This window comes from Streptomyces rimosus (genome assembly GCF_008704655.1).
Lineage (GTDB): Bacteria > Actinomycetota > Actinomycetes > Streptomycetales > Streptomycetaceae > Streptomyces > Streptomyces rimosus.
The window spans coordinates 3,617,896-3,845,690 of the sequence record NZ_CP023688.1 but is presented as its reverse complement, the minus strand read 5'-3'; the positions used below and the strand labels follow the sequence as shown (position 1 = coordinate 3,845,690).

At 72.5% G+C, this 227,795-nt stretch carries 211 protein-coding genes and 2 pseudogenes (2 of these 213 only partly in view); 119 read left to right on the top strand and 94 right to left on the bottom strand.

The annotated features are described in order from the left end of the window. The 4 genes from CP984_RS15975 to CP984_RS15960 form a co-directional block, all read right to left on the bottom strand. A protein-coding gene (locus CP984_RS15975; protein ID WP_003984349.1) for an ABC transporter substrate-binding protein crosses the window boundary here: on the bottom strand, positions 1–740 show its 5' portion. 325 nt of this gene lie to the left of the window's left edge; 740 of the gene's 1,065 nt are visible here — the first part of the coding sequence; its start codon is at positions 738–740; its stop codon lies beyond the left edge, outside the window. Between the two features lie 43 nt (positions 741–783). Then, positions 784–1,659 (bottom strand): ABC transporter ATP-binding protein, encoded by an 876-nt coding sequence (locus CP984_RS15970; RefSeq protein ID WP_003984348.1) that lies wholly within the window; start codon positions 1,657–1,659, stop codon positions 784–786. Further along, the gene (locus CP984_RS15965) at positions 1,656–2,744 is read right to left on the bottom strand and encodes a FecCD family ABC transporter permease (RefSeq protein ID WP_003984347.1); all 1,089 of its coding nucleotides are present in this window, start codon (positions 2,742–2,744) and stop codon (positions 1,656–1,658) included. The genes CP984_RS15970 and CP984_RS15965 overlap by 4 nt, the downstream gene beginning before the upstream one ends. A gap of 124 nt (positions 2,745–2,868) precedes the next feature. Further along, positions 2,869–3,888, bottom strand: a complete 1,020-nt coding sequence (locus CP984_RS15960) for a FecCD family ABC transporter permease (RefSeq protein WP_043978779.1) — start codon at positions 3,886–3,888, stop codon at positions 2,869–2,871. A 92-nt stretch (positions 3,889–3,980) separates the two neighbouring features. On the opposite strand from CP984_RS15960, the gene CP984_RS15955 reads away from it, so the two are divergent. After that, on the top strand, positions 3,981–4,655 hold the full coding sequence (locus CP984_RS15955; RefSeq protein WP_003984345.1) for an HAD family hydrolase: 675 nt from the start codon (positions 3,981–3,983) through the stop codon (positions 4,653–4,655). Positions 4,656–4,660: 5 nt separating this feature from the next. Here CP984_RS15955 and CP984_RS15950 read toward each other — a convergent pair whose 3' ends face one another. Continuing rightward, positions 4,661–4,900 carry a hypothetical protein gene (locus CP984_RS15950; RefSeq protein WP_030185749.1) on the bottom strand — a complete coding sequence of 80 codons (240 nt, stop codon included), beginning with the start codon at positions 4,898–4,900 and terminating at the stop codon, positions 4,661–4,663. A 197-nt stretch (positions 4,901–5,097) separates the two neighbouring features. Here CP984_RS15950 and CP984_RS42800 point away from each other — a divergent pair, with 197 nt between their 5' ends. Beyond that, on the top strand, positions 5,098–5,481 hold the full coding sequence (locus CP984_RS42800) for a cold-shock protein (RefSeq protein WP_030185747.1): 384 nt from the start codon (positions 5,098–5,100) through the stop codon (positions 5,479–5,481). 10 nt (positions 5,482–5,491) lie between these two features. Here CP984_RS42800 and CP984_RS15940 read toward each other — a convergent pair whose 3' ends face one another. Genes CP984_RS15940 through CP984_RS15925 form a run of 4 tightly spaced genes read right to left on the bottom strand, consistent with a single transcriptional unit; the run spans position 5,492 to position 9,170 of the window. Then, the gene (locus CP984_RS15940; protein WP_030185744.1) at positions 5,492–6,343 is read right to left on the bottom strand and encodes a 1,4-dihydroxy-6-naphthoate synthase; all 852 of its coding nucleotides are present in this window, start codon (positions 6,341–6,343) and stop codon (positions 5,492–5,494) included. Further along, a complete protein-coding gene (locus tag CP984_RS15935) occupies positions 6,340–7,086 on the bottom strand; it encodes a futalosine hydrolase (protein WP_043978841.1) in 747 nt (248 codons plus the stop codon). Before CP984_RS15935 ends, CP984_RS15940 begins: the two co-directional genes overlap by 4 nt. A 45-nt stretch (positions 7,087–7,131) precedes the next feature. Next, positions 7,132–7,644 carry an RING finger protein gene (locus CP984_RS15930; protein WP_030185741.1) on the bottom strand — a complete coding sequence of 171 codons (513 nt, stop codon included), beginning with the start codon at positions 7,642–7,644 and terminating at the stop codon, positions 7,132–7,134. A gap of 26 nt (positions 7,645–7,670) precedes the next feature. Beyond that, positions 7,671–9,170, bottom strand: a complete 1,500-nt coding sequence (locus tag CP984_RS15925) for an MFS transporter (protein ID WP_078575076.1) — start codon at positions 9,168–9,170, stop codon at positions 7,671–7,673. A 409-nt stretch (positions 9,171–9,579) separates the two neighbouring features. Here CP984_RS15925 and CP984_RS15920 point away from each other — a divergent pair, with 409 nt between their 5' ends. The 3 genes from CP984_RS15920 (at position 9,580) to CP984_RS15910 (ending at position 14,955) form a co-directional block, all read left to right on the top strand. Next, complete coding sequence (locus tag CP984_RS15920) at positions 9,580–10,503, top strand: DUF3027 domain-containing protein (protein WP_030185735.1); 924 nt, start codon at positions 9,580–9,582, stop codon at positions 10,501–10,503. Between the two features lie 606 nt (positions 10,504–11,109). Further along, positions 11,110–14,418, top strand: coding sequence for a sacsin N-terminal ATP-binding-like domain-containing protein (locus CP984_RS15915; RefSeq protein ID WP_043978774.1), 3,309 nt, complete (start codon positions 11,110–11,112; stop codon positions 14,416–14,418). A gap of 321 nt (positions 14,419–14,739) precedes the next feature. After that, positions 14,740–14,955, top strand: a complete 216-nt coding sequence (locus CP984_RS15910; RefSeq protein WP_226048662.1) for a hypothetical protein — start codon at positions 14,740–14,742, stop codon at positions 14,953–14,955. A 4-nt stretch (positions 14,956–14,959) separates the two neighbouring features. On the opposite strand, the gene CP984_RS15905 is transcribed toward CP984_RS15910, so the two are convergent. Further along, positions 14,960–17,353, bottom strand: coding sequence for an HAD-IC family P-type ATPase (locus CP984_RS15905; RefSeq protein WP_003986984.1), 2,394 nt, complete (start codon positions 17,351–17,353; stop codon positions 14,960–14,962). Between the two features lie 173 nt (positions 17,354–17,526). Continuing rightward, a complete protein-coding gene (locus CP984_RS15900; RefSeq protein WP_003986983.1) occupies positions 17,527–17,808 on the bottom strand; it encodes a DUF2530 domain-containing protein in 282 nt (93 codons plus the stop codon). 316 nt (positions 17,809–18,124) lie between these two features. On the opposite strand from CP984_RS15900, the gene CP984_RS15895 reads away from it, so the two are divergent. Continuing rightward, positions 18,125–19,594, top strand: a complete 1,470-nt coding sequence (locus tag CP984_RS15895; RefSeq protein WP_003981855.1) for an NCS2 family permease — start codon at positions 18,125–18,127, stop codon at positions 19,592–19,594. Between the two features lie 30 nt (positions 19,595–19,624). Here CP984_RS15895 and CP984_RS15890 read toward each other — a convergent pair whose 3' ends face one another. Continuing rightward, positions 19,625–19,813, bottom strand: coding sequence for a hypothetical protein (locus tag CP984_RS15890; RefSeq protein WP_031027821.1), 189 nt, complete (start codon positions 19,811–19,813; stop codon positions 19,625–19,627). Between the two features lie 130 nt (positions 19,814–19,943). Between CP984_RS15890 and CP984_RS15885 the strand changes: the two genes are divergently transcribed. The 3 genes from CP984_RS15885 to thpR all read left to right on the top strand — a co-directional run bounded on the left by CP984_RS15885 (position 19,944) and on the right by thpR (position 22,520). Beyond that, a complete protein-coding gene (locus tag CP984_RS15885; protein ID WP_003981857.1) occupies positions 19,944–20,381 on the top strand; it encodes a MarR family winged helix-turn-helix transcriptional regulator in 438 nt (145 codons plus the stop codon). A 30-nt stretch (positions 20,382–20,411) separates the two neighbouring features. Beyond that, positions 20,412–21,818 carry an MFS transporter gene (locus CP984_RS15880; protein WP_003981858.1) on the top strand — a complete coding sequence of 469 codons (1,407 nt, stop codon included), beginning with the start codon at positions 20,412–20,414 and terminating at the stop codon, positions 21,816–21,818. Positions 21,819–21,953: 135 nt separating this feature from the next. Beyond that, positions 21,954–22,520, top strand: a complete 567-nt coding sequence (gene thpR / locus CP984_RS15875) for an RNA 2',3'-cyclic phosphodiesterase (protein WP_003981859.1) — start codon at positions 21,954–21,956, stop codon at positions 22,518–22,520. 168 nt (positions 22,521–22,688) lie between these two features. Here the strand turns inward: thpR and CP984_RS15870 are convergent. Continuing rightward, positions 22,689–23,042 (bottom strand): annotated as a pseudogene (locus CP984_RS15870) (aldo/keto reductase); the annotation flags it as partial. Between the two features lie 76 nt (positions 23,043–23,118). Here CP984_RS15870 and CP984_RS42045 point away from each other — a divergent pair. Both CP984_RS42045 and CP984_RS15860 read left to right on the top strand, forming a co-directional pair. Then, a complete protein-coding gene (locus tag CP984_RS42045) occupies positions 23,119–23,700 on the top strand; it encodes a Tn3 family transposase (RefSeq protein WP_003981861.1) in 582 nt (193 codons plus the stop codon). A 68-nt stretch (positions 23,701–23,768) separates the two neighbouring features. Then, complete coding sequence (locus CP984_RS15860) at positions 23,769–24,758, top strand: aldo/keto reductase (RefSeq protein ID WP_003981862.1); 990 nt, start codon at positions 23,769–23,771, stop codon at positions 24,756–24,758. 135 nt (positions 24,759–24,893) lie between these two features. Here CP984_RS15860 and CP984_RS15855 read toward each other — a convergent pair. Both CP984_RS15855 and CP984_RS15850 read right to left on the bottom strand, forming a co-directional pair. Continuing rightward, a pseudogene (locus tag CP984_RS15855) lies at positions 24,894–25,046 on the bottom strand (aldo/keto reductase); the annotation flags it as partial. Between the two features lie 62 nt (positions 25,047–25,108). After that, positions 25,109–25,798, bottom strand: coding sequence for a GDSL-type esterase/lipase family protein (locus CP984_RS15850; RefSeq protein ID WP_003981864.1), 690 nt, complete (start codon positions 25,796–25,798; stop codon positions 25,109–25,111). A 154-nt stretch (positions 25,799–25,952) separates the two neighbouring features. Between CP984_RS15850 and CP984_RS15845 the strand changes: the two genes are divergently transcribed. Further along, entirely contained in the window at positions 25,953–26,954 is a 1,002-nt protein-coding gene (locus tag CP984_RS15845; RefSeq protein WP_003981865.1) for an esterase-like activity of phytase family protein, read from the top strand. Positions 26,955–26,988: 34 nt separating this feature from the next. Here the strand turns inward: CP984_RS15845 and CP984_RS15840 are convergent, their stop codons facing one another. Continuing rightward, positions 26,989–27,756, bottom strand: coding sequence for a TetR/AcrR family transcriptional regulator (locus CP984_RS15840; RefSeq protein ID WP_030183993.1), 768 nt, complete (start codon positions 27,754–27,756; stop codon positions 26,989–26,991). A gap of 161 nt (positions 27,757–27,917) precedes the next feature. Here CP984_RS15840 and CP984_RS15835 point away from each other — a divergent pair, with 161 nt between their 5' ends. Continuing rightward, positions 27,918–28,931: a daunorubicin resistance protein DrrA family ABC transporter ATP-binding protein gene (locus tag CP984_RS15835; RefSeq protein WP_003981867.1), complete on the top strand. Its 1,014-nt coding sequence runs from the start codon at positions 27,918–27,920 to the stop codon at positions 28,929–28,931. Next, the gene (locus tag CP984_RS15830; RefSeq protein ID WP_003981868.1) at positions 28,928–29,752 is read left to right on the top strand and encodes an ABC transporter permease; all 825 of its coding nucleotides are present in this window, start codon (positions 28,928–28,930) and stop codon (positions 29,750–29,752) included. The genes CP984_RS15835 and CP984_RS15830 overlap by 4 nt, the downstream gene beginning before the upstream one ends. Before the next feature lie 80 nt (positions 29,753–29,832). On the opposite strand, the gene serC is transcribed toward CP984_RS15830, so the two are convergent. Together serC and CP984_RS15820 are read right to left on the bottom strand one after the other, a co-directional pair. Next, the gene (serC, locus tag CP984_RS15825; RefSeq protein WP_003981869.1) at positions 29,833–30,951 is read right to left on the bottom strand and encodes a phosphoserine transaminase; all 1,119 of its coding nucleotides are present in this window, start codon (positions 30,949–30,951) and stop codon (positions 29,833–29,835) included. Between the two features lie 17 nt (positions 30,952–30,968). Beyond that, positions 30,969–32,048 carry a helix-turn-helix transcriptional regulator gene (locus CP984_RS15820; RefSeq protein WP_003981870.1) on the bottom strand — a complete coding sequence of 360 codons (1,080 nt, stop codon included), beginning with the start codon at positions 32,046–32,048 and terminating at the stop codon, positions 30,969–30,971. Between the two features lie 73 nt (positions 32,049–32,121). Between CP984_RS15820 and CP984_RS15815 the strand changes: the two genes are divergently transcribed. Beyond that, positions 32,122–33,480, top strand: a complete 1,359-nt coding sequence (locus CP984_RS15815) for an FAD-binding oxidoreductase (RefSeq protein WP_003981871.1) — start codon at positions 32,122–32,124, stop codon at positions 33,478–33,480. A 61-nt stretch (positions 33,481–33,541) separates the two neighbouring features. Then, positions 33,542–36,412, top strand: a complete 2,871-nt coding sequence (locus tag CP984_RS15810) for an FAD-binding and (Fe-S)-binding domain-containing protein (protein WP_003981872.1) — start codon at positions 33,542–33,544, stop codon at positions 36,410–36,412. Between the two features lie 9 nt (positions 36,413–36,421). Here the strand turns inward: CP984_RS15810 and CP984_RS15805 are convergent, their stop codons facing one another. Next, positions 36,422–37,282, bottom strand: a complete 861-nt coding sequence (locus CP984_RS15805; RefSeq protein WP_003981873.1) for a LysR family transcriptional regulator — start codon at positions 37,280–37,282, stop codon at positions 36,422–36,424. A gap of 117 nt (positions 37,283–37,399) precedes the next feature. On the opposite strand from CP984_RS15805, the gene CP984_RS15800 reads away from it, so the two are divergent. Further along, the gene (locus CP984_RS15800) at positions 37,400–38,356 is read left to right on the top strand and encodes an EamA family transporter (RefSeq protein WP_176564588.1); all 957 of its coding nucleotides are present in this window, start codon (positions 37,400–37,402) and stop codon (positions 38,354–38,356) included. 70 nt (positions 38,357–38,426) lie between these two features. Here the strand turns inward: CP984_RS15800 and CP984_RS15795 are convergent, their stop codons facing one another. From CP984_RS15795 to CP984_RS15770, 6 genes are all read right to left on the bottom strand, one after another. After that, positions 38,427–38,660: a ferredoxin gene (locus CP984_RS15795; protein WP_003981875.1), complete on the bottom strand. Its 234-nt coding sequence runs from the start codon at positions 38,658–38,660 to the stop codon at positions 38,427–38,429. A 4-nt stretch (positions 38,661–38,664) separates the two neighbouring features. Beyond that, positions 38,665–39,909 (bottom strand): cytochrome P450, encoded by a 1,245-nt coding sequence (locus CP984_RS15790; protein ID WP_003981876.1) that lies wholly within the window; start codon positions 39,907–39,909, stop codon positions 38,665–38,667. Between the two features lie 72 nt (positions 39,910–39,981). After that, positions 39,982–40,773, bottom strand: a complete 792-nt coding sequence (locus tag CP984_RS15785; RefSeq protein ID WP_003981877.1) for an ABC transporter permease — start codon at positions 40,771–40,773, stop codon at positions 39,982–39,984. After that, the gene (locus tag CP984_RS15780) at positions 40,773–41,777 is read right to left on the bottom strand and encodes a daunorubicin resistance protein DrrA family ABC transporter ATP-binding protein (RefSeq protein WP_003981878.1); all 1,005 of its coding nucleotides are present in this window, start codon (positions 41,775–41,777) and stop codon (positions 40,773–40,775) included. The genes CP984_RS15785 and CP984_RS15780 overlap by 1 nt, the downstream gene beginning before the upstream one ends. A gap of 41 nt (positions 41,778–41,818) precedes the next feature. Then, positions 41,819–42,709: a DUF4097 family beta strand repeat-containing protein gene (locus CP984_RS15775; RefSeq protein ID WP_003981879.1), complete on the bottom strand. Its 891-nt coding sequence runs from the start codon at positions 42,707–42,709 to the stop codon at positions 41,819–41,821. Positions 42,710–42,818: 109 nt separating this feature from the next. Further along, entirely contained in the window at positions 42,819–43,340 is a 522-nt protein-coding gene (locus tag CP984_RS15770; RefSeq protein ID WP_003981880.1) for a toxin-antitoxin system HicB family antitoxin, read from the bottom strand. A gap of 354 nt (positions 43,341–43,694) precedes the next feature. Between CP984_RS15770 and CP984_RS15765 the strand changes: the two genes are divergently transcribed. The 8 genes from CP984_RS15765 (at position 43,695) to CP984_RS15730 (ending at position 54,025) form a co-directional block, all read left to right on the top strand. Continuing rightward, the gene (locus CP984_RS15765; RefSeq protein ID WP_003981881.1) at positions 43,695–44,492 is read left to right on the top strand and encodes a TIGR03084 family metal-binding protein; all 798 of its coding nucleotides are present in this window, start codon (positions 43,695–43,697) and stop codon (positions 44,490–44,492) included. Next, entirely contained in the window at positions 44,489–46,201 is a 1,713-nt protein-coding gene (locus CP984_RS15760) for an acyclic terpene utilization AtuA family protein (protein WP_003981882.1), read from the top strand. The genes CP984_RS15765 and CP984_RS15760 overlap by 4 nt, the downstream gene beginning before the upstream one ends. Then, on the top strand, positions 46,198–47,796 hold the full coding sequence (locus CP984_RS15755) for an acyl-CoA carboxylase subunit beta (protein WP_003981883.1): 1,599 nt from the start codon (positions 46,198–46,200) through the stop codon (positions 47,794–47,796). The genes CP984_RS15760 and CP984_RS15755 overlap by 4 nt, the downstream gene beginning before the upstream one ends. A 7-nt stretch (positions 47,797–47,803) precedes the next feature. Then, the gene (locus tag CP984_RS15750; protein WP_003981884.1) at positions 47,804–49,702 is read left to right on the top strand and encodes an acetyl/propionyl/methylcrotonyl-CoA carboxylase subunit alpha; all 1,899 of its coding nucleotides are present in this window, start codon (positions 47,804–47,806) and stop codon (positions 49,700–49,702) included. Between the two features lie 26 nt (positions 49,703–49,728). Next, a complete protein-coding gene (locus tag CP984_RS15745) occupies positions 49,729–50,898 on the top strand; it encodes an acyl-CoA dehydrogenase family protein (protein WP_003981885.1) in 1,170 nt (389 codons plus the stop codon). Between the two features lie 132 nt (positions 50,899–51,030). Beyond that, positions 51,031–52,623 carry a 4-coumarate--CoA ligase family protein gene (locus CP984_RS15740; protein WP_030183986.1) on the top strand — a complete coding sequence of 531 codons (1,593 nt, stop codon included), beginning with the start codon at positions 51,031–51,033 and terminating at the stop codon, positions 52,621–52,623. Beyond that, positions 52,620–53,411, top strand: coding sequence for an enoyl-CoA hydratase family protein (locus tag CP984_RS15735; protein ID WP_003981887.1), 792 nt, complete (start codon positions 52,620–52,622; stop codon positions 53,409–53,411). The genes CP984_RS15740 and CP984_RS15735 overlap by 4 nt, the downstream gene beginning before the upstream one ends. Then, entirely contained in the window at positions 53,399–54,025 is a 627-nt protein-coding gene (locus CP984_RS15730) for a TetR/AcrR family transcriptional regulator (protein WP_003981888.1), read from the top strand. The genes CP984_RS15735 and CP984_RS15730 overlap by 13 nt, the downstream gene beginning before the upstream one ends. A gap of 6 nt (positions 54,026–54,031) precedes the next feature. Here the strand turns inward: CP984_RS15730 and CP984_RS15725 are convergent, their stop codons facing one another. After that, positions 54,032–55,030 (bottom strand): helix-turn-helix transcriptional regulator, encoded by a 999-nt coding sequence (locus tag CP984_RS15725; protein WP_226048661.1) that lies wholly within the window; start codon positions 55,028–55,030, stop codon positions 54,032–54,034. Positions 55,031–55,136: 106 nt separating this feature from the next. Between CP984_RS15725 and CP984_RS15720 the strand changes: the two genes are divergently transcribed. After that, on the top strand, positions 55,137–55,559 hold the full coding sequence (locus CP984_RS15720) for a VOC family protein (protein ID WP_003981890.1): 423 nt from the start codon (positions 55,137–55,139) through the stop codon (positions 55,557–55,559). On the opposite strand, the gene CP984_RS15715 is transcribed toward CP984_RS15720, so the two are convergent. Continuing rightward, positions 55,541–56,638: a citrate synthase 2 gene (locus CP984_RS15715; RefSeq protein WP_003981891.1), complete on the bottom strand. Its 1,098-nt coding sequence runs from the start codon at positions 56,636–56,638 to the stop codon at positions 55,541–55,543. The two genes, CP984_RS15720 and CP984_RS15715, sit on opposite strands and share 19 nt — an antisense overlap. Positions 56,639–57,073: 435 nt before the next feature. Between CP984_RS15715 and pdxH the strand changes: the two genes are divergently transcribed. Continuing rightward, a complete protein-coding gene (gene pdxH / locus CP984_RS15710) occupies positions 57,074–57,769 on the top strand; it encodes a pyridoxamine 5'-phosphate oxidase (protein ID WP_226048660.1) in 696 nt (231 codons plus the stop codon). Positions 57,770–58,328: 559 nt separating this feature from the next. Next, a complete protein-coding gene (locus tag CP984_RS15705; RefSeq protein ID WP_003981893.1) occupies positions 58,329–59,714 on the top strand; it encodes a PAS domain-containing protein in 1,386 nt (461 codons plus the stop codon). A 16-nt stretch (positions 59,715–59,730) separates the two neighbouring features. Here CP984_RS15705 and CP984_RS15700 read toward each other — a convergent pair whose 3' ends face one another. Beyond that, positions 59,731–60,489, bottom strand: coding sequence for an SIS domain-containing protein (locus CP984_RS15700; RefSeq protein WP_003981894.1), 759 nt, complete (start codon positions 60,487–60,489; stop codon positions 59,731–59,733). A gap of 406 nt (positions 60,490–60,895) precedes the next feature. Here CP984_RS15700 and CP984_RS15695 point away from each other — a divergent pair, with 406 nt between their 5' ends. The 3 genes from CP984_RS15695 to CP984_RS15685 all read left to right on the top strand — a co-directional run bounded on the left by CP984_RS15695 (position 60,896) and on the right by CP984_RS15685 (position 64,259). Next, the gene (locus CP984_RS15695) at positions 60,896–61,588 is read left to right on the top strand and encodes a metal-dependent transcriptional regulator (RefSeq protein WP_003981895.1); all 693 of its coding nucleotides are present in this window, start codon (positions 60,896–60,898) and stop codon (positions 61,586–61,588) included. A 750-nt stretch (positions 61,589–62,338) separates the two neighbouring features. Beyond that, complete coding sequence (locus CP984_RS15690) at positions 62,339–63,214, top strand: alpha/beta fold hydrolase (protein WP_003981896.1); 876 nt, start codon at positions 62,339–62,341, stop codon at positions 63,212–63,214. 76 nt (positions 63,215–63,290) lie between these two features. After that, positions 63,291–64,259, top strand: coding sequence for an NAD-dependent epimerase/dehydratase family protein (locus CP984_RS15685; protein ID WP_003981897.1), 969 nt, complete (start codon positions 63,291–63,293; stop codon positions 64,257–64,259). Here the strand turns inward: CP984_RS15685 and CP984_RS15680 are convergent. The 4 genes from CP984_RS15680 to CP984_RS15665 form a co-directional block, all read right to left on the bottom strand. Beyond that, positions 64,252–64,737 (bottom strand): hypothetical protein, encoded by a 486-nt coding sequence (locus tag CP984_RS15680; protein ID WP_226048659.1) that lies wholly within the window; start codon positions 64,735–64,737, stop codon positions 64,252–64,254. The two genes, CP984_RS15685 and CP984_RS15680, sit on opposite strands and share 8 nt — an antisense overlap. Next, the gene (locus tag CP984_RS15675) at positions 64,734–66,401 is read right to left on the bottom strand and encodes a hypothetical protein (protein ID WP_003981899.1); all 1,668 of its coding nucleotides are present in this window, start codon (positions 66,399–66,401) and stop codon (positions 64,734–64,736) included. Before CP984_RS15675 ends, CP984_RS15680 begins: the two co-directional genes overlap by 4 nt. Then, entirely contained in the window at positions 66,398–67,255 is an 858-nt protein-coding gene (locus tag CP984_RS15670; RefSeq protein WP_003981900.1) for an ABC transporter ATP-binding protein, read from the bottom strand. Before CP984_RS15670 ends, CP984_RS15675 begins: the two co-directional genes overlap by 4 nt. A 172-nt stretch (positions 67,256–67,427) precedes the next feature. Further along, entirely contained in the window at positions 67,428–68,099 is a 672-nt protein-coding gene (locus tag CP984_RS15665) for a bifunctional DNA primase/polymerase (protein ID WP_003981901.1), read from the bottom strand. 535 nt (positions 68,100–68,634) lie between these two features. Between CP984_RS15665 and CP984_RS15660 the strand changes: the two genes are divergently transcribed. Together CP984_RS15660 and CP984_RS15655 are read left to right on the top strand one after the other, a co-directional pair. Beyond that, positions 68,635–70,026 carry a hypothetical protein gene (locus CP984_RS15660; RefSeq protein WP_003981902.1) on the top strand — a complete coding sequence of 464 codons (1,392 nt, stop codon included), beginning with the start codon at positions 68,635–68,637 and terminating at the stop codon, positions 70,024–70,026. Positions 70,027–70,230: 204 nt separating this feature from the next. Further along, complete coding sequence (locus CP984_RS15655; RefSeq protein ID WP_078587076.1) at positions 70,231–72,054, top strand: hypothetical protein; 1,824 nt, start codon at positions 70,231–70,233, stop codon at positions 72,052–72,054. Between the two features lie 105 nt (positions 72,055–72,159). Here CP984_RS15655 and CP984_RS15650 read toward each other — a convergent pair whose 3' ends face one another. Next, positions 72,160–73,494: an ABC transporter substrate-binding protein gene (locus tag CP984_RS15650; protein ID WP_003987217.1), complete on the bottom strand. Its 1,335-nt coding sequence runs from the start codon at positions 73,492–73,494 to the stop codon at positions 72,160–72,162. A gap of 180 nt (positions 73,495–73,674) precedes the next feature. Here CP984_RS15650 and CP984_RS15645 point away from each other — a divergent pair, with 180 nt between their 5' ends. Next, positions 73,675–74,115, top strand: coding sequence for an SCO4402 family protein (locus tag CP984_RS15645; protein ID WP_003987218.1), 441 nt, complete (start codon positions 73,675–73,677; stop codon positions 74,113–74,115). A gap of 60 nt (positions 74,116–74,175) precedes the next feature. Next, positions 74,176–75,048, top strand: coding sequence for a formyltetrahydrofolate deformylase (purU, locus tag CP984_RS15640; RefSeq protein ID WP_003987219.1), 873 nt, complete (start codon positions 74,176–74,178; stop codon positions 75,046–75,048). Positions 75,049–75,081: 33 nt separating this feature from the next. On the opposite strand, the gene CP984_RS15635 is transcribed toward purU, so the two are convergent. Continuing rightward, positions 75,082–76,482, bottom strand: a complete 1,401-nt coding sequence (locus tag CP984_RS15635) for a zf-HC2 domain-containing protein (RefSeq protein WP_043980168.1) — start codon at positions 76,480–76,482, stop codon at positions 75,082–75,084. After that, entirely contained in the window at positions 76,479–77,090 is a 612-nt protein-coding gene (locus tag CP984_RS15630) for a sigma-70 family RNA polymerase sigma factor (protein WP_030184805.1), read from the bottom strand. Before CP984_RS15630 ends, CP984_RS15635 begins: the two co-directional genes overlap by 4 nt. Positions 77,091–77,496: 406 nt before the next feature. Between CP984_RS15630 and CP984_RS15625 the strand changes: the two genes are divergently transcribed. After that, on the top strand, positions 77,497–77,871 hold the full coding sequence (locus CP984_RS15625; protein ID WP_030184807.1) for an STAS domain-containing protein: 375 nt from the start codon (positions 77,497–77,499) through the stop codon (positions 77,869–77,871). 176 nt (positions 77,872–78,047) lie between these two features. Here CP984_RS15625 and CP984_RS15620 read toward each other — a convergent pair whose 3' ends face one another. Together CP984_RS15620 and CP984_RS15615 are read right to left on the bottom strand one after the other, a co-directional pair. Continuing rightward, positions 78,048–79,292, bottom strand: a complete 1,245-nt coding sequence (locus tag CP984_RS15620) for a sensor histidine kinase (RefSeq protein ID WP_003983391.1) — start codon at positions 79,290–79,292, stop codon at positions 78,048–78,050. Beyond that, on the bottom strand, positions 79,289–79,942 hold the full coding sequence (locus tag CP984_RS15615) for a response regulator (protein ID WP_003983392.1): 654 nt from the start codon (positions 79,940–79,942) through the stop codon (positions 79,289–79,291). Before CP984_RS15615 ends, CP984_RS15620 begins: the two co-directional genes overlap by 4 nt. A gap of 509 nt (positions 79,943–80,451) precedes the next feature. Here CP984_RS15615 and CP984_RS15610 point away from each other — a divergent pair. Beyond that, positions 80,452–81,588 (top strand): M64 family metallopeptidase, encoded by a 1,137-nt coding sequence (locus CP984_RS15610; RefSeq protein WP_003983393.1) that lies wholly within the window; start codon positions 80,452–80,454, stop codon positions 81,586–81,588. Here the strand turns inward: CP984_RS15610 and CP984_RS15605 are convergent. Next, positions 81,530–82,639: a hypothetical protein gene (locus CP984_RS15605; protein ID WP_003983394.1), complete on the bottom strand. Its 1,110-nt coding sequence runs from the start codon at positions 82,637–82,639 to the stop codon at positions 81,530–81,532. The two genes, CP984_RS15610 and CP984_RS15605, sit on opposite strands and share 59 nt — an antisense overlap. 337 nt (positions 82,640–82,976) lie before the next feature. Here CP984_RS15605 and CP984_RS15600 point away from each other — a divergent pair, with 337 nt between their 5' ends. From CP984_RS15600 to CP984_RS15590, 3 genes are all read left to right on the top strand, one after another. After that, positions 82,977–84,449, top strand: a complete 1,473-nt coding sequence (locus tag CP984_RS15600; protein WP_003983395.1) for a serine/threonine-protein kinase — start codon at positions 82,977–82,979, stop codon at positions 84,447–84,449. Then, positions 84,446–86,101, top strand: a complete 1,656-nt coding sequence (locus tag CP984_RS15595) for a succinic semialdehyde dehydrogenase (protein ID WP_003983396.1) — start codon at positions 84,446–84,448, stop codon at positions 86,099–86,101. Before CP984_RS15600 ends, CP984_RS15595 begins: the two co-directional genes overlap by 4 nt. Positions 86,102–86,168: 67 nt before the next feature. Continuing rightward, entirely contained in the window at positions 86,169–87,989 is a 1,821-nt protein-coding gene (locus CP984_RS15590) for a GMC family oxidoreductase (protein WP_003983397.1), read from the top strand. A gap of 46 nt (positions 87,990–88,035) precedes the next feature. Here the strand turns inward: CP984_RS15590 and CP984_RS15585 are convergent, their stop codons facing one another. Together CP984_RS15585 and CP984_RS15575 are read right to left on the bottom strand one after the other, a co-directional pair. After that, positions 88,036–89,049, bottom strand: coding sequence for an LPXTG cell wall anchor domain-containing protein (locus tag CP984_RS15585; RefSeq protein WP_003983398.1), 1,014 nt, complete (start codon positions 89,047–89,049; stop codon positions 88,036–88,038). Between the two features lie 764 nt (positions 89,050–89,813). Then, on the bottom strand, positions 89,814–90,173 hold the full coding sequence (locus CP984_RS15575) for a chorismate mutase (RefSeq protein ID WP_003983399.1): 360 nt from the start codon (positions 90,171–90,173) through the stop codon (positions 89,814–89,816). Positions 90,174–90,449: 276 nt separating this feature from the next. Here CP984_RS15575 and guaA point away from each other — a divergent pair, with 276 nt between their 5' ends. From guaA to CP984_RS15535, 8 genes are all read left to right on the top strand, one after another. Continuing rightward, a complete protein-coding gene (guaA, locus tag CP984_RS15570; RefSeq protein WP_030184813.1) occupies positions 90,450–92,036 on the top strand; it encodes a glutamine-hydrolyzing GMP synthase in 1,587 nt (528 codons plus the stop codon). A gap of 110 nt (positions 92,037–92,146) precedes the next feature. Continuing rightward, positions 92,147–92,686 (top strand): Uma2 family endonuclease, encoded by a 540-nt coding sequence (locus CP984_RS15565; RefSeq protein ID WP_043980164.1) that lies wholly within the window; start codon positions 92,147–92,149, stop codon positions 92,684–92,686. Beyond that, entirely contained in the window at positions 92,683–93,270 is a 588-nt protein-coding gene (locus CP984_RS15560; RefSeq protein ID WP_003983402.1) for a Uma2 family endonuclease, read from the top strand. The genes CP984_RS15565 and CP984_RS15560 overlap by 4 nt, the downstream gene beginning before the upstream one ends. 56 nt (positions 93,271–93,326) lie before the next feature. Further along, entirely contained in the window at positions 93,327–94,262 is a 936-nt protein-coding gene (locus CP984_RS15555; RefSeq protein ID WP_255304253.1) for a 2-hydroxy-3-oxopropionate reductase, read from the top strand. A 52-nt stretch (positions 94,263–94,314) separates the two neighbouring features. Next, positions 94,315–94,671 (top strand): hypothetical protein, encoded by a 357-nt coding sequence (locus CP984_RS15550; RefSeq protein WP_030184817.1) that lies wholly within the window; start codon positions 94,315–94,317, stop codon positions 94,669–94,671. A 145-nt stretch (positions 94,672–94,816) separates the two neighbouring features. Next, complete coding sequence (locus CP984_RS15545) at positions 94,817–95,611, top strand: class II aldolase/adducin family protein (protein WP_003983405.1); 795 nt, start codon at positions 94,817–94,819, stop codon at positions 95,609–95,611. A gap of 285 nt (positions 95,612–95,896) precedes the next feature. Then, complete coding sequence (locus CP984_RS15540; protein ID WP_032921271.1) at positions 95,897–97,150, top strand: hypothetical protein; 1,254 nt, start codon at positions 95,897–95,899, stop codon at positions 97,148–97,150. A gap of 158 nt (positions 97,151–97,308) precedes the next feature. Continuing rightward, on the top strand, positions 97,309–97,851 hold the full coding sequence (locus tag CP984_RS15535; protein ID WP_030184824.1) for a DoxX family protein: 543 nt from the start codon (positions 97,309–97,311) through the stop codon (positions 97,849–97,851). A 33-nt stretch (positions 97,852–97,884) separates the two neighbouring features. Here CP984_RS15535 and CP984_RS15530 read toward each other — a convergent pair whose 3' ends face one another. From CP984_RS15530 to CP984_RS15520, 3 genes are all read right to left on the bottom strand, one after another. Further along, positions 97,885–98,103, bottom strand: coding sequence for a hypothetical protein (locus CP984_RS15530; protein ID WP_003983408.1), 219 nt, complete (start codon positions 98,101–98,103; stop codon positions 97,885–97,887). Continuing rightward, the gene (locus tag CP984_RS15525; RefSeq protein ID WP_032923111.1) at positions 98,100–99,575 is read right to left on the bottom strand and encodes a PspC domain-containing protein; all 1,476 of its coding nucleotides are present in this window, start codon (positions 99,573–99,575) and stop codon (positions 98,100–98,102) included. The genes CP984_RS15530 and CP984_RS15525 overlap by 4 nt, the downstream gene beginning before the upstream one ends. A gap of 104 nt (positions 99,576–99,679) precedes the next feature. Then, positions 99,680–100,675 (bottom strand): helix-turn-helix transcriptional regulator, encoded by a 996-nt coding sequence (locus tag CP984_RS15520; RefSeq protein ID WP_003983409.1) that lies wholly within the window; start codon positions 100,673–100,675, stop codon positions 99,680–99,682. Between the two features lie 114 nt (positions 100,676–100,789). Here CP984_RS15520 and CP984_RS15515 point away from each other — a divergent pair, with 114 nt between their 5' ends. Next, positions 100,790–101,962, top strand: a complete 1,173-nt coding sequence (locus CP984_RS15515; protein ID WP_003983410.1) for a winged helix DNA-binding domain-containing protein — start codon at positions 100,790–100,792, stop codon at positions 101,960–101,962. Between the two features lie 254 nt (positions 101,963–102,216). Further along, entirely contained in the window at positions 102,217–103,995 is a 1,779-nt protein-coding gene (locus tag CP984_RS15510; protein ID WP_231512654.1) for a serine/threonine-protein kinase, read from the top strand. Positions 103,996–104,002: 7 nt separating this feature from the next. On the opposite strand, the gene CP984_RS15505 is transcribed toward CP984_RS15510, so the two are convergent. Then, a complete protein-coding gene (locus CP984_RS15505; protein ID WP_003983412.1) occupies positions 104,003–104,773 on the bottom strand; it encodes a DUF4232 domain-containing protein in 771 nt (256 codons plus the stop codon). Positions 104,774–104,974: 201 nt separating this feature from the next. On the opposite strand from CP984_RS15505, the gene CP984_RS15500 reads away from it, so the two are divergent. Together CP984_RS15500 and CP984_RS15495 are read left to right on the top strand one after the other, a co-directional pair. Then, a complete protein-coding gene (locus CP984_RS15500; RefSeq protein ID WP_003983413.1) occupies positions 104,975–106,288 on the top strand; it encodes an ATP-binding protein in 1,314 nt (437 codons plus the stop codon). A 55-nt stretch (positions 106,289–106,343) separates the two neighbouring features. Next, positions 106,344–107,093 (top strand): LuxR C-terminal-related transcriptional regulator, encoded by a 750-nt coding sequence (locus CP984_RS15495; protein ID WP_030184834.1) that lies wholly within the window; start codon positions 106,344–106,346, stop codon positions 107,091–107,093. Here CP984_RS15495 and CP984_RS15490 read toward each other — a convergent pair. The 3 genes from CP984_RS15490 to CP984_RS15480 all read right to left on the bottom strand — a co-directional run bounded on the left by CP984_RS15490 (position 107,071) and on the right by CP984_RS15480 (position 109,469). After that, positions 107,071–108,333, bottom strand: coding sequence for an MFS transporter (locus CP984_RS15490; RefSeq protein WP_003983415.1), 1,263 nt, complete (start codon positions 108,331–108,333; stop codon positions 107,071–107,073). The genes CP984_RS15495 and CP984_RS15490 overlap by 23 nt on opposite strands. Before the next feature lie 85 nt (positions 108,334–108,418). Then, positions 108,419–108,997 (bottom strand): TetR/AcrR family transcriptional regulator, encoded by a 579-nt coding sequence (locus CP984_RS15485; protein ID WP_003983416.1) that lies wholly within the window; start codon positions 108,995–108,997, stop codon positions 108,419–108,421. 16 nt (positions 108,998–109,013) lie between these two features. After that, positions 109,014–109,469: an ATP-binding protein gene (locus CP984_RS15480; RefSeq protein WP_078575084.1), complete on the bottom strand. Its 456-nt coding sequence runs from the start codon at positions 109,467–109,469 to the stop codon at positions 109,014–109,016. A gap of 92 nt (positions 109,470–109,561) precedes the next feature. On the opposite strand from CP984_RS15480, the gene CP984_RS15475 reads away from it, so the two are divergent. Together CP984_RS15475 and CP984_RS15470 are read left to right on the top strand one after the other, a co-directional pair. Continuing rightward, the gene (locus CP984_RS15475; protein ID WP_226048658.1) at positions 109,562–110,377 is read left to right on the top strand and encodes a helix-turn-helix domain-containing protein; all 816 of its coding nucleotides are present in this window, start codon (positions 109,562–109,564) and stop codon (positions 110,375–110,377) included. Between the two features lie 327 nt (positions 110,378–110,704). Beyond that, positions 110,705–112,156: a hypothetical protein gene (locus CP984_RS15470; RefSeq protein WP_129820750.1), complete on the top strand. Its 1,452-nt coding sequence runs from the start codon at positions 110,705–110,707 to the stop codon at positions 112,154–112,156. A 325-nt stretch (positions 112,157–112,481) separates the two neighbouring features. On the opposite strand, the gene CP984_RS15465 is transcribed toward CP984_RS15470, so the two are convergent. From CP984_RS15465 to CP984_RS15450, 4 genes are all read right to left on the bottom strand, one after another. Continuing rightward, on the bottom strand, positions 112,482–112,934 hold the full coding sequence (locus tag CP984_RS15465; RefSeq protein WP_003985233.1) for a hypothetical protein: 453 nt from the start codon (positions 112,932–112,934) through the stop codon (positions 112,482–112,484). Next, positions 112,931–113,233, bottom strand: a complete 303-nt coding sequence (locus tag CP984_RS15460) for a hypothetical protein (RefSeq protein ID WP_003985234.1) — start codon at positions 113,231–113,233, stop codon at positions 112,931–112,933. Before CP984_RS15460 ends, CP984_RS15465 begins: the two co-directional genes overlap by 4 nt. 99 nt (positions 113,234–113,332) lie before the next feature. Then, positions 113,333–114,139, bottom strand: a complete 807-nt coding sequence (locus CP984_RS15455; RefSeq protein ID WP_030181700.1) for a MerR family transcriptional regulator — start codon at positions 114,137–114,139, stop codon at positions 113,333–113,335. A gap of 167 nt (positions 114,140–114,306) precedes the next feature. Continuing rightward, positions 114,307–114,915 (bottom strand): TetR/AcrR family transcriptional regulator, encoded by a 609-nt coding sequence (locus CP984_RS15450; RefSeq protein WP_003985236.1) that lies wholly within the window; start codon positions 114,913–114,915, stop codon positions 114,307–114,309. A gap of 171 nt (positions 114,916–115,086) precedes the next feature. Between CP984_RS15450 and CP984_RS15445 the strand changes: the two genes are divergently transcribed. Further along, positions 115,087–116,097 (top strand): NADP-dependent oxidoreductase, encoded by a 1,011-nt coding sequence (locus CP984_RS15445; RefSeq protein WP_003985237.1) that lies wholly within the window; start codon positions 115,087–115,089, stop codon positions 116,095–116,097. 31 nt (positions 116,098–116,128) lie between these two features. On the opposite strand, the gene CP984_RS15440 is transcribed toward CP984_RS15445, so the two are convergent. Next, positions 116,129–117,445 carry a serine hydrolase domain-containing protein gene (locus CP984_RS15440; RefSeq protein WP_003985238.1) on the bottom strand — a complete coding sequence of 439 codons (1,317 nt, stop codon included), beginning with the start codon at positions 117,443–117,445 and terminating at the stop codon, positions 116,129–116,131. 443 nt (positions 117,446–117,888) lie between these two features. Here CP984_RS15440 and CP984_RS15435 point away from each other — a divergent pair, with 443 nt between their 5' ends. Next, positions 117,889–119,139: an alpha/beta hydrolase gene (locus CP984_RS15435; protein ID WP_003985239.1), complete on the top strand. Its 1,251-nt coding sequence runs from the start codon at positions 117,889–117,891 to the stop codon at positions 119,137–119,139. On the opposite strand, the gene CP984_RS15430 is transcribed toward CP984_RS15435, so the two are convergent. Together CP984_RS15430 and CP984_RS15425 are read right to left on the bottom strand one after the other, a co-directional pair. After that, entirely contained in the window at positions 119,136–119,951 is an 816-nt protein-coding gene (locus tag CP984_RS15430; RefSeq protein WP_003985240.1) for an SDR family NAD(P)-dependent oxidoreductase, read from the bottom strand. The genes CP984_RS15435 and CP984_RS15430 overlap by 4 nt on opposite strands. Positions 119,952–120,005: 54 nt before the next feature. Then, positions 120,006–120,764, bottom strand: coding sequence for an SDR family NAD(P)-dependent oxidoreductase (locus tag CP984_RS15425; protein ID WP_003985241.1), 759 nt, complete (start codon positions 120,762–120,764; stop codon positions 120,006–120,008). A gap of 160 nt (positions 120,765–120,924) precedes the next feature. Here CP984_RS15425 and CP984_RS15420 point away from each other — a divergent pair, with 160 nt between their 5' ends. Next, complete coding sequence (locus tag CP984_RS15420; protein ID WP_003985242.1) at positions 120,925–121,773, top strand: helix-turn-helix domain-containing protein; 849 nt, start codon at positions 120,925–120,927, stop codon at positions 121,771–121,773. Here the strand turns inward: CP984_RS15420 and CP984_RS15415 are convergent. Continuing rightward, the gene (locus CP984_RS15415; RefSeq protein WP_129820749.1) at positions 121,770–122,531 is read right to left on the bottom strand and encodes a GNAT family N-acetyltransferase; all 762 of its coding nucleotides are present in this window, start codon (positions 122,529–122,531) and stop codon (positions 121,770–121,772) included. The genes CP984_RS15420 and CP984_RS15415 overlap by 4 nt on opposite strands. Before the next feature lie 371 nt (positions 122,532–122,902). Here CP984_RS15415 and CP984_RS15410 point away from each other — a divergent pair, with 371 nt between their 5' ends. After that, a complete protein-coding gene (locus CP984_RS15410; RefSeq protein WP_003985244.1) occupies positions 122,903–123,256 on the top strand; it encodes a hypothetical protein in 354 nt (117 codons plus the stop codon). A 56-nt stretch (positions 123,257–123,312) separates the two neighbouring features. Here CP984_RS15410 and CP984_RS15405 read toward each other — a convergent pair whose 3' ends face one another. Continuing rightward, positions 123,313–124,497 carry a C40 family peptidase gene (locus tag CP984_RS15405; protein WP_003985245.1) on the bottom strand — a complete coding sequence of 395 codons (1,185 nt, stop codon included), beginning with the start codon at positions 124,495–124,497 and terminating at the stop codon, positions 123,313–123,315. A 481-nt stretch (positions 124,498–124,978) separates the two neighbouring features. On the opposite strand from CP984_RS15405, the gene pcrA reads away from it, so the two are divergent. After that, positions 124,979–127,456, top strand: coding sequence for a DNA helicase PcrA (pcrA, locus tag CP984_RS15400; RefSeq protein ID WP_003985246.1), 2,478 nt, complete (start codon positions 124,979–124,981; stop codon positions 127,454–127,456). Between the two features lie 64 nt (positions 127,457–127,520). Here the strand turns inward: pcrA and CP984_RS15395 are convergent, their stop codons facing one another. Both CP984_RS15395 and CP984_RS15390 read right to left on the bottom strand, forming a co-directional pair. Beyond that, positions 127,521–129,230, bottom strand: coding sequence for a M23 family metallopeptidase (locus CP984_RS15395; RefSeq protein WP_030181706.1), 1,710 nt, complete (start codon positions 129,228–129,230; stop codon positions 127,521–127,523). 275 nt (positions 129,231–129,505) lie between these two features. After that, complete coding sequence (locus CP984_RS15390) at positions 129,506–130,408, bottom strand: esterase/lipase family protein (RefSeq protein ID WP_003985248.1); 903 nt, start codon at positions 130,406–130,408, stop codon at positions 129,506–129,508. A 450-nt stretch (positions 130,409–130,858) separates the two neighbouring features. On the opposite strand from CP984_RS15390, the gene CP984_RS15385 reads away from it, so the two are divergent. Then, entirely contained in the window at positions 130,859–131,269 is a 411-nt protein-coding gene (locus CP984_RS15385) for a cobalamin B12-binding domain-containing protein (protein WP_003985249.1), read from the top strand. Between the two features lie 65 nt (positions 131,270–131,334). Here the strand turns inward: CP984_RS15385 and CP984_RS15380 are convergent, their stop codons facing one another. Beyond that, positions 131,335–133,080, bottom strand: a complete 1,746-nt coding sequence (locus tag CP984_RS15380; protein WP_030181708.1) for a DUF5691 domain-containing protein — start codon at positions 133,078–133,080, stop codon at positions 131,335–131,337. Positions 133,081–133,154: 74 nt separating this feature from the next. Next, the gene (locus CP984_RS15375) at positions 133,155–134,537 is read right to left on the bottom strand and encodes an SWIM zinc finger family protein (RefSeq protein WP_032922080.1); all 1,383 of its coding nucleotides are present in this window, start codon (positions 134,535–134,537) and stop codon (positions 133,155–133,157) included. 154 nt (positions 134,538–134,691) lie between these two features. Between CP984_RS15375 and CP984_RS15370 the strand changes: the two genes are divergently transcribed. From CP984_RS15370 to sucD, 7 genes are all read left to right on the top strand, one after another. Further along, positions 134,692–135,825 (top strand): ATP-binding protein, encoded by a 1,134-nt coding sequence (locus CP984_RS15370; RefSeq protein WP_003986209.1) that lies wholly within the window; start codon positions 134,692–134,694, stop codon positions 135,823–135,825. After that, the gene (locus tag CP984_RS15365) at positions 135,822–138,362 is read left to right on the top strand and encodes a DUF5682 family protein (RefSeq protein WP_003986210.1); all 2,541 of its coding nucleotides are present in this window, start codon (positions 135,822–135,824) and stop codon (positions 138,360–138,362) included. Before CP984_RS15370 ends, CP984_RS15365 begins: the two co-directional genes overlap by 4 nt. Then, complete coding sequence (locus tag CP984_RS15360; protein ID WP_003986211.1) at positions 138,359–139,528, top strand: VWA domain-containing protein; 1,170 nt, start codon at positions 138,359–138,361, stop codon at positions 139,526–139,528. The genes CP984_RS15365 and CP984_RS15360 overlap by 4 nt, the downstream gene beginning before the upstream one ends. A 190-nt stretch (positions 139,529–139,718) precedes the next feature. Next, a complete protein-coding gene (locus CP984_RS15355; protein WP_129820748.1) occupies positions 139,719–140,633 on the top strand; it encodes a hypothetical protein in 915 nt (304 codons plus the stop codon). Positions 140,634–140,762: 129 nt separating this feature from the next. Beyond that, complete coding sequence (locus CP984_RS15350) at positions 140,763–141,569, top strand: hypothetical protein (RefSeq protein ID WP_003986213.1); 807 nt, start codon at positions 140,763–140,765, stop codon at positions 141,567–141,569. Between the two features lie 387 nt (positions 141,570–141,956). Then, the gene (sucC, locus tag CP984_RS15345) at positions 141,957–143,138 is read left to right on the top strand and encodes an ADP-forming succinate--CoA ligase subunit beta (RefSeq protein WP_003986214.1); all 1,182 of its coding nucleotides are present in this window, start codon (positions 141,957–141,959) and stop codon (positions 143,136–143,138) included. Positions 143,139–143,161: 23 nt separating this feature from the next. Further along, positions 143,162–144,046: a succinate--CoA ligase subunit alpha gene (sucD, locus tag CP984_RS15340; RefSeq protein ID WP_003986215.1), complete on the top strand. Its 885-nt coding sequence runs from the start codon at positions 143,162–143,164 to the stop codon at positions 144,044–144,046. Positions 144,047–144,147: 101 nt separating this feature from the next. Here the strand turns inward: sucD and CP984_RS43010 are convergent, their stop codons facing one another. Next, positions 144,148–145,020, bottom strand: coding sequence for a sigma factor-like helix-turn-helix DNA-binding protein (locus tag CP984_RS43010; RefSeq protein ID WP_003986216.1), 873 nt, complete (start codon positions 145,018–145,020; stop codon positions 144,148–144,150). A 254-nt stretch (positions 145,021–145,274) separates the two neighbouring features. Here CP984_RS43010 and CP984_RS15325 point away from each other — a divergent pair, with 254 nt between their 5' ends. Then, positions 145,275–147,128, top strand: a complete 1,854-nt coding sequence (locus CP984_RS15325; RefSeq protein ID WP_030181720.1) for a cell division protein PerM — start codon at positions 145,275–145,277, stop codon at positions 147,126–147,128. A 33-nt stretch (positions 147,129–147,161) separates the two neighbouring features. Here CP984_RS15325 and CP984_RS15320 read toward each other — a convergent pair whose 3' ends face one another. Then, positions 147,162–148,211: a hypothetical protein gene (locus CP984_RS15320; RefSeq protein WP_030312346.1), complete on the bottom strand. Its 1,050-nt coding sequence runs from the start codon at positions 148,209–148,211 to the stop codon at positions 147,162–147,164. A 264-nt stretch (positions 148,212–148,475) separates the two neighbouring features. Between CP984_RS15320 and purN the strand changes: the two genes are divergently transcribed. Further along, positions 148,476–149,129 carry a phosphoribosylglycinamide formyltransferase gene (purN, locus tag CP984_RS15315; RefSeq protein ID WP_003985831.1) on the top strand — a complete coding sequence of 218 codons (654 nt, stop codon included), beginning with the start codon at positions 148,476–148,478 and terminating at the stop codon, positions 149,127–149,129. Further along, positions 149,126–150,709: a bifunctional phosphoribosylaminoimidazolecarboxamide formyltransferase/IMP cyclohydrolase gene (purH, locus tag CP984_RS15310; RefSeq protein WP_003985830.1), complete on the top strand. Its 1,584-nt coding sequence runs from the start codon at positions 149,126–149,128 to the stop codon at positions 150,707–150,709. The genes purN and purH overlap by 4 nt, the downstream gene beginning before the upstream one ends. A 73-nt stretch (positions 150,710–150,782) precedes the next feature. Here the strand turns inward: purH and CP984_RS15305 are convergent, their stop codons facing one another. Further along, positions 150,783–151,352: a hypothetical protein gene (locus tag CP984_RS15305; RefSeq protein ID WP_003985828.1), complete on the bottom strand. Its 570-nt coding sequence runs from the start codon at positions 151,350–151,352 to the stop codon at positions 150,783–150,785. A 154-nt stretch (positions 151,353–151,506) separates the two neighbouring features. Further along, a complete protein-coding gene (locus CP984_RS15300) occupies positions 151,507–152,295 on the bottom strand; it encodes an RDD family protein (protein WP_003985827.1) in 789 nt (262 codons plus the stop codon). A 293-nt stretch (positions 152,296–152,588) separates the two neighbouring features. Between CP984_RS15300 and CP984_RS15295 the strand changes: the two genes are divergently transcribed. From CP984_RS15295 to CP984_RS15285, 3 genes are all read left to right on the top strand, one after another. After that, positions 152,589–153,443 carry a bifunctional methylenetetrahydrofolate dehydrogenase/methenyltetrahydrofolate cyclohydrolase gene (locus tag CP984_RS15295; protein ID WP_003985826.1) on the top strand — a complete coding sequence of 285 codons (855 nt, stop codon included), beginning with the start codon at positions 152,589–152,591 and terminating at the stop codon, positions 153,441–153,443. A gap of 67 nt (positions 153,444–153,510) precedes the next feature. Next, positions 153,511–153,939: a DUF3017 domain-containing protein gene (locus CP984_RS15290; RefSeq protein WP_003985825.1), complete on the top strand. Its 429-nt coding sequence runs from the start codon at positions 153,511–153,513 to the stop codon at positions 153,937–153,939. 319 nt (positions 153,940–154,258) lie between these two features. Further along, positions 154,259–155,479 (top strand): NADP-dependent isocitrate dehydrogenase, encoded by a 1,221-nt coding sequence (locus CP984_RS15285; protein ID WP_003985824.1) that lies wholly within the window; start codon positions 154,259–154,261, stop codon positions 155,477–155,479. Between the two features lie 108 nt (positions 155,480–155,587). Here the strand turns inward: CP984_RS15285 and CP984_RS15280 are convergent, their stop codons facing one another. Next, positions 155,588–155,998, bottom strand: coding sequence for a peptidoglycan-binding domain-containing protein (locus CP984_RS15280; RefSeq protein ID WP_003985823.1), 411 nt, complete (start codon positions 155,996–155,998; stop codon positions 155,588–155,590). Positions 155,999–156,309: 311 nt separating this feature from the next. On the opposite strand from CP984_RS15280, the gene CP984_RS15275 reads away from it, so the two are divergent. From CP984_RS15275 to CP984_RS15245, 7 genes are all read left to right on the top strand, one after another. Further along, on the top strand, positions 156,310–157,077 hold the full coding sequence (locus tag CP984_RS15275; protein ID WP_003985822.1) for a peptidoglycan-binding protein: 768 nt from the start codon (positions 156,310–156,312) through the stop codon (positions 157,075–157,077). Further along, entirely contained in the window at positions 157,074–157,955 is an 882-nt protein-coding gene (locus CP984_RS15270) for a helix-turn-helix domain-containing protein (protein ID WP_030181729.1), read from the top strand. Before CP984_RS15275 ends, CP984_RS15270 begins: the two co-directional genes overlap by 4 nt. Before the next feature lie 251 nt (positions 157,956–158,206). Continuing rightward, the gene (locus CP984_RS15265; RefSeq protein WP_078575099.1) at positions 158,207–159,628 is read left to right on the top strand and encodes a helix-turn-helix domain-containing protein; all 1,422 of its coding nucleotides are present in this window, start codon (positions 158,207–158,209) and stop codon (positions 159,626–159,628) included. Positions 159,629–160,084: 456 nt separating this feature from the next. Beyond that, complete coding sequence (locus CP984_RS15260; RefSeq protein WP_003985819.1) at positions 160,085–161,074, top strand: malate dehydrogenase; 990 nt, start codon at positions 160,085–160,087, stop codon at positions 161,072–161,074. 233 nt (positions 161,075–161,307) lie between these two features. Then, a complete protein-coding gene (locus CP984_RS15255; protein ID WP_176564545.1) occupies positions 161,308–163,212 on the top strand; it encodes a hypothetical protein in 1,905 nt (634 codons plus the stop codon). Positions 163,213–163,335: 123 nt separating this feature from the next. Then, positions 163,336–163,713, top strand: coding sequence for a hypothetical protein (locus CP984_RS15250; RefSeq protein WP_003983185.1), 378 nt, complete (start codon positions 163,336–163,338; stop codon positions 163,711–163,713). Positions 163,714–163,715: 2 nt separating this feature from the next. After that, positions 163,716–164,669 carry a hypothetical protein gene (locus CP984_RS15245; protein ID WP_003983186.1) on the top strand — a complete coding sequence of 318 codons (954 nt, stop codon included), beginning with the start codon at positions 163,716–163,718 and terminating at the stop codon, positions 164,667–164,669. 54 nt (positions 164,670–164,723) lie between these two features. On the opposite strand, the gene CP984_RS15240 is transcribed toward CP984_RS15245, so the two are convergent. Beyond that, positions 164,724–165,233: a hypothetical protein gene (locus CP984_RS15240; protein WP_003983187.1), complete on the bottom strand. Its 510-nt coding sequence runs from the start codon at positions 165,231–165,233 to the stop codon at positions 164,724–164,726. Positions 165,234–165,341: 108 nt separating this feature from the next. Between CP984_RS15240 and CP984_RS15235 the strand changes: the two genes are divergently transcribed. Then, entirely contained in the window at positions 165,342–165,587 is a 246-nt protein-coding gene (locus CP984_RS15235) for a helix-turn-helix transcriptional regulator (protein ID WP_003983188.1), read from the top strand. Continuing rightward, positions 165,584–166,126: a hypothetical protein gene (locus tag CP984_RS15230; RefSeq protein ID WP_003983189.1), complete on the top strand. Its 543-nt coding sequence runs from the start codon at positions 165,584–165,586 to the stop codon at positions 166,124–166,126. Before CP984_RS15235 ends, CP984_RS15230 begins: the two co-directional genes overlap by 4 nt. On the opposite strand, the gene CP984_RS15225 is transcribed toward CP984_RS15230, so the two are convergent. Beyond that, entirely contained in the window at positions 166,093–166,593 is a 501-nt protein-coding gene (locus CP984_RS15225) for an anthrone oxygenase family protein (RefSeq protein ID WP_003983190.1), read from the bottom strand. The two genes, CP984_RS15230 and CP984_RS15225, sit on opposite strands and share 34 nt — an antisense overlap. A 148-nt stretch (positions 166,594–166,741) precedes the next feature. Between CP984_RS15225 and CP984_RS15220 the strand changes: the two genes are divergently transcribed. The 13 genes from CP984_RS15220 to CP984_RS15155 all read left to right on the top strand — a co-directional run bounded on the left by CP984_RS15220 (position 166,742) and on the right by CP984_RS15155 (position 181,251). Next, the gene (locus tag CP984_RS15220; RefSeq protein ID WP_032921174.1) at positions 166,742–167,725 is read left to right on the top strand and encodes an AraC family transcriptional regulator; all 984 of its coding nucleotides are present in this window, start codon (positions 166,742–166,744) and stop codon (positions 167,723–167,725) included. 10 nt (positions 167,726–167,735) lie between these two features. Continuing rightward, positions 167,736–167,978, top strand: a complete 243-nt coding sequence (locus tag CP984_RS15215) for a hypothetical protein (RefSeq protein ID WP_003983192.1) — start codon at positions 167,736–167,738, stop codon at positions 167,976–167,978. A gap of 654 nt (positions 167,979–168,632) precedes the next feature. Further along, positions 168,633–170,141, top strand: coding sequence for an aldehyde dehydrogenase family protein (locus CP984_RS15205; RefSeq protein ID WP_030181744.1), 1,509 nt, complete (start codon positions 168,633–168,635; stop codon positions 170,139–170,141). A gap of 58 nt (positions 170,142–170,199) precedes the next feature. Further along, entirely contained in the window at positions 170,200–171,744 is a 1,545-nt protein-coding gene (locus CP984_RS15200) for a GMC family oxidoreductase (RefSeq protein WP_003983194.1), read from the top strand. Further along, a complete protein-coding gene (locus CP984_RS15195; protein ID WP_003983195.1) occupies positions 171,741–172,862 on the top strand; it encodes a quaternary amine ABC transporter ATP-binding protein in 1,122 nt (373 codons plus the stop codon). The genes CP984_RS15200 and CP984_RS15195 overlap by 4 nt, the downstream gene beginning before the upstream one ends. After that, positions 172,862–173,122, top strand: coding sequence for a hypothetical protein (locus CP984_RS15190; protein ID WP_003983196.1), 261 nt, complete (start codon positions 172,862–172,864; stop codon positions 173,120–173,122). The genes CP984_RS15195 and CP984_RS15190 overlap by 1 nt, the downstream gene beginning before the upstream one ends. Continuing rightward, complete coding sequence (locus CP984_RS15185) at positions 173,119–175,110, top strand: ABC transporter permease (protein ID WP_003983197.1); 1,992 nt, start codon at positions 173,119–173,121, stop codon at positions 175,108–175,110. Before CP984_RS15190 ends, CP984_RS15185 begins: the two co-directional genes overlap by 4 nt. Before the next feature lie 2 nt (positions 175,111–175,112). Continuing rightward, positions 175,113–176,099 carry an ABC transporter substrate-binding protein gene (locus CP984_RS15180; RefSeq protein WP_003983198.1) on the top strand — a complete coding sequence of 329 codons (987 nt, stop codon included), beginning with the start codon at positions 175,113–175,115 and terminating at the stop codon, positions 176,097–176,099. A 131-nt stretch (positions 176,100–176,230) separates the two neighbouring features. Continuing rightward, positions 176,231–177,892 (top strand): sensor histidine kinase, encoded by a 1,662-nt coding sequence (locus CP984_RS15175; protein WP_003983199.1) that lies wholly within the window; start codon positions 176,231–176,233, stop codon positions 177,890–177,892. 170 nt (positions 177,893–178,062) lie between these two features. Then, positions 178,063–178,599 carry a hypothetical protein gene (locus CP984_RS15170; protein ID WP_003983200.1) on the top strand — a complete coding sequence of 179 codons (537 nt, stop codon included), beginning with the start codon at positions 178,063–178,065 and terminating at the stop codon, positions 178,597–178,599. 98 nt (positions 178,600–178,697) lie between these two features. Then, positions 178,698–179,183, top strand: a complete 486-nt coding sequence (locus CP984_RS15165; RefSeq protein ID WP_003983201.1) for a hypothetical protein — start codon at positions 178,698–178,700, stop codon at positions 179,181–179,183. Positions 179,184–179,267: 84 nt separating this feature from the next. After that, positions 179,268–179,954 (top strand): response regulator, encoded by a 687-nt coding sequence (locus tag CP984_RS15160; RefSeq protein WP_003983202.1) that lies wholly within the window; start codon positions 179,268–179,270, stop codon positions 179,952–179,954. Positions 179,955–180,081: 127 nt separating this feature from the next. Next, the gene (locus CP984_RS15155) at positions 180,082–181,251 is read left to right on the top strand and encodes a trypsin-like serine peptidase (protein WP_003983203.1); all 1,170 of its coding nucleotides are present in this window, start codon (positions 180,082–180,084) and stop codon (positions 181,249–181,251) included. A 57-nt stretch (positions 181,252–181,308) separates the two neighbouring features. On the opposite strand, the gene CP984_RS15150 is transcribed toward CP984_RS15155, so the two are convergent. Then, the gene (locus CP984_RS15150; RefSeq protein ID WP_003983204.1) at positions 181,309–181,509 is read right to left on the bottom strand and encodes a DUF397 domain-containing protein; all 201 of its coding nucleotides are present in this window, start codon (positions 181,507–181,509) and stop codon (positions 181,309–181,311) included. Continuing rightward, the gene (locus CP984_RS15145; protein WP_030181749.1) at positions 181,506–182,336 is read right to left on the bottom strand and encodes a helix-turn-helix domain-containing protein; all 831 of its coding nucleotides are present in this window, start codon (positions 182,334–182,336) and stop codon (positions 181,506–181,508) included. The genes CP984_RS15150 and CP984_RS15145 overlap by 4 nt, the downstream gene beginning before the upstream one ends. A 104-nt stretch (positions 182,337–182,440) precedes the next feature. Between CP984_RS15145 and CP984_RS15140 the strand changes: the two genes are divergently transcribed. Continuing rightward, entirely contained in the window at positions 182,441–182,809 is a 369-nt protein-coding gene (locus CP984_RS15140) for a hypothetical protein (RefSeq protein ID WP_030312343.1), read from the top strand. A 7-nt stretch (positions 182,810–182,816) separates the two neighbouring features. On the opposite strand, the gene pdxR (CP984_RS15135) is transcribed toward CP984_RS15140, so the two are convergent. After that, a complete protein-coding gene (gene pdxR / locus CP984_RS15135) occupies positions 182,817–184,256 on the bottom strand; it encodes a MocR-like pyridoxine biosynthesis transcription factor PdxR (RefSeq protein WP_003983207.1) in 1,440 nt (479 codons plus the stop codon). A 47-nt stretch (positions 184,257–184,303) separates the two neighbouring features. On the opposite strand from pdxR (CP984_RS15135), the gene CP984_RS15130 reads away from it, so the two are divergent. Continuing rightward, the gene (locus CP984_RS15130) at positions 184,304–184,780 is read left to right on the top strand and encodes a carboxymuconolactone decarboxylase family protein (RefSeq protein ID WP_003983208.1); all 477 of its coding nucleotides are present in this window, start codon (positions 184,304–184,306) and stop codon (positions 184,778–184,780) included. Between the two features lie 64 nt (positions 184,781–184,844). Here CP984_RS15130 and CP984_RS15125 read toward each other — a convergent pair whose 3' ends face one another. Then, positions 184,845–185,645, bottom strand: a complete 801-nt coding sequence (locus CP984_RS15125) for a YqeB family protein (RefSeq protein ID WP_003983209.1) — start codon at positions 185,643–185,645, stop codon at positions 184,845–184,847. A 38-nt stretch (positions 185,646–185,683) separates the two neighbouring features. Then, a complete protein-coding gene (locus CP984_RS15120) occupies positions 185,684–186,325 on the bottom strand; it encodes a TetR/AcrR family transcriptional regulator (RefSeq protein WP_003983210.1) in 642 nt (213 codons plus the stop codon). 89 nt (positions 186,326–186,414) lie between these two features. Here CP984_RS15120 and CP984_RS15115 point away from each other — a divergent pair, with 89 nt between their 5' ends. Then, positions 186,415–187,158, top strand: coding sequence for a Clp protease N-terminal domain-containing protein (locus CP984_RS15115; protein WP_003983211.1), 744 nt, complete (start codon positions 186,415–186,417; stop codon positions 187,156–187,158). A gap of 47 nt (positions 187,159–187,205) precedes the next feature. Here the strand turns inward: CP984_RS15115 and CP984_RS15110 are convergent, their stop codons facing one another. The 3 genes from CP984_RS15110 to CP984_RS15100 are packed head-to-tail and all read right to left on the bottom strand — an operon-like array spanning position 187,206 to position 188,928. Further along, complete coding sequence (locus tag CP984_RS15110; RefSeq protein WP_003983212.1) at positions 187,206–187,991, bottom strand: isocitrate lyase/PEP mutase family protein; 786 nt, start codon at positions 187,989–187,991, stop codon at positions 187,206–187,208. Beyond that, positions 187,988–188,452: a carboxymuconolactone decarboxylase family protein gene (locus CP984_RS15105; protein ID WP_003983213.1), complete on the bottom strand. Its 465-nt coding sequence runs from the start codon at positions 188,450–188,452 to the stop codon at positions 187,988–187,990. The genes CP984_RS15110 and CP984_RS15105 overlap by 4 nt, the downstream gene beginning before the upstream one ends. Further along, positions 188,452–188,928 carry a carboxymuconolactone decarboxylase family protein gene (locus CP984_RS15100; protein ID WP_003983214.1) on the bottom strand — a complete coding sequence of 159 codons (477 nt, stop codon included), beginning with the start codon at positions 188,926–188,928 and terminating at the stop codon, positions 188,452–188,454. The genes CP984_RS15105 and CP984_RS15100 overlap by 1 nt, the downstream gene beginning before the upstream one ends. 47 nt (positions 188,929–188,975) lie before the next feature. On the opposite strand from CP984_RS15100, the gene pdxR (CP984_RS15095) reads away from it, so the two are divergent. Then, a complete protein-coding gene (pdxR, locus tag CP984_RS15095; protein WP_003983216.1) occupies positions 188,976–190,403 on the top strand; it encodes a MocR-like pyridoxine biosynthesis transcription factor PdxR in 1,428 nt (475 codons plus the stop codon). On the opposite strand, the gene CP984_RS15090 is transcribed toward pdxR (CP984_RS15095), so the two are convergent. Continuing rightward, positions 190,377–191,276: an integral membrane protein gene (locus tag CP984_RS15090; protein ID WP_003983217.1), complete on the bottom strand. Its 900-nt coding sequence runs from the start codon at positions 191,274–191,276 to the stop codon at positions 190,377–190,379. The genes pdxR (CP984_RS15095) and CP984_RS15090 overlap by 27 nt on opposite strands. Positions 191,277–191,400: 124 nt before the next feature. On the opposite strand from CP984_RS15090, the gene CP984_RS15085 reads away from it, so the two are divergent. Both CP984_RS15085 and CP984_RS15080 read left to right on the top strand, forming a co-directional pair. Continuing rightward, a complete protein-coding gene (locus tag CP984_RS15085) occupies positions 191,401–191,790 on the top strand; it encodes a hypothetical protein (RefSeq protein ID WP_003983218.1) in 390 nt (129 codons plus the stop codon). A gap of 79 nt (positions 191,791–191,869) precedes the next feature. Beyond that, positions 191,870–193,063, top strand: a complete 1,194-nt coding sequence (locus CP984_RS15080; RefSeq protein ID WP_003983219.1) for a glutathionylspermidine synthase family protein — start codon at positions 191,870–191,872, stop codon at positions 193,061–193,063. Between the two features lie 23 nt (positions 193,064–193,086). On the opposite strand, the gene rocD is transcribed toward CP984_RS15080, so the two are convergent. After that, positions 193,087–194,301 (bottom strand): ornithine--oxo-acid transaminase, encoded by a 1,215-nt coding sequence (gene rocD, locus CP984_RS15075; RefSeq protein ID WP_003983220.1) that lies wholly within the window; start codon positions 194,299–194,301, stop codon positions 193,087–193,089. 253 nt (positions 194,302–194,554) lie between these two features. Between rocD and CP984_RS15070 the strand changes: the two genes are divergently transcribed. Next, positions 194,555–195,832: a serine hydroxymethyltransferase gene (locus CP984_RS15070; protein ID WP_003983221.1), complete on the top strand. Its 1,278-nt coding sequence runs from the start codon at positions 194,555–194,557 to the stop codon at positions 195,830–195,832. On the opposite strand, the gene CP984_RS15065 is transcribed toward CP984_RS15070, so the two are convergent. Then, a complete protein-coding gene (locus tag CP984_RS15065; RefSeq protein WP_078586957.1) occupies positions 195,796–197,160 on the bottom strand; it encodes a cytochrome P450 family protein in 1,365 nt (454 codons plus the stop codon). The two genes, CP984_RS15070 and CP984_RS15065, sit on opposite strands and share 37 nt — an antisense overlap. A gap of 248 nt (positions 197,161–197,408) precedes the next feature. Between CP984_RS15065 and trpS the strand changes: the two genes are divergently transcribed. Beyond that, positions 197,409–198,422 carry a tryptophan--tRNA ligase gene (gene trpS / locus CP984_RS15060; RefSeq protein ID WP_003983224.1) on the top strand — a complete coding sequence of 338 codons (1,014 nt, stop codon included), beginning with the start codon at positions 197,409–197,411 and terminating at the stop codon, positions 198,420–198,422. A gap of 151 nt (positions 198,423–198,573) precedes the next feature. Continuing rightward, positions 198,574–199,155 (top strand): 2'-5' RNA ligase family protein, encoded by a 582-nt coding sequence (locus CP984_RS15055; RefSeq protein WP_003983225.1) that lies wholly within the window; start codon positions 198,574–198,576, stop codon positions 199,153–199,155. Between the two features lie 22 nt (positions 199,156–199,177). Here CP984_RS15055 and CP984_RS15050 read toward each other — a convergent pair whose 3' ends face one another. Further along, positions 199,178–199,933, bottom strand: a complete 756-nt coding sequence (locus CP984_RS15050; protein WP_003983226.1) for a decaprenylphospho-beta-D-erythro-pentofuranosid-2-ulose 2-reductase — start codon at positions 199,931–199,933, stop codon at positions 199,178–199,180. A 40-nt stretch (positions 199,934–199,973) separates the two neighbouring features. Continuing rightward, the gene (locus tag CP984_RS15045) at positions 199,974–201,344 is read right to left on the bottom strand and encodes an FAD-binding oxidoreductase (RefSeq protein WP_003983227.1); all 1,371 of its coding nucleotides are present in this window, start codon (positions 201,342–201,344) and stop codon (positions 199,974–199,976) included. A 244-nt stretch (positions 201,345–201,588) separates the two neighbouring features. On the opposite strand from CP984_RS15045, the gene CP984_RS15040 reads away from it, so the two are divergent. From CP984_RS15040 to CP984_RS15025, 3 genes are all read left to right on the top strand, one after another. Continuing rightward, positions 201,589–202,119: a phosphatase PAP2 family protein gene (locus CP984_RS15040; RefSeq protein ID WP_043977893.1), complete on the top strand. Its 531-nt coding sequence runs from the start codon at positions 201,589–201,591 to the stop codon at positions 202,117–202,119. Next, on the top strand, positions 202,116–203,093 hold the full coding sequence (locus CP984_RS15035) for a decaprenyl-phosphate phosphoribosyltransferase (protein ID WP_003985939.1): 978 nt from the start codon (positions 202,116–202,118) through the stop codon (positions 203,091–203,093). Before CP984_RS15040 ends, CP984_RS15035 begins: the two co-directional genes overlap by 4 nt. A gap of 226 nt (positions 203,094–203,319) precedes the next feature. Beyond that, positions 203,320–204,309, top strand: a complete 990-nt coding sequence (locus CP984_RS15025; protein ID WP_003985938.1) for a YihY/virulence factor BrkB family protein — start codon at positions 203,320–203,322, stop codon at positions 204,307–204,309. Positions 204,310–204,407: 98 nt separating this feature from the next. Here the strand turns inward: CP984_RS15025 and CP984_RS15020 are convergent, their stop codons facing one another. Next, positions 204,408–205,778, bottom strand: a complete 1,371-nt coding sequence (locus CP984_RS15020) for a D-alanyl-D-alanine carboxypeptidase family protein (RefSeq protein WP_226048809.1) — start codon at positions 205,776–205,778, stop codon at positions 204,408–204,410. A gap of 10 nt (positions 205,779–205,788) precedes the next feature. Between CP984_RS15020 and CP984_RS42035 the strand changes: the two genes are divergently transcribed. The 5 genes from CP984_RS42035 (at position 205,789) to CP984_RS15000 (ending at position 210,363) form a co-directional block, all read left to right on the top strand. After that, positions 205,789–206,046, top strand: coding sequence for an SCO4848 family membrane protein (locus tag CP984_RS42035; protein WP_003985936.1), 258 nt, complete (start codon positions 205,789–205,791; stop codon positions 206,044–206,046). A 568-nt stretch (positions 206,047–206,614) separates the two neighbouring features. After that, entirely contained in the window at positions 206,615–206,926 is a 312-nt protein-coding gene (locus tag CP984_RS15015; RefSeq protein ID WP_003985935.1) for a hypothetical protein, read from the top strand. Between the two features lie 89 nt (positions 206,927–207,015). Beyond that, the gene (locus CP984_RS15010; RefSeq protein ID WP_003985934.1) at positions 207,016–208,518 is read left to right on the top strand and encodes a hypothetical protein; all 1,503 of its coding nucleotides are present in this window, start codon (positions 207,016–207,018) and stop codon (positions 208,516–208,518) included. A gap of 105 nt (positions 208,519–208,623) precedes the next feature. Next, on the top strand, positions 208,624–209,802 hold the full coding sequence (locus CP984_RS15005) for a S8 family peptidase (protein WP_003985933.1): 1,179 nt from the start codon (positions 208,624–208,626) through the stop codon (positions 209,800–209,802). Between the two features lie 57 nt (positions 209,803–209,859). Beyond that, the gene (locus tag CP984_RS15000) at positions 209,860–210,363 is read left to right on the top strand and encodes an FBP domain-containing protein (protein ID WP_030181761.1); all 504 of its coding nucleotides are present in this window, start codon (positions 209,860–209,862) and stop codon (positions 210,361–210,363) included. Between the two features lie 15 nt (positions 210,364–210,378). On the opposite strand, the gene CP984_RS14995 is transcribed toward CP984_RS15000, so the two are convergent. Both CP984_RS14995 and CP984_RS14990 read right to left on the bottom strand, forming a co-directional pair. Then, positions 210,379–211,194: a TetR/AcrR family transcriptional regulator gene (locus CP984_RS14995; RefSeq protein WP_003985931.1), complete on the bottom strand. Its 816-nt coding sequence runs from the start codon at positions 211,192–211,194 to the stop codon at positions 210,379–210,381. A gap of 131 nt (positions 211,195–211,325) precedes the next feature. Beyond that, positions 211,326–212,153, bottom strand: a complete 828-nt coding sequence (locus CP984_RS14990; protein ID WP_078575135.1) for an alpha/beta fold hydrolase — start codon at positions 212,151–212,153, stop codon at positions 211,326–211,328. An 80-nt stretch (positions 212,154–212,233) separates the two neighbouring features. Here CP984_RS14990 and CP984_RS14985 point away from each other — a divergent pair, with 80 nt between their 5' ends. Together CP984_RS14985 and CP984_RS14980 are read left to right on the top strand one after the other, a co-directional pair. Then, a complete protein-coding gene (locus tag CP984_RS14985) occupies positions 212,234–212,695 on the top strand; it encodes a MerR family transcriptional regulator (RefSeq protein WP_003985929.1) in 462 nt (153 codons plus the stop codon). A gap of 196 nt (positions 212,696–212,891) precedes the next feature. Further along, positions 212,892–213,755: a hypothetical protein gene (locus CP984_RS14980; protein WP_003985928.1), complete on the top strand. Its 864-nt coding sequence runs from the start codon at positions 212,892–212,894 to the stop codon at positions 213,753–213,755. Positions 213,756–213,770: 15 nt separating this feature from the next. Here the strand turns inward: CP984_RS14980 and CP984_RS14975 are convergent, their stop codons facing one another. From CP984_RS14975 to CP984_RS14955, 5 genes are all read right to left on the bottom strand, one after another. After that, positions 213,771–214,544, bottom strand: a complete 774-nt coding sequence (locus CP984_RS14975; RefSeq protein WP_003985927.1) for a succinate dehydrogenase iron-sulfur subunit — start codon at positions 214,542–214,544, stop codon at positions 213,771–213,773. After that, a complete protein-coding gene (gene sdhA / locus CP984_RS14970) occupies positions 214,544–216,298 on the bottom strand; it encodes a succinate dehydrogenase flavoprotein subunit (RefSeq protein ID WP_003985926.1) in 1,755 nt (584 codons plus the stop codon). Before sdhA ends, CP984_RS14975 begins: the two co-directional genes overlap by 1 nt. Before the next feature lie 25 nt (positions 216,299–216,323). Beyond that, complete coding sequence (locus CP984_RS14965) at positions 216,324–216,794, bottom strand: succinate dehydrogenase hydrophobic membrane anchor subunit (protein ID WP_030181769.1); 471 nt, start codon at positions 216,792–216,794, stop codon at positions 216,324–216,326. A 9-nt stretch (positions 216,795–216,803) separates the two neighbouring features. Continuing rightward, positions 216,804–217,184: a succinate dehydrogenase, cytochrome b556 subunit gene (gene sdhC, locus CP984_RS14960; protein WP_003985924.1), complete on the bottom strand. Its 381-nt coding sequence runs from the start codon at positions 217,182–217,184 to the stop codon at positions 216,804–216,806. Between the two features lie 261 nt (positions 217,185–217,445). Further along, the gene (locus CP984_RS14955; RefSeq protein WP_078575104.1) at positions 217,446–218,048 is read right to left on the bottom strand and encodes a 2-oxo-4-hydroxy-4-carboxy-5-ureidoimidazoline decarboxylase; all 603 of its coding nucleotides are present in this window, start codon (positions 218,046–218,048) and stop codon (positions 217,446–217,448) included. Positions 218,049–218,290: 242 nt separating this feature from the next. Between CP984_RS14955 and CP984_RS14950 the strand changes: the two genes are divergently transcribed. The 3 genes from CP984_RS14950 to CP984_RS14940 all read left to right on the top strand — a co-directional run bounded on the left by CP984_RS14950 (position 218,291) and on the right by CP984_RS14940 (position 222,198). Beyond that, complete coding sequence (locus CP984_RS14950) at positions 218,291–219,916, top strand: beta-N-acetylhexosaminidase (RefSeq protein WP_003987383.1); 1,626 nt, start codon at positions 218,291–218,293, stop codon at positions 219,914–219,916. Positions 219,917–220,360: 444 nt separating this feature from the next. Further along, a complete protein-coding gene (locus CP984_RS14945; RefSeq protein ID WP_030181774.1) occupies positions 220,361–221,104 on the top strand; it encodes an RNA polymerase sigma factor in 744 nt (247 codons plus the stop codon). Beyond that, the gene (locus tag CP984_RS14940; RefSeq protein ID WP_050498835.1) at positions 221,104–222,198 is read left to right on the top strand and encodes a hypothetical protein; all 1,095 of its coding nucleotides are present in this window, start codon (positions 221,104–221,106) and stop codon (positions 222,196–222,198) included. The genes CP984_RS14945 and CP984_RS14940 overlap by 1 nt, the downstream gene beginning before the upstream one ends. A 259-nt stretch (positions 222,199–222,457) precedes the next feature. Here the strand turns inward: CP984_RS14940 and CP984_RS14935 are convergent, their stop codons facing one another. After that, positions 222,458–223,357 (bottom strand): L,D-transpeptidase family protein, encoded by a 900-nt coding sequence (locus CP984_RS14935; protein ID WP_003985077.1) that lies wholly within the window; start codon positions 223,355–223,357, stop codon positions 222,458–222,460. 235 nt (positions 223,358–223,592) lie between these two features. Between CP984_RS14935 and CP984_RS14930 the strand changes: the two genes are divergently transcribed. Continuing rightward, the gene (locus CP984_RS14930) at positions 223,593–223,802 is read left to right on the top strand and encodes a hypothetical protein (RefSeq protein ID WP_078575139.1); all 210 of its coding nucleotides are present in this window, start codon (positions 223,593–223,595) and stop codon (positions 223,800–223,802) included. An 18-nt stretch (positions 223,803–223,820) separates the two neighbouring features. On the opposite strand, the gene CP984_RS14925 is transcribed toward CP984_RS14930, so the two are convergent. Beyond that, the gene (locus CP984_RS14925) at positions 223,821–224,306 is read right to left on the bottom strand and encodes a MarR family winged helix-turn-helix transcriptional regulator (RefSeq protein WP_003985079.1); all 486 of its coding nucleotides are present in this window, start codon (positions 224,304–224,306) and stop codon (positions 223,821–223,823) included. 93 nt (positions 224,307–224,399) lie between these two features. On the opposite strand from CP984_RS14925, the gene CP984_RS14920 reads away from it, so the two are divergent. Continuing rightward, a complete protein-coding gene (locus tag CP984_RS14920) occupies positions 224,400–226,076 on the top strand; it encodes an alpha-keto acid decarboxylase family protein (RefSeq protein WP_003985080.1) in 1,677 nt (558 codons plus the stop codon). 76 nt (positions 226,077–226,152) lie between these two features. Here the strand turns inward: CP984_RS14920 and CP984_RS14915 are convergent, their stop codons facing one another. The 4 genes in view from CP984_RS14915 to CP984_RS14900 are tightly spaced (at most 34 nt apart) and all read right to left on the bottom strand, a layout consistent with a single transcriptional unit that may run on beyond the window. Then, positions 226,153–226,587 carry a hypothetical protein gene (locus tag CP984_RS14915; protein ID WP_003985081.1) on the bottom strand — a complete coding sequence of 145 codons (435 nt, stop codon included), beginning with the start codon at positions 226,585–226,587 and terminating at the stop codon, positions 226,153–226,155. Continuing rightward, positions 226,581–226,967 carry a hypothetical protein gene (locus tag CP984_RS14910; protein ID WP_003985082.1) on the bottom strand — a complete coding sequence of 129 codons (387 nt, stop codon included), beginning with the start codon at positions 226,965–226,967 and terminating at the stop codon, positions 226,581–226,583. Before CP984_RS14910 ends, CP984_RS14915 begins: the two co-directional genes overlap by 7 nt. Positions 226,968–227,001: 34 nt before the next feature. After that, positions 227,002–227,679 (bottom strand): hypothetical protein, encoded by a 678-nt coding sequence (locus CP984_RS14905; protein WP_003985083.1) that lies wholly within the window; start codon positions 227,677–227,679, stop codon positions 227,002–227,004. 22 nt (positions 227,680–227,701) lie between these two features. Next, positions 227,702–227,795, bottom strand: partial view of a hypothetical protein gene (locus CP984_RS14900; protein ID WP_003985084.1) — the end only. 287 nt of this gene lie beyond the right edge of the window; 94 of the gene's 381 nt are visible here — the last part of the coding sequence; its start codon lies beyond the right edge, outside the window; the stop codon is at positions 227,702–227,704.

The following is a 227,795-nucleotide window of genomic DNA, read 5'->3' as shown; positions in this document are numbered from 1 at the left end:
CAGCCGTAGACGCGGGTGTCGGCGCCCTCGACGAAGCGGACGACGTTCGTCGTGGTGCGCTTCGCCGCCGCGGCCCCGCCCAGCGCCGCGGTGACCCGCCTGGCGTGTGCCTCGTACGCGGCGACCGTCCGCCGTGCCTGCGGAATTCTGCCGAGTGCGTCGGCGTGGGTGGCGAAGTTCTGCTTCCACGGGTAGCCGGTGGTCTCCGTCATGACCGTGGGCGCGATGGCCTTCAGCTGCTCGTACCGCTTGCCGTCGCGCACCTTGCTGGTCAGGATCAGGTCCGGTTTCAGCGCGGCGACGGCCTCCAGGTTCGGGGCGCCGATCTTTCCCACGTCCTCGATGCCCGCGACCTTGTCCTTGGGCAGATAGCCGGGGAATCCCCCGGCCACGTCGGAGCGGGTGGCGCCGACCGGCGTGATCCCGAGGGTGATCGCGGAGTCCAGTTCCGCGGTGTCCAGGACGACCACCCGCCGCGGCCGGTTCGGCACGGTCACCTCGCCCTGCACCGTAGGCACCCGGTGCGTGCCCGCGCCCGCCACGGGCTTCGCCCAGGCCGTGGCGGGCTGCGCCGGGCAGTCGGCGGGCTTGGCCGACGCACCGGACCCGCCCGCTCCGGACGAGCCGCCGGAGCCGCACGCGGCCATCGTCAGGGAAGCGGCCAGGGCGGTGGCCACGGCGAGGGCGGCGCGGCGGCGCCCGGCCCACGGAACCGTACGGGGAACTGCGTGGAGCGGCATGACGAACCCTTTCGGCAGCAGGGGTTGGCCGTACGAGGCGGCGCTAGGCCGGCCCGGGAACGACCGTGGCCCCTCCACCCGGTGCCTGCCAAGGCCGCCCCGGAACCACCAGGGGCGAGCCCGTCACCGGATCGGGGACGACCACCGACTCCAGCCCGAACACCTCCCGCACCAGCCCGGCCGTCACGACCGCCGACGGGTGCCCCTGCGCGACGATCCGGCCCTCCTTCATCGCCACCAGGTGGTCGGCGTAGCGGGCGGCCTGGTTGAGGTCGTGCAGGACGGCGACGACGGTGCGCCCCCGGTCGTGGTTGAGCTGCCGTATCAGGTCGAGCACCTCGACCTGGTGCGCGATGTCCAGGTACGTCGTCGGCTCGTCCAGGAGCAGCAAATCGGTCTCCTGGGCGAGCGCCATCGCGATCCACACGCGCTGCCGCTGGCCGCCGGACAGTTCGTCCACCGGCCGGTCCGCCAGCCGCGTCACGTCCGTACGGGCCATGGCCTCGGCGACGGCCCGCTCGTCCGCCCCGGACCACTGCCGCCACCAGTGCTGGTGCGGCTGGCGGCCGCGCGAGACCAGGTCGGCGACGGTGATCGTCTCGGGCGCCACCGGGGTCTGCGGCAGCAGCCCCAGCGCCTGGGCGATCTTCTTGGTGGGGATGCGGGCCAGGTCCGTACCGTCCAGCAGGACGGCGCCGCGGCGCGGCTTGAGCAGTCGGCCGAGTGCCCGCAGCAGCGTGGACTTGCCGCAGGCGTTGGGGCCGACGACGACCGTCACCGCGCCGTGCGGGATGTCGAGGTCGAGCCCGTCGACGACCGTACGGTCCTCGTAGGCCAGCGTCAGGTCCCGGGCCGCGAGCCGACTGCGGCCGGGTGCCACGAACCGGGCGCCTCCCGCGCCCCCGGTGCCCTCGCTCACGCACGTCCTCCCACGGCCCGGCTGCGGATGATCAGGTGGATCAGGTACGGGGCGCCGACGGCCGCGGTCAGCACGCCCACCGGCAGCTCGGTCGGCGCGAACAGCTTGCGGGCCAGCAGGTCCCCGAGCACGACCACGACCGCGCCCAGCAGTGCCGAGCACAGCAGCGGGATCTGCGCGGTACGGGTCAGCCGGCGGGCGGTCTGCGGGGCGAGCAGCGCCACGAAATCGACCGGGCCCGCCGCGCCGGTGGCCATCGAGGCCAGCACCACGCCGAGCGCGACCAGGCCGAGCCGGGTGCGGTTCAGCCGTACGCCGAGCGCGGTCGCCGTCGCGTCGTCCAGCGAGACGGTGCGCTGGGCGCGGGCCGCCCACAGGACGGCGGGCAGCAGCACCAGCAGCGCCCAGCCGAGCGGTTCGGCCTCGGCCCAGCCGCGCCCGTTGAGCGAGCCGGTCAGCCACACCTGCGCCTGCTGGGCGACGAGGTAGTCGCCCTTGGTGAGGAACAGGTGGGTGACCGAGCGCAGCGCGACGGCGAAGCCGATGCCGATCAGCACGAACCGGGTGGCGTGCAGGCCGCCGCGCCAGGCGAAGACGTAGCCGAGGGCGGCGGCGAGCACGCCGCCCGCGACGGACAGGTACGGCAGGACGGTGTACGAGGTCACGCCGAACGTCATCGCGCCCACCGTCAGCGCGCTCGCGCCCTGCGTGACGCCGATGACGTCCGGGCTGGCGAGCGCGTTGCGGGCGACGGTCTGGATCAGCGCGCCCGCGATCCCGAAGGCCGCACCGACCAGCAGCCCGGAGACCATCCGCGGCAGCCGCAGCGTCCCGACGACCAGCTCCGCCGAGGAGGGCCGCCCGAAGACGGCCTTCAGCGCCTCGCCGGGCGTCACGAAGGACTCACCGACACACAGGTACGCCAGGCAGACGGCCGCGAGCAGCACGGCGAGCACGGCGGCGACGGCCACCGCCCGCCGGTGCACCAGGAAGGAGGCGCGCCCGGCGCGCACGAGGGCGTACCCGGCGGGCCGCGCACCCACCGGCCGTATGCCGTCTCCGCGGCCGGCGACCGGCGCCGTCACGCGGGCACCGCCTTCCGCCGTACCGCGCTCACGCCGGCACCACCTTCCGCCGTACCGCGCTCACGTCGGCACCGCCTTCCGCCCTGCCGCGCTCACGTCGGCACCGCCTTCCGCCGTACCGCGCTCACGCCGGCACCGCCTTCCGCCGTACCAGCACCACCAGGAACGGCACCCCGATCAGCGCCGTCATCACCCCCGCCGGCACCTCGGACGGCGGGAACAGCACGCGCCCGACGGTGTCCGAGACCAGCACCACGACCGGGCCGAGCAGCGCCGCCATCGGCAGCAGCCAGCGGTGGTCGCCGCCCACGGCCGCGCGGGCGATATGCGGTACGGCGAGGCCGACGAAGGCGATCGGCCCGGCCGCCGCGACGCCCGCGCCGGTCAGCACGGTGGCCCCGAGCCCGGCCACGACGCGCACGGCCGCGACGTTCTGCCCCAGCCCCTTGGCCACGTCCTCGCCGAGCGCCAGCGCGTCCAGGCCGCGCGCGACGGCCAGCACCAGCAGCGCGCCCGCCAGCAGGAACGGCCAGATCCGTGCGACGACCTCGATGTCCCGGCCGGTCAGCGAGCCGACCTGCCAGAATCGGAACGCGTCCAGCGCCGCCGCCTTCGTCGTCAGCACCGCCATGGTCACCGCGACGAGCAGCGCGTTGATCGCGGCCCCGGACAGCGCGAGCTTCACCGGCGTCGCCCCGCCGCGCCCCCTGGAGGCGATCGCGTACACGGCCACCGCCGCGATCCCGGCGCCCGCGAAGGCGAACCACACGTAACCGCCGAGGGTATGCACCCCCAGGAAGGACAACGCCAGGACCACGCCCACCGAGGCGCCCTGGCTGATGCCGAGGACGCCCGGGTCGGCGATGGGGTTGCGGGTGATGCCCTGCATGGCGGTGCCCGCAAGGGCGAGCGCGGCGCCGACCATCAGGCCGGTCAGCGTGCGCGGCAGCCGCAGGAAGCGCACCACCTGCGCGGCGTCGCCGTCCCCGCCGTGCAACAGCGCGTCGAGCACCTCGGACGGCGCGAACGGGCGGCTGCCGACCGCCAGCGAGAGCAGCACCGTCAGCAGCAGCACGAGCACCGCCCCGGCCGTCCAGGCGGCGCGGCGTCTCACCAGGGGGCTGCTGGCCCGGACGACTGGCATCGGCTCCGTTTCGCGGTGGCGCGGGCACGGGCGGTGGGTCAGGTCAGGAGAGCGTAAGTGTACGGCCCGCCCTGCCGGGGCCATCGGCCACAATGGCCACCATGGCTTCGCACACCCCGGTCCCCGATCCCACGGTCGCCACCGCCTCGCAGACGCTCACCGTCGGCTTCGACCTGGACATGACGCTGATCGACTCCCGCCCCGGCATCAAGGCGGCGTACCAGGCGCTGTCGGCCGAGACCGGGACGTACATCGACGCGGACGCGGCGATCACCCGGCTCGGGCCGCCGCTGGAGCAGGAGATCCGCCGGTGGTTCCCCGAGGAGCGGGTCGCCGAGGTCAGCGACCTGTACCGGTCGCTGTACCCGGAGCACGCGATCACCGGGACGCTCGCGATGCCGGGCGCCCGCGAGGCGGTGGCCGCCGTACAGCGCCACGGCGGGCGGGCCATCGTCGTCACCGCGAAGTACGAGCCCAACGCCAAGCTGCACCTGGCGCACCTGGACATCGCGGCGGACGCCGTCATCGGCTCGCTGTGGGCGGAGGCCAAGGCCGAGGCCCTGCGCGCGCACGGCGCGTCCGTCTACGTCGGCGACCACACCGGTGACGTACGCGGTGCGCACACCGCCGACGCGCTGTCCGTCGCGGTGGCCACCGGGCCGTGCGCCCCGGACGAGCTGAGCGCGGCCGGCGCCCACGTCCTCCTGGACGACCTGACCGGCTTCCCGGCCTGGCTGGAGGGGTACGTGGCCGGGCGGAAGCGTTGAGTCCGTTACGCCGCGGAGGAGCGCGCCTGCCGTCGCTGCGCCGCGACGGAACGCAGCACTCCGGCCGCGGCGACGACGAAGCCGACGCCCATCAGCATGCAGACCCAGTAGAAGACGGACGGCAGCGGATCGGCCCCGATGAACAGCGGGGTGACGGTGGCGAGTGTGGCCACCGCGCCAATCAGGAACACAATCGCGCCGATCCGCACCAGCAGATCCCCGGCCTGGGGAGTTTCGTCAGACACACGACCAGGGTAAGTCCGGGCCAGAAGCGCGGGGGAACCACCCGGCGACGTCTTGTCACCGGGCACCGGACCATTAGCCTTGGGGGGTGGCGGGTCAGGTGGCCCGCTGCACTGCTATCCAGAGCTGTTTTTTCCCGCAGGGAACACCGTAACCAGACCCCAGTGGTTTTCCGACGAGTACGAGGACGAGGACAGACGTGCCTACCGGCAAGGTCAAGTGGTTCAACAGCGAGAAGGGCTTCGGCTTTCTCTCCCGCGACGACGGCGGTGACGTCTTCGTGCACTCGTCGGTGCTGCCCGACGGCGTGGACGCACTCAAGCCGGGCCAGCGCGTCGAATTCGGCGTGGTGGCCGGCCAGCGCGGCGACCAGGCGCTTTCGGTGACGATCCTCGACCCCACGCCGTCGGTGGCGGCGGCCCAGCGCCGCAAGCCGGACGAGCTGGCGTCGATCGTGCAGGACCTCACCACGCTCCTGGAGAGCGTCACCCAGCAGCTGGAGCGCGGCCGCTACCCCGACAAGGCACACGGCGGGAAGATCGCGGGCATGCTGCGCGCGGTCGCCGACCAGCTGGACGTGTGACGGCCGGCGGCTAGCCGAAACGCAGCGCATCGCGGCCGAGGGGCGGTACGAGCCCCTCGGCCGCGGCACGCGTGAGCAGGCCGCGGACCGCCGCGTAGCCGTCCTCGCCGAGGTCGGCGGTGAACTCGTTCACGTACAGGCCGATGTGCTGGTCGGCGACGGCCGGGTCCATCTCCTGCGCGTGCTCCAGCACGTACGCACGCGACGCCTCGGTGTCGTCCCAGGCCATCCGCACCGACGTGCGGGCCGCCGCGGCCAGCTCGCGCAGCCGCTCGGCGCCCAGTGACCGCTTGGCGATGATCGCGCCCAGCGGGATCGGCAGCCCGGTGGTGCGCTCCCAGTGCTCGCCCATGTCCGCGAGGCAGCTCAGCCCGTAGTTCTGGTACGTGAAGCGGGCCTCGTGGATGACCAGCCCGGCGTCCACCCGGCCGTCCCGTACCGCCGGCATGATCTCGTCGAACGGCAGCACCTTGACCTCGCCGACGCCGCCCGGCACCTCGTCGGCCGCCCACAGCCGGAACAGCAGGTACGCGGTCGACCGCTCGCTCGGCACCGCCACCGTCCTGCCCGCCAGGTCCTTCGCCTCGCCCGGCTCCCTGGTGAGCACCAGCGGGCCGCAGCCGCGCCCCAGCGCGCCGCCGCAGGGCAGCAGCGCGTACTCCTCCAGCACCCACGGCAGCACCGCGTACGACACCTTCAGGATGTCGCCCTCGCCGCGCTCGGCCATGCCGTTGGTGATGTCGATGTCGGCGAAGGTGACGTCCAGCGCGGGCGCGCCGGGGACCTTGCCGTGCGCCCACGCGTGGAAGACGAAGGTGTCGTTCGGGCACGGCGAATAGGCGATCTTGAGCGGGTCGCTCATGGCGTCCTCCAGGAGGTCGGGGCCCCGGCCGCCGTCAGGACGCGGGGGAGCGCGGCGCAGGCGGCGGAGAGCGCGCCGAGCGCCTCCCCGATGCGCCACGCGGCGCGGTCGCGCGGGCCGACGGGGTTGGAGACCGTACGGATTTCGAGCACCGGCAGGCCCTGCGCGGCGGCGGCCTCGGCCACGCCGAAACCTTCCATCGCCTCGATGAGGGCGCGCGGGTGGCGGGCGGCGAGCCGCGCGGCGTGTTCGGCGCTGCCGGTGACGGTCGAGGCGGTGAGCACCGCGCCGCACGAGGCACCGGTCGCCGCGGCGAGGGCCCGCACCAGGTCCGGCGGCGGGGTGTGGACGACGGTCCCGAAGCCCAGCTCGGTCACCGCGACGAAGCCGTCCGGCGTCTCCGCGCCCAGATCGGCCGCGACGATCTCGTCCGCGACGACGGTGGCGCCCACCGGGGCGCCGGGCGCGAAACCGCCGCCGATACCGGCGGAGATCACAAGGTCGTAGCCCGTTCCGCCGCACACCGCGGCGGTCAGCGCGGTCGCGGTGCCGGCGGCAGCGGCGGCCGGGCCGACACCGGCGGCGAGCACGTCGAGGACCACGGAAGGTCGCTCACCGGCCCGTACGCGGTGCAGCGCGCCGCCCGACGGCAGCGCGACCACCTCGGCGCCACCGGCACCGGCCACACCGGAGGCCACCGCGTCGCGCTCGGCCGCGACAGCGGTGACGGCCAGGACCCGTATCTCGGTCACCTCATCACCACCGGCCTCGCGCGGACGTCGGCGGGCTCAGGACTCGGCGCGCTTGAGCTTGACGTTCCACACGCCGGTGTACTTGCCGCCCTTGGAGGCGACGACGGACACCACGGTGGAGTCGGCCAGGCTGCGGGTCTGCTGGTTGACGAAGAGCTGGTCGGCGTTGGGGACGACCTGGTACGTCTGCTTGCTCATGTTGGTGATCGGGCTGCTGTTGGACAGCGCGATCCAGCCGTCCTCCGCCACGTCCGGCTCGACACCGAGCCGCAGCTTCTCACCCGGGTGCACGGTGATCGTCTTCTTGGGCTCGGTGGTCAGGCACTTGGTGAACCCGGCCTGCGCCTTCTTGTCGGTGGAGGCCAGATCGCCGAGCACCTTGCCGTCGTCGTAGCAGGCCGCCTCGGCGGTCACGGTGTCCTTGCCGGCGGTCACCGTGGCGAGCGGGGTCGGCTTCTCACAGGCGGAAAGGGTGACGAGCCCCAGGGACACGGCACCGAGGGCGGCAGCGGCGCGGCGGCCTGTGCCCCAAGAAGAGAACGCGGTCATGCGGGCAGGCTATCGGTCGGTTCCTCTCACGCCACACGAGGGTGGGGCGCGCCGTGCCGCGCCGCACCCAGCAGGCCCCGTACGGCCAGCACCGCGCCCGCCGCCACCAGCGCCCCGGCCACCGCCAGACCCAGCGTCCCGCTCAGCGGCAGCGCGATGCCGACGGCGCCGCCGACCACCCAGGACAGCTGGAGCGCCGTCTCGGAACGGGCGAACGCCGAGGTGCGCACCTGCTCCGGCACATCGCGCTGGATCACCGCGTCCAGCGACAGCTTCCCCAGCGCCTGGCACAAGCCCGCCGTCGCCGCGGCCGCCGTCACCACCACGAGGGCCAGCACCACGTAGAAGACCGCCGCGGTGACCGTGACGGCCAGCGACAGCCCCAGCACCACCGCGATGATCAGCTCCGGGGCCCGGGACCGCAGCCACGCGCCCACCGCCGTCCCCAGCGCGTTGCCCGCGCCCGCCGCCACCGCCACCAGCCCCAGCGAAACCTGCGGCCCCAGCCCGCCCAGCGGGTGCTCGCGCAGCAGGAACGCCAGGAAGAACGTCAGCAGCCCGGACAGCGACCGCAGCGCGCAATTCGCCTGAAGCCCGTGCAGTACGGACGGGCCCACCGTCCGCAGCCCCGGCCGCCGCCGGCCGGCCGGCGCCTTCCCGGTCCGCTCGTCCTCCTCCGCCGACGCCAGCCGCGCCCGCCCCTCGCCCTTCGCCGAGTCCACCTTGTGCGGCAGCGAGAACGACAGGAAGGTCCCCGCCACGAACACCGCGAACGCCCCGTACAGCGGCCAGCTCGTCCCCACCAGATGCAGTGCGCCGCCCACCGGCGCCGCGGCCCCGGTCGCCAGCAGCCCCGCCAGCGTCACCCGGGAATTGGCCTTTACCAGAGAGATGCGGGGCGGCAACAGGCGTGGAACGACGGCGCTCCGCACCACCCCGTACGCCTTCGAGGACACCAATACGCCCAGTGCCGCCGGATACAGCTCCAGCCCGCCGCCCGCCACCGCGCCCGCCATGGTCAGCGCGAGCAGCGCGCGGGCCAGCATCGACCCGGCCATCGCGGCCCTGCGGCCGTGCGGCACCCGGTCCAGCAGCGGCCCCACGACCGGCGCCAGCAGCGCGAACGGCGCCATCGTCACCGCCAGGTACAGCGCCACCCGGCCGCGCGCCTGATCCGTCGGCACCGAGAAGAACACCGTCGAGGCCAGCGCAATGGTGATCATCATGTCACCGGCCGAATTCACCGCGTGCAACTCGATCAGCTTGCCGAGACCCGACTCGCCCGCCCCGTGCGCGTGCGTCGCGCGCCGTATGCCGCGCCCCGCCGCCGCGAACGGGCGGCGCAGCGCCCGGCCCACCGCGCGGCACGCCCGGCCGCCGCCCCCGCCGGACCTCGTGGACGCCGACGAGACCCGCGCCCCCTTCGGGGCACGCGGGCCGGTGGAAATCCGGGAAGCCTTGGCGATCCGCGGGGCCCGGGCCGTTTTCGCGCTCCACGGGCCGAAGGCCCGCGACGCCCGTGGCATCCGCGGCAGCCTCGTCCTCCTCGACGTCCGTCCGGCAGCCACGCAGCAATAGTGCCCCCAACTCGCCCGGGCCATGGCTCTTTGCGCGGCCTGTTGCGCCGTGCCGCACGGCCGGTGGCCGCTGCCGGTGACATTTGCCGCTCCCGCCGAGGGGCCGCACACCGTTGAAGGGGTAGCGTGTGTAGCGCGCCACCGGCGGTCGTTCTTGGCCGCGCGCCTTGTCGCGATCCCGCAGAATGGTTCGTAAGAGGTGCGCTCGACCGAGATGACCGGGCGCGGACGTCGACGCGGTCCCCAGGTCCGCTCCGCCCGCCCCGGCACGCCGGTCGTCCGGACAGGACAGGACAGCTCCGGCTGGCGCACTCGTGAGACGGCGTGGAAGAGAGAATCGATTCTTGTGAGTGCTGCGATGCGAAGCCGTACCCCTGACCGCCTGTGCGCCGAGGCGGTCGACCTTGCCCGCACCGCGGCCGAGGAGGCCGCCGCCCCGGGAACGGTCGGCGAGCACGTCGATGCCGTCGCCGACGGGGACCGCGTCGTCACCCACCTGTTCGAATGCAAGGAACCCGGCTACCGGGGCTGGCGCTGGGCCGTGACCGTCGCCCGCGCGTCCCGCGCCAAACACGTCACCCTCGACGAGTCCGTCCTGCTCCCCGGCCCCGACGCGCTCCTCGCGCCCGAGTGGGTGCCGTGGAGCGAGCGGCTGCGGCCCGGGGACATGGGGCCCGGCGATCTGCTGCCCACGGAGGCCGAGGATCTTCGGCTGGAACCCGGGATCTTTGGCGGGGCCGATGGCGCGGATGGCGCCGGTGGCGCCGAGGGTGTGGGGGTCGCGCCGGGGGTTGCCGAGCTGGCGGACGCCGAGGACGCGGATGTCGAGCCCGGCTCGCCCGCGGTCCAGCCCGATACGACCGCGCGCGGAAGCATCGCCGCGGTCGCCGACGAGCTGGGACTGGGGCGCCCCCGGGTCCTCTCCCGCTACGGCCTGCACGCCGCGGCCGACCGCTGGGAAGAGGCTTACGGCCCCAAGACCGCCATGGCCCAGGCCGCCCCCGCCAACTGCGTCTCCTGCGGCTTCCTGGTCCCGCTGGCCGGCTCCCTCCGCCAGGCCTTCGGCATCTGCGCCAACGAGTTCGGTCCCGCGGATGGTCACGTCGTGTCCCTCGGCTACGGGTGCGGGGGCCACTCCGAGGCCGCCATCATGCCGAAGCCTCCGCGGCCGGCGCCGCCGGTCATTGACGAGACCGTTGTCGATCCTCTGCCGTTGCGGCCCGATCGGGCCGGGGGGTCTGTGGAGGAGTCCGGGCCGGGGGAAGAGTTCGGCCACAGCTAGTCGCTGCGCGACGGGTGGGGGTGTCTGGCCCGCGCATGCGCTGTCGCGCGGGTGCGCATTGGCTTTGTTGTGGGGCGGGGGTGCCCAGGGGGCCATCTCCTCGGCGCCTGGAGCGGCCGTCATGTCTGGACGCAACCATGTAACGGTCGCCTGCGGGGAGTGTCCCCCTGCACACCCCCTCCCGTCGGTGTGGCGAGTGCGGGCCGGTGGGGGGGGGGGGAGGGGGAAAGAAGCCTGGTGCGCGCCCCCCATGGGGTGAGGCGCCCGTTGCGTAGGCGCAGGGCCTCGGGCGGCTCCGCGTCGTGCGGAGGGGGCCGCATGGGTCCGGCCGCCAGGGGTCTGTAAAGACCCCCGCCACGGCGGCGGGAAAGCCGCCTACGGCGCGGGCTCGGGGACACGTAGGGGTCTCCCCGCAGGCGACCGAAGCCCCGGTTGCGTCCATACATTTCGGCCGCTCCAGGCGCCGAGGAGTGACCCCTGCGGGGCCCCGAGCCCCCACCACCGAACCCCAAGCGCCAAGGCGAACCCCCACCGGGCGACCAACGCCCCCCGCCCCCGCCCCCCCCGCCCCCCGTCACGCAACCGTGACCCCCCACCCGGTAGAAAATGACCCTGGCACCGACAACGGGAGAGAACGTGAGCGAAGCGGCAGGCGCAGAGGCAGATCCGTTCGGGACGGCTCGGCTGCGCAGGGGGGTGCTCGACGCGTGGGCGGCCTCGCCGGCCCGGTTCCGGGAGGATGCGAACGCCGAGGAGGATCTCGCTCTCGGCGGGTACCGCGACCGTCTCGCCGTCGAGCTGGCGCAGAACGCCTCGGACGCGGCCGCCCGCGCCGGCGTACCCGGACGGCTGCGCCTCACCTTGCACCCGGCGGAACGCCCCGGCACGGACCCGGCCGTACTGGTCGCCTCCAACACCGGCGCCCCCATCGACGCCACCGGCGTCGAGTCCCTGGCGACCCTGCGCGCCTCGGCCAAGCGCGAGACCGAGACCGCGGCGGCCGTCGGCCGCTTCGGCGTCGGCTTTTCGGCTGTGCTCGCGGTCAGTGACGAGCCCGCGCTGGTCGGCCGGACCGGCGGCGTCCGCTGGTCGTTGACCGAGGCCCGCGAGCTGGCGAGCCAGTTCGCCGCGCACAGTCCCGGACTTGGCGGCGAACTGCGCCGCCGGGACGGCCATGTGCCGCTGCTGCGCCTGCCGTTCCCGGCGGAGGGGAGTGCCCCGCAGGGTTACGACACTTCCGTCGTGCTGCCGCTGCGCGACGGCGCCGCGCACGAGCTGGCGGTCCGCCTGCTGGCGGATATTGACGCCGCGTTGCTGCTGACGCTGCCCGGCCTGGCCGAGGTCGTGATCGAGACCCCGGACGGCGTGCGGGAGCTGAGGCGGCGCCAGGAGGGCGCGTATGTCGTCATCGAGGACAGTGAGCGCGGCAGCTCCCGCTGGCGGGTCAGGAGCGAGAGCGGGGCGCTGGACGCCGAGCTGCTGGCCGACCGGCCCGTGGAGGAGCGTCTGCGGCCGCACTGGGCGGTGACCTGGGCGGTTCCGGTGGACGAGGAGGGCGCGCCGGTGCGTCCGGCGACCGCGCCGGTCGTGCACGCGCCGACACCCACGGACGAGCGGCACGGCCTGCCGGCGCTGCTGATCGCTTCGTTCCCGCTGGAGCCGACCCGGCGCCGCGTCGCGCCCGGCGCGCTCGCCGATCATCTCGTACGGCGTGCCGCCGAGGCGTACGCGTCGTTGCTGGCGTCCTGGCAGCCGGTTTCGGCCGGGACGGTCGATCTCGTGCCGGGCCCGCTGGGGCAGGGCGAGTTGGACAACGAGCTGCGGCGGCAGGTGCTGGAGCTGCTGCCGCGCGTACGGTTCCTGCCGAGCGCGGCCGCGCCTGCCACGCGTACGGAGCTGCCCTTGGAGGCGCCGTCCGGCACGAGCGGTCCCGATGAGCTGGCTCCCGGCGAGGGTGGCGGCTGGGGCGGCGCCCGCGGCGAGGAGGACGCGTATGTGCTGCGGCCGGTGGACGCGGAGCTGGTCGAGGGGGCCGGTGCGGACACGGTCCGTGTGCTGGCGGAGCTGTTCCCGAGCCTGCTGCCCGCCGGGCTGGAGCGGCGGTCCGAGCTGCGCGCCCTGGGTGTCGCGCGGGTGCCGCTGGGCGAGGTCATCGACCGGCTCGCGGGCGTGGACCGGTCGCCCGCCTGGTGGTGGCGGCTGTACGACTCGCTGGCCGGCACGGATCCGGAGCGGCTGAGCGGCCTGCCCGTACCGTTGGCGGGTTCCGGCGGCGAGGACGGCCGGGCGCCGCGTACGACCATCGGCCCGCGCCAGGTACTGCTGCCCCTTCCCGAGAGCGGCGAGGGTGACGCGACGGACCGCCACCGCATCCTGGCCCGCCTGGGGCTGAAGGTCGCCCACCCCGACGCCGTGCACCCCCTGCTGGAGAAGCTGGGCGCCACCCCGGCGAACCCGCGCGCCGTTCTGACGACTCCGCAGGTCCGGGCGGCCGTGGCGGGCTCGTTGGACGCGGCCGAGGACGACTACGCCTTCGGTTTCGACGGCGAGCCGGCCGGGCTCGGCGGCGAGGAGCTGGCGGAGGCCGTGCTCGGTCTCGTACGTGACGCGCACCTCGCGCCCGGCGACGAGCCCTGGCTCGCCGCGCTTGCCCTGCCCGACGAGGACGGCGAACCGGCTCCGGCGGGCGAACTGGTGCTCCCCGGGAGCGACTTCGAGCGGGTGATCCGTGAGGGCGAACTCGGCTCCGTCGACGCCGAGTTCGCCGAGCGCTGGGGCGAGCAGCCGCTGACCGGCGTCGGCGTGCTGGCGGGCTTCGCGCTCGTACGGGCTCCCGACGTGGTGCTGGACCCGGACGAACTGGAACCGCGCGACGGGGACTTCACCGAGCCGGACGATGTCGGCGTGCTGGACGCCGTGGACGTGTGGTGCGAGGACGTCCTCGACGGGCTGCCGGAGACACCGGTGCCGCCGGTCGCGACGGAGATCGTGGCCGTACGGGACCTGGACCTGGTCGACGACGACGCGTGGCCGCAGGCGCTGGCGATGCTGTCGCGGCCGCCGCTGCGGGACGCGCTGACCGCGCCCGTACGGGTGCTGCTGCCGGACGGCACGACCGAGCTGGTCCGCCCGTACACGGCGTGGTGGCTGCGTGGGCACCCGGTGCTGGACGGCCGCCGTCCGGCGGGTCTCCGGGCCGCGGGCGGCGATCCGCTGCTGGCGGGGCTGTACGAGTCGGCGGACGCGGGCGAGGTGGACGCCCAGGTGCTGCGCGCCCTCGGCGTACGGACCTCCGTCGCCGCCCTGCTGGAGGAGCCGGGCGGCGCGGCCGAACTGCTGGCCCGCCTGGCGGACCCCGCGCGCGAGGTGGACTCCGCCCAACTGCACGCGCTGTACGGGGCGCTGGCGGAGCTGGACCCCGAGCAGGTCACGCTCCCCGACGAACTGCGGGCCGTGGTAGACGGCGAGGTCCGCGTCGTGGACGCGGCCGACGCGGTGGTCGCGGACGCGCCCGACCTGATGCCGCTGGCCACCGGGCTGCCGCTGCTCCCGGTACGCCCGGCGCGCGCCGCGGATCTGGCGGAGCTGTTCCAGGTACGGCGGCTGAGCGAGGCCTTCCCGGCGCCCGTACGGTCGGAGGGGACCCGGCACGAGGTCCCGGAACCGGTCCGTACCCTCCTCGGCCCGGACACCCCGCACTCCTACGTCGAACACGAGGAACTGACCGTCGAGGACGGCACCGAACTTGACTGGCGCTGGACCCCCGACGGCACCCTCCACGCCGCCACCCTGGAAGGCGTGGCCGCCGGCCTCGCCTGGGCCGCCGGCCAATGGCCCCGCCGCTTCGAAACCGCCGCCCTCCTGGAGGACTTGGACCGCGCGGAGGAACTGGCGGAGGCGCGCTGGTTCGACTGACGCCGGTGCGCTCGCCCATGCGCGGCACACTCGTTCCCTTGTCCGGCGGGATAAGGTGACGCGCATGGGCATCGCACGCTGTTCAGGGCCGACGGGCTTCACGTAGCCCGCCAGGAGATACCTGGCGGTGGCTGCGATCGGAGTCCCGTGGCACGCACCGCCCATCAACTTCGCCCTGCCCCCGGTCGGCCCGCGTCCGGCTGGTCACCGGGCGAGCCCTGGAGTTCCGTGGTCCTCCACGATCTCCGGTACAGCGCCCGCACTCTCACCGAGGCGGCGCGCGAGTCCAGAAGGCCCCGGCCGCGCAGGGTCCGCCGCACGGTGGCCATCCACTCGTTTCCCCGTTACCAGCGGGACCGTTCCGTCGCCCGCTGGTCCGCGCGGGAGGAACGCCGGGCGCGGCAGCGGCTGCGCCGCCAAGTGGGCACCCTCTTGGGGATGGTGAACTCCGCCGCCGGCGAGCTCGCCCTCGATGCCGTGGACACCGTCGACGTACCGCCGGCGCGTCATCGGCGCGGCTCGCTTTGGCTCGCGTAGCTGGCTACGCCGGGAACCTTCGCCCCACCACCCGCCAAGCCACCTCCAGCAGCACGGCCGCCGCCGCGGCGATGCCCACTGCTGCCCACGGCATGGTCGTGCCGACCAGTTTCAGGTCGAAGAAGTTCTGGAGCCAGGGGACGACGAGGACGATCAGGAAGCCGAGGGCCATGGCCAGGACGAGGCCGATGCGCCACCACGTGTAGGGGCGGGCGATGATCGCCAGGACCCACATGGCGCTGAGGAAGAGGGTCAGGGTGGCGGCGCTGGTCTCGGCGGGGAGGGCGTCCGGGCCGTCGTAGTGGCTGCGGGCCAGGAGGTACGTGGCGAACGCGGCGAGGCCGATGATCAGGCCGGAGGGGACCGCGTACCGCATCACCCGGCGGACGAAGTGCGGCTTCGCGCGCTCCTTGTTGGGGGCGAGGGCGAGGAAGAAGGCGGGGACGCCGATGGTGAGGGTGGACAGCAGGGTGAGGTGGCGCGGCAGGTAGGGGTACGGGATCTGGCAGCAGGCGACCAGGATCGCGAGCAGGACCGAGTAGACGGTCTTGGTGAGGAAGAGGGTGGCGACGCGGGTGATGTTGCCGATCACCCGGCGGCCCTCGGCGACCACCGAAGGCAGGGTCGCGAAGCTGTTGTTGAGGAGCACGATCTGCGCGACGGCCTTGGTGGCCTCGCTGCCCGCGCCCATCGAGACGCCGATGTCCGCGTCTTTGAGGGCGAGTACGTCGTTGACGCCGTCGCCGGTCATCGCGACGTTGTGGCCGCGCTTCTGGAGCGCGCCGACCATGTCCCGCTTCTGCTGCGGCGTGACGCGGCCGAACACCGCGCCGCCCTCCAGGACCTTGCCCATCTCCTCCTGGTCGGCGGGGAGTTTGCGCGCGTCCACGGGGGACTCCGCGCCGGGCATGCCGAGCTTTGTGGCCACCGCGCCGACCGACACCGCGTTGTCGCCGGAGATGACCTTGGCCTGGACGCCCTGTTCCTCGAAGTAGCGCAGGGTGTCCATCGCGTCGGGGCGCAGCCGCTGTTCGAGGACGACGAGGGCGGTGGGGCGGACGTGGTCGGCGATGGCGGAGTCGTGCAGGTCGCGTTCGGCGCGGGCCAGCAACAGGACGCGCAGGCCCTGGGCGTTGAGGTCGTCGACCTCGGCGAGGGCGTCGTCACCGGAGGGCAGGAGGACGTCGGGGGCGCCGAGCAGCCACGTGGTCTGTTCGCCGTCCGGGCTCTGCAGGGCCGCGCCGCTGTACTTGCGGGCGGAGGAGAACGGCAGCGCGTCGGTGCTGCGCCAGCCGTCCTCCGCCGGGTACGCGTCGATGATCGCCTGGAGGGACGCGTTGGGGCGCGGGTCGGACGCGCCGAGCGCGCCGAGGACCTGCTTGATGCGGCCCTCGTCCGCGTCGTCGAGCGGCCGCAGCTCGCTGACGTCCATGCCGCCCTCGGTGAGCGTGCCGGTCTTGTCCAGGCAGACCACGTCGACGCGGGCCAGCCCCTCGATCGCGGGCAGCTCCTGGACCAGGCACTTCTTGCGGCCGAGCCGGATGACGCCGATCGCGAAGGCGACGGAGGTGAGGAGGACCAGGCCCTCGGGGATCATCGGGACGATGCCGGCGACCATGCGGCGTACGGCCTCGTCGCCCGCCATGTTCAGGGTGAACAGATGGCTGAGGATCAGGCCGATGGCGGTCGGCACCATCATCCACGTCACGTATTTGAGGATCTGGCTGATGCCGGTGCGCAGTTCGGAGTGGACGAGGGTGAAGCGGGACGCCTCCTCGGCGAGCTGGGCGGCGTACGCCTCGCGCCCGACCTTGGTGGCGGTGAACGCGCCGCCGCCGGCGACCACGAAGCTGCCGGACATCACCTTCTCGCCGGGCTTCTTGACCACCGGGTCGGCCTCGCCGGTCAGCAGCGACTCGTCGATCTCCAGGCCGTCGCTCTCCAGGACCTCGCCGTCGACGATGACCTTGTCGCCGGGGCCGAGTTCGATGACGTCGCCGAGGACCACCTCGGAGGTGGGGATCTCGGCGGCCTTGCCGTCGCGCCGGACGGTCGGCCTGGACTCGCCTATGACGGCCAGGCTGTCCAGGGTCTTCTTGGCGCGCAGCTCCTGGATGATGCCGATGCCGGTGTTGGCGACGATGACGAAGCCGAACAGGCCGTCCTGGATCGGCCCGACGATCAGGATGATCACGAACAGCACGCCGATGATGGCGTTGAAGCGGGTGAAGACGTTCGAGCGGACGATGTCGGCGGTGGAGCGCGAGGACCGTACGGGGACGTCGTTGACCTCGCCTCTGGACACCCGCTCGGCGACCTCGGCGGCGCTCAGGCCGCGGTGGGCCGGTTCGGCGCCCTGCTCGCGGCTTCCGGCTTCGGTCTTCGCCCGCTGAGTCATGCCTTCGACGTTACGGGCGGAACGGACGATTCACCCGCTGGATACGCACAGGGAGGTGGCAGGAGTTGTTGGAGGGGCGTGCGTCAACCGCGGAGGGTCGGGATGCGTCCACTATGGGGTGACATGGTCCGTGGGGTGGGACGGCCGGTCGGGCCGCCCGGGCCGCGCCCGTCTCAGACCGCGTCCACCGGCGTGGGCCCGGCGTCCCGCGCCGCCGCGGCGCGCTTGATCGCGGCGTCGCGCTTGCGGACGTACCAGATGCCGAGGAGGCCGAGGCCGCCGCCGGCCAGGCAGGTCCACACCCACCAGGTGCGGTCGTGGTCGGCGAACCAGCCGTAGAAGGGGAGCTGGGCCAGGAAGAGCACGAACCAGATGATGGTGCCGCCGGTGATCGTGCCGACGACGGGGCCCTCAAGAGGCTCCGGGGCCTCGCGCAGTTCGGACTTCTTCCACATGGAACCAGCTTACGGGCAGCCGCTGACAGCACCGGTCCCGGCAGGCCGGGCCGCGCGGCGCGCCGTCGGGAGGGCCGTGGGCGGGCCGCGGGCGGGGGGACGCCGGGCCGCGGGCCCCCGCGAAGCGCGGCCGGCCGGATTCCCCATGGGTCTACGCGCGGAGATAGCGATCATCGACTTGTTTATTCATACTGAACCTATCCGGTTCTGACTGGTTTGATTCGTCTAATCATCCAATCTGATCCGGTCTGTTTGTGTTCTGGGCCCGATCCGGGGCCCCCACGCCTCTTCAGGCCCGTACGACTGAGGTCCGCGCATGTCCCCCTCGGCCCCCACGCCGGTCGATGCCGTCCAGAGCCCAGGCCCGCAGCCGCCCAAGAACGGTCTCGACCGGTTCTTCAAGATCTCCGAGCGGGGATCGACGGTCTCCCGCGAGCTGCGCGGCGGTCTCGCCACCTTCTTCGCCATGGCGTACATCGTCGTGCTGAACCCGATCATCCTCGGCGCCGGCCAGGACAAGTTCGGGCACCACCTCGACAACGGCCAGCTGGTCACCGCCACCGCCCTGATGGCGGGCCTGTCCACGCTCCTGATGGGCGTCATCGGCAATGTGCCGATCGCCGTCGCCGCCGGCCTCGGCATCAACGCCGTCGTCTCCCTCCAGCTCGCCCCCAAGATGAGCTGGCCGGACGCGATGGGCATGGTCGTACTGGCCGGGCTGGTGCTGATGATCCTGGTCGCCTCCGGCCTGCGGCAGCGGGTCATGGACGCCATCCCGAACGGGCTGCGGCGCGCCATCGCGATCGGCATCGGCCTGTTCATCTCGCTGGTCGGCCTGGTGGACGCGGGCTTCGTCACCCGTAACCCGGACGCCGCGCACACCACCGTGCCGCTGGCGCTGGGCCAGGGCGGCCAGCTCCAGGGCTGGCCGGTGCTGGTCTTCGTCGTCGGCCTGGCGCTGATGTTCGTGCTGACCGTGCGGAAGACCAAGGGCGCGATCCTGATCGGCATGGTCGTGATGGCGGTCGTCGCGATCATCATCAACGCCGTCGCCGAGATCCCCGACGCGAGCTGGGGCCTGGCCGTGCCGAACGTGCCGGACAGCCTCGTCGGCGCCCCCGACTTCGGCCTGATCGGCCAGATCAGCCTGTTCGGCGGCTTCAAGGAGGTCGGCCTGCTGACCGGCTGCCTCTTCGTCTTCACCGTGCTGCTGTCCGGCTTCTTCGACGCGATGGGCACGATCATCGGCGTCGGCGAGGAGGCCGGGCTGACCGACGAGAACGGCAGCCTGCCCGGCATGGGCCGCATCCTGATGGTGGACGGCATCGCGGTCGCGGCCGGCGGCGTCGGCTCGGCCTCGGCCAACACCTGCTTCGTGGAGTCCACCGCGGGCGTCGGCGAGGGGGCCCGTACGGGCCTGGCGAACGTGGTGACCGGCGGGCTCTTCCTGCTGGCGCTGGTCTTCACGCCGCTGGCGACGGTCGTGCCGTCGCAGGCCGCGACGCCCGCCCTGCTGGTCGTCGGCTTCCTGATCATGTCGGCCAACGTCCGGGAGATCGACTGGAGCGACTTCACCGTCGCCGTCCCGGCGTTCCTGACGATCATCTCGATGCCGTTCACCTACAGCATCACCAACGGCATCGGCATGGGCGTGCTGGCCTTCATCCTGCTGCGGACGGCGACCGGCCGCTTCAAGGAGATCCCCTGGCTGCTGAACGCGGTGGGGCTGGCCTTCCTCGTCTACTTCCTGCTCAATCCGATCGAGCAGGTGCTGGGCGTCAGGTAACGCCCGGCCGGTCCCTGCGGCAGGACCGGATCACAGCGGCGGGGCGGCGTAGAACCGCTCCGTCCGGTCCACCGACATCTTGAATCGTTCGTCGAAGTCTTCACGGATGAGCGTCCGGGTCACATAGTCCTGGACGCTCATTCCGCGTTTGGCGGCGTGCTGCCGAAGGCGGTCCAGCAGGTCCCCGTCCATGCGCAGGCTGAGCACTCCCGATCCCATACCGCCACGGTCCTCTCACGCCCTGGTCAGGCGGGTCACTTTCCGCTGCGTCCTCACTCGGAAGGGTGACGCGGGAGGCCCCACATCAACGGGCTTTCATTAGAGAGGGTAATGAGTTATGCTAACGACCATGCCGGAACTGTCCCTTGGCGACGATGCTGCCGCCGTGAACGCATTGCGGTCCGCCGTGATGCGGCTCTCCCGCCGACTCAAACACCAGCGGGTCGACGAGTCGCTCAGCCCGACCGAGATGTCGGTGCTCGGCACCCTCGCCCGGTGCGGCCACGCCACCCCCGGCGAACTGGCGCGCAAGGAGCACGTCCAGCCGCCGTCGATGACCCGCATCGTGGCGATGCTGGAGGCCAAGGGCCTGGTCCGGCTCGAACCGCACCCCGACGACCGCCGTCAGAAGGTCGTCACCCAGACCGAACAGGCCGAGGCGATGCTCGAAGAGAGCCGCCGCAAACGCAACGCGTGGCTGGCCGAGCTGGCCTCCGGGCTGGACGAGGACGAGTGGGCCGCACTGCGGACCGCCGCACCCGTACTGGAGAAGCTCGCCCAGCTGTAGAACCGAAGAAGCCGAGGAGGCGAACCCACTTTGAGTACGGGATCCGGAGCAGACTCCGCCCCCGCACCGATATCCCACGACACCACCGCCACCGACGCCGCGACCGCGCCCCCCGCAGGCTCCCAGGGCACCGCCGCCGAGCCGCGCGGGGGCATGTTCCGCTCGCTGCGCGTCCGCAACTACCGGCTGTTCGCCACCGGACAGGTCGTCTCGAACACCGGCACCTGGATGCAGCGCATCGCCCAGGACTGGCTGGTGGTCAGCATCACCGGCTCCTCCGCCGCCGTCGGCATCACCACCGCGCTCCAGTTCCTGCCCATGCTGCTGTTCGGGCTGTACGGGGGCGTGATCGCCGACCGGGTCTCCAAGCGCAAGCTGCTGCTGGTCACCCAGGCTTCGATGGGCCTGACCGGCCTGGTCCTGGCCGTGCTGACGCTCAGCGGGAACGTCGCGGTCTGGCACGTCTACCTGATGGCCTTCGTGCTCGGCCTGATCACCGTCGTCGACAACCCGGCGCGGCAGGCGTTCGTCGTCGAGATGGTCGGCCCGGACGACCTGCGCAACGCCGTCAGCCTGAACTCGGCCAACTTCCAGTCGGCCCGGCTGATCGGCCCCGCCGTGGCCGGCGCGCTGATCACCTCCCTGGGCAGCGGCTGGGCGTTCCTCCTGAACGGCCTGTCCTTCCTCGCGCCGCTCGCCGGACTGCTGCTGATGCGCACCCGTGAGCTGCACAAGGTCGACCGCGCCCCGCGCGGCAAGGGCCAGCTGCGCGAGGGCGTGCGCTATGTCGCGGGCCACCCCGAGCTGATCTGGCCGATCGTCCTGGTCGGCTTCATCGGCACCTTCGGCTTCAACTTCCCGATCTGGCTGACCGCCTTCGCCGACAAGGTCTTCCACGGCGGCGCCGGTATGTACGCCTGGTTCAACGGCCTGATGGCGGCCGGTTCGCTGGCGGGCGCGCTGCTCGCGGCCCGGCGCAGCACCTCGCGGCTGCGGTTGCTGGTGGGCGCGGCGCTGCTGTTCGGCGTGCTGGAGATGGCCGCGGCCCTCTCCCCGGCCGTCTGGATCTTCGGTGCGCTGCTGATCGTCATCGGCGTGGTCGGCCTGACGATCAACGTCACGGCCAACTCCAGCGTGCAGATGGCGACCGACCCGCTGATGCGCGGACGAGTGATGAGCCTGTTCATGATGGTCTTCATGGGCGGCACACCGCTCGGCGCGCCCATCGTCGGCTGGGTCACCGACGCGTACGGCGCCCGCCTCGGCTTCCTCGCGGGCGGTGTGGTCTCCGCGCTGGCCGCGGCCGGTGTCGGCCTGATGCTGACCCGCGCGGGCGGGCTGCGCGTACGGATCGATCTGCGGCGCGGCCACCAGCACGTACGGTTCGTGCCACGGCAGCGGGACGGCGAACCGGAGCGGCTGACGGCGGCGGCCTGATACGTCCGTACCGGGCCGGGACCGCGCGTACGGCGGCCCCGGCCGGTGCGTAACCCGGACCCGGCCGCCGCGTTTCCCGCCCCGTCCACCGCGCGACCCCGGCCCCGCCGGCACCCCGTACGCGAGACTGACCGCATGAGACTCTTCGCCGCAGCGCTCCCGCCCGAGTCCGCCGTCGAGGAACTCGCGGCCCGGGTGCGCCGGCTGCGGCAGTTGCCCGGCGCGGACCGGCTGCGCTGGACCGGGCGGGCCGGCTGGCACTTCACGCTCGCCTTCTACGGTGAGGTGCCCGACGCCGTCCTCCCCGAGCTGCGCGAGCGGCTGGCGCGGGCGGCCCGGCGGTACGAGCCGATCCCGCTGCGCCTCAAGGGCGGCGGGCGCTTCGCGGACCGGGTGGTGTGGGCGGGGGCCGACGGCGGCCTGCCGGCCCTGCGGAAACTGGCGGACTCGGCGAGCGCGGCGGCCCGCCGGGCCGGGGTGGAGATGTCCGGCCACCGCGCGTACACCCCGCACCTGACCGTCGCGCGCAACCGCGGCGGCGCCCTCGACCTGGACCCGTTCGTCGAGGCCCTGACGGATTTCGAGGGCGGCGCCTGGACCGTACGGGAGCTGGCGCTCGTGCGCAGCCGCCTGCCCGCCGGCGGGGTGCCGGGCGAGCAGCCCCGGTACGAGACGGTGGCGGCCTGGCCGCTGGGCCGCTGAGCCTGGCCGCGGGCATGCCGGCGGGGCCGGTTACGCTCGAAGGGTGGACCCCAAAACCCGTAACCGGATCATGTCCGGCCTGTTCGCCGTGCTGCTCATCGTCGTGATCGTGGCGGCCGCCCTGCGCTGAACCGCCGGACGGCCGCCCGGCACCGCCGTCCCCTCAGCTCACCAGGCGAACGCCTCCGGCGAAGGACCGGTGGCCGGGAAGATCTCTTCGAGCGCGCTCAGCAGATCCTCCGACAGTTCCAGCTCCACGGCGCGCAGCGCGGAGTCGAGCTGTCCGGAGGTGCGCGGCCCGACGATCGGCCCCGTCACACCGGGCCGGGTGAGCAGCCAGGCCGGCGCGACCTCGCCGGGCCGCAGCCCGTGCTTGTCGAGCAGATCCTCGTACGCCTCGATCTGCGCCCGGATCGCGGAGTTCGCCGGCGCGCCGGCCGAGCGGCCCCCGTTCGTACGGGCCCCGCCGCCGCCCTCGCGCCCCTTGCGCACGGCGCCGCCGAGCAGGCCGCCGTGCAGCGTCGCGGACGCGGAGAAGCTGACGGCGTATCTGGCCGAGCACGTCGCGCACAAGGAACGCAGACCCGAGCAGGTCCGGGTGGAACTGCTGACGCGCTGCCGCACGGAGAGCATCGAGCCGATCGTGGTTCTGGTGGCCGGCGGTACCGACCAGGACGACGCCGGACCCGAGGGCGGCGGTACGGAGGGCGACGACGCGCCGCCGGTGCTGGCGAAGGCCAACGAAGTCGGCCACGCCCAGAAGCCCCTCTTCGTGGCCCGCTACCTGCGGCTTCGGGACCTCCAGCGGGAGATCGAGGAGGGCCTGGACGTCAGGGAATCGTCCAACGGCGCCAACTTCGTGATCGCCTACGGCAAGGGCGGCGAGATCGCCTCCAACCGGCGCGACGAGCAGAAGATGTTCGTGCTCTGCCTACGGATTCTGCAATCGGCCCTGGTCCATGTGAACACCCTGATGCTCCAGGACATCCCCCTGACCGGGCCTCGGTGCCGCCGCAGTAAATTCCGGATTCACTGCGGCGGACCCCCTGACGTGATCACCGCGACCTGCGGCGGGGCACTCCGAGGCGACTGGAAGATGCTCTACGAACCGGCGGCGTTGCGGCTGGTGACAGCGTTCCTACCGGCACCCGTGTACCGGCACATCGGCGAGGGCGCCTGAGGCAGGCGTACCCGCTGCCCGCCGGACGTCTTGCGTGGAGTGGACTCGAAGGGGTTCGCTTGGCGGCCATGGAATACACGCAGCTGGGACGTACCGGACTCAAGGTCAGTCGCATCGTGCTCGGCACGATGAACTTCGGGCCTCAGACGGATGAAGCCACCAGCCACACCATCATGGATGCGGCGCTCGATGCGGGGCTGAACTTCGTTGACACGGCAAATGTGTACGGGTGGGGCGAGAACAAGGGGCGCACCGAGGAGATCGTCGGTACCTGGTTCGCCAAGGGCGGCGGGCGTCGTGACAAGACGGTCCTGGCCACCAAGGTCTACGGGAACATGGGCGCCGACGGACCGGTCTGGCCCAACCACGACCGGCTCAGCGCCGTGAACATCCGCCGCGCCGTTGACGCTTCCCTCAAGCGGCTCCAGACCGACTACATCGACGTCTACCAGTTCCATCACATCGACCGCTCGACGCCGTTCGAGGAGATCTGGCAGGCGATCGACGTCCTGGTCCAACAGGGGAAGATCCTGTACGCCGGTTCCTCGAACTTCCCCGGCTACAAGATCGCCCAGGCCAACGAGAACGCGAAGACACACGGCCGGGTCGGGCTCGTCAGCGAGCAGTGCCTCTACAACCTCGCCGAGCGCCGCGCCGAGATGGAGGTCATCCCTGCCGCGCGGGACTACGGCCTGGGCGTCATCCCGTGGTCGCCGCTGCACGGCGGGCTGCTCGGCGGAGTCCTCAAGAAGGAGGCCACGGAGGGGCGCCGGGCGAGCGGACGGGCCGCCGATGCCCTCAAGGACGCCCGCACGCGTGAGCAGATCCAGGCGTACGAGAATCTGCTCGACAAGCACGGCATCGAACCGGGCGAGGCCGCCCTGGCCTGGCTGCTCACCCGTCCCGGCGTGACAGGACCGATCGTCGGCCCGCGTACGCAGGAGCAACTTGACTCGGCGCTGCGCGCCCTCGACCTGGACCTGGGCGCGGAGCTTCTTGCGGCTCTCGACGAGATCTTCCCGGGGCCGGGACCGTCTCCGGAAGCTTTCGCCTGGTGAAGTGACGCATCCGCATGTGGACCGCTGCCTCCTGCTCCGTGTGCAGGGCGAGTGGGGGGTGGCGGTCGGCGCTCTCCGTGGTGCCGCATGCGCGCCGGCGGCACGCCAGGACGCAGTTCGGCGTCAGAATTGCTGGTTGGCCGTGTCGAAGAAGTCGACGCCCGCGGCGAGCGCGGCGTCCATGATGGCGTGGCTGTCGGCCTCGTCCGTCTGGGGCCCGAAGTTCATCGTTCCCAGGACGATGCGGCTGACCTTGAGTCCGGTGCGTCCGAGCTGCGTGTACTCCATGGGGCCCTGGCCAACGCCTTGGAGCGCGCTCGGATCAAGACGCGCGCCGCACCCCGCGTCCCTCAGTTCCCTGCCGCCACGTACGGCCCGCCCACGTCCCACGCCTGGTGCATGGCGTCCGCGAAGGCCGCCGCGAGCAGGTGCTCGCCGGACGCGGAGGGGTGCGTTCCGTCGTAGGTGTCCCGGTCCAGGTCGTAGCGCGCCGGGTGGGAGGCCAGCAGCAGCGGCGAGGCGGGCGTCGACAGGTCCGCGACCGCCTTGGCCAGCAGCTCGTTGAAGCGCTCGCACTCGGCGGCGAAGGGAGCGTCGCACAGGGCGCGGGTGTTCGGGATGACGGGCAGCAGGACGGCCCGTACGGACGCGCGGGCGGCCCGCGCCTCGGCGACGAAGCGGCGCACGTTCGCGGCGGTCTGCTCCGCGTTCGTGTAGAAGCCGAGGTCTATCAGGCCGAGCGAGACCAGCAGGGTGTCGGCCTTGGACGTGCGCACGGCCTCGCCGATCAGCGGCGCCATGTGGCACCAGCCCTCGCCCCACCCGGCGAGGTGCCGCCGCGCGTTCTCGGGGAAGTCCGGGTCCCGGTAGGCGTACGAGACCGCCGCGCCGGCGGCCGTGTCGTACAGCTCGCTGCGCGGCCCGACGATGCGGTACGGCCCGCCGAAGGTCCGGTTCAGGTGCTGCCACATGCGATAGCGCCAGGTGAAGTCCCCGGCGCTGCCGATCGTCATCGAGTCGCCGACGAACATCACGCGCATACGGCCTCCCGGCCCGCCGGCCCGGGAGCGCCGGAGGGCGCGGTCGGGTTACTCATGCGGAGATCATAGGGAGCCGGTGGGCGGGCGGTCGGCGCCGGGCCCCGGGACCGCCCGGCGCCGCGGGCCGGCCGCACCGAAGTGGCAAGCTGACCCCATGCGTTCGCTACTGTGCGCGGCCGGGGCCGCGGGGATACTGCTGTTCGCCGCGGCCGGGCCGGTGGCGGCCGACGACGGCGGGGACGGCTTCACGATCACCGACCCGCGGATCAAGGAGTCCAGCGGCCTGGCGGCCAGCCGGAAGCACCCCGGGGTGTACTGGACCCACAACGACAGCGACGACGGCCCGTACGTCTACGCCGTGGACAGCCGCACCGGCCGTACGGTCGCCACCGTCACCCTGCGCGGCATCGGCGACCCGCGCGACGTGGAGGCGATCTCGGTCGGCCCGGACGGCAATGTGTACGTCGGCGACATCGGCGACAACCTCGGCGGCACCTGGAACCACGTCTGGATCTACCGCTTCCCGGAGCCGGAGCGGCTGCGCGACCAGACGGTCACGGCGGCGCAGCTCACCGTCGAGTACGACGAGGGCCCGCGCGACGCCGAGGCGATGATGGTGCATCCCAAGACCGGCCGGGTCTACATCGCCAGCAAGAAGAAGAGCGGCGGCGCCGCTCTGTACGAGGGCCCGGAACGCCTGTCGTCGCGCGGTACGAACACCTTCCGCCGGATCGCGGCCATCGACCAGTGGGTGACGGACGGCGCGTTCTCCCCGGACGGCACACGGCTGGTGCTGCGCGGCTACTTCGGCGCGGAGATGTACCGCTGGCAGGGCGGCCGCCCGAAGGGCATCGGAAGCGTGGGCGTACCGCTCCAGATGCAGGGCGAGTCCGTCAGCTTCACCCCCGACGGACGCACGCTGATGTTCGGCTCGGAGGGGAAGTCCAGCCGCGTACAGCCGGTGGGCCTGAGCGGCGACCAGCTGCCGGAGACGGCGGCGAAGAACTCCGACGGGAAGGCCGGCGACAAGGGCGGCACCGAAGACCGGAACCAGGACGGCCCCGGCAAGAACCGCAACGTCCTGCTGGCGGTGGTGACGTTCGGGGTGGGGGCGGTGGTGGTGCTGGGTCTGCGGAGACTGTTCCGGCGGAGGTGAGCGGCCGGCGGCCGTGGACGGCTGAGCGCCCCGCTCAGTCACCCCGCCCTTCGATATGAGCCGCGAACCCGTCCAGCAGCCGGCCCAGGCCCAGTTCGAACAGGGCGTCGCCCTCGTCGCAGTCGTCGTCGAACGCGAAGGTGTCCTCGGAGAGTGAGGCGAGGTACGGATAGCGGCCGCTTTCCATGGCCTGGATCAGGAACGGGCCCTGGATCTTCCACCACTCCTCGTCGGTGAGGCCGGTGCGCTTCTCAGCCATGGCCGAGTTGAGGCGGGTGCGCGCCGCGCCCGCGACATAGCCCTCCACGACCGTCAGCAGGCGCATCTTCTCCCGGTCGGGCAGGGCGACGCCCGACAGGCCGCGGATGGTGTACTCCAGCGCGTTGACCGAGTTGGGGCCCAGCAGCGGGCGCGTCTGGTCGACCTGGAGCAGCCAGGGGTGGCGGTGGTGGAGCCGCCAGGCGCGGCGCGCGACGTTCTCCAGGACGGCCCGCCAGCCGGCCTCGGGCCCGGGGATGTCGTCGGCGCCGAACGCGGCGATCTTGTCGAGCATCAGGTCCAGCAGCTCGCCCTTGCCGGGGACGTAGCGGTAGAGCGACATCGTGCCGACGCCCAGCTCGGTGGCGACCCGGCGCATCGAGACCGCGCCGATCCCCTCGGCGTCGGCGACCGCCACCGCGGCCGTGACGATCCGGTCGAGGGTCAGGCCGGGCTTGGGGCCGCGGGTGGGGCGCTCGCCGGTGCCCCAGAGCAGCTCCATGCTGCGTGCCGCGTCGCCGCTGCCACTGTGTTCTGTCGTCATGGTGCGGTCAGTCTATGCCGCCGCCCAAAAATTGAGTACGGCGTACGCGGTCATCGGGTACGGTGGTCCGCGTTACTGAGTACGACGTACCCAATTCCGGGGGCCGGTGCTCAGCGCCCAGGGCCCGGTGCCCGGGGCGGACGAGGAGGGCGGGGAGGCGCATGAACACATCCGACGTGGCGGTGCTGGCGGAGGGGCTGGCCAAGCGGTACGGGGACAAGCGGGCGCTCGACGGCTTCGACCTGGCCGTACGGCGCGGCACCGTACAGGGCCTGCTCGGGCCCAACGGGGCGGGCAAGACCACCGCCGTCCGCATCCTGGCGACGCTGCTGCGCCTGGACGGTGGACGGGCGACGGTCGCCGGGTACGACGTGGCGCGCGAGCCGCACGCCGTACGCCAACGGATCGGCCTGGCAGGCCAGTACGCCGCCGTGGACGAGATCCTGACGGGGCGGCAGAACCTGGAGATGTTCGGGCGGCTGTTCCACCTGGACGGGCGGCGGGCGCGGGCCCGCGCCGACGAGCTGCTGGCCCGCTTCGGGCTGGCCGACGCGGCCGGCAAGCAGGTCAAGCACTACAGCGGCGGTATGCGGCGGCGCCTGGACCTGGCGTCGAGCGTCCTGCTCGCGCCCGAGGTGCTGTTCCTGGACGAGCCGACCACCGGGCTCGACCCGCGCAGCCGCAACGAGGTCTGGGAGACCGTACGGAACCTGGTCGCGGGCGGTACGACCGTCCTGCTCACCACCCAGTACCTCGACGAGGCCGACCAACTGGCCGACCGGATCGCCGTCATCGACCACGGCCGGACCGTCGCGGAGGACACCCCGGACGGCCTCAAGCAGGGCATCGGCGGCGACCGCGTCCAGGTGGTGCTGCGCGACGCCGCCGAACTGCCGCGGGCGGCGGGGATCGTGGCGCGGGTGGCGGCGGACGGCGCCGCGCCGGACACGGACGTGGCCGAACGGCGGGTCGGGGTGCCGGTGACCGACGGTGTGGCGGCGCTGACCGAGGTGGCGCGGGCGCTCCAGGACGCGGGGATCGGGGTGGCGGACATCGGGCTGCGGCGGCCGACGCTGGACGAGGTCTTCCTGCGGCTGACGGGGCACCGTACGGCGGCGGGGGAGCCGGACGGTGCCGGAGCCGGCCGTACGTACGGGACGGAGGCCGCCGCATGAGCACCCCCGCCACGACCCATGCCCGTCCGGAGCGGCGCCTGTACTGGGCCTTCGCCGACTGCTGGACCGTCGTCCGCCGCGACCTGACCCATCTCGTCAAGCAGCCCGTCAACATCGCCTGGCAGCTGGGCTTCCCGATCGTCTCCGTCCTGCTCTTCGTCTATGTCTTCGGCAGCGCGATGGACGTCGGCGGCGAGGGCTCCTACCGGGACTACGCGATGCCCGGGATGTTCGCCATGACGATGGCGTTCGGCTTCATGAACACCGCGATGCTGGTCGCGGTCGACAAGGACCGGGGCGTGACCGACCGGTTCCGGTCGATGCCGATGGCGCGGTCGGCGGCGGTCAGCGGGCGGGGCGTCTCGGACGTGTTCGGCGCGGCGCTGGACCTGGCGGTGCTGGCGCTGATCGCCGTCGTCGTCGGCTGGCGCTCGGACGGCGGCGTCCTCGCCACGCTGGCGGCGTTCGCCCTGCTGCTGCACCTGCGCTTCGCGCTCATCTGGGTGGGGGTGCTGCTGGGCCTGCTGGTGCCCAACCAGGAGGCGGCGGGCGGGCTGTTCGCGCTGGCCTTCCCGTTCGGCATGATCTCCAGCGTCTTCACGCCGCCGTCGATGATGCCGGACTGGCTCGGCGCGATCGCGATGGTGAACCCGGTCTCCTCGACGGCGAACGCCGTACGGGAACTGTTCGGGCAGCCCGGCACCACCGGCGGCAGCTGGATCGAGCAGCACGCCCTGCTGATGGCGGTCGTCTGGCCGCTCGTCCTGACCGCGGTCTTCCTGCCGCTGGCCGTACGCCGCTTCCAGCGCCTGAGCCGCTGACAGGGCTCTTGGGCACAGCATGACGGCCGGGCCCCGGCGGGTGCGTCCCGCCGGGGCCCGGCCGTGTGGGGCGAAGGCCCCTACAGCTTGGTGATCACGTAGTCGACGCAGGCGGTCAGCGCCTCGACGTCGGCCGGGTCGATCGCCGGGAACATCGCCACCCGCAGCTGGTTGCGGCCCAGCTTGCGGTACGGCTCGGTGTCCACGATGCCGTTGGCGCGCAGCGCCTTGGCGACGGCCGCCGCGTCGACCTCGTCGTCGAAGTCGATGGTGCCGATGACCTGGGAGCGCTTGGCCGGGTCGGTGACGAACGGCGTCGCGTACGGGGACGCCTCGGCCCAGCCGTACAGCGTGCGCGAGGAGGCCGCGGTGCGCCGCACCGCCCAGTCCAGGCCGCCCTGGCCGTTGATCCACTCCAGCTGCTCGTTGAGCAGGAAGAGGGTGGACAGGGCCGGGGTGTTGTACGTCTGGTTCTTCAGCGAGTTGTCGATCGCGGTCGGCAGCGAGAAGAACTCCGGGATGTGCCGGCCGGAGGCGTGCACCGTGCGGGCGCGCTCCAGGGCCGCGGGGGAGAAGACGCCGATCCACAGGCCGCCGTCGGAGGCGAAGGACTTCTGCGGCGCGAAGTAGTAGACGTCCGTCTCCGCGATGTCCACGGGCAGGCCGCCCGCGCCGGAGGTGGCGTCCACCAGGACGAGCGAGCCGGCGTCCGCGCCCGCCACGCGCTTGATGGGGGCGGCGACACCGGTCGAGGTCTCGTTGTGGGTGAAGGCGTAGACGTCCACGCCCTCCTCCGCCTTCGGCTCCGGGTGGCTGCCCGGGTCCGCGGAGATCAGCGTGGGCTCGGCCAGCCACGGCGCCAGCTTGGCGGCCTTGGCGAACTTCGAGGAGAACTCGCCGAAGGTGAGGTGCTGGGACCTGTTCTCGATCAGGCCGTGGGTCGCGATGTCCCAGAAGGCGGTGGAGCCGCCGTTGCCGAGGACGACCTCGTAGCCCTCGGGCAGCTGGAACAGCTCGCGCACGCCGTCGCGGACCTTGCCGACCAGGTTCTTGACCGGAGCCTGGCGGTGGGACGTGCCGAGCAGAGAACGTCCGGTGGCGGCGAGGGCGTCGAGCGCCTCCGTACGCACCTTGGAGGGGCCCGCGCCGAAGCGACCGTCGGCGGGCTTGATGTCAGCGGGAATCTGGATATCAGCCACGGGCGAAGCGTAATCCGTCAGGGGGCCGGCACAGGACCGGGGTCCACCGGGTGAGACGGATCGGACACCGTCGCCGGACCGGTGCCCGCGGCACCGTCTTCCGCTTCCCCGGCCGTGCCCTGCCCGGCGTCCGTGCGACCGGCCTCCGCGTACATCTCACCGACCGAGGCCGCCGCCCGCGCCAGCTCCGCCCGCGCCTCCGGCGGTTCCAGCACCTCGACCGTCGTCGCGAACTGGAGCAACTGCCGCACCGCGCGCGGCTCCTGCAGCGCCAGTTCGACCGTCACCCACGGACCGCCGGTGTCGCGTGGCGGCTCCACCAGCGCGGGCCCCATGATCCGTACGAACAGGTCCAGCCGCGGCCGCAGCACCCGCGCCGTCACCCGGAACCCCGCCGGCCGCTCCTCCACCTGCCGCCGCAGCGCCTCCCACGCGTCCGCCAGCTCCACGCCCTCCCGTCGCCGCACCGGCGTGTCGAGCACCGTGGCAGCGGCCACCCGGTCGGCCCGGAACAGCTGGGCGCGCCGCCGCCGGTCCGCGACGAGGTACCAGGTCCCGGCCTTGGAGACGAGGCCGTACGGATCGACGGTGTACGTACGCGTACGGGTCTCACCGCTGTGCCGGTACCGCAGGCGCAGCCGCCGGTCGGCGAACACCGCGGTGTGCAGCGTGTCCAGGTCCACCGCAGGCCGCGGACCGGACAGCCAGCGCCCCGGATCGACCAGGATGCGGCGGCTGGTCAGCTCGGCGGCGGGCCGGTGCGGCGCGGGCAGCGCGGCCATCACCTTGCGCAACGCGGACCCGAGCGCGTCATCCAGCCCGAGCGCCCGGTGCGCCCCCTCGGCAGCCAGCACGAACAGCGCCCGCGCCTCATCGGTGGTCAGCCCCGTCACGTCCGTACGAAACCCGGGCAGCAACGCGATACCGCCATGCCGCCCGCGCTCCGCGTACACCGGAACCCCGGCCGCGGACAGCGATTCGATGTCGCGGTAGATCGTCCGGACGGACACCTCCAGCCGCGTGGCCAGCTCGGCGGCGGGCACCCGGCCGCGGGTTTGGAGGAGGAGAAGGATCGAGAGGAGGCGGTCGGATTTCACGCCGTCCAGTCTTCCGGAAAGCCGACGGAAAACTTGACGGAAGGTGTCAGGTTATGGCGTGAGAGTCCCGGTCATGAACCTTACGAATGACACCGCTCCCGCAGCTTCCCCCACCCTCGCCGAACTGGCCGCCCGGATCACCGGCGTCGTCCTCACCCCCGAAGACGACGGCTACGACGAGGAGCGCTCCGGCTACCAGGCCGGCTACTCCCACCGCCCTTCCGTGATCGTCGGAGCGGCCTCGGCGGCCGACGTCGTGGCGGCGGTGCGTTACGCCCGTTCCCACGGACTGCTGGTGTCCGTGCAGTCGACCGGGCACGGCCTGGCGGCGGCCACCGACGGAGGGCTGCTGATCAGCACGCGCCGGATGGACGAGGTGCGCGTCGACGCGGAAGCCCGGACCGCGTGGGCCGGGGCGGGTGTGCTCTGCGGTCAGGTGGTCGAGGAGGCCGCGCCGTACGGGCTGGCGCCGGTGAACGGGTCGTCGCCCGGGGTGGGCGTCGTCGGGTTCACGCTCGGTGGGGGACTGGGCATCCTCGGGCGGGAGTTCGGGTATGCGTCCGATCATGTCCGGGCGGTGGAACTGGTCACCGCCGACGGGGAGTTGCGCCGGGTCTCCGGGGCGTGCGAGCCGGAGCTGTTCCGGGCGCTGCTCGGCGGCGGCCACGGGCTGGGCGTGGTGACCGGCCTGAAGTTCGGGCTGGTGCCGGTGGAGCGGGTGTACGGCGGGCAACTGGTCTTCGGTGCCGACCTGGTGGACGAGGTGCTGGCCGTGTACCTGGCCTGGACCGAGGACCTGCCCGACGCGCTGACCTCGTCGGTGGGGCTGATCGCGTACCCGGACGTGCCCGCCATGCCGCCGCACCTGCGCGGGCGCTACCTCGCCCACATCCGGATCGCGTACACGGGCACGGCGGGGGACGGCGAGCGGCTGGTCGCGCCGCTGCGGGCGGTCGGGCCGCGGGTGGCCGACACGCTGCGCGACATGCCGTACGCCGAGTCGCACACCATCCACCAGGACCCCACCACGCCGCACGCCTACGACGGTGACAGCGTGCTGCTCAGCGGCCTGGACGCGGACGCGCTGCGCGCGGTGGCCGCGCTGACCGGCCCGGACGCCCCGCTGATGACCGTGGTGCAGCTCAACCACCTGGGCGGCGCGCTCGCGCAGGGCGGCGGCTCCGTCGGCCACCGGGACGCGCGCTATTTGCTGCGCCTTCTGTCGCCGCTGGACGGTACGGACGTCGCGGCCGCCCGCGCGCTGCACGCGGAGGTACGCGGGGTGCCGGCGCCGTGGGCGGTCGGCCGCAGCGTCAACTTCCTGTTCGGTGATCACGGTGACAAGGCGGCCGACGCGTACGAGGAGCCGGTGCGCCGGCGGCTGGCCGAAGCCAAGGCCACGTACGACCCGGAGAACCTGTTCCGGGCGTAGGGCCCAGGGCGCGGGCCGTGGGCGGGGGGAGTGCCCCCGGCCGAGTGGGCAGGCTGGGTGCATGGCTGATCGTACGGAGACACGCGGGACGCGGGACGGGGCACCGGACGGGACGCGGGAGCTGGCACGGGAGCTGTCGGCCGCCGTGCGCGGCGAGGTCTCGGCCGCCGCCGGGGACCGGGCGCTGATGACCATGGACGCCTCCAACTACCGCCGGATTCCGCAGGCGGTGGTCGCGCCACGGGACGTGGAGGATGTCGCCGCCGTGCTGCGCGTGTGCCGCGAGCGCGGTGTGCCGGTGGTGCCGCGCGGCGGCGGCACGAGCATCGCCGGGCAGGCCACCGGGCTGGGCGTGGTGCTGGACTTCACCCGCCATCTGCGGCGGATCGTGGCGCTCGATCCCGAGGCCGCCACGGCGGTCGTCCAGCCGGGCGTGGTCCTCGACGACCTGCGGGCGGCGGCCGGCGCACACGGCCTGACCTTCGGCCCGGACCCGTCCACGCACAGCCGCTGCACCCTCGGCGGCATGATCGGCAACAACTCCTGCGGCTCGCACTCGGTGGCCTGGGGCACCACCGCCGACAGCGTGCGGGAGCTGGAGGTACTGACGTACGGGGGCGAGCGGCTGCGCGCCGGGCGCGGCACGGCGGCTCTGGACGCGCTCCCGCCCCGGCTGCGGGACGGCGTACGAGAGCTGGTGAACGGCGACTTGGCGCTGCTCCGCACCGGCTACCCGGACCTCCCGCGCCGCATCTCCGGCTATGCGCTGGACGCCCTGCTCCCGGAGCAGGGCACCGACCTGGCGCGGGCGCTCACCGGCAGCGAAGGCACCCTCGGTGTGCTGACCGAGGCCACGGTCGCGCTGGTCAGGCCGCCTGCCGCCAAGGCGCTGGCGGTGCTCGGGTACGCGGACGAGAGCGCGGCGGCCGAGGCGGCGCACACCCTGCTGCCGTACAGACCGCTGACCGTCGAGGGCATGGCCGCCGACCTGGTGGGCAGCGTGGCGGGGCTGCCCAAGGGCGGCGCCTGGCTGTTCGTCGAGATGGGCGGCGACGAGCCGGCAGAGGCACTGGCCCACGCCGAAAAACTGTGCCGCGACGCGGGCACGGCGACGACCGACCACACCGTCGTCACCGACCCGGCACGGCAGCGCGCCCTGTGGCGGGTGCGCGAGGACGCGTCCGGCACCGCGACCCGGATGCCGGACGGCTCGGAGGCGTGGCCCGGCTGGGAGGACTGCGCCGTGCCGCCCGCGCGGCTGGGCCCCTATCTGCGGGACTTCCGCTCCCTGCTGGCCCAGCACGGCCTGCGCGGCACGCCGTACGGGCACTTCGGCGACGGCTGCATCCACGTCCGTATCGACTTCGATCTGCTGACCGCGCCCGGTATCCGCCGCTTCCGGGAGTTCTCCGGCGACCTGGCGGAGCTGGTCGTGGCGCACGGCGGCTCGCTCTCCGGCGAGCACGGCGACGGGCAGGCCCGCGCCGAACTGCTGCCGAAGATGTACGGACCCGAACTGGTCGGCCTCTTCGGCCGCTTCAAGGACCTGTGGGACCCGGCGGGCGGCCTGAACCCCGGCATGCTCGTCCGGCCGGACCGGATGGATGACAACCTGCGCTTCGCGCCGCTGCCGAAGCGCCCGGTGGACGTGGAGTTCGGCTACCCGCACGACGGCGGCGACTTCTCGGCGGCCGTACGGCGCTGCGTCGGCGTCGCCAAGTGCCGTAACGCCGCCCCGAGTGCCTCGGCCGTCATGTGCCCGTCGTACCGCGCCACCGGCGAGGAACGGCACTCCACCCGGGGCCGCGCCCGGCTGCTGCACGAGATGCTGGCAGGTGAGGTGGTCACCGACGGCTGGCGTTCCGAGGAGGTACGGGACGCGCTGGACCTGTGCCTGTCCTGCAAGGGCTGCCGCAGCGACTGCCCCGTGGGCGTGGACATGGCCACGTACAAGGCCGAGTTCCTGCACCACCACTACGCCGGGCGGCTGCGGCCCGCCGCGCACTACTCGATGGGACGGCTGCCGCGCTGGCTGCACGCGGCGGCCCCGGTCGCGTCGCTGCTCAACGCCCTGGCCCGGACCCCGCTGGCGGGCGCGGCCAAGCGTCTCGGCGGCATCGCGCCGCAGCGGGCGATCCCGGAGGTGGCCACCGAGCCGTTCGTACGGTGGTGGGCGAAGCGGTCGCCCGCACCGGCCCCGGGGGGACCGGCGCTCCTGCTGTGGCCGGACACCTTCACCAACTACCTCGCACCCGAGGCCGGCCGCGCCGCCGTACGCGTACTGGAGGCCGCCGGTCTCTCCGTCCGCCTGCCACCGGCGCAGCGCCGCCGCCCCCTGTGCTGCGGCCTGACCTACGTCTCGACCGGCCAGCTCGACCAAGCGCGCGCGGTCATGCGCCGTACGGTGAACGCCCTCGACCCGCTCCTCACGGACGGCACCCCGCTGACCGTCCTCGAACCGAGCTGCGCGGCGGCCCTGCGCACCGACCTGCCCGAGCTGCTGCCCGACGACCCGCGCGCGGCACGGCTGGCCGCCTCCGTACGCACCTTCGCGCAGACCCTGGAGGAGCAGGCGCCCACCTGGGAACCGCCGCGCCTCGACCGCCCGGCCGTCGGCCAGACCCACTGCCACCAGCACGCCGTCCTGGGCGAGGCGGCCGAACAGCGCCTGCGCGAACGGGCCGGGCTGGCGGGCGGCCTGAGCGGCGGCTGCTGCGGTCTGGCCGGAAACTTCGGCTTCGAACGCGGCCACTACGACGTGTCCGTGGCCTGCGCGGAAGAACAGCTCCTGCCGTCCGTACGGGAGGCCGCCCCCGGCACGGAAGTCCTGGCGGACGGCTTCTCCTGCCGCACCCAGATCGCCCAGCTCACCGACCGGCGAGCCCGTCATCTGGCCGAAGTACTGGCTGAAGCGTTGCCGGGCGGGCGGTGAGGCGGGCCGTCACGGCCTCTCACCGAACACCTCGTGCGCCAGCGCCACCAGGTCGGGTACGGCCGGGTGCCCCGGGCCCGCGCGGCGGACGAGGTGCACGGGGACGGCCGGGGCACCACGCAGCGGGACGTACCGCACACCGTGGTGCGGGTGCATGTCCGCGGTGGCGGAGGAGGTGACGCCGAAGCAGCGGCCGGCCGCGATGGCGGCCAGCCAGTCGTCGGTGTTGGTGATCGGCACGGTGCCGGCCGGCCGTGCGTCCGCCGGCCACTGGTCCGGGGTGGTGACGCCGGAGACGGTGTTCAGCGCGAGGGTGCGCCCGGCGAGGTCCGCGAGGATCAGTGAGCGCCGCCGGGCCAGCGGGTCGTCGGCGGGCAGGGCCGCCACCCGCGGCTCGGTGCCGAGCAGGTCGGCGAGCAGGCCCTCGTCCTGGAGATCACCGCGCAGCAGGGCGGCGTCCACGTCGCCGCGCAGCAGACCCGCCGTGCGGTCGTCGATCCGGCGCAGCTCCAGCGCGGTGCCGGGGTGCCGCTCGTGCCAGCGGCGCAGCAGGGGCGTGGTGTACGGGCCGGCGGCGGACCAGGCATGGCCGAGGAGCAGCGGCCGGGGTGCCGGGCGGGTGTGGGCCAGGGCGTCGTCGAAGGCGGTGACGGCGGCTTCGGCCCGTACGCGGAAGGCACGGCCCTCCGGTGTCAGTGCCAGGTGATGGGTGGACCGGTCGGCGAGCCGGGTGCCGGTCTCCTGTTCCAGCTGCCGCAGGGCGCGGGAGACGGCGGGCTGGCTGAGGTGCAGCCGCTCGGCGGCGCGGGTCACGCTGAGCGTGTCGGCAATGGCCAGGAAACAGCGGAAGTGCCGCAGCTCGATGGTCATGCGGCGGGAGCATAACAGCACGTGGAAATCGTATTTCACGGCGCGCGCGGCGGGCCGTAGCGTGGCCCTGTGAACGAGTCGCGCCACGAGTCCAGCACCCCGCAGTCCGCCGGTCAGGTGGGTGCCCCGGCCGGGGGCACCGCCGCCGGTCCGCCGCCCGTGCCCCCGGTTCCCGAGCCGGTACCGGCCTCTGCGGAGGTCCGCGCCGCGGAGCGGGACGCGGCGGCGAGCGGGCGGCTGGTGTCCATCGCGCTGGTCATCGGCGGCATCATCTCGCTCCAGTTCGGGGCCTCGGTCGCGGTGCTGCTCTTCCCGCGGGCCGGTGCGCTCGGTGTGGTCACGCTCCGCCTGGTCGTCGCCGCGCTCGTCCTGATGATCGCCTGCCGCCCCAAGGTGCGCGGCTACTCCCGTGGCGACTGGGCCACGATCGTCGCCTTCGGTGTCGCCCTGGTCGGCATGAACTCGCTGTTCTACGAGGCCATCGACCGCATCCCGCTGGGCGCCGCCGTCACGCTGGAGTTCATGGGCCCGCTGATCCTGTCGGTGGTCACCTCGCGGCGGGCGCTGAGCCTGGTGTGGGCGGCGCTCGCGCTCGGCGGTGTCGCCCTGCTCGGCCGCGAGGGCTTCGACGGGCTGGACCCGCTCGGCGCCGGGCTCGCCCTGTCGGCGGGCGCGCTGTGGGCCGCGTACATCCTGCTCTCGTCCCGTACGGGTCAGCGCTTCCCGCAGGCGGACGGCCTGGCCCTGGCGATGTCGTTGGCGGCGCTGCTGAGCCTGCCGCTGGGCATCACCAGCGCGGGCACGGCCCTGCTGGATCCGGTCACGATCGGGCTGGGCGCCGCCGTCGCGCTGCTGTCCTCGGTCACGCCGTACACCCTCGAACTGCTCGCCCTGCGCAAGCTGCCCGCTTCCGGCTTCGCCGTGATGATGAGCCTGGAGCCGGCCGCCGGGGCGCTGGCAGGTTTCCTGGTCCTGCACCAGTCGCTGGGCTGGGCCGAGGTGGTGGCGATCGGGCTGGTGGTCCTGGCGAGCGTCGGTGCCGTACGGAGCACGAGCGGGGCCGGGTCGGGCTGAGACGGGTCCGTACGCGCGAGAGCCCCCCACCGGTGCGGTGCGGGGTCTCGGCCCGGAGTGCCACGGTCGCTTACGGGTCCGTGGGTTCCGGGGAGTGGAGGGTGATGGCTCCGGCGGGGCAGAGGCCGGCGGCCATCCGGGCGGCGGCCAGGCTGCCGGGGGCCGGTACGGGGTGCTTGAGCACCACCAGGCCCTCTTCGTCGTCCTGGTCGAAGACCTCGGGAGCGGTCAGGGCGCACATCCCGGCGCCGACGCAGCGGTCACGGTCGACGCTCAGACGCAGCCGCTCTTGTGGCTCGCTCATGGGGTTACTCCTTGTCCCAGGTGACGGGCAGGCTGATCACGCCGTAGATGTTGGCGCGGTCGCGCAGCGGCACCTCCTGCGGCGGAACCGCGAGGCGCAGGGTGGGGAAGCGGGCGAAGAGCGCCGGGAACGCGACGGTCATCTCGACGCGGGCGAGCTGCTGGCCGAGGCACTGGTGGGGGCCGTGGCCGAAGGAGACGTGCCCGGTGGCCTTGCGGTGGATGTCGAACCGGTCGGGGTCGGGGAACTTCAGCGGGTCGCGGTTGGCGGCCTGGACCGAGACGGTCACCGTCTCACCGGCCCTGACCAGCCGGCCTTCGATCTCGACGTCCTCCAGGGCGGCGCGCGGGATGGGGTCGGCCACGCTGAGGTAGCGCAGCAGCTCCTCGACGGTCTGCCCGGCGAGGCCCGGGTCGGCGCGCAGGGCGTCCAGCTGGTCGGGGTTGCTGAGCAGGGCGAAGGTGCCGAGCCCGAGCATGTTGGCGGTGGTGTCGAGACCGGCGGCCAGGAGCACCCCGCCGACCCCGATCAGCTCTTCCTCCGTGAGGTCGGAGGTGGTCAGGTCGCTGAGCAGGTCGTCGGTGGGCTCGGCGCGCTTGGCGGCCACGAGTTCGCCCATGAAGCGGCCGACGGCGGCGAACGCCGCGCCCCTCGCCTCCGCGTCCGCGGCCTGGTCGAAGAGGGTCGCCACATGCTCCTGGAAGCGGTCCCGGTCGGCGTACGGCACGCCGAGCAGTTCGCAGATCATGAGCGCGGGCACCGGCCGCGCGAACGCCTCCACCAGGTCGACGGTGGGCCCGGCCTGCTCCATGGCGTCCAGGCACTCGTGGGTGAACTGCTCCACGCGTTCGGAGAGCTGACGCATCCGGCGGACCGTGAACTTGCCGGTGAGCAGCCGCCGGTAGCGGGTGTGCTCGGGGGCGTCGAGGCCGAGGAAGTCGCCGGTCGGCGCCGGCGGCACCGCCGTCATCCCCTCCATGCCCGGCATCGGTACCGGCAGGTGCAGGAGTTCGTAGCGGGAGCTGAAGCGCGGGTCGGACAGGACCGCGCGGGCGGCGGCGTGGCCGGTGGCCAGCCAGCCTATGTGCCCGTCGGCGTAGCGCATGCGGCGCAGGGGCCGGTCGCTCAGCGCGGTGAGTTCGCCGGGCGGGTCGAAGGGGCAGCCGGTGCGCCGGTCGGTGGGCAGGGTGGGCGGTTCTCCGGTGGTGCCGTCGGCGGTGGTGTCGGGGGCCGTCGGGTTGTACGACATGGAATCCTCCTGTGAACGCCGTGCGGGATATGGAGCGTGCTGGTCGGTGAAGTGCCTTGAGAGGGGCGGCCGTTACCGCTTGGCGCCGGTCTTGAAGGTGCGGCGTGCCCACAGGTAGCCGACCAGGGAGAGCCCCGCGCACCAGGCGAGGGCGATGACCGCGCTGGAGCCGATCCCGGTGCCGAGCCACAGGCCGCGCAGCGTCTCGATGATCGGCGTGAAGGGCTGGTACTCGGCGAACCAGCGCAGACCGGCGGGCATCGACTCGGTCGGCACGATGGCGCTGCCGAGAAACGGCAGGAACGTCAGCGGCATCGGGATGTTGCTGGCCGTCTCGACATTCTTGGCGACCAGGCCGATGCCCGCGGAGAGCCAGGTCAGCGCCAGGGTGAGCAGGGCGAGCAGACCGATGGCGGCGAGCCATTCCACGGGTGTCGCGCTGGGGCGAAAGCCCATCAGGAGGGCGACGCCGGTGACCAGCGCGATGCTGGCCATCGTCTGGATCACGCTGCCGACGACATGGCCGGTCAGGAACGAGGCGCGCGAGATCGGCATCGTACGGAAGCGGTTGACGATGCCCTCGGTCTTGTCGGCGCACACGCTGATCGCGGTGGTCAGGGCGCCGGACGTGGCAGCCATCAGGATGATGCCGGGCGCGAGGTAGTCGATGTAGTCGCCGCTGCCGGTGGGCATGCCGCTGATGCCGGTGCCCAGGGCGCTGCCGAAGACGTAGTTGAACAGCAGCAGCATCGCGATGGGCATGATGACGACGGTGAGCGTCAGGGACGGGTAGCGCAGCGCCTTCTTCAGGTTGCGCCGCAGCATCGTCCTGGAGTCCCGCGCGGCGTACGACAGGGTGGCCATCAGACGTTCTCCTTGGACGGGGCGGCGGTGCCGGCCGGGTGGGGCTGACCGGTGAGGGTCAGGAAGACATCGTCGAGATCGGGGGTGTGCACGGTGAGCGACTCGGCCGGGACACCGGTGGTCTCCAGGGTGTCGAGGACGGCCCGCAGGTTCTGGATGGAGCCGTCGCTGGGGATCTGGAGGGTGAGGGATTCCTCGTCGCGCGTGGCGACGCCGAAGATGCCCGCCGCGGTGTCCAGGACCCGGCTGTCGGCGAACCGCACCCGGATGTGGCCGCCGGGGATGCGCTGCTTCAGCTCGTCGGCGGTGCCCTCGGCGATCAGCCTGCCGTGGTCCAGTACGGCGATCCGGTCGGCGAGCTGGTCGGCCTCTTCGAGGTACTGGGTGGTCAGGAAGATGGTCACGCCGTCGTCGGCGACGAGGCCGCGGATGATCTCCCACATGGTGCGCCGGCTGCGCGGGTCGAGTCCGGTGGTGGGCTCGTCGAGGAAGATGATCCGCGGATCGCCGACCAGCGTCATCGCCAGGTCCAGCTTGCGCCGCATTCCGCCGGAGAAGGTGACGGCGGTCTTGCCCGCGACCTCCGAGAGGTCGAAGCGGCGCAGCAGGTCCCTGGCCCGCCGCTTGCCCTCGCGCCGGTCGAGGTGGTGCAGGTCCGCCATGAGGAGGAGGTTCTCCTCTGCGGTCAGCAGGTTGTCGACGGCCGAGAACTGGCCGGTGACGCCGATCGCGGAGCGCACCGCGTCGGCGTCCCGGGTCAGATGGCGGCCCGCGACCCGGGCATCGCCGGCGTCGGCGTCGATGAGCGTGGAGAGGATCTCCACCGTGGTGGTCTTGCCGGCACCGTTGGGCCCGAGCAGCGCGAAGATGCTGCCTTCGGCGATGTCCAGGTCGATGCCGTCGAGCACGAGCTTGTCGCCGTAGGACTTGCGCAGTCCGGTGGCGGTGATCGCCGACGCCCTCGTGGGGGCGGCGACCGGCGCGGAGGTCTGGGTGACTGTCATGCCGTTTTCCCTTCGGCGGTGGAGCGTTGGGGTACGTGGAGTCAGGCGCGGCGGATGATGATGTCGCCGGTGGCGGTCCGGGCGATCACCTCGACGGTCTCGTCGGAGTCCGCGGGGCCCTCGGCGGCGCCGAGCGAGTTGCGTACGACGCCGTACTTGGTGTGGGTGTCGAGCCAGGCGGCGGTGCCCTCGTGGATGCCCACTTCGAGGTCGCCGACGGAGGTGCGCAGGTCGATGCGGCCGCGGGTGACGTCGCCGACGCGGATGCCGCCGTTGGAGGCGGAGGCGTCCACCCCGGCGCGGGCGGTGCCGATGTCGGTACGGCCGTTGGCGCACTTGGCGCTGATGTCGCCGTGCGCGACGCCGACGAAGATGTCGCCGTTGGCGGCGCTGGTCTTCAGGCCGCCGGTGACCTCGCCGATCTCGATGACGCCGTTGCTGTTCTTGACGGTCGCCGAGCCGGTGACGGTGCCGATCTCGATCCGGCCTGAGCCGACGGCCTCGATGTCTCCGGTCGAGCGGGCCAGGCGGATGTCGCCGTGGTCGGTCCTGAGGTCGGCGCCGGCCGCCTCGTCGACCTGGAGGTCGCCGAGCGAGGTCTTGAGGGTGACCTCTCCGAAGCTGCCCTCGCAGAAGAAGCCGCCCAGGGCCGTGGTGCCCCGGACGTCCGACCCGGCGGGCAGTTCGACGCTGACCTCGACGGTGCCCGGCTTGCCGAACAGGGACCGCTTCTTGGGCGTCTTGATCGCGAGGCGGCCGCCCGAGCAGCTGACCTGCGTCTGCTGTACGGCCTGTACGTCCTTGTCGTCGGCCCCGTCGCGCGGCAGCACCTCCACGACCGTCTCGGTGCGCTTGCCGGCGGTGATGCGGGCGGTGCCGCAGTCCAGTTCAAGGGTGGCGATGATCGGTTCGGGGGTCTCGTAAACAGGCATGGCGGTGCCGTCCTCTTGGCTCGCGTGGGTGTTCCCGCTGGTGAGGCGGGTGATGATGACGTCGGCCGGATCGGTGATCCGCCGGTGAAGAGTGGGTGGGGCGGGTCGCTTACCGGACCCAGCCGGTGAAGCTCCGGCCGCCCGAGGGCTTGCCCCGGCCCGTCGGGGCCGCGCGCTGCCCGCCGTCGAGGGCCGTGGACACCGCCCGTACCAGCCAGGCGTTGACCGACAGGCCCTCCGCCGTCGCGGCCTCCTCGGCGCGGGCCTTGAGGTGGGCCGGGAGACGGAAGTTGATCCGCGCCATGGCGCCGTCGTCGGCGTCCGCGGGCGGCGGGGGCGGCGCGGGAACCGCGACCGGTTCCCGCTCCTCCCGCACCGGCTCCGGGGCGGGCGGAGCCGTCACCACGAACTCCGGATCGAGTCCGCGCAGCCGTACGTCGACCGAGCCCGGCGCCAGTTCCCGCGTGACCTCGCCCATGGCGGCGGACAGTGCGTTCAGGAGGGTCAGCCGGGTGGCGGACTCCAGGGGGGCGGTGAGCCGTTCGGCGAGGGCGCGGGCGTCGTCGCCGCCGGCGTCCGCGGCGACGGCCAGCTCCTGCCGGAGATTGTCGACGTAGGGCGTGAGGTCCATGATGCCATCATGGCACATCGATGGTGCCATGGCGAGCCAAAGTGGCGGCACTGTGGCGCGCACCTAACCTGAGCTGCGGGTTTGTCTGAAAAATCGATGGGCCGTGGCATCGTCCTGGCGGTGCCGTGGCTCATGGTGATGCCACGGTGGCGCCGTCGGGGCGCCAGGTGGTGTGCCATGGAGTGCCGCTCTGGCGTCAGCGCCGCGGTCGCCCCGTACCCCGCACTCCCTCCTCGCAGAAAATCATGCAGGCGTGCTTGATTGTTTCTCCCCGCGCTGCCACGCTCGGTACCCGCACCGCATGAGTCAACGTGCCCTGCCCGTACGGCAGATGGCCGACGAGGGGAGTGCCGCGTGTCCGACGCCGACGCCGTACTGGCGGATCTGAGGGACGAAGGAGAGGCGCTCGACGCGCTGGTCGGCGGGCTGGCGCCGGCGCGGTGGGCGGAGCCGACACCGGCCGCCGGCTGGACCATCGCCCACCAGATCGGGCACCTGACCTGGACCGACCGGCAGGCCCTGCTGTCCGCCACCGACCCCGCCGCCTTCCGCGAAGCGGCCGAGCGGGCTCTGGCCTCGCCCGCGACCTTCGTCGACGAGGGCGCGCGGCGCGAAGCGCAGGCGCCGCCCGAGGAGCTGCTGGCGAGCTGGCGCGCGGTCCGGACCGAGCTGTACGAGGCTCTGGCCACCCGGACCACGCGGGACAAGATGCCGTGGTTCGCGACATCGATGAGCACCGCCTCCATGGCCACGGGCCGGCTGATGGAGACCTGGGCGCACGGCCAGGACATCGCCGACACGCTGGGCGTACGGCGTGAGCCCACGGCGCGGCTGCGGCACGTGGCCCGTATCGGCGTGCGCGCGCGGGACTACGCGTACGCGGCCAACGGGCTGCCGGTCCCGGCCGAGGAGTTCCGCGTCGAGCTGCGCGCTCCCGGCGGCGGCACCTGGACGTACGGACCGGAGGGCGCGGCGCAGCGGGTGACCGGCGACGCCCTCGGCTTCTGCCTGCTGGTCACGCAGCGCGCGCACCGCGACGACGTGGACGTACGGGCCGAGGGCGCGGACGCGGACCGGTGGCTGGACATCGCCCAGGCGTTCGCCGGGCCGCCTGGCAAGGGCCGTGAGCCGGGCGGGCGGGACGCCCGGTGACCGGCGGGGACGTGCTGCGCGTCGGCAACGCCTCCGGCTTCTACGGCGACCGCTTCGACGCCGTACGCGAGATGCTCACCGACGGCCCGCTCGACGTCCTCACCGGCGACTACCTCGCCGAACTGACCATGCTCATCCTGGGCCGCGATCGCCTCAAGGACCCCACGCGCGGCTATGCGAAGACGTTCCTGCGGCAGCTGGAGGACACCCTCGGCCTGGCTGCCGAGCGTGGGGTGCGGATCGTCACCAACGCGGGCGGTCTCAACCCCGCCGGGCTGGCCGAGGCCGTAAGGGAGTTGGCGGAGCGGGTCGGCGTCCCCGTACGGGTGGCGCACGTCGAGGGCGACGACCTCATGGCCCGCTACGCCGGGCGCGCGGGCGTGCTGACCGCCAACGCCTATCTGGGCGGCGCGGGCATCGCCGCGTGTCTGCGGGCCGGTGCCGAGGTGGTGGTGACCGGCCGGGTCACGGACGCCGCCCTGGTCAGCGGGGCCGCGGCGGCCCACTTCGGCTGGGCGCCCACGGACCACGACCGGCTGGCGGGCGCGGTCGTCGCGGGCCATGTCCTGGAGTGCGGCACCCAGGCCACCGGCGGCAACTACGCGTTCTTCGCCGCCCACGACGCCGACGCCCTGCGCCATCCCGGCTTCCCCCTCGCCGAGATCGCCGCCGACGGCTCCTCGGTGATCACCAAGCACCCGGGTACGGGCGGCGCGGTGACCGTCGGCACCGTCACCGCCCAGCTGCTGTACGAGACGGCCGGCGCGCGCTACGCGGGCCCGGACGTGACCGCGCGGCTGGACACCGTACGGCTGACCCAGGACGGCACCGACCGGGTGCGTATCGACGGTGTGCGCGGCGAGGCCCCGCCGCCGACGCTGAAGGTGGGCCTGACCCGCCTGGGCGGCTGGCGCAACGCGGTCACGTTCGTGCTGACCGGCCTGGACATCGAGGCGAAGGCCGCCCTCGTACGGGAGCAGATGGAAGCGGCGTTCGACGCGGCCGAGCGCCGCCCGGCGGGCGTGGAATGGACGCTGGCCCGGACCGACCACCCCGACGCCGCCGTCCAGGAGGAGGCGAGCGCCCTGCTGCGGCTGGTGGTGCGGGACGCCGACCAGGACGCGGTGGGCCGGGTGGTCAGCGGGGCCGCCGTCGAGCTGGCGCTCGGGAGCATCCCCGGCTTCCACGTCACGGCGCCGCCGGGCAAGGGCGAGCCGTACGGGGTCTTCGAGGCGGAGTACGTGGCCGCCGCGGACGTACCGCACACCGCCGTACTCCCGGACGGCAGCCGCACCGAACTGTCCCCGCCTGTGGAAACCCGCGAGCCGACACCACTCGCCGAACCCCCGCTCCCCGAACCCCTCGCCCACGACGGCCGGACGCGCCGCGCCCCGCTCGGCCTGGTGGCCGGTGCCCGCAGCGGCGACAAGGGCGGTTCCGCCAACGTCGGCGTCTGGGCCCGTACGGACGCGGCCTGGCGCTGGCTGGCCCACGAGCTGACCGCCGACCGGCTGCGCGAACTCCTCCCGGAGACGGCGGACCTGCCCGTCACCCGCCACGTCCTGCCCAACCTGCGCTCCCTGAACTTCGTGATCGACGGCCTGCTCGGCGCGGGCGTCGCCGCGCAGGCCCGCTTCGACCCGCAGGCCAAGGCCGTGGGGGAGTGGCTGCGCGCCCGCCACCTGGACATACCGGAGGTACTGCGGTGACCGTGCTCGGCAGCCGGCTGGACCCGGCAGGGCCCGAATACGCGGCCCACCGCGAGGCGATGCTCGCCAAGCTGGCCGAGATCGAGGCCGAACACGCCAAGGCCCTCGGCGGGGGCGGCGCGAAGTACGTCGAACGGCACCGGGGGCGCGGCAAGCTGCTCGCCCGCGAGCGCATCGAGCTGCTCCTCGACCCGGACACGCCGTTCCTCGAACTGTCGCCGCTCGCCGCCTGGGGCAGCGACTATCCGGTGGGCGCCTCGCTGGTCACCGGCATCGGCGTCATCGAGGGCGTGGAGTGCCTGGTCACCGCCAACGACCCGACCGTACGCGGTGGCGCCTCCAACCCCTGGACGCTGAAGAAGGCCCTGCGCGCCAACGAGATCGCCTTCGCCAACCGGCTGCCCGTCGTCTCCCTGGTCGAGTCGGGCGGCGCGGACCTGCCCAGCCAGAAGGAGATCTTCATTCCGGGCGGGGCGCTGTTCAAGGACATCACCCGGCTGTCGGCCACCGGCATCCCCACCGTCGCCGTGGTCTTCGGCAATTCGACCGCGGGCGGCGCGTACATCCCCGGTATGTCCGACCACGTGATCATGGTCAAGGAGCGGGCGAAGGTCTTCCTCGGCGGGCCGCCGCTGGTCAAGATGGCCACCGGCGAGGAGAGCGACGACGAGTCGTTGGGCGGCGCCGAGATGCACGCCCGCACGTCCGGACTCGCCGACCACTTCGCCGTGGACGAGCCGGACGCGCTCCGGCAGGCCCGCCGGGTCGTCTCCCGCCTGAACTGGCAGAAGGCGCACGGAGATCCCGCACCGGCCGAACCGCCCAAGTACGACGAGGACGAACTGCTCGGCATCGTCCCCGGCGACCTCAAGGCCCCCTTCGACCCGCGCGAGGTCATCGCCCGCATCGTGGACGGCTCGGACTTCGACGAGTTCAAGCCGCTGTACGGGCCTTCGCTCACGACCGGGTGGGCCCGGCTGCACGGCTACCCCGTGGGCATCCTCGCCAACGCGCAGGGCGTGCTGTTCAGCGCGGAGTCGCAGAAGGCAGCGCAGTTCATCCAGCTCGCCAACCAGCGCGACATCCCGCTGCTCTTCCTGCACAACACCACCGGCTACATGGTCGGCAAGGAGTACGAGCAGGGCGGCATCATCAAGCACGGCGCCCAGATGATCAACGCGGTGTCCAACTCGCGCGTCCCGCACCTGTCCGTCCTCATGGGCGCCTCGTACGGCGCCGGGCACTACGGGATGTGCGGCCGCGCCTACGACCCGCGTTTCCTGTTCGCCTGGCCCAGCGCCAAGTCCGCCGTGATGGGCCCGCAGCAGCTCGCCGGGGTGCTGTCGATCGTGGCGCGCGCCTCCGCCGCCGCCAAGGGGCAGCCGTACGACGACGAGGCCGACGCCGGGCTGCGCGCCATGGTGGAGCAGCAGATCGAGTCAGAGTCGCTGCCGATGTTCCTGTCCGGGCGCCTGTACGACGACGGCGTCATCGACCCGCGCGACACCCGAACCGTCCTCGGCCTGTGCCTGTCCGCCGTCCACACCGCGCCCGTGGAGGGTGCGCGCGGCGGCTTCGGCGTCTTCCGGATGTGAGGAACCCGTGATCTCTTCCCTCCTCGTCGCCAACCGTGGCGAGATCGCCCGCCGGATCTTCCGCACCTGCCGGGAGCTGGGCATCGCGACGGTGGCCGTGTACTCCGATGCGGACGCCGACGCGCCGCACGTCCGCGAGGCCGACGCCGCCGTACGCCTCCCGGGCAGCGCCCCGGCCGACACCTATCTGCGCGGCGACCTGATCGTGAAGGCCGCGCACGTCGCCGGAGCCGACGCGGTCCATCCCGGCTACGGCTTCCTCTCCGAGAACGCCGGATTCGCCGCGGCCGTCGCCGACGCGGGCCTGACCTGGGTCGGCCCGCCGCCCGCCGCGATCGAGGCGATGGCGTCCAAGACGCGCGCCAAGGAGCTGATGGCGGCGGCCGGGGTGCCGCTGCTCGCCCCGGTCGACCCGGACCGTGCCACGGACGCCGATCTGCCGCTGCTGGTGAAGGCGGCGGCGGGCGGCGGCGGGCGCGGCATGCGGGTCGTACGGGACCTGGCGGACCTGTCGGGGGAGCTGGCGGCGGCGCGGGCCGAGGCCGCGTCGGCGTTCGGGGACGGCGAGGTCTTCGCCGAGCCGTACGTCGTCGGCGGGCGCCACGTCGAGGTGCAGGTCCTCGCTGACGCGCACGGCACGGTCTGGACGCTCGGCACCCGCGACTGCTCCCTCCAGCGCCGCCACCAGAAGGTCATCGAGGAGGCCCCCGCACCCGGCCTCTCCGACGAACTGCGGGCCACCCTGCACACGGCCGCCGCCGACGCCGCCCGCACCATCGGCTACCGCGGCGCGGGCACCGTCGAATTCCTGGTCTCCGCCACCGGCCACGCCCACTTCCTGGAGATGAACACCCGCCTCCAGGTCGAGCACCCGGTCACCGAGGCCGTGTACGGCGTCGATCTCGTCGCCCTGCAATTGCGGGTGGCCGAAGGGGAGGCGCTGGCGGAGGAGCCGCCCGAGCCGCGCGGCCACTCCGTGGAGGCCCGGCTGTACGCGGAGGACCCGGCGGCGGGCTGGCAGCCGCAGACCGGCACGCTGCACCGCCTGTCCGTGCCCGATGGCGTCCGGCTCGACTCGGGCGTGGCCGACGGCGGCGTCATCGGCGTCCACTACGACCCGATGCTGGCCAAGGTCATCGCCTGGGCGCCGAGCCGCGCCGAGGCCGTACGCAAGCTGGCGGGCGCGCTGGAACGGGCCCGTGTGCACGGCCCGGTCACCAACCGCGACCTGCTCGTGCGGTCCCTGCGCCACCCCGAGTTCGCCACCGCCACCGGCCTGGACACCGGCTTCTACGACCGCAACCTCGACGCCCTCACGACGGCGCCCGACGCCACGGCCACCGGCCTGTGCGCGCTGGCTGCCGCCCTCGCCGACGCGCACGGCCGGTCCCGCTTCGGCGGCTTCCGCAACGTCCCGTCCCAGCCGCAGACCAAGACGTACGCCTGCGGCGGCACCGAGCACGAGATCCGCTACCGGCTGGGCCGCGACGGGCTGCACGCCGAAGACTTCCCCGGCGTACGGCTCGTCCGGTCCGCCCCCGGCCGGGTCGTCCTTGAAGCGGACGGCGTACGGCGCGAGTTCACCGTCGCCCGCCACGGCGACCAGATCTACGTCGACTCCGCCGCCGGCTCCCGTACCCTCACCGCCCTGCCCCGCTTCCCCGACCCCGGCGCCCGCACCGAACCCGGCTCGCTGCTCGCCCCCATGCCCGGCACGGTCGTCCGGGTGGCCGACGGCCTGGCCGAGGGCGACCGCGTCGAGGCCGGTGCCCCGCTGCTCTGGCTCGAAGCCATGAAGATGGAACACAAGATCACCGCACCCGCCTCCGGCACGCTGACCGCCCTGCACGTCAAGGCCGGCCAGCAGGTCGAGGTGGGCACGCCGCTGGCCGTCGTCACCGTATGACGGCGCTCCCCCTCGAAGGAGTCCCCGTGAGCACCCCCGTGATCGAAACCGAGGAACACCGCGCCCTCCGCGCCTCCGTCGCCGCACTCGGCAAGCGCTACGGACGCGAGTACTTCACCCGCGTCGTCGCCGAGGGCAAGCACACCGACGAGCTGTGGACCGAGGCCGCCAAGCTGGGCTACCTGGGGGTGAACCTGCCCGAGGAGTACGGCGGCGGAGGCGGCGGCATCGCCGAACTCTCCATCGTGCTGGAGGAGCTGGGCGCGGCCGGCTGCCCGCTGCTCATGCTCGTCGTCTCGCCCGCCATCTGCGGCACGGTCATCGCCCGCTTCGGTACGGAGGAGCAGAAGCGCGCCTGGCTGCCCGGCCTCGCCGACGGCTCACGCACGATGGCCTTCGGCATCACCGAACCGGACGCCGGCTCCAACTCCCACCGCATCACCACCACGGCCCGCCGCGACCCGGCCACCGGCGAGTGGGTCCTCAACGGGCGCAAGGTCTTCATCTCGGGCGTGGACATCGCCGAGGCCACGCTGATCGTCGGCCGCACCGAGGACGCCCGTACCGGCAAGCTCAAGCCCTGTCTGTTCATCGTCCCGCGCGACGCCCCCGGATTCGGGCGCAGTCGGATATCCATGGAGCTGGGGGCGCCGGAGAAGCAGTTCGAGCTGACGCTGGACGATGTACGGCTGCCCGCGGAGGCGCTGGTGGGCGAGGAGGACGCGGGGCTGCTCCAGCTCTTCGCCGGGCTCAACCCCGAGCGCATCATGACCGCCGCCTTCGCCCTCGGCATGGGCCGGTACGCGGTCGAGCGGGCCGTCGACTACGCCCGTACCCGCCAGGTCTGGAAGGCGCCCATCGGCGCCCACCAGGCCATCGCCCACCCCCTCGCCCAGGTGCACATCGAGCTGGAACTCGCCCGCCTGATGATGCAGAAGGCCGCCCACCTCTATGACGCGGGCGACGACATGGGCGCGGGCGAGGCCGCCAACATGGCCAAATACGCGGCGGCCGAGGCGGCGGTCAGGGCCGTGGACCAGGCGGTGCACACCCTCGGCGGCAACGGCCTGACCCACGAGTACGGCCTCGCGTCCCTGATCACCGCGGCCCGCGTGGCACGGATCGCGCCGGTCAGCCGGGAGATGATCCTCAACTACGTCTCCCACCAGAGCCTCGGGCTCCCGAAGTCGTACTGACCGGCCGTGCCCGGCATCGCGGTCGCCGTACTGACAACCGCACCGGCAACCGCGATGCTGCACGCACACGGACAGGCGCCCGCCCGCGGCCCGTACCGGCACCGGGCGCGCGCCGCTGCTGAGGGGATGGCCATGGTCTTTCACAGTCAGTACGCCGATGTCGCGCCCGTCGACCTGCCGATCCACGAAGCCGTACTGGGCCGGTCGGCCACCGAGCACGCCGCCCTGCCCGCGCTGATCGACGGCCAGGACGGCACCACGCTCAGCTACGCCGAACTCGACGGCGCCAGCCGCCGGATCGCCGCGGCCCTGGCCGACGCGGGCGTCCTGCCCGGCGACGTGCTCGCGCTGCACAGCCCCAACACCATCGCCTACCCGGCCGTCTTCTACGCCGCCTCGCGCTGCGGCGCCGCCGTCACCACCGTGCACCCCCTGTGCACATCGGGCGAGTTCGCCCAGCAGCTGCGCGACTCCGGCGCCAACTGGATCGTCACCGTCGCCCCGCTGCTGGAGACCGCCCGCAGCGCCGCCGAGCAGACGGGCGGCATCACGGAGGTGTTCGTCTGCGACGGCGCCGTGGGCCACCGCTCCGTACGCGACATGATCGCCTCCACCGCGCCCGAACCGGCCGTCCGCATCGACCCCGCGCACGACGTGGCCGTGCTGCCCTACTCCTCCGGCACCACCGGCACCCCGAAGGGCGTGATGCTCACCCACCGCAACATCGCCACCAACCTCGCCCAGCTCAACCGGCTGGTCGGCAGCGGCCCCGGCGACCGCGTGCTGGCCGTACTGCCGTTCTTCCACATCTACGGCCTCACCGCCCTGATCAACTCCCCGCTGCGCAACGGCTCCACCGTCGTCGTGCTGCCCCGCTTCGACCTCGAACACTTCCTGCGCACCATCGAGAAGTACCGGATCAACGCGGTGTACGTGGCCCCGCCCATCGTGCTGGCCCTCGCCAAGCACCCGGCCGTCACCCAGTACGACCTGTCCTCGCTCGACTACCTCGTCAGCGCCGCCGCCCCGCTGGACGCCCGGCTCGCCGACGCCTGCGCCCGGCGCCTGGGCATCCCGCCCGTCATGCAGGCGTACGGCATGACCGAACTGTCGCCCGGCACCCACATCGTGCCGCTGGGCGCCGCCGACGCGCCGCCCGGCACCGTCGGCAAGCTGCTGCCGGGCACCGAGATGCGCATCCGCTGCCTGGACGCGGACAAGGACCTCGGCACCGGCGAGAGCGGCGAGATCTGGATCCGCGGCCCGCAGGTGATGAAGGGCTACCTCGGGCGGCCCGCGGAGACCGACGCGATGATCGACGCGGACGGCTGGCTGCACACCGGCGACATCGGGCAGGTGGACGCGGACGGCTGGCTGCACGTCGTCGACCGGGTCAAAGAGCTGATCAAATACAAGGGCTACCAGGTCGCGCCGGCCGACCTCGAAGCGGTGCTGCTCGCCCACGAAGGCATCGCGGACGCCGCGGTGATCGGCGTCACCGACGCGGACGGCAACGAGATACCCAAGGCGTATGTCGTACGGCAGCGCGGCGGGGCGGGGGCCCGGCTCACCGAGGAGGACGTCATCGCGTACGTTGCCGGGCGGGTCGCCCCGTACAAGAAGGTACGGCGGGTGGAGTTCACGGACCTCGTGCCCCGCGCCGCCACCGGCAAGATCCTGCGGCGCGAACTGCGCGCCAGGGAAAGGAGTTCCACGGCCTCATGACCGACGCCACACCGGACGCCACCCCGGACGGACCGCTGGTACGGCGCGCCCACGACCGGGGCGTCACCGTCCTCACCCTCGACTCCCCACGCAACCGCAACGCGCTCTCCCGGCGCCTGGTGGGCGAGCTCCACGAGGCGCTGGCAGAGGCGGCCGGGTCCGCCGGCACCCGCGCCGTGCTGCTCACCCACACCGGGACGACGTTCTGCGCGGGAGCGGACCTGACGGAGGCCACGGACCCCGCGGCAGCCGCGGCCTCCGGCCCGCTCGGCCTCGCCCGCCTGCTGCGGACGATCATCGAACTCCCCAAGCCGGTCGTCGCCAGGGTCACCGGCCATGTACGCGCGGGCGGCCTCGGCCTCCTCGGCGCCTGCGACCTGTCGGTGGCGGGCCCCGGCGCCACGTTCGCCTTCACCGAGGCCCGCCTCGGCCTCGCCCCCGCCGTGATCTCCATGCCGCTGCTGCCCCGTATGGACCCGCGGGCCGCGTCCCGCTACTACCTGACCGGCGAGCGCTTCGACGCCGCCGAAGCGGCCCGCACCGGCCTGGTGACGATGGCCGCCGACGATCCCGACGCGGCCCTCGAACCGGTGCTGGCCGGGCTGCGCAAGGGCTCCCCGCAGGGCCTGGCGGAGTCCAAGGCCCTGGTCACCGCCGAAGTCCTGCGGGCCTTCGACCGCGACACCGCGGCCCTCGCCGAGACCTCGGCCCGCCTCTTCGCCTCCGACGAGGCCCGCGAGGGCATGACCGCCTTCCTCCAGCGCCGGGAACCGTCATGGGTACGGTGACCTCCTCCCGCGCCGCCAAGGAGCCGCAGCAGGAACGCAGCCGCGCCACCCGCCGCGCCCTGCTGGAAGCGGCCGTCTCCTGCCTCGCCGAGCGGGGCTGGAGCGGCAGTACGGTCTCCGTCGTCGCGGAGCGCGCGGGCGTCTCGCGGGGGGCCGCCCAGCACCATTTCCGTACCCGCGAGGACCTGTTCACGGCCGCCGTCGAGCATGTCGCGGAGATGCGGCAGAGCGCGCTCAAGGCGGTGGCGAACGACCTGCCGCCCACCGGATCGTCGGCACGCACCCGTATCGTCGTCGAGGAGATCGTCGGCCTCTATACGGGTCCTCTTTTCCGCGCCGCCCTGCATCTGTGGGTGGCCGCTTCCGACGAGGAGCCGCTGCGCGAGCGGGTCACCGCCCTGGAGGCCCGGGTGGGCCGCGAGGCGCACCGCACGGCGGTCGCCCTGCTGGGCGCCGACGAGGCGGTCCCCGGCGTCCGCGAGACCGTACAGGGCCTCCTCGACATGTCCCGCGGCCTCGGCCTCGCCACGCTCCTCACCGACGACAAGCCCCGCCGCGACCGCGTGGTGACACAGTGGGCGCACATCCTGGACACCGTGCTGAACGGGGGCTGAGGGGGCTCAGCGGGACGGGTCGTCAGCGTCCGCGTACGAGCCGAGGCGCCGGGCCAGCGCACGCACCAGGTCGCGCAGGGCGGCCGGGCGCTCGATGACGAACGGGCGGTCCAGCGCGGCCAGTACGGGCGGAATCCAGTCCAGCCGCTCGGCCCGGATGCGGACGCGGACCCATCCGGGCTCGTCATCGGACGGGTCGGGCTCGTCGTGGGACAGGGCGGCGATCCCGGCCGGGAGGTGGTCGTGAAGGTGCTCGACGGTGCCGCGGACGCGCAGCGACACGTCGTGTTTCCACGGCGTACGGGCGAGATGGTCGAGGACGGTCGCCGCCGGGTCGAAACCGTCCGGGATCTCGAACGAACCGGACAGCACGCGGACGGAGGCGATCCGGTCCAGCCGGAAGATCCGCATCTCCCCGCCGTCCCGTCCGGCCCCGGTCAGGTACCACCGCCCGGAGTGCGCCACGAGACCGTACGGCAGGACCGTGCGGGCGCTGCCGTCGCCCTTGCGGTCGGTGTACGCGAACGCCACCGGCCGCCGCTTGCGTACGGCTTCGGCGAGTTCGAGCAGCACCGCCGCCTCCGGCGGGGCCGCGGGACGGGGCCGCTCGGTGAAGTCGGCCGTCTCCAGCAGCGCTTCCAGCCGCTGCCGCAGAGCCACCGGCAGCACCCGCCGCACCTTCGCAGCGGCACTCTCACCGGCCGCCGCGGAGGCGGCGCCCGGCCCGCCGCGCTGCCCCGCGAGCAGGCCGAGCAGCACGGCAAGGGCTTCCTCGTCGGTGAGCATCAGCGGCGGCATCCGGTAGCCGGGGGCGAGCCGGTAGCCGCCGTAGCGGCCCCGCACCGCGTCGACGGGGATGTCCAGGTCCAGCAGGTGGCCGACGTAGCGGCGGACGGTGCGCTCGTCGACGCCGAGGCGGGCGGCCAGCTCGGGAACGGTACGGACGCCGCCGCCCTGGAGGATCTCCAGCAGGGCGAGCACCCGGGCGGTGGTCGAAGTGGTCACCCGGAAAGTGTGACGCCCATACCGGGCGGAATCTGTCCGGTATGGGTCCTAGCGTGAGCGGAGCCCGCAGATCCGGGCGCATTTCCCTACGCCAGAAAGCCGCACCATGAACCTCGTCTCCCTCCGCATGATCACCGACGACGTCGCCCGCCTCGTCGGGTTCTACGAGCACGTCACCGGCGTACGGGCCGAGTGGGCCACCCCGGAATTCGCCGAATGCGTCACGCCGTCCGGCACGCTGGCGATCGCCGGCAGCCGCACGGTGGCCTTGTTCGGGGAGGACATCGCGCGGGCCGCCGCCAACCACTCGGTGATCATCGAGTTCCGCGTCCCGGACGTGGACGCGGAACACCGTCGCCTGACCGACCTCGGCCACACCTTCGTCCAGCAGCCGACGACCATGCCGTGGGGCAACCGCTCCCTGCTCCTGCGGGACCCCGACGGCAACCTGGTCAACCTCTTCACGCCCGTCACCGAGGACGCCGTACGGCGCCAGGAGCGCCCGGCCCGTTACGCGGGCGCCGTGTAGCCGTCCACCGCTTCCGGGCCGCGCGGCCCCGGGCCCACGTACTTGGCAGACGGCCGGACCAGGCGGCCGGTCCGCTTCTGCTCCAGGATGTGCGCGCTCCAGCCCGCCGTACGGGCACAGGTGAACATCGACGTGAACATGTGCGCCGGAACCTCCGCGAAGTCCAGCACGATCGCCGCCCAGAACTCCACGTTCGTCGCCAGCACGCGGTCCGGGCGCCGGTTGTGCAGCTCCTCCAGGGCGGCCTTCTCCAGCGCCTCCGCGACCTCGAAGCGCGGCGCGCCCAGCTCGCGCGCCGTGCGCCGCAGCACCCGCGCCCGCGGGTCCTCGGCGCGGTACACCCGGTGGCCGAAGCCCATCAGCCGCTCGCCGCGGTCCAGCGCCCGCTTCACATACGCCGTCGCGTCACCCGTCCGCTCGATCTCCTCGATCATGCCGAGGACCCGGGACGGCGCCCCGCCGTGCAGCGGCCCGGACATCGCGCCCACCGCGCCGGACAGCGCCGCCGCCACATCGGCCCCGGTCGAGGCGATGACCCGGGCCGTGAAGGTGGACGCGTTCATGCCGTGCTCGGCCGCCGAGGTCCAGTACGCGTCCACGGCCGCGACGTGCTTGGGGTCCGGCTCGCCCCGCCACCGCTTCATGAAGCGCTCGACGACGGTCCCGGCCTTGTCGATCTCCTTCTGCGGCACCATCGGCAGGCCCTGCCCGCGCGCCGACTGCGCGACGTACGAGAGCGCCATGACCGCGGCCCGCGCCAGCTCGTCCCGCGCCGTCTGCTCATCGGTGTCCAGCAGCGGTTTCAGGCCCCACACCGGCGCGAGCATGGCCAGCGCGGACTGCACGTCCACCCGGATGTCACCCGAGTGGACGGGGATCGGGAACGGCTCGGCCGGCGGCAGACCGGGGTTGAACGATCCGTCGACCAGCAGCCCCCACACGTTCCCGAAGGAGACCTTCCCGACGAGGTCCTCGATGTCGACACCGCGGTACCGGAGCGCGCCGCCTTCCTTGTCCGGTTCGGCGATCTCCGTCTCGAACGCGACGACTCCTTCGAGTCCGGGTACGAAGTCGGACATCAGGCGGCTCCTCAAGATGTGGACGACATGCGGCTCATGACCAAGATGCCGTGCGTTCAAGATCTGTCAGGTCAGGCCGGCCGGGTCGGCGGTTCGCGGGACGCCGCGCGGCCGGCCGGGCGCCGGTCCGGGTACGCGGCCACCCTGCGGCTCGCGGTCCGTACCGGTCACTCCCGTCATGCCCCGCGCGGGCGTTGGTCACCCGACCGGCACCCGTGGCATCCCGCCCGGAGCACGTCACTTCGATCACTTCAGGGCGGACACGATATCCCGCGCTGTCGCCGCGCCACAGTGGCGCGCGGCACGATTTTGGCCGGTCCGGCACTTCCCGGGAAGCGTGACATCCGGCACACCGGGCGATTCGCTTACGAGAGGGTTACGCCGGGCCGTCGAGGGGCAGACTTCCCTGCCACCCGGCTGCCCCAACAGCCCTCCATGCTGCAAGATGTGGCCGTGCACTCCGCCGACACGCCGCTCCCCGATCCGTTCGATCCTTCCGCCATGCGGGCGCAGTACCGCGCCGAGGGACTCGACGAGACAGACCTCGCTCCGAGCCCGTACGACCAGTTCGCGCGCTGGTTCAAGGAAGCGGCCGCGAGCGGACTGCACGAACCGAACGCGATGGTCGTCTCGACCGCCGACGCCGCCGGCCGCCCCAGCTCAAGGACCGTGCTGCTCAAGCGGTTCGACGAGCACGGCTTCGTGTTCTTCACCAACTACACCAGCCGCAAGGGCCGCGACCTGGCGGAGAATCCGTACGCCTCGCTGCTCTTCCCGTGGCACCCGCTGGCCCGCCAGGTGATCATCACAGGACCGGCCACCCGCATCGGCCGCGACGAGACCGCCGCGTACTTCCGCACCCGCCCGCACGGATCGCAGCTGGGCGCCTGGGCCAGCGACCAGTCGGCGCCGGTCGCCTCCCGCGCCGAACTGGAGCGCGGCTGGGCGGAGCTGGCGGCCCGTTACCCGGAGGGCGAGCAGGTGCCCGCGCCGCCGCACTGGGGCGGCATCCGGGTCGTCGCCGAGACCGTCGAGTTCTGGCAGGGCCGGGAGAACCGTCTGCACGACCGGCTGCGCTACGAGCGGCAGGGGGACGGGGACGGCTGGGCCGTCGTACGGCTGGCGCCTTGAGCGCCGGGGCGGGTACGGGCGCGTCCGTACCCGCGCCGCGTCCGTGCCCGCGAAGCGCCCGCGAACGCAGGCGACCCGCGGGCTTCCCCCGCGCCTGGGGCGCGAAGGGGCCGGTCGGACGAACCGGCAGCCCGCGGGTCGGGTGACTGCTGGGGATTGGGCCGGCTGCGCAGCTGACTCCTGCGCTGGTCCGGCGCTGCACACTGAGTGCGACGACGGGCCGCTAGCCCGCAGTCACCTCACGCGTCCGGTAAGAAATCATCTGCCGAACCACCTCCCTTCTCGTGTGCCTCACACCCTAGGAACCGGCCCCGGGGCCGCACAACCGAATTTCCCGGGGCGGCGATTTCGCCGAATGGGGTGTGGCCCGCGTCACGTTCCAGTTGAATGATCCGACGTGCGGCACGTGCGGCCGCGTTCGTAGGGGGTGCCAGTGGCTGCTTCGTCTTCGTCGTCCTCTTCGTCGTCCTCGTCGCACCGCTTCGAGCCCGTACCGCCCGGGGGGCCGGGGCGGGCCGCGGACCGGGGCGGTCCGCCGGACGACGCGTGCGCGGGCGCCGTGCCCGGTGACGGTCCGGACCCGCAGCCGGACAGTGAGGACTCCGGCCTGCTCGCCGCCCTGCTGGACGGGATGGACGCCGCGCTGTGCGCCTTCGGCGCGGACGGCGCGGTCACCCACTGGAACCGCGAGGCCGAGCGGCTGCTCGGCTGGACGGCGGCCGAGGCCGTCGGCCGGCAGGGGCTGGCCGGATGGGCGGTCCGCAAGGAGGACGCCGACGAGGTCGAGGCCGACCTGCTCGCGGCGACCCGCTCGCCCGGACGCCAGGTCCACGAGTTCGCGCTGCTGACCAAGGACGGGCGCCGCGTCCTGGTGCGTACGCAGTCCTCCGCCGTGCTCGGGCCCGACGGGCGGGCGGCGGGCGTGTACTGCGCGTTCAGCGAGGTGCACGCGCAGATCGACCTGGAGCGTTCCATCGCGCTGAGCGAGGCGCTCTTCGTGGACGCCTCCTGGGGCGTCGTGCTGGTCGACGCCGACCTGCGGCCCGCCGTCGTCAACGCGCACGCCGCCCGCGCCCTGGGGATGGGCCGTACGGCCGTCCTGGGGCGTCCGCTGGGTGATCTGCTGGCCCAGGGCGTGGAGGAACTGGAGAGCGCCCTGACCCACGTCCTGGCGGAGGGCACGCCGCCGGCCGCCGCCGAGCTGTGGGTGACGCTCCGGTCCGACGAGGTCGAACAGACCCGCCGGTGCTGGCGCAGCGGCTTCGTCCGGCTGGCCTCGCCGCTGGCGGAGGAGCCCGTGCCGCTCGGCGTGGGCTGGATCTTCCAGGACGTCACGGACGCCAAGCGCGCGGAACAGGAAGCCTCGCTGCTGCGCTTCCGCGCCCAGCAGCTGCACCGCGCGGGCCGGGCGGCGGGGGAGTGCGAGGACCCGATGGAGGCGGCGGCGGTCCACCTCGACTTCGCCCTCGCCGGGTTCGCCGATCACGGGCTGATCGATGTGGTGGGGGGCGGTGGCGGCGGTGACACCGGTGTGTCCGCCGTCGGCCCGGACGCGGCCGGTCCGCCCGCTCTCGTACGGGCCATCGCCTCGCCCGCCGGCGCGCCCGGCCCCTCCGAGGCCATGCCGCCGACCGGCATCCCGGTGGCCTACGGCCCGGGCCACCCGGCCGCCCAGGCACTGGAGCGGTGCGGCTCGGTACGGGCCGGCGCGGGCCCGGCGATCGCGGAGGGCTGGGCCGCGGCCCGCAAGTGGCCGGACGGCACGGTGCACGGCCTGTGCGTGGTGCTGCGCAGCCGGGGGCGGACGCTGGGCGTGGCGACGTTCCTGCGCGGCCCCTCCCGGCGCCCGTTCGACCGGGCGGACGCGTCGTACGCGGAAGACGTCGCGTCCCGGATCGCGGCGGCGCTGGACCTGGCGGGCGGCCCCGCGGGGCGGGAGCCGTAGGCCGCCGGACCGGCCGCTACTGCCGGTAGTAGATCCGGTCCGCGTACTCCCGCATCACCCGGCCGTTCCAGTCGTGCCCGCCGTCCACGTTCCCGGAGCGCAGCAGCGGCGGCTCGATGCCGCGGTCGGCCAGCACCCCGGCGGCCGTCGCGACCACCGACTGCATGATCGCGCTGGTGACGACCGTGGAGGCGGGCGCGAACGGCGCCTCGATGCCCGGCACCGTCAACTCCGCGTCGCCCACCGGGATCTTGCTGTCCAGGACCAGGTCGCAGTGGTCCCTGAGGTGGGTGCCCGAGACGTGCCGGGACCTGGTCTCGTCCGCGTACGCCACCGAGGTCACGCCGATGACCTTCAGGCCGAGCGCCCGCGCGTTCATCGCCATCTCCACGGGCAGCGAGTTGCGCCCGGAGAGCGAGATGATGATCAGCACGTCACCGGCCTCCAGGGGGCTGGTGTCCAGGACGGCCCCGGCCAGCCCGTCCACCCGCTCCAGCGCGCTGCCGAGGGTGGCGGGCCGTACGTCGACGCCGACCACGCCCGGCACGGTCAGCAGGTTCATGATCGCGAGCCCGCCGGCCCGGTAGACGGTGTCCTGGGCGGGGAGCGAGGAGTGCCCGGCGCCGAAGACGAAGACCCGGCCGCCCGCCTCGACGGTGTCGGCGATCAGCGTGCCGGCCGCGCCGATCCGCTCGTCCTCCTCGTCGCGCACCCGGCGCAGCAGCTCGATCGCGGCGTCGAAGTACTGCCCGGCCAACCGGTTGCTCTCGCCCATCGCCGCGGGGCCCCTCTCGTCGGTGTTCCTCGGTCTTGTACGTTGGTCCTCGTACGTTTGTCCACGTTCTGACGTGTTCCGACGCGTTCCGGCACGTACTGGCGCCCGGCCGGCGCCGGGAAACGCCGCCCCCACCAGCCCCCGCGGTCCCCGTCGGTCCTCGCCCGTGGCGCGGATCACGTTGCGGTCTGGACCAGTGCCCTGTCAATACGGTGTACGCCGCCGCTCGCGACCGGGTGGCAACCTTCCGGCCGCCCGGGCGTCGCCCGGTTGCCGTCCCGCCGCAGGGTGGCGGCCGCCCCGCCGGGTCCCCGGAGGCGGTGGGCGGAGCGGACGCGGAACCGTTGTCGGTGGGATGCGTCAGAATTGAGGTCAGGGCCACCGCACGACACATCGAGGGGCACGCATGTCCGGACTGATCGACACCACGGAGATGTATCTCCGCACCATCCTTGAGCTGGAAGAGGAAGGTGTGGTCCCGATGCGCGCCCGGATCGCGGAGCGGCTCGAACAGAGCGGCCCGACGGTCAGCCAGACCGTGGCGCGCATGGAGCGCGACGGCCTGCTCACGGTCGCGGGCGACCGCCATCTGGAGCTGACCGAGGAGGGCCGTCGGCTGGCGACCCGCGTCATGCGCAAGCACCGCCTCGCCGAGTGCCTGCTGGTCGACGTCATCGGCCTGGAGTGGGAGCAGGTGCACGCCGAGGCGTGCCGCTGGGAGCACGTGATGAGCGAGGCGGTCGAGCGCCGCGTCGTCGAGCTGCTGCGGCATCCGACGGAGTCGCCGTACGGCAACCCCATCCCGGGTCTGGAGGAGCTGGGCGAGAAGGCCGAGGCCGACCCGTTCCTGGACGCCGGCATGGTGAGCCTGATGGACCTGGAGGCGGGCGCGGACGGCAAGACGGTCGTGGTGCGCCGCATCGGCGAGCCCATCCAGGCGGACGCCCAGCTCATGTACACGCTGCGGCGGGCCGGTGTGCAGCCGGGCGCGGTGGTCAGTGTGACCGAGTCGCCCTCCGGTGTGCTCGTCGGCAGCAGCGGCGAGGCCGCGGAACTGCAATCCGAGATCGCCGCCCACGTTTTCGTGGCCAAGCGCTGACCTCGTACGGCCGTCCGTCCCCCGGCTGACCTGGCGCGACGGCCGGTCCGGCGCGGCGTACAACGGCCGCGCCGCCGGACGGAGTTGGCGAACCGCGAGCGCGGCGGGCGGTGGCGTGTCACCCTGGCGCTGAGCACGTGCGCGATGACGGGCGGGAGCCGCGCGGCGTGCGCGCGCGTGCACGGCGGCTCATGACGTGTGGTGCCTATGGCCTGGGGCGAGGCGGCTGAGGAGTACCGGGCAGGATGCTCCCTGCCGCCGCGGGCCCGGGCCGGGGAGGGGGCTCGGGTGAGGGACGGTCCACCGGGGTCCCCGGTCCGGCGAACGCGAACAGCGTCGGCGGTGGTGAGTTCGTCCGCGCCGCCCGCTTCATGCGTACCGCGGCGGTCGCGCGTGGCGCGGCTTTGGCGTGTGCCGCGACTTCGGCAAGTCGTGAGGGGTTCCGGGCCGTCCGGCGGAACAGCGTCCGCCGCCCCGCGCACATCCGGGGCCCCGGCGCTGCGAGCAGCCGGGGCCCCGCCTCCCCATGTCCCCCCGCCAAGACCCGGAGCCCCGAGCTCTCAGGGTCTTCTCCCGTGGGCCCCCTTCCCGGTGGGGCCCGCCTCCCGCTACGTGTCTCCCCTCGGCGACGACCGGCAACCCTTGGGCGTGGTCACCCGAACGAGGGTTATTGAGCGCAGGAACGGCCTACTCGAATAGAGGTTCGATAGTGTGGGGCTGCTCGAAGACCGAATGGGGGTGCCAGGACCCATGGTGCGCCGTATCGACGTGACGGGAGCCGGCGGTGTCCGGCTCGCCGCCTGGGAGTTCACCGATCCGCCGAAGCCCGGCGGGGGAGGGGAGGAAGGTGAGCGGGGCCGCCCGGGAGTGCTCCTCCTGCACGGCCTGATGGGCCGTGCGTCGCACTGGGCCGAGACCGCCCGCTGGCTCGGTTCCCGGTGCCGCCCCGTCGGGCTGGACCAGCGCGGCCACGGCCGCAGCGAGAAGCCCCAGGACGGTCCGTACGACCGCGAGGCGTACGTCGCCGACGGCATCGCCGCCATCGAACAGCTCGGTCTGGCCCCCGTCATCCTGATAGGCCACTCCATGGGCGCCCTGACGGCCTGGCAGATAGCCGCCCGCCGCCCCGACCTCGTCAGCGCGCTCGTCGTCTGCGACATGCGGGCCTCGGCCCTGGGCTCGGCCTCGCAGCAGGAGTGGGCGGACTGGTTCCGCTCCTGGCCGGTCCCGTTCGCCACCCTCGCGGACGTCCGCAAGTGGTTCGGCGAGGACGACCCGACCCTGGAGCGTCCCATGCCGGCCCGCGGCGAGTTCTTCGCCGAGGTCATGGCCGAACGCGCGGACGGCTGGCGGCCGGTCTTCTCCCGCCACCAGATGCTCAGCGCCCGCGAGACCTGGGTCCACGACGCGCACTGGGAAGATCTCGCCCTGGTGCAGTGCCCCACGCTCGTGGTCCGCGGCCTGGACGGCGAACTGGGCCGCGCGGAGGCCCAGGAGATGGTCCGCGTCCTCCCGCGCGGCGTCTACGCCGAGATACCGGACGCCGGGCACTGGCTCCCCTGGGAGGCTCCCGAGGAGTGGCGGGCCGTCCTGGACCCGTTCCTGGAATCCGTCCTCCAGGGCTGACCCCGCGACGCACCGGGGCCGCGGACCGCCCGTCATTCCCGGCCGCGGCCACCGGACCCCCCTAGGGTCAACCACCATGCACCTTCTTGTACTTGGCGGCACGTCCTTCGTCGGGCGCGCCATCGTCGAGGATGCCCTGCGTACCGGTGCCGAGGTGACTCTCTTCGGCCGGGGCCGCACCAACCCGGACCTGTTCCCCCGGCTGACCCGCCTCATCGGCGACCGCGACACCGGCGACCACACGGCGCTGCGCGCGGGCGCCTGGGACGCCGTCGTGGACGTCAGCGGCTATGTCCCGCGCCACGTCGGGCAGGCGATGGACGCCCTCGGCGACCGCGTCGGCCGGTACCTGTTCATCTCCAGCCACGCCGTCTACGAACGTACGGGCCTGGCCCCGGGCAGCGACGAGGACACCCCGCGCCGCCCGCCCGTCCGGCATACCGAAGAACTGAGCGAGGCCACGTACGGCCCGCTCAAAGTGGCCTGCGAGGACGATGTGACGGCCCGGTACGGCGCGCGGGCGACGATCGTCCGGCCGGGAAAGGTGGCCGGGCCGCACGACTCGATGGACACCTTCACCTACTGGGTACGCCGTGCCGCGCGCGGTGGCCGGGTGGCGCTGCCGGGCGACCCGGAGCAGCCGGTGCAGGTCGTCGACTCACGGGATCTGGCCCGGCTGGTGGTGCGGTTGATCACCGACGACCGCCCCGGTGCCTTCCAGGCGGTGGGCCCGGCGGAGCCGACGACGCTCGGCGGGCTGATCAGGACCTGCGCGCGGGCCGCCGGTACCGAGGTCGAGATCGTGCCGGTCCCTCCCGAGGGCGCGCCCCCGATGTTCCCGCTCGTCCGCCCGGACCGGCCGACCCAGCAGCGCAGCGCGGCCCGCGCCCGGCGGGCGGGCCTGCCCGCGACGCCGCTGGAGGTCACCGCGGCCGACGTACTGGCCTGGGACCGCGCCCGCGGCGAGCCGCCGCTCCGCCTCGGCTACACGCCCGAGGAGGAACGCGCGGTCCTCGCGAGCCAGGCGTCCGACTCGGTCACGTAACGGCGGCCCGGCCGAACGCACGGCGCAGGGCACCGCTCGTCGCGACGACGAACAGGCCGAAGAGCGTGATGGGCAGCAGGCCGACCGGGCGCAGCAGCTGCGTCCAGTCGGCCTGTATGGACGGCCAGTTGCCGGCCCAGTTCGCGGTGACGTCCGTGATCATCACACCGCACGCCAGCCACACCCCCGCTCCCCGCAGCCGCACCACCAGCAGCGCGGCCAGCGGGTCGAGGACCACCAGGCTGATGAAGTAGACCTCGAAGGCCACCTGCGGGTACGCCGCGTAGGCGTGGATGCCGCCGCGTATCAGGTCGAGCAGGTGGGCGCACGCGCCCTGGGCGAAGCCGATCGCGTACACCGCGGCGACCCACCGCGCCCACACCGGCAGCCGTCCCCACCGCTGCCGCAGGCCCGGCCCGGAACCGCCCTCAAGGTCCGCGGGCGCGTGCCCGCGGACCTCCCCCGTGGCTTGCCTCATCCCTTGCTGACCGCTGCCAGGATCTCCGGCAGCCGCGCCACCACCCGGGGCGCGGCGATCCGCATTCCCAGGAGCGCGACGCCGACGCCATACGCGGCGCCCACCGGAACCAGCACCCACAGCAGGCCGTGCAGGCCCGCCACGTGCAGCCAGATCGTCAGCCCGGCCATGGGGGCCGCGAACACGGCGCTCACCAGCATCCCGCCGAACAGGCTGATCCAGGCGATGGCCCCCTGGCCCGGGGCGATGTTCTTGTTGCCCTCCGAGGGGATCGAGTACGGGAACAGCGCCGAGGCCAGCGCGCCCGTCGCCACCAGCGAGCCGAGCAGCGCCAGCGACAGCCCGTAGACGTCCCAGAACGCGGACCACGGCCCGAGGAGGGCCGCCGCGCCGACCACGACCACCGTCACGAACGGCACCGCGGCCAGCGCCAGGCCCAGCGCCCGCCCGCGCAGCTCCAGATAGGCGTCGCGCGGTGTGGAGATCGTCGAGGCGACCATCCAGAACGCCGAGGTGTCCTGTCCGAACTGGTTGTACATCTGCATGCCCAGCAGGGCCGAGGCGGAGAACGCCGTGTAGATGGAGCCGTTTCCCTGGACGGCGGAGACGACCGGGATCAGCAGGCCGACGCCGAACGCCATCGCCCAGCCCATCTTCGTCTTCGGGTCGCGCCACGCGTAGCGCAGCATTCGCAGCATGACCGGGCCCGTACGGCCCTCCGGCAGCAGGCGTTGCAGCCCGCTGCCCGCGTCGCGCTGTTTACGGCCGCTGTCCTTCTCGACGGCCTGGAGGGTGGACGAGTCGGGCGAGGTCATCACCGTCGTCAGCGTGCGCTGCCACCACCACAGCAGCAGGGCGAGCGCCACCGCGGCCAGCGCGAGGCCCAGTACGGCGCGTCCGTACGCGCCGTCGCTCGCCGCGCGTACCGCGTCCACGGCCGAGGCGGGCGGAATCCACCGCACCACGTCGGACGCGCCCTCCAGGGCGGACAGCCCGGCCGCCCCCGCGCCGAACAGCTTCTGCGAGGCGAGGTTCACGGCCTGCCCGCCGAGCGCGATGAACAGGCCGCTCAGTACGGCCAGGTCGCGGCCCCGGCGGCTGGTCAGCAGCCGTACGTTGGCGGTGGCCACGGCCCGCGCCAGCGCCACGCACACCAGGATGACCAGGACCACGGCGAGCACACCGGTCACCGCGGCCGCCGCGCCGTGCGCCAGCATGATCACCGAGCCGACGGCCAGCGCCAGGGTGAAGATTGGGCCGACCCCCACCAGGGACACCATCAGCAGCGAGAAGATCAGCGGCCGGGGCCGCAGCGGCAGCATGACCAGCCGGGTCGGGTCCAGGGTCTCGTCACCGCCCGGGAAGAACAGCGGCATCACCGCCCAGCCCAGCGTCAGCAGCGCGACGAGCAGCACGCCCAGCGCGCCCGCGTGTTCGACACCGCGCAGGGCCACCAGCCCGATCAGCACGACCGCCGCGCACAGCAGGGCCATGGCCAGCGACGCCACATACGCGACGGCCCGGCCGGTCGACTGGCGCAGCCCGTTGCGCAGCAGGGACAGCTTGAGGCGGACGAAGACGGGGGTGAGCGACGTGCCCGGTGCCGCGGCGGCGGGACCGCCGGGCGTGCGGGTGAGCGCCGCCGAGGAGGGGGTGGAGGTCATCGGGCGCCCCCGCCGCCCAGCCAGTCCAGGTCGTGTCCGGCGGCGCGGCCGCCCGCGCCGACCAGTTCGAGGAACGCGTCCTGGAGCGTCGGCGCGTCGCCGCGTACCTCGGCGAGGGGCCCGTCCGCCCGGATGCGCCCGCCGGCCATCACCGCCACCCAGTCGCACAGCGACTCCACCAGCTCCATGACGTGGCTGGAGAAGACGACGGTGGCCCCGGACGAGGTGTAGCGCTCCAGGACGCCGCGGATGGTCTGCGCGGACACCGGGTCCACGCCCTCGAACGGCTCGTCCAGGAAGAGGATCTCGGGGTTGTGCAGCAGCGCCGCCGCCAGACCGATCTTCTTGCGCATACCGGTCGAGTAGTCCACGACGAGCTTGTTCTGCGCCCCGGACAGGTCCAGGACTTCGAGGAGTTGGTCGGCGCGCTTGTCGACCTCGGCACCGGGCAGCCCCCGCAGCCGCCCGATGTACGACAGCAGTTCGCGGCCGGACAGCCGCTCGAACAGGCGCAGGCCCTCGGGCAGTACGCCGATCCGGGACTTCACCGCGACCGGGTCCTGCCACACGTCGTGGCCGCCGATCTCCACCTGTCCGGCGTCCGGGCGCAGCAGGCCGGTCACCATCGACAAGGTGGTGGTCTTGCCCGCGCCGTTCGGGCCGACCAGGCCGATGAACCGGCCGGCGGGCAGCGTCAGGTCGATTCCCGCGACGGCGATCTGCTCGCCGTACTTCTTCCACAGCCCCCGCACGCGGACGGCGGCCGGTGCCGCCCCGTCCTGCCCGGCGGCCGGTCCCGCCGGTGCCGCGCCGACCGCGGTCGGCTGGTCGATGTGTTCCGGTTCGTTGGCCACCGGGCCTGCCCTTCCATGTCCCCGCAGGGGCCGGTCGTGCCCCCGTCCGCGGTCCACGATACGGGCGGGTGTGCGACGCGGCCGTACGGCCGGTCGGCCGAGCGGAGAGGGGTACGCAGGGGGCGCGCGGAACGGAGGGGAAGCCCGGCGCGCACGCCGGGAGCCGACGGACCTACCGGCCCCGCGCGGCCACGGCTTCGCGCGCGCAGGCATACGCCAGCGGACTGATCAGTTCTTCCGCGTCCGGCAGCCACCGGTTGGCGGCGGTGGGCCTGCGCGCCCACTGCACCGCCCCGTGCGCCCCCATGCGCGTGGGCGGCGCGGCGACGTAGTCGCCGTCCCCCCGGGTGATCAGGTCCAGCGCCGCGGGCGCCCACCCCAGGCCCCGTACGAGGTCGGGCACTTTGGTCGAGGCGCCGGGCAGGACGAAGAACAGCATCCGGCGGCCCGGGGTGCTGGTGACCGGGCCGAGCTGCAGGCCCATGCGTTCCATCCGGGCCAGGGCCAGGCAGCCGGCCGCCTCGGGCACGTCGAGCGCTTCGAACGTACGGCCCGTCGGCAGCAGGATCGATGCGCGTGGATTCCTGCTCCACAGGCGGCGGGCGGCCGACGCGCTGCCGGTGGCGTGGCCGGCCCAGCCGGGTGCCGTGGGGTGCGCGCCGGGTGCGGCGCAGTCGGCCGCGCCGCACGAGCAGCGCGGCACTTCGCCCTCGTCTTCGAGCCATGCGCCGGGCAGGACGTCCCAATGCCGCTCCTCCGCGTAACGCACCGCAGTTTCGATCAACAGCTCGCCTCGCTGCTCGGTGACCTGAGAGGCTCCTGTGACTCCGATGGTGTCTTCCACGTGGTGGACAACTTCCCCTGTCACCAGGGGTTACGGCCGACACGTGCACCACCCCGGCGCATCGTTCCCGCACGTGGGGCGCATGGAAGCATGTCCGGGGGCGCGTGCGGGGTGGCGTCCGGAGAACGGGTAGCCACCTGCGTGACGGGCGGAGAGGCCGCCCGGCGGCAAGGCCGCGGCACGGCCGTGACGTTCCCGGAGCGAACCCGGGGCCGTCCGGGGCGGCGGCGCCGCGAGCAGAACGCGGGCACCGAACACCGGGTCCCGGAGCGTCGATTCCCCCGAACACCGTCCCACCGAAGACGGAACCACCGTCCCACCGAAGCACGGAGCGGCAGGGCCTACCGGACACCGCAATCCGGCGGAGCGATCCGCCGGCCGGCCGGGCCGTCCACTCCGTTCCAGCAGAAGTCAAGGCTTTGGCGGACATGACGCACATCTGAGATATCTCTGGATATCCGGCATATGCACGGGGAATTGATCAACCGGTACGGCGTTCGCTGGTGAACGCGCAGCAGTAATCAGGGGGTGCAGCATGGCCGCCAGGCCACTCGTCGCGCGGCAGCCGAACGAACGGCTGCAGGCGCTCATCCAGGAAGCCGCCTGTTCCAACGCCGGACTCGCCCGCCGCGTCAACATGTGCGGTGCCGAACACGGCCTCGATCTGCGCTACGACAAGACCTCGGTCGCCCGCTGGCTGCGCGGCCAGCAGCCACGGGGCCGCGCCCCGGCCATCATCGCGGAGGCGCTGGGGCGCAAACTCGGGCGCACGGTCACCATCGACGAGATCGGGATGGCCGACGGCAAGAACCTCGCGTCCGGCGTGGGGCTCCAGTTCTCACCCACCGTCCTCGGCGCGATCGAACAGGTCTGTGAGCTGTGGCGCAGCGACGTCGGCCGCCGCGATTTCCTCAGCGGCTCCACCGTGGCCGCGTCCGCGCTGGTCGAACCCAGCCGCGACTGGCTCATCACCAGCGCCGACCCCCAGGTGGCGCGCAACGCCGGTGCCCGGGTGGGCATCTCGGACGTCGAGGCCGTACGGGCCATGACCACGGCCCTGAGCGAACTGGACCACCGCTACGGCAGCGGCCACGTCCGCCCGGTCGTCGTCCACTACCTCAACAGCGTCGTCTCCGGGCTGCTGGCCGGCTCGTACCGGGAGTCGGTCGGGCGCGAACTGTTCGCGGCCGTCGCCCGGCTGACGGAGCTGGGCGGCTACATGGCCGTCGACACCGGCCAGCCGGGGCTGGCGCAGCGCTACTACATCCAGGCGCTGCGGCTGGCCCAGGCGGCGGGCGACCGGGGGTACGGCGGTTACGTACTGGCCGCCAGCATGAGCCACCTGGCCGCCTCGCTGGGCAACCCCCGGGAGATCTCACAGCTCGCCAAGGCCGCGCAGGAAGGCGCGCGCGGGCACGTCACGCCGCGCGCGGAGGCGATGTTCTTCGCCGCGGAAGCGCGCGGGCACGCCCTGATGGGGGACGCGCGCGCTTTCCAGGTGGTGGCGGGCCGTGCCGTAGGCGCGATGGAGCGGGCCGGGGCCGCCTCCGGCGCCGGCGAGGACCCCGCGTGGATCAGGCATTTCGACGAGGCGTACCTCGCTGACGAACTGGCGCACTGCCACCGCGACTTGGGGCAGGCGAACGCGGCTCGCCAGCGCGCGCAGGAAGCGGTCGACGGCCATCCCGAAGGGCGGGCGCGGCGCCGCGCCATCGGGCTGGTGCTGCTGGCCACCGCGCAGGTGCAGCAGCGTGAGATCGAGCAGGCGTGCCACACGGGTACACAGGCCGTGGAGTTGCTGAGCGGGCTGCGTTCGAACCGTGGCGCGGAATACCTGGAGGACTTCCAGCTGCGGCTGGAGCCGTACCGGGACGAGCCGGTGGTGCGGGAGTTCGGTGCCCGGCTGGAATTGCGGGCAGCCGCGTAGCGGGCTCGCGGCCCGTCGCAGCCGGGGGAGGGCTGGGCGGCGCGCGGGCCGCCTCGTCCTGCCGGCCCGGGCGGGCCGCCACGGCCCGCCCGGCGCCTCCCTCCGGGCCCCGCGGGGGTGGTGACCAGGGGACATGGTCGAACGCGACAGCGACCCGGTAGCGTGACCGACGCTTCCGTAAGTCAGCTGATCGTAGGAGTCCCGGTGACGCAGAGCGGACAGGGCGGCGACCCGCACAATGCGGCGGGCGAGCCCGCGCGAGAGGGCGTTGTGCTGCCCGCCCACGGCGATCCGTGGGTCCCCGGCCAGCAGGCCGCACCGCCCGCGGGCCAGCCCTGGGGGCAGCCGTGGGGCCCCGGTGAGCAAGCCGCGCCGGGGGGACAGCCGGCCCAGAACCCGGTCGGCCAGAACCCGCCCGGCCAGGGCCAGCCGCCCGGCGGGCAGCAGGCTCCTGGGCAGCAGGCATCTGGCCAGCAGATGCCCGGCCAGCAGCCACCTGGCCAGCCGTTCGCGCCGCAGCAGCCGCCGTACGGGCAGCCGCAGGCGTACGCGCAACAGCCCCCCGCCCAGCAGCAGCCGCACGCCCAGCACCCCCCTGCTCCGCAACCCCCCACCCACCAGCCCCCCATGCCCCCGGTGCCCCCCGCGGCGCACCCGCCGCATCCGCCGATCCAGCAGCACCCTCCGTCCGCCATGCCGCTGCCTCCCCAGGCGCAGCCGCCCGTACCGCACCAGGCCCAGCCGGGCGGTCAGGCGCCGGCCCCGGACATGGAAGCGACCGCGCTGATACCGCCGTTCGACGCACAGGCGGGCGGCCCGGCCGGTGCGCCGATGCCGCCTGCTGCGGGCGACCCGGAAGCGACCGCGCTGCTGCGCCCGGTCGGCGGGCAGTCCGGACGTACGGGCGGAAACGGGCAGCCCGGCCCGATGCCCGGGGCCGCGCCGCTGCCGCCGCAAGCCGGGGCCGCGCGCGCCGAATCGCCCGCCGAGTCCACCCGTAAGCTGCGGCCGGTCAAGCCGGGCGGCCCGCAGCACGCGCGGCCCGCGCAGCCCGATCCGGACGCCGAGGCCACCCAGTTCATCCCGCCGGTCGGCGGCGGGACCCCCGCGCCGCCGCCCGGCGCCCCCTTCGGCGCACGTCCTGGCGCGCCCGGCGACCGCGCGACGCCGGCCGAGTTCGACGGCCTGTTCCGCTCCGGCCCGGCCGGGGCCGCCCCGGCCGCGGGCAACATCCCGGACGCGACTGCGCCGCTGCCGCGCTTCGACGACGCGGAGCAGCCGGGTCCGTACGGTCAACAGCCGTACGGCCGCCAGCAGTACGACCAATTCGCGCCGCAGCCGGGCCCCGAGCCGGAGGGCAAGCGCCGCCGTCTGGCGCCCGCCGTGATCATCGGTGTCTCCGTGGTCGCCCTGGCGGGCGCGGGGCTGGGCGTCGGCTGGGCGCTCAGCGGAGGCGGCGAGGACGGCTCCGCCAAGAGCAAGCAGGAGAGCGGCGGGACGCCCGGCGCGGGGAAGGACGGCCAGGCGGGCAAGGGCGACCAGGGCGCCAAGGAGAAGTCGCCGTCCGCCGACCCGGTGGCCGCGCAGGCCAAGGACCTCGACGCGCTCCTGAAGGACAGCAACAACAGTCGCTCCGCCGTGATCGACGCGGTCAACAGCATCAAGTCGTGCGACAACCTGGACGGCGCCGCCAAGGACCTCAGGGGCGCCGCCGCGCAGCGCAACGAGCTCGTCAGCCGCCTGTCCCAGCTCACCGTCGACAAGCTGCCCGGCAGCGGCGACCTGACCGCGGCGCTCAACGAGGCGTGGAAGTCCTCCGCCGCCGCCGACAATCACTACGCGGCCTGGGCGGGCCAGGTAAAGGGCAAGAAGGGCTGCCCCAAGGGCAAGGCGCGCGGCGGCAAGGAGGCCGCCCAGGGCAACGAGGCCAGCGGCCGGGCCACGAAGGCCAAGCAGCAGGCGGCGAAGCTGTGGAACCCGATCGCGCAGAAGTACGGTCTGACCGAACGCCGCCCGGAACAGCTCTGAGCGTCCGCTTCGGCCGTACGCCCGCCGGCCGGGCACCGAGCCGTACGCCCGCGGACCGGACTTCCGCCCCGTACGCCCGCAAGCCCTGCGCCCGTGAACCGGCCGTCAGCCGTCCGACCGCGGCCGCTCCAGCGTCCTCGTGACGTCCACGAAGCCCTGCTTCGCGGCCACCAGCCGCCCGTCCCGTACGGCCTGATATGTCACCAGTCCGTTCACTGTGCGCGGGAAGTCCGGTACCGCGAGCATGTCGCCGGAGCGCCAGCGCAGTTTCGGGGTCAGGCCGCCGGTGTCCACGGCCCGGTCGCCGCGGTCGAGGGTCTGTTGCACGGCCTGCGCGGTGATCTCGTCGGTGCCCTGCTCGCCGAGCTCTTCGATGACCGAGCGCAGCACCGTGTAGGCGATCCATGTGGTCTGTACGCCCGGGTCGGCCGGGTCGATGCGGTTGTCGCCGAAGGCGTGGTCGTTGATGACCTTGCGCATCGGGTTCCAGCGCGGGTCGCTCGCGACCGGATACCAGCCGGTCAGGTACGCGCCCTCCAGCGGCCCGGACCGGCCGCCCGTACGGTCCACCAGCGCCTGCCCGGCGCTGCCCAGCACCGAGGCGATCCGCACCTTGGAGCCGGCGGGCTGCAGGCGGCGGAAGGAGTCGAAGAAGGTGTCGGTGCGCTCGCCGAGGGTGGCCGTCACACAGCCGCCCGCCCCCTGCGCGCCCGGTCCGCCCGGTGCGGCGCCCACCGCGTCCAGGGCGCGCCGGGCCGCGTCGTCGTAGTCGGTGCCGTCCTCGGGCGCGCGGACGTCGTGGGCGGCGGCGCGGCTGCCGTCGGCCAGGCCGGTGTTCAAAAGCGTCGGCATCTGGTCGCCCTGGAGGGTGTCCGGGCGCACCAGCGACACCCGCTCGCAGACGCTCGCCAACTGGCGCCCGTTGCCCGCCAGGAGCGACGCCTGCCCGCCGTTGACGGGGTAGGACAGGGGGCTGGCGAACTCCTCGTCGGAGACGCCGTAGCCGCCGATGTAGGGGATGCCGTGGATCTCCAGCGGCGAGATGAACGAGCGGCCGAACTGGCTGTACGAGCCGACGACCGCGATCGCCTTCGCGTCGACCGCCCGCTGCGCGCACCGCGCGGCGCCCACCGAATCGTTGCGGTCGTTGCAGGTCAGGACCTTCAGCTGGTGGCCGTCGAGCCCGCCGTGCGCATTGACCCAGCGCGCGTACGCCTGCGCCATGGCGGGCATTCCCGGCATATTGGTCGCTTTGGTGTCCACCGGCGCCCAGGTCATGACCGTGAGCGGCTCCTTCTCCCCGGGTTCTCCGGCGGTCCCGGGGAGGGAGCCGCAGGCCGAGAGCAGTGACGCCAGGGCCGCCGTGCAGGCCGTGACAGCCGTGGCGGCTGCGGAGGCGCGGGGGAAGGGGCGGGGGGAGGGGCGTCGCCGTCCGGTCATGTGGCCGGAGCATTCCGGTTCGTCCGGAACGCGTGAGTGACGACGCTTGACCGGATAGTGACGGCCGTGTGAACTCCGGGGGTCCTCGGATGATCACCGGCCGAGAACGTACGATCGAATACTGTGCAAGGTTCGGAGAAGTCTTCCCGTCGCGGCCGTCGCTCGACCACCATGGGCGCCATGCCGCTCAACGACATGCCGTGGTGGCGCTGGCGCAGCAATGTGCGCTCCGCGCTGCACATGCTCTCCGACCCCGTCTTCCAGCGGGAGACCTGGCTGGCCGGCCGCCCGGGGTACGGAGACGTCACCGACGCCGTCTACCGGCTCGTCGAGGACACCTGGCTGGACAACTGGTCCGCCGAGAAGTACGTCGGCACGATCTTCCGCGACTCCCAGGAGGCGGCCCTCGTGGACGTCGCCGTGCTGCGGGTCCTGCGGATCATGCACCAGGTCGGCCCGGACGCCCCGGTGGCCGCCTACCTGGAGCACCACGGCTGGGCCGAGGCCGTACGGGCCGCGCGCGACGCGCACGTACGGATGGCGACGGCGGACGGCGAGGACCCGGACGTGCCGCCGCACTCGCTGGAAGTCCTGGCGATCATGACCCAGGCGTCGGTCTGAGGGGCCCGGTCCGGGGCGACGGGACGGAGCACCGCCGCGGATGTGCGACCCTATGAGGTCATGAGCGCCTCGCAGCCCGGTACCCCCGACCAGTACGTCCTCACCCTCTCCTGCCCGGACAAGCAGGGCATCGTGCACGCGGTGTCCAGCTACCTGTTCATGACCGGGTGCAACATCGAGGACAGCCAGCAGTTCGGGGACCACGACACCGGACTCTTCTTCATGCGGGTCCACTTCAGCGCGGACGCCACGGTCAGCGTGGAGAAGCTGCGCGCCAGCTTCGCCGCGGTCGGCGACTCCTTCCAGATGGACTGGCAGATCCACCGGGCCGACGAGAAGATGCGCGTCGTGCTGATGGTGTCCAAGTTCGGGCACTGCCTCAACGACCTGCTCTTCCGCTCCCGGATCGGCGCGCTGCCGGTCGAGATCGCGGCCGTGGTCTCGAACCACACCGACTTCGCCGAGCTGGTCGGCTCGTACGACATCCCCTTCCACCACATCCCGGTCACCAAGGACACCAAGGCCGCCGCCGAGGCGCGGCTGCTGGAGCTGGTGCGCGAGGAGAACGTCGAGCTGGTCGTGCTGGCCCGCTACATGCAGGTGCTCTCCGACGACCTGTGCAAGGCGCTGTCCGGGCGGATCATCAACATCCACCACTCGTTCCTGCCGAGCTTCAAGGGCGCCAAGCCCTACCACCAGGCGCACGCCCGCGGCGTCAAGCTCATCGGCGCTACCGCGCACTACGTGACGGCGGACCTCGACGAGGGCCCGATCATCGAGCAGGAGGTCGAGCGCGTCGGGCACGGCGTCACCCCGGACCAGCTGGTGGCCGTCGGCCGGGACGTGGAGTGCCAGGCCCTGGCACGCGCCGTGAAGTGGCACAGCGAGCGCCGCGTCCTGCTCAACGGCACGCGCACCGTCGTCTTCGCGTAGCCCGTACGCCGGTGGCCGCGGTCACCGGCGTCCTCACAGTCGCGAGAGCGAAGCCGTCGCGAACAGCACGTCGCGGATCGCGTCCTGCTCGCCGTGCTGCCCGGCGGCCGCCTCCTGCGGCGGTACGTGACCGGCCGCCAGCTGGCAGAACTCGATGCTGTCCAGCGCGATGTGCGCGACCGTGCGGTCGGGGGTGCCGAGCGCGGCCGGAGAGTCCAGGGCTATGTACCAGTGACCGCCGCCGGTGCCTTCCACCTCAAGGTGCAGCGTACGGCCGGGCGCTCCCGCCTCGACCAGGCACCGCGGCGGCGTCGCCAGCCCGGCCCGGCGCCGGCCGGCCAGCACGGCGGGCAGCAGCCGGGCCGCCAGGTCGACCATCTGGTGCAGGTGCCCGGCCACCGGGGGCTCGTACGGATAGTCCACCGCCTCGGCGATGTCGCCCGCGTGCACCCAGCATTCGAAGGCGCGGTCCAGTAAGGAGTCGCGCAGCGGCAGCCGGACGGACCCGTACGGGACGGCCAGTTCGGCGACCCCGAGGCCGGCGAAGGACACCGTGCGGATCAGGGTGTGGCTCTGGTCGCGCCACGGGTTGCGGGTGGCGTGCGGGCTGCGGCCGTCGGCCATCGCCTGCCAGCACGCTTCCGTACGGTCGGCGGGCCCGGCCGGGCCGTGCGGGGCCGCGGCGCCCAGCGGGTCGGCCAGCCCGAGCGCGGTGGCGACCAGGCCGTCCACGGCCATCAGATGCCCGATGACCCCGGCGACGGTGGTGCGCCGCTCGGCCGGGCGCTCGCCCTCGAACCAGCGCAGCCGCACCGGCGCCCGCCACTCCGCCTCGCCCATGTCGCTGAGCAGCGCGTCCAGCTTCGCCGTCTCGGCGTCGTACGGCGCCGCCCACTCGGGCACCGGGATACGGGCCGGGCGCCGCCCGAGGCAGCCCTCCAGGACGCGTGAGCGCAGCAGCGGGTCCAGGTCGAGGGGATCGGCGGGGTGCAGCAGGCCGACCGCGTCGCGCAGGCGCAGCGCCTCGTCCGCGCAGGCGGCGCAGTCCGTGAGGTGCGCCTCGACGGCGGCCGTCTCCTCGGCGGAGCAGGCGGCCAGGGCCCAGGCGCCGAGCAGCGACTTCAGGACCCGGTGCGGGGGAGGCTCGGGGGCGGCGTCCGGGGGCCGGTCCGCGGCGTTCGCCGTGTCCGCTGTGGTCGTCGTATCCGCCGTGTCCGCCGCGTCCGTGCGGACGCCCGGCGCGGCGGGCGGTGCCGCGTCGGGCAGCGGTCCGCTGTCCTCGGCGGCGGTGCGCGGGGACGGGATGCGCGGCCGGCCGCCGGAGCGGGACGGGCCGCCGGAGCCCGGCCCCTGCGGGCCGCCCGGGCCCTGCCCGTCGTGCGGGCCGCCCGGCTCCCGCGGGTCGTACCGGTCCCACCCCTCCGGGCCGTTCACAGCTGCCGTCCGTATCCGGGAGTGCGCGGCGGGGGCTCGGCGGGCTGGGCGGGCGGCAGCGTCCGGTGGTTGTGCGCGGTGGAGAGCAGCTGCAGGCCCAGGCGGAGCCGGCGCCGGGCCTCGTCCTCGGTGACGCCCAGGTCGGCGGCGGTCTGGCGGTAGTCACGGCGCTGGAAGTACGCCAGTTCCAGCGCGGCCCGGAGCGGGGCGGGCATGGACGTGACGATGTAGTCGGCGCGGGCGGCGGTGGAGGCTTCGCGGATCTGGCGCTCCGTTTCGGCGGGTTCGGGGGCGTCCGCGCCGCGGTCCAGGGCCGCGGCGGCCTCGGCCTGGCGCAGCCGGTGGACGGACTGGCGGTGGGCGAGCTGGGCCACCCAGGAGCGCAGTGAGCCCTGTTTGGGGTCGTAGGAGTCGGGGTTCTCCCAGATGTAGCCGAAGACTTCACGGGTGATGCGGTCGGCGGCGGTCTCGTCCCCCAGCACCCGGCGGGCAAGGCTGTGCACAAGCGAAGCGAAGCGGTCGTACAGCTCGCCGAGCGCGGCCGCCTCACCCCGCGCCAGCCGCTGCTGCATCCGCCTGTCCCAGCGCGGTGGTGCGTCATGTCCCATCCGGCCCCCATCCTTCGCCGCCACCGTGCCCCTGCACGGCACCGCACTCCACCGTGCCACCGAATGTAGTGCGCCGGTCCGACATTGACGCCCCTTTGCGGCAAACCCACCCTGCGGGCAACTGACGGATGGTATGGAGACGGTCACTTTTGGTGGTAATGCCCGCTCGTCGCGGATCGAAGCGCGACCGTTCGCTTCTGTATCTGCCGATGTGTTATGCGTGTGTGACCGGTTCTAGGAGAAAGTTCCTCTCTGACTGGGCATAGCCTTGGAGAGGAACGGCCCGTTGCGCAAACAATTCTGATGAGTTTCAGGGGAGAACGGCCGGGCAGTCGAGGCGGGAAGGGCGCATTCCGGTTGGTTCCGGAGGGTGTCCGTCCGCAAGCGAGCGAAAGGCTTCGAGCGCGTGTCGTTGAAGGTGGCAGAAGGTGAGCAGGGCCGCTGGGCCGTCCTGCAGGTCTCCGGCGAGATGGACCTGGTCACATCGCCGGCGGTGCGCCAGCACGTGCACGACGCGGTCGCCGAAGGCCGCCGCAGCCTGGTCCTCGACCTCTCCGAGGTCCGCTTCTGCGACTCCAGCGGCGTCGGCGTGCTGATCGCCGCCCGCCGGCTGATGCGGTCCTGCCAGGGGCGGCTGCGGCTGATCCTCCCGGCGCAGGGCGCGGTGGACGGCTCGCACGTCAACCGGGTGCTCGCGGCCCTCGGTGTACGCCGCCTCTTCGAGGTCTACCCGGACCTCAGCACCGCGGTGGACGAGGCGGCGGCGCCGCTTTCCGCGTAGATCTCCGCCGGGGTCCGCGAGATCGGAACCGGCTTTTTCTTCCGCGTCGCGTTACGTCGCGCGACGGTCACCTTTTGTCACGTACGCGGTGTGCCGGTATCGCATAAACGCCCATGTGTGACGAGCGGCAGAAAACCGGCAAAACGCCACCTCTCGCTCTTCCGTAACCCTCGGCCTCAACCCACCCCGCCCGGAAATTCCGCCCGCACCAGAAACCCTCCGTCCGGCGTGTGCCCGGCTTCCAGCAGTCCACCCAGACTCTGGGCACGTTCGCGCAGGCCGACCAGGCCGTGGCCGCCGCCCGGGAGCGCCGGGGCGGGCGCCGAGGCGTCCGGCGGCCCGTTGCGCACCTCCACCCGCAGGCCACGCGGCGCCCCCGGCCCGCCGTCCCCGTCGGCCGCCTGCCCGTCGCGTACCGCCGCGACCCGAACCCGCACCCGCGCCCCCGGCGCATGCTTGCGTACGTTCGTCAGCGCCTCCTGCACCGTACGGAACGCCGCCCGCTCCACCGCCTTCGCGCCGCACGCGCCGTCCGGCACCTCGTGTTCGTAATCGACGTCCAGCGCGCTCATCTTGATCAGCCGCGGCAGTTCGGCGAGATCCGGCTGCGGCGCCAGGTCCCGGGCGTCCGCGGCGCCGCCCCCGGCCGCCCGCAGGATGCCGACCATGTGCCGCAGTTCCTCCAGCGTCCGCACGGACAGCTCGCGGATCGTACGGGCCGACTCCCGCACCGCCTCCTCCCCGGCGCTCACCTGCACCGCCCCGGCCTGGAGGCTGATCAGGCTGACCTGGTGGGCGACCACGTCGTGCATCTCCCGGGCCAGCCGGGCGCGCTCGGTCGCCAGGACCCGTTCCGCGATCAGCCGGTCCTCGCGGCGCAGGCTGTGCGTCAGGTCGGCGATCCGCTCGGCGAGTTCGCGGCGGGTGCGCACCAGCAGGCCCAGCGCGATGGGCGCGGCCGAGGTGACCGTCGCGTCGATCAGCACCTGGACGTTCTCGCGGTCCGCGCCCGGGTCGAGGTCGGAGATCGGGTACGGCAGGAAGTGCGCGGCGATCAGCAGGACGGCGCAGATGCCGAGCCGGAAGCGGCCTGCCCGGACCACGGCGAGCGTGTACAGGGCGATCATCGGCGCGAACCATATGTAGCCGATGTACAGGCCGGGGAGCGTGAACAGGAAGACGATGAGCGGCAGCCGGCGCCGCAGCAGCAGCGCGGCGGCCGCGACCAGGGAGACGCCCAGTTCCAGGCCCATGTCGAGGCCGTTGACGAGGAAGGCGTCCACCATGGACAGCAGCACCGGCACGGCGAGGGACACGCCCCGGCGTACGCCCCCGGGGAAGTCGGGAAAGCCGAGGGAGCCGAAGAAACCGGGGGAGCCGGGAAAGCCGGAGAAGCTGCGGAATCCGCCGGGCCGCTTCACCGGGGCCCGCCCGCGACCAGCCCGGCGCGGTCGGCGAGGATCGCCGCCTGGACGCGGTTGAGCCCGCCCAGCTTGCCCAGCAGCGCCCGTACATGGTCCTTGACCGTGCTCGGCGCCAGCCCCATCCGCTCCGCGATCCGCGCGTTGCCCAGGCCCTCGCCCAGCAGGGCCAGCACTTCCGACTCCCGCGGTGTCAGGGCCCGTACGGCGCGGGCCGCCGCGGCCTGGTCCTCGGCGGTGAGGTAGCCGCCGATCACGGCCCGGGTGACGCCCGGGTCCAGCACGCTGCCGCCCCCGGCCAGCGTCCGTACGGCCCGTACCAGTTGCTCGGGGTCGGAGTCCTTGAGCAGGAATCCGGCCGCGCCCTCGCGCAGCGCCGCGGTCAGGTACTCCTGCGCGTCGAACGTCGTGAGCATGGCCACCGCGGGCGGTTCCGGGGCGGCGCGCAGCCGGCGCAGTACGGTCAGCCCGTCCACGTCCGGCATCCGGATGTCGAGCAGCACCACGTCCGCCGCGTTGTCCAGCACCGCGTCCACGGCCTCGGCGCCGCCGCAGTCCGCGACCAGCTCGATGTCCGGGGCGGTGCCCAGGATCATCCGCAGCCCGGATCTGACCAGCCGCTCGTCGTCCACCACCGCGACACGGATCACCGGCCGCCCCTTCCTGCTCCGCCGTCCTCGGGCCTGCCCGCCGCTCGCGTGCCGGCACCCCCGCCGGACGGCGGGGGTCGGTGCACGACCTGCGGAGGATGCCGTGAGGTGGCGCCCGCGGGCAGAGTGCCTTTCATGCTGCACCACCGAGGGGGCCACAAGCCGACCACGCGGTGCAGCTCACAGTGAGAGCCTGCGCCGGATGCCCGGCCCGGGCGTTCGGTACGGGCTCGGACGGCCGCCGCGACCCCCACACGCGGCGGCCGTCGCTCGTACGTCCTCGGGCCCGCTCCCGGTGCCCTGCGGCACACCACCCGTGATCCATCGCCCGCGACAGGATTTTGCTCACCTCCGGGACAACTTGCCCCCCAACCGTTGCCTCCCGTAACCGCCGCCTCTAGGTTGTGCGCGGTCCGACGCGCGCCGTTCCGTACGGCGTTCCGCGGACCCAACCCCCCTCGGAGCACGGCCCTTCGGGGCACGGCTCGGCATCTCACCGGAGGCTTTCCGTGCAGCACAGACCCCGGCGTTCCCCCACCCCTTCCGACGCTTCGGCACCCGCGGGCATCCGCGCCCGAATAGCCGGCCGCGGCCGTAAGCGGCTGCGCCTGACCGCCGCGGCGGCCGGTCTCGCCCTCGTCAGCGGCCTCGCCGCCACCGCATCGGCTTCTCCCGCGGACTCCGCGGCGCCCGCGTCCGCGCCGCCCGCGGCCTCCCGCACCCAGCAGGTCGAGTACTTCGCCCCCGACGGCCACCCGCGCCACACCACCGTCCCGGTGGCCACCCCCAAGCGCCTGGCCGACGCCCACCGCGCCCCCTCCGCCGCCGGGCTTGCCGCCGACGGCGACGTGACCTCGGTCATCCGTAACGGCGCCACCGACAAGAAGGTCGACGTCGTCTTCATCGGCGACGGCTACACCCTCGCCCAGCAGAAGGACTTCCACGCCGACGCCAAGGCGAAGTGGGAGCAGATCTCCAAGGTCGAGCCGTACGCCTCGAACCGCAAGCTGTTCAACGTCTGGACGGTGGACGCCGTCTCCAACCAGTCCGGTGTCTCCGGCGACCCGGGCAAGGACGTGGTCAAGGACACCGCGCTGGACTCGCACTTCTGGTGCGACGGCATCGAGCGGCTGCTGTGCGTGGACACCGGCAAGGTCGAGTCGTACGCGGGCAAGGCCCCGGACGCCGACCTGGTCATCGTGCTCTCCAACTCCCGCAAGTACGGCGGCGCCGGCTACAACGACATCACCTCGCCGGTCGGCTACGACGGCATCGCCACCGCCTCCTCGGACCACCCCGACTCCGCGCAGGTGGCGGTCCACGAGACCGGTCACTCGCTCGGCAAGCTGGCCGACGAGTACGTCTACGACACCAACGGCACGTACACCGGTGCCGAGCCGAGCGCGCCCAACATCACCAAGATGAGCGTCGCGGAGATGAAGGCCAAGAAGGCGAAGTGGTACCGCTACCTGGGCCAGAACTCGCCGGACGGCGGCAAGGTCGGCGCCTTCGAGGGCGGCGGCTACTACCCGCGCGGCCTCTACCGGCCCACCGACAACTCGATCATGCGCACGCTGGGCAGGGAGTTCAACCTGCCCGGCCGTCAGGCCATGATCGACGGGTTCCACCGGCACACGGGCCGCTGAGCCGGTCCTCGTAGGAGCCGTACGCACTGAACGACCGGCCGGTCGCCAGGACCACCACGGAGGTCGTGGCGGCCAGCTCGTACGCGGTCAGCACCAGCGACAGCGTGCTCTCACCGGTGACGAACGGGCCGCCGAAGAAGCCGGTGACGGTCAGCAGCACCACGGTCCGCACGGTCAGGTACAGCTCCACCGCGGCGAACACCAGGAGCGCGCCGCGCACGTCACGGTTGCTGCGGACCGCGAGCACGCCCAGCACCAGCAGGACCACCACCGACGACAGCGTGGTGAACTCGCTGGAGTGGGACAGCTGGACGGCGCCGGCGGCGGCGCCGTCCAGCGCGCTGCGCAGGTAGGTGCCCACGTCGATGCGCTCCTCGGACATGCCCCACACCGTCCAGGCGAGCCGCAGCGCGGCCATCCCCAGGAAGAGCACCCCGCAGATACGGGAGAGCCGGCGCCGCCACCAGGAGTCGGCGTCGGCGCACGACCGTTTTGTCACGGCGGGCCGGAGACCGTCGCGCGCCCCCGCGCGCGCCGTCTCCGCGCCCCCGGCCGACCGCTCCACGGCGGGCAGCAGCGCGACGACCACGACCAGCGCCGCCACCAGGCCCAGGGCCCGGGTCGCCAGCACCCAGCCGCCGAGCGCCTCGGTGGCGTACACCTGCCGGTAGCCGGCGTGGCACAGGCCGACGATCTCGCGCCCGGACTGGGCCAGGATCACCCAGCCGAGCAGCAGCGCGCCCGTCCGCGCCACCCGCCGCAGCGCCAGCGCGCCGGCCGCGACCGCCAGCAGCGCGACGACCAGCGCCCATTCGCCGGGCCCGAGCGTCCACATGAAGAAGGAGGCGCGCGGGTTGAAGAGTCCCTCGAAGAAGTCCCACACGCTGCCGTCGCCCTGGATGATCCCGTAGACCGTCCAGGCGGTCAGCGCGCCTCCGTAGACGGCGAGGGCGGCCCCCGCCGTACGGTACGCGCGCGCGTGCCCGGGGGCCGCCCGGCCGGGGTCGGGGCCGGGCCGGACGTCCACCGCACCACCGTCCTGCATCACCATGTCCGACCCCCGATCCGCCGCGCCGTGCTCACCCGCGCCGGCCCGTGTGCTGCCGACTGCCCACTGTTCGCTGCCCGGTCACCGCTGCCCTGTGCTGCTGCCGCCTCACTGTTTCAAGGACGGCGACACAGGCGGCGGAGGTTCCCTTCCGTGTGTCGTGGGGCACGGTCCGTGTCCGGTACCGCGGCACCGGCCGCTCTCCGTACGGCCGGGCTCCTCACCCTCTGCCCACGGGGGCGCGCCGCAATCGTGTGCCCCCGCCCCCTGTACCCCGCGTGCACCGTCCGCCGCTCGCGGCACCGGCGCCGGACCACGGCAGGTGGGGCAAGATGACCCCATGGGGAGCTTCGGGGGCGAGGGCCGGCTCATCGCCGGCCGCTATCGCCTGGGCGAACGGCTCGGCCGCGGCGGCATGGGCACGGTCTGGCGCGCCACCGACGAACTGCTGGCCCGTCAGGTCGCCGTGAAGGTCCTGCACGTGGACGAGGAGCCCGGCGAGCGGGGCGGCGTGACCCGTGCGGGCGGCCCCGACGCCGCGGCCCAGCGGGAGCGGGCGGTGCGCGAGGCCCGGACCGTCGCGCGGATCAGGCACCCGAACGTGATCGTCGTGCACGATGTCGTCGAACAGGACGGCCGCGCCTGGATCGTCATGGAGCTGGTCGACGGCCAGTCCCTCGCGGACCGGCTCATCGGCGGCGGCCCGCTCGCACCCCGCGAAGTGGCCCGTATCGGCCTGGCTTTGCTGGGCGCCCTCAGGGCGTCCCACACTCTCGGCGTGCTGCACCGCGACATCAAGCCCGCCAACGTCCTGCTGGAGGAGGGCACCGGCCGGGTCGTCCTCACCGACTTCGGGGTCGCCAAGGTGTCCGGCAGTACGACGCTGACCGAGTCCGGCGGCTTCGTCGGCTCGCCGGAGTACACCGCGCCCGAGCGGATGGCCGGCCGACCCGCGGGCCCGGCCGCGGACCTGTGGTCGGTGGGGGTGCTGCTGTGCGCGGCGCTAAGCGGGGAGACGCCGTTCCGCCGCGATTCGCTGGGCGGCGTACTGAGCGCGGTCATGGACGACGAGATCGAACTGTCCGAACCGGCCCGCCCCCTCCTGGCCGTCGTCCGCGGCCTCCTGGAACGCGATCCGGCCCGGCGCCTGGACGTCATCGCCACCGAGCGTCTGCTGCGCGGCTACCTCCAGTCGGGCCGCGCCCCCGAGACGCCGCCGCCTCCGTCACCCGCCCCCGAACGCCCGGCGCCCGCCCAGGAACCGGGCCGTACGCACGGCGTCCCGATACCGGACGCCATAGCGGACCGCGCGCTCGCCGCCGCGGCCCGCCCGCACACCGGGCGCGGGCGCACCGCGTTCATCGTGGGCGTGGCCGTGTGCGTGCTGGCGGGCGCGGGCCTCGGTATCGCGGCGCTGGTCCGCAGGGGCGGGGACGGGGACGGGAAGGACGGCGACCCCGGGCCCACCCGGTCCCACCCCTCGCAGGAACGTTCGGGCACCTCCCGTACGCCGTCTCCGCCCGTCTCCTCCTCACCCGCCTCGACCTCCGCACCGCGCCTGTCACCTGACGGCGGCCGGTCCGGGCGGCATGGAGTGTCCGAAGAGCCGGGGCACCCGAGGGCGGCGGGGCTCGCCCGGACACCGGTCGCCTGGTCCGTCCCCGGACCGGTCGCCCGCTCCGTCCCACCGCACAACCCCGCAGGACAGCCCCCTCGTGGCCAGCAAACACTGGCGCGATGGTGCGTATCGCGTGAAAACTCGTTACCGGTGGGTACCCAAAGCGTCCGGCGCGTCATACGCTCGCCCGCATGACGGACTCGCAGGACACCGGAACCCGCTCCTCCGCACCCGCCGGCACCGTTTCCGCCGACGCGCCCTCGGACGGCAATCCCGTCGCCCGCGCCGCCGCCGGCACCCGTACCGCCGCCGACGTGGTCACGCCGCATCTGGCAGCCCGCCTCGCCCGCGGCGTCACCGGCAGCGGCCGTACCGCCAACCACACGCCGTTCACCGGCGAGAAGCTGGCGGACCTGCCCGAGTCCACCCCCGAGGACGTGGCGACCGCCTTCGAGCGCGCCCGTGCGGCCCAGCGCGCCTGGGCCGAGGTCCCCGTACGGCAGCGCGCGGCCGTCCTGCTGCGCTTCCACGACCTGGTCCTGCGCCGCCAGGCCGAGGTGCTGGACCTGATCCAGCTGGAGACCGGCAAGGCCCGGCTGCACGCCCACGAGGAGGTCCAGGCCGTCGCCGTCGCGGCCCGCCACTACGGCCGCAAGGCCCCCGCGTACCTGCGCCCCCGCGGCCACACCGGTGTCGTACCGGCCCTCACCAAGGTCACCGAACTGCGCCACCCCCGCGGCGTCGTCGGCCAGATCGCCCCCTGGAACTACCCCTTCGAGCTGTCCGTCGGCGACGCGCTGCCCGCCTTCGCCGCGGGCAACGCCGTCGTCATGAAGCCCGACACGGAGACCGCGCTGACCGCCCTGTGGGCCCGCGAGCAGCTCATCGAGGCCGGGCTGCCGCCGGAGGTCTGGCAGGTCGTCCTCGGTGACGGCCCGGTCATCGGCCCCGAGGTCGTCAAGCACGCCGACTACGTCTCCTTCACCGGCTCCACCCGCACCGGCCGCGAGGTCGCCCAGGGCGCCGCCGCCCGCCTGGTCGGCGTCTCCCTCGAACTCGGCGGCAAGAACGCCATGCTGGTGCTGCACGACGCCGACATCGACAAGGCCGCGGCGGGCGCCGTACGCGGCTGCTTCTCGTCCGCGGGCCAGCTGTGCATCTCCATAGAGCGGCTGTACGTCCACGAGTCCATAGCCGACGCCTTCCTGGAGCGCTTCGCCGCCCGCACGAAGGCACTGCGCCTGGGCAACGCCCTCGCCTACGGCGCCGACATGGGCTCGCTCGTCGGCGAGCGGCAGCTGGAGACCGTCACCCGGCACGTGGACGAGGCCGTCGCCAAGGGCGCCAAGCTCGTCGCCGGCGGCCGCCCCCGCCCCGACATCGGCCCGCTGTTCTACGAGCCCACCATCCTCGACGGTGTCGAGCCCCCCATGGCCGTGTGCGAGGAGGAAACGTTCGGCCCGGTCGTCTCGATCTACCGCTTCCGCGACGAGGACGAGGCGGTCGCCCGCGCCAACGCCACCCCGTACGGCCTGAACTCCAGCGTCTGGACCGAGGACGGCCGCCGTGGCCGGGCCGTCGCCGCGCGCCTGCGCACCGGCACGGTCAACGTCAACGAGGCGTACGCCGCGGGCTACGGCAGCGTCCAGTCCCCGATGGGCGGCATGGGCGACTCCGGCCTCGGCCGCCGGCACGGCTCCGAGGGCATCCTCAAGTACACCGAGGCGCAGACCGTCGCCCACCAGCGCCTGATGCCGCTCGCCCCGTCGTTCGGCATGGACGACGAGAAGTACGCGGCGTTCATAACCCGCAGCCTGCGCGTGCTGAAGGCGCTCCGTATGCGCTGATCCGCCTGCGCCGATCCGCCCGCGCCGAGACCCGGGCCGCGAGCCCGCCGAGACCGAGGGAGCGCCAGTGCCCCAGGACAACCCTGCCCAAAACCAGCACGACCCGTCCGAGGCGGACGGCTACGACTACGACGTCCTCGTCATCGGCTCCGGCTTCGGCGGCTCCGTCTCCGCGCTCCGCCTGACCGAGAAGGGCTACCGCGTCGGCGTCCTGGAGGCCGGGCGCCGCTTCACCCGCGCCACCCTGCCGAAGAACTCCTGGGACCTGAAGAACTACCTGTGGGCCCCGGCCCTCGGCTGCTACGGCATCCAGCGCGTCCACCTGCTCGGCAACGTCATGGTGCTGGCCGGCGCCGGGGTCGGCGGCGGCTCGCTCAACTACGCCAACACCCTCTACGTACCGCCGAAGCAGTTCTTCGAGGACCGGCAGTGGGGGCACATCACCGACTGGCAGGACGAGCTCAAGCCGTACTACGACCAGGCGCGGCGCATGCTCGGCGTCCGCCTGAATCCGACCATGACCCCCTCGGACGTCCACCTGAAGGCCGCCGCCGAGAAGATGGGCGTCGGCGACACGTTCCACCTGGCCCCGGTCGGCGTGTTCTTCGGGGACGGCGAGGACAGCGACGGTACGGCGAAGGCCGCGCCCGGTGCCGAGGTGTCCGACCCGTACTTCGGCGGCGCCGGGCCCGCCCGCCGGGCCTGCACCGAATGCGGCGAGTGCATGACCGGCTGCCGGCACGGCGCCAAGAACACCCTCACCGAGAACTACCTCCATCTCGCCGAGCGGGCGGGCGCCGTCATCCACCCGATGACCTCGGTCGTCACCGTCACGGAGGACTCCCGCGGCGGCTTCGCCGTCGGTACGCTGCCCACCGACGACAAGCGCAAGGGCCGCGGCCGTACGTTCACGGCCCGCCGGGTGATCGTCGCCGCGGGCACGTACGGCACCCAGACCCTCCTGCACAAGATGAGGGACAGCGGCCTGCTGCCGCTCATTTCCCCTCGCCTCGGCGAACTGACCCGCACCAACTCCGAGGCCCTGGTGGGCGCGCAGACCGACGACCGCCGCTACCGCAAGGCGCACGGCGCGCCCAAGGCCGACTTCACCCGCGGCGTCGCCATCACCTCGTCCGTCCACCCCAACGCCGTCACCCATATCGAGCCGGTGCGTTACGGCAAGGGCTCCAACGCGATGGGCAGCCTGTCCGTCCTCCAGGTCCCGATCCCCAAGCGCGCGCCCCGCGCCCTCGCCTGGGCGGCCAACTGCGCCCGCCACCCGCTCCTGCTGCTGCGTTCACTGTCCAACCGCCGCTGGTCGGAGCGGACCATCATCGGCCTGGTCATGCAGTCCCTGGACAACTCGCTGACCACGTACCGCAAACCGGGCGGCCTCGGAAAGGGCCTGCTCACCGCGCGCCAGGGCCACGGCGCGCCCAACCCGCAGCAGATTCCGGAGGCCACCGAGGCCGCCACCCTGCTCGCCCAGGAGATCAACGGTTTCGCGGGCAGCAATGTCGGCGAGCTGATGGGCACCCCGCTGACCGCGCACTTCCTGGGCGGCTGCCCGATCGGTGAGGACGCGGACCACGGCGTGATCGACCCGTACCACCGCCTGTACGGGCACCCCGGCATCTCGGTGGTGGACGGCTCGGCGGTCTCCGCGAACCTCGGCGTCAACCCGTCTCTGACCATCACCGCACAGGCCGAACGCGCCATGTCCTTCTGGCCGAACAAGGGCGAGGAGGACACCCGCCCCGCGCCGGGCCGCCCGTACCGGCGGCTGGCCCCGGTGGCACCGAGCCACCCGGCCGTCCCGGAGAAAGCGTTCGCGGCCCTGCGGCTGCCGCTGCTTCCGGTACCGGCCGTACCGCCGCGGTCCCAGTAGCCCCGCCCGGCCCTGTCCCGCCCGGCCCTGTCCCGTCCCGCCCGCCTCAGGCCGCGTCGGCACCCTTCCTGCGGCGTACGGCGAACACCGCGCCCGCACCGAGCGCGACCGCCGCGCCGCCCGCCAGCGCCAGGGTCGGCAGGCCGGAGGACGCGCCGGTGTCGGCCAGCTTTCCGGTGACCGGCAGCTGGACCTGCTGCTTCGTACCGCCCTGCGGCGCCGGCCGGTTGGGGCGGTGGCCGGGCTTGCCGGGCTTGCCCTGCGCGTCCGGTACGTGGGTGCCCGGCTTGCCGCTGCCCGCGGGCAGGATGGTGAAGTCGTAGTCCATGGCCTCCGAGAAGCCGCACTCGTGGTCCGCGTTCGCGTACCAGCCCACGCTGACCGCGCCGCCGTAACTGGCGGGCGTTTTCGCGTCCGCCTTCAGGCGCAGCTTGGCCTCCGCGTACTCACCGGGGCGCAGCCCGTCGCGGCCACCGAGGGAAGCGAAGAACCCGTCGTTCTCCTCCGCGGCGGGTACCCGCTTCCAAGTCCCCGTTCTGGCGTCGAGCCACTGGAAGGTCAGGTGGTCCGAGACGTCATCGGTGGTCGGGTCCTTCAGGGCGTAGACCAGCGCGAAGGCGCTCACTGACGTGATGTGCTCACCGGAGATGTTGGTGGCGCGGAAGGTGAAGTCCACCCATCCGGAACCGGCGACGATCTTGCTGGGCAGGCCGCGGAGTTCGGTACGGACCGCCCGCTCGCTGGAGTAGTCGGAGCACTCGATCTCGTCGGACGGGGTGGTCGTGGGGGTGGCGGCCCGGTGCTTCTTGACGGGAGGGGTCTTCTCGGCAGTCGGCGTCTTCTTGGCCGGCGGTGTCTTCTCGTCGGCCGGGCCGGGCGCCGGGGAGTTCGAGGACGGGGTCGTGACCGGCGTCGGCGTGGCCGTGGGTGTGCCGGTCGCGGTGGCCGTCGGGCTCTGGCCCGGCGTTTCGGTGGCGTACGCGGCGGGCGCCGCCAGCAGGGCGGCGGGGGCCATGGCGGCCGTCGCGGAGACGGCGGCCAGGGCGCGGCGGAGCTTCATCGTGAAGACCTCTCGGGACCGAAGTGCCATGAGCACGGCACGAGTTCGTGAGACAGGCCGTCGCGGTGGGGCGCGGGATGGCCGGGCGATTGCAGATACTGACCGGCCATGACCGGAAAAGGTTGCACAATTCACCGCGGAGGATTCACCACTGACCACGGAAGTGCCGCTCGCCACCAGGGCGCGAGACGCGGCGAAGGGCCCCGGGGCGCCGTCCGCGAGGGGGGCGGACGGCCGCGGGGCCCTTGGCTTGCGGCGCCGGCGTCAGGGCGGCGTCGGCGCCGATGGGGCGGCGCCGGGGAAAGCGCCGCCGCAGGCTTTCAAGTTGTCCGGGGAGGGTGCCCCGTGTGTCCGGGGGCGGGCGCCCTGCACGGTCGCGGCGCCCGTCGCCTTCGCGCCGACGGCCCGCGTCGCAACCGTTCCGACCGGATGCGGCCGGCTCCAAGCGTCCCCGGAACCGGCCGCCCCATCGGATGTGGCCGGGCTGCTGTCCCCTGCTGACCGGCCACAACACCGCAGCGAGGTCCCACGACGCGGGCCGCTCCAAGTCGGCCGACGTCTCATCGCTCCGGCGGATCCGCCCACGGGCGGCGTCTACGCGTAGTCCTGCAGACCGCACCTGGCTGGCGTGGCACCCGGAACAACGAAGCCCGGCGGGGGCCGGTCACGGCGCCGTACGGGTGAGTCGCCGGTCCGCCGGGCGCGCCCGTACGCCGTTGACGTGCGCCTCGTACGCCGGTCCGCGCGCCCGGCCCGTAAGCCCCTCAGACGCGGCCGCGGCACAGCTCCAGCAGCGTCATGGCCAGCGCGGTGCCGGGCCGGCCGAGCTGGCCCCTGTAGTGCTCCAGGATCTCCATCTCGCGCGACAGGTTCACCCGGCGCCCGCCGGAGCCGATGCGCTCACGCTGGATGACGGCCGAGACCGCCATCCGTTCCTGTACGAGGCCGATGATCCGCCCGTCGAGATCGTCGATCCGCGCCCGGGCATCGGTGATCACACCGGCCGCGGCTTCGGTGCGGGCACCGGTGTCGGTGGTCGCCGGGGCCTTCACGGGGGCCGCCGGGGCCGCCGCCGGGGTGCTCGTCAGATCCGTCACAGCCTGGACGCCGCTCATACCGCTCATGTCCGTCACTCCTGGGGTTCCGGACCCCCGCAGCCACCGTCCGTACCGTCTGCGGCCCCGCCCGCTCCGGTGAAACACAGAGCGCCCCGGGCCTTGTCGGCCCGGGGCGCCTGGGAAGTCGCTCGTCAGTTGATCAAGCAGCACGACCATGGCAGCCGGACGGGCCGGTGCCATAGGTAAAGACGAAGGTCAGCTGCTTGTACATGGCGCTCAGTATGAGCCCGTTAGAATCGAAAGTCCAACCCCTTGCACCACCACCGCCGGAAGGCCGCCGAAGTGCCATCAGCGTCACCTGCTGCCGCCCCCGACGTCGTCCTGGTAGTCGACTTCGGCGCGCAGTACGCCCAGCTCATCGCCCGCCGCGTACGCGAAGCCCGGGTCTACAGCGAGATCGTCCCGTCCACCATGCCGGTGGCCGAGATGCTCGCCAAGAACCCCAAGGCGATCATCCTCTCCGGCGGCCCGTCGTCGGTCTACGCCGAGGACGCCCCCAGCCTGGACCGCTCCCTGTTCGAGGCCGGTGTCCCGGTCTTCGGCATGTGCTACGGCTTCCAGCTCATGGCCACCACCCTCGGCGGCACCGTCGACAACACCGGCGCCCGCGAGTACGGCCGTACCGACCTGCACGTCTCCAAGAGCGCCTCGACCCTCTTCGAGGGCACCCCGGCCGAGCAGCCGGTGTGGATGTCGCACGGCGACGCCTGCTCCGCCGCGCCCGAGGGCTTCACCGTCACGGCCTCCACGGACATGGTCCCGGTCGCCGCCTTCGAGAACGACGAGAAGAAGCTGTACGGCGTGCAGTACCACCCCGAGGTGATGCACTCCACGCACGGCCAGCAGGTCCTGGAGCACTTCCTCTACCGGGGAGCGGGCATCGAGCCGGTGTGGACCACCACCAACGTCGTCGACGAACAGGTCGCGGCCATCCGTGAGCAGGTCGGCAGCGCGCGGGCGATCTGCGGCCTGTCCGGCGGCGTGGACTCCGCGGTGGCCGCCGCCCTCGTCCAGAAGGCCATCGGCGACCAGCTGACCTGCGTCTACGTCGACCACGGCCTGATGCGCAAGGGTGAGACCGAGCAGGTCGAGAAGGACTTCGTGGCCGCCACCGGCGTCCAGCTGAAGGTTGTCGACGCCTCCGAGCGCTTCCTGAAGGCGCTGGCCGGCGTCTCCGACCCGGAGCAGAAGCGGAAGATCATCGGCCGCGAGTTCATCCGGGTCTTCGAGCAGGCCCAGGCGGAGATCGTCGCCGAGTCCGGCGCGGCCGGCGAGCCCGTGAAGTTCCTGGTCCAGGGCACGCTCTACCCCGACATCGTGGAGTCCGGCGGCGGCACCGGCACCGCGAACATCAAGTCCCACCACAACGTCGGCGGCCTCCCCGAGGACCTGGAGTTCGAGCTCATCGAGCCGCTGCGCCAGCTCTTCAAGGACGAGGTCCGCGCGGTCGGCGCCGAGCTGGGCCTGCCGGACGAGATCGTCCAGCGCCAGCCGTTCCCCGGCCCCGGCCTGGGCATCCGCATCGTCGGCGAGGTCACCAAGGAGCGCCTCGACCTCCTGCGCGAGGCCGACGCCATCGCCCGCGAGGAGCTGACCGCGGCCGGCCTGGACCGCGAGATCTGGCAGTGCCCGGTGGTCCTGCTCGCGGACGTCCGCAGCGTCGGCGTCCAGGGCGACGGCCGCTCCTACGGCCACCCGGTCGTGCTGCGCCCGGTCTCCTCCGAGGACGCGATGACCGCCGACTGGACCCGCATGCCGTACGACGTGCTGGCCCGCATCTCCACCCGCATCACCAACGAGGTCGCCGAGGTGAACCGCGTCGTCCTCGACGTCACCAGCAAGCCCCCGGGCACCATCGAGTGGGAGTAACCCCTCCGTAGGGCCCACCCCAGGTCAACGCCACAGCCGTCGCTCATCAGTTTGAGCGGCGGCTGTGGCGTTCGGGGTAGGCGCCCCGGCCGCACGGGCAACACTGAGGCATGCGAACACCCGTGCCACTCGCCGAGCCCCACCCCGACCCACCCACCCGCCACGAACTCCTCGACGGCACCCGCGTCCCGAGGCCCCCGCAGACCCTCTTCCGCATGCGCGCCATACGGCTCCTGGAGTGGTGCCTGCTGGCCCAGGCGCCCGCCGCCTCCGACGTCCTCCGCCAGTTCGCCATAGCCCTGGACAAGCGCAACCACCCGGAGCCCGACGTCCTGGTGACCCGGCCCGGGGTGGACATGTCTGCGCAGCAGACCCACCTCGACCCACAGGACGTCACGCTGGTGATCGAGATCGTCTCGGAGGACACCGCCGACCGCGACCGCGAGGCGACTCGCATGTACGCCGCCCACGGCATCCGGCACTTCTGGCGGGTCGAGGAGGGCAGCGAGGGCTTGCCGGTGGTGTACGTCCACGAACTCGACCCCGCGACCAGGACCTACGTCCGCACGGGAATCCACCGCAACCGACTCAAGCTCGCGGAGCCCTTCGCCATCGATATCGACCTCACGGCGATCGGCCACCGCCGATGACCACCAGCACCCCACGGCACTCACCAGCCCGGCGGGCCCCGGACAGCTACACCACCCACGACCTGCTGGCGCCGCCCGACATCCCCGCGCACGTGGAGCTGATCGACGGGTGCCTGCTGTCCCAGGGGCGGCAGACCGCCTTCCACAGCCTTGTGATCGATCTGCTGCGGGCGGGGCTGTGCCGCACCGCCCCGCCCGGGCTGACGGCGCGGTGCCGGATGACGGTGGTGATCGACAAGCGGAACGCCCCCGAGCCGGACCTCGTGATCGTCCAGGCGGCGGCCGCACGCAGCCGGGACCAGCTGAGTTTTCACGCACGTGATGTGCTGCTCGCCGTGGAGGTCGTCCTTCCGCAGTCCCAGGCGCTGGACCGTGACACCAAGCCCCGTAAGTACGCCGACGCGGGCATCCCGCACTTCTGGCGCGTGGAGAACGACGGGCCGGGCATGTACCCGGTGGTGCACGCGTTCGGGCTCGACCCGGCGACGCGCACCTACCACCCCGTCGGCACCTTCCGCGAGCAGCTGGAGCTCGACGTCCCCTTCGGCATCTCCATCGACCTCACCGAGATCGACCGCCTGTGAACGTTGACGCGCGCTGACAACCCTCCCATGATGAGTTCCGTATAGCGGTGTAAAGAATCCGCCATACGGAAACGAACGAGGAGCGTTGCGCAATGAGCACCATCGCCTTCATCGGCCTCGGCATCATGGGCAGCCCGATGGCCGTCAACCTCGCCCAGGCCGGTCACACGGTGACCGGCTGGAACCGCAGCCCCGGGCGGGCGGAAGCGCTGGTGGCGGCCGGTGGGGCGGAAGCGGCGACGATCGCCGAGGCGGTGCGGGACGCCGAGGTGGTCATCACCATGGTGCCCGCGTCCCCGCAGGTCGAGGCGGTCGCGTACGGGCCCGACGGCATCCTGGAGAACGCCCGCCCCGGCACCCTGCTGATCGACATGTCCTCGATCACCCCGCGGACCTCCGTCGAGCTGGCCGCCGCCGCGGCCGAGAAGGGCGTCCGCGTGCTGGACGCGCCGGTCTCCGGCGGTGAGGCGGGGGCCGTCGAGGGCGTGCTCTCGATCATGGTGGGCGGGGAGCAGGAGGACTTCGACGCCGCCCGGCCGGTCCTGGAAGCCCTGGGCACCACCATCGTGCGGTGCGGTCCGCACGGCGCCGGACAGACCGTCAAGGCCGCCAACCAGCTCATCGTCGCCGTGAACCTCCAAGCGTGCGCCGAGGCCGTCGTTTTCCTGGAGAAGTCGGGCGTCGATCTCGCCGCCGCCCTCGATGTCCTCAACGGCGGCCTGGCGGGTTCGGCCGTGCTCACCCGTAAGAAGGCCAACTTCCTCGACCGGGAATTCGAGCCGGGCTTCAAGCTGGAGCTGCACCACAAGGACATGGGCATCGTCACCGAAGCGGCCCGCACCGTCGGCGCCACGATCCCCGTGGGCGCCGCCGCGGCCGAGCTCGTCGCCTCGGCCGTGGCCTGCGGCGACGGCGCCCTGGACCACTCGGCACTGCTGCGCGGCGTACAGCGGCTGAGTGGGGTTGCGGTGGGGGAGGACAAGTCCGCGTAGCGGCACAGGTGTTGGCCCAGAGGTGTTGATCGGCGCCTGGCAGGGTGTTGCCATGCATGAGACGCCCGAAGACATGAAGCGACTGCAACGCCTGCTCGACGACTCGTACGCCGCGGCGGGCCCGTACCTCCGTTCCGTCATCGCGGCCGAGCGCCGTCTGGACGCCGAGGGTGTCGTAGCCGAGATGGGGACCCTGCGCGTCATGGCCCTGGCCACGACGACATCCGACGGCGAGCGGTTGCAGATCACGGTGCACGGCCGGGCGGCGGAGGTCTTTCCTGCGGAGGACCGCGGGCTGGAGTCCTTCCTGATCGGCGCGTACGGGCGCGAGGCGTGGGAGAGCCGCAGGAGCGCCCACTCCTGGGCCCGGATCGATCCGCACCGGATGATCACATATCGCGATCGGTGACTCGGATCGGCGCCCCGGACCGGTGACCCGGAACTGCTGCCATACCCCTGGTCACTGCAACTACCCACAGGTAGCTTCCGCTTCAAGCCAAGCCAAGCCAAGCCGAGCCGAGCGAAGCAAAGCCCCAAGCGCGAGGAGGAAGCCCATGCCCCACCCCACCCCGCCCACCCCCATACCCACCGACCAGCTCCGTTTCGCCATGCCGCCGCAGCACGCCACCGTCGAGGAGGAGCGGCGCCACCGTAAGGAGCGTCTCGCGGTGGCGCTGCGTCTCTTCGGGCGGTTCGGGTTCGAGGAGGGGGTGGCGGGGCACATCACCGCGCGAGATCCGGAGTTCACCGACTGCTTCTGGGTGAATCCTTTCGGGATGTCGTTCAAGCACATCACGGTCGGTGACCTGATCCTCGTCAACCACGAGGGCAAGGTCGTCGAGGGCCGCTTCCACGTCAACCAGGCGGCGTTCGCGATCCATTCGCAGGTCCACCAGGCCCGCCCGGACGTGATCGCCGCCGCGCACAGCCACTCCGTGTACGGCCGCGCCCTCTCCACCCTCGGCGAGTTGCTGGACCCGATCACCCAGGACGTCTGCGCCTTCTACGAAGATCATGCCCTCTACGACGCATACACCGGGGTCGTCGTGGACGAGGAGGAGGGGCGGCGCATCGCGGCCGCGCTCGGGCCGCACAAGGCCGTGATCCTGCGCAACCACGGCCTGTTGACGGTCGGCGACTCGGTGGACGCGGCGGCCTGGTGGTTCATCACGATGGAACGTTCCTGCCAGGTGCAGCTGACCGCGCGCGCCGCCGGCAAGCCCGTACTGATCGACCACGAGAACGCCGTGCACACCCGGGATCAGCTGGGCAACGACCTGGTCGCGTGGATCAACTACCAGCCCCTGTACCAGCAGATCACCCGCAGCGAACCGGACCTGTTCGACTGAGGCCCCGACCCCCTGCCCCGCCCCCTCGGATATCGACCCCACCCGCACCCCGACGTCAACACAGCGCCCCCTCGTCACCGCCCGTAAACCCTGGCGCACGGCTTCCCGCTCGCTCCCCGTACGGCACAATTCCTGCTCAGTAAGGTGAAGTTGACGACGACTGGTGGTCGGGGCGGAGCGGACGTGTCGGTGGAGACAGCGGGCGGGGCGGCGGGAGCGTCCGGAACGCCCGGAGGGAGCTCGGGGGCGGGAGGGACCGAAGGGTTCCGGGCGGCCGGAGGGCCGGTGCCCGGGGAGCCCGGTGGGGGCGGCGACTGCACGTGCGGGAAGTGCCCGCGCGGCGCGCGCGAGGGGCATCGCCGGGCGGTTGCCGCGTTCGTGGCGCTGCGCGAGGAGTACGCCGCAGGCCGCGGCGTACCGGCCGCGCTCGCGCACTCGGCGGGCGCCGCGCGGCAGTGGGTCTCGGACGAACTGGCCCTCTCGGCCCGTACGGTCGCCGAGCGCGCCGCCGCCGAGGGCGCGGCCTGGCTGGACGCCGTGTGGCGGCGCTCGCTGCTGGTGATGTGGTGCGGCCTGGGCGTACTCCTGCTCGTCCAGGCCCTGACCGCGATCGGCACCGGCTGGACGGTGCAGCGTACGGCGGGCCTGGTCGCCGCGGTGGTCCTCACGCTCGCCCTGACCGGCGCGGCGTGGCGCCACCGCGGTCGCGGCGGCCTGCTCGCACCGCTGGTCGGCGAGGACAACCGGCTCTCGACCTCGCGCACGGTGGCCGCGGGCTGGCTGCTGCTCGTCGCGTACGCCGTCCTCGTACAGGCCGTCCAGCTGGCCGTGGTGACGGACGCGGACGCCCGCGCCGCACACATCGACGGGCTCCAACTTCCGTACGGCGCCGGGCTTCTCGCCGTACTGGCGATCACCTGCGCGGTGGCGGTGCTCGTCCGCCGGGTGGTCGTCGTACGCGTCCAGGGGCGCCGCCTCCAGAAGGTGCGCGCGGAACGGCCGCGCGCGGGCGACCTGCTCACGGACGACGCGGGGCGCGCGAGCCTCACCGACACGCAGTACCTGCTGCTGAACGTCGCGGCCGTCTCCTTCGCCCTGGTGCGCCTTTCCCGCGACCCGTCCCGGCTGCCGGACCTGCCGTGGACGTTCGGCGTGATCGTGGTCATCGGGGCGCTCATGTACGTGGCGGGCAAGTACGCGGAGGGCGGCCGTCCGGTGGTCCTGTCCGTCGTACGGGCCCGGGAGCCGGGCGACCTGGCCGCGCCGATCCGTACCGGCGACGACATCGAGATCCGCGGCACCGGCTTCGTACCGGCGGGCGCGCAGGGCCCGGACCTGCTGGCGCGCACCGTCGTGCGGATCGGCCCGGTGCACGTCCACGTGCCGCTCGTGCCGGTCGCCGGCGGCTTCGCGAACCCGACGGACGGCCTGCTCACCGTGCCCGTACCGGCGGACGTGGAGCCGGGCCGGGTGGAGGTCCGGGTCGTCACGGCGGCGGGCGTGGAGACGAACAGCTACACGATCGACGTACAGGAATGATCACCCCTCGGACCACCGGGGGGCCGCGGGAATGACCGAGGGGGGCACGTCGGGGCGGCCGTACTGAACGCCCCGCCCGAGGACATCCGTATCCCTTGCGTAACGCATCGGCGCGGGCACAATCGTCCGCGTCCGGCGGCGACGGAGAGGCGGATGCCATGGCTCACGCGGATCGTGCGGTCGGTGCCGGGACGGTCGGGCCCGGAGCGGGCAGGGGCGGCGGGCCGCGCGGCGCGATGGCGCGCAACGCGCTGCTGCCGCTGCGGATCTTCCTCGGCGTCACCTTCGTCTACGCGGGCCTGGACAAGCTGACCGACCCGGCGTTCTTCGCGGCGAGCGGCACCGGTTCGATCGGCGAGCTGATGCGGCAGGTACGGGACACCTCGGCCGTGCCCCAGCTGGTGGACCTGGCGCTCAAGAATCCGGCGGGTTTCGGGTACGCCATCGCGGCGGGGGAGTTGGCGGTCGGCATCGGCACACTGGCCGGGCTGTTCGCGCGCGTCGCCGCGCTTGGCGGCGCGCTGATCTCGCTGAGCCTGTGGCTCACCGTGAGCTGGTCGACCGAGCCGTACTACTACGGCAACGACCTGGCCTACCTGATGGCATGGCTGCCGCTGGTGCTCGCCGGGGCACCGATGCTGTCCGTGGACGCGGCGCTGGAGGCACGGCGCAGTAGGCAGGGGCGGCAGTTGTTCGGATAGGGGCGCTGGTCCAGGGCACGCCGGTCCCGATTCTCAGCCCCGTGGCGCGGACGACTTCGAGCACTGCCGCCGGACCACGCTCCAGACGGCCGCCGTCACACCCGCCAGGCACAGACCCGCCGGTACGGCCAGTACGGGCAGCGCGCCCGGCAGGTCCACCACCCCGGCCGCTTCGCACGCGTAGGCACCTCCCACGCCGAGCGCGGTCAGGCCGGTGATGAGCCGGGCGGGCTCGAAAGCGTGGCGCTTCACTGGTGCTCTCCCTTGTCCTGCGATGACGGCGACGGCGTTGACGGGGGCGGGGGCGACGACGGCGAAGGCGAAGCCTCCGCAGGAGTCCCCCGTTCCACCGCCACCTGGCCCGCCCCCACCTTCAGGTCGAGATCCAGGGTGCCGTGCGGCTTCTCGCCCTTCTTCAGCCCCGTGGCCGGCAGGGTGACGGTCTGTTCCTGGTCGGTCCCGAAGTGGAAGTCCTTCGACGACTCACCCGGCAGCCGTACGTCGCCCAGCTTCACGTCGATGTGCAGCCGCGCCGTGACGCCGTCGGGCACGGTCACCTGGAGCTGCCCGGCGCCGACCGAGGCCTGCGTCCGTACCGTCTGCCCGTTCTTGAAGGGGATGTGGGTCAGGTCCAGTTCCCCGCGCCCGGCACCGACGTCGTAGCTCGGGCGTACGGAAGCGGCGTCCATCGGCACCCACACGCGGTTGTGCCAGTCGGTGGTGACGTTCGGCGGCAGCACCGCGGCGCCCGCCAGCAGCAGGGACGTCAGGATCACCATGAAGACCGTGCCGCCGCCGGTCCGCCCCCACCAGGCGCTGATCACCAGTCCGAGACCGAAGACCACGAGCGCGGCGGAGAGGCCGGCGATGAGAACGGTGGACGCCTTGTGGTGCTCGGCCGCCGCGCCCCCCGCAGCCATGGCCGCGATCACTGCCAGCAGAAACGTCCAGCCGCCGATCGGCCGTCCCGCCCGCCGCCGCTTGGCAGGGGCGGCGCCGCGCGGCCCCCCAGGACCGCCCCACGCCGTCGCCCCCGAAGCCCTGCCGCCCGCGCCGTACGCCTGCTCGCGGGTGTACGGGGCGTCGTCCGGCCCCCACAGATAGCCCACGCCGGCCGTCCCTTCCTTGGAGAGCGGGTCCCGCCACCAGGACGGGCCGTTACGGGTGGGCGGCGCCATCGTCTCGGGCGGCGCGTCCGCGACGGCCTGGGCGGACGCCGGGTCCGCCGCCCCGGGCCCGTCCGTCCCGGCCGTACGGCGCTGCCGCGACCAGTACGCCGAACCGCCCACCGCCAGCGCGAGCATGACGGTGAAGGCCAGCACGCCGCGGTTGGCGAGGGAGGTCAGGAAGAAGCCGCAGCCGACCAGCGCGAACAGCAGGGCGGTCAGCGCGGTGCCCTCGACCCGGCCGGACAGCAGCCGGCGCCCCTCGTTCTCGTCCTCGCCCTCCTGCGGGATCAGCAGCCAGGCGAAGCCGTACACGATCAGGCCGATGCCGCCGGAGGCCGCCAGTACGGCCAGCACGATCCGGAAGATCACCGGGTCCAGGTCCCAGTGCCGGCCCAGGCCCCCGCACACGCCGGCGATCACCTTGTGCCGACGGCTGCGGCGCGGGTGCGTCCGCGGCGCCGGGCGGGAGGCGTCGGGGGCCGGCGGGGTGCCCGCGGGGCCGGACGCGTCCCCGGCGGGGCCCGTCGTGTTGTCGGCGGGGGCGGCATCGTTCATGCGCCCATGGTGGCAAGCCGCGCGGACCGGCGGCATCCGTGGGAACCCTGGTTGGCCCCTGAGATCATCCGGGGCGGGGGCAAGGGCAGGGGCCTCCGCTCGGCTCAGCCTCCCGACGTGTCGCCCGCGGCATCGGCGTACCGCCGGGCCAACCGCCCGAACGCCTCCCTCAGCTCACCCGGCCCCACCACCTCGATATCCGCGTCGAACCTGCCGATGTCGGCGGCCAGCGCGGCCCACGACCAGGCTTCCGACACCAGCCGGCACCGGTCCGGGCCCAGTTCCTCCACGACACCGTCACGGATGTACGGGGATACGTCACCGGCGGGCAGCTTCAGGACCACCTCGCCCCGGCAGGGCCGGCCACCTGGCCCGTCCGAGCCCTGGAAACGCCCGGTGACGAAGGCGGCGACATCGCCTCCCGGCAGTTCACGCGGGGTGAAGCGAGGCCCCGTAGGAGTACGCGGCGCGATCCGGTCCGCCCGGAACGTACGCCAGTCCGCCCGGTCGAGATCCCAGGCGACGAGGTACCAGCGGCCTCCCCACGTGACGAGGTGATGGGGCTGCACGCGGCGTACGGGGTGGTGGGGCGCGGACGCGTCCGGTACCGACACCGGCGCGTACTCGAACCGCAGCTCCTCCCGTGCATGCACCGCAGCGCTGAGCGCCATCAGCACACCACTGTCCACCTGAGGGTTCGGCCGCGCCGTCGGCCGCTCGACAGGGGTGACCTGAAGGGTGTCGATCCGGTGGCGCAAGCGCGCGGGCATGACCTGCCGGACGGTGTGCAGAGCGCGCGCTGCGGCCTCCTCGACCCCGACCCCTGTGGTGGTGGCGTTCCGGAGCGCTACGGCGAGCGCGACGGCCTGCTCGTCGTCGAACAGCAGCGGGGGCAGCTCCGACCCGGGCCCGAGCCGGTAACCGCCGTCGGGTCCCTTGGTCGAGGCAATGGGGTAGCCGAGTTCCCGCAAGCGGTCGACATCACGGCGTACGGTGCGCGCGCTGATGTCCAGCCGCTCGGCCAGCAGCGCCCCCGGCCAGTCCCGGCGCGTCTGGAGCAGGGAAGGCAGGGCCAGCAGCCGCGCTGAAGTCTTCTGCATGACCCCATGCTGGCCCCCATTGAGGACACAACCTGTCCGCTACCTCCGCCAAGATGCCACCAGGCCGCAGAACCAGCCGACGACCAAAACACCGGCCACCAGGCAAGGACGCACATGACCGTTCTCGACACCCGGGCCCTCAACCGTGCCACCCTCGCCCGCCAGTTGCTCCTCGAACGCGCCGGCCTGCCGGTCCTCGACGCCGTGGGGCATCTGTGCGGCCTCCAGGCGCAGGAGCCGCAGGAACCGTTCATCGGCCTCTGGTCGCGGCTGCGCGCGTTCGACCCGTCGTCGCTCTCGGACCTGCTGACCGGACGGCATGTCGTCCGTACGCACCTCATGCGCCGCACCGTCCACCTCGTCACCGCCGACGACGTACTGGCCTGGCGCGCCCGCCACGACGCCATGCTGCGCCGGCGTGCGCAGGGCGCCTACCGCCGCGAACTCGCCGGGGTGGACCTCGACGAACTCGCCGCCGCGGGCCGCGCGGTCATGGCCGACGGGGAGCCCCGCTCGATGCCCGAGCTGGCACGGGCGGTCGCCGGGCGCTGGCCCGAGCCGGGGCTGCGGGCGCTGGGGGAGATGCTGGTCGCCGCCCTGGTCCCGATGGTGCAGCTGCCGCCGCGCGGCCTGTGGCGTACGAGGGCGGGCGCCCGGTACGTACCGCTCGCCACCTGGCTCGGCCGCGACATCGACCCACCGATCGCCCCGAACGGCGCGGCCCCGAACGGCACCACCCAAGCCGCCCCTGAAGGCACGCCCCCGAACGGCACCACCCCAGCCGCCCCCGACCCCGTAGGCGCAGCCCTGGTGCGCCGCTACCTCGCCGCCTACGGCCCCGCCGCCTCCGCCGACCTGCGCGCCTGGTGCGGCCTCGCCGGGCTCCCGGCCGCGATCGCCGCCGTACGCGAGGAGCTGGTGACCTTCCGCGACGAGCGCGGCCGGGAACTGCTCGACCTTCCTGACGCCCCGCGCCCCGACCCCGATACGCCCGCGCCGGTCCGGTTCCTGCCCGCCTTCGACAACGCGGTCCTCGGCTACCAGGACCGCGGCCGGATCATCGACGACGCCCACCGCGGCCTCTCGGTCGCCGGGGCCCGCGTCGTCCTGGTGGACGGCCGGGTCGCCGCGACCTGGACCGTCGAGGACGGCACCGTGACGGCCACCCCGCTGCGCCGCTTCTCCCGGGCCGAGCGCACCGCCGTGACCGAGGAGGGCCAGACGCTGGCGGCGTTCCTCTCGGACGGCGAGAGCGACCGAGCGCAGGTCACCGCGTTTTCCGTCTGATCCATGGGCCCGCACCAACCACCACAACCGGCCCCTCCGCATCGTGGAAAACCCCCGGCACGCCCCCGGTACACGCCTGGACACCGCGCCCCGGTCCTCCGGCAGCGCCCGTCGGACGACTATCGTTGCGCCGGACACCTGTATGGGGGAACCGAAGGGGCAAGGGGCGCGGCGCGGTGACGGAGGCGGCGGTGGACGACGGGCGGCTGGTCGCCGGGCGGTACCGCCTGGTCGAGGAGATAGGCCGGGGCGGCATGGGGACCGTCTGGCGGTCCTACGACGAGCTGCTCGGCCGCCAGGTCGCGGTCAAGCGGCTGCACGTCTCCCCGCAACTGGAGCCCGACGAGCTGGCCCGCCGCAACGAGCGCACCCGCCGCGAGGCCCAGTCCGCCGCCCGTATCAACCACCCCAACGTGGTCAGCGTCCACGACGTCGTGGACGACGCCGGTCTGCCGTGCATCGTCATGGAGTACGTCCCGTCGGTGACGCTCGGCGACCTGATCAAGGAGGCCACGCTCTCGGACGGCGCGGTGCCCCTGGGCGAGGTGGCCCGGATCGGCCGCGGCATGGTCGCCGCGCTGCGGGCGGCGCACTCCGCCGGGGTCCTGCACCGCGACGTCAAGCCCGGCAACGTGCTGCTCGGCGAGGACGGCCGGGTCGTCCTCACGGACTTCGGCATCGCGGTCGCCACCGGCACCTCCACCCTCACCAAGACCGGCGAGCTGATCGGCTCCATCGACTATCTCGCCCCCGAACGGGTCCGGGGCGGCACCCCCGGCCCGGCCTCCGACCTGTGGGCGCTGGGCGCCACGCTCTACCAAGCGCTGGAGGGGCGGCCCCCGTTCCGTAAGCTCACGGCGGTCGAGACGGCGTACTCCATTGCTGTCGATCCGCTGGACCCGCCGCGCAATGCCGGTGCGCTGACCGGTCTGATCGAAGCCCTCCTGGCCAAGGATCCCGCGGACCGCCCCTCGGCCCAGGCCGTGGAACAGGCCCTGCGCGCACCCGCAGCGCACACGAACACCACCGCATGGCTAAGCGGTGCAAGCGCACACGGAGCGGCGGGGGACTCCACCGCCACCACGGCCGGTACGACACCACCGGCCCACGGCGACCACACGAACACTCCGGCCCCGACCCCGGCCCCAACTCCGCCGTCGGCAACCGGTTCGTACCACTTGGCACCCCCGGCTACGAACGGTACGAGCGACACGTCCACGGCCGGCAACACGGCCGGCAACACGGCCCCCACCGGCGCATTCACCCCCGCCACCGGCCCCACCGCCCCGGTCAACCACCCGGCCACGGCCCCGGCCACCACCCCGCCCCCCTCCGAAAAGCAGCCCGGCAAACGCGGCCGCACGATCCTGCTCACCGCCGTCTCCCTGGTTGCCGCACTGGCTCTCGCGGGCAGCACCCTGTACGCCCTCGGCTACTGGCCGGACGGAGACGCGCAGGCGTCCGACAGCCGTACACCGCAGCCCGAGAACCCGTCGCCCACCCCGTCGAAGCCCCGCGCCAAGCCCACCCCGCGGCCGGTTCCCGCGGGCTACCACCGGGTGACGGACCCGGCGGCCGGTGTCGATTTCCCGCTGCCGAACGGCTGGACCCGTCAGAAGCAGGCGAACGGCTCCGTCTACCTCAACCCGAACCAGCTGGTCGGCCTGCGCATCGAGTCGCTCGATTTCGCGGGCGCGAATCCGCTTCAGCGCTGGAAGGACAACGAGCGCGCCGCTCTCAACGAGGGCAAGTTCCCCGGCTACCAGCAGCTGCGCATGCAGGAGACGCGCTTCCGCGACCGGCCCGCCGCCCTGTGGGAGTGGAAGTGGTCGGGCAGCAGACGCGAGTTCCGCGCCATAGACCTGGGCTTCGGCCGTCCCGGCGAGAAGGAGTACGCCATCTACCTCTCCGCGCCGGCCACCGAGTGGGACCGGTACAAGAAGGTCTTCGACGATGTCCTGGCCGGCCTCCGCCTGCCCGAGGACCGTGAGCAGGCCGGGCAGGACGATCAGGCCAAGCGGGACGATCAGTAGCGGCCCGTCAGCCGATCGGGTTCACAAAGGTGGCGGGGTGGGTGGCGCCGTCCTGGTGGACGAGCGGACCCCAGGGCCACTTCAGCGTCAGCGCGGTGGTCTCGTTGGGCGGGGTGACGGCGACGGTTGCGGGCTTCCAGGAGCCTTCGTCGTTCTCCTTGGCCATGCCGAGGTTGAGGGTGAAGTCGGTGCTGTCGCCGGGACCCAGGGTGATCGAGCCGTGCTTGGCGGAGGAGCGGGCGAGCGACCAGCTGGGGCCGCCGGCGTCCGGCCGGAGGTCCACACCGGCGAAGCCGCCGATTGTGCAGGTGCGGCTGCTCTTGTTGGTCAGCACGATGCTGGTGGTCGTCCCGCCGCTCGCGTTCGGGTCGGGGACCGCGTCCTCGCCGGTGGCGAAGGCCGCCTTGAGGTCCGAGGTGTGGCAGCGCTGACCGCCGGAGCCACCGGCCTTGCTGCCGCCCCCGGCGCCCGAGCGGGCCGACTTCTCGCCCGCGGCGCCCGGGGCTCCCGTCTTGCCCTCGGCCTTGGCCTTGGCGCCGGACTCGGCCTTGGCCCCCGTACCGGCCTGACCACCGGACTCCTGCCCGTCCGCGGAGGCCCCCGCACCGCTGGACGTGTCCGCTGCGGCCGCCTCCGTGTCCAGGTGGGCCGCGGCCTTGCTGCCGCCGGTGTCCGAGCCGGAGCAGGCGGTCAGGGTCAGTCCGGCGGCCGCGGTCAGGGCCGCGGCGGCGATGCGGAGCGTACGGCGGCGGGCGGTGCGCACGGTGCTGGAGCTCATTTCGGGTCCCCCCGGGACGGTTGGCGGTCGCTGTTTCGTACGTCGTTTCCTCGGTACGTCATCCACTCTGTCCGTGAGCCCTACCGCGCGGCTGCCGCGCCACTAACGCCCGGCTAACACGGGCGCGCGGCCGTATCCCAGGGGCGCCCTAAGGGTCCACCCTGATGCCCCGACCCCGCCTCCCATGTGACGATCGGTGCCATGACCAGCGCGCCACCCCGGCCCGAGGCGAGTTACGCCCCGGCGCCCGACCCCGACGATCCGCCCCTGCGCAAGCTTTACCGCAGTGCCGACGGCCGGATGCTCGGGGGTGTCGCACGCGGGCTGGCCGGGCATCTCGGGCTGCCGGTCTCCTGGGTGCGGGTGGTGTTCATCGCGCTGTTCATGGCGGAGGGCATGGGCGCGCTGCTGTACGCGGCGTTCTGGTTCATCGTCCCGCTGGGCGTCGGCGGCGTGGACGCGACGCGCGCGAACGCCTCCGCCGCCGCCCCCGGCCTCCTCGGCAAGGCCCGCGGCCGTACGGGCCGCAAGGCCGACAGGGGCCAGATCCTCGCCCTGCTCACGCTGCTCGCCGGCGCGGCCGTCGTCGCCTCGAAGTTCCAGCTGGGCCGCGCCAACGCGTATGTATGGCCGATCCTGCTGATCGGCGCGGGCGTCGCGCTGGTCTGGCGCCAGGCGGACAACGCGCGCCGTGCGCAGTGGCGGGAGATGGGCCGCCGCAAGGGCCTGCTCCCGTTCGTGCGCGGCGCGGCCGGCGTGGTGCTGGTCGGCGTCGGCGTCACCGGCATCGTCGTCCTGCAGAGTTCGGTCCGCCACCTCGGTATGGCGCTTCAGGCCGCCCTCGCCGTGCTGGTCGGCATCGCGCTGCTCGCGGGCCCGTATCTGGTCCGTCTGACACAGGACCTGTCCGAGGAGCGCCTGATGCGCATCCGCGCGCAGGAACGCGCCGAAGTCGCCGCGCATGTCCACGACTCCGTCCTGCACACCCTCACCCTGATCCAGCGCAACGCCGAGGACCCGCGCGAGGTGGCCCGCCTCGCGCGCGCCCAGGAGCGCGAGCTGCGGGCCTGGCTGTACAAGCCGGAGGGCCGGGGCAAGGACGAGGAGCAGGAGCCGGACACCCTCGCCGAGGCGGTACGCAAGGCCGCCGCCGAGGTCGAGGACCACCACGGCGTACCGATCGAGGTCGTGGTCGTCGGCGACTGCCCGCTGGACGAACGGCTCGGCGCACAGATGCAGGCCGCGCGCGAGGCGATGGTCAACGCCGCCAAGTACGGTGGCGAGGGCGGCGCCGTGCAGGTGTACGCCGAGGTCGAGGGCCGTACGGTCTTCGTCTCCGTACGCGACCGGGGCCCCGGCTTCGACCTGGACGCGGTCCCCGGCGACCGGATGGGCGTACGCGAGTCCATCATCGGCCGCATGCAGCGCAACGGCGGCACGGCCCGGCTGCGCTCCGCGCCGGACGGCGGCACCGTGGTCGAGCTGGAGGCGGAGCGCCTGCCGGATGACGGATGATGAGAAACCACGGCAGTACGCCGGAGGCAACGTCGACGAGGGACGGACGGACGAGATGAGCAGCGACGCCGCACAGGATGGCCGGACCGGCGGCACGGCCGGCGGGGGACGGGCCGGTGGCGGGCAGGCGGGCGACGGCCCGGCCCGCACGGTACGGGTCGTCCTCGTCGACGATCACCGGATGTTCCGTACGGGCGTCCAGGCCGAGATCGGCCGCACCGACGAGACGGGCGTCGAGGTCGTCGGCGAGGCCGCCGACGTGGACCAGGCCGTCACGGTCATCACCGCCACCCGCCCCGAGGTCGTCCTGCTGGACGTGCACCTGCCGGGCGGCGGCGGTGTCGAGGTGCTGCGCCGCTCCGCCTCGCTGATGGCCGACCCCGAACGCCCGGTCCGCTTCCTCGCGCTGTCCGTCTCGGACGCCGCCGAGGACGTCATCGGTGTCATCCGCGGCGGCGCCCGTGGCTACGTCACCAAGACGATCACCGGTACCGACCTGGTCGACGCGATCTTCCGCGTCTCCGAGGGCGACGCGGTCTTCTCCCCGCGCCTGGCCGGCTTCGTCCTGGACGCCTTCGCCTCCACCGACGCCCCGCCGGTCGACGAGGACCTGGACCGCCTGACCCAGCGCGAGCGCGAGGTGCTGCGCCTGATCGCCCGCGGCTACGCCTACAAGGAGATCGCCAAGCAGCTCTTCATCTCGGTCAAGACGGTCGAGTCGCACGTCTCCGCGGTGCTGCGCAAGCTCCAGCTCTCCAACCGCCACGAGCTGACGAGGTGGGCTACGGCCCGGCGGTTGGTGTGACGCAGGGGGTGGCGTCCGGGGCCGGTGCGTTCGTGGACGTACCGGCCCCGGAGGCGACGACGCGGGTTGTACGGCTCTTACCGTCCGTACGGCGGCGCCCCGCCCGCCCCCCGAGCTCCGGCACCAGCGACACGATCCCCAGCGCCGCCAGCCCGGCCCCCAGCCAGATCGTCGCCCGCAGCCCGTACGCGCCGATGGCCATGCCGCCCACCAGCGACCCCACGATCACGCCGAGCGTGATGAACGACGAGTGCACGGTGTTGACCAGCGCCCGCGCGTTCCCGGCCCGCTGGACGCGGGTGACCATCGCCGGGTTCATCGTCACCCCGACCAGCCCGATCCCCATCATGAACACCACAGCGGGTACGGGCAGTTGCGCGGTCAGCGCGAACCCGACGAGGAACCCCAGGTTCAGCACCAGCCCGCCGAACAGCACGGCGATCGTGTGCCGGTCGGCGAGGCGCCCGACCACGGTGTTCCCGACGACGGTCGCGGCCCCGTACGCCACGAGCAGCAGGGGTACGGTCCCGGTACCGAAGCCGGTGACCTCGGTCAGGATCGGGTTGAGGTAGCTGAACACGGCGAAGGTCGCGCCGATGATCAGCGTGCTGGTGGACAGCGCCAGCCACAGCCGCGGCTTGCGGAATACGCCCAGCTCCTCCCGTACGCCGCCGCCCGCGTCCGCCCGCTCCAGCCGCGGTACGCCGACGGCCGTGCACACCGCCGCCCCCACCGTGAGGACGGCCACCGCCCAGAACGCGGCCCGCCAGCCCAGATGTTCACCGATCAGCGTGGACAGCGGAAGGCCGAGGAGCGTGCCGAGCATCAGCCCGTTCATGGCCACCGCGATCGCCCGGCCGCGCGCTTCCGGCCGCGTCAGCTGGGCGCATACGGAGAGCGCCACGCCGAAGAACGCCTGTGAGGCGACCCCGGTGACGACCCGCGCGACCATCATCGTTCCGTAGTCCGGCGCGCCGGCCGCCACCACATTCCCCACCAGGAAGACCCCGAACAACACCCCCAGCGCCCGCTTCTGCTGCAGCCGCATCACCCCCACCGTCAGGAACGGTCCGCCGACGGCCATGGCCACCGCGAAGGCCGTGATCAGGTAGCCGATCTGCGGCACGGTGGCCCCCAGCCCTGCCGCCATCTGCGGCATCAGCCCGGCGACGGCGAACTCGCTGGTCACCATGGCGAAGATGCCCAGGGCCAGGACGTACACGGCGCGTGGTACGCGCATGGTCCCCCTCTTTTCCTAACCGATCGTTCCAGTAATTGCCCGAAAGAAACCCCCGCCGGAGCGGGGATGATGCGTGATGGGTGTGTCAGCGCAGAACCGTCATCGCCTGCTCCACGGCATCGTTGATCCGCCGCTCGTCTCCGGTCTTGCCCATGACGCGCAGTCCCTGGATGAAGGTCACCAGAAACCGGGCCTGCGCCCGCACATCGACCTCTTCTTCCAGCTCGCCTTGAGCCTTGGCCCTTATCAGGGCACCCGTGATCGCCGACTCCACCTCATGGAAGGCCGTCTCGACCCGCCGCTGTGCCTTGTCGTCCTCCGGCAGCAGCTCTATCGCGGTGTTCGTGACCAGGCAGCCCTTGCGGTCGGTGTCCGCCAGCGCCTCGGTGGCGAACGCGCGCAGGAACTCCCGTACGGCGGGCAGCGCCGGCCCCGGCTGGTTCAGCCGCTCCAGCGCCGCCACCCCTTCGTTCTCGCAGTAGCGGTCGAGCGCACGCAGGTACAACTCGTGCTTGCTGCCGTACGTCGCGTAGATGCTGCCCCGGTTGATACCGAGGTGATCCACGAGATCCTGCATCGACGTGGCTTCGTACCCCTTGCGCCAGAACAGCTCCAGAGCAGCCTGAAGTGTCGCGCCCGGGTCGAACTCCTTGGTTCTGCCCATGCGAGCACCCTACGGCTTACATGACCGCTCGTTCAAGAAAACGCGCCCCGGCGCTGTGAGCCGACGCCAGCTTCAACTCGAACCACACCACCTTCCCGATCCCGTACGGACGCGGGTACGTACCCCAGTCGTCCGCCAGCGCCGCGACCAGCGCCAGCCCCCGCCCGTTCTCGTCCTCCGGCCCCGCCGCCCGGGGCTCGGGCATCAGCTCACTCGGATCGGCCACCTCGATCCGCAACCGCCCGGCGAACAGCAGACACCGCGTCCGCACATGCCGCCCACGCGGAACCCGCGCATGCACACAGGCGTTGGCCGTCAGCTCACTGAGAATCAGCACAGCCGTCTCGGCCACCTCATCCTGCAACCGCCATACGTCCGCCAGGACGCGCAGGTACGCACGGGCCCGCCGCGCGCTCCGAGGATGGCGCGGCAGCCACCATTCGTTCGTAAGGGGGGAATTTCCTTCGTTCACAATCCGAGCATGTCGACGCGGGCGTACGGTCGGCAGCCGCGACGAGGGTACGCGTCAGGGTGTACCGGTCGTGCCGGTGAAAAGGGGGCACGTTGCCGAAAGAACCGACCCAGCTGCCGATGACGTGGCGCTATTGCGGCGATCAGCTCAAGCTGTGGCGCACGTATGCAGGCATCTCGCGCGAGGAAATCGCGAAGGAAGCGGACTATGACGCGGAGTACGTCAAGTCCATGGAACAGGGGCGTCGAAGGCCGACGTTGCGGATGCTCCGGGTCGCCGACCAGGTATGCCGGGCGCATGGCACGTTGGAGGCGGCGGACCAATACCTGAAGCCCGAGAAGTCTGTACGGCCCATCGGCGAGTTCATGGAGCTGGAAGAGACCGCGATCGGGCTGTACTGGTACGAGACCCTCCTCGTGCCGGGCTTGCTGCAAACCGAGGAGTATGTGCACGAGCTGATGAACCACGGCCTTCCGCCGTTGGACGACGAGACGGTGGAAGAGCGCATCACCAAGCGTCTCCGGCGGCAGTCGTTGTTGGACGGAAAGTCCGACACGGCGTTCAACTTCGTCATCTACGAGGCCGCGTTGCGCACGATGGTGGGCGGGGCCGGAATGATGAGGCGCCAACTTGAGCGTCTCCTGGAAGTCCAGCGGATGCGCAACGTCTGCGTGCAGGTTCTGCCGGCCGGCCGCGCCCCCTACGTCGCATTCGGCGGCCCGATCATCCTCCTCGAAACCGAAGAACACGAGACGTACGCGTACCTGCCCGGCCAGGGGGTCAGCACATTGCAATCCGAGGCGAGCGACGTGAGCCGTCAAAGCCGGGCCTTCGGCACGATCCGCATGCAGGCGCTCGGGATGGAGGACAGCGACGAGTACATCCGCAAGGTGGCGGGGGAACTGTAGGCGCTCTGGCGCGTTCGGGCCCAGTTCACCACCCCTGGCCGTAGCTGGGCGGCGTAACTCCCCCTCCGCCTCGGGGCTTGAGCCCCAAGCTCCGGGTGGCGAGACCCGAGCCCCTTATCCAAGGAACGGGTGGGTTGGCACAACCCACCCGCCCTCCCAACCCTCGCGCGTACCAGCGCACATGACTTTCCGCGACCGGCTTGCCACAGCCCGTCGCCAACCCCTAGCGTTCGCCGCAGCAAGTAGCGCACGCACAACAAACGACCCCGGCCGGTGCTACCAACACCGAACCGGGGCCTAACCTTCAAGATCGAAAGCAGCGATCTCGTGGCTGACGCCAAACTTACTACGGCGCCCTGCGCGCCCACCGCTTCGCCCGCCATCTCCCGGCCCCGCCTCGCGGCCCCCGGCTACGGCAAGCGCTCCGCCCCGGACCAGAACCGCCGCCACCGCGACGACTTCACCGGCCTCCCCGAACGCGAAGCGTTCATCGCCGCGTTCATCGACCGGCTGCCCGACGGCGCCGCCATGGACGTCAAGACCCTCGCGGCCACCCAGCCCCGCTACGGCCAGCAAGCCGTACGCTCGGCCCTCACCCACCTCTCCACCGCCGGCCACCTCCGCCGCGTCCAGGAGACCGTCGGCAACGGCGGCACCCAGTGGGTCTACCGCACGTACTTCACCCGCACCGCCCGCAACGACACCTGGTGGCACCACTTCCTCACCGGCAACACACCCCCACAACACCCCCCAGACGAGCGACCCCCAACCCCCGCCCCCACCCCCGCAGTCCCCGACCCCGATTGCGCGCCGCCCGACCCCGATGCCCCTGCACCCGCAGTCCCCGACCCGGCATCCCGCGCACCCGCACCCCCCGAACCTGCGCTGCCCGACCCCACAGCCCTCGACCCGGCGGCCGTCGCGCCCGCATCCCCCGACGCTGCGCCGCCCGACCCCGTGGCCCTCGACCCGGCGGTCGTCGCGCCCGCATCCCCCGACGCTGCGCCGCCCGACCCCGTGGCCCTCGACCCGGCGGCCCTCGCGCCCGCACTCCCTGACCCCGCGTCGCCCGCCCCCGCAGCCCCCGACCCTGCGCTGCCCGTCCCCGCAACCCCCGAACCCGCGCCGCCCGACCCCGTAATTCCCGCCCCGGCCCCCGCAGCCCCCGACCCCGCATCCCTCGCACCCGAGATCCCCGAACCCCCACTACGCACCGCCACCCCGGTCCGGACCGAGGCGACCACCAACCCCCACCCGGCCCCACCACCCCACTCGCCCGCCTACGCGGCCCTCGCCGCGCTCGGCACCGCCGACCCCCGCATGATCCTCTCCGCCGCCGAATGCACCGCCCTCGAAGCCCTGGCAGCGCAATGGCTCGCCCGAGGCGTATCGGCCACCCACCTCATCACGGTCCTGACCGCCGGCCTCCCGCCCGAAGTCCACTCCCCAGGCGCCATCGCCCGCACCCGCCTAACCACCAAACTCCCACCCGCCCCACTCCCCAACCCCACCCCGGGCCAGGCCCCCGAACACGCCCCCACCCGCATCATGGAATGCACGGAATGCGGCGTCCCGGGCCGCCCCGAAGCCCTCCCCGGCGGCCTCTGTCGCAACTGCCGAGGCGACACCCCAGCCCCGGACCCAACCACCGCCCGCGACCACGCCCAACGCACCGCTCACTTCGCCCACCTCTGCCGCTCCCGCTCCCGCCCCGGCTCAACGGCGGCCAGCACACAACGCGTAGGTAGCGGTAACAGCCACCAAACAAACCCCAACTGAACCGCCACAAAGAAAAGAGCCCTCCAGCCGAGCAGCAGCAACGGCACCAGCGGAATCAGCGACAACAGGCCCGCCAGTACCCGGAATTCATCTTGTTCCCGCAGCGTCCGGCGCCCGGACAACGACATGATGATGATCAGGGACGGCAATCCGGAGTAGGCGAACAGTCCGAAACCGCCGAGCAGCCCATACCACCCTTCCGCCGGAAACGTCGCCCACACCACCACCCACCCAACGCTGAACACCGCGAAGTACCGCAGGGTGCAGTCCAGCAACCACCACCCCGTGCGCTCCCGAGCGTCCCCCGGCTCGATCCTCCTGACGCTCACCCCTCCGCCCACCTCTGCCGCTCCCGCTCCCGCCCCGGCTCAACGGCGGCCAGCACACAACGCGTAGGCAGCGGCAGCAACCCCCATACGAAAAGCAACTGAACCGCGGGAAAGACGAAGAACCCCCACCCGAACCCGGCGAACAACAACGGCGGCATCGGAATCATCCACAACAGACCGGCCACCACCCGGAATTCATCCTGCTCCCGCAAGGTCCGGCGCATGGCCAGCGTCATGAGGATGAACATGGACGGCCCGCCGAAGAAGGCGAACAGCCAGACGTCCCCGAACAGCAGGCTGTACAGGGTATGCGCGCGACTGCCGGGCAACGTCGCCCACACCACCACCCACCCGGCGCTGAACACCGCGAAGTACCGCAGCACACAATCCAGCAACCACAACCCGGTGTGCTCCCGAGCATCCCCCGGCTCAACCGTCCTGATACTCATCCCCGAACCACCTGCACCCGCACGTCCCCCTCCTTTTCCCGCCCGTTCGCCGTCACCGACGGCCCAGGCACCGCCAACGGCGTGGGCAGGCTCAGCAGGTACCACGCCAGCCCCCGAAAGGCCGGCACCTCCATGCGTCGCCTCATCGGCAACAGCACCAGGAGCACGAGCAGCACCCACACCCACCCGACAAAGGCGAAGCTGAGCCACGTGGCCGCGAGCAGCGACCCCACCCCGCCGAGGTAGCCCAGCTCACCGCCCCCGCCGAACCGAGTACGCAACGGCAGGACGCAGGCCACACCGTGGTCCCCACCCCCGCCCAGCCCCCGGCAGACCGGTTTTGAACGTGTTCACATCCTGGTCATGCCAGACCCACCCCGCCCCCGGTACCCCGCGCCCTACTGCCAGGTCGCAGTGTCCGGATCGACGCCGTGAGCGCGAGCGTTGGCGTCTACGACGCGACGGAACCACGCGGCGAGGCCGGGGCGGATGCCGTCGTAGTGGGCGGCGTACTCCGGATCGGACTCGAACCTGCGGCCGAGACAGACCTGCATCTGCCTGGTGAGGGGAAAATACGAAGTGAAAGCTTCACGGTGCCGCTCGGCAAGCCGATTCGCTTCCGGACTGCCCGGCGCGACGCCGGCGCCCATCGCGTCCCCGAGGGCCCGTTCGAGATCGGCCATGGCGTCGGCAACGGCCTGCCATTCCTGCGGACCGCGAGAGGCCGAGCGTTCCGCGTACTGGCGCCACTGCACCGTGTCGCCGTAGCGCTGACGGGCCTCGGCGGGCCAGTCCGGGTTCCACTGGGGGCCGAAGATCGCAGCCTGCTGCTCGGCAGTGAGCAGCAGGCCACGCTCATGGGCGTCGATCATGCGATCCAGCCCGGCGCTGAGCTGCTGAAGGCGCTCGATCCGTTCGGCGACCTGCGCGCGCTGCGCGCGCAACGCGCCGGGTACGTCTGTGGCCGAGTCGTCCAGGACGGCCCGAATCCGGTCCAGGCCGAGTCCGACCTCGCGGTAGACGACGATGCGGTGCAGACGCTCCAGATCACCAGCGGTGTATAGCCGGTACCCGCCAGTCGTACGCAATGAGGGGCGCGCCAGCCCCACCTCGTCCCAGTGGTGCAGCGCCCGAACCGTCACCCCCAGACGCGAAGCAACCTGGCCAACCGTCAGCCCATCAACATCATCACCGGCATCAGACATGCCCCCATTGTCATCGCGGCCGAGGGGCGGTGGACGGCCCCGACGGTCGGTTCGACCTGCACTGACCGTTGCCGTCGTCCCTCGTCGGCGGGTGTTGTCCTCGTCCAGCCCCGGCGCGTCCGGCTGCGCTGGCGCAGGCCGCGGGCCCGCCGCCCCGCGTGGCGATTTCAGCTACGGGCAGGCCCGACGGCAGCGCCCCCTTCGGGCCCGCCCCCGGCATCGCCCTTCCCTGCGCCCGTCAGAATCGCACTCGCGACAACGTCGAGGAGATGATCGGCGCGGGGCGCGAGCGAGGGTTGATCGCCTAGCCACGCGAGCGCCGCCACCAGCGCGAACAAGTCGGTGCCATCGATGTCGGTCCGAGCCGCGCCCGCGGCCTGGGCGCGGGCGAGGAGCCCCGTGCCCGCCGCGCGCATGGTGACGCACGAAGCGTGGAGCGCGGACTCGGGGTCCTCAAGGGCAGCCGTCATCAGCGCTGTCACGCCGCGATACTCGTGCGCGCACGCCACACAGTCACGCAGCCACGAGACCAGCGCGTCTTCGGGCGAGCTCGACTGCTCCAGCTCACCTGCCCTCGCCGTCAGCTCGTCGAAGTTCGTGCGGAGCAGGGCGTCGAGCAGCGCCTCGCGCGTGGGGAAGTGGCGGAGCAGCGTGGCGAGGCCCATGTCGGCCCTGCGGGCGATGTCGCGCAGCGATGCCTCCGCGCCCTGCTCGGTGATGACGGCGCCCGCGACGGCGAGCAGGCGGTCACGGTTCTTCTTGGCGTCGGCCCGCATCTGCCCCTCTTCTGCCCTTCTTGTCTTCGTGCCTTCGTGCCTTCTCGGCCATCCGGATCGGTGGACCGGTTGACTATCCGGATCAGTGGTCCATATATTCGGATCAGTGGTCCGGATAACCGGATCGCTGATCCGCTCAGCGTAGCTCCCCGCAAGGGGCAGGAGGAAACGATGCCGACACGCACGATGCGGGCCATCCAACTGCATGAGCACGGCGGCCCTGAGGTGCTGCGTTACGACGAGGTGCCGGTGCCCGAGCCGGGGCCGGGTGAGGTGCTGGTTCGCGTCCACGCGGTCGGCATCAACCCTCCGGACTGGTACCTGCGCGACGGGCTGACCAACATCCCTCCGGAGACGAGGCCGGAGTTCGAACTGCCCGTGATCCCGGGCACGGACGTGTCGGGCGTCGTCGAGACCGTCGCCGCGGACGTCGAGGACTTCTCCGTCGGTGACGAAGTCTTCGGCCTCCTTCGGTTTCCCAGCTTCGACGGCAGGGCGTACGCCGAGTACGTGGCCGCCCCCGCGTCGGACCTCGCACGCAAGCCGGCCGGCATCGATCACGTACACGCCGCCGGGGCGCCCATGTCCCTGCTGACGGCATGGCAGTTCCTGATCGAGGTCGGACACGATCACCCGTCGCCCTTCCAGGCGGCCCGGCACCGCCCGGTCGCCCTCGGCGCCGGCACGACGGTGCTCGTCAACGGCGCCGCGGGCGGCGTGGGGCACTTCGCACTGCAGCTGGCGAAGTGGAAGGGCGCACAGGTCATCGCGGTGGCATCGGGCGCGCATGAATCATTCCTGCGCGACCTGGGTGCCGACGAGTTCATCGACTACACCAAGAGCCGCCCCGAGGAACTCGCGAGCGGCGTCGACCTCGTACTCGACGCCGTCGGTGGCCACGACAGCAGCCGCCTCCTGCGCACGCTGAAGCGCGGCGGCGCCCTGTTCCCCGTGTTCTTCGGCGAGTACGACGAGGAAGAGACCACCAAGCTGGGCGTCACGGTCTCGGGCACCCAGGTCCGCTCGAACGGCGCGCAGCTCGCCGAAGTGGGACGCCTGCTGGACGCGGGCACGGTGCGCGTGGCAATCGACAGCACGTATCCGCTCGCGGACGCCCAGGCGGCACACGAACGTGCCTCGCGGGGCCATATCCAGGGCAAGATCGTGCTCAAGGTCGCTTAGGACGGCCCGAACCCCGGCGGCAGCGCGGACATCAGTCCCGGCTCAGCGCCTGGGGCAAGGCGGGCGCCGGTATGGACTGCGGGGGCGTGGGCAGGTGCTGTTGCGCTGATGCCTTGGCGGTCACACCGCACAGGGCCGTGAACCAATGGGCGCCCTTGGCGTCGTCGATGGGGCCCGTCTTCTCTTTGTCGTCCGGGTCGAGGCCGTAGTAGCGCGTCAGGTTCGTGCCGAGTGACACTTGGCGACTGCCGTCCGGGCTGGAGAAGGAAACCGTCCCCGAGCCGGGTACGAGACCGTCGTGGCCCCAGACCCGCCCGCACTCCAGGTCCAGCGATGCCAGGCCCAGGCCGTAACGCGCTCGCGACGACCCTTTTATCGGCACCGTGGTCTGCATCTCCCGCAGTTCGGCCTTGTCGAGCAGGCGGCCGGTCAGCAGGGCGCGGAAGAACGTGTTGAGGTCGTCCATGGTCGAGACCAGCGAGCCGGCCGTACTGACCCAGGACATGTCGTAGGCGCTGAGGTCACGCGGCGGGTCGAAGATTCCGTACAGGCCCTCGTACATCTTGGCGTGCGGTCCGGTCAGGTAGGGCGAGCGCGGGAAGTAGGTGTGCCGCAGCCCGGCCTTCTTGATGACGTGGTCGGTGATGTACGTCTCCGGGGCCTGCCCGGTGACCTTGCGCAGCAGCAATCCGGCTATCACGTAATTGGCGTTGGCGTAGTGATGGGCTTCGCCGGGCTTGCCCATCGGAGGTGCTGCGAGGGCCAGCCGGGCCAGCTTCCGCGGGTCGTGGTGGTGGAAGCGGCCGGTCTCCAGGTCCTCCGGCTTGCTCCAGAGGGCGTAGCCGTAGTCGGCGATGCCGCTGGTGTGGTTGAGCAGCATCCGTACCGTGATCGCGCGGCCGCGGTCGCCCGGGAACAGGTCGGGCAGATAGCGGCCGATCGGTGCGTCCAGCTTGATGTGGCCGTTGCCGACCTCCTGGAGAACGGCCACGGCCGTGAAGGTCTTGGTGATGCTGCCTATGCGGTGTTCGAGCCCCGGTCTCATCGGGCGGCCGGTCGTGATGTCGGCGACGCCGGAGGCGCCTTGCCAGGACGCGTTGCCGTCCCGTACGGCCGAGTAGGCGCCGTACATACCTGCCTTGTGCAGGTCCTGGAGGGTCCGGCCGAGTGCCTTGCGGTCGAGGCCGGGGTGCGCCGGCTGGGCTGCGGCGGCCGCCGCCGGGGGAGCGGGCGGGGCGGGCGTCCCGGCGGCCGAGGCCGGGAGGGCCGGGGCGAGCAGGGCCAGTAAGACGGCCGTGGCGGTGGCGGCGAGCCGCACGCGGCGGCGGCTCGGTGGGGACAGGGGCATGGCATGTCTCCGTCGGTGCATGGCCGGGGGCTCCCGCGGAGCCGGCGGCGGTCGGATGGTGGCCGGCGATCTCTCTCGCTCACTGGCGATTGTGCTGGCCACGCCGCCCCCTGCCATCAGCCTTTGGTAGCAGATCGCTCACACGTTCGTGTGACGGATGTCAGGTTTGCCCGGCGGGTTGGGGCGCCATCAGGAGGGCGGTTTTGCGGGCGCGTTCGGCGTTGGCGCAAGGAGGCGTTCGTGGCGCGGCCGGTGCTGCCCGCGGCCTGTGACCCGTACCACAAGGGCCCTTCAATTCGAAGGACCTCAGGAAAGAAGGCCCCAGAGGGCGCAACCACGGCGTGTCGGATGACCATCTAATCTTGCGGAGAGGCTCGCTGCCGTCGGCAGGGCCAGAACCATGCCCACCGCTGCACCATGCCCTGGAAGCGAGTAGATCCCCGATGAGTCTGACGGGCACGCCCTTCTTCCTGACCGTGATTGCGCTGCTGGTCGTCGCGGTCGTGCTGCCGTTCGCACTGTGGAGCCGCGTCCGCGGCCCCAAGCCCGTACGGGCCGTGGCGCGGCTGGGCATGCTGCTGTTCGCGCAGGTCACCGCGATCACCCTGGTGTTCGTGATGGTCAACAACGCCAACAGCCTCTACGACAACTGGGACGACCTGCTCGGCACCTCCGACCACGTCGAAGCCGCCAAGGACCTCGGTCCGGACGGCCTGGGCGGGCTCAAGACCAAGGACGAGCCCAAGCAGCTGGTGCAGTTCGGCCCGCCCAAGGACTCGGTCGTCGGACCGGGCGTCCAGGAGGGCGAGTTCAAGGGGCGGATCTCGGGCGTGAGCGGCGAGGTGTACGTATGGCTGCCGCCGCAGTACGACGACCCCGCCTACAAGGACAAGAAGTTCCCCGTCGTGGAGCTGCTGCCGGGGTTCCCCGGCTCGGCCAAGTCCTGGATGGGCACCCTGAAGGCCGCCGAGCAGCTGAAGCCGCTCATGGAGCAGGGCAAGGTCAAGCCCTTCATCCTGGTCGCGCCGCGCACCACCCTGCTGGGCAAGGTGGACACCGGCTGCGTCAACATCCCGGGCAAGGTCAACGCGGACAGCTGGCTGAGCGTCGACGTACGCCAGATGGTGATCGACAACTTCCGGGCCGAGGACAAGCCCGCCTCCTGGGCGGTAGCGGGCTACTCGGCGGGCGCGCACTGCGCCGCCAAGCTGGCGCTCGCCCACCCCGACCGCTACCGCGCAGCCATCAGCCTCTCCGGCTTCAACGACCCGAAGATGGAGCCCGCCTCGCTCGCCGGCCAGGACCCCAAGCTGCGCGTCGAGAGCAACCCGCTGACCATCCTCAAGACCGCCAACCAGGCGGGCAGGCCGCCGCGCAGCGCCCTCTACATCTCCGGGGCCTCCGGTGACGGTTACGAGGCCGGGCTCGCCCTCAAGCAGCTCGCCAAGAACCCGACGACGGTCAAGGTCAAGCTGATCCCGCCGGGCGCGGGCGGCCACGGCACGGCCGTATGGAAGAACCAGATCCCGGAGGTCTTCCGCTGGCTGAGCGGCGTCATCGGCACCGAGCCCCCCGCCGGGGGGACCGGGACCGGTCCGGGCCGCAACCCCGAGCCCGGTCACGGCACCGGTCCCGGCCACGGCGCCGAACACGGCCGGACCCCCGAGCACCCCCGCGGCCCCCGGCACGCCTAGATCGCGGTGAAGCCCCCGTCGGCAGCGACCACGGAGCCCGTGACGTAGCCGGACCGCGGTGAGACGAGGAAGCACAGCACCTCGGCGATCTCCGCGGGCTGCGCCACGCGGCCCAGCGGCTGCGCACCGGCGAAGGACGCCAGGTACGCGCGGCTGTCGCTGCGGAACGTGTCGAGGAAATCGGTCTCGATGACGCCCGCGGCAACGACGTTGGCGCGGATGCCCAGCGGCCCGCCCTCGACGGCGAGCACCTTGGTCAGCTGGGCCAGCGCCCCCTTCGACGCGCTGTAGGCGGCGCCTTCGGGCAGGGCGACGGTGCAGGTGTACGAGCCGGTGCTGACGATGGCCCCGCCGCCGCGCTCCCGCATGGCCCGGAACGCCTCGCGGGCGAAGAAGAACGACCCGCGGGCGTTGACCGCCATGACCGTGTCCCAGTCCTCGGCGGTGGTCTCGGTGACGGGCTTGCTCAGCATGCGACCGGCGTTGTTCACCAGGATGTCCAGCCCGCCGAAGGTGTCGACGGCGGCCCGTACCGCCTGGACGGCGGTCTCTTCCTGGGTGATGTCACCCGTCAGCGGCAGGATGCGCGGTTCGGGGACGGTGCCGGTGCCGGATTCGGCCACGGGGAACTCGTCCGGCAGGGTACGGACCTCAGGGCGTACGTCCACGGCGACGACGCGCGCGCCACGGGCGACGAGCAGCCCCACCGTCTCCTTGCCGACGCCACGCGCCGCCCCGGTGACGAGGGCGACCTTTCCGGCGAACTCGGGGGCTTCGGTGGGTGTGGAGGCGGATGCGGATGTGACATTCATGGGGGTCCTTCGGAAGAAGTGCAGGGGAATTCGGGCGTCACTCGGATACGGCACTCAGTGCGCCGTCAGCCCGCCGTCCACCACCAGCTCCGAGCCGGTGACGAACGAGGACTCGTCGCAGGCCAGGAAGAGGATCGCGGTCGCGATCTCGTCGGCGCGTCCGGCCCGTCGCATCGGGGTGCGCCGGATGTCCGGCTGCTGGTCGCCCTGCTCGTCCAGGATTTCCTGGATCATGGGCGTGGCGATCACCCCGGGGTGCACGGAGTTGACCCGTACGCCCTGCCGCGCGTACTCGACCGCGGCGGTCTTGCTGAGCAGCCGTACCGCGCCCTTGGACGCCTGGTAGGCCGCCGCCGAGCCGCTTCCCACGAGCCCGAGCACCGACGAGGTGTTGACCACCGACGCGTTGCCGCTCGCCCGCAGGAGCGGCATCGCCGCCCTCATGCCGAGCCACGTGCCCTTCTGGTTCACGTCGATCACCCGGTCCCAGACCTCCTCCCGGGTGTCCTCGATGCCCGGCCAGTCCACGATGCCGGCGAGGTTCACGAGGACGTCCAGGGCGCCGAACCGGTCGCGTACGACGGTGATCACGTCGTCCCACTCCCGCGCCGAGGAGACATCGAGGCGGGCGGCGACGACTTCCGCGCCGTACGCCTCGATCCGGTCCGCCAGGTCCCGCAGCGGGCCCTCCGCGACATCGGTGACCACCAGCCGGGCGCCCTCCCGGGCGAAGAGTTCGGCGGTCGCCCTGCCGATGCCGCCGGTGGCACCGGTGATCAATGCGACCTTGCCGTCGAGCCGAAGCCTTTCCATGGAACGGTCCTTGCTGCTCGTACTGCTGACTACTGACTGCCGGGCCGGTTCCGACCCGCTTCGCCGAGTCTCCGCAGGTCAGCAGGGGGCAACCAGGACGCGTACTGCCTAGGTGCAGCACACCCAGGCACCCCACCGGACCACCGCCTAGCCTGGCCGCATGGACGACAACCACCTGGGGGACTTCCTGAGCGGACGCCGCGCCGGGCTGCGACCGGAGGACGTGGGCATGGCGAGTTACGGGGCCCGCAGGGTCGCCGGACTGCGCCGCGAAGAGGTCGCCGTCCTGACCGGAGTGAGCGCCGACTACTACACGCGCCTGGAGCAGGGCCGAGAACGCAGTCCCTCGGCGCAGGTACTCGACGCCCTCAGCCGCGCGCTGCACCTCGACGAGGACGCCCGCGCACACCTGTACCGGCTGGCCGGGGCCGCCCCGGACCACCAGGCCGCCACCCGCACCGCCGAGCAGGTCAGTCCTGCACTGCGCCAGTTGATGGACGGCTACCCGAACACCCCGGCGCTCGTCCTAGGCGCCGCCCTGGACATCCTGGCCACCAACGCCCTGGCCGATGCCCTCTACTCCCCGTTCAAGCCCGCGGACAACCTGGCCCGTATGGCCTTTGCCGATCCCGCGGGCCGGGACTTCTACACGGACTGGGACCGGGCGGCCCAGGCCACCGTCGCCAACCTGCGCCAGACGGCGGGCTACGACCCGGACCACCCACGGCTGCGCGAAGTCGTCCGTACCCTCACCGAACAGAGCGCGGACTTCGCCCGCCTCTGGGACGCCCACAGCGTGCGCGGCAAGACCCGGGACGCCAAGCGCCTCCTGCACCCGGACGTCGGCCCGCTCACGCTGACTTACCAGGCGTTCGACGTACGCGACGCCCCCGGCCAGCAACTCGTCATCTACCACGCCGAACCGGGCAGCCCCAGCGCCCAGGCCCTCGACCTGCTCGGCTCGCTCCATGCGACCCGCCGCCAGGCCGGCCCCGGCCGTCGGCGCTAGCCGGTGCCCTCGTCCTCCGTCGCAGGCGGCAGGCGTACGGCCGTGACCGGCGCGTGCAGCCGCCACCCCAGGGACCGGTAGAGGGCCCGCCCGGCGGGGCTGGCCACGAGGATGCCGCGGGCGGCGCCCAGCCGGACCGCGTGGGCCGTCAGCGCGTTCATGACGAGGGTGCCCAGGCCGCGACGGCGGTGCTCCGTACTGGTATTGATCATGTCGAAGACCGCCGACGGGGGCGTGGCGTCGCCGGTGAGACCGGCCCGCCCCCGGGCGGCGAGATCGCCGGTGGCGGTGTCCAGGACGCGGCACTGGAGGACGCCGGTGCCGTCCTCGTCCACCGTCTCGACCGTGTAGCCGGCCGGCGCCGCCACGGGCGCCGGCGCCGGGGGCAGCGCGGCCGACATCAGGAACTGCGGCTCGGCGAACTCCCAGTCGGGAGGCAGGGCGGGGGCGATGTCGGCGCGCGGGGCGCAGACGTTGACCCACAGGCCGGGGGTGGTGATCGAGGCGATGAGATCGCGGAGGACGTCCGGGTCGGGGGCGGCGAAGACGTAGCGGTGCGACCGTACGGGGACGCGGACCTCGACGTAGAAGCCGCCGTGGACCGCGACGGGGGCCGCGGCCCCGCGGCACCGCGCCAGGCCGTGCACCCAGGCCCGGACGAGATCCGGGTGAACGGCGGGGAGGGAGGAGGTCGGGGAGGGGGAGGAGGGGAGCGAACCGGCCGTCTCTATAGGGGGGTTGTCTATAGGGAGGTTCATACGGCCGATCTTAAGGCGGGTCAGCTTACGGACAGGGGCCTCGTCGTTCCGGCGCCCGTCTTCCTGGGTCCGGCGGCGGCCCGTAACAGGGGGAGCGGGCCGCCGCCGTTCCTCTCGGCGGGGACGGCCGACGACCGCCGGGGCGGAATCCGGCGGCGGTGGGGAGTCGGCCGCCTGATTGACGACGCTAAACCTCGGCACCACGGAAGGGGGACAGGTTGACGGGTATTGCTCGTTCTCGCCCCGTCGGTGTGTACGCCTGCCCGTTGCCGCACGTCTCGTAGGCGTGTCGGGAGCGGACTCCGACCGGAGTGGAAGAGAGGCGGACCTGAGTGCGAAGCCGTGGTAGGCGAGGGCTACGATCCACCACTATGGACGTAGTAACCAAGGTCTTCGTGGGTCTGCACATCATCGGCATCGCGTCGCTGCTCGGCGGCTTCCTGACCCAGCTGAAGCCGATGAGCGCGGGCGCCGCCCGCTTCGTGCCGGCCATGCTGCACGGCGCGCTGACGATGCTGGTGACCGGCGTCATCCTGGTCGGCCTGAACCAGGCCCAGGACCACTCGCTCAACAACATCAAGCTGGGCGTGAAGCTCGCCGTACTGGTCGTGATCCTGGGCCTGGTCTACGTGAAGCGCGACGAGGAGAAGGTGGAGAAGCCCTTCTTCCTGGCGGTGGGGCTGCTGACGGTCGTCAACATCTTCATCGCCCTGCTGTGGACGTGAGCGGCGACCGCTGAGGACCTGCCGAGGGCCGTGGGGCGCACCCCACGGCCCTTTTCTCATGCCGGCCGCACGCTCCCGTAGATCGGCATGTAGTAGATCGACTCGACCCGCACACTGGCCCCCGGCTTGGGGGCGTGGATCATCTTGCCGTCGCCGATGTACATGCCGACATGGCTGATGTCGTTATAAAAGAACACCAGGTCACCGGGCTTGAGGTCCTTGGTCGCCACCCGGTCGCCGGTCTTCACCTGGTCCCAGGTCGTACGGGGCAGCGAGACGCCCGCCGCCTTCCAGGCCGCCTGCGTCAGGCCGGAGCAGTCGTAGGAGTTCGGGCCCGTCGCGCCCCAGACGTACGGCTTGCCCATCTGCGCGCGGGCGAACGCGAGCGCCTTGGCGGCCTTGGTCGCGTACGAACCGTCGTCGGACGTACCGCCGCCGGAGCCACCGGACCCGCCGGACCCGCCGTCCGGCGTTCCGGTGCCCGGGTCCGGAGTACCGTGCTGTTTGCGGTCCTCCCGCTCCTTGCGCTCCTTCTCGGCCTGCTTGCGGGCCAGCTCCTCGGCCTTGCGCTTGGCCTCGGCCTCCTTCTTGCGCTCCAGCTCCGCCAGCCGCGCCTTCTCCTGGGCGGTCAGCCGGGACAGCAGCTGCCGGGCCTCGGCCAGCTTGGCCTGGACGTCCTTCTTGGACTCCTTCAGGGACGCCTGCGTCTCGGTGAGCCGCTCCAGGCTCCGGGACGCCTCGGCCCGCTGGCGTACGGCCTTGGCCTGCTGCTCCTGATAGTCGCTGACGGCCTTCTTCTGCGCGCCGGTCAGCTGGCCCATCAGGTGGCTGCGGTCCGCGAACTGCTGCGGATTACGGGCCAGGAGGAGCTGCACGGTCGGGCTGATGCCGCCGCTGCGGTACTGGGCGGCGGCGTAGGTCCCCAGCTGGCGCCGGGCGTCGTTCATCTTCTGGGTGCGCCGGGCGGTGTCGTCCAGGAGGCGGTCGACGGTGCCGCGCTGCTCGTCGGCCTGCTCCTTGGCGGCGTTGTACTTCTGGGTCGCCACTTCGGCCTGCCGGTAGAGGTCGTCGACCTTCTGCTTGACCTCTTCGATGGACTGCTGGGGCCGGCTCGGCGCGGCCTCGGCGGTCTGCGAGAGCAGGGTGACCGAGGCGAGGGCTGCGGTGGTGAGCCCGGCGGCCGTACGACGGCTTCCGGGGGAGGTGAGTATGCGGGTACGCGGCTTGCGGTGCGACGCCAAGATCGGCGCCTCCTTCCGTGGACCGCCTACCGGGTTAGCTGACAGGTTCGGGCGTACGGAAGGGTGCCCTACGGTCCGTACGGCTGCGGGAGAGGTCCCGGGGCGGTGCCCTGAGCGGGTGCTCCGGGCGGTGCTCCGAGGCGCCTCTCGGCGTGTGCCGTACCGGCCGATTCACCTCGGTGGTACGTGTGGGTCCCCGGCTCCGGACGCCTGGCGGCAGGGCCGGACTCGGCGGGGGCGGCCCGTGCGGACGCTGTTCGACCGCGGGGACGGCGGGCTGCCCGAGCGAGCACGGTAGCCAACCCGTGTGGCCCCTGGGAAGGCTGATGTGCGATATGCCCGAAACCTTTTCGTGATCTTTCCGCGACCGGTGCGTGTCCTGTGACGCCCGCCACCCGCCGGGGAAGGCGGGCCAGGTCACACGGCCGGTTTTCGCGGTTCGGGCCGGGCTGTCAGTGCGGCGGCCTACACTCGATGGGCGATGAGCAGCCTCTTTGACGACAGTTTCCTGGCGGACCTCGAACCCACGGATGAGGGGCCCCCGCCGCCTCCCGAGGACGAGAGCGGTCCGGCACAGGAGGAGATCCCGGCCGACCTGTTCGGCGGGCGATTCGACGTGCCCGGCGGCATCCCGCACGCCGTGGGCCCGGGCCGCGACCCGTACTACCGCGACGGCGCCCCCCGCCCCGCGGTGGACCCCGCCGCCCTCCTGGAGGGGCTGAACGACCAGCAGAAGGCCGCCGTGGTGCACAGCGGCGGGCCGCTGCTCATCGTCGCGGGCGCCGGCTCCGGCAAGACCCGCGTCCTGACGCACCGCATCGCGCACCTGCTCGGCGCCCGCGGTGTGCACCCCGGCCAGATCCTCGCGATCACCTTCACCAACAAGGCCGCGGGCGAGATGAAGGAGCGCGTCGAGGACCTGGTCGGCCCCCGCGCGAACGCCATGTGGGTCTCCACCTTCCACAGCGCGTGCGTGCGCATCCTGCGCCGCGAGTCCAAGAAGCTGGGCTTCACGTCGTCCTTCTCGATCTACGACGCGGCCGACTCCAAGCGCCTGATGGCCCTGGTCTGCCGGGATCTGGATCTCGACCCCAAGCGGTTCCCGCCCAAGTCCTTCAGCGCCAAGGTCTCCAACCTCAAGAACGAGCTCATCGACGAGGAGACCTTCGCTGACCAGGCGGCCGACGGTTTCGAGAAGTCGGTGGCCGAGGCGTACGCGATGTACCAGGCCCGGCTGCGCGAGGCCAACGCCCTGGACTTCGACGACATCATCATGACCACGGTCAACCTCCTCCAGGCGTTCCCCGATGTCGCCGACCACTACCGCCGCCGCTTCCGGCACGTCCTCGTGGACGAGTACCAGGACACCAACCATGCCCAGTACACCCTCGTACGGGAGCTGGTGGGACCGGCCGAGTCGGCCGGTGAGCTGTGCGTGGTCGGTGACGCCGACCAGTCGATCTACGCGTTCCGCGGCGCCACGATCCGTAACATCCTCCAGTTCGAGGAGGACTATCCGGACGCCACGACGATCATGCTGGAGCAGAACTACCGCTCCTCCCAGACGATCCTCAGCGCCGCCAACGCCGTCATCGAGCGCAACGAGAACCGCCGCCCCAAGAACCTGTGGACGGACGCCGGCGAGGGCCCCCGCATCATCGGCTACGTCGCCGACACCGAGCACGACGAGGCCCAGTTCGTCGCCGACGAGATCGACCGGCTGACCGACGCGGGCGACGCCAAGGCGGGCGATGTCGCGGTCTTCTACCGCACCAACGCCCAGTCCCGCGTCTTCGAAGAGATCTTCATCCGGGTCGGCCTGCCCTACAAGGTCGTCGGCGGCGTGCGCTTCTACGAGCGCAAGGAGGTCCGCGACGTCCTCGCGTACCTGCGCGTCCTCGCCAACCCCGAGGACACCGTCCCGCTGCGCCGCATCCTGAACGTGCCCAAGCGCGGCATCGGCGAGCGCGCCGAGGCGATGATCGACGCGCTGTCCGCCCGCGAGAAGATCACCTTCCCGCAGGCGCTGCGCCGCGTCGACGAGGCGTACGGCATGGCCGCGCGCTCCGCCAACGCCGTCAAGCGCTTCAACACGCTCATGGAGGAGCTGCGGACCATCGTCGAGTCCGGCGCGGGCCCCGCCACCGTCCTGGAGGCGGTCCTGGAGCGTACGGGCTATCTGGCCGAGCTCCAGTCCTCGACCGACCCGCAGGACGAGACCCGCATCGAGAACCTCCAGGAACTGGCCGCCGTCGCCCTCGAATTCGAGCAGGACCGCGGCGAGGAGAACCCCGGCACCCTCGCCGACTTCCTGGAGCAGGTCGCGCTGGTCGCCGACTCCGACCAGATCCCGGACGAGGACGAGGAGGGCACCGGCGTCATCACCCTCATGACGCTGCACACCGCCAAGGGCCTGGAGTTCCCCACCGTCTTCCTGACCGGCATGGAGGACGGCGTCTTCCCGCACATGCGCGCGCTCGGCCAGACCAAGGAGCTGGAGGAGGAACGCCGCCTGGCGTACGTCGGCATCACCCGCGCCCGCGAGCGGCTCTACGTGACCCGCTCCACGATGCGCAGCGCCTGGGGCCAGCCGTCGTACAACCCGCCCTCCCGCTTCCTGGAGGAGATCCCGGACAAGTACCTGGACTGGCGGCGCACGGGCCCCGCGACGCCCTCCGCCTCGATGGGCAGCCTCTCCGGCTCGGGCGGCGGGGGCTTCGGCTCCGGCCTGTCCTCGTCGCGTACGAAGGCGGGCCCGAGCGGTTTCGCGACCCGGCGCGCCAAGGACCGCGAGGTGGTCTCGCTGGCGGTCGGCGACCGCGTCACACACGACAGCTTCGGGCTGGGCTCGGTCGTCGCGGTCAAGGGCAGCGGCGACAACGCGGAGGCGACGATCGACTTCGGCGGCGAGAAGCCGAAGCGGCTGCTGCTGCGGTACGCGCCGGTGGAGAAGCTCTGACGCAGCCGTCCGGCGCTCCCTCGAGGGGGCGCCGGACGGGTCGTCGGCTGTGGGGGACGGCCGGTCAGTTCGGGTTGAGCCCGTGGCTGCGCAGCCACGGCAGCGGGTCTATGGCCGAGCCGCCGCCCGGGCGCACCTCGAAGTGCAGATGCGGCCCGGTGGAGTTGCCGGAGTCGCCCGAGTAGGCGATCTGGTCCCCGGCCTTGACCTTGCCCGACCGGACCGTGGCGGTGCTCAGATGGCAGTACCAGGTCTCGGTGCCGTCCGGGGCGGTCACGATCGCCATGTTCCCGTAGGCGGAGTTGAACTGGGTGCGTACGGTGCCGTCGGTGGCGGCCATGACGGGCGTGCCGTAGCCGACCGGGAAGTCGATGCCGGTGTGCACGGACATCCAGTTCACGCCCGCCTGCCCGTACGTCGCGCTCAGACCGTGCTGCGTGACCGGCAGCACGAACTTGGGGCGCATCGCCTCCCTGCGCGCCGCCTCGTCGGCCTTGCGCTTCTTCTCGGCGGCCTGCCGGGCCTTGAGGTCGATGCGCTCCTGCGTACGGCTGGCACGGTCGGCGAAGTCGTCGGCGCCCGCGCTCAGGCTGGCGAGCTGGGTGTCGAGCTTGTTGTTGGCGACGGCCGGCTGTACGGCCCCGGGGTCGCCTGCGGCCTGGGTCGTCACGCCGTCCTTGGCTCCGCTCTCGGCGCCGCTGGTGACGGAGGCGGCGGCGACGGCGCACACGCCCATGGCGGCGACCGAGGGCACCGCGACGGTCAGCAGCGCGGAGCGCTTGGCGGTACGGCGGCGACCGCGGCCGGACGACCCGCCGCCCTGCGCGGCACGGCGCGAGCGGGAGCCGCGCGCGACGGGCACGCCGCTGGAGGCGGGGCTGCCGTCGGGAGTGATGTCGGTGGCATACGGGTCCTCGGGGGCGTCCGGGGACCCGGGGCCTCCAGGGGCCTCGGAGGCGAGGCCGTCGAAACCGTCCGGGCCGTCGAGGCCGGGCGTGATCGCCGGAGTGGTCTGGGTGAGCGCTTCGGCGATGGCGGTGGCGCCGTGGCCGTGCTCGTCGGCGAATCGGTCCTCCGGGGCGTCCGTACCCGAAGCCGCCTCATACGTTCCGTAGGCGGACCCGTACTGATCGTTTGTGGTCGCGTACGGTCCGGAACCGTACGGCTGCCCGCTTTCGTGCGGTTCGCCGCCGTACAGGCCCAGGCCGGGCCCGGCCCAAGTCATGGTCTCCCACTGGGAGCTGGCGGCGTCGCCGTACGGGTACCCGGTCTGCGGCGGTCCCGCCTGCGCCGGAATGCCGGCGATCACGTCCGACTCCACGGCGCCCCAGACCGCGGTGGCCTCGTAGGCGTCGGGGCCGCCCGCGCCGCCCGGTCCATAGCCGCCGTCGTACGCCGTGTGGGAGTACGGGTCGTAGGCGGCCTCCGGCTGTGTGCCGGTGGCGGGGGAGCCGGAGTTGGCCGCTCCGGTGCCATAGACGCCCGCGGGGTGGGTACCCGCGTCGTAGCCGCCGCCGTAGGCACCGGTCGCGTACGCGGCGGAGGCGTACGCCTCGGTGCCGTACGCAGTGGTGTCGTACGGCGAAGCGTCGTGCGCGCCGGTGGCCTGGTGGCCGGGGAACGCACCGAAGTACGGTGCGCCGCCGCCGTATGCCGCCTGGCCGGCCTGGGTGTCCTGGTGCCCGTAGGACTCGTAGGCGGGGTAATGCGCATACGAGGCATCGGGAGACGGGACAGCCGGAGCGGGGGACTCCGGCGAGTGACGGTCGTTCACCACCACTTCTCTTTCGCCTCGGCAGCAGGAGAATTAGCGGCGACTGTACCCGGCGGTACGTGACGGCGACAATCTTCGGCAGGTTTCGGGCTTCCCGACAACGGGCATTTGGCCGCCTTTCGGCGGACAGTATGCGCGTTCTTGGCGCCGCGTTCGAGGGGCGTTCGAAGCGGCGAGGGGTGCGCCGGTGCGCGCGCGGAGATCGAAAAGGGCGCGCGCGACCTTGGAAAGTGCCCAGGCGGCAGCCGCGTGGCAGCCGGCCCGGGACGGCGAGGTCAGGCCACGGATGTGGTGCTCACGCTGCCTTCCGCTTCCTCCTCGGCGCCGAGCGCTTCCCGTATTCCGGCCGCCACCGCACCGTTGACCGGGAGGGCGAGATGCCCTACGCCGGATACCCGCACGCTACGGGTGATCAAATCCCGGTGATCGATTCGCGCGGTCTCCACCGGGACCATCAGCTGGTCCAAGTCGCTCCAGAAGCTGACGAAATGCGTACGGCAATTCGGGGCGGGCCGCGCCAACTCCACGATCACGTCGGAATGCGGCCGCATCTGCCGGACCAGCGGATGGGCCGACATCAAAGGCGCGACCCGGGTACCGCCGTGCGGGGTGCCGAGCGTGACCAGGGTGCGTACGCGGAGGTCGCCGCCCAGCCGCTGCGCGTAATAGCGGGCGATCAGGCCGCCGAGGCTGTGGCCCACCAGGTCGACACGGCTGTGGCCGGTGCGCTCGCAGACCTGCTCGACGTGGCGGCCGAGCAGCTCGGCGGCTTTGCGCAGGTCACAGGTCAGCGGCGAGTAGTTGAGCGCTTCCACGTGGCGCCAGCCGTGCCGGAGCAGCGAGCGGCGCAGCAGCACGAAGACGGAGCGGTTGTCGATGAAGCCGTGCAGCAGGAGAACCGGGGGATGGGCGCGGCCTTCGGTGGGCAGCAGCGCCGTCCGGGCGGCCGGGACCGTACCCGCGGCGGTGCCGGTGCCGGTATCGATGGCGTCGGCGCCGCCGGCGTCGTGTTCCGGGTCCGGGCCGGCGGGCGTGCCGGGGAGAGCTCTGGGCTGTTCCTGCTGGATGCCGGTCGGGTACAGCAGAAGGTGCCCGACGAGAATCGCCAGCTCCACTACCGTCGCGCGCAGCAGCGCGGAGGGGCGGGCCAGACAGCAGAGAAAGGGCAGGGCCTTCATGGCCGACCTCCCGAATGGCACGCGGGAGACGACTCTGGCCCCCGTATGCCCTCATGGGCAGCCGTTTCCGGCAACGTACAAGTACGTGAACGAGCTGCTGCCAAGAGTGTGAGCGAGCTGTTGTCCGGCCGTACGGATACGAAGACGGAAGCGTTCAGGAACCGGACCCCCGTGCCGCGCGGCTGACGGCGCGGAGGTACGGCGACCTCACTGCGGCTCCCCGTGCGTGCGTCCCGCCGCGTGAAGGGTCGCGGAACGCAACGCGTAGCGAACGTGTCCCAACGTGTGATTTCCCCCTCCCCCAGTGTCACGAAACGGCCGGGTACGGGATGCTGGCGATAACGTTCGTTCACGCTTGGGGCGGCCGACGCGGCCGCACATCGGATGTCGGTCCGGCGGCCCTGTTCCGTGCAGGTGCCGTGTCGTGCCGTGCAGGGCTGGGAGGCAGTGATGGGTGTGCAGGGTCCGATTCGCGTGGTGGTGGCCAAGCCGGGGCTCGACGGCCACGACCGGGGGGCCAAGGTCATCGCGCGGGCGCTGCGCGACGCCGGCATGGAGGTCATCTACACGGGGCTGCACCAGACACCGGAGCAGGTCGTGGACACCGCGATCCAGGAGGACGCCGACGCGATCGGGCTGTCCATCCTCTCCGGGGCGCACAACACGCTCTTCGCGAAGGTCATAGAGCTGCTCAAGGAGCGCGACGCGGCGGACATCAAGGTCTTCGGCGGCGGCATCATCCCGGAAGCGGACATCCCGCCCCTCAAGGAGCTGGGCGTCGCCGAGATCTTCACGCCGGGGGCCACCACCACCTCGATCGTGGAGTGGGTCCGGGCCAACGTACGGCAGCTGGCGGCCTGACGGCGCGATGACGGGTTGGCCGCCCGGGATCGGGCGGCCTGCCGGCGGCGCGGCGGCAAGGCGGCTCACGGGGTCAGCTCCGCCCGCATCGTGGCGCGCAGCCGTAGCGTGCCCACCAGCCGCTGGAACGCCTCGGACCAGTAGCCGACCGCTCCCGGCGAGCCGTCGGCGGGCTCGTCCGGGGTCGCGGTGAGCATGTCGAGGCGGTCCGCCGCGGCCGGGTCCAGGCACCGTTCGGCGAGGCCCATCACGCCGCTGAAGCTCCACGGATAACTGCCCGCGTCCCGGGCGATGTCCAGCGCGTCGACCACCGCCCGCCCCAGCGGCTCGGACCACGGCACCGCGCACACCCCGAGCATCCGGAACGCGTCGGACAGGCCGTGGGCCGCTATGAATTCCGCGACCCATCGCGCACGTTCGTCCTCGGGCAGCACCGTCAGCAGCCGCGCCAGGTCACGCGACGAACCGGCCGGGGTGTCGGGGGCGGCGCCGGTCGTGGTGGCGGGCGTGGCGGCGGGCGCGGGGCCGTTGGCTGCCGGCCCTGTTCCGTACGTCCCCGCACCCGGCCCCGTGCCCGGCTGGGCGGCGCCCGGAGACCCGAGCAGGGCCCGGGTCCAGGCCACGTCCCGCTGGCGGACGGCGGCGCGGCACCAGGCGTCGTGCAGCTCCGTACGCCAGCCGTCGGCCACCGGCAGGGCCACGATCGCCGCCGGTTCCCGGCCGCCCAGCCACCGGCTCCAGCAGTCCAGCGGCGCGGCCTCCAGCAGCTGGCCCAGCCACCAGGCACGCCGGCCGCGCCCGGTCGGCGGCCGGAGGACCACCCCGTCCCGCTGCATTGCCGCGTCGCACTCCCGCGGCGCTTCGACGACGAGGGTCCAGGCGCCCGTATCGCCCGTATCGGAGGAGGGCCCGGCGGAGCTGTCCGCGCCGTCCTCGATGCGCGCCAGTGTGACGCAGGACCGGGCGCGGTCCGCCATCCGCCCGGCGAGTGCGGTGCCGGGCAGGGCCGACAGCAACTCGGCGGCGGTGCCCCGGACGTTACGGCTGCGGTCGGACAGCGCCTGCTCCAGGAACGGCTCGTCGGCCACCGTCAGGCCCTCACGCAGCGAGTCGAGGAACATCAGCCGGTCCTCGGCCCGTTCCGTACTCCAGGTGCGGGCCAGCAGGGCGCGGCCGGCCGCCGGATCGCGGCGGCGCAGCGACGCGAGCAGGGAGACCCGCTCCGCGAACAGGCCCTCCTCCCACAGGGCGCGCACGGCCTCCGGATCGTCGGGGCCGGGCAGCGCGGCCGTGCTCCCGGCGCCGCGCAGCGCGAACTTCCACTCGTCGTTCAGCCGCGCCAGCCACAGGGCCCGCGGCCCGGCGAAGGCGAGGGCCGCGGCGCGCAGGTCCGTACGCGCGCGGGCCGCGTCAAGGAGCGCGGGCAGCAGTGCCTCGGGGGCGCGGTAGCCGTACTCGGTCGCGGCGGTGAGCCACTGCGGCAGCAGCTCGGTCAGGTCGGGAGCCGTGCCGCGGCGGTGACCGCCGCCGGTGCCGTTACGGTCGGCGAGCAGCAGGCCGAGTCTGCGCCGCGCGGCCGGCGGCAGCGGCGGTCGCGGGTCGGACGGAGCCGGTACGGGACGCTCCCGGGCGGGCGCGGGGCGCAGCGCGGCCCGGCGCCGGACCGTGCTCACGGCGGCCGCGTCCAGCAGCGCCCCCGCGGCGCTCCGGCCCGCACGGCCGGGGACCGGCGGCGTACGGCGCTCCGTACCGAGCAGCCCCGCGCTCACCAGGTCGTCCCAGGTGGCTGAGGTGGTGGTTTCGTCGATCATGGTCGTCCCCCGGGCAGTGATCGGACGGGTGGGTGGTGGTGGCCGGTGGTTGAGGGCCGGTTGCGGCCGCCGGGTCACAGTGCGACCGGTTCCGGGTCCCAGGTGGTCAGGGGCACGAAGCCGCGGTGGCCGCATTCGCCGAAGACCGTGACCGGCTCGCCGCCGGATATCGCGGCCAGGCGCCACAGGCCCGCCCGCTCCGTGCAGCGCGGGTCCACGGGCAGGGCCGACTCCCCGTCGGCGTCGGCAAGTTGCCAGGGCTCGCCGTCGCGCCCCGGTATCGGTACGACATCGGTCAGGACCACCGGCCAGGCGTCGAGCCAGGGGTCGTCGCGCAGCGCGTGTCCGTAAGCGGCGAGCGCGGCGTCGGTGCCGCCGCCCGGCGGCGGTCCACCGGCCGGGACCGGATCGGCGTGCCGTGTGCCCAGGACGACGCGCAGCGGGCGGGCGCCCGGGTAGTAGGCGAGATCGGCGTCCAGGACGAGACCTCTCGGCAGCGAGAGGTCCAGCGGCCGGTCCCGCCCGCCGAAGGAGAGATGCAGCGCCATGCGCCCCGTCCGCTCGCCGCGCAGCCATATGCGCCTGCTGGTCAGCATCCCTTCCTCGGTGTCCTGTTGGGCGAGCACCAGCCAGCGGTCGCGCACGGACATGGTGTCGGCCCCGGCGAGCACGTCCGACGCGTCGGTGGTGAGCCCGACACGGGTGCGGACCGTCGCGGCCAGGGCGGGCGGCAGACGCTCCACGCCCAGGAACGCCTGGTCGAGGAGGTGGATCAGGGAGCATTCCGCGAGGAGCCGGGACGGCCAGTCCGGCCCGGAGGTCGCCGCCGACCCCAACTCCCTTACTCGCGCGGCGAGTCCGGGTGCCTGGGCGTCCACCATGCGGGCCGCCGTCTCGTCCCAGGTGCCGTACCCCGCGCGGTCGGCGGTGGCCAGTCCGGAGCGGAGCAGATCCTCCAGCCGCTGCTCCAGCTCGGTGGCCCCGGCGGCGATCCGCTGCACGCGGAGCGCGGCCCGTCGCCGGGCGGCGTCCTGATTGGCGGCGGATGGCGCAGAGTCAGAACTGCCGTCGCCAGATACCTCGTTGCTCGCCGCTGCCGTCTTCTTCTCCGCGCGCTGCTGACGGGCGGCGAGCCATTCCGTCACCCACGCGGGAGGCTCGCCCTCGCCGACGGCCCCTTCTTCCCCCGCCCACATCAGCAGCAGTCCCAGTGCGTGCTTGCACGGGAACTTGCGGCTCGGGCAACTGCACTTGAAGGCCGGTCCGGCGGTGTCCACGACGGTTTGGTACGGCTTGCTGCCGCTGCCCTTGCACAGGCCCCACACCGCGCTGCCCCGTGTGCCGGTCTCCGGCCAGGAGCCCCGCGTCGCGAGCCTGCTCCCCGCCTTGCGTGACGGTGCGTCGGGCGCGAGTGCGAGCACGTGATCCGACGTCCAGCGTTCCCCCTGCGAATTCATGTCCCAAACGCTACGAGCACCCACTGACAATCGCTCTGACCAGCGGAAACATCGCCGTTCGGGGTGATTGTCAGTGGCGTGGTGCAGGGTGGTTCACGCAAGCGGCCGGCGAGTGGCGGGGTGCCGGCCGCAGACGTTGCGACGAGGGGGAATCATGACCGAGAACCACACCGGAGACGTCGCCGGCGGCGCCGGAGCCGGCGACTCCGCGCAGGTCCTGCGCCCGCACGCGGAGGACGCGTTCGCGCAGGAGCTGAAGGCACTCGCGGCGGCCGACGACCGGCCGCGCCCGGAGCGCTGGCGGCTGTCGCCGTGGGCGGTGGCGACCTATCTGCTGGGCGGCACCCTGCCGGACGGCACGCTCATCACACCCAAGTACGTGGGCCCGCGCCGGATCGTCGAGGTGGCGGTGACGACCCTCGCGACCGACCGCGCGCTGCTGCTGCTCGGCGTGCCCGGCACGGCCAAGACCTGGGTGTCCGAGCACCTGGCGGCCGCGGTCAGCGGCGACTCGACCCTGCTCGTGCAGGGCACGGCCGGCACCCCGGAAGAGGCCATCCGCTACGGCTGGAACTACGCGCAGCTGCTCGCCCACGGCCCCAGCAGGGACGCGCTGGTGCCCAGCCCGGTCATGCGGGCGATGGCGCAGGGCATGACCGCGCGCGTGGAGGAGCTGACCCGTATCCCCGCCGACGTACAGGACACGCTCATCACGGTCCTGTCGGAGAAGACCCTCCCCATCCCGGAGCTGGGCCAGGAGGTCCAGGCGGTGCGCGGCTTCAACCTGATCGCCACGGCCAACGACCGCGACCGCGGGGTGAACGAACTCTCCAGCGCGCTGCGCCGCCGCTTCAACACGGTCGTCCTGCCGCTGCCCGCGACGCCCGAGGAGGAGGTGGACATCGTCTCCCGGCGCGTCGAGCAGATCGGCCGCTCCCTGGACCTGCCGCCCGCGCCCGCCGGGACGGACGAGATCCGCCGGGTCGTCACGGTCTTCCGTGAGCTGCGCGACGGCGTCACCGCCGACGGCCGCACCAAGCTCAAGTCCCCTTCGGGCACGCTCTCCACGGCCGAGGCGATCTCCGTGGTCACCAACGGGCTGGCACTGGCCACCCACTTCGGTGACGGCGTGCTGCGGTCCGGGGACGTGGCCGCGGGCATCCTGGGCGCGGTGATACGCGACCCGGCGGCGGACCGGGTCGTCTGGCAGGAGTATCTGGAGACCGTGGTGCGCGAGCGCGACGGCTGGAAGGACTTCTACCGCGCCTGCCGCGAGGCCGGCGCATGACCGCCCGGGACCAGCCGCTGCTGCTGGGAGTACGGCATCACGGCCCGGGTTCGGCGCGTGCGGTGCGCGCCGTACTGGAGCGGTACGAGCCCCCCGCGGTGCTGATCGAGGGCCCGCCGGAGGCGGACGCGCTGGTGGCCCTGGCCGCCGACGAGGCGATGCGCCCGCCGGTCGCGCTGCTCGCCCATGTGCCCGCCGACCCGGGACGGGCGGCGTTCTGGCCGCTGGCCGAGTTCTCCCCGGAGTGGGTGGCGATCCGGTGGGCCCTGGCCCATGACGTACCGGTGCGCTTCATCGACCTGCCGGCGGCCCATTCCCTGGCGATGGGGGAGGGCGAGGGGGACGGCGGGGAGGAAGCCGAAGGCGGGGGGAGCCGGGGTGCGGTGAGTGCGGGGCGGGGCGAGGCCGATGCCCGTACGGCGGGCTCCGGCCGCGCGGCCGGAGCCGATGACCGTACGCCAGGCACCGGACGTACGGCAGGCCCCGACCAACCGGCTGACGCGGACGCAGCCCCCACACCCGCCCCCGACCGCGCGGCGGAGGCGCGGATCGATCCGGTCGCGGTGCTCGCCGAGGCTGCCGGGTACGACGACCCGGAGCGCTGGTGGGAGGACGTGATCGAGCACCGTGCCCACGGACATCGGCCGGGGAACGGAGGGGAGAGCGGGCTGACGGGAGAGGACCCGCTCGCGCCGTTCGAGGCGCTGGCCGAGGCGATGACGGCGCTGCGGGAGGCGTACGGCGTCGGCGGGCACGACCGCGACCTGGTGCGCGAGGCCCATATGCGGCTACGGCTGCGCGACGCGCGCCGGGAGTTCGGGGAGGGCGTCGCGGTGGTGTGCGGCGCGTGGCACGTCCCGGCGCTGGCCCGGCGGACGACGGTGACCGCCGACCGGCAGCTCCTGAAGGGCCTGCCGAAGGTGAAGCCCGAGGTGACGTGGGTGCCGTGGACCCACCGCAGGCTGTCGCGCCGCAGCGGCTACGGCGCGGGCATCTCCTCGCCCGGCTGGTACGGCCACCTCTTCAGCGCGCCGGACCGCCCCATCGAGCGCTGGATGACGAAAATCGCCGGCCTGCTGCGCGAGGAGGACTACGCCGTCTCCTCGGCGCACGTGATCGAGGCCGTACGGCTCGCCGACGCGTTGGCCGTGATGCGCGGCCGCCCGCTGGCCGGGCTGGCCGAGGCGGGCGACGCGGTGCGCGCGGTGCTCGGCGAAGGGTCCGACGCGCCGTCCGCCCTGATCCACGACCGCCTGGTCGTGGGCGACGTACTGGGAGAGGTGCCGGAAAGCGCCCCCGCGGTGCCGCTCCAGCGCGACATCGCCCGCAGCCAGCGGTCACTGCGCCTCAAGCCGGAGGCGGCGGAGCGGGAGCTGGACCTCGACCTGCGCAAGGAGACGGACGCCGGGCGGAGTAGGCTGCTGCACCGGCTGCGGCTGCTCGGCGTGCCGTGGGGCGAGCCCGCCCGGACCCGGGCGAGCACCGGCACGTTCCGGGAGAGCTGGCGGCTGCGGTGGGAGCCGGAACTCTCCGTACGGGCCGCGGAAGCCGGCATATGGGGCACGACGGTGGAGGCCGCCGCGACGGCCAAGGCCCGGTCCGACGCCGTGGGGACCTCGACCCTCGCGGACGTGACGGCGCTGGCCGAGCGCTGCCTGCTCGCCGCGCTGCCGGACGCGCTGCCCGTGGTCATGCGGGTGCTGACGGACCGCGCCGCGCTGGACGCGGATGTCGGACACCTCGCCCAGGCACTGCCCGCGCTGGTGCGCTCGGTGCGCTACGGCGACGTACGCGGCACGGACGCCGCCGCGCTCGGCGAGGTGGCGACCGGGCTGGCCGAGCGCGTCTTCGTCGGCCTGCCCCCGGCCTGTACGGGCCTGGACGCGGACGGCGCCGCCGACATGCGCAACCACCTGGACGCGACGCACCACGCGGTGGGCCTCCTGGACGAGGTTCCGGCAGACCGTCCCGGCGGGCTGCGGGAGCGCTGGGCAGGGGTGCTGCGGAAGCTGGCCGAGCGGGAGCCGGTGCCCGGCCTCCTGCGGGGGCGGGCGGTCCGGCTGCTGCTCGACGACGGGCGGCTGGCCCCCGAGGACGCGGAACGCCTGATGGGGCTGGCCCTGTCGGCGGGGACCCCGCCGGCCGAAGCGGCGGGCTGGATCGAGGGGTTCGCGGGCGGCGACGCGGGCGGACTGCTGCTGGTGCACGACGAGCGGCTGCTCGCCCTGGTGGACGGCTGGCTGGCGGACGTACCGGCGGACGCGTTCACGGACGTACTTCCGCTGCTCCGGCGGACGTTCGCGGAGTACGACGCCGGAGTGCGGCGCACACTCGGTGAGTTGGTGCGCCGAGGCCCGGCCGGTGCCACCGGAACCGCCGCCGCGCGGAGCGATCAGGAAGCCGCGATACCGGGCTTCGGCCCTGGCCTGGACCGCGACCGGGCGGCAGCCGTGCTGCCCACCCTGCGCATCCTGCTGGGCCTCCCGGAAGGCATGGACAGCACGCAGGACACGAACCGTACGGGGGTGGCCGGATGAGCGGGACGCAGGACGGTACGCAGGAGCGGCTGCGGCGGTGGCGGCTGGTACTGGGCGGGGACGGCGCCGACGGTACCGGCTGTGAGCTGCGCGGACAGGACGCCGCCATGGACGGGGCGCTCAGCGCGCTCTACGGAGGCCGCCGGCCGGGCGGTGCGGACGACGGCGGAGCGCGCACGGCGGGGCTGGGCGCCTCGGCGCCGAACGTGGCCCGCTGGCTGGGCGACATCCGTACGTACTTCCCCACCTCCGTCGTCCAGGTCATGCAGCGCGACGCGATCGAACGGCTCGGGCTGTCCGCGTTGCTGCTGGAACCGGAGATGCTGGAGGCTGTCGAGGCCGACGTGCACCTGGTGGGGACGCTGCTGTCGCTCAACAAGGTCATGCCCGAGACGACGAAGGAGACCGCGCGGGCCGTGGTGCGCAAGGTCGTCGAGCAGCTGGAGAAACGGCTCTCGTCCCGCACCCGCGCCACCCTCACCGGCGCCCTGGACCGGTCGGCGCGCGTCAGCCGCCCCCGGCACCGGGACATCGACTGGGACCGCACCATCCGCGCGAACCTCAAGAACTACCTGCCCGAGTACCGCACGGTCGTCCCCGAGCGGCTGATCGGTTACGGGCGGGCCGCGCAGTCCGTGAAGAAGGACGTGGTGCTCTGCATCGACCAGTCCGGGTCGATGGCGGCCTCCGTCGTCTACGCCTCCGTGTTCGGGGCGGTGCTGGCGTCCATGCGCGCCATCGCGACCCGGCTGGTCGTCTTCGACACCGCGGTGGTCGACCTGACCGACGAGCTGGACGACCCGGTCGACGTGCTCTTCGGTACGCAGCTCGGCGGCGGTACGGACATCAACCGCGCGCTCGCCTACTGCCAGTCGCAGATCACCCGGCCCGCCGACACCGTCGTCGTGCTGATCAGCGACCTCTACGAGGGCGGCATACGCGACGAGATGCTCAAGCGGGTCGCGGCGATGAAGGCGTCCGGAGTGCAGTTCGTGGCGCTGCTCGCACTGTCGGACGAAGGGGCGCCCGCCTACGACCGGGAGCACGCGGCGGCCCTCGCGGCCCTCGGCGCACCGGCGTTCGCCTGCACGCCGGACCTCTTCCCCGAGGTGATGGCGGCCGCGATCGAAAAGCGCCCACTGCCGATACCGGACATGGCGGGGTAACGGTGATGAGAGCCCCGCGGGGCTTGCGGGGCCCCTGGTCCGTCGTGCAAGGATCAGGGCACCGCGCGATCACCGCGATGCGCGTGCCGCCGGTTTCCCGGAGCCGCACGGCTCCCGGCACCGTGCGTGTGCCGCACCCACGCCCAAGTCACCTTTCCCGTCGCCACGTTCCGCCGTAAAGGATCCCCTCGTGTCTGCCGTGACCGCTCCTCCCGCCGCCGCGCGCCTGCCGCGCAGTGTGCTGGTGCGGCGTGCGCTGCTGGCGGGGCTCTTCCTGGCGGGGTTCGTGGCGCTCGGGTTCGCGTTCGGTGGCGGTGCGCAGGCGGCGGACCGTACGGCGGGACCCGACCCGCGGTTCGGCCCGACGATGGAAGCCGCGCCGACGGCGGCCGTGAAGAAGGCGGCAGCCGTGAAGAAGGCGTCCGGAACGCCCGTCGGAAAGGCCGCGCGGCCCGTCGCCGAGCGGACCGGAGCGGCCCTCGAAAGCGGCGCTGAGCAGGCCGAACCAGTAACGCGTCCGGTCACCGAACCGGCCGCCGGCCCGGTCACCGAACCGGTACGGGACGCGGTGCGCGAGGTGCGCCGCGCCGGGGACGCGGACTCGCTCCCCGTACACCTGCCCGTACGGCTGCCCGGCCTGCTTCCCGGCACCGACGGCAGCGATGATCACGGCCCCGACCACGGCGACAGCCACGGCCGGCAGCCGGGCCAGGGATCAGGGCCGCAGCACGCCCCCGGCCCGAACCACGCCAACGCCGACGACGCGCAAGCTGACGCAAGTGCCAAGTCAGCGAAGTGCGCGCCCACTTCGCCGATCCCGCACACCCTCGGCGACGCATCGCCGCGTACCGCGCAGCGCGCCGCCTCGGTCTCCGACCAGCAGCCGGGTCAGGGCCGCAGCGGCCTCCCCGGCCGGCTTCCGCAGGGGCCCGCCTCGGCGGCCTCGCACACCGCCGGTGACGGCCACGGCCCGCGCGGCGGTGACCATTTCGCCGCCGTACCGGCGCATCCCGCGCACTTCGGGCTGGTGCCCGGAGGCGTCCGCGCGGCCGCTGAGCCGCCGACGCGGCAGCGTGCCACGGACATTCTCGAATTCCCGGGCTAGGGCAGACCTTCGGACCTCCGGCGTCCGAGTTCCCCGTCCGCAGACATCGCGTCTGCACAGGACCTGCCGCGCGGGGGCGGGACAGGTCTGCCCGTAGAACCCCCTGAATTCGAAGGAAGTCTGCTCATCATGCGTACGCACATCCGTCGTTCCATCGTCGTAGCCGCCGCCGCTTCCGGCCTGTGGGCCCTGGGCTCCGTCGCCGCCAACGCGGCCGACCTGCCCGGCACCGCCGACCTGCCCGCCGCCGGGACGGTCACCCACCACGTCACCGGCCCGGTCAACGACACGGTGCGGGGCAAGCTCCCCGCCGGCGACGTGACCGGCACCGCGAAGAAGACCGTGGACGGCGTGACCGGCCAGGTCACCAGGGTCACCGGCGGCGACGTCCACACCCAGGACCTGCCCGCCACCCCGAAGCTCCCCGCGGCCGACGGCCTCGGCCAGGTCACCAAGCTGGACGAGGCCGCCAAGCTCGGCAAGGTCACCAAGGTGGCCAAGACCACCGACCTCACCCGCACCGCCCAGCACGCGGTCGGCACGGCCGTGCCCGTCGCCCAGCGCGCGGTGAGCAAGGCCGTGCCCGTCGCCCAGGGCGCGGTCGGCGGTGCCGGTCAGCTCGCCGGTGACGTGACCGGCCAGGCGACCCCGTTCGTGCAGCGTGTCGCCGGTGGTGCACAGATCTTCGTACAGGGCGTGGCCACGGACGCCACCCCCTTCGCGCAGGGCGTGGCCGGCACGGTGCGTACGGACGCCACCGGCATCGCGGGCAGCGCGGCCTCGGGCCTGCGGGCCGTACTCCCGGGCCGGACCCTGCCCACCACGCCTGCCCTGCCCACCTCGCCCGCCCTGCCCGCCGCCCCCGTCGACCTGACCAGCCCCGCCAACATCCCGGCGCTCCCGGCCCTCTCGACCCTGCCGGTCCAGGGCCTCTGACACCGCATGTGACATCCCGCATGCCCCCGCTCCTCATCGGCGGATGACGAGCGGATCGCCGGGCGGCTCCTCGTGGGGAGGGGGCCGCCCGGCTCCGCGCTGTGCGGCGGGTGCGCGCGGGCTCCGGCAAGCCCGCGTTCACCCGGCGGTACCTGTCCGTGAACTGTGACCGTTGTCTCTGTGACTGTTATCACCGCCGCAGTGTGATCTGCGATTTAGGGCGGCCGGTCCAGCGGGGATAACCTGCGAGACGGACATGCCGCGTACCGGCCACCGTGTACGCCTCCCTCAGTGACAGCGCAGTCACGTTGCCCATCGCGGCACGCCCATGCAGACAACGAACCGCGATCACTACGGCGATTCTGAGTAGACAAGGGACGGACGCGCGTGGACCTGTTCGAGTACCAGGCGAGGGACCTCTTCGCCAAGCACGGTGTACCGGTGCTGGCCGGTGAAGTCATCGACACGCCTGAGGCGGCACGCGCGGCGACCGAGCGCCTCGGCGGCAAGTCCGTCGTCAAGGCGCAGGTGAAGGTCGGCGGCCGCGGCAAGGCCGGCGGCGTGAAGGTGGCGACGACGCCGGACGAGGCCGTCGCCCGCGCCACGGACATCCTCGGCATGGACATCAAGGGCCACACGGTCCACAAGGTGATGATCGCCGAGCTGTCCCCGGAGATCGAGGCGGAGTACTACGTCTCGTACCTCCTGGACCGCACCAACCGCACCTTCCTGGCCATGGCCTCGGTGCAGGGCGGCATGGACATCGAGGAGGTCGCGGAGAAGACCCCCGAGGCGCTCGCCAAGGTCCCGGTCGACTCCAACGAGGGCGTCACCATCGAGAAGGCCCGCGAGATCGTCGCGCAGGCGAAGTTCCCGGCCGAGGTCGCCGAGAAGGTCGCCGAGGTCATGGTGACCCTGTGGGAGACCTTCGTCGCCGAGGACGCGCTCCTCGTCGAGGTCAACCCGCTGGTGAAGACCAAGGACGGCCGCATCCTGGCCCTGGACGGCAAGGTCTCGCTCGACGAGAACGCCGACTTCCGCCAGCCCGGGCACGAGGCCCTGGAGGACAAGGCCGCGGCCAACCCGCTGGAGGCCGCCGCCAAGGCCAAGGGCCTGAACTACGTCAAGCTCGACGGTCAGGTCGGCATCATCGGCAACGGCGCGGGTCTCGTCATGAGCACCCTGGACGTCGTCGCGTACGCCGGTGAGAAGCACGACAACGTCAAGCCGGCCAACTTCCTCGACATCGGCGGCGGCGCCTCCGCCGAGGTCATGGCGAACGGCCTGGAGATCATCCTCGGCGACCCGGACGTGAAGTCCGTGTTCGTCAACGTCTTCGGTGGCATCACCGCCTGTGACGAGGTCGCCAACGGCATCGTGCAGGCCCTGGAGCTGCTCAAGTCCAAGGGTGAGGACGTCACCAAGCCGCTGGTCGTCCGCCTGGACGGCAACAACGCGGAGCTCGGTCGCAAGATCCTGAGCGACGCCAACCACCCGCTGGTCCAGCGCGTGGACACCATGGACGGCGCGGCCGACAAGGCCGCCGAGCTCGCCGCGGCTGCGAAGTAAGGGATAGAGGGACTCAGACCACCATGGCTATCTTCCTCACCAAGGACAGCAAGGTCATCGTCCAGGGCATGACCGGTGCCACGGGCATGAAGCACACCAAGCTCATGCTGGGCGACGGCACCAACATCGTCGGCGGTGTCAACCCGCGCAAGGCCGGCACCGAGGTCGACTTCGACGGGACGTCCGTGCCCGTCTTCGGCTCGGTCGCCGAGGCGATGGAGAAGACCGGCGCCGACGTGTCCGTCATCTTCGTGCCGCCGAAGTTCGCCAAGGCCGCCGTCGTCGAGGCGATCGACGCCGAGATCGGCCTGGCCGTCGTGATCACCGAGGGCATCGCGGTGCACGACTCCGCCGCCTTCTGGGCGTACGCGTCGAGCAAGGGCAACAAGACCCGCATCATCGGCCCGAACTGCCCCGGCCTGATCACCCCCGGCCAGTCCAACGCCGGCATCATCCCGGGCGACATCACCAAGCCCGGCAAGATCGGTCTGGTGTCGAAGTCCGGCACGCTGACCTACCAGATGATGTACGAGCTGCGGGACATCGGCTTCACCTCGGCCGTCGGCATCGGTGGCGACCCGGTCATCGGCACCACCCACATCGACGCCCTGGAGGCCTTCGAGGCCGACCCGGAGACCGAGCTGATCGTCATGATCGGTGAGATCGGCGGCGACGCCGAGGAGCGTGCGGCCGACTTCATCAAGGCCAACGTCACCAAGCCGGTCGTCGGCTACGTCGCGGGCTTCACCGCGCCCGAGGGCAAGACCATGGGCCACGCCGGCGCCATCGTCTCCGGCTCCTCCGGCACCGCCCAGGCGAAGAAGGAGGCCCTGGAGGCCGCCGGCGTCAAGGTCGGCAAGACCCCGTCGGAGACCGCGCGCCTGGCGCGCGAGATCCTCGTCGGCTGATCGCGTAACGCGTAGGGCGCGGGCCCGTACTCCTGTTGGGGGTACGGGCCCGCGCCCGTTCGTGTACAAGAGCGCGCGCGGCGGGGAGGCGACGACGGGACCTAGCGCGCTTCCGGGGCGAGATGCCCGGCCCATACGACCTTTCTCTTCGCCGGTCCGCCAGCCTTGGCCTGCTGCGTGTGGGCTTGTCCGCCGTGCTGCTTACGGGGGGCCTTGGCCGCCGCCCCGGGCCTGGCGGAGGAGGATGCGGCCGGGGGACCGGCCTCCGGGTGGGTGGGGAGGGTGCCCGCCTCGTGGACGAGTGTGAACGCGGTCGCCGCCGCGATGAGGGCGGTGAGCCCGAAAGCGCCCTGCGTCATCCGGCTGACCGTACGCTCGCTCCCGCTCCGTACGGCCCCGGCGGCGGGCGGCGCCACCGGCAGCGCGCGGGCCAGCCCGGCCAGCCGCTCCCGCAGGATCTCTCTCTGGCGTACGGGTGACTCGCCCGCCAGGCCGAGCCATGGAACCCGTTCGGCGAGGGCCTGGCGCGCGCGCATCAGACGTCCGGCCGTCGCGGGCGTACTGGCCTCCACCTCGGCGGCCGTCTCGCTCAGTTCCAGGCCGAGGCCGTCGTGCAGGAGCAGCACCCGCCGGTACGGGGCGGGCAGCGCCAGCACCGCCTCCCGCAGCGCGCGCTCAGCGGGAGCGACGGGCGGTGGTGCGGGCGCCTGGGGGGTCGGCCGCTGGGCGGTCCGCAGACCGGGCCGCATCCGGTGCCAGGGCGACAGCGCGTACTCGTGCACCATGGCCCGCACCCGGCCCGCCGGGTCCGGGTCCACGGCCATGTCGGGCCAGCGCTGCCAAGCCATCTGGAACGACCGTTCGACGGCCTCCTGGGAGAGCCGGGGATGGCCGGTGAGCACGATGGCCTGGCGGGTCAGGTCGGGGGCGTGCCGCGTGTAGAGGGCGTCGAAGGCGGCCGAGGCCGTGGGCACGCGTTGAGCTGATGGAGCGTCAGTACTGTTGGTATGTACGGAGTCTGATGTCGCCTCAGGAGCGGCGGCAGGTGCGGTGTCAGTCGTCTTCGTCCGTTCCGTCTGCGTCATGTCGGCCTCTCCGTGCGGGCGCGCGTGCCGGTGGCGCACGGATGGCTCAACGGCATGAAAAGGTACATAAACATATATTGAGCGACACGACCGGCAATTGCCTGCTCCACGGCGGAAACGTGTGTTGTTGGCAGCATGGCGGTGTGAGCCAATTGACCGACCGCGGCCCCACGTTGTCGTCACACGGCCGCGCCGCCACCCAGCGGTCCTCCGCGCTCGGCACCGCCTTCGTCGGCGGCGGACTGGCCGCCGGGCTCGGGCTCGGGGCGTTCGCCGTCGTGGTGCTGCTGCTGTGGGTGGCGTCCCCGTACCCGGACACCAACCCGTCCCGGGCCCTGCACCTCGCCGCCGACCTGTGGTTCCTCGCCCACGGGAGCGATCTCGTACGGTCCGCGACCGCGTCCGGCGCCGAGTCGCCCGTCGCCGTGACGCCGCTGCTCCTGATGGCCCTGCCCGTATGGCTGCTGTACCGGACGGGCCGCCACATCCTCGAAACGGTCCCACTGGCCCTGTCGAGACCCCCGGTCGCCCCGCTTCCCAGCCTCCTCCACCCCGACGACTTCGACCCGGAGCCCACCCCGCGCCTTCTCCTCGGCTGGTTCCTGGCGGGCTACCTGTCCGTCGCGGGCGCCGCCCTGCTGTACGCCTCCGAAGGCCCGCTGTACGTCGAACCGCTCAGCGCCCTGCTCTACGTGCCGGTGGTCGCGGCCCTGACCGGCGCCGTGGCGGCCTGGCACAGCGTCGGACGTGCCGCCTTCGTACCGCTGCCGGACCGGGTGCAGCGCCTCTACGACCGGCTGCCGCCCGCCCTGTGCGCCGCGCTGGAGGGACGGCGCGGCATCACCGCGGTGCGCGCGGCCACGGCGGGCATCCTGGTGCTGCTGCTCTCCGGCGCGCTGCTGGCGCTCCTCGCGCTGGGCTGGCACGCGCCGGCGGTACGCGAGGGATTCCTCGGCCTCACCAGCGACTGGGCGGGCCGCTGCACCGTGGTGCTGCTCAGCCTCGTCCTGCTGCCGAACACCGGCGTCTGGGGGCTGGCGTACGGGCTCGGCCCCGGCTTCACGCTCGGCGCGGGCAGCACGGTCGGCCCGCTCGGCACCAGCGGATACCCGGACCTGCCGCACTTCCCGCTGTTCGGCATGTTCCCGGAGCCGGACGCCACCGGCCCGCTCTACTGGCTGACCGCCGCGGTACCGCTCGCCGCCGGGCTGGCACTGGCCCGGTACGCGGCGCTCCCCGCGAAGTCGTACGTCACCGCCGCACGCTCGGCCGCCGCACGCCCGGCCGACGCCCAGTGGACCGGCTGGCGCGAGACGGCCGCCGCCGCCGGGCTCGCCGCGCTCGGCTGCGGTGTGGTGTCGGCGGTGCTCGCCGGGCTCGCGGGCGGCGCGCTGGGCAGCGCGGCGCTGTCCCGCTTCGGGCCCAGCTGGTGGCAGACGGGGCTGGCGGCGCTGGCCTGGACCCTGCTCATCGGCGTCCCGGGCGCGCTCGTCGCCCGCCTCTGGTGGCTGCGCGGCGTACCCCGCCCGCCGAAGCCCGCCCCACGGCCGCGCGTGAAGCTCCGCGTACGGGCCGGACGCGCCGTGAAGCGCCTCATCCGCGCCGCCGGACGCTGGTCGTGGGCCGCCTGCCGCTTCGGCTGGACGGTGCTGACACGTACGGTTTCCCGCGCCCTGCGGCACCGCCCCCGCCCCGGCCGGCACGCCCGGCACGCTCGCCGCCGTACTCCGGAGAGCCGGAAACCGTACGACTACGGGTACGACGGCGACCACGGACCCGGTCACCCGTCCGGTCACGTACCCGGACGCGAACTCGGCTCGACCGGCGCCCGCCCCTGGCACGACCCCAGCACCCGCAGCGCCCGCTGGTCGGAACTGCGCGCCTCCTCCGGCGGCCTGATGACCGACTTCGAACCCACCCCGCCCTCGCACGAGGAGGCCCCGCGGAGCACGGTCCCCGGAAACGCCTCAGCCGCCACCCCGGAGGGCAGCGGCTGAGCGGGCCTGACGGCAGTTCCCGGGCCGGCCGGACTACTCCTGCTGAATGCTGAGCAGCGGACGCAGCTGCTCGGGGAGCTTCTTCTCGCAGGAGTGCGCGGCGGACCGGGTGAGGGCGTCGTTCACACACGTGAAGTAGTCGCGGTAGACGAGCTGGAGCGTGAAGGTGGCGGCCACCATGACCAGCGCCAGCGAGGCGGTGACCAGCCCGGCCACGGCCGCGGTCGTCTGCGGGCGGGTGGAGGCGGCGGCCGGGTGGCCCGTGGCGGAGGCGCCCGGGTCCGTACGGGGTGGGGTCTGGCCAGCGACATCGGCGGCCGTGGCCCGCGCGCCGCCGGACGGGCGGGCGGGCTTGGCGCGCAGGGAGCTGATGCCCCAGTACAGGGCGAGCGTCGCCAGCAGCAGGGCGATTTCCGGCAGGTTGAACAGGACGAAGAAGAAGCCCCACATGCCGGCGAGCAGTGCGTAGCGCGCGCGGCGCTGGGCCGGGTCGGTCGGGTCCCAGCGCAGGCTGCCGCCGGGCCCGCCCTGGCCGCCGGGGCCCTGCTGGCCGTTGCGGTTGCCCGGCCGCGTGCCGAAGCCGCCGCTCTGGCGTCCCGGCTGGCGGCTGCTCCACTGGCTGCCCCAGGCGGGCGGCTGCTGGTCTCCGTCGCGGCCCTGATCGTCGCCGTCGTGACCCCGGCCCTGGTCCTGGCCGTGGTGGCGGGGCTGCCACGGCTGGTCGGGCGCGTCGGCGGGCGGCGGCGCGAACGGGTTGTCACGGTCGCCGTCGCGGTCCCCCGAGGTCCGGGTCCGGGCGCGCTCCCTGGCCCGGCCGCCCGTACCCCCGGCGTCCGACGCCCCCGACCCGTCCGGCGAACCGGAGGTACCCGATGCTGACGAGCCCGAAGCGGACCCGTCCGACGGACCCGGGCCCGTCCCGGAGCCGGACGTGCCCGACGTCCCCGCGGCGCCGGCGGAATCGGAGGACGGCTTGCGCTCGCGCAGCAGCACCGCCCCGGGAGCGGCTGCGGGCTGGGGGCACCCCCCGGCGGTGGCCGTGGGAGGGAGGAGGAGGGCCGCGCGGCGGCGTCGGTCCGGCATCTGGAGTGTGTCTTCCCCTTGTCTCGTCCGTACGTCCGACGGGTGGGCCGGGCGGGCGGATACCACGAACAGCGTGCGTTCTCACGCCCGACGCTACCTCTCGCGTGCGCCCCCGTCCCGTGGGGGCCGCGCGGTGTGCCGGTATCGTTGCTGACGGTCGGCGCCTTCGTAGGGTTCCCCGGTTTCCGGCGACCCATGGTTTTGTACGACCGCACAACACCGCAGACCGCCGTACAGCAGCACCGCGCGAGAAAGAGCCCCGCCGTGGCCTCCGCTTCCCCGTCCTACGCCGTTCCCGCCGCATCCCCGGCCCGTATCGTCGTGCTCGTCTCCGGTTCCGGTACGAATTTGCAGGCGCTGCTCGACGCCATCGCCGCCGAGGGCGTTTCCGCGTACGGGGCAAAGGTGGTGGCGGTCGGCGCCGACCGCGACGGCATCGCCGGCCTGGAGCGCGCCGAGCGGGCCGGCCTGCCCACCTTCGTCTGCCGGGTCAAGGACCACGCCGACCGGGCCGCCTGGGACCGCGCGCTCACCGAGGCGACCGCCGCCCACCAGCCCGACCTCGTCGTCTCGGCGGGCTTCATGAAGATCCTGGGCGCCGAATTCCTCGCCCGCTACGGCGACCGGATCGTCAATACGCATCCGGCCCTGCTGCCGAGTTTTCCCGGGGCCCACGGCGTGCGCGACGCGCTCGCGTACGGCGCCAAGGTCACCGGGTGCACCGTCCACTTCGTCGACGACGGCGTCGACACCGGCCCGGTGATCGCCCAGGGGGCGGTCGAGATCCGGGACGAGGACGACGAATCCGCGCTGCACGAGCGCATCAAGGAAGTCGAGCGCAAGCTGCTCGTCGAGGTCGTGGGGCGTCTGGCCCGGCACGGCTACCGCATTGAGGGACGAAAGGTACTGATCCCGTGACCGCCGAAGCAAGGAAGCGGCCCGTTCGCCGGGCGCTGGTCAGCGTCTACGACAAGACGGGCCTCGAAGAACTGGCCCAGGGCCTGCACGCGGCGGGCGTCCGGCTCGTCTCGACGGGCTCGACGGCCGCGAAGATCGCGGCGGCCGGCGTTCCGGTGACCAAGGTCGAGGAGCTGACCGGCTTCCCCGAGTGCCTGGACGGCCGGGTCAAGACGCTGCACCCGAAGGTGCACGCGGGCATCCTCGCCGACCTGCGGCTGGAGGACCACCGGCAGCAGCTGGACGAGCTGGGCGTCGAGCCGTTCGATCTGGTCGTCGTCAACCTCTACCCGTTCTCGCAGACCGTGGCCTCGGGCGCGGAGCCGGACGAGTGCGTCGAGCAGATCGACATCGGCGGCCCCTCGATGGTGCGTGCCGCCGCCAAGAACCACCCCTCGGTCGCAGTGGTCGTCAACCCGGACCGCTACACGGACGTGCTGAAGGCGGTCGCGGACGGCGGCTTCGACCTCCAGGAGCGCAGGCGGCTGGCTGCCGAAGCGTTCCGGCACACCGCCGAGTACGACGTGGCGGTCGCCTCCTGGTTCGCGGGTGACTACGCGGGCGACGGCGGCGAGTTCCCCGGCTTCCTCGGCGTCACGTACGAGCGCAAGAACGTCCTGCGGTACGGCGAGAACCCGCACCAGGCGGCCGCGCTCTATGTGTCTCACAGCGGCTCCGCCGCGGGCGGCGGCTGCGGCGGCCTGGCAGAGGCCGAGCAGCTGCACGGCAAGGAGATGTCGTACAACAACTACACGGACACCGACGCCGCGCGCCGGGCCGCGTACGACCACGCCGAGCCCTGCGTCGCCATCATCAAGCACGCCAACCCGTGCGGCATCGCGGTCGGAGAGGACGTCGCCGAGGCGCACCGCAAGGCGCACGCCTGCGACCCGCTGTCCGCCTTCGGCGGCGTCATCGCCGTCAACCGCCCGGTGTCCGTGGCGATGGCCGAGCAGGTCGCGGAGATCTTCACCGAGGTCATCGTGGCCCCGGACTACGAAGAGGGCGCCGTCGAGGTGCTGTCCCGCAAGAAGAACATCCGCGTGCTGCGCTGCCCCGAGGGCCCGCAGCCGCCGGCCGAGTTCAAGCCGATCGACGGCGGCGGCCTGGCCCAGGTCAAGGACGTGCTCCAGGCCGAGGGCGACGACCCCGCCAACTGGACGCTGGCGGCGGGCGAGCCGCTGAGCGACGCCGAACTGGCGGAACTGTCCTTCGCGTGGCGCGCGTCGCGCGCCGTGAAGTCCAACGCGATCCTGCTCGCCAAGGACGGCGCCACGGTCGGCGTCGGCATGGGCCAGGTCAACCGCGTCGACTCGGCGAAGCTGGCCGTGCAGCGGGCGGGCGAGGAGCGGGCCCGCGGCTCCTACGCCGCCTCCGACGCGTTCTTCCCGTTCCCGGACGGCCTGGAGGTACTGCTGGAGGCGGGCGTCAAGGCCGTCGCACAGCCCGGCGGTTCGGTCCGCGACGAACAGGTCATCGAGGCGGCGAAGGCCGCGGGCGTGACGATGTATCTGACGGGGACGCGGCACTTCTTCCACTGAGCCGTACGCCCGTGAACGCGCCGAGAGCCGCACCCGATCCGGGGTGCGGCTCTCGGCGCGTGCGGGGAGCGGCTCAGTAACGCGGGCGCGTGAACCAGGCCGTGCCGTCCGCCTTGGAGACCATCACGATGCTGATGACGCACATGACGTCATAGACCAGCCCGAACGGCATGAACACGAAGCTGAACAGGATGCCGACCACGCACACGACGATCGCCGTGACGCGGGCGCCGTTGCCGCCCTTGGAGAACTGCGAGGCGGCCACGATCGCCCCGGCGCCCCAGAGCACCATGCCGATGATCATCGCGATCAGCAGGCCCTTGCCCACCTGAAGGCTCTCGAAGCTGCTGGAGGAGACGTACTCGGACTTGCTGGCCTTGTTGATCGTGCTCAGCAGGAACACGACCAGGCCCAGACCGATGACCGTCAGCCCCGCCATCACGTAGAGCATCACCCGGGCGGCCTTCACACCGCCGGGCATCACGGTCGGCACCGGTATGCCCGGCATCCCGGCGGGGCCGCCGGGGAACGGCGCGTACGGCTGCTGCACCGGCTGCTGCTGCGGGTAGCCGTACTGGGGCTGGGGAGGGCCCTGGGGCTGGCCCTGCGGCGGGCCGTAGGGGTTCTGGTTCGGGTAGCTCACGAGCGGTGTCCTTCGAGCGGTGTGACCTGGTGTCAGCCGGTGCTGCACGGTTCCGGCGGTCCCGGGTGATGTAAGAGATCGGTAAGAGCCTACGGGGCGGCGAAGGCCCCCTCGCGCGATTTTGCGTGAGGGGGCCCCGGGGCGTGCGTACCGCTTACTGGCTGCGGACGACCACCGAGCCGACGATCTTGTCGGCGAAGGTCTGCGACTTCTCGTCCCACAGCGGCCACCAGTAGCCGAGGCCGCACAGCGGGCCGTCCACCGCGTGGCAGAGCTTGCGCACGAAGGCCATGCCGAAGCCGAGGGGCTGCCCGGTCGCCTCACGGACGACGCGGATCTTCAGGGCCTTCTTGCCCGGGGTCTGGCCGGTGGAGCCTTCCTTGGCGATCAGGAAAATCGCGCCGGCGATCGTGACCAGGACGGCGAGCACGATGAGGATCACCGCGAACGCCGGCGGGCCCGAAACCTTGTCGTAGGCGTCCTGGATGCACTGGAAGTCGGTGCCGCAGTAGGACGTGTCCGGCCGGGAGACGGTGGAGCTGGCGGTCACGATGATGGCGATGATGTACAGGATGGTCGGGACCACGCCCATGATCAGCCCGTCGAGCAGAGAGGCACCCACCCGCGCCCCCCAGCTCGCATACCCCTGCGGCATGCCCATACCCGGCATTCCGCCCTGGCCGTAGGCCGCCTGCTGCGGGTAGCCGTATGCCTGCTGCTGGGGCACCTGCGGGGGCTGGCCGTAGGGGGCCTGCTGCGGCGGGGCCTGCTGGGGGTAGCCGTAGCCCGGCTGGGGCTGTGCCTGCTGCGGGTAGCCGTACCCCGGCTGGCCCTGCGGGGGTGCCGGCGGCTGCTGGCCGTACGGGGCCTGCGGGGGCTGGCCGTACGGTCCGGGCTGCCCCTGCGGCTGGCCGTAGGGATTGTTCGGGTCGCCAAAGCTCATTGGCTGGTTTCCTCCGTTGTTGTTCAGTGGGGGACGGCAGGGCGTGCTCGGAGGAAACCCTGGGATCAGTGGTCCGCCCCCCGATGATGCCTGCGGCACTGAGCCGCAATCCTTCTAGTTGCGCAATATCGTTGTCCAGTCAAGAGGCTCATGTGTTGTGCAAGTGCAATGATCGATTCCGTCATTGCAATTCGGTCATCTCCGGTCACAGCTCTTGTCGGCGGCCATAGCGAGCCCCCGTCGGACCGGCCCTGATTGGAACGGAAGTGGCCTCATCCGGGAGGATGGGGGGTATGAGCGCCCAGATTCTCGATGGCAAGGCCACCGCCGCCGCGATCAAGTCAGAACTCACCGTCCGCGTGGAGGCACTGAAGGCCCGGGGCATCACCCCCGGCCTCGGCACTCTCCTGGTCGGCGACGACCCGGGAAGCCGCTGGTACGTCAACGGCAAGCACCGCGACTGCGCCCAGGTCGGCATCGCCTCCATCCAGAAGGAGCTGCCGGACACCGCGACGCAGGAGGAGATCGAGGCCGTCGTACGGGAGCTGAACGAGGACCCGGCCTGCACCGGCTACATCGTCCAACTCCCGCTCCCGAAGGGCATCGACACCAACCGCGTCCTGGAGCTGATGGACCCGGCCAAGGACGCCGACGGCCTCCACCCGATGAGCCTGGGCCGGCTGGTGCTGGGCGTCGAGGGGCCGCTGCCGTGCACCCCGTACGGCATCATCCAGCTGCTGCGCCACCACGGCGTGGAGATCAACGGCGCGCATGTGGTCGTGGTCGGCCGCGGCATCACCGTCGGGCGCTCGATCCCGCTGCTGCTGACCCGCAAGTCGGAGAACGCCACCGTCACGCAGTGCCACACCGGCACCCGCGACCTGTCCGCGCAGCTGAAGCAGGCGGACATCATCGTGGCCGCCGCGGGTGTGCCGCACATCATCAAGCCGGAGGACGTCAAGCCGGGCGCCGCGGTGCTGGACGTCGGCGTCAGCCGCGACGAGAACGGCAAGATCGTCGGCGATGTGCACCCGGGCGTCGCCGAGGTGGCCGGCTGGCTCTCCCCGAACCCGGGCGGCGTCGGCCCGATGACCCGCGCCCAGCTGCTGGTCAACGTCGTCGAGGCCGCCGAGCGCGCCGCGGGCTGATCCCGCGCCTCCCGCAGTACCGGAACGTACGCAGCACCGGAACGGACACGGAAAGGGACCGCCACCCATGAGTGCCGAAGCGCACGCGGAAGGCGCCTCCGAGCCGCAGCGGCCCTCCCGCCGCTTCCCGCGGATCACCACCGACACCGCACGGCCGGAGGGCGGCGGCAGGACCGCCCCCGGCAGCGCCTCGCCGCCCGCCCGGCAGTGGCCGCTGCTGGCCGTCATGGGCGGGGTGGCCCTGGGGCTGCTCATCGTCGCGCTGGACGGTTTCCGTATCGGGACGCTCCTGATCGGCCTGTCCCTGCTGGGCGGGGCGGTGCTGCGCCGGGTGCTGCCGAAGGTGGGCATGCTGGCCGTACGGTCCCGGTTCACCGACATGGCGACGTACGGCGGGCTGGGCGTGGCCATCGTCCTGCTGGCGCTGATGGCGCAGCCCAAGCCGTGGCTGAAGATCCCGTTCCTGGACGACCTGGTGCACTTCACGGTGTGGTGAGGCGGGCCGTACGCCCGCGCGGGGAGCCGTACGCCCGCGCGATCGGGCCGTACGCCCGCGCGACGGGACCGTACGTACGCCCGCACGGGGGAGGGCCGCGCGCTCCGGCCTTCCCCCGTCGCTCGCTCTCTCCGTACGGGCCCGCACCGCCCCGTACGACGCCTCCCCACGCCATTCGCGTGACGCACACCCGCGCGGCCCCTCAGGGACGGCCGCCGCGCCCCCGCGCCGAGTAACTTGACGAACGAGGCACATCGACGTGTCCGGGGACACCGCCGGTGGCCGCCCCAGTCGTCGCGCGAGAGGGACGCCCCACCGCATGGCCAAGATCAAGGTTGCCCAGCCCGTCGTCGAGCTCGACGGCGACGAGATGGCCCGCATCATGTGGTCCGCCATCAAGAACAAGCTGATCCTGCCCTACCTCGACATCGAGCTGGACTACTTCGACCTGGGCATCGAGAACCGCGACGCCACCGGCGACCAGATCACCGTCGACGCCGCCCACGCGATCAAGAAGCACGGGGCCGGCGTCAAGTGCGCCACCATCACCCCGGACGAGGCACGGGTCGAGGAGTTCGGCCTCAAGGCGATGTACCGCTCGCCGAACGGCACCATCCGCAACATCCTCGGCGGCGTCATCTTCCGCGAGCCGATCATCATGGCGAACGTGCCCCGCCCCGTACCGAGCTGGACCAGGCCCATCGTGGTCGGCCGGCACGCCTTCGGCGACCAGTACCGCGCCACCGACCTGAAGATCCCCGGGCCCGGCACCCTCACCCTGACCTACACGCCCCGCGACGGCGGCGAGCCGGTCGAGCTGGAGGTCCACGACTTCCCCGGCCCCGGCGTCGCGCTCGCCATGTACAACCACGACGCGTCCGTACGCGACTTCGCGCGCGCCGCGTTCCGCTACGGCCTGGACCGCTCGTACCCGGTGTACCTGTCCACGAAGAACACGATCCTCAAGAAGTACGACGGCCGGTTCAAGGAACTCTTCCAGGAAGTCTTCGACGCCGAGTTCAAGGCCGCCTTCGACGCCCGCGGCCTGACGTACGAGCACCGGCTGATCGACGACATGGTGGCCGCCGCGCTCAAGTGGGAGGGCGGCTACGTCTGGGCCTGCAAGAACTACGACGGGGACGTGCAGTCCGACGTGGTGGCGCAGGGCTTCGGCTCGCTCGGCCTGATGACCTCGGTCCTGATGACGGCCGACGGCCGTACCGTGGAGGCCGAGGCCGCGCACGGCACGGTGACCCGGCACTACCGCCGCCACCAGCAGGGCGTCCCCACCTCGACCAACCCCATCGCCTCGGTCTTCGCCTGGACCCGCGGCCTGGCCCACCGCGGCGAACTGGACGGCACCCCCGAGGTCACCCGGTTCGCCCGGATGCTGGAGCGGGTCTGCGTCGAGACCGTCGAGGGCGGCCAGATGACCAAGGACCTGGCCCTGCTCATCTCCAGGAACCAGCCGTATCTGACGACGGAGCAGTTCCTGGACGCGCTGGATGTGGGGGTGCAGAAGAAGATGGCGGACGCGTGAGGAGGCGCCGCGGGCCCCGGACGCCGGGCGGCCCGTCCGCTCCCCCGAAAGTGGACGGGCCGCCCGGTGTCCGGCCGGCCCGGCGGTACGGGCCGGCCTTCCCTCACTTCAGCAGCCGGTGTGCTTCAGCGCGTGCCACGTCTTCTTGCCCACGATGCCGTCCACCGGCATGTGGCAGGTGCGGTGGATACGACGCTGGAACTCACGCACCGCCTTGCGGGTGTCCGTGCCGAACTTCCCGTCGACCCCGTGCCGGCCGATGTCGACGTTCCAGTGCTTGAGCAGGCACTGGGCCTCCTTGACGGCCTTGCCGCGCGAACCGAGGGAGAGCGTCGGCTCGCTGTTGGTGTAGTTGCAGCCGTACGGGCCCGCCAACCGGGCGTCAGTGGCGGCCGTGACGGCGGCGGGCTTCGCGGCCGGGGCGGCGGACGCGGTGGCGCCGGCCGCGGGAACGACGGCGAGGCCGGTGCCGAGCGCCGTCGTCGCGGCGGCGAGGGCGATGCGCTTGCGCAGGTTCATGAGGTGTTCCTCCCCTGGGATGGTGGACGCGGCGCGGGGTGGACCACGCCGCCCGGTGTGCACCACCGACGATGCGGCCCCCGTCGCCCCACCGGCCAGAGGAACCCCGGAAGTTGGTCCATGGTGGGACGCCGCACGCGCTGACCTGCGGGGACGTCGGCGTGATGGACGGCTCGGCGGGACGCGGCGCATGTCTGGACCTGTTGCGGAAACTGTAAGAACGGGAACCGGCGGTGGCCTGTCCGCCATCATCGGCGACTCAGGGGGCGCACAGCGCCTCGGGGGAAGACCGGACGCGTGTGGGGTGGAACATGTCGCGTTGGCGGGAACTGCCCGCGTCGTTGGACCAGCGGGCCGCCCAACTGGTCGTACACATGCGCCGCCTGAAAGATCACAGCGGCCTCAGCCTGGCCGCGCTGGCCGCGAAGACCGCGTACAGCAAGTCGTCCTGGGAGCGCTACCTCAACGGCAAGAAGCTCCCGCCGACAGGCGCGGTCGAAGCCCTGGCCCACGCCTGCGGCACCGATCCGACGCGGCTGCTGGCGCTTCGGGAGGTGGCGGCGGAGGCGAGTGCAGCCGTAGGGGGAGAGGAGGCGGGGGGTGAGGGCGTACGGGCTGAGGACGCGGGGCCCGAGGACGTACGGCAGGGACGGGCCTCACGGACCCCACGGCCCCGTACGGTCGTCCTCGCCACCGCCACCCTGATCGCCGCCCTGGCCGCGGGCCTGCCCATCGCCCGGCCGTGGCAGGACGACGCGCCCGCCGCCCGGCCGTCCGCGTCGCCGGGGGCGTTCGTCCACGAGCCGGGCACGGTGTTCGACTGCCGTGTGCACCGCGCGCACGGCGTACTCACCGCGGACCGCAGCGACACCACCCAGGCGATCCTGTCCAACGGCACCGCCGGCTGGGGCGTCGTGGAAGCGCAGTGCCTGCTGCGTCACCGGGGGTTCGACCCGGGAGCCGTCGACGGCATCGTCGGCGAGAACACGATCCGCGCCGTGAAGCGCTTCCAGACCAAGTCCGGCCTGCCGGCCGACGGCATCGTGGGCCCCGACACCTGGGAAGCGCTGCGCCGATGAGCGGTACGGGAGCGCACGGGCCGGTCGAGGGGGCGCGACTGGCGGCGGCATTACGGGAGTTGCGCGGCCGTACGGGGCTGTCGCTGGCGGCCCTGGCCGCCAAGACCGCGTACAGCAAGTCCTCGTGGGAGCGCTACCTCAACGGCAAGTCGCTGCCGCCGAGGGAGGCGGCCGAGGCGCTGTGCCGCTTGGCAGGGGAGCGCGGCGGCCGGGTGGCGGCGCTGTGGGAGCTGGCCGACGCGGCGTGGAGCGGGCGGGGGCGTTCGGCGGAGCGCGCGTCGGAAGAAGACGTACGCGAGGGCGCGGCCCCTCCACTGGACGAGGGCGGCGACGCAGCGCAACGTCCCGAAGATGTCCCGCGATCGGCGCCGCCGTTCGGTGTGCGCCGTGTGACGCTTGTGGTGGGTGTGGCGTTGGCGCTGGCTGTGACCGCCGTACTGGTGGTCGTACTGGAGTGGCGTGCCGGTACCGGCGGGGCCGGACGGCAGGCGAACACCGCCGTCTCCTCCGCGCCCTCCGCGCGCACCGGCTGCCACGGGGCGGCGTGCGACGGGCAGGACCCGCTGTTCATGCTGTGCGGCGGAGAGGGCCTGGTGACCACGGTCCTCAGGCGCACCACCACGGGCGGGCGCCACCTCCAGGTCCGGTACAGCAAGGCGTGCGGCGCGGCGTGGGGCCGCCTCCGCGGCGGCCGGATCGGCGACCGCCTTGAACTCCGGGCCGCCGGCGGGAGTTCGCAGAACACGCGGGTCACCGACCGGTTCGACGCCGACGGTTACGTCTTCACCCCGATGGCCGCCGTATCCGGCCCGGAGAAGCTGCGGGTGTGCCTGCGCCCGGCCGGCGGCGGCCCGGCCGAGTGCTTCCGTACGAGTTGAGTACGGGATCCGGGCCGGTCCGGCTACGGCGGGCGGAAGTGTACGGGGGTGTACGGCTACGTGTCCCATGCCCGAATGCTCCCGTGCGCCCCGGAGATGGGAACTGGCATCCTGACTCTGAGCATCCCTTTGGGTAACCACTGGGGCGGGCTGCGGGGGCCGCGCCCCGGCGGAGGAAATGACGGCAAGAGCACCGGACGCAAAGCACTGACAGGCGCAAGCAGGCGCATATGGGGGGTTAGGGGGAGGCAATGCCTCGCTGGAGGGCGCTACCGGAAGAACTCGATCCGCAGGTGAAGGAGTTCGCGAGCCAGTTGCGGCGGCTCGTGGAGCGCAGCGGGCTGAGTCTCGCCGCCGTCGCGGACCGCACCGGCTACAGCAAGACCTCGTGGGAGCGCTACCTCAACGGGCGGCTGCTGCCGCCGCAGCGCGCCGTGGTGGCGCTCGCCGAGGCGACCGGTGCGCACGCCGGCCACCTCACCACGATGTGGGAGCTGGCCGAACGCGCCTGGAGCCGTTCGGAGATGCGGCACGACGTCACCATGGAGGCGATCCGGGTGGCGCAGGCGCGGGCCGCGCTGGGGGAGTTCGGCCCGGCGCCGGGCAAGGCGAAGACCAGGCTCAAGGACAAGGTCAGGGAGAAGGCCAAGGGAAAGGAGCCGGGGGAGGCGCAGCCCCAGGAAACCGACGGGAGCGCGCCGGACCGGGACAAGGCGGAGGGCCGGGGCGCGGCCGCCGCCGCGCCACCGCGGCGTGACGACCACCTGCCGTCCACCGCGGACTTCCCCGGCATGGCCGGACCGTCCGCGGCGCCCTCCTCCGGGACGGCGGACGACGCCGACCGGCCGGGCAAGGTGACCTGGCCCCGGGTGAGCGCCTACGTGGACGCCGAGCCCGCCGCCCCGCCGTCCCGGTACGAGGCGCCCACGTACGGCGGTCCGCCGAGAGAGACGTCCCGGCCCGATGAGTCCCGTGCTGACGGGGTTCGCTCCGATACGTCCCGCACTGACCCGTACCGTCCCGGCACCGTCGCTTCTCCGGCCGGACCCGCCACCGGGCACCTCGCCGGTCAGCCCGCCCCCGCCGGGCCCCCGGACGGCACCGACCGGCAGCTCCGCCGCCGTCGCGCCACGATGTTCCTGGCCGGCGTAGTCGGCGCGCTGCTGGTGATCGCCGCTGCCGTGCTGCTGCTGGACGTCGGCGGCAAGCAGGAGAAGAAGGCGGCGCCCACGCCGTCGGCGAGCCCGAGCAAGAAGGCGACGCTGCCCGCCGGGGTGAAGTGCGCCGGGGCTGACTGCGCGGGCAAGGACCCCGAGACGATGGGGTGCGGCGGCCAGAACGCCGACAGCCCGTCCCGGGGGTTTGCGGGCGGCTCGATGATAGAGGTGCGGTACAGCAAGGTGTGCGGCACCGCCTGGGCGCGTATCACCGGGGCCGCGCCCGGCGACGAGGCGGCGATCAGCTCGTCGGGCCGTACGGAGAAGGCCAGGGCCGGGCAGGACGGCGACGCGTACACCGCGATGGTGCCGGTGTCCGGCGACCCGAAGAAGGTCACCGCGTGCGGGACGACGGCGGCGGGCCTGAAGGGCTGCGCCAAGCCGGTTCCGGCGGGGTCGGGGTCGGGGCCGCGAACGGCGACACGTACGGGTACGGGCGAGTCCACCGGACGATGACCCGGTCCCGTCGGCCGGTGGCCCCACCCACCGGCCGGCGCGCGCCGCCTCCAGCACCCCCGCCCTCCCGCCTCCCGACATTCCACCCCAAACCCCCACTCAGCAACCCGCCCAAGCACCCCCTCAAGAACCCTCCCCAACAGGGGATTGCCCGAGCGAATCCCGGGCAGGGGCATGGATAACCCCCCACGGGTGCGGCACCATTCGGCGGCCGTCCGCGCTCCCCCTCCTTGAGCGGACGGCCGCCTGCCACGTACCCGCGGGGGTCCGCCGGGGTCCACCGGCGGACCGGTGAGGCGTTCCACACCGGCCCGGCGGCGTCGCGGTGCGGCGGTCCGATAGCCTGACGGCCGGGTCTCTCGATACCAAGAGATCTCGGTAAATGGGCAGGGTTTCCCACCGCCACCAAGCGGTACGGGGGCTGTGCCCCCGGAATTCAGCGCGCAGGAGATCGCCATGACCCGCACTCCCGTCAATGTCACCGTCACCGGCGCGGCCGGCCAGATCGGTTACGCACTCCTCTTCCGCATCGCTTCCGGCCAGCTGCTCGGCGCGGACGTACCGGTCAAGCTGCGCCTGCTGGAGATCCCGCAGGGCCTGAAGGCCGCCGAGGGCACCGCCATGGAGCTCGACGACTGTGCCTTCCCGCTGCTGCGCGGCATCGACATCTCCGACGACCCGAACGCGGCCTTCGAGGGCGCGAACGTGGCCCTGCTGGTCGGCGCCCGCCCCCGTACGAAGGGCATGGAGCGCGGCGACCTGCTGGAGGCCAACGGCGGCATCTTCAAGCCGCAGGGCAAGGCCATCAACGACCACGCGGCGGACGACATCAAGGTCCTGGTCGTCGGCAACCCGGCCAACACCAACGCCCTGATCGCCCAGGCCGCGGCCCCGGACGTGCCGGCCGAGCGCTTCACCGCGATGACCCGCCTGGACCACAACCGCGCCCTGTCGCAGCTCGCGCAGAAGACCGGCGCGCAGGTCTCGGACATCAAGAAGCTGACGATCTGGGGCAACCACTCCGCGACCCAGTACCCGGACATCTTCCACGCCGAGGTCGCCGGCAAGAACGCCGCCGAGGTCGTGAACGACCAGGCGTGGCTGGCCGACACCTTCATCCCGACCGTCGCCAAGCGCGGCGCCGCGATCATCGAGGCCCGGGGCGCCTCCTCGGCCGCCTCCGCCGCCAACGCCGCCATCGACCACGTCCACACCTGGGTCAACGGCACCGCGGCCGGCGACTGGACCTCCATGGGCATCCCCTCGGACGGCTCCTACGGCGTCCCGGAGGGCCTGATCTCCTCCTTCCCGGTCACCACCAAGGACGGCAAGTACGAGATCGTCCAGGGCCTGGAGATCAACGACTTCTCGCGCGAGCGCATCGACGCGTCCGTCAAGGAGCTGGCGGAGGAGCGCGAGGCCGTCCGCGCGCTCGGTCTCCTCTGACACACCTGACACATCCGACTCAGGGGGAGCCCGACACCGGGAGCCCCGACCGGAGCCCGTACGGAACGCTCGCGTTCCCGTACGGGCTCCGTCGTTGTGTCACACCTTTGTGTGATCTTCCGGGCGCGCGCCTGACACGGCGTTTGAGGCTCCTCTATGCTGCGGCGTTCACGACTCGCAATCCGCCTGTCACAGCGGTCGTTTCGCGCCGTCCGGCGCCTTGGGGGAATCAGGTGACTCGTACGCACGTGCCGCAGCAGTCCGGCCCGGAGGGCGGCCCCGGGGCGGTGGCGCCCCGGCATCCCAGCGCCAGCGAAGCCACCCGGCTGCTGTGCGCCGGCACGTACCTCGACCCCGTGTACCGCGACGCGGTGATCGACGAGCTGTACGTCCACGAAGAGCGCCTGGCGGCCCCCTCGCTCGGCTTCGACGCGGCCCGCGTGCTGGCCCACGCGCTGCGCGCCCGCCGTATCGAACTGGCCTGGGCGGGAGCCGTGCTGCTCCTGTGGATCGTGTCCGTCCCGCTCTCCTCCGGGCTGACCCTGCTCTATCTGCTGCCGGTCGTGCTGCTCTCACTGGCCCCCTACGCACGGGGCCGCGCCGCGCGGCCGCCCTGGTACCGGCGGTTCGCGGGCTGGCTGCTGCGCTGGTACGGGCGTCTGAGCGTGGTGCTCGTCGGCGTGCTGCTGCTGGTGACGGCGTTCGGCGACGACTCCGGCGGGTACGGGGGATCGCCGTACGCCTTCTCCGGCGGCTCGTCGGGACTGGGCGACACCGTCGCACCGGCCTTCCTGCCGGACGGCCTGTTCGGGCAGAGCACGAGCGCGGCGCAGCCGATCCACGCCTGGGTCGCCCTCGCGCTCCCCTTCGTACTGGCCTGGGCCGTCGGCGCGCAGCTCGGCCAGATCGCCAGGGTGCTGGCCACCGATCTGTCCCGGGACCGCTTCCCGGACGCCGCCGCCGACCCCGCCGAGCGGGCCGAGGGCGGGCGCTTCCAGCGGCTGCGCCACCGCATCCGTACCGAACAGCACGGCCCGCTGGTCATGTACCGCGCGGCCGACCCGTTCTGCGGCGCGGGCACCCCGTACGAGACCTGGTCGCTGTCGGTGGAACTGCGGCCGCGCAAGGACGCGGCGCAGATCACCAAGGGCGCGGCAGCGGACCTGGCCAAGAACACGACACCGGCCGCCACCGGAACGGATGCCGCCGGCGGCGGCCCCGTCCCCCTCGACAACGACACCGTCCTCCAGCGGATCATCCCCCTGGTCGAGGCGCTCCGCGTGCCCTCGGCGTACGGCTCGCCGCAGGCCGCCGCCGCGGTGCGGGACCGGCTGCGCGAGCTGGAGGTCGACGAGTGCGTCTTCCTGCCGGTGGCCGGGCTGCCGTCCCGGGACGCCGCCCCGTACGGCCCCGAGGGCTTCGCCGCGCACCGCGCCCGCGCCGTCGAGGAGGGCGGCGAGACCCGGCGGCACTTCCTGCGCATCCGGGTCGGCGGCTGGGGCGAGGGCATCGTCACCACGGTCTTCGTACGGGTGCACACGCAGGGCGGCATGCTCATGCTGGAGGTCGCGCCGCACGTCCTGTGGCCGGTCCGCGCCCTGTACCAGGAAGCCGACCGGATCGCGCACCGCTACCGCCACAACAACCCGTTCGGGAAGGCGGTGTGGGCGCTCGCCCAGACCCCGCGCTCCGCCGGGCGCGCCGTCGCGTCCCTGGGGCGCGGCGCCGTCTCCGCGTGGAGCGTGCTCACCGGCGGGCACGGCGGCGCGCTGCCCGACGGGCCCGCCGCCTCCGTCCGCGAACTGGGCTCCGACTCCGACGCCTCGCTCTTCCAGGAGATGGACGTCACCCGCTACTTGAAGAGCATCCAGGACCGGGTGGCCGGCGGCGTACGGACGGCGCTGTACGAAGCGGGCTGGCAGACCGACGAATTCGAGCAGCGGATCGTCAACGTCACCAACGGCGGCGTCTTCATCGAGTCCGCGCAGGGCGCCATCGGCATCGGCGACCACAACACGATCAGCAGCGGCGGGCTGGGCGGCGTCGGGGGAGTGCCCGGCCCGGGCGGGGCCGCGGGCGCCGGCCCGCAGGCGGGCAAGGCCGACCGCCCGGCCAAGCCCGCCGGTACCGGCCGGTGAACGGCGCCCGCCGTACACGTCGTATCCACGGCACGTACGGGCTCGACCCGCGCGCGGCCGGGCACAATCGTGAACACGGCCGGCACGCGCACGGCACCACAGCGGACCAACGGGGAGGCGGACATGGCAGCGGCTGACGAACGCGACCGCGGCATCCACATCGGCAAGGTGCACGGCGCCTTCGCCATCGGCGACCACAACACGGTCACCCACCACGAGCACGCGCCCGGCGCCCCCGGCACCGACGCCGCGCACGAGGAACTGCTCGCCGCCGTACGGCAGTTGCGCGAAGACCTGGCCAGGGTCATCGAGACGCCGCAGGTCACGCTGCTGAGCGCCGAACTGACCGACGCGCAGGAAGAGATCGAGACCACCGGCCGGACCGCGCCGGGCCGCCTCGACCGGCTGCGCATGGCGCTGGCGGACGCGGGCGCGGTGACCGGAATGCTGGCGTCCGGCGCGGCCGTCGGACAGGCCGTGGCCGCGCTGCTGGGAGGGTGAGCATGAACGTACAAGGGGGCGGCGCGCGCGGGGCGCGCTGGAACGACGAGGAACAGCGCTGGGAGACCGGCAGTCCGGGCCCGGCGCCGTACACGAGCCCGCCACCGACGAAGCCCGGTTTCGTCCCCGGCCAGGGAAGCGCACCGCCGCCCGGCGCGGACTTCTTCACCGACGAAACCGCCGACGCCACGAACTCCCCGGCCTACCCGCCGCCCACCAGCCCTCCGCCCTACCCCTCGTCCCACGCCCCGGCGGCCCCCGGCGCCGGCCCGTCCGCTGCCCGCATGCGCGCCTGGTCGACGCCGGTCGTCGTCGGCGCGGCGGTCGCCGTGGTCGCCGCGGGCTTCGGCGGCGGCTGGCTGCTGTGGGGCGGCGATGACACCACGGTCCGCTCCGACACCCATACGTCGGCCTCGCCGACCGCCCCGTCCCAGGCCCCGGACGGAGCGACCGCCCCACCCGGCGTACCGAGCGGCACCACCGCCTCCGGCTCCCCCTCGGGCGCGCTCCCGTCCGGCTACCGGCTGGCGCGGGACAGTGCGGGGTTCTCCATCGCCGTACCGGAAGGCTGGCAGCGCACCCAGCGCAAGGACGGCGTCTTCTACACCGCCCCCGACGAGCGCTACCTCCTCCAGGTCTTCGAGATCACCGAACCCGACATCACCCCGCGCGAAGCCCTTGAGGGCACCTCCCGCGACCTCGCCGGCAAACCCGGCTACGTACAGATGAGCCTGGGCCCGGTCCCCGACATCGGCCTCAGTACCGGCGCCACCGAACTCGTCTACGCCTACGACAGCGAAAAACTCGGCGTCCGCGCCCGCGTCACCGACCGCGCCTTCACCGTCCCCGACGGCCGCCAGTTCGCCGTCCTGGTCCTCGGCCCCGACGCGGACTGGCCGGCCCAGGCGCGTATTCAGCAGACGGCGTTGCGGCACTTCAGCCCGAGCGCTTCCTGAGGTCGGGGCACCTGCGTCCGGAAGCGGAGGAAGCAGTGTCGGCCGGGCCGGTTGTCACCGGGGCGTTCCTGCGGGCACGACCAGCGGATCTTCGGCGAAGCGGACCGGCTCGGCGAGCGCGGTCTCGTAGGCGGGCCGGTCGAAGACGTACGGGCCCATGGGAAGCTCACCCCACTCCTTGCGGAAGGGCTGCCGGAACGAGGACCAGGTGACGGTTTCCGGGGTGACGGTGATGACCGTCCGAAGGGGCCAGCAGGACCATACGCCGCAGGAGCACCCCAGCACCGGCGTGGAGCCGGTGGCGGAGTCGGCGAAGTCCGGGGCGGGGGCGCCGAGGAAGTGGCGCCCGGCGTCCGCGATCCCCCAGTCCGGAAGACCGTCATGCTGGAGAAGCAGGAAACGTTCCTCTTCGGCCGGGCTCCGCTCCGCGCTTTCCTGACGCCAGAGCTCGCGTGTGGCGTCGGCGGCGTGCACGCGTAAGTCCGTGCCATCGATCCGGATGCCCCACAGAAGGTCCGGCTGCTGCTCACTCACGGGATAGTTGAAGAATTCGATGCGCTGCATGGTCCTCATTCTGAGGCAGCGGTCGCCGGTGTGACCGCCCCCGAAGCACCGCAACGTGAGGGCGTGCCGCGGTTGTGCTCCTGCTCATCAATGTAGTACTCCTTATACATGAGCGAGCAGGTGCACAACAGGCTGGCGATGGTGCGTGCCGAGCGCAAGGTGTCCCGGCAGGCGCTGGCCGACGCGGTCGGTGCCCACTACCAGACCATCGGCTATATCGAGCGCGGGCAGTACAACCCGAGCCTCGATCTGGCCCTGCGCATGGCCGAGTTCTTCGAGCTGCCGGTGGAGGCGCTGTTCTCCCTCCGGCCGTTCCGCCCGCTCACGGACGAGGTTTACGGGAGGAAGCAGTGACGACCACCGGTACCACCCCCACGGCCCGCCGGCCGCGCACGCGGTACGACGAGCGCATGTATGCCCTCATGAACCGCCGTGAGGGCGCGGCGCTGTACGCGACGACAAGGCAGCGGCGCGCGGTCGTCGTGGCACATGTGCTGCTCACCGTTGCGAGCCTGGCCGCGGAGTTCAGCGCGTTCGCGACCGCCACGGTCTGGCTCGTCTTCCTGCCGCTGGTGCTGTTGATCCCCTGGTGCATTGCCACCGGTGTGCTCAACGCGGCCACCCGCGGCCTTCTCGAACTGCGGACCCGCGTCCTCGACGAGCGCCAACTGGCCGAGCGCGACCGGGTGCGCGCCCTGGCCCACCGCCTGACCACGTACGTACTGCTGTGTGCCGTGGTGGGCGCCATCGTGATCGGCGAGCTCGGCGGGCTGACGGTCGGCGGGGCGGTCCTCCCCGTGCTGATCTCGGCGTTTGTCGTGCACTGGCTCATGCCCCTGTGGGTGGCCGGTATGACCGCTCAGGACGAACCGGCCGACGAGACGGACGAGTAGCCCAGCACCCCACGGATCAGGCAGGCCAGCGCGGCCGTGGTGGTGAGGGTGCGGACGAGGTTCCAGCGGACCCACTTGTCCTCGAAGTGGGCGCGCAGCGCGGGGAGTTGTGTGTGCGCTGCGTCGAGGGTGTTGTTCAGAGGCACGTTGACGGCGAACGTGATGGCGAGCATCACCACGTAGAGGACGAGGGCGGCCGTCAGCCAGGGGAGGGCGGCGCGGGTGCCGGTGCGCAGGTGGAGGGCGGTGGTGGCGGCGATGAGGAGCGGCGCGCCTACGAAGGCGAGGGCGAACCAGCCGTTCAGGATTGCGGAGTTGATGCGTTGCATCGCGGCGACGAACGTCGCGTCGTCGGTCTGGCGCAGCCCCGGCATCACGGCGATGGAGAACGCGAAGAAGAGGCCCGCGATGAGGCCCGTGGCCAGCGTGGCGGCGAACAGGGTGGCGGCGCGGGCGGTGTCGTACATGGGGTGGCGGTCCTCTGCAGGGCGGTGTCCGGCGGGCCGGTGGCTCCCGTGCCCTGCCGACCAGTGAAAGCCGGACGGGGCGGTACGGGCCATGGCCGGGCGGCTCGTCCGCATGTCCGTGCGTCCAGCCGTGTTCTACGCTCACGCCATGGACGCCCTGACCGGTCTGCTGGACGGGCCGCGCGCCCGCGGCGCCTTCCTCATGCGCTCGGTCCTCACGCCGCCTTGGTCCCTGCGCATCCAGGACGAGGCACCGCTCACCGTCGTGACGATGGCGCGGGGCGAGGGCTGGGTGGTTACGGACGCGGTGGGGGAGCCCCGGGGCCGGCGGGCCGCCGCGACCCCGCTGCACCCCGGTGACGTGGCGATTCTGCGCGGCCCCGACCCGTACACCGTCGCCGACGACCCGGCCACCCCGCCGCGCGTCGTCATCCACCCCGGCCAGGTTTCGGCGACCCCGCAGGGGGTGGAACTGTGCGAGGTGATGGCCCTCGGCGTGCGGACCTGGGGTGACGGTCCGGACGGCCCGGTGGTCCTGCTCAGCGGTACGTATCAGATGCGCGGCGAGGTCAATCAGCGGCTGCTGCGCGCGCTGCCGCCGCTCGTGCGGCTGCCCGCCGACGCCTGGAACTCCTCGCTGGTACCGCTCCTCGAAGCGGAGATCGGCCGGGAGGCGCCGGGGCAGGAAGTCGTCCTCGACCGGCTGCTGGACCTGCTGCTGACCGCCGCCCTGCGGGCGTGGTTCGCCCGGCCGGAGGCCGAGGTACCGGGCGGGTACGACGCGCAGAGCGACCCCGTGGTCGGCCGCGCGCTGCGGCAGCTGCACGCCGATCCGGCGCGGGCCTGGACCGTCGCCGGTCTCGCCGCCGCGAGCGGCGTCTCGCGCGCCGCGCTGGGCCGCCGTTTCACCGCGCTGGTCGGCGAGCCGCCCATGACGTACCTGACGAATCTGCGCCTGACGCTCGCCGCCGATCTCCTGCGCGAACCGGACGCCACTCTCGGCGCGGTGGCCCGTCGCGTCGGCTACGGCAGCCCGTTCGCGCTGAGCGCCGCCTTCAAGCGGGTACGGGGCGTGAGTCCCCGCGATCACCGCCGGCGCGGCGCGGCGCCGCACGCCGACGTCGGGGCCTGAGGGCGGGACGGTGGAGGAGATCGTGTGCCGGCGGCCGGGGGCGGGGTCGGCCGGATACCTGCGGGACTGCTCGGGGTACCGGGAGCGCCTGGCCGGGGCGCTGCGGCGGCGGGAGGTGCCGTCCAGCCGGGTGACGCTGGTGATCGCGTTCGGGGACCCGGTGGTCGTCCCGCCGTCGCGGAGCGGGCGGCACGGGGGCGGGCCCCGCGCCTCCCTGGTCAGCGAGCTGCATGATCGCCTCTTGGACTGGTGAGCGGAGCGGCCGGCCGAGGGGAGGGACTGGCCGCGGCGCTTCACCGTCCGTGCGGATGCGCTGGCTGCCCGTAAGGCACGGGGACCGCGGCCGGACTCCGCCGTGGCATGACCATGGCGCCGCCTCGCCGCCACGGCGGGCGCGGTACGGATCGAGGCACTGGCGGAGCGCCTGGGCTGGAGCAGGCGCCACCTGGTACGCCGCTTCCGCGAGCGGACCGCGCCGTCGCTCAAGCCCGCAGCCCAGCTGTTCCGCTTCGAGCGCGCCACCGCCCTGCTGCGCGCCACCGCCCTCCTGCGCGCCACCGCCCTCCTGCGCGGCCGGACCCTCGCGCCGCCGCTGGCCGCGGTCGCCGCCGAGGCCGGGTAGGCCGACCCGACCCACTTCAGCCGCGAGGTCACATTCGTTCAAGTGTTTGCGCGCCACGGCCGTACGGGGGACGGAAACCAGGGCCGTACGGGGGACGGAAAGCGGCCATAAGACCGGACCTGTGACCCGCATCGGCCCCCGCAAACATGCAATCCGGGGGCCGTAAGAGTGAGTCGGGTCACTTTCCTCGGAAGTTTCGGCATAGGTAAAGGGGTTCCGGGGAGGGGTCCCCGTTGCTGGTGTGAACCAGTGGCAATAAACCGGAAGTCGAAAGGCAGATCAGACGTGTCGGCAAGCGAGACGATTCACGTAGACGGGGTGTGGCGCGCCGCCGCAACAGGCGCCACGCGGGAGATCCTGGACCCCGCCGATGCGAAGACGCTCGAAGTCGTCGCCGAGGGCGGCGCCGAGGACGCCGACGCGGCGGTCGAGGCCGCGCGCCGTGCCTTCGACGGCGGTGCCGGGCAGTGGCCCCGTACGCCGGTCGCCGAGCGGGCCGCCCTGCTGCGCCGCGTCGCCGATCTGCTCCAGCGCGACCGCGAGGAGATCGCCCTCATAGAGAGCCGGGACACCGGCAAGACCCTCGAAGAGGGCCGGGTCGACGTCGACGATGTCACCAACGCCTTCCGGTACTTCGCCGATCTGGTGATGAACGAGAGCGGCGGGCGCGTCGTGGACGCCGGGAGCCCGGACGTGCACAGCGTCGTCGTGCACGAGCCGGTCGGCGTCTGCGCGATGATCACGCCCTGGAACTACCCGCTCCTCCAGGCAAGTTGGAAGGTTGCTCCAGCGCTGGCCGCGGGCAACACCTTCGTCATCAAGCCCAGCGAGGTCACCCCGCTCTCGACGGTGCACCTGATCAAGCTGCTGGTCGAGGCGGGACTGCCGGCCGGTGTCGCCAACATCGTCACCGGCGCCGGCGTCCCGGTCGGCCAGCGGCTGGCCGAGCACCCGGACGTGGACCTGTTCTCCTTCACCGGCGGCCTGGTGAGCGGTACGAAGGCCGGTGCGGCGGCGGTCGCGGGCGCCAAGAAGATCGCGCTGGAGCTCGGCGGCAAGAACCCGAACGTCGTCTTCGCCGACTCCTGCGCCACCGACGAAGGCTTCGACACCGCCGTGGACCAGGCGCTGAACGCCGCCTTCGCGCACAGCGGCCAGGTCTGCTCGGCCGGCGCCCGCCTGATCATCGAGGAGTCGGTGCGGGACCGTTTCGTCGCCGAACTGGCCCGCCGCGCCGAGAAGATCAAGCTGGGCCGCGGCACCGCCGAGGGCGTCGAGTGCGGCCCGCTCGTCTCGCAGCAGCAGTTGGAGAAGGTCGAGGCGTACGTCGCGTCCGCTCTCCAGGAGGGCGCCCAGCTGCGCTGCGGTGGCCGCCGACCCGAGCCGAGCGATGTCCGCCCGGCCACCGGCTACTTCTACAGCCCGACCGTGCTGGACGGCTGCCACCGCGACATGAAGGTGATCCGCGAGGAGACCTTCGGTCCGATCCTGACGGTGGAGACGTTCACGACCGAGGACGAGGCCGTCGCGCTGGCCAACGACACCGAATACGGCCTGGCCGGCGCCGTCTGGTCGGCGGACACCGCCCGCGCCCGGCGGGTCGCCGCGCGGCTGCGGCACGGCACGATCTGGATCAACGACTACCACCCGTACCTCCCGCAGGCCGAGTGGGGCGGCTTCGGAAAGTCCGGGATCGGCCGGGAACTGGGCCCCGCGGGTCTGGACGAGTACCGCGAGAGCAAGCACGTTTACGAGAACCTCCGGCCGGAACCGGTTCGCTGGTTCGCGGGCTGAGGGCCCGTCTGTTCACCGCACCAGGCACGCACGAACTTTGCAGAAGGAGCACCACCTCATGCCCGTGTACGACTACGTGATCGTCGGCGGTGGCACCGCCGGATCGGTGATCGCCTCCCGGCTCACTGAGGACCCGAACGTCAGTGTCGCCGTCATCGAGGGCGGCCCGTCCGACATCGACCGCGAGGACGTGCTGACGCTGCGCAAGTGGCTCGGCCTGCTCGGCGGCGAGCTGGACTACGAGTACACGACCACCGAGCAGCCCCGCGGCAACTCGCACATCCTGCACAGCCGCGCCAAGGTGCTGGGCGGCTGCTCGTCGCACAACACCCTGATCTCCTTCAAGCCGCTGCCGTCCGACTGGGACGAGTGGGAGGCGGCGGGCGCCACCGGCTGGGGCGCCAAGGACATGGACCCCTACTTCGGCAAGCTGCGCAACAACATCGTGCGGGTGGCGAAGAAGGACCAGAACCAGATCGCCACCGACTGGATCGAGGCCACCAAGACCGCCCTGGGCGTGCCCGAGGTCGTCGGCTTCAACGACCAGCCGTTCGAGGAGGGCGTCGGGTTCTTCGACCTGTCGTACCACCCGGAGAACAACAAGCGCTCCTCCGCCTCCGTCGCCTACCTCCACCCCCACATGGAGGCCGGTGACCGCCCCAACCTCACGCTGATGCTGGAGACCTGGGCGACCAAGCTGGAGTTGGACGGCACCACCGCCAAGGGCGTCCACGTCCGTACGAAGGACGGCGAGGAGGTGTACGTCGAGGCCGCGCGCGAGGTGCTGGTGTGCGCCGGCGCGGTGGACACCCCGCGGCTGCTGATGCTCTCGGGCATCGGCCCGAAGCAGGACCTCGAAGCGCTGGGCATCGAGTGCAAGCTCGACCTGCCGGGCGTCGGCGAGAACCTGATCGACCACCCCGAGTCGGTGATCGTCTGGGAGACCAACGGGCCGCTGCCGGACAACTCCGCGATGGACTCCGACGCGGGCCTGTTCGTGAAGCGGGACCCGGACCACAAGGGCCCGGACCTGATGTTCCACTTCTACCAGATCCCGTTCACCGACAACCCGGAGCGGCTGGGCTACGAACGCCCCGAGCACGGCGTGTCGATGACGCCGAACATCCCCAAGTCCCGCGCCCGCGGCCGGCTGTACCTGACCTCCAAGGACCCCGAGGTCAAGCCCGCGCTCGACTTCAAGTACTTCGAGGACGAGGACGACTACGACGGCAAGACCCTCGTGGACGGCATCAAGCTGGCCCGTAAGGTCGCCGAGGCCGAGCCGTTCAAGAAGTGGCTCAAGCGCGAGGTCTTCCCCGGTCCGGACGTGACCGACGACGAGCAGATCAGCGAGCTGGTCCGCAAGGCGGCGCACACCGTCTACCACCCGGCGGGTACCTGCAAGATGGGCGCCAAGGACGACAAGACGGCGGTCGTCGACCCCGAGCTGAAGATCCGCGGCCTGTCCGGCATCCGGATCGCCGACGCGTCGGTCTTCCCGACGATGCCCGCCGTGAACCCGATGATCGGCGTGCTGATGGTGGGGGAGAAGGCCGCCGAACTGCTCGTCGATTCCCCGACCCGGGGAGGTGATGCCCGATGACCGCCACCGCCTCCGAAGCCGGTATACCCCGGCCCCGCAAGGCCGTCGACAACCCGCCGGCCGAAGACCCCCGCGATGTGGTCTTCTCCGTCCGCAACCTGTGGAAGGTCTTCGGCCCCAAGGCCGAACGCATCCCCGAGGACACCGAGCTGACCGGTCTGTCCGCGCGCGAACTGCGCGAGCGGACCGGCTGCACGGCCGCCGTCCGCGACGTCAGCTTCGACGTCCACAAGGGCGAGGTCTTCGTCGTCATGGGCCTGTCGGGCTCCGGCAAGTCCACCCTGGTGCGCTGTCTGACCCGGCTCATCGAGCCGACCAGCGGCGGCCTGGACATGGACGGCGAGGACGTGCGCGCCATGGACAAGTCCACGCTGCGCGAACTGCGCCGCCGCCGCGCCGCCATGGTCTTCCAGCACTTCGGCCTGCTGCCGCACCGCTCGGTGCTCGACAACGTCGCGTACGGCCTGGAGATCCAGGGCGTACCGCGTGCCGAACGTCGCGAGCGCGCCGCCGAGATGGTGGAGAAGGTGGGCCTCGCGGGGCTGGAGAACCGCCGCCCCGGTCAGCTGTCCGGCGGCCAGCAGCAGCGTGTCGGACTCGCCCGCGCGCTCGCCGTGGACCCCGAAGTCCTCCTCTTCGACGAGCCGTTCAGCGCGCTCGACCCGCTGATCCGGCGGGACATGCAGGAAGAGGTCGTGCGGCTGCACGAGGACGAGGGCCGCACCATGGTCTTCATCACCCACGACCTCGCCGAGGCGCTGCGCATCGGCGACCGCATCGCCCTGATGCGGGACGGAGAAATCGTTCAGCTGGGCACCCCCGAGGAGATCGTGGGCTCCCCGGCGGACGACTACGTACGCGACTTCGTCCAGGACGTGCCGCGCGAGCAGGTGCTGACCGTACGGCGCGCCATGCGCCCGGCCGAGGACGGCGAGACCGAGACGGGTGCCGCGCTCACGCCGGACACCCTGGTCGCCGACGCCATCGAGGCCGTCGCCCGCTCCGGCGGCGCGGCCCGTGTGATGGACGGCAAGCGCTGCCTGGGCATCGTGGACAGCACCTGCCTGCTCAACGTCGTCGCCAAGATCGACGCCGGCCGTGGCGAGGTGGCTGCCTGATGTCCGCGCATACCGGTACCGCCGACGCCGCCCTCGCGGCGGCCGGCTGGCCCCCGACGCGACGGCCCGTACGGGTCGCGCCCGCCCGGGTACGGACGCTCGATCCGCCGACCTCGGCTCGACTCCGCACCCGGCAAGTCCCTGACACCGGCTCCCTGTTGGGGCGGTTCCGCGCCGCCGTACGGCACCGCTGGCACGAGGCCCAGCGCGCCGCGGCGTCGCAGATACCGGCCGGCACGGTGAAGCGGGGGCGCGCATGACGGCCGCCACCCCCACCGCGGACACCGGCGCCGCGCCCGATCAGCAGGGCACTCTCCAATCGGCCCTCCAGAGCCGCGGCCTCCGCAAGATCCTCATCCTCGCCGTCGCCGCCGCGGTCCTCGTACCGCTCGCGCACGCGAAGTGGTCCAGCGGCACCTGGCCGAGTGAGCTGACCGTCGACCTCAACGGCCCGCTCGGCCGGACCAGCGACTGGATCATCGACAACCGCGACAGCCACCCGCTGTTCGTGTACTTCCTCGGCCACCTCAGCAACGCCGTCGTCCTCTCCGTACGCGCCGTCTACCAGCTCCTGCTGCTGCTCGGCTGGACGGGCGTCACCGCGGGCGTCACCCTCGTCGCCTGGCGCGTCGCGGGCGTCCGCATCGCCGCGACCGCGCTGGTCTCCTTCGCCGTCAGCGGCGTCCTGGACATGTGGCTGCCGACCATGCAGACCCTCGCCCTGATGATCGTGGCCGTCGTCGCCTCGGTCGTGGTGGGCGCGCTGCTGGGCCTGGCGGGCGGCCTCTCCGAGCGGCTGTTCAAGATCCTGCGGCCGGTGCTGGACACCATGCAGGTGCTGCCCGCCTTCGCGTATCTGCTGCCCGTCGTGCTGGTCTTCGGCATCGGCGTGCCCGCCGCGCTGCTGGCCACCGTCGTGTACGCGGCTCCGCCGATGGCCCGGCTGACCGCGCTCGGCCTGCGCGGCGCCGACCCCGGCGTCCTGGAGGCCGTCACCTCGCTCGGCGCGACCGGGCGGCAGCGGCTGCTGACCGCCCGCCTGCCGCTGGCCCGCAAGGAACTGCTGCTCGGCCTCAACCAGACGATCATGATGGCGCTGTCCATGGCCGTCATCGCCTCCATGATCGGCGCCGCCGGTCTCGGTGACCGCGTCTACCAGGCGCTCGCCTCGGTGGACGTCGGCGCCGCGCTCGCCGCCGCCGTCCCGATCGTGCTGCTGGCCATCGTCATGGACCGTACGACCGCCGCCGCCGGCGAGCGGATGGGCGCCGACGCGGCTCCCAGCGGCCCCAAGCTGCTGCGCGGCTGGTACGCGTGGGCCGGCGTCGCCGTCCTGACCGTGCTCGCCACCGTCGCGGGCCGGCTGGCCGGCTCCACCATCTGGCCCTCGGGCTGGACGGTGGCCATCGCCCGCCCGGTCAACGACTTCAAGGAGTGGATGGTCGACCACCTCTACTCCGGAGTCCCCGTCGTCGGCGGCACCGCCGACTGGGCCGCGCACTTCACCTCCTGGGTCCTGGACCCGCTGCGCGACGGCCTGACGGCGCTGCCCTGGTGGGGCGCGCTGCTGATCGTCGCCGCGCTGGCCTGGCTGATCGGCACCTGGCGCACCGCGCTGACCGCGACGCTCGCGCTGGCCGCCATCGGCGTGCTCGGCGTGTGGAAGCCGTCCATGAACACCCTCTCCCAGGTCCTCGCCGCCCTCGCGGTGACCCTGGTGCTGGGCTTCGGCATCGGCATCCTCGCCGCGGGCAGCAAGCGCCTGGAGGCGATCCTGCGCCCGGTGCTGGACGTCATGCAGACCATGCCGCAGTTCGTGTACCTGATCCCGGTGGTCGCGCTGTTCGCCGTGGGCCGTGCCCCGGCCGCGGCCGCCGCCGTCGTGTACGCGCTGCCCGCGGTCATCCGCATCACCACCCAGGGCCTGCGGCAGGTCGACCCCGGCGCGATGGAGTCCGCCCGCTCGCTCGGCGCCACCCGCTGGCAGATGCTGCGGCAGGTACAGCTCCCGCTGGCCCGGCCCGCACTGCTGCTGGCCGTAAACCAGGGCGTCGTCCTCGTCCTCGCCGTCGTCATCATCGGCGGCCTGGTGGGCGGTGGCGCGCTCGGCTACGACGTGGTCACCGGCCTCGCCAAGGGCGACCTGGCGCTCGGCCTGGTCGCGGGCGTCGCCATCGTCTGCCTCGGCCTGATGCTGGACCGGGTGACGCAGCCGACGCAGCGCCGTACGACGGGGAAGGGAGCCTGACCATGACCCGTACCCGTATACGCGTGGCCGGGGCCGCCGCGCTGGCGGGGGCGACGCTGCTCGCCCTCTCCGGCTGCGGCAAGGCCGACATGACCAAACAGGGCTCGCCCTTCCAGGCGGCGGGCGGACAGCGTTCCGTGACCCTGTCCGTACAGACCTGGGTCGGCGCGCAGGCCAATGTCGCGGTCGCCAAGTACCTGCTCGAACACGAGCTGAAGTACCACGTCGACACCGTCCAGGTGGACGAGATCCCGGCGTGGGACGCGCTCAGCCAGGGCCGGGTGGACGCCATCCTGGAGGACTGGGGCCACCCGGACCAGGAGCAGCGGTACGTCAAGGACAAGAAGACGATCACGGCGGGCGGCGGCAACGGCGTCACCGGCCACATCGGGTGGTGGGTGCCCAAGTACTGGGCCGACAAGCACCCGGACGTCACCGACTGGAAGAACCTCAACAAGTACGCCGACCAGCTCCGCACCTCCGAGAGCGGCAGCAAGGGCCAGCTGATGGACGGCTCGCCGTCCTATGTCACCAACGACAAGGCGCTGGTGAAGAACCTCAAGCTGGACTTCGAGGTCGTCTTCGCGGGTTCCGAGGCGGCGCAGATCACCCAGATCCAGCAGTTCGCCAAGCAGAAGAAGCCGTTCCTGACGTACTGGTACGAGCCGCAGTGGCTGTTCAACCAGGTGCCGATGGTGGAGGTGAAACTCCCGAAGTACACCGACGCCTGCGCGGAAAAGGGCAAGGAGGACCCCGAGTCCATCGACTGCGCCTATCCGACGACACCGCTGCAGAAGTTCTTCAACACGGAATTCGCCCAGGGCGGGTCCGACGCCGCGGCGTTCCTGAAGAACTTCCACTGGACGAAGGAAGACCAGAACGAGGTCTCCGAAATGATCGCCTCGAAGGGCATGTCCGCCGACGAGGCGGGCAAGGCCTGGGTGGAGAAGCATCCGGAGGTCTGGAAGAAGTGGCTGCCGAAGAAGTAGCCGGGTGGCCGCCCTGCGGGTAGGGCGGAACGCCACGGGCCGGGCGGGTATGTCTTCGGACATACCCGCCCGGCCTTTCTTCCTCCTCAGGTTCCACCGCCCACGGCACCCACGTCCGGATAATCGAGGGCATGCCCTCCACGCCGCCGACGGCCCGGCCGTACGCCGCCGCTCCACCGCGCCGGCGCAAGCGGCGCCTGCTGGCCGTCCTCTTCGAAATGGCCGTGGCGTTCGGCTATCTCGGCCTCATCGGTCCCCACTCACCCGGTTTCTTCGAGCTGCTGCCCGCCGATACGAAGGTGGCCCTGTGCGCCGCGGCGGCGGCACTGCTGCCCGTACGGCGGCGTTTCCCCGCCACCGTCCTGCTGGTCCTCGCCGTGTTCGCGGGCGCCCTGCCGGTCGGCGGCATGCTGACCGCCCTCGTCGCGTACGACGCGATCCGCCGCGTGGACGAGCCGCGCCGCCGCACCGCCGTCCTGCTCACCGCGACCTCCATCCCCGTCGTCGTCGCCATCACCGGCACGGTCGCCACCGGGTACGACAGCTGGGTCTTCGGCTTCGTGCGCGGTGTCGTGGTCGGCGGTGTCGGCGTCCTGATCCCCGGCCTGGTCGGCAGCCTGCGCGGGCAGCAGGAACGCCTGATGGTGGCCCTGCGCGAGCGCGCCGCCGCCGCCGAGGAGGCCCGCCGGCTGATCGACAGCGCGTCCCGCGTCGAGGAGCGCACCCGTATCGCCGCCGAGATGCACGACCTGGTGGGCCACCGCCTCAGCCTGATCTCGCTGCACAGCGGCGGCCTGGAGATGGCCCTCGCCGACAAGGCGCCGGAGCTGAAGGAGGAGGCCGCGCAGGTCCGCGCGGCCACCCGGGACGCCCTGAACGAACTGCGCGCGGTCCTCGGCGTCCTCGGCCCGCTGGGCCGCGACACCGGCACCGAGGCGCTCACCGACGCCACCGGCACCCACGCGGACATCGCGGCGCTCGCCGAGGAGTCCCGGGCCGCGGGCATCCCCGTCGCCGTCCGCTGGCAGGGCGCCGACCTGGACGCGCTGGAGCCGCGGGTACGGCGCGCCGTGCACCGCGTGGTCCGGGAGTCGCTGACCAACGTCCACCGGTACGCGGCCGGCGCCTTTGTCGACCTGGCCGTGGAGCACACCGCCGAACGCGTACGGGTCGCCGTACGCAACGGCGCGCCCCCGAAGCCCCCGGAGACCACCACAGGACTCGGTACCGGCCGCGGCCTGACCGGCCTGCGCGAGCGCGTGGGCCTGCTCGGCGGCGAACTGCGGACCGGACCGACCGGGGCGGGCGGCTTCCTGGTCGAAGCGGAGGTGCCCGCGCACCCGGCCTCGTCCGCGGCGCCCGCCGGGCAGCCGACGGCCTCGCCCGCCTCCCTGGCCGCCGAGGAGCGGCCGGACCCCGGCGCGCTGCCCGGCTTCCTGCGGCACCTGCCCGGCCTGGCGACTGGCTTCCTCGGGCTGGTCGGCGTGGGCACGACGCTGGCCATCGGCCTGGCCTTCGTCGAGCAGGCCCGCCCGTCCCAGGAGCCGCCGCCCCCGCGCGAGATCCACGTCGGCATGTCCCGCGAGGAGGTCGAGTTCTCGTCCGCCTCCGACAGCGGCCTCGCCCGCGCCGCCGCCACGGGCCACGAGCCGCCCCGGCCGAGCGGCACGGAGTGCATCTACCCGTACACCGGCGACGACCCCGTGGCCGGGCGCATGGAGATCACCCGCTACTGCTTCCGCAACGACGTACTGGCCGAGATCAAGACGTTCTGGGTTCCGGCCGCGCCCTGATCACGGCCTCCGCGGGTGCCGACCGGCTCCCCCGTGCGGGGGAGCAACCCGCTGCCCTGACCACCTCAGAGGATGACTGATCACCGGCCCCAGGACCGACGCCTTGGAACGCGGGCCGTGGAACCGTTTCTCTTGACCGCCCCCTTACACCGCGTCAGGAGAACCAGCCCATGTCCGAATTCGCCGTCCCCCGCCCGGAAAACACTGTCGCTGAGGTTCCGCCCCCGCCCCGATGGGCCGTCCGGGCCGCATATGCCTCGGCGCTCTCCGCGACCGTCGGGTTCATTCCGATCCACGCGGTCTGGGCGCTGGGAATTCCCCTGTGGGCGGACGAGCGGAAGTTCCGGGAGTGGTACGCGGTCGGCGGCGGTCCGTACCTTTTCGTCCTCAGCGTCCTGGCCCTGCTGGCGGGCGTTCTGGCATTGAGCCTGGCCCGGCCGTGGGGCCTGATATTTCCGCGCTGGGTTCCGCTCCTGGCCGGGCGGGCAGTTCCGCGCCGGACGCTGACCGCCACGGCCTTCGCCGTCTCGTCCTTCCTTCTCCTGTACACCGTCTGGGCCGCTGTGCAGGAGTTCAGAGAATTCAACGACGACGGCATCTTCAGCCCCTGGATCGTCGTTTATGGAATCCCGCAATTCCTGGTGTGGGGCATCGGCCTGGCCATCGCCGCACACTCCTACCGGCACCGCACGGCACCCGGGCATTGAGGAGCCCTTCGGGGCGGAAGCTCCCACTGGACAGCGGTGGGGAAAACGAACAGGATGCCGGACACCGGAGTGGCAACGGTTCCTGCAGGGGGAGCGGCATGGCTGTCGAAGTCTGGTACGCGTATGTGAACCGCTACCTGGAACCGGTGCTGGCGGCGTGCCGCGAGGTCTACCAGGCGGAACTGCGCGCGGGCACCCACTGGTACCCCGTGCCGGGAGCCCTGGAGTGGACCCTGCCGTTCGGGATGGACGACGGCAACGGCCTGGTACGGCTGACGGTCGTCAGCGAGTACGTACCCGAACGCTCGGAAACCTGGGCCCGCGTCGCCGTCGCCGCGGGCACCGCCGCCTTCATGGGCCCGGGCACCGGTGACGTGGCACTGCCCCGCTACACGGACGGGGGCGGTGAGATACGCGGGGTACGCGAACCGGCCGCGCCCCCGGGCTCCGCGCCGCGCCCGGACGCGCGGCTGACCCGGGGCATGGCCGAAGCGCTGCTGGAGGGCGTCGGCGGGGTGCCGGGGTCGCTGCGCGAGGAGCCGGGCGGGGAGTACAGCTTCGGGGTGTCCATGAAGCCGGAGTGAGGCCGGCGCGAGGTCGGAGTGAGGCCCCGCGGTACGGCCCGGCCGGAACGGAGCCCGGCGGCCCGGCCCGGATACTGTGGGCCCATGAGCGATCTGCACGGTGAGCGCCCCGGCGGGCCCGTCCGCGTCCTCCTCGCCGACGACGAGGAAATGATCCGTCACGGCGTCCGGCTCATCCTGCGGCATGCCCAGGACATCGACGTCGTCGCCGAGGCCGCCAACGGCGCCGAGGCGGTCGAGCTGGCCGCCCGGCACCCGGTCGACGTGGCCCTCGTGGACATCCGTATGCCGGTCCTCGACGGGCTCGCCGCCATCGAACAGCTCGTACGGCTCGACCCCAAGCCGCAGGTCGTCATGCTCACCACGTTCGGCGACGAGGAGAACGTCACCCGCGCCCTCCAGGCGGGCGCCAGCGGCTTCCTGCTCAAGGACGAGGGCCCGCAGGAGCTGATCAGCGCCGTACGGGCGGCCGCCGCCGGGGACGCGGTCCTCTCGCCCGGCGTCACCGGGCACGTCGTACGGCGGATGCTCCAGGGCGGCGGCCGGATCGGCGCCGGGACCGCCGACGAGCGGCTGGCCGCGCTGACCGACCGGGAGCGCGAGGTGCTGGCGATGCTCGGCGAGGGCCTGTCGAACCTGGAGATCGGCCGCCGGCTGGAGATCGGCCTGGGCACGGTCAAGACCCACGTCGGACGCATCCTCGACAAGACCGGCACGGAGAGCCGCGTACAGGCGGCCCTGCTGGCGCACCAGGCGGGGCTGGCGGGCTGAGCCCGGGGACCGGTCGCAACCCCTCATCGGTGCCTGTGCGTCCTGCACAGGCATAGTAGACACGCCCCCGGCCGGGGGCAGGCCGCTCAATGCCGCTTTACCGGACGCACCAGGGGGAACCCGCTCCATGCCTGCCATACGCCGTACCGCCGCGGCCGCCGCCGCGGTGGTCACGCTGTTCACCGCCGCCACCGCCTGCGGCCCCGGCGACGACAAGGCCGCCGCCGGTCCCGGGAGTTCGGCCGCGGCCGGTGACAAGAAGGGCGAGGCGGGCCAGGACACCGGCGGCGCCGACCTGCCCAACGGGCTGCCGTCCAACCTGGACGACATCAAGAAGTGGGAGAAGGGCGGCTGGAAGGACTGGGACCGGTGGTCCCGCAAGGCCTCCGAGTTCGCCAACCCGATCATCAAGGACCTGTGGAACCCGTCCCGGATGGCCGAGGCGAAGACCACCCCGGACGTCACCGCCCAGAGCGCCCGCACGGCCGACGGCGGCACCGACCCCGAGCCGCGCCCCGTACAGGCCCAGCAGGTGGCCCGCCCGTACCACCAGCACATGGCTCCCATCGGCAAGATCATGTTCGACAGCCCGCAGGGCCCCATGGTCTGCTCCGGCACCGTCGTCGAGGACCCGGCGCACCCCGGCAGGTCCAACCTCGTGTGGACCGCGGGCCACTGCGTGCACACCGGCAAAAGCGGCGGCTGGATGCGCAACATCGTCTTCGTGCCGTCCTACAACGACCAGGGCCTGCCGATGAGCCAGGTCGGCCGGGCCCCGGCGCAGGAGGTCGCGCCGTACGGGGTGTGGTGGGCGAACTGGGTCACCACGTCCGGCGAGTGGATCGACATGGGCAGCACCAAGTCCGGCAACGCCGGTTCCGCGTACGACTTCGCCGTACTCCACGTCCGCCCGGAACGGGGCGGCGGCAAGTCCCTCCAGGAAACCGTCGGCGCGGCCCTGCCGGTCTGGTTCGGCGCCCCCTCCGCAGACCGCATCAACGGCCTCCAGGCCTTCGGCTACCCGGCCGCGCCCCCGTACGACGGCGCCCGCATGATGAACTGCCCCTCCCGCCCCGGCCGCCTCACCATGTCCCCCGGCACCCCCGCCATGCACCGCATCGGCTGCACGATGACCGGCGGCACGTCAGGGGGCGGCTGGTTCACCAACCGCGGCGGCCGCACGTACCTGGTCTCCAACAGCTCCATCGGCTCGCTGGATCACACGTGGTTGGCGGGGCCGCATTTGGGGGTTGAGGCGAAGCGGGTTTTTGAGGGGATCAGCAGGAAGTTCGCGTGAGTGAGGGCCCCGCTGCTCCGCTACGGGAGTGGCGGGGCCGGGGCCGCTCCGCCAAGGTCAGACGGCAGAGCGCCGGGCGAACTCGACCAGTCCGGCCCAGGCGTCTGTGCTGAGCGTCAGGTGCGGGCCGTCTGGGTTCTTGGAGTCTCGGACGGGGATCACTCCGTGCGAGGTGATGAGGTTGGTGGCGACCTCTATGCAAGCGCCGCCGTTGTCGCTGTACGAGGACTTGAACCAACGGGGGGATTCGGTGGTCACAGGGTGCCCTTCCGTAACTGGTTGAGCATGGCCATGGATGACGCTTGGGACCGCGCTTCCGCTTGCAGTTGATGGTAGGCCGCCAGCAGGGGAAGCGCGGATGTGGTGTCTCGTTCGAGATGCCCACGGTGGGCGGACTCTGCGTACGACATGAGTTTGCGGTCCAGAAGCGTGAGGATGTAGAAGGGCAGGCCGATCGGGGGGCGTTCCTGCATGTCGAACGGGGAGACCTGGAGCACTGTGTTCGGCAGCTCCGCAAACTCGACTAGACGATCCAGCTGAGCGTCCATGACGCCGGGTGCACCGATAGACCGACGGATACAGCTTTCGTCCAGCACTACGAAGACCAGTGGTGGAGGCGTACGATCCAGTGCGTCTTGCCGCTGAGCAACGAGTGCGACTCGCTCGTTTGCCTGCTCAGCCGTGATCAATCCCCGCCTCACGGCGGTCTCTGCGAGAACTCGCGCGTACTCCGGTGTCTGAAGCAGGCCAGGAACAACACCTACCTCGTAAAGCCGGATTTCCGCTGCCTGCGCCTCATGCCCCACGTACTCAGGGAATCCCTCCATCAGAGCCGGCTGACGCAAGGACCGACCCTGACGTTCGAGCCGGCCGCCAGTTCCCAGCACCTTGTCCGCCGTTGTCGCGAAGCGAGGAGTTGGAGGGCGACGGCCATTTTCGACGGCGGAGATATGCGTCCCGGAGTACCCCAGGCGCTCCGCCAGCTCCTCCTGTGTCCATCCGCGTTCATCCCGCAAAGCGCGCAAACGAACGCCGAAACGTGCCTTTGGTGAGCGGTCAGGATCCAACTCGTTGCGGTTCAACAGCCACCACCCAACTGGTCGTTCAATAGGCGTAAGTTGAACTGACCCCGACTGTAGAGCACTCTGACTCTCCCCGGTAGTGGATTCGCTACGGAGAGGAGTCAACCTTGTCCGAACACCTCAACCGGTTGATGTGCTCATGCGGTCGCGACGGCGTGCTCCTTGTGCGCACCAGTGACGGCGATGGCGCTGCCTTCAACGCCCCTCAAGCGGAGAGTCCTCCCATGTCAACCCCGGCCCCCACGCCGTCACGCCTGGAAATCCAGATCACCGGCATCCGCAAACACGTCGCCAAATGCATCACCGAAATCGACGGTTCGGAGTGTGGCGTCCGTTCCGCCTCCTGGGACACCCCCATGCAGACGAACAGTTGGATGCGGGAACATGCGGCCGATACCGGGCACAAGCTATTCGAGAAGCGGACGGAGGAGCCCGTCAGTATCTTCTCCAGGCCAGCCCAAATGCGCGCCCAATAAGGGCGCTCTACTCCCGCCACTCCGGCAACGCCCGGCACAGCGCCTCCAGCGCCGCGCCGAAGGCATGTTCCGGTGGGGTGGCGTAGCCGACGACCAGGCCGTGGCGGGCGGGGCCGGTCGCGTCCGGGTGGCGGTATGTGGTCAGGCCGTCCAGGGCCAGGCCCTGCCAGCGGGCCGCACGTAGCGCGGCTTCCTCGGCTTGTTCGCCGGCCTGGGCGGGGAGTTCCAGTACGGCGTGCAGCCCGGCCGCTATGCCGCTGACCGTGATGTGCGGCGCGCTCGCCGCCAGCGCGGCCACCAGGCGGTCGCGCCGCCGCCGGTAGCGCAGTCGCATGCCACGTACATGGCGGTCGTACGCGCCGCGCTCGATGAAGTCCGCGAGGGTGAGCTGATCCGTGACGCCGGCCCACGCCTCCCGCTCGCCCTTCGCGGCCAGTACCGGTTCCACCAGGCGCTCGGGCAGCACCATCCAGCCCAGCCGCAGCGCGGGGGACAGGCTCTTGCTCACCGATCCGAGGTGGACGACATGGTCGGGATCGAGGCCCTGGAGGCTCCCGACGGGCTGGCGGTCGTATCTGAACTCGCCGTCGTAGTCGTCCTCCAGGATCAGACTCCCGGTGCTGCGCGCCCAGTTGATGGCGGCGGCCCGGTGGTCGGGGTGGAGGGGCACGCCGGTGGGGAATTGGTGTGCCGGGGTGAGGAGGGTTGCCCGTACACCCGGGAGAGACGCCAACTGGGACGTGTCCGCGCCGTGTTCGTCCAGCGGTAGCGGCACGGTGCGTACCGCCGCGGCCGCCAGTAGCGACCGGTGGAATTCCAGACCGTACGCCTCGACGGCCAGCGGTCCGCCGAGGACATGCGCCGGGCCGCCGAACAGCAGGCGCAGCGCGTGCGCGAAGCCCGAGCAGATCACGATGCGGTCGGGGTCGGTGCGTACGCCCCGGGCGCGCGCCAGGTAGTCGGTGAGCGCGCGTCGTAGTTCGGGGCGGCCCCGCGGGTCGCCGGGGCCGAACGCGTCGTTCGGGGCCGCGGTCAGCGCGCGGCGGGCCGAGGTGAGCCACGCGGTGCGGGGGAACGAGGCGGCGTCCGGCTGGCCCTGGAGCAGGTTGTGCACGGGGCGGGTGGACGGTGGCCGGGGCGCGGGGGCCTGGGCGGGGCGTAGCGGTTCCGCGCGCTGGGCTACGCGGGTGCCGGAGCCCTGGCGCGCGCTCAGCCAGCCCTCGGCGACCAGTTCCGCGTAGGCGTCGGCGACGGTGTTGCGGGCGATTCCCAGGTCCGCGGCGAGCGAGCGGTACGGCGGCAACTTCGTACCGGGTGCGAGCCGTCCCGTACGTACGGCTTCACGCAGCGCCCGTATGAGCGCGGCCCGCCGGCTGCCCGGGCCGCTCAGCTCCAGATGCAGGTCGGCGCCCAGAACCGTCGCGGAATTGACCCATGATTCCCCCATGAAAGTGCACCCTACAACGGGTCGCCCGGCTGCCTAGGTTCGAGGACATGACGAACACGACGCAGACCACCGATGCCTCCTCCATCTCCCGCCTCGACTTCGCCCGCACCGCGCCCAAGGCGTTCAAGGCCCTCCTCGCCTTCGACGGCGCCGCCCGCGAGCACCTGGACCCGACCCTCGTGGAACTGGTGCAGATCCGCGCCTCGCAGCTCAACAACTGCGCGTACTGCCTCCACATGCACACCACCGACGCCCGCAAGCGCGGGGAGAGCGAGGAGCGGCTGCACATGGTCGCCGTGTGGCGCGAGGCGCGCGGGTTCTTCACGGAGCGGGAGCGGGCGGCGCTCGCGCTGACGGAGGCGGTCACCCGACTTGCCGACCAGGGGGTGCCGGATGAGGAGTACGCCCGCGCCGCCGGGCAGTTCGACGATACGGAGCTCGCCGGTCTGCTCACCCTGACGTTCGCGATCAACACCTGGAACCGGATCGCCGTCAGCACGGCCAAGACGCCGGGCACGGACTGAGGGGCAGAGAGGCAGAGGGGGCGTAGGGGGCACAGGGCCGAGGGGCTCGGCGGGGCGGACAGCGTCAGGCGCCGGTGCGCTCCGCGTCGCCGGAAGCGGCCCGGACCCGGCGCCACTGCTGCGCCTTGTCCTTGCCCTCCCGTACGACGATGCCCAGCGCGGACAGCTCGGTCCGCAGCTGCTCGGCGTCCTCCTTGTGGCCCTTCTTCAGGGCGTGCTCACGGGCCTTGAGGAGGGCGTGCGCGGCCTCGGGCAGGTCGGGCTGGGCCGTCACCCAGCGGCGGAAGTCGGCGGCGTACGGGTCGCCGTCCGGCTGCCACGGATAGCCGTGCCGCTGGAACGCCGCCGCGAACCGTTCCGCGTCGAAGTCGCCTCGCAGACGGGCCAGTTCCGTGGTGTCGTGGCCGAGCAGGACCAGGTTCTTGCCGTCCTTGAAGACCGCGGCCGTCGCGGCGCGCGGCACGGTGCGGGAGACGCGGTCCACGGTCAGTACGGCCTGCTCGGGGTCGATGACGGCGGTGACGTACTCCGACTCGGCGAAGAACGCGATCCCCAGGCCGAGCAGAACGCCGAGGATCACGGCACCGATCGACACCTGCGGTTCGGGTACGGACGCGACCAGCTTGAACGGCCCTTGCAGCGGCGCCCAGGGCAGCGAAGCCACCCAGCCCGCCGCCCGGCTGAGCAGCCACAGCACCACCGCTCCCAGTACGGGGAAACCGGCCCACAGCAGGACGCGTTCGCCGGTGGAGGGGCCGACGGCGGTCCGGTCAGGGGAGGAGGACGAGGGTGAGGACGGGGCCTTGGACAAGTCCTCGGGCGAATCCTTGGGCGGGGCCTTGAAAGCCGGGTTGTCGGAGGACATGGCCGGTTCTCCCTCGGGTGCGGGGTCGGTGGATGAGGTCAGGGGTGTGACGGGGCGGGCCCGTCGGCGGGTTGCGCAGGCGCGCCGTACCGGTCCCGGCCGGTCAGCCAGGCGACGATCTGCCGTAGTTCGGCGGCGTGCGCCTCGGGGTCGAAGTCCGGTTCGCCGGCCGTGAGATAGGCGCCGTCGATCAGGCTCTGGATCCAGCCGGCGGCCCGTTCGGGAGGGAAGGCGAGCTGCCGCCCTGCCGCGGCGAGCCGCGTGGTCAGGGTGGTCAGGGCGGTCCGTATCTGCGCGCTGTCGGTGAGGACCATCCGGGCGAACTCCTCGTCCCGGTTGGCCTGGAAGACGGCCGCGGCGGCCAGGCCCGGCACCAGTGGGTCGGCGAGGTCGGCGAGCAGGTGGTCCAGCAGGAGGTCGAGGCCGTCGTCCGGCCGCTCCGCGGCGAGTGCGCGGGCGCACGCTTCGGCGTTGCGCGGCACATCGTCGCCGAACAGGGCGTGGAAGATGTCGCGCTTGGTGGCGAAGTAGTGGAAGAGCGTGCCGGATCCGATTCCGGCGGCGCGGCAGATACGGGCGGTGGACGTGCCGTCCACGCCGTGCGCGGCGAACTCCCCGGCCGCGGCGCGCAGGATGTGGGCCCGTTTGCGGGCGTGCTCTTCGGAGTTGACGGTACGCATCGTCGCAATAGTAGAGCAGCTGCTCTAGTAAAGCCAGAGATCGTCAACCAGGGGTTGACGGTCGAGCATCGTCAACTTACGGTTGACGCATGACGGAACCCACCCGCAGTACTCCGCCCATCCGCCTCGACGAACTGATCGAGACCATCAAGAAGGTCCATACGGACGCGCTGGACCAGCTCACCGACGCGGTACTCGCCGCCGAGCACCTCGGTGAGATCGCCGATCACCTGATCGGCCACTTCGTGGACCAGGCCCGCCGCTCGGGCGCCTCCTGGACGGACATCGGCAAGAGCATGGGCGTCACCAAGCAGGCGGCCCAGAAGCGGTTCGTGCCCAAGGCGCCCGGTGAGGCGTCGGACCTCGACCCCAGCCAGGGCTTCGGCCGTTACACCGAGCGCGCCCGCAACGTGGTGGTGACCTCGCAGAACGAGGCCCACGCCGCGAGCAACGACCAGATCGGCACCCACCACCTGGTGCTCGGCCTGCTGGCCGAGCCGGACGGCCTCGCGGCGCGGGCGATCGTGGCGCAGGGCGTGACGCTGGACGCCGTACGGCAGCGCGTGACCGAGTCGCTGCCGCCCGCGGCGGCGAAGATGCCCGCGCTGATCCCGTTCGACGCGCAGGCGAAGAAGGCGCTGGAACTCACCTTCCGCGAGGCGCTGCGCCTGGGCCACAACTACGTCGGCACCGAGCACATTCTGCTGGCGCTGCTGGAACTGGAGGACGGCGAGGGAGTGCTGAGCGGCCTCGGTATCACCAAGGCGGCGACCGAGGCCGACATCACCGCGGCGCTGGCCAAGATCGTCGGGGAGCGGGAAGAAGGGAAGTGATTCCGGCCGGGCCATTACGGCCCGGCCGTCAGCCCGTACGCAACTCCTCAGCCCGTACGCAACTCCTCAGCCATCGCCCGCACCGCCCCCATCGCCCGCCCGTGCAGCCCGCCCCCGAAGGTGACCCGGGACGCGCCCGCCACGCCCAGTTCGCGCGGGGGCGGGCCGCCCGGTACGGCGAGGGCGTTGACCGGCAGCCCGATCCGGTCCGCCAGTTCCCGCAGGACGTGCGGCGGCGCGAGGATCGGATAGACGCAGTCGGCGCCCGCGGCGGCGTACCGCAGCCCGCGCCGCACCGCCTCCTCCACCTGTACGGCGAGGTCCGTAGCGCCGGAATCCTCCGTACCACCGGCACCATCCGTACCGCCGGAACCGCACCTCCCGGGCAGGAACACATCAATACGAGCGTTGATCACCAGCTCGTCCCCGGCCGCCGCCCGGATCTCCGCCAGCCGGTCCGCCTGCCGACCGGCATCCGTGAGCGCCCCGCTGCGGTGATCACTGTCCTCGATGTTGCAGCCCACCGCCCCGGCAGCGGCGATGCGCTCCACCAGCTCCTTCGCGGGCAGCCCGTACCCGGCCTCCAGATCGGCCGTGACCGGCACCTCCACCGCCCGTACGATCCGGGCGACCGCCGCGAACATCTCGTCCGGCGGCGTGCTGCCGTCCGCGTACCCGAGTGCCGCCGACACCCCCGCGCTCGGCGTGGCCAGGGCCGGGAAACCGGCCGCCGCGAAGATCCGCGCGCTCTCGGCGTCCCACGGACCGGGCAGCACGAGCGGATCGTCCGCCGCCCGGCCGTGGTGCAGGGCGCGCAGGGCCGCGGCGGTCACGCGCCGCCTCCGATGGGCTGCCGGATCGCGACGTTGATGCGGTTCCACATGTTGATGGTGGTGATCAGGGCGATGAGGTGGGCGAGTTCACGCTCGTCGAAGTGCGCGGCGGCGCGCTCGTACACCGCGTCCGGCACAAAGCCGTCCGTCAGTACGGTGACGGCCTCGGTGAGCGCGAGGGCCGCCTGTTCCTTGGCGGTGTAGTGCCCGGTCGCCTCCTCCCAGGCGTTGAGGAGGTAGATGCGCTCCTCGGACACCCCGGCCTTCCGCGCGTCCTTGACGTGCATGTCGAGGCAGAACGCGCAGTGGTTGATCTGCGAGGCGCGGATCAGGACCAGCTCGGCCAGGACGGGATCGCCCAGGCCCTTCTTCGCGGCGATGTGCGCGTTCAGCAGGGCCTGGTAGATCCCCGGGGCGAGCTTGTGGAAGTTGAGCCGGGCGGAGCCGGTGGCGGTCGTCATCACACCTGCCCCGGCGTCATACGGGTGGTGACGCCGAAGCGGTTCCACGCGTTGATGGTCGTGATCAGGGCGATGAGCTGGGCGAGCTCGGCCTCCTCGAACTGGCCGGCGGCCCGCTCGTACACCGCGTCCGGCACAAAGCCGTCCGTGAGGACGGTGACGGCCTCGGTGAGCGCGAGAGCGGCCTGCTCCTTGGCGGTGTAGTGCCCGGCCGCCTCCTCCCAGGCGTTGAGGAGGTACACGCGCTCCTCCGTCTCGCCTTCCTTGCGGGCTTCCTTGATGTGCATGTCGATGCAGAAGGCGCAGTGGTTGATCTGCGACGCGCGGATCTTCACCAGGTGGACCAGCGCCGGATCCAGCCCCTTCTTGGCCGCCGCGTCGAGCGCGACCATCGCCCGGTAGACCTCGGGCGCGTTGGGCGCGATGGAGATGCGCGGGTGGTGGTGCCCCTGCCGGGGGTTTTCGTTCGTGGTCATGGTGGTGACGCTACGCCTGGATTGGCGCAGGAGTATGGTCCAATCGTATGGACGATCCGTGGGCCACTTTCGGCCGCGACCTGCACCTCGACCTCTCCGGCAGCGGCGGCGTCCGCACCTCCCTGATGCGCGCCCTGCGCGAGGCCGTGCGCACGGGCCGCCTCGCCCCCGGCACCCGGCTGCCCTCCTCCCGCTCGCTCGCCGCGGACCTCGGCATCGCCCGTAACACCGTCGCCGACGCCTACGCCGAGCTGGTCGCCGAGGGGTGGCTCAGTGCGCGGCAGGGCTCCGGGACCCGGGTCGCCCGGCGCGCCGAACCGCTGCGGCCCGCCCCGCCCGCTCGGCGCGCCGCTCCTGCCCGGGTGCCTGATCGTCCGCGCTACGACCTGCGACCCGGCACCCCGGACGTCTCCGCGTTCCCGCGTGCGGCGTGGTTGGCCGCGTCGCGCCGCGCGATCACCGCGGCGCCCAGTGAGGCGTTCGGTTACGGGCCGCCGCTCGGCCGCCCTGAGCTGCGTACTGTGCTCGCCGACTACCTGGCCCGCGCCCGCGGCGTACGGACCGATCCGGAGCGCATTCTGATCTGCACCGGGTTCATGCAGGGCCTCGGCCTGCTGGCCCGTGCCCTGCGGGGCGCAGGCGTACGGGAGATCGGCAGCGAGGCGTACGGCCTGCACTTCCACCGCGATGTGTTGACCCGCGCCGGACTGCGTTCCGTCCCGCTGCCGGTCGACCCATACGGCGCGGATACGGAGCGACTGGCCGACCTGACGGGCGTACGGGCCGCCCTCCTCACCCCGGCGCACCAGTTTCCCACGGGCGTACCGCTGCACCCCGACCGCCGGGCCGCCGTCATCGACTGGGCGCGGTCCACCGGCGGACTGGTGCTGGAGGACGACTACGACGGTGAGTTCCGCTATGACCGGCAGCCTGTCGGGGCTGTTCAGGGGCTTGATCCGGATCGTGTCGCCTATCTCGGTACCGCCAGCAAGAGCCTCGCCCCTGCCCTGCGGCTGGCCTGGATGGTGCTGCCGGACCATCTCGTGGAACCGGTCCTCGCCCTGAAGAGCACGGGCGAGTGGCAGACCGCCGCGCTGGAGCAGCTGACGCTCGCCGAGTTCCTCAGCTCGGGCGCGTACGACCGGCATGTGCGCGGTATGCGGCTGCGGTACCGGCGTCGGCGTGATCAGCTCGTATCCGCGCTCGCCGGGCAGGCGCCGCACATCCGGGTCGGCGGCATCGCGGCCGGGCTGCACGTCGTCCTCGAACTGCCACCCGGCACCGAGCAGTCCGTCGTCCAGGCCGCCCGCTGGCAGGGCCTCGCGCTGGAGGGGCTGAGCAGTTTCGCGCACCCCGCGGCGGCGGATGGCGGGACGCCGCGCGACGCCCTGGTCGTGGCGTACGGAAGGCCGCCGGAGCATGCGTTCGCGGGAGCGCTGGAGGCGCTGCTACGGGTGCTCCCGCCCGTGCCGTAGACCGCTGGCGGCAGGTTCCGCCGCTGGATCGTGAGGCTCCGCCCCCGGCACCTCCGGCGCCTCGCCGAAGCGCGCCAGCGCGAGCGCGCCCAGCACCGCCAGCGCGAACCCGGCGATGCCCAGCGGCGCCAGCCCGGACCGGGTGCGGTCGCCGAGCCAGACGATGCCGACCAGCGCGGGCCCCAGCGTCTCGCCGATGACCATGCCCGCCGTCGCCGCCGTCACCGAGCCGCGCTGGAGGGCCGAGGTCAGCAGCAGGAAGGCCGCGCCGCCGCCGATGAGCAGGGCGTAGGTGGCGGGGTTGGTGAGGAGGGGCGCGGGGGACAGGTCGGGGATCAGGCGTACGGCCACCTCTACGACGCCGAAGCCGAAGCCGGCGCCGAGTCCCAGCACCGCCGCCCGCGCCCGGTCGGGCAGCCGCCCGGCCAGCGCGCCGCACGCCAGGATCGCCACCGCGACGGCCAGCACACCGAACCGCAGACCGGTCGAGCCCGTACCCTTCCCTTCCGCGCCCGAGGCGAGCCCCAGCATGGCCAGCCCGCCGCAGACCACCGCCACGGCCGTCCACTCGGCGCGGCTGAGCCGGACGTGCAGCAGCGGCACGGCGACGACCGCGGTCACGGCCAGGCTGGCGGCGAGGGCTGCGCCCACCGCGTAGATCGGCAGCGAGCGCAGCGCGACCAGTTCGAGGAGGAAGCCGCAGCCGTCCAGGGCCAGGCCGAGCAGGTAGCGCCACTGGCGCAGGACGCGGAGCAGCAGTCTGGGGTCCACACCGGATCCCGAGCCGGTCCCGGACGCCGTGGCGCGCGCCGCCACCGCCTGGAGGACCGACGCCGTACCGAAGCAGACCGCCGAACCGAGCGCACAGAACATCCCCATCAGCACACGACGACTGTAGGCGGGTGGCCCGCCAAGGCCCATTGCGGCCCACGGGGGAACGGCCTTTAGGCTGACCTGGCTGAAAACTGTTGCCACGGATGTACGGGGGAAAACAGGGATGGCGGAACAGACGAAGGCCCGGCGGCGGCTGCGGTCCAGCACGGTGGTCCTGGGCAGCATGGGCGCGCTCGCGGCGGCCCTGACCTCCTGCGGTTCGGAACCGGACAAGCGCTGCGTCGACCGGAACAGCTACGACGCGGTCAAGGGCTACCGGATCGTCGACTCCAAGGCGTGCAAGAGCGGGAGCGGATCGAGCGGCACCGGCAGCACGGGCGGCACCGGATCGTCGGCCGGCAAGAGCGGCAAGAACACCGGCACCAAGAAGGTCGACGGCCAGTGGTACTACGGCTCCGACGTGAGCGGCCGGTACGCCGACTCCGGCACCTTCAGCCACAGCACGGCCGTCAACCGCGGCGGCTTCGGCTGCTCCGGCTCCAGCGGCGGGTGACGGCGGTGCGAGCGGAACGGGCCTCGGCCCGGGTGGCGGCGTCGCGTACGGAAACGGTCCCGCACCGAGGGGCGGCCACGTGAAGCGGCACACCACGCAGCCCCGCCCCGGCTGGCAGCAGACCGTGGAGGCCCAGGGCCTGATCTACCCGCTGACCCGCTACCCGGACGACTCGCTGCGCCCGTACTGGGACGAGAGCGCGTACTACTCCTTCACGCTGCCCGAGGTCGAGGCGCTGGAAGAGGTCGTCGAGGAGCTGCACGGCATGTGCCTGGCCGCCGCCGCGCACATCGTCGAGCACCGGCGCTTCGCCGACCTCGGCATCGAGGACCCGCGGCTGGCGGAGCTGGTTGCCGAGTCGTGGCGGCGGCGGACCGAACTTCCCACGTTGTACGGGCGGTTCGACCTGCGGTACGACGGCACGGGGCCGGCCAAGATGCTGGAGTACAACGCCGACACGCCGACCTCGCTGGTCGAGGCGGCGGGGCCGCAGTGGTTCTGGATGGAGGAACGATTCCCCGGCGCCGACCAGTGGAACTCGCTGCACGAACGGCTGGTCGAGGCATGGCGCAAGCAGGCTAGGCTGCTGCCGCCGGGGGCGCCCGTGCACTTCGCGCACTCCGCGGGCGACGAACTGGGCGAGGACCTGATGACCGTCGCCTACCTGGAGGAGACGGCCCGGCAGGCCGGGCTGGAGACGGTGGCGATACCGGTCGAGGAGATCGGCTGGGACAGCCTCTCGGGCCGCTTCGTCGACCAGCGGCTGCGCTTCATCCGGTCCTGCTTCAAGCTCTATCCGTGGGAGTGGCTGGCCACCGACGCGTTCGGCCCGCACGTCCTGGACACCCTCGACAACGGCGGCGGCACCGGCACCACCCTGTGGATCGAACCGGCCTGGAAGATGCTGCTCTCCAACAAGGCGCTGCTGGCGATCCTCTGGGAGCTGTACCCGGGCCACCCGAACCTGCTGCCCGCCTACCTCGACGGGCCGCGCGAACTGGTGGACGGGCCGGACGGGCCCGGGTACGTGGCCAAGCCGCTGCTCGGCCGTGAGGGCGCCGGCGTCACCGTCCACCAGCCGGGTGAGGCCCCCGTCGTACGCGACGAGCCGTGCTGCTACCAGGAGCTGGCCCCGCTGCCCGACTTCGACGGCAACCGGGTGGTGCTCGGCGCGTGGGTCGTCGAGGACGAGGCGGCGGGGCTCGGCATCCGGGAGTCGGCGGGACTGGTCACGGACGAGTACGCGCGGTTCCTGCCGCACGTGATCCTGTGAGGCGCGCCCCGTAGGGCAGGCTCTCAGGCCTCCAGCACCGCCCGCAGCTGGTCCAGTCCCCAGTCCAGGTCCTCCTTGCCGATGACCAGTGGGGGCGCCAGCCGGATCGTGCTGCCGTGGGTGTCCTTGACCAGCACGCCGCGTCCCATGAGCCGTTCGGAGATCTCCCGGCCGGTGCCCAGGGCCGGGTTGATGTCGATCCCGGCCCACAGCCCGCGCCCGCGCACCGCGTCCACCGCGCCGCCGCCGGTCAGCAGCCCCAGCTCGTGGTGCAGGTGCTCGCCCAGCTCCCGGGCCCGCTGCTGGTACTCGCCCGTGCGCAGCATCGCCAGGACCTCCAGCGCCACCGCGCAGGCCAGGGGGTTGCCGCCGAACGTCGAGCCGTGCTCGCCCGGCCGGAAGACGCCCAGCACCTCGCGTGAGGAGACCACCGCCGACACCGGCACGATGCCGCCGCCCAGCGCCTTGCCGAGCACGTACATGTCGGGCACCACGCCCTCGTGCTCACACGCGAAGTCGGTGCCGGTGCGGCCCAGGCCGGACTGGATCTCGTCCGCGATGAACAGCACGCCGCGCTCGCGGGTCACCTCCCGTACGCCCGGCAGGTATCCGGGCGGCGGCATCAGCACGCCCGCCTCGCCCTGGATCGGTTCGAGGAGCACGGCGACCGTGTTCTCGTCCACCGCGTCCTCCAGCGCCGCCAGGTCGCCGTACGGGACGATCTCGAAGCCCGGGGTGTACGGGCCGTAGTCGGCGCGCGCCTCCGGGTCGGTGGAGAAGGAGATGATCGTCGTCGTGCGGCCGTGGAAGTTGTTGTCCACCACGATGATCTTCGCCCGGCCGTCCGGGACGCCCTTGACCCGGTAGCCCCATTTGCGGGCGGTCTTGACCGCCGTCTCGACCGCCTCCGCGCCGGTGTTCATCGGCAGCACCATCTCCATGCCGCAGAACTCGGCGAGCCGCGTACAGAAGTCGGCGAACCGGTCGTGGTGGAAGGCGCGGGAGGTGAGGGTCACCCGCTCCAGCTGCGCCTTGGCCGCGTCGATCAGCCGGCGGTTGCCGTGACCGAAGTTGAGCGCCGAGTACCCGGCGAGCATGTCCAGGTAGCGCTTGCCCTCCACGTCCGTCATCCAGGCCCCCTCCGCGGAGGCCACGACGACGGGGAGCGGGTGGTAGTTGTGCGCGCCGTGGGTCTCGGCGGCGGCGATGCTGCGTTCCGTGGATGTCGTGGGGGTCACCGTTGACTCCGTTCGGTATGCGGGCGATCCCGGGCGAACAAATCCCGTTGGCCGGACGGTATGCGAAGAAGGTCGCGCCGCACACCCCCCGTTAGACTGGCCCCGCGCATCGCGACTGGCGTACGGGGAAGTGACCTCGGGGGAACGGTGCGCGGCCGTCGCGCGACGGCCCGCCACGAGGTGCCGCCCTGCCTGGGCACCCGGGGAGCACGACCGGAAAGCCGTACGTGAACCGATCGCCCCGGAGGATCTCATGAGCCGTCCCCTGTCCCACCCCGCCCTCGCCGCCGCCGACCCCGAACTGGCCGCCCTGGTCGGTGCCGAAGAACGCCTCCAGGGCGAGACGCTGCGCCTGATCCCCTCCGAGAACTACGTCTCCACCGCGGTGCTCGAAGCCACCGGTACGGTCCTGCAGAACAAGTACAGCGAGGGGTACGCCGGCCGCCGCTACTACGAAGGCCAGCAGAACATCGATCTTGTCGAGCGGCTGGCGATCGACCGCGCCAAGGCCGTCTTCGGCACCGAGCACGCCAACGTCCAGCCGTACTCCGGCTCGCCCGCCAACCTCGCCGTCTACCTGGCCTTCGCCGAGCCCGGCGACACGGTCATGGGCATGTCGCTGCCGATGGGCGGCCACCTCACCCACGGCTGGGGCGTCTCGGCCACCGGCACCTGGTTCCGCGGCGTCCAGTACGGCGTACGGGCCGACACCGCCCGTATCGACTTCGACGAGGTGCGCGACCTCGCCCTCAAGGAGCGCCCCAAGCTGATCTTCTGCGGTGGTACGGCCGTGCCGCGCACCATCGACTTCGCCGCCTTCGCGGAGATCGCCCGCGAGGTGGACGCCGTCCTGGTCGCCGACATCGCGCACATCGCCGGGCTGATCGCGGGCGGCGCCCACCCCTCACCCGTACCGCACGCCGACGTCATCTCCACCACCACCCACAAGACGCTGCGCGGCCCGCGCGGCGCGATGCTGATGTCCCGCGAGCGGTACGCGAAGCCCCTGGACAAGGCGGTCTTCCCGGGCCTCCAGGGCGGCCCCCACAACCACACCACCGCCGCCATCGCGGTCGCCCTCCACGAGGCCGCGCAGCCGTCCTTCCGCGACTACGCGCACGCCGTCGTCGCCAACGCCAAGGCCCTCGCCGAACAGCTGCTGGCCCGTGGCTTCGACCTGGTCTCCGGCGGTACGGACAACCACCTCATCCTGATGGACCTCACGCCCAAGGAGGTGCCCGGCAAGATCGCCGCGAAGGCGCTGGACCGGGCCGGGATCGTGGTCAACTACAACACCGTCCCCTACGACCCCCGCAAGCCGTTCGACCCGTCCGGCATCCGCATCGGCACCCCCTCGCTGACCTCCCGCGGCCTGGGCACCGAGCACATGCCGCAGATCGCGGACTGGATCACCCGCGGCGTCACGGCCGCGGGCGCCGGCGACGAGGACGCGCTCACCACGATCCGCGCCGAGGTCGCCGAGCTGATGAGCGCCTACCCGGCGCCGGGGCTGGTGGCCGACGCGTCCTGACCGGCCGTCCCGACGTCCCGACCCGGCCGTACCGGAAGCTCCGCGACGCTGTTGCCCACGAACGTGGGCAGCGGCCGCAGGTCCGCCTCCGGTACGGCCAGGGCCAGATCAGGGAAGCGGGTGAACAGCGCGCGCAGGGCGATCCGCGCCTCCAAGCGGGCCAGCGGTGCGCCCGGACAGACATGCGGCCCGTGCCCGAAGGACAGGTGCCGGACGGCGGGCCGTCGCGTCACGTCGAAGCGGTCCGCGTCCGGCCCGTACGCCTCCGGGTCGCGCCCGGCCGCCGCGTACGAGGCGAGCACCGGCGTCCCCCGGGGGATCACCGTGCCGCCGACGTCCAGGTCCCGGGTCGGGTAGCGGAACGGGAAGTGGGCCACCGGGCTGTCGTGGCGCAGCGTCTCCTCGACCACGTCCGCCCAGTCCGCCCGCCCCGCGCGGACCAGGTCCAGCTGGTCGCGGTGGGCGCAGAGGGCCCGTACGGCGTTGGTGATCAAGTCGAGGGTGGTCTGGTGCCCGGCGGCGATCATCAGCAACAGGGTGCCGATCAGCTCCCGTTCGCTCAGCCGGGCGTCCGCCTCGTCACAGGCCGCGATGAGCGCGCTGGTCAGGTCGTCGCCCGGCGCCGCGCGGCGGGCCGCCACGACCTGCCCGAGGACCCCGACCAGCTCCCGGTTGGCCGCCAGCGCCGCCTCCGGGTCGATGACGGTGCTCACGACCAGCCCGGACAGCTGGTGCAGCCGGTCCCGGAACTCCTCGTCCACGCCGATGAGTTCACTGATCACCCGCATGGGCAGCGGATAGGCGAAGGCGTGCCGGAGATCGACCGTCCCGCCGCCCCGCGCGGCCAGGGCGGGCAGCCCGTCGAGCAGCTCGGCGGTCAGCCGCTCCACCCGCGGCCGCAGCGCCGCCACCCGCCGGGGCGAGAGCGCCTTGACGGCCGGTTCCCGCAGCCGCCGGTGGTCCGCGCCGTCGGCCGTCGTCATCCCGTCCACGGTCGCGAAGGTGGTGAGCGGCCAGCCGGGCGGGATGCGGCCCTCGCGCAGCGCGGCGAAGTGGCAGGCGTCCTTGGCCACTTCCGGGTGGGTGAGGAAGTCGCGCAGGGCGTGGTGGCGGGTCACGGCGTGGCCGGGGATGCCGCCGGGGAGCTGGACCGGCACGGCGGGGCCGCGAGCCCGCAGCTCCTGGGCGGCCTCCCGGTGACCGGCTCCGGTGACGTCGAAGAGGTACGGAGGAGGGGGCGGACACGGAGCGGACGACGGGGACGGAGGGGACGCGTCCGGGGCTGATCCGGGTGCCGTACCGGGCGCAGGGGCATCGGCTTCGGTCATGCACCCACGGTTCCAGCTCCGGGGTGCGGGGACCAGGGCTGCGGCGAACGCCGCCCGGCCGAGCCGTTCCCCCCGGGGGGGCCGGTGGCGGGAGGCGGCCGTACGCGCCCGGCCGGGGCGCCCGTACGCCTGGCTCGGCGCCCCGTACCCGCCTGGACACCCTGCGTGCCCCCACCGGGCACCCCCGTGCCCCCGCCTCTGCCCGGCCGCGCGCCGCCCCCGTCCGCGGACCTGAGACAATGACTGCCATGGCTCTCGATCGTCCGCGTGTACTCTCCGGGATTCAGCCCACCGCCGGCTCCTTCCACCTCGGCAACTACCTCGGCGCCGTCCGCCAGTGGGTGGCCCTGCAGGAGTCGCACGACGCCTTCTACATGGTGGTGGACCTGCACGCGATCACCGTCCCGCAGGACCCGACGGCGCTTCGCGCGAACACCCGGCTCGCCGCCGCCCAGCTGCTGGCCGCCGGTCTCGACCCGGAGCGCTGCACGCTCTTCGTCCAGAGCCATGTCCCCGAGCACGCCCAGCTCGCCTGGGTCATGAACTGCCTGACCGGCTTCGGCGAGGCCAGCCGGATGACGCAGTTCAAGGACAAGTCCGCCAAGCAGGGCGCCGACCGCACCAGCGTCGGCCTGTTCACGTACCCGATCCTGCAGATCGCCGACATCCTGCTCTACCAGGCCAACCAGGTCCCGGTGGGCGAGGACCAGCGCCAGCACATCGAGCTGACCCGCGACCTCGCTGAGCGCTTCAACGGCCGCTACGGCGACACCTTCACCGTCCCGGCGCCGTACATCCTCAAGGAGACCGGCAAGGTCTACGACCTCCAGGACCCGGCGGTCAAGATGAGCAAGTCGGCCTCGTCGGTGAAGGGGATCATCAACCTGCTCGACGAGCCCAAGACCTCCGCCAAGAAGATCAAGAGCGCGGTCACCGACACCGACACGGTGATCCGCTACGACGCCGAGGCCAAGCCGGGCGTCTCCAACCTGCTGACGATCTACTCCACGCTCACCGGCGAGTCCATCGCCGACCTGGAGAAGAAGTACGAGGGCAAGATGTACGGCGCCCTCAAGACCGACCTGGCGGAGATCATGGTCGAGTTCGTCACACCGTTCCGGGACCGCACCCAGGAATATCTGGACGACCCCGAGACGCTGGACTCGATCCTGGCCAAGGGTGCCGAGAAGGCCCGCGCGGTGGCCGCCGAGACGCTGGCCTCGGCGTACGACCGGATCGGGTTCCTGCCCGCCAAGCACTGACCGGCCGGGCCGGGGCGCCGACGCCCCGGCCCGCCCGCGTACCAGGGCCTTCGGTCCCGGATGCGGTGGGACCGAGGACGGTCGCCGCGGGGACGGGCCACCCGGCACACTGGCATCCGGGGACAACGACAGCTTCAGGAGGGAGAACGCAGTGGGGACCGTAACGCTGGGCGTTTCGATCGCGGTCCCGGAGCCGTACGGCAGCTTCCTCCAGGAGCAGCGTGCGGGCTTCGGCGACCCGCACGCACACGGCATCCCCACGCACATCACCCTCCTGCCGCCCACCGAGGCCCGCGCGGAAGACCTGCCCGCCATCGAGGAGCACCTCGCCGAGGTCGCCGCGGGCTTCGCGCCCTTCCGGCTGCGCCTGGAGGGGACGGACACCTTCCGGCCGTTGTCCCCGGTGGTTTTCGTCAAGCTGGCCGAGGGCGAGGCCCAGTGCACCGTCCTCCAGGAGCGGGTGCGTGCCGCGTCCGGCCCCTGCGCGCGCGAGCTGCAGTTCCCGTACCACCCGCATGTGACCGTCGCGCACGGCATCTCCGAAGAGGCCATGGACGAGGCGTTCGTGGCGCTGAAGGACTTCGAGGCCGCCTGGACGATCGACGGGTTCGCGCTCTACGAGCAGGGCGCGGACGGCGTGTGGCGGCTGGAGCGGGAGTACCCGTTCGGGGCACCGGCCGCCGGGGTGCCGCGCCAGGCGGATCTGTCGCGGCCGCCCACGCCTACCCGTTAGCGGGCCGGGCGCTCGTCGGCGCTCACACCGGCAGCCGCCGGAAAATTGCTCGTGGCATATGCCGCAGGATGGTCATCACCGGCCGCAGCGCCCCCGGCACCCACACCACCTCGCTCCGGCGCCGCAGCCCCGTCCCGACCGCCTCCGCGACCGCCTCCGCCGTCGTGGCCAGCGGCGCCGGCGCCGTCCCGGCCGTCATCTTCGTCCGTACGAACCCGGGCCGCACCACCATGACGTGCACACCCGTCCCGTACAGCGCGTCCCCCAGCCCCTGCGCGAACGCGTCCAGCCCGGCCTTGCTGGAGCCGTAGACGAAGTTCGAGCGCCGCGCCCGCCGGCCCGCGACCGACGAGAGCACCACCAGCGAACCGTGTCCCTGGACGCGCAGCGACCGGGCGCAGACCAGGCCCGCCGAGACGGCGCCGGTGTAGTTGGTCCCCGCGATCCGCACGGCTTCCGCCGGCTCCGCCTCGGCGCGCTCCTGATCGCCCAGTACGCCGAAGGCCAGCAGCACCACGTCGATGTCGCCCTCGGCGAAGACCTTGCCGAGGGCTTCCTCGTGGCCGCCGGTGTCCAGCGCGTCGAAGGGCACCGTACGGACGTCGGCGCCCAGCGAACGCAGCTGCCCGGCCGCGTCCTCCAGGGCGGGGGAGGGGCGGCCCGCCAGCCAGACCGTACGGGTGCGGCGGGCGATCAGGCGGCGGGCGGTGGCGAGGGCGATCTCGGAGGTGCCGCCGAGGATCAGGAGGGACTGGGGGGAGCCGAAGGCGTCTTTCATGCGCTTCCCTTTCGGACGATTTCCTTTCGGAGGGGGCCGGTCACAGGGCGAGGCGGCGCGAGAGATCGGACGTGAAGACCCCGCGGGGGTCCAGCCGCTCCCGCAGCTCGCGGAACTCCGGCGCCCGCGGGTACATGACATCGACCAGCTCCGGCCGCAGCCGGGCGTCCTTGGCCAGGTAGACCCGGCCGCCCGCGGCCGCCACAGCCTCGTCCAGCTCGTCCAGAAAGGCGCCGAGCCCCGGCAGCCCGGCCGGAATGTCCAGGGCCAGCGTCCAGCCCGCCGCCGGGAACGACAGCCATCCGGAACCGCCCGCGCCGAACCGTTTCAGCACCGCCAGGAACGACGGACAGCCGCGCGCCGCGATCCGCTCCACGACCCGCCGCAGCGTCTCCTCCTCCCCGTGGCCCACCACGAACTGGTACTGCACGAAACCGCCGCGCCCGTAGACCCGGTTCCAGTGCGGCACCCCGTCCAGCGGGTGAAAGAACGTGGAGATCCGCTGCAACTCGCCGGTCCGGCGGCGGGGCGCCTTGCGGTACCAGAGTGCGTTGAACAGCCCCACCGACCGCCGCCCGAGCAGCCCGTCCGGCAGGCCGCGCGGCGCGGGCGGCAGGCGTCCGGGACGGAAGGCCAGCGGGGACCGGCGAGCGCGCGCGGGCAGGGCGTCCAGCGGCGCGTGATCGCCGCGGGTCAGCACCGCGCGGCCGGTCGCCGCGCCGCGCGCCAGCAGGTCGATCCAGGCGACGGAGTAGCGGTAGCGGTGATCGGTGGCGGACAGCCGCGCCAGCAGGTCGTCCAGGTCCGCCGCGCGCTCGGTGTCCACCGTCATGAGCGACGTCTGTACGGGGACGAGGCGGACCGCCGCCGCGAGCACCACGCCGGTCAGCCCCATGCCCCCGGCGGTCGCGTCGAAGAGGTCCGTGCCGGGCCGTACTGTACGCACCGCGCCGTCCGCCGTGAGGAGTTCGAAGGACCGCACGTGCCGGGTGAAGGAGCCCGCCACATGGTGGTTCTTGCCGTGGATGTCCGCGCCGACCGCGCCGCCGACCGTCACGTACCGCGTCCCCGGCGACACCGGCACGAACCAGCCCAGCGGCAGCAGCACCTCCATCAGCCGGTGCAGGCTGACCCCCGCCTCGCACTCCACGACGCCCGCCTCGGCGTCGATGCGGCGGATCCGGTCCAGGCCGGTCATGTCCCAGACGACGCCGCCCGCGTTCTGCGCCGCGTCCCCGTAGGCGCGCCCGAGCCCCCGGGCGATCCCGCCGCGCGCCCCGCACGCCCGTACCGCCGCCACGGCCTCGCCGTACGAGCCGGGGCGGACCAGCCGCGCGGTGGTGGGGGCGGTACGGCCCCAGCCGGTGACGGAGGCGGTGCGGGTGCCGGCCGGGCCGGTGGGCGACGCCATGCCGTGACCGTAATGCGGCGGATGCGTTGATCGCCCGGCTTCCCGGCCGCCCCCGCACGAAAAGAGTGATTAATGGGGTGGATGGGCTAATCGCGACGACACGGCACACCCGTCCTCGGAGAGTCGGAGGCGGAGCCCCGAAGGGCTTGAGGGAGAGGCGCCGGGCGGACCGTACGAAGCGGGCGGTCCGCCCGGCGAGCCGGCCCGATACCGGATCGAGGTGACCCCGCTGTCCCCGGAAGAGATGGATCACCGCCTGCTCGTCGTACTGCGCGCCTGCGGTTCCGACGCGCGGACGGCCGCCGTCGCCCGCGCCCTCCCGCACGGCGGCGAGCACGGAGCGCTCTGGCTCGCCGCCGGGCCGGCGGGCGCCGCGGCCGACCGGTCACGGCGCCCCGCCTGGCTCCGCGGCACGGCCCTGAGCTGCGGTGCCCACCTGCTGAGCCTCGGTCTCAAGCGCGTCGTACGCCGCCGGCGCCCCCTGCTGCCCGGCCACGCCCCCCTCGTACGCACCACGAGCCCGCACTCCTTCGCCAGCGCCTCCGCCACCGCTGCCGCCGTCACCCTGGGCGCGCTGCGGCCGCTGGGCGCCGGTTTGTCCCTGCCGGCCTTGGCGATGTGTCTGTCGCGGCTGGTCGTGGGCGGGCACTATCCGTCGGATGTGGCGGCGGGGGCGGTGGTGGGGGCGTTGGTGGCGGGGCTGGGGGACGTACGCGGGACCGGGGCGTACGCGGGCGGCGCGAGGTTTCCAAGCGTACGCGGGGAGTGGACGTGACCGAACGCGCCGCCCTCCTGGAGGAGCCGCCGCCCGGCCCGGGAGTGGCCACCGCACCGCCACCCGACCCCCGGGCCCGCGCGCTCGGGCTGCCCCGCGGCCTGCTGCGCACCGCCCGCCCGCGCCAGTGGGTCAAGAACGTCCTGGTGGCCGCCGCTCCGGCCGCCGCGGGCGACCTCTTCCGCCGCCAGACCCTCCACCAACTCCCGCTCCTCTTCATCCTCTTCACCGCCGCCGCGTCCGCCGTCTATCTGATCAACGACGCGCGGGACGCCACGGCCGACCGTGCGCACCCCGACAAGTGCCGCCGCCCGGTCGCCGCGGGCGAGGTCCCCGTACCTGCCGCCTATGCCGCGGGCGCCCTGCTCGCCGCCCTCGTCCCGGCCGCCGCGGCCGTGCTGTGCAACCCCGCCACCGCCGCCCTGCTCGGCGCGTACCTCCTCATGCAGCTCGCCTACTGCCTCAGCTGGAAGAACGTCCTGGTCGTCGACCTCGTCGTGGTCACCGCCGGCTTCCTGCTGCGCGCCATGATCGGCGGGCCCGCGCTCGGCATCCCGCTGTCCCGCTGGTTCCTGATCACCGCGGGCTTCGGCGCGCTGTTCATGGTCGCCGCCAAGCGCTACTCCGAAGCGCTCCGGACGGCGCGCGAGCAGCGTACGGACAAGGGGGCGACCCGGGCCCTGCTGCGCGAGTACAGCGACGGCTACCTGCGCTTCGTGTGGCAGCTGGCGGCCGGCGGCGCAGTCCTCGCGTACTGCCTGTGGGCCCTGGAGAGCGGCGGCACCCCGGCCGGCGTCCTGCCGTGGCGCCAGCTGTCCATGATCCCGTTCATCCTCGCCGTCCTGCGCTACGCGGTCTTCGCCGACCGGGGCACCGCCGGCGCGCCCGAGAACGTCGTGCTGCGGGACCGCCCGCTGGCCGTCATCGCACTGGCGTGGACCGGGCTGTACGCGATGGCCGTCGCGGGCGTATGACGGGGGCGGGCGCCGCCGCGATGACCACCGGCCCCGCCCCGCACCACCCCCGTACGCCGGAAGCGCCGTCCGCACCCCCGCGCCGACACCGTCTCGGGCGCGGGCGTCGGCATGGCGCCGGCCACGTGCCTGCGTTTCCGGGGTACCCGGAGGCTAGTCTTCCGCCACGCGGGCGGCATACCCGTACAGAGGGTGTCGAAGGCTGACGAAGGGTAGGCGGGGAACCATGGATTGGTTGAGCAAGCTGCCGGTCATCGGTCCGATGGTGTCCTGGCTGATGACGACGCACCTCTGGCGGGCCTACGAACGCATGGGGCAGGTGCACTGGACCCGGCTGGCCGCCGCGATCACGTTCACCAGCTTCGTCGCGCTCTTCCCGCTGCTGACGGTGGCCGCCGCGATCGGTGCCGCGCTGCTCAGCGAGCGGCAGCTGCACGATCTCCAGAAGAAGATCGCCGAACAGATCCCCGGCATCTCCGGCCAGCTCGACCTCGGCGCCCTGGTCGAGAACGCCGCCACCGTCGGCGTCATCGCCGCCGTGGCCCTGCTCTTCACCGGCGCCGGCTGGGTCGACTCGATCCGCGACTGCCTGCGCGCCGTCTGGGAGAAGGAGGACGAGGACACCAACGTCTTCGTCGCCAAGCTCAAGGACGTCGCCCTCCTCCTCGGCCTCGGCGGCACCGCCCTGGTCTCCCTGGCCTGCTCCGGCTTCGCCACCGCCGCGGTCGGCAAGGCGGCCGAGGCCCTCGGCCTCGCGGAAGGCGGCATCGGCAGCGTCCTGCTGTCCGTCGCCGGCTTCTGCATCGCCGTCCTCGCCGACTTCCTGCTCTTCGCCTACGTCCTGACCAAGCTGCCCGGCGTCCACCCGCCCCGCCGCGCCGTGGTCACCGCCGGCTTCATCGGCGCCATCGGCTTCGAACTCCTCAAGCTCCTCCTCAGCGGCTACCTCAAGGGCGTCGCCGCGAAGAGCATGTACGGCGCCTTCGGCACCCCCATCGCCCTGCTCCTGTGGATCAACTTCACCGCGAAGCTGGTCGTCTTCTGCGCGGCGTGGACGGCGACACAGCGGTGCGGTCCGGAGGCGGAGGGGAAGGCGCTGGATTGCGATGCGGGGGAAGAGGATGACGGGGAGCGGCCCGAGGTGAAGACCGCTGCCGGGGGCGGTACGGGCGGTACGGGGAGGCCGCCGGAGGGCTCGGGGGCGACGGCGTCGTAGCGGGCGTACGGGCCGGCCGGCGGCCATAGGGCCCGGATGTACGGGCTGGGCGTACACCCCGTACACCCAGCTTCACCGCCACCTACCGGACCTTCTCGCTACCTGCCGCTGCCCCCACGCCGCGGCCAGCGCCGATGCACCAAGAACGCGACGCCGCCCAGTACCACCAGCAGCCCGCCCGCGATCGCCGCCGCGGCCCACACACCGCCGGCCCCGCCGGAGGAGTCCTCCAGCCCGGCCCGCGCCTTGTCGCCGCTCAGCTTGCCGCCCGCCCGCGCGTCGCCCTCCTCGCTCTTGGGCCCGACCAGCCTGCCGACCGGCTCGACCTTGTCGGACGCCGCGAAGCCCCAGTCGAAGAGCTTGGCCGTCTCCTTGTACGCCTCGTTGTGTTCCTTCTTCTCCGGGTTCATGACCGTGACGAGCAGCTTGCGCTCGCCGCGCTGCGCGACGCCGGTGAAGGTGGAGCCCGCGTTGGTGGTGGAGCCGTTCTTCACGCCCGCGATGCCCGGGTACGGCTTGACGTCGTAATCCCCGCTGAGCAGCCGGTTCGTGTTCTGGATGCCGAACGATCCGCGCTTGCCGTCCTTGACCTCGCCCGGGAACTGCGCGCTCACCGTGGAGCAGTACTCCCGGAAGTCCGCGTTCTGCAGCCCGGCGCGGGCGAACAGGCTCAGGTCGTACGCGCTCGACACCTGGCCCGGCGCGTCGTAGCCGTCCGGCGTCACCACATGCGTGTCCGTCGCGTTCAGCGCCTCGGCCTGCTTCTGCATCTCCTGCACGGTCTTGGCCGTACCGCCGTTCATCGCGGACAGGGTGTGCACGGCGTCGTTGCCCGAGCGCAGGAAGACCCCCAGCCACAGGTCATGGACCGTGTAGCTCAGATTCTCCTTTATCCCCACCAGGCTGCTGCCCGAGCCCATGCCCGCCAGGTCGGCCGGCTTGACCGTGTACTTCTGGTTCTTGGGGAACTTCGGCAGCACCGTGTCGGCGAACAGCATCTTCAGCGTGCTGGCCGGCGGCAGCTGCCAGTGCGCGTTGTGGGCGGCCAGCACCTTGCCGCTCTCGGCGTCCGAGACGATCCAGGAACGCGCCGTGAGGTCCGACGGCAGCTTGGGCGCCCCCGGCTTGAGCTGCACCTGCGTACCGGCCTGCCCCAGCCGGTCGCCGCCGACCTTCGACATCTCGGCGGGCGGCGCCGGAACCTGCGGCTTGCCGTCCTTCGGCTTCTCGTCCGCGTGCGCCGGGGCGGCGAACAGCAGCGGCGGCAGCAGCACGGCGGTGCCGGCCAGCGCGGCGGTCGTACGGGTGAGCGCGCGGCGTACGGTCCGGGTGTTCCCGGGGGCCGCGGCGGTCGGATGATCGGCAGAAGTGGTCGGCACGTCGGTGAACGTACCCGTCGGCGCAGGTGAAGCGGACACCGCCCCACGGAAGAGTGCCCCCGCCGACCGCCGGATGGAGCCGCTGCCCATACTGGATTCCATGAAGCTCTCTCGCCCCGTCTCCTGGTTCCTGCTCGCCTTCGGGGTATGGAGCTGGTTCATCTGGATCACTTTCGCCAAAAACCTGTGGAAGGACGGGAGCGGCCTCGCCTTCGACGACGCGGGTGACCCGACCGCATACTTCTGGGTCCATCTCGCGCTCGCGGTGACGTCCTTTCTCTTGGGGACGGCAATCGGCATCATCGGGTTCCGAGGCGTACGCGCCCTCCGCAGCTCCACCCCCACCCCCACCCCCTGACCCCGCCCCAACAAGCCGCACGGTGACACCGCCAGTGCGCTATCTCACACCGGCTCAAAAGGCGCCCGCTCCACCGCCGCCGAGCGCACTGTCACCCGGACCCGTTCCACCCATACCCGTCACCGCGCCTGTTCCGAAACCGAGGCGAAGTAAAGAACTGCCCCCACCCCGGCAACCCCTTCACCAAGCCCCTCCGTCGCATCGGCCGGCCGTCGCGCGCCGGACGCGCGAATTCCTTTTCCGCCGGGCGGTGCTTCGGAATTCGGCGGCTGTTCATTCTGCGTAATGTCGAATGCGGTTTCGGGGCGGTGCCTTGTGCCGTGCGGGTGTCAATGCCTCGCCCGCGGTCGCCGTGGCGCGTCGTGATGTTGCCGTACGGGGCACCGGCCTCGCCGGTTGCGGACCTTGCCGCGCAGGTCGCGGCGCGGGGGCGGGCTGCCTTACGATCTTGCGTTTGCGCCTCTCAACTCCCTAGCATTGACTGTCTTTACGTTGCTCTTATCGCGTGATCTCAACGGCGCGGCGCGACGGGGACGAGCGGGACATACGGGGCGAACGGGGAGTAGTTGTGGGTGAGCAGTACAAAGTAGACCTGCACGAGCTGGACAACGTCGTACGGCAGCTCAAGCGGCTCCAGGGCGACATGGACGAGCCCAGCCAGAAGGTGAAGTACAGCACGACCATCCCGAAGACGGCCTTCGGCAAGGACTTCCTCGAAGCCACCGACCTCTCCTCCGCGCACGACGACATGCAGGAGTACATGTCGCAGGTCGTCAAGGCGCTCCAGGACCTGATCCGCGACTTCGGCGACAAGACCGAGCGCAGCAGAGGGGCGTACGAGGACCAGGAGCACGACACCAAGGTCTCGATGAACGGCTGAAACGCCCCGGCGAGGCGGAAGGCGGCGCGATGTCCGGGCCGGAACGTGCCGTGGTGGTGAGTGAGGGATGACGACGAAGGGGGGCCGGTGTGGTTGACGCCCGGCAGGAGTACGAGAGCGCCAAGACGATGGAGCGGCAGCGGAAGGCGGAGGAGAGGGACGAGCGGCTGAAGTCGTTCAAGAACTACCAGGCCCTCCCCGCCTCCGCCTCCGACTTCCACCACCACGGGATCGACGCGCTGCGCGCCATGATCGAGCATGCCGATCCCGACGCGATCGAGACGTCCGGCAAGCACTGGCGGGCGTCCGCCGACCGGCTGGCCGGCGAGGACGGCCGCGGCGGCATCCGCAAGGCGTTCATGGACGCCGTCGACCACGCCACGGCCCACTGGGAGGGCAAGGCCGCCGACGCGTTCCGGCGCGAAGCGCACCAGGTCCTGGAGAAGATCGACCGGACGTACGGGCACTCCCGCAACGTCGAGCAGGCCCTGATCGGCACCCGCGCGACGGGTGAGCAGGCCGGTGTCGCCCACAACCTCCGTGAGGCGAAGAAGGCCATGTCGAAGATCAAGGATCCGGGGTTCTGGGAGAAGGTGGGGGACGAGAAGGGCGACGACTCCCAGTTCCACAAGGACATGGCCAACCCGAAGATGGACGCCAGGATGGCGCTCGAACTCAACCGGGACAACCTGTCCCTGAGCAAGGAGCGCCAGGTCGAGGCGGTCATCGTCATGGAGGAGCTGGCGGCCAATTACCGGGCGCGCGCCCACTTCAACCCCGGGGACGGCACTTTGCCGGGAGGCGGCGGCGACTGGCCCTCGCCCCCGGCCCAGATGACACCGCCGCCGCCGGTGAACATGCCGACGCCGGGCGGTACGCGGCCGCGCCCGACCACCGTGACCCCGAGCGCGCCCCGGGTTCCGGGCGGCTCGGCCGTACCCCCGGGGCTGCGCGGTCCGAACGTCAAGCCGTCCGCGGCGCCTCCGGTGCACACGGGCCTGGCCGGTATGCAGAAGGGCATGCCGGGCCTGGGCGGCCCGAGCCTGCTCGGCCGCCCCGGTGGCGGCAACGGCATCAGCGGCGGCAGCACGTCGAACGAGCAGCCGCCGCTCGGCCTCCCCGGCCTCCCCGGGGGCATGCCTCCCGGCATCGGCGCTCCAGGCCCGCGCGGTGCCGGACGCACCGGCATGCCGGCCGGAGGGATCAAGGGCGGCCCCGGCGCCAAGGGCGGCGGACGGTCCGGCGTACCTGGCATGCCGGGTGGCGGTACGGGCGGTGGCGCCGGTGCGGGCCGTGGCGGCGCGGTGAAGGGCGGCGCGCAGGCCCGTACGCCCGGTGGCGTCGTCGGCAAGCCGGGCGGCCCGACGGGTGGTTCGAAGCAGGGCGGGTCCGGGCTGCACCGCAGCCGCGGCGGCAGCCAGGCCGGCCGCCCCGACCAGCGCGGCAAGGGCGCGGGAGCGCCCGGGATGCCGGGGGCTCGCGGCAAGGGCGAGGACAAGGAGCGCACCACCGGCAAGCGTCCCGACTACCTCGTCGAGGACGAGGAGACCTGGACGCCGCAGCGTAATGTGGCGCCACGCGTGATCGAGTAGAGAGCCTGGCCCACGGGCCCTGGCCCGGACGAACGCCCCGCTTCCTCGGCGGGGCGTTTGTCCGGGCGGCGCCGGACCGCACGGAACGCACACGAGGAGCGAAGCATGAGGGTCACACGAACACTGCGCGCCGGTACGGGCGTGGCGCTGACCGGAGCGCTGCTCCTGGCTGCGGGCGGCACGGCGCAGGCGGACCAGATCCGCGGCAAGCAGTGGCCGCTGGAGGCGTTCGGCGCCAAGGACATCTGGAAGCAGGCCACCGGCAAGGGTGTCACGGTCGCGCTCATCGAGACCGGCGTCCGTACCAGCCACCAGGACCTCACCGGACAGTTCGTGCCAGGAAAGGACTTCACCCAGGGCGTCGACGTCTCCGGGGCGCTCAAGCCCGGCGAGGACATCCGCGACCACGGTACGGCCATGGCGGGCATCATCGCCGGGCACGGTCACGGCGCGGGCGGAACCCAGGGGATCAAGGGCCTGGCCCCGGGCGCGAAGATCATGCCGCTGACCGCGTACAAGAACGAGTCGCAGGCGACCCGGTACGCAGCCGACCACGGCGCCGACGTCATCAACATGTCCTACGGCGTCACCCGTGACGCGGACACCTGTGAATCGATTCGCTACGCCCTGGACAAGGGCGTCATCGTCGTTGCGGGTGTCGGCAACGACGGGGTGGCCAAGAAGAACTACCCGGCAGCCTGCCCCGGGGTCATCGGTGTCGGCGCGGTGAACCAGTACGGGGAAGTCTGGACCCGTAGCAATTACAACGACACGGTCGATCTGCTCGCTCCCGGAGAAGACATTCCCTTCGCGCAGGGCAAGAGCGACTCCGCGTACACCGTCGACCGTGGTACTTCGGCCGCCACCGCATACGTGTCCGCCGCCGCCGCTCTTCTCCGGGAGAAGTTCCCCGACCTCACTCCCGGACAGATCGCCAACCGTCTGGTGAAGACGGCGGGCCTGGCCAAGCCGGAAAAGGCGAAGAACCTGAAGCTGCCCGACGCCCACTACGGATACGGCTTCATCCAGCCCGCCGCGGCCCTGTCCCGCGACATTCCCGCAGGGCCCGCCGAGGGCCCGCTGCCGATGCCGAAGGGCAAGGCGGCGCAGCCGGCCGCCGATTCCGGCGCCGACAAGGGCCAGCAGTCCGCCTCGTCGGCGGACACCAGCAAGTGGCTGGTCATCGGCGGTGGAGCACTGGCCGCGGTCGTGGTGGTCGGTGTCGTCGTCGGTGTGGTGGTCTCCCGCCGCCGCGGCCGTTCGGGCTCCCAGGCGTGGAGCTGACCCCGCCCCGCTAAATCGAGCGACGGATCCCCGCCTCGCCTGTTAGTTTCCCGAGTCATGGACCCGCTGGACGAAAAACGCATCCGCACCTCCTTCATTAACTGCTCAAAGGGAGAAGCGAGCCGCATCAATCTCCCCGCGAACCTTTCCGCCCTGCCATGGGACGACCTCGACTTCCTCGGATGGCGGGATCCCGGTGCGCCCGACCGGAGTTATCTGGTGGCGCCCCGGGAGGGCGGCATCGTCGGGGTGACGTTGCGGGTGCCGCAGGGGGTGCGGCGGAGTTTTACGAAGACGACTGTGTGTTCGTTGTGTTTGACGGGGCATCCCGGGTCCGGGGTGAGTCTGCTTGCCGCGCGGAAGGCCGGTGCTTTGGGGCGGCAGGGGAATACGGTCGGGACGTATATCTGTGCCGATCTGGCGTGCTCGCTCTATGTGCGGGGGAAGAAGAAGTCGGAGCTGGCCGGGCGGCATGAGGAGAGCCTGCCGCTGGAGGACCGGATCGCTCGCATGGTCGGGAACCTCGACGCGTTTCTGGACAAGGTGTTCGAGGGGGAGTGAGCTGCTTCCGGCAGGTCAACCCTGGTCGGAGCGAGGGCGGGCCGCTGCGCCCGCTGCTGCCGGGAGGACGAATTCGCTCAGTACGTCGGTGACTTCGCGTACCAGCGGGCGCAGGACCCGGAACCGGGAGGCGGCCACCGCGCGGGCCACCAGGGGCGAGGTCCGTTCGACCAGGCGGCGGCTGCGTTCGCAGTTTTCCGAGCGGTCGTACACCCAGTACAGGACGAGGCCCATCTGCTGGAGCCACAGCAAGCGGGGGAGCGCCGCCGCCAGTTCCGGGTCGGCCTTGGTGTCGGCCCCGGCCAGTACCTGTCGGTGCAGTGCGATGGCGGCCTCGCGCGGCCCCTCGGAGGCGTCGGAGAAGGGGCTGAGCGGGCTGTCCGGGTCGGCGGCGTTCTTGAAGAACTGGGCGGCGAAGCGGTGGTACGGGGCGGCGATGTCGAGCCAGGTGAGCAGCACGCCGCGCAGCCGGCCGGCCAGGTCGCGCTCCCGCGCCAGTACGTCCGTCACCGCCGCCGCGTGCTCGGCGGCGATGCGGTCGTAGAAGCCCTGGATCAGGTGCTCCTTGGAGGCGTAGTAGTAGTACGCGTTGCCGACCGAGACCCCGGCCTCCTGGGCGATGGCCCGCATGGTGGTCTTGTCGTAACCGCGCTCCTGGAAGAGGCGGAGGGCGGTCTCCAGGATCAGGGTGCGGGTGCGGGAGCCTTGGGAGGTGCGCTCGCGGGCGGGCCCGGTGGCACGGGGGGCCGTCGCGTCCTGGTGCGCGGCCTCCCCCGTATGGGCGTCCGCCCCGCCGCCGTCGGCCTTGCCCCCCGTACCCTCGCTCGCCACGCTCCGTGCCCCGTCCGCATCCGCCCTTGTCGCTTCGTCCACGGTATTGACCTTAATGCGGGACGCCGACCGCCCCTGGGCCCCGCCGTGTCACCGGCCGCTCCGGACGAGCCGCCTACAGAACGAGCCGCCTACAGCGCGTGCTCGGCCAGGAACTTCAGGATCATCCCCTGCCACTCCTCCGGCCGCTCCACCATCGGCAGGTGGCCGGTCGCGATCTCCGCGTACTCGGCTCCCGGTATGCGCTCGGCCATCTGGCGCGAGTGGGAGGGCTGGATCAGCTGGTCGAGTGTGGTGGCGATGACCAGCGTCGGTACGGAGATGCCGGGCAGGTCGCCGGTGGTGTCGACCTCCTTGACCAGCGCGGTCTGCTCGGCCGAACCGGCCGGCGGGAGGGCCGGGTCCGGGTCGAGGACGGCGGCCAGTTCGGCGGGCGACAGGGCGTTCAGGGCCGCGGGGGAGAGGCCGCTGAGGGCGCGGGCCTGGGCGAAGCCCGCGTAGTCGCCGCGGTCCAGCAGGCGCAGCCACAGGTCGAGCCAGATGTTCGCGTGGTGGTCGGGCTTGGCGAGCCCGGCGGTCAGCACGAGGCCGCGTACCCGCTCCGGGTGGCGTGCGGCGGCCCGTACGGACACCGCCGTACCCAGGGAGAAGCCGATCAGGGTGAACGTTTCGACGCCAGCCGTGACGGCCTCGGCCACCAGTGCGTCGGCGAGGGCGTCGAGATTCAGGGGGCCGTCGGCGCGCGGGGTGCGGCCGGAGCCGGGGTAGTCGGGCGCGACGACGGTGTGGCCGGTGGCCGCGAGGGCGGGGATGAGCGCTTCGTAGTTCCCGGCGATGCTGCCGGTCGCGCCGTGGGCGAGCAGGATGCCGTGGGCGGCGGGGACGGTACCGGACTCGGCGGGGGTGACGGTGGTGGACAGGGCGGGAAGGCGCGTCGCGGACGCGGGAATCTTCGTCATGTGCGACAGGTTGACGCCTGACACCGGTGTGAAGGTCAAGTCGCCGGTCCGAGGGTCCGGTCGTTCAGGGGAGGCAGTCGATGGCAGGGGCGGCGGGGGAGCGCGGGGTCCGGGCGGGGGCGCAGGGCTCGGGAGCGGGTGGCTCGCTGCGCATCGGTGAGCTGGCCGAGCGTACGGGGGCCAGCCCGCGGTCGTTGCGCTACTACGAGCAGCAGGGCCTGCTGCGCGCGGACCGCGACGCGAACGGCTACCGCCGCTACGGCCCCGACGCACTGGACACCGTCGTACGGATTCGTGAGCTGCTCGCCACCGGGCTGAGCACCGACGCCATCCGGGAGCTGCTGCCCTGCGCCCAGGGCGGCCCCGGGCTCGTCTTCTGCGACCGTTCCTGTTCCGTGGTCGAGCGGCAGATGGCGCAGCTGGACGCGGAGATCGCCGAACTGGCGCGCAAGCGAGAGGCGTTGGCGACCTATGCGCATGTGATGCGGCAACGGCGGGACCAGGACCGGGCGTTGGCCATGATGGCGTTGCGCTCGGCGTGACGCGGGTCCGCCCGCGTGTGCCAGGCGGGCCGCTCTGACCTGCATGGATGTTTTCTCATTCGTTTTTCATTGAACGAAGTAGGGCTGTGCGGCGTGTACGGGTTGCGAAAGCGGCCCGCGGGTCGGATCCTCGGGTGCACTGCCGTTCGGGGGAACGGTGGGGCGGCCACAGCATCGGGGGATTGTTGTGTTACGTGTGCACTTCACGGCGGAGGACCTGAACCGTACGCGGATCGCGGAGGGGGCCGACCCTCTGTGGGAGACCGTGCTGAGCCTGCACCGGCTGCGCGAGAGCCGTACCGAACCGGCCCTGGCGGCCTGGCGCCGGCACGCCGCGCGGCACGGCCCCGGCCCGCTGCGCCTGCTGCTGCCGCTCGTGCCGCCACGCGGCTACTTTCCCGACTTCCTTACGCCGATGGCAGGTTCGGCCGGCGTGGAGCCTGGCCTCGAAGCGGTGATGACGACGCCCCGGCACCGGCTGCGCACCGAGATCGGGCTGTTGGCAGGGCAGGCCCACAGACCGGGGCACGGGCAGCACGCCGCCCCGCCCTCCTGGATGCGCTCCCTCGCGGACGGCGAACCGGCCGCGCTGCGCGCCCTCGCCCGCAGCCTGCGTACGTACCACCACACCGCCCTCGGCCCCGGCTGGCCGCTGATCGGGCAGCGTGTCGAGGCCGACCGCACACTGCGGCTGCACGCGCTGCGCCAGGACGGCACCGAAGCCATGCTGCGGACCTTGGGGCCGGAGATGCGCTGGCGGCGGCCGGTCCTGGAGGTCACCTACCCGCGCGACGGTGACCTGCGCCTGGAGGGACGCGGCCTGCTGCTCGTGCCGTCGTACTTCTGCACCAACCCGGTCACCTTCGTGGATACGGAGCTGCCGCCGGTCCTCGTCTACCCCGCGGCGCCGCCCGCCGAGGCCGCGCCGGAGCGTGTGGGGGGCGCGACCGCGGGGACCGGGTCCGGACACGCCGAAGGGCTCCGCCTCCGTACGTACGGGAGCGGAGCCCTTCGCGGCTTCCAGACCAGGTTCGGGTCGCTGACCGGAACCAGGTTCTAGGGGCTGTGCCCGGGATCAGAAGCGACGCGTGATCAGCGCGCGCTTGACCTCCTGGATCGCCTTGGTGACCTCGATACCGCGCGGGCAGGCGTCCGTGCAGTTGAAGGTCGTACGGCAGCGCCAGACGCCGTCCTTGTCGTTGAGGATTTCGAGCCGCTGCTCGCCGCCCTCGTCACGGCTGTCGAAGATGAAGCGGTGCGCGTTGACGATCGCCGCCGGGCCGAAGTACTGGCCGTCGTTCCAGAACACCGGGCACGAGGACGTGCACGCGGCGCACAGGATGCACTTGGTGGTGTCGTCGAAGCGCTCCCGGTCCTCGGCGGACTGCAGGCGCTCACGCGTCGGCTCGTTGCCGGTGGTGATCAGGAACGGCATCACGTCCCGGTACGCCTGGAAGAACGGCTCCATGTCCACCACGAGGTCCTTGAGGACCGTCAGGCCCTTGATGGCCTCGACCGTGATGGGCTTCTCCGGGTTGATGTCCTTCAGCAGCGTCTTGCACGCCAGGCGGTTCTTGCCGTTGATCCGCATGGCGTCCGAGCCGCAGATGCCGTGCGCGCAGGAACGCCGGAAGGTCAGCGTGCCGTCCTGCTCCCACTTGACCTTGTGGAGGGCGTCCAGGACGCGCTCCTTCGGGTCCATCTCCAGCTGGAAGTCCTGCCAGGTGGCGTCCTCGGAGACCTCCGGGTTGAACCGGCGGATCCGCAGCGTGATGGTGATGGTGTGCGAGGCGCCGTCGTCGGCCGCGTCCAGGGCCTTGGAGTGCTTTTCGAGGGTGGAGGTGCTCATCAGTACTTACGCTCCATCGGCTGGTAGCGGGTCTGGACGACCGGCTTGTAGTCGAGGCGGATCGACTCCGAGCCGTCTGCCGCCACCTCGCGGTACGCCATCGTGTGCCGCATGAAGTTGACGTCGTCGCGGTTGGGGTAGTCCTCGCGGTAGTGACCGCCGCGGGACTCCTTGCGGGCCAGCGCGGACACCGCCATGACCTCGGCCAGGTCGAGCAGGTTGCCCAGCTCGACGGCCTCCAGCAGGTCGGTGTTGAACCGCTTGCCCTTGTCCTGGATGGACACGTTCAGGTAGCGCTCGCGCAGCTCGCCGATCTTCTCGACCGCGGTCTTGATCGTCTGCTCGGTGCGGAACACCATCACGTTGGCGTCCATGGTCTCCTGGAGCTCCTTGCGGATCTCGGTGACCCGCTCGTTGCCCGTGGCGGAGCGCAGCCGCTCGACCTGCTCCTGGACCATCTTCGCCGGGTCCTCCGGCAGCTCGACGAAGTCGGCGGTCGCCGCGTACTCCGCCGCCGCGATGCCGGCCCGGCGCCCGAAGACGTTGATGTCCAGCAGCGAGTTGGTGCCCAGGCGGTTGGCGCCGTGCACGGACACGCAGGCGACCTCGCCGGCGGCGTACAGGCCCGGCACGACGGTGGTGTTGTCGGCCAGCACCTCGCCCTCGACGTTGGTCGGGATGCCGCCCATGGCGTAGTGCGCGGTCGGCTGGATCGGGATCGGGTCCGTATAGGGCTCGATGCCGAGGTACGTACGCGCGAACTCGGTGATGTCCGGCAGCTTGGCGTCCAGCTGCTCCGGCGGCAGGTGGGTGAGGTCCAGGTAGACGTGGTCGCCTTCGGGACCGCAGCCGCGGCCCTCGCGGATCTCCGTGTAGATGGAGCGCGAGACGACGTCACGCGAGGCGAGGTCCTTCATGACGGGCGCGTACTTCTCCATGAAGCGCTCGCCGTCCTTGTTGCGGAGGATGCCGCCCTCACCGCGGGCGCCCTCCGTCAGCAGGATGCCCATCCGCCAGATGCCGGTCGGGTGGAACTGGAAGAACTCCATGTCCTCCAGGGGCAGCCCGCGCCGGTACGCGGCGGCCTGGCCGTCACCGGTCAGGGTGTGCGCGTTGGAGGTCACCTTGAAGAACTTGCCGGTGCCGCCGGACGCGAAGATCACGGCCTTCGCCTGGAAGACGTGGATCTCGCCGGTGGCCAGCTCGTAGGCGACGACGCCGGCCGACTTCTTCACGCCGTCGACGTCCTGGAGCAGCAGGTCCAGGACGTAGAACTCGTTGAAGAACTCCACGCCCTCCTTGACGCAGTTCTGGTACAGCGTCTGGAGGATCATGTGGCCGGTGCGGTCCGAGGCGTAGCAGGACCGGCGGACCGGGGCCTCACCGTGGTTACGGGAGTGGCCGCCGAAGCGGCGCTGGTCGATGGTGCCGTCCGGGGTGCGGTTGAACGGCAGGCCCATCCGCTCCAGGTCCAGGACCGAGTCGATGGCCTCCTTCGCCAGGATCTCGGCGGCGTCCTGGTCGACCAGGTAGTCGCCGCCCTTGATCGTGTCGAAGGTGTGCCACTCCCAGTTGTCCTCCTCGACATTGGCCAGGGCTGCGGCCATGCCGCCCTGGGCCGCGCCGGTGTGGGAGCGGGTGGGGTACAGCTTCGTCAGGACCGCGGTGCGGCTGCGCTTGGTGGCCTCGATGGCCGCGCGCATGCCCGCGCCACCGGCGCCGACGATGACCGTGTCGTACTTGTGGATCTTCATGAGTCGGTTACCTCAGCCCCGTGGCCTAGCGGATGTTCGGGTCGAAGGTGAAGATCACCAGCGTGCCCAGAAGGACGGTGAAGACCGTCGCGGTGTACAGCAGCATCTTCAGCCAGAAGCGGGTGTTGTCCCGCTGCGCGTAGTCGTTGATGACCGTGCGCAGGCCGTTGGCGCCGTGCAGCATCGCCAGCCACAGCATCACCAGGTCCCAGACCTGCCAGAACGGCGAGGCCCAGCGGCCCGCCACGAAGGCGAAGCCGATCTTGGAGACACCGCCGTCCAGCACGAGCTGGAGCAGCAGGTGGCCGAGGACCAGGACGACCAGCACGATGCCGGACAGGCGCATGAACAGCCAGCCGTACATCTCGAAGTTCGTACGGGTCGTCTTGGGCGTCTTCTTCGTACGCTTGCGGGGCGGCTCGATGACGGGAGCCGGGTTGTCCACGTCGTACAGGGACACGGAGTCGTTCACAGCAGGAGTCGTTTCAGCAGACATCGCGCGTCATCAGCTCCCGAACAGGGTGCGCAGCGTGTGCTGCAGCACCGGGTAGAAGGCGCCGGCCATCAGGACGGCCCACACGCCGACAACGGTCCACAGCAGCTGCTTCTGGTACTTCGGTCCCTTGGACCAGAAGTCCACGGCGATCACGCGAAGGCCGTTGAGCGCGTGGAAGAGGATGGCGGCGACGAGGCCGTACTCCATCACGTTGACGAGTGGCGTCTTGTACGTGGCAACGACGTCGTCATAGGCCTCGGGGGAGACGCGGACGAGTGCGGTGTCGAGGACGTGCACGAACAGGAAGAAGAAAATGAGGACGCCGGTGACTCGGTGAGCCACCCAGGACCACATGCCTTCCCGGCCGCGGTACAGCGTTCCAGCCGGCACGGAAAAACCCTCCGGGAGCGGGGATTGGGGCCTGCCGGCTTCTCTGTCGGTCTGGCCCGGCCGGGTACGGTCCACCGGCCCCGGCCATCGTAGCGACGGACTGTCGGTTCCTCCCGCCGGGGTCCTCAGGTGTGATCAAACAGGCACGTACGGACTATCGCACCAGGGCGGTCCGGCCCTGTACGGGAGGCGGGGGGACGGGGTAGGGGGCGGGCCGGGCGGCCGGGACCTGCGGGCCCCGCGGACCGGCGTGCCGGGCCCTCAGGCCCGGGACGCCGCGAGGTGGGCCAGCCGGCCGCGGGCGATCCGGCGCAGCTCGTCGGCGGCGAGGGCCCGCTCCTCCTCGGGTTCATTGCCGAGCCGGTCGTGGATCGCGGTGAGCACCGCGTTCAGCACCTCGGCGTCGCGGAAGCCGTCCAGGCAGACCACGAAAGAGTGGCGGAACCGGCGCTCGTACTCGGCCTGGGCCGCGCGCAGCGCGGTGTGTGCCGCGAGCGTGCCCCGCCCGCGCGCGCCGACCAGCGGGCGCGGCGAGGCGGTCTCCCCGGCCAGCGCCTCGTCCAGGTCGTCCGGCGTCAGGTCGTAGCTCGCCTCGTCGGCGGCGGCCAGCAGGGCGTCCAGGTCCGGGTACGGGCGGTGCGCGGCCAGGCGGCGGGCCCAGCGGCGGCTCGCGCAGCAGCGCAGCAGGGCGGCCTCGGCGGCGTCGGGGGCCGCGGCGTTCAGCCGCGCCAGGCCGGCCGTACGGGGCCGGGCGGCGGGGCCGGGAGGCGGTGGGGGCGCCGACGGGCGCGTCTGGGAGGGTGTGGCGGGCCGGGGAGCGCGCAGCGGTGTCGGCGGGGCGGCCGGGATATCGCTGGGCTGCATGGGCTCCTCGGGGTGGAGAACGCCGGATCAGGGCGGCCGGAGTACGCGGCCGCGACGGATCGCGCGGGGCCGTGGGCTCCGGGAGGGGTGAGCGGGTGAGACGCCACCGTAACGACGTCTGTCGATCACTGTCCGACGGATGCACGAATTTCACCCGAATGATAGAGATTCCGCGCGCGTAGTGGACGGAAACCTCTGTCACCAGGCAATACCTTCGCCCCGGAAAGGGAGGTTTTGCGTATATGAGGACCGGAAAACTGACCGCGACGATCACGGCGGGGGTGGCGGCAGCCCTCACCGCACTGGCCGTCGCGGGCTGCTCGGGCAGCGGCACCCCGCAGCGGGGCGAGAGCGGCCGCTCCCCGTCCGCCGCACCCACCCCGACCTGGGACCCGGTGCAGGGACCGCCGCGCACCGTGCCCGCCGTACAGAAATTCAGCGCGGCCGAGGGGCGCGGCTGGCGGCCCGGCAAGCAGGCTCGCGTCGTGGTGCCCGCGGGCGAGAAGAGCCCGGTCGCCGACGAGGCCGAGCGCTTCGCCCGGGAGCTGGGCGGCCTGCGTACGGTCTGGGGGAAGCAGACCGTACGGCCCGGTGACGTCGAGCTGAAACTCTCGGACGGCGACGGGGCCGGGCGCGCCGACAACGCCCCCGTGTACGACACCGCCGACGAGGCGTACACCGTCACCGCCCGCGGCACCCGCCTGACCCTCACCGCCCCCACCGACGCCGGGATCTTCAACGCCACCCGCACCGTCCTGCAGTCCGTACGGGCCTCCGGCGGCGTCCCCGAAGGCACCATCGAGGACCGGCCCGACCGCGCCCAGCGCGGCTTCATGCTGGACATCGCGCGCAAGCACTTCGACGCCCGGTGGATCGAGGACCGCATCCGCGACCTCGCCGGCCTCAAGCTCAACCAGCTCCAGCTGCACTTCTCCGACGACCAGGCGTTCCGCATCGAGAGTGAGCAGCACCCCGAGATCGTCTCGGCCGACCATCTGACCAAGGACCAGGTCCGGCACCTGGTCGAGGTGGCCAGGGGGCTGCACGTCACCGTCATCCCGGAGATCGACTCGCCCGGCCACCTGGGCGCCGTGCTCAAAGCCCACCCCGACCTCCAGCTGCGCTCCGCCGACGGGCGGACCGAGCGCGGCGCGATGGACATCTCGCAGCCGGGGGCCGCCGAGATCGTGGACGACCTGCTGCGCGAATTCGCCCCGCTCTTCCCCGGCAAGCACTGGCACCTCGGCGGCGACGAGTACCGCGCGCTCGCCGACCGGGCGCCCGCCGAGAACTATCCGCAGCTGGCCCGCGCGGCCCGGGAGAAGTACGGGGACGGCGCCACCATCGAGGACCTGGCCACCGGCTGGCTCAACGACCGGGATAAGACCGTGCGCGCGGCCGGCGCCCAGTACGTCGAGGCGTGGAACGACGGCTACTTCCCGGACACGGACGTCGAGCCCGACCCCCACCGCACCGTCGCCTACTGGACGGGCAAGGAGATCGGCGCCCGGGAGCCGGCCGAGTACCTGCGCGAGAACCGCAAGGTGGTCAACCTCAACGACGAGTACCTCTATTACGTCCTCGGCGAGCCCAACAACATGCCGTACCCGACCGGCGAGCGGATCTACAAGCAGTGGACCCCCGGGGTGCTGCGCGGCACCGAGCCCGTACCGGAGTCGTCGTCCGGGCCCGACCGGGTGCTGGGGGCGCGCTTCGCGGTGTGGTGCGACCTGGCCGGTGAGCAGACGCAGCAGCAGGTCGCCGACGGCATCCGGATGCCGCTGCGCGCGCTGGCGCAGAAGGTCTGGGATCGCCGCGAGCCGGCCCTGTCCTGGGAGGACTTCAAGAAGCTGGCCAACCAGGTCTGAGCGGCCAAGGCCGGCTGCGGCGGGAGGGGACGACCGGGGCCGCCACCCCCCACAGGAGAGGCCCCGGCCGTCGTTCCAGTGGGGCCCCGTGAAAGGCCCCTGTTCCCTACAGCGCCGCGCGCCGCGAAAGCGTCACAGGGGGCGCGCGGTGCGGTGTCGCCCGTACCGTGCGCCCGGGGCCCCTGGCCGGTCGGGTGGTGGGCTCTGGACGCGAGGTGTGCCGTACCCGTAGCGTGCGGGTCCGCGCTGCCCGGCGCGGTCGCCGGGCGTACCCGTCCGGCGGTGCGGAGCGGCGGGCCGGAACGGCCCGGATGCCCGGGGCGCGGGCGGGTCGGGTTACCGTCAGCGGGGACACACGGGTTACCAGCAGTACCCGCGGTCCCAGAAAACAGCGAATCAGCGAGGACCGGGCGGCGGACTTTCCGCGTGCGACAGGATGGACCCGTGCGAGGGGACGACATTCAGCCGGACGACGGCCGGCTGACGGTCGCCGTACAGGCGGCGCAGGACGGAGACGAGGCGGCGTTCCGTACCGTCTACCGCGCCGTACATCCCCGGATTGTCGGATATGTACGGACCTTGGTGGGTGATGCGGACGCCGAGGACGTCGCCTCCGAAGCCTGGCTCCAGATCACCCGCGACCTGTCCCGCTTCAGCGGCGACGCCGACCGCTTCCGGGGCTGGGCCGCGCGGATAGCCCGCAACCGGGCCCTGGACCACCTGCGGATGCGCGGCCGCCGCCCGGCGGTCGGCGGCGACGAGACCGAACTCGCCGACAAACCCGGCGCATCGGACACCGCAGACGAGGCCATGGAAGCCCTCGGCACCGGCCGCACCTTCCGCCTCATCTCCCGGCTCCCGCAGGACCAGGCCGAAGCCGTCGTCCTGCGGGTCGTGGTCGGCCTGGACGCGAAGAGCGCCGCCGGAGTGCTCGGCAAGCGGCCCGGCGCGGTACGCACCGCGGCGCACCGCGGACTGCGGCGGCTGGCCGACCTGCTCGGCGACGGCGGCGAGGACGGCGGCGACGCCGGGCCCGGCCGCGGCGGCGACCGCGGCAAGGGCGGCGGGCCCCTGGGAGGTTCCATGGGCGGGGTGCCTGTGCAGGGCACCGGACGGGGTGAGGGCGCGGCGGAATCGTACGTACCGGGTGTGACGGAAACGGCCGCACGAACGCAGAAGGACATGTGATGGCCGACGACCGGTACAACTGGCTCGACGAGGAGGCCGCGGAGCGACTGCTGCGCGGCGAACCCGCCGGTTCCCCGGACGGCGTCGGCGCCGCGGAACTCACCGCCCTGCTGAACACCGCCGCGGCGGCCGGCCGGAGCACGGCCCCCGACGAGGCGCTGCCCGGCGAGGAAGCCGCCGTCGCCGCCTTCAGACAGGCGCGCGCCGACGCCTCCGCGCCCGTCGCGGCCCCGGCCGGTGGCGCCGACACGGCCGAGCTGGGCACCGTACGGGCCCCGCGCGGCGGACCTGCCGCGCGCCCCCGCTTCGGGCGCCCGCTCCGGCGCGGATTCATGGTGGCGCTGGCGGGCTGCGCGCTCGGCGGCGTCGCCGTGGCCGCCGGCGTCGGCGTGCTGCCCACGCCCTTCCACGGCGGCGCCGCCCCGGGCCCGGCGACCAGCGTCTCGGCCGCCGAGACCCCAGGCCCGCCCGCCACCGACGGCACGGACACGACCACCGGCGGCACCTCACCGGTGCCCGACGCCAGCACCACCGACCGGCCCGGACCGCTGGCCACCGACACCGGTGGCGACGGCGGCACCGGCGGCGCGCAGTCGCCCGCCCCCGGACAGAGCACCCCCGGCCAGGACGCGCCCGGCGACGCCGGAAGCCGCCCCGGCGACGACCGCGACCGCAAACCGGACGCCAAGGAGAAGCACCGGCTCGGCTCCTCCTTCTGCCGTACGTACGTCTCCCGCAAGTCCGGCCTCGGCCAGGACACCCTGCGCCGCCTGGAGCGTGCCGCCGGCGGTGCGGACAAGGTGCACGCCTTCTGCCGCCAGTTCCTGTCCCACGGCAACGGCAATGGCAACGGCGACAAGTACGAAGGCGGACGCTACGACGGCGACGGCCGGGGCGACCACGGCCGCGACGACCACGGCCAGGGCGGCCGCGGACAAGGCCACGGCAAGGACGGCCGGGGCAACGACGAGGACGACGACCGCCACGGGCACCGCCCCTCCTTCGGCCGCCCACACCCCGGCGCCCACCGGACCGCGTCCGACCCCGCCACCGTCACCACCACCCCCGGCGCACCCGGCATCGCGCAGGTGTGACATTTTCCGGGCCCCTGGCGCAGTACGTAGTGAAGCCGACTGGTCATCGGCTCGCGCACGAGCCGGGGTTCCCCCCGTACCAACGGCTCGTCGCACCGGCGCGGGCGGGGCACGTTCCCCCGGCCCTGCCCGCGCTGCCTCATGCGCCTAAGCCGGCGCCGCTCTCGCGGGCGTGGTTGCTGTGGGTGGGGGGTGCTCAATTGATGGCTGAGGATCGGGTGGGTTTTTTCTTCGGGCCGGGCCTGTTCGTGCGGGTTGTCTATTTGTAGATGACCACCTTGTCGCCCACTCTGACCTGTTGGAAGAGGGTGGCGATCTTGGTTTTGTCTCTTACGTTCACGCAGCCGTGGCTGGCGCCTCGGTAGCCGTGGGCGGCGAAGTCCGGGGAGAAGTGGATGGCCTGGCCGCCGCTGAAGAACATCGCGTACGGCATGGGTGTGTGGTAGATCGACGAGACGTGGCGGCGGCTCTTGAGGCCGACCCGGAACGTACCTTCCCGGGTGGGGGTGTACTGGGCGCCGAAACGGACGTCCATCGTGGCGCGCACCTGGCCGTTCACCATCCACGCGAGGGTGTTGCTCTGCTTGCTGACGCACAGGACCCGGCCCTTCAGGCAGCGGGGGTCGGGGGCGGCGACCGGCCTGCTGGTGGTCGGGTACATCTCGGGGCGGGTGGGCGGGCGGGTGAGGGCGCGCAGGGTGTTCCAGGTCGCCTTGTCGAGGGTGCCGGTGCCGCGCAGGCCGTGTTTGCGCTGGAAGGCCGAGACGGACGCGGCGGTGCGCCGGCCGTAGTAGCCGGTGGGCTTCTGGACGAAGTGCGACAGCTGCGCCAGCCGGGCCTGGAGTGCTCGGACCCGGGGGCCGCGGGAGCCCTGGGCGAGGACGGTTTGCGCGGGGCCGCGCGCGTGCTTGACGGGCTTGGGCCGCTTGAGCTTGGGCTTGGCGGGCTTCTTCGGCTTGGTGGGGCGGGGCCGTTTGGGGGGCGTCCGGGTGGGGGTGCGCGCCGGCGCCGGGTGTGCTTCCGCGCGCTGGGGCGTATGGCTCTGCAGGGACGCCGCCGTGGGCGAGTAGCCGCCGGACGGCGTGATCACCACCGTCTTGCAGCCGGCCGTCACGGCCACCACCAGCAGCCCCGCGGCCACCGCCTGTCCCTTGCGCACCGCTCGTCCTCTCCGCATCCGTGTCATCACGTCACCCCCGGGGTGTCACCGGCCCCTTCCCTTGTTTCCCAGGGCCACGGTGGCCCGAACCTGGGGCCACCCTGTGGTGCGGGGGCACGGATGTGCGGTACGGCGCACTCCTATGGCGCGTGCGGCGCGCGGTGCGACGGGGGCGGGGCGGATCTCGCGCCACCCGCCGCGCATCTCCGGGGCGTACTCGGGAGACACTGAGGAAATGTCACCGCGTCGCCCCTGCCCCGTATGCAGTCGAGAGATCGCCGTCGTCGGCGGACGTTTCGCCCGGCACGACCCGCCGGGGCGACGGACCGTGCTGGAGCTCGTGTCGTGCCCCGGCTCCCGCCGTATCGCCCCGATGATGGCCCCCGCCGAGCGGCTGTTCGACCCGGAGGAGCCGCCGTTCCCGGGGCAGCAGCCGTTGTTCTGACGGGGGGCGGCGGTACGGCTACGGCTGCTGGGATGTGCGTCGCTCGGCCACGGAGGCGGTGAACGCCGTCCAGTCCCGGCCGGCCAGGGGCGCCAGCATCGCCCGCCAGCCTTCGGCCGCCTCCGGGCCCGCTTCCTCCAGGGCCGCGGCGAACAGCGTCCGCTGGCGTTCGTGGAGCTTGCGTTCGAGTTCCGCGCCGCGGTCGGTGAGGTGGAGTTCCTTGCGGCGCCGGTCCTGTGCCCCGGGCGTCATCCGCACCATCCGCTCCTCGGTGAGCTTGCGCAGCGGCCCGTTGATGGCCTGCTTGGTGAGCTGGAGCGTGTGGCACAGCTCGCCGACGCTCATGCCGGGGGAGTACGCGAGGAAGGTCAGGATGCGGTGGTGGGCCCGGCCCATGCCGTGTTCGGTGAGGGCTTCGTCGGCCGCTCCGGTGAACGCGCGGTAGGCGAAGTAGAAGAGGGTGAAGTCGCGGTCGAAGGCGTCCGGACGATTTGGGTCAAGCATGTTGACATTTTATCCCGGGGTTCCGTAGGGTCGCGACTTGGGTCAACGACCTTGACCTAAAAGGTTCATGTGTGAAGAAAGGCCGGTCACGTCATGTCGGACACCCCCCACGTCACCGTTGCCGCGTACCTCCTCCGCCGCCTGCGCGAGCTCGGCGTCGCGCACCTCTTCGGCGTGCCCGGCGACTACAACCTCGGCTTCCTCGACCAGGTCGCCGACTCGCCGGACCATGTCTGGGTGGGCACCTGCAACGAGCTGGACGCCGCCTACGCCGCCGACGGCTACGCCCGGCTGCGCGGCGCCGCCGCCCTCGTCACCACCTTCGGCGTCGGCGAGCTGTCGGCCGTCAACGGCGTCGCCGGCGCATACGCCGAATCGGTGCCGGTCGTCGCCGTCACCGGCATGCCCGCCACCACGGTCGCCACGGCGGGCCGCCCGGTGCACCACACCCTGATGGACGGCGACTACGGTCACTTCGGCCGGATGTTCGCCGAAGTCACCGTGGCGCGCGCCGATCTGACCGCGGACAATGCGCCCGCGGAGATCGACCGCGTACTGCGCGCCATGGTGCGGCAGAGCAGGCCGGTCCACCTGAACCTGCCGACGGATGTGGTCCTGGCCCGGGTTCCGGCTCCGGATGAGCCGCTGCTCGCAGCGGCGGAGCCGGTGGATGAGGGGTTGTTGCGGGACTTTCTCGCGAGCTGTGCGCGCATGCTGGACGGGGCGCGCAGTGTCACCGTGTTGGCCGGGCACGAGGCCGAGCGTTACGGGCTGCGCGGACCACTGCGCGAGCTGCTCGCCGCGGCGCCGGTCCGGTCCGCCGTGTTCTCCAGCGGAAAGGGCGTGCTGGACGAGACCGCCGCAGGGTTCGCCGGTACGTACACCGGTGAGATCAGCGACAAGCGGGCCCGGTCGGCCGTCGAGGACGCGGACTGTCTGATCCTGGTCGGCGCCCCGGTCTCGGACAGTGTGACCGGCGGCTTCAGCCACCACTTCGCTCCGGAGCGCACCATCGAGCTGCGGCCGTCGCGGGCGGCGGCGGGCCGCGCGGTGTACGAGGGCATAGGCATGGCCGAGGCGGTCGGCGGGCTGGGTGAAGTGCTGCGGGCCGTACGGCTGCCGGTGCCGGACGGGTACGGGGAGGGTGTCGCGTGCCCGCCTGTTGTGGGTGGTGATGAGCTGACGCAGCGTCATCTGTGGTCCGCGGTGGGGTCTTTCCTGCCGGAGGGCAGTGTGCTCGTCGCCGAGCAGGGCACGGCTTTCTACGGCGCCCAGGAAGTGCCGCTGCCCGCGGACGGCCGCTTCGTCGGGCAGCCCCTGTGGGGCTCGATCGGCTACACCCTGCCCGCCACCCTCGGTACCGCACTGGCCGCGCCCGAGCGGCGTTCGGTGCTGGTGATCGGGGACGGCTCCCTCCAGCTGACCGCGCAGGAACTGGGCACCATGGCCCGGTACGGCGCCGCCCCGGTGATCGTGGTCGTCAACAACGACGGCTACACGGTCGAGCGGGCCATCCACGGCGCCACCGCGTCGTACAACGACATCGCCGCCTGGGACTACACGGCCCTGCCCGCCGCCTTCGGCGCGGGCCCCGGCACGGTCGCGGTGCGGGTGACGACGCCCGCCGAGCTGGCCGACGCGCTCGCGCTCGCCGCCCGTACGCCTCACGAGCTGGTGCTGATCGAGGCGGTGCTGCCGCGCGAGGACGCCCCCGAGCTGCTCACGGCTCTGGCACGCCGGTTCGCGGAGCAGAACGCGTACGGAGCCTGACGGCGCGGCCCCCGGGCCACCGGCGGTCTTGGGGGAGACCGGTGGTCCGGGGGCCGGTGGTCCGGCGGTGCCCGGGTCAGCAGTTCACGCGCAGGACGTCGGCGTAGTTCGGCCAGGTCCCCTTGAGCTGGTAGCAGTGGTTCTTGTTGACGTCGTCGACGGTGACCGTCTTCGGCGGGCCGCCCGTGTAACCGGCGAAGGTCACCTTGACGTCGGCCTTGGTCGCCTCCGCGGGGAAGTACGCCTTCCAGGTCTGCCCCTTGGCCTTGGCCTCGTAGCAGTCGGTCTTCAGCACCCCGTCCGGGCCCTGCCATTCGAAGCAGGTGCTGACGAAGTACAGCGCGTCGTTCTTGAACTGGATGAAGTTCTCCGTGCTCGCGGCGGCCGACGGCGCCGTCAGGATTCCACCGCCCAGGGTGAGGGCGAGAGCGGCAGCGCCGAGTCCGCCCGCCCGCTTCATCCGTCGCATTCCGGTGTGCACGACCGTGTTGCTCCCGTCCCGGCTCAGCATGTCTTCTCCACGATCTTCGCGGTGAACGTGGTGCCGTAGAGCGTGTAGCAGTAATCCCGCTTCAGGTCGGTGATCTGCGGTGAGAGATTCTTGCCGCCGGCTTGCGCCAGCACGTTCACATTGAGTTCCACACCGGTCGCGTCATCCGGTATTTCCACGCGCCAGGTGGAGGTGATGGGCTTTCCGGAGTCGCATGTGTCGGCGGTCTGCGAGCCCTTCCACTTGTAGCAGGTGTTGACCACGAACCCGCCCTCGTTCGAGAAGTTGATGTAGTGGCCCGATCCCGCGGCGAAGGCCGGTGCCGCCGTCACCGCGGTGCCGGCCAGTCCGATACCGATCGCGGTGGCGGCGCAGGCGGCCGCTCTCCTGATGTTCGACATGGCTGTGTCCTTTTGTCGGTCCCGCTGGTGGCTGCTAACCGCACTTCACGATGTCCGGACGGACGCGCCCGGCACTGTCCTTGAGGAGAGCCTCGGTACGTACTCCGGTTATCTTCGCGCCGCCGAACTTCCCGCCCTGGATGGTGATGTCGGAAGTGGTGCGCTCCATGTCGTGACCGAGCTGGAGCGTGCCCCGGTAACCCGGCTTCACGGTTATCTTGGTGGCTTCGGTCTTCGTGTCGGTATTGGTCTCGGTGTACTCACCCTTGATTCCGATACCGACACCCTTGGCCAGCGGGATGTCGACGCTGGCCCCGATGTTCCAGCTCCAGGCGAACGCGTGCATGCCGCCGACCGTGTGGTCCACGTCCTTCGCGCCGTCGTCCGTCCTGCAGTTCTCGACCACCTTGGGGTTGCCGCCGCCTTCCCCCGCCTCGAACCACTTCGTCACCTTCTCCGGGGTGCCGACCGTGGTCGCCTTGCACGAGACCGACTGGCCCTTGCACTGGTCGAGGGCTTCCTTGACGCGCGCCGGGTCGGTGTCCTTGATCCCGTTGTTGTATTCGACCGAGAGCTGTCCCTCGTTCACCCAGTTGTCCTTCGCGCCGTCCACCGCCTTGTATTCGGGCGGCGTGGCGGAAGCCATCGGGGCGGCGAGGGCGAATGCTGCGGTGAGTGCACCGGCCACGATGCCCACACGTGTGACGTTCATGATGGGTTTTCTCCCTCGTGTTTCAGCAGCCGGTCTCGATCAGCTTCTCCGACCCGAGCAGTCCCCGGATCTCGAAGCAGTGGTTCTTGCTGAGGTCCTTCACCGCGGCGCTGTCC

Coding starts and splice junctions, on each gene's coding strand:
- CP984_RS15960 (WP_043978779.1), bottom strand. CDS start 3,888: ATGCCAGTCGTCCGGGCCAGCAGCCCCCTGGTGAGACGCCGCGCCGCC.
- CP984_RS15955 (WP_003984345.1), top strand. CDS start 3,981: ATGGCCACCATGGCTTCGCACACCCCGGTCCCCGATCCCACGGTCGCC.
- CP984_RS15940 (WP_030185744.1), bottom strand. CDS start 6,343: ATGAGCGACCCGCTCAAGATCGCCTATTCGCCGTGCCCGAACGACACC.
- CP984_RS15930 (WP_030185741.1), bottom strand. CDS start 7,644: ATGACCGCGTTCTCTTCTTGGGGCACAGGCCGCCGCGCCGCTGCCGCC.
- CP984_RS15925 (WP_078575076.1), bottom strand. CDS start 9,170: ATGCCACGGGCGTCGCGGGCCTTCGGCCCGTGGAGCGCGAAAACGGCC.
- CP984_RS15920 (WP_030185735.1), top strand. CDS start 9,580: ATGCGAAGCCGTACCCCTGACCGCCTGTGCGCCGAGGCGGTCGACCTT.
- CP984_RS15915 (WP_043978774.1), top strand. CDS start 11,110: ATGACCCTGGCACCGACAACGGGAGAGAACGTGAGCGAAGCGGCAGGC.
- CP984_RS15905 (WP_003986984.1), bottom strand. CDS start 17,353: ATGACTCAGCGGGCGAAGACCGAAGCCGGAAGCCGCGAGCAGGGCGCC.
- CP984_RS15900 (WP_003986983.1), bottom strand. CDS start 17,808: ATGTGGAAGAAGTCCGAACTGCGCGAGGCCCCGGAGCCTCTTGAGGGC.
- CP984_RS15895 (WP_003981855.1), top strand. CDS start 18,125: ATGTCCCCCTCGGCCCCCACGCCGGTCGATGCCGTCCAGAGCCCAGGC.
- CP984_RS15890 (WP_031027821.1), bottom strand. CDS start 19,813: ATGGGATCGGGAGTGCTCAGCCTGCGCATGGACGGGGACCTGCTGGAC.
- CP984_RS15885 (WP_003981857.1), top strand. CDS start 19,944: ATGCCGGAACTGTCCCTTGGCGACGATGCTGCCGCCGTGAACGCATTG.
- thpR (WP_003981859.1), top strand. CDS start 21,954: ATGAGACTCTTCGCCGCAGCGCTCCCGCCCGAGTCCGCCGTCGAGGAA.
- CP984_RS15860 (WP_003981862.1), top strand. CDS start 23,769: ATGGAATACACGCAGCTGGGACGTACCGGACTCAAGGTCAGTCGCATC.
- CP984_RS15850 (WP_003981864.1), bottom strand. CDS start 25,798: ATGCGCGTGATGTTCGTCGGCGACTCGATGACGATCGGCAGCGCCGGG.
- CP984_RS15845 (WP_003981865.1), top strand. CDS start 25,953: ATGCGTTCGCTACTGTGCGCGGCCGGGGCCGCGGGGATACTGCTGTTC.
- CP984_RS15840 (WP_030183993.1), bottom strand. CDS start 27,756: ATGACGACAGAACACAGTGGCAGCGGCGACGCGGCACGCAGCATGGAG.
- CP984_RS15835 (WP_003981867.1), top strand. CDS start 27,918: ATGAACACATCCGACGTGGCGGTGCTGGCGGAGGGGCTGGCCAAGCGG.
- CP984_RS15830 (WP_003981868.1), top strand. CDS start 28,928: ATGAGCACCCCCGCCACGACCCATGCCCGTCCGGAGCGGCGCCTGTAC.
- CP984_RS15815 (WP_003981871.1), top strand. CDS start 32,122: ATGAACCTTACGAATGACACCGCTCCCGCAGCTTCCCCCACCCTCGCC.
- CP984_RS15810 (WP_003981872.1), top strand. CDS start 33,542: ATGGCTGATCGTACGGAGACACGCGGGACGCGGGACGGGGCACCGGAC.
- CP984_RS15805 (WP_003981873.1), bottom strand. CDS start 37,282: ATGACCATCGAGCTGCGGCACTTCCGCTGTTTCCTGGCCATTGCCGAC.
- CP984_RS15795 (WP_003981875.1), bottom strand. CDS start 38,660: ATGAGCGAGCCACAAGAGCGGCTGCGTCTGAGCGTCGACCGTGACCGC.
- CP984_RS15790 (WP_003981876.1), bottom strand. CDS start 39,909: ATGTCGTACAACCCGACGGCCCCCGACACCACCGCCGACGGCACCACC.
- CP984_RS15785 (WP_003981877.1), bottom strand. CDS start 40,773: ATGGCCACCCTGTCGTACGCCGCGCGGGACTCCAGGACGATGCTGCGG.
- CP984_RS15780 (WP_003981878.1), bottom strand. CDS start 41,777: ATGACAGTCACCCAGACCTCCGCGCCGGTCGCCGCCCCCACGAGGGCG.
- CP984_RS15775 (WP_003981879.1), bottom strand. CDS start 42,709: ATGCCTGTTTACGAGACCCCCGAACCGATCATCGCCACCCTTGAACTG.
- CP984_RS15770 (WP_003981880.1), bottom strand. CDS start 43,340: ATGGACCTCACGCCCTACGTCGACAATCTCCGGCAGGAGCTGGCCGTC.
- CP984_RS15740 (WP_030183986.1), top strand. CDS start 51,031: ATGGTCTTTCACAGTCAGTACGCCGATGTCGCGCCCGTCGACCTGCCG.
- CP984_RS15735 (WP_003981887.1), top strand. CDS start 52,620: ATGACCGACGCCACACCGGACGCCACCCCGGACGGACCGCTGGTACGG.
- CP984_RS15730 (WP_003981888.1), top strand. CDS start 53,399: ATGGGTACGGTGACCTCCTCCCGCGCCGCCAAGGAGCCGCAGCAGGAA.
- CP984_RS15720 (WP_003981890.1), top strand. CDS start 55,137: ATGAACCTCGTCTCCCTCCGCATGATCACCGACGACGTCGCCCGCCTC.
- CP984_RS15715 (WP_003981891.1), bottom strand. CDS start 56,638: ATGTCCGACTTCGTACCCGGACTCGAAGGAGTCGTCGCGTTCGAGACG.
- pdxH (WP_226048660.1), top strand. CDS start 57,074: ATGCTGCAAGATGTGGCCGTGCACTCCGCCGACACGCCGCTCCCCGAT.
- CP984_RS15700 (WP_003981894.1), bottom strand. CDS start 60,489: ATGGGCGAGAGCAACCGGTTGGCCGGGCAGTACTTCGACGCCGCGATC.
- CP984_RS15695 (WP_003981895.1), top strand. CDS start 60,896: ATGTCCGGACTGATCGACACCACGGAGATGTATCTCCGCACCATCCTT.
- CP984_RS15690 (WP_003981896.1), top strand. CDS start 62,339: ATGGTGCGCCGTATCGACGTGACGGGAGCCGGCGGTGTCCGGCTCGCC.
- CP984_RS15685 (WP_003981897.1), top strand. CDS start 63,291: ATGCACCTTCTTGTACTTGGCGGCACGTCCTTCGTCGGGCGCGCCATC.
- CP984_RS15680 (WP_226048659.1), bottom strand. CDS start 64,737: ATGAGGCAAGCCACGGGGGAGGTCCGCGGGCACGCGCCCGCGGACCTT.
- CP984_RS15675 (WP_003981899.1), bottom strand. CDS start 66,401: ATGACCTCCACCCCCTCCTCGGCGGCGCTCACCCGCACGCCCGGCGGT.
- CP984_RS15660 (WP_003981902.1), top strand. CDS start 68,635: ATGGCCGCCAGGCCACTCGTCGCGCGGCAGCCGAACGAACGGCTGCAG.
- CP984_RS15650 (WP_003987217.1), bottom strand. CDS start 73,494: ATGACCGGACGGCGACGCCCCTCCCCCCGCCCCTTCCCCCGCGCCTCC.
- CP984_RS15645 (WP_003987218.1), top strand. CDS start 73,675: ATGCCGCTCAACGACATGCCGTGGTGGCGCTGGCGCAGCAATGTGCGC.
- purU (WP_003987219.1), top strand. CDS start 74,176: ATGAGCGCCTCGCAGCCCGGTACCCCCGACCAGTACGTCCTCACCCTC.
- CP984_RS15630 (WP_030184805.1), bottom strand. CDS start 77,090: ATGGGACATGACGCACCACCGCGCTGGGACAGGCGGATGCAGCAGCGG.
- CP984_RS15605 (WP_003983394.1), bottom strand. CDS start 82,639: ATGGTGATGCAGGACGGTGGTGCGGTGGACGTCCGGCCCGGCCCCGAC.
- CP984_RS15600 (WP_003983395.1), top strand. CDS start 82,977: ATGGGGAGCTTCGGGGGCGAGGGCCGGCTCATCGCCGGCCGCTATCGC.
- CP984_RS15595 (WP_003983396.1), top strand. CDS start 84,446: ATGACGGACTCGCAGGACACCGGAACCCGCTCCTCCGCACCCGCCGGC.
- CP984_RS15585 (WP_003983398.1), bottom strand. CDS start 89,049: ATGAAGCTCCGCCGCGCCCTGGCCGCCGTCTCCGCGACGGCCGCCATG.
- CP984_RS15575 (WP_003983399.1), bottom strand. CDS start 90,173: ATGAGCGGTATGAGCGGCGTCCAGGCTGTGACGGATCTGACGAGCACC.
- CP984_RS15565 (WP_043980164.1), top strand. CDS start 92,147: ATGCGAACACCCGTGCCACTCGCCGAGCCCCACCCCGACCCACCCACC.
- CP984_RS15560 (WP_003983402.1), top strand. CDS start 92,683: ATGACCACCAGCACCCCACGGCACTCACCAGCCCGGCGGGCCCCGGAC.
- CP984_RS15550 (WP_030184817.1), top strand. CDS start 94,315: ATGCATGAGACGCCCGAAGACATGAAGCGACTGCAACGCCTGCTCGAC.
- CP984_RS15545 (WP_003983405.1), top strand. CDS start 94,817: ATGCCCCACCCCACCCCGCCCACCCCCATACCCACCGACCAGCTCCGT.
- CP984_RS15535 (WP_030184824.1), top strand. CDS start 97,309: ATGGCTCACGCGGATCGTGCGGTCGGTGCCGGGACGGTCGGGCCCGGA.
- CP984_RS15525 (WP_032923111.1), bottom strand. CDS start 99,575: ATGAACGATGCCGCCCCCGCCGACAACACGACGGGCCCCGCCGGGGAC.
- CP984_RS15520 (WP_003983409.1), bottom strand. CDS start 100,675: ATGCAGAAGACTTCAGCGCGGCTGCTGGCCCTGCCTTCCCTGCTCCAG.
- CP984_RS15515 (WP_003983410.1), top strand. CDS start 100,790: ATGACCGTTCTCGACACCCGGGCCCTCAACCGTGCCACCCTCGCCCGC.
- CP984_RS15510 (WP_231512654.1), top strand. CDS start 102,217: ATGGGGACCGTCTGGCGGTCCTACGACGAGCTGCTCGGCCGCCAGGTC.
- CP984_RS15505 (WP_003983412.1), bottom strand. CDS start 104,773: ATGAGCTCCAGCACCGTGCGCACCGCCCGCCGCCGTACGCTCCGCATC.
- CP984_RS15500 (WP_003983413.1), top strand. CDS start 104,975: ATGACCAGCGCGCCACCCCGGCCCGAGGCGAGTTACGCCCCGGCGCCC.
- CP984_RS15495 (WP_030184834.1), top strand. CDS start 106,344: ATGAGCAGCGACGCCGCACAGGATGGCCGGACCGGCGGCACGGCCGGC.
- CP984_RS15490 (WP_003983415.1), bottom strand. CDS start 108,333: ATGCGCGTACCACGCGCCGTGTACGTCCTGGCCCTGGGCATCTTCGCC.
- CP984_RS15485 (WP_003983416.1), bottom strand. CDS start 108,997: ATGGGCAGAACCAAGGAGTTCGACCCGGGCGCGACACTTCAGGCTGCT.
- CP984_RS15465 (WP_003985233.1), bottom strand. CDS start 112,934: ATGAGTATCAGGACGGTTGAGCCGGGGGATGCTCGGGAGCACACCGGG.
- CP984_RS15455 (WP_030181700.1), bottom strand. CDS start 114,139: ATGTCTGATGCCGGTGATGATGTTGATGGGCTGACGGTTGGCCAGGTT.
- CP984_RS15450 (WP_003985236.1), bottom strand. CDS start 114,915: ATGCGGGCCGACGCCAAGAAGAACCGTGACCGCCTGCTCGCCGTCGCG.
- CP984_RS15445 (WP_003985237.1), top strand. CDS start 115,087: ATGCCGACACGCACGATGCGGGCCATCCAACTGCATGAGCACGGCGGC.
- CP984_RS15440 (WP_003985238.1), bottom strand. CDS start 117,445: ATGCCCCTGTCCCCACCGAGCCGCCGCCGCGTGCGGCTCGCCGCCACC.
- CP984_RS15435 (WP_003985239.1), top strand. CDS start 117,889: ATGAGTCTGACGGGCACGCCCTTCTTCCTGACCGTGATTGCGCTGCTG.
- CP984_RS15430 (WP_003985240.1), bottom strand. CDS start 119,951: ATGAATGTCACATCCGCATCCGCCTCCACACCCACCGAAGCCCCCGAG.
- CP984_RS15425 (WP_003985241.1), bottom strand. CDS start 120,764: ATGGAAAGGCTTCGGCTCGACGGCAAGGTCGCATTGATCACCGGTGCC.
- CP984_RS15420 (WP_003985242.1), top strand. CDS start 120,925: ATGGACGACAACCACCTGGGGGACTTCCTGAGCGGACGCCGCGCCGGG.
- CP984_RS15415 (WP_129820749.1), bottom strand. CDS start 122,531: ATGAACCTCCCTATAGACAACCCCCCTATAGAGACGGCCGGTTCGCTC.
- CP984_RS15410 (WP_003985244.1), top strand. CDS start 122,903: ATGGACGTAGTAACCAAGGTCTTCGTGGGTCTGCACATCATCGGCATC.
- pcrA (WP_003985246.1), top strand. CDS start 124,979: ATGAGCAGCCTCTTTGACGACAGTTTCCTGGCGGACCTCGAACCCACG.
- CP984_RS15390 (WP_003985248.1), bottom strand. CDS start 130,408: ATGAAGGCCCTGCCCTTTCTCTGCTGTCTGGCCCGCCCCTCCGCGCTG.
- CP984_RS15385 (WP_003985249.1), top strand. CDS start 130,859: ATGGGTGTGCAGGGTCCGATTCGCGTGGTGGTGGCCAAGCCGGGGCTC.
- CP984_RS15380 (WP_030181708.1), bottom strand. CDS start 133,080: ATGATCGACGAAACCACCACCTCAGCCACCTGGGACGACCTGGTGAGC.
- CP984_RS15375 (WP_032922080.1), bottom strand. CDS start 134,537: ATGAATTCGCAGGGGGAACGCTGGACGTCGGATCACGTGCTCGCACTC.
- CP984_RS15370 (WP_003986209.1), top strand. CDS start 134,692: ATGACCGAGAACCACACCGGAGACGTCGCCGGCGGCGCCGGAGCCGGC.
- CP984_RS15365 (WP_003986210.1), top strand. CDS start 135,822: ATGACCGCCCGGGACCAGCCGCTGCTGCTGGGAGTACGGCATCACGGC.
- CP984_RS15360 (WP_003986211.1), top strand. CDS start 138,359: ATGAGCGGGACGCAGGACGGTACGCAGGAGCGGCTGCGGCGGTGGCGG.
- CP984_RS15350 (WP_003986213.1), top strand. CDS start 140,763: ATGCGTACGCACATCCGTCGTTCCATCGTCGTAGCCGCCGCCGCTTCC.
- sucD (WP_003986215.1), top strand. CDS start 143,162: ATGGCTATCTTCCTCACCAAGGACAGCAAGGTCATCGTCCAGGGCATG.
- CP984_RS15320 (WP_030312346.1), bottom strand. CDS start 148,211: ATGCCGGACCGACGCCGCCGCGCGGCCCTCCTCCTCCCTCCCACGGCC.
- CP984_RS15300 (WP_003985827.1), bottom strand. CDS start 152,295: ATGAGCTTTGGCGACCCGAACAATCCCTACGGCCAGCCGCAGGGGCAG.
- CP984_RS15295 (WP_003985826.1), top strand. CDS start 152,589: ATGAGCGCCCAGATTCTCGATGGCAAGGCCACCGCCGCCGCGATCAAG.
- CP984_RS15290 (WP_003985825.1), top strand. CDS start 153,511: ATGAGTGCCGAAGCGCACGCGGAAGGCGCCTCCGAGCCGCAGCGGCCC.
- CP984_RS15285 (WP_003985824.1), top strand. CDS start 154,259: ATGGCCAAGATCAAGGTTGCCCAGCCCGTCGTCGAGCTCGACGGCGAC.
- CP984_RS15280 (WP_003985823.1), bottom strand. CDS start 155,998: ATGAACCTGCGCAAGCGCATCGCCCTCGCCGCCGCGACGACGGCGCTC.
- CP984_RS15275 (WP_003985822.1), top strand. CDS start 156,310: ATGTCGCGTTGGCGGGAACTGCCCGCGTCGTTGGACCAGCGGGCCGCC.
- CP984_RS15270 (WP_030181729.1), top strand. CDS start 157,074: ATGAGCGGTACGGGAGCGCACGGGCCGGTCGAGGGGGCGCGACTGGCG.
- CP984_RS15265 (WP_078575099.1), top strand. CDS start 158,207: ATGCCTCGCTGGAGGGCGCTACCGGAAGAACTCGATCCGCAGGTGAAG.
- CP984_RS15260 (WP_003985819.1), top strand. CDS start 160,085: ATGACCCGCACTCCCGTCAATGTCACCGTCACCGGCGCGGCCGGCCAG.
- CP984_RS15250 (WP_003983185.1), top strand. CDS start 163,336: ATGGCAGCGGCTGACGAACGCGACCGCGGCATCCACATCGGCAAGGTG.
- CP984_RS15245 (WP_003983186.1), top strand. CDS start 163,716: ATGAACGTACAAGGGGGCGGCGCGCGCGGGGCGCGCTGGAACGACGAG.
- CP984_RS15240 (WP_003983187.1), bottom strand. CDS start 165,233: ATGCAGCGCATCGAATTCTTCAACTATCCCGTGAGTGAGCAGCAGCCG.
- CP984_RS15235 (WP_003983188.1), top strand. CDS start 165,342: ATGAGCGAGCAGGTGCACAACAGGCTGGCGATGGTGCGTGCCGAGCGC.
- CP984_RS15225 (WP_003983190.1), bottom strand. CDS start 166,593: ATGTACGACACCGCCCGCGCCGCCACCCTGTTCGCCGCCACGCTGGCC.
- CP984_RS15220 (WP_032921174.1), top strand. CDS start 166,742: ATGGACGCCCTGACCGGTCTGCTGGACGGGCCGCGCGCCCGCGGCGCC.
- CP984_RS15200 (WP_003983194.1), top strand. CDS start 170,200: ATGCCCGTGTACGACTACGTGATCGTCGGCGGTGGCACCGCCGGATCG.
- CP984_RS15195 (WP_003983195.1), top strand. CDS start 171,741: ATGACCGCCACCGCCTCCGAAGCCGGTATACCCCGGCCCCGCAAGGCC.
- CP984_RS15190 (WP_003983196.1), top strand. CDS start 172,862: ATGTCCGCGCATACCGGTACCGCCGACGCCGCCCTCGCGGCGGCCGGC.
- CP984_RS15185 (WP_003983197.1), top strand. CDS start 173,119: ATGACGGCCGCCACCCCCACCGCGGACACCGGCGCCGCGCCCGATCAG.
- CP984_RS15180 (WP_003983198.1), top strand. CDS start 175,113: ATGACCCGTACCCGTATACGCGTGGCCGGGGCCGCCGCGCTGGCGGGG.
- CP984_RS15175 (WP_003983199.1), top strand. CDS start 176,231: ATGCCCTCCACGCCGCCGACGGCCCGGCCGTACGCCGCCGCTCCACCG.
- CP984_RS15170 (WP_003983200.1), top strand. CDS start 178,063: ATGTCCGAATTCGCCGTCCCCCGCCCGGAAAACACTGTCGCTGAGGTT.
- CP984_RS15165 (WP_003983201.1), top strand. CDS start 178,698: ATGGCTGTCGAAGTCTGGTACGCGTATGTGAACCGCTACCTGGAACCG.
- CP984_RS15160 (WP_003983202.1), top strand. CDS start 179,268: ATGAGCGATCTGCACGGTGAGCGCCCCGGCGGGCCCGTCCGCGTCCTC.
- CP984_RS15155 (WP_003983203.1), top strand. CDS start 180,082: ATGCCTGCCATACGCCGTACCGCCGCGGCCGCCGCCGCGGTGGTCACG.
- pdxR (WP_003983207.1), bottom strand. CDS start 184,256: ATGGGGGAATCATGGGTCAATTCCGCGACGGTTCTGGGCGCCGACCTG.
- CP984_RS15130 (WP_003983208.1), top strand. CDS start 184,304: ATGACGAACACGACGCAGACCACCGATGCCTCCTCCATCTCCCGCCTC.
- CP984_RS15125 (WP_003983209.1), bottom strand. CDS start 185,645: ATGTCCTCCGACAACCCGGCTTTCAAGGCCCCGCCCAAGGATTCGCCC.
- CP984_RS15120 (WP_003983210.1), bottom strand. CDS start 186,325: ATGCGTACCGTCAACTCCGAAGAGCACGCCCGCAAACGGGCCCACATC.
- CP984_RS15115 (WP_003983211.1), top strand. CDS start 186,415: ATGACGGAACCCACCCGCAGTACTCCGCCCATCCGCCTCGACGAACTG.
- CP984_RS15105 (WP_003983213.1), bottom strand. CDS start 188,452: ATGACGACCGCCACCGGCTCCGCCCGGCTCAACTTCCACAAGCTCGCC.
- CP984_RS15100 (WP_003983214.1), bottom strand. CDS start 188,928: ATGACCACGAACGAAAACCCCCGGCAGGGGCACCACCACCCGCGCATC.
- pdxR (WP_003983216.1), top strand. CDS start 188,976: ATGGACGATCCGTGGGCCACTTTCGGCCGCGACCTGCACCTCGACCTC.
- CP984_RS15090 (WP_003983217.1), bottom strand. CDS start 191,276: ATGTTCTGTGCGCTCGGTTCGGCGGTCTGCTTCGGTACGGCGTCGGTC.
- CP984_RS15085 (WP_003983218.1), top strand. CDS start 191,401: ATGGCGGAACAGACGAAGGCCCGGCGGCGGCTGCGGTCCAGCACGGTG.
- CP984_RS15070 (WP_003983221.1), top strand. CDS start 194,555: ATGAGCCGTCCCCTGTCCCACCCCGCCCTCGCCGCCGCCGACCCCGAA.
- CP984_RS15065 (WP_078586957.1), bottom strand. CDS start 197,160: ATGACCGAAGCCGATGCCCCTGCGCCCGGTACGGCACCCGGATCAGCC.
- trpS (WP_003983224.1), top strand. CDS start 197,409: ATGGCTCTCGATCGTCCGCGTGTACTCTCCGGGATTCAGCCCACCGCC.
- CP984_RS15050 (WP_003983226.1), bottom strand. CDS start 199,933: ATGAAAGACGCCTTCGGCTCCCCCCAGTCCCTCCTGATCCTCGGCGGC.
- CP984_RS15045 (WP_003983227.1), bottom strand. CDS start 201,344: ATGGCGTCGCCCACCGGCCCGGCCGGCACCCGCACCGCCTCCGTCACC.
- CP984_RS15040 (WP_043977893.1), top strand. CDS start 201,589: ATGGATCACCGCCTGCTCGTCGTACTGCGCGCCTGCGGTTCCGACGCG.
- CP984_RS15025 (WP_003985938.1), top strand. CDS start 203,320: ATGGATTGGTTGAGCAAGCTGCCGGTCATCGGTCCGATGGTGTCCTGG.
- CP984_RS15020 (WP_226048809.1), bottom strand. CDS start 205,778: ATGGGCAGCGGCTCCATCCGGCGGTCGGCGGGGGCACTCTTCCGTGGG.
- CP984_RS42035 (WP_003985936.1), top strand. CDS start 205,789: ATGAAGCTCTCTCGCCCCGTCTCCTGGTTCCTGCTCGCCTTCGGGGTA.
- CP984_RS15005 (WP_003985933.1), top strand. CDS start 208,624: ATGAGGGTCACACGAACACTGCGCGCCGGTACGGGCGTGGCGCTGACC.
- CP984_RS15000 (WP_030181761.1), top strand. CDS start 209,860: ATGGACCCGCTGGACGAAAAACGCATCCGCACCTCCTTCATTAACTGC.
- CP984_RS14990 (WP_078575135.1), bottom strand. CDS start 212,153: ATGACGAAGATTCCCGCGTCCGCGACGCGCCTTCCCGCCCTGTCCACC.
- CP984_RS14985 (WP_003985929.1), top strand. CDS start 212,234: ATGGCAGGGGCGGCGGGGGAGCGCGGGGTCCGGGCGGGGGCGCAGGGC.
- CP984_RS14975 (WP_003985927.1), bottom strand. CDS start 214,544: ATGAGCACCTCCACCCTCGAAAAGCACTCCAAGGCCCTGGACGCGGCC.
- sdhA (WP_003985926.1), bottom strand. CDS start 216,298: ATGAAGATCCACAAGTACGACACGGTCATCGTCGGCGCCGGTGGCGCG.
- CP984_RS14965 (WP_030181769.1), bottom strand. CDS start 216,794: ATGTCTGCTGAAACGACTCCTGCTGTGAACGACTCCGTGTCCCTGTAC.
- CP984_RS14955 (WP_078575104.1), bottom strand. CDS start 218,048: ATGCAGCCCAGCGATATCCCGGCCGCCCCGCCGACACCGCTGCGCGCT.
- CP984_RS14950 (WP_003987383.1), top strand. CDS start 218,291: ATGAGGACCGGAAAACTGACCGCGACGATCACGGCGGGGGTGGCGGCA.
- CP984_RS14940 (WP_050498835.1), top strand. CDS start 221,104: ATGGCCGACGACCGGTACAACTGGCTCGACGAGGAGGCCGCGGAGCGA.
- CP984_RS14930 (WP_078575139.1), top strand. CDS start 223,593: ATGTCACCGCGTCGCCCCTGCCCCGTATGCAGTCGAGAGATCGCCGTC.
- CP984_RS14925 (WP_003985079.1), bottom strand. CDS start 224,306: ATGCTTGACCCAAATCGTCCGGACGCCTTCGACCGCGACTTCACCCTC.
- CP984_RS14920 (WP_003985080.1), top strand. CDS start 224,400: ATGTCGGACACCCCCCACGTCACCGTTGCCGCGTACCTCCTCCGCCGC.
- CP984_RS14915 (WP_003985081.1), bottom strand. CDS start 226,587: ATGCTGAGCCGGGACGGGAGCAACACGGTCGTGCACACCGGAATGCGA.
- CP984_RS14910 (WP_003985082.1), bottom strand. CDS start 226,967: ATGTCGAACATCAGGAGAGCGGCCGCCTGCGCCGCCACCGCGATCGGT.
- CP984_RS14905 (WP_003985083.1), bottom strand. CDS start 227,679: ATGAACGTCACACGTGTGGGCATCGTGGCCGGTGCACTCACCGCAGCA.